At 57.8% G+C, this 230,686-nt stretch carries 197 protein-coding genes and 13 pseudogenes (2 of these 210 only partly in view); 143 read left to right on the forward strand and 67 right to left on the reverse strand.

Translation table 11 applies throughout. From position 1 onward, the window contains the following. The 4 genes and pseudogenes from B3N48_RS16685 to B3N48_RS16700 form a co-directional block, all read left to right on the forward strand. Positions 1–618 carry the final stretch of an efflux RND transporter permease subunit gene (locus B3N48_RS16685; protein WP_296185555.1) on the forward strand. It extends 2,490 nt beyond the left edge of the window, so 618 of the gene's 3,108 nt are visible here — the last part of the coding sequence; its start codon lies off the left edge, out of view; it ends in the stop codon at positions 616–618. Further along, positions 615–2,105, forward strand: coding sequence for an efflux transporter outer membrane subunit (locus B3N48_RS16690; RefSeq protein ID WP_296185557.1), 1,491 nt, complete (start codon positions 615–617; stop codon positions 2,103–2,105). The genes B3N48_RS16685 and B3N48_RS16690 overlap by 4 nt, the downstream gene beginning before the upstream one ends. Positions 2,106–2,231: 126 nt before the next feature. Next, positions 2,232–4,321, forward strand: a pseudogene (locus B3N48_RS16695) (putative bifunctional diguanylate cyclase/phosphodiesterase). Between the two features lie 102 nt (positions 4,322–4,423). Continuing rightward, positions 4,424–5,170, forward strand: coding sequence for an SDR family oxidoreductase (locus B3N48_RS16700; RefSeq protein WP_296185559.1), 747 nt, complete (start codon positions 4,424–4,426; stop codon positions 5,168–5,170). A 145-nt stretch (positions 5,171–5,315) separates the two neighbouring features. Here B3N48_RS16700 and mapR read toward each other — a convergent pair whose 3' ends face one another. Then, entirely contained in the window at positions 5,316–6,761 is a 1,446-nt protein-coding gene (gene mapR / locus B3N48_RS16705; protein WP_296185560.1) for a GntR family transcriptional regulator MpaR, read from the reverse strand. A gap of 652 nt (positions 6,762–7,413) precedes the next feature. Here mapR and B3N48_RS16710 point away from each other — a divergent pair. Further along, the gene (locus tag B3N48_RS16710) at positions 7,414–7,959 is read left to right on the forward strand and encodes an MgtC/SapB family protein (RefSeq protein ID WP_296185561.1); all 546 of its coding nucleotides are present in this window, start codon (positions 7,414–7,416) and stop codon (positions 7,957–7,959) included. A 35-nt stretch (positions 7,960–7,994) separates the two neighbouring features. Here the strand turns inward: B3N48_RS16710 and B3N48_RS16715 are convergent, their stop codons facing one another. Beyond that, the gene (locus B3N48_RS16715) at positions 7,995–8,171 is read right to left on the reverse strand and encodes a hypothetical protein (RefSeq protein ID WP_296185562.1); all 177 of its coding nucleotides are present in this window, start codon (positions 8,169–8,171) and stop codon (positions 7,995–7,997) included. A 329-nt stretch (positions 8,172–8,500) separates the two neighbouring features. Here B3N48_RS16715 and B3N48_RS16720 point away from each other — a divergent pair, with 329 nt between their 5' ends. The 7 genes from B3N48_RS16720 (at position 8,501) to B3N48_RS16750 (ending at position 21,984) form a co-directional block, all read left to right on the forward strand. Beyond that, entirely contained in the window at positions 8,501–10,537 is a 2,037-nt protein-coding gene (locus tag B3N48_RS16720; protein WP_296185564.1) for an alpha-1,4-glucan--maltose-1-phosphate maltosyltransferase, read from the forward strand. Positions 10,538–10,552: 15 nt separating this feature from the next. Continuing rightward, positions 10,553–13,873, forward strand: a complete 3,321-nt coding sequence (treS, locus tag B3N48_RS16725) for a maltose alpha-D-glucosyltransferase (RefSeq protein ID WP_296185565.1) — start codon at positions 10,553–10,555, stop codon at positions 13,871–13,873. Positions 13,874–13,875: 2 nt separating this feature from the next. Beyond that, positions 13,876–16,110: a 1,4-alpha-glucan branching protein GlgB gene (gene glgB / locus B3N48_RS16730; RefSeq protein WP_296185567.1), complete on the forward strand. Its 2,235-nt coding sequence runs from the start codon at positions 13,876–13,878 to the stop codon at positions 16,108–16,110. Positions 16,111–16,896: 786 nt separating this feature from the next. After that, positions 16,897–17,490 carry a TIGR04211 family SH3 domain-containing protein gene (locus B3N48_RS16735; RefSeq protein ID WP_296186172.1) on the forward strand — a complete coding sequence of 198 codons (594 nt, stop codon included), beginning with the start codon at positions 16,897–16,899 and terminating at the stop codon, positions 17,488–17,490. Between the two features lie 397 nt (positions 17,491–17,887). Beyond that, positions 17,888–19,612 carry a gamma-glutamyltransferase gene (gene ggt, locus B3N48_RS16740; protein WP_296185569.1) on the forward strand — a complete coding sequence of 575 codons (1,725 nt, stop codon included), beginning with the start codon at positions 17,888–17,890 and terminating at the stop codon, positions 19,610–19,612. A gap of 249 nt (positions 19,613–19,861) precedes the next feature. After that, positions 19,862–20,788 carry a GTP cyclohydrolase FolE2 gene (folE2, locus tag B3N48_RS16745; protein WP_296185571.1) on the forward strand — a complete coding sequence of 309 codons (927 nt, stop codon included), beginning with the start codon at positions 19,862–19,864 and terminating at the stop codon, positions 20,786–20,788. Beyond that, positions 20,785–21,984: a DUF1624 domain-containing protein gene (locus tag B3N48_RS16750; RefSeq protein ID WP_296185573.1), complete on the forward strand. Its 1,200-nt coding sequence runs from the start codon at positions 20,785–20,787 to the stop codon at positions 21,982–21,984. Before folE2 ends, B3N48_RS16750 begins: the two co-directional genes overlap by 4 nt. 37 nt (positions 21,985–22,021) lie before the next feature. On the opposite strand, the gene B3N48_RS16755 is transcribed toward B3N48_RS16750, so the two are convergent. Continuing rightward, entirely contained in the window at positions 22,022–23,164 is a 1,143-nt protein-coding gene (locus tag B3N48_RS16755; RefSeq protein ID WP_296185575.1) for a MalY/PatB family protein, read from the reverse strand. A 114-nt stretch (positions 23,165–23,278) separates the two neighbouring features. Beyond that, complete coding sequence (locus tag B3N48_RS16760; RefSeq protein ID WP_296185576.1) at positions 23,279–24,436, reverse strand: aminotransferase class V-fold PLP-dependent enzyme; 1,158 nt, start codon at positions 24,434–24,436, stop codon at positions 23,279–23,281. 207 nt (positions 24,437–24,643) lie between these two features. Between B3N48_RS16760 and B3N48_RS16765 the strand changes: the two genes are divergently transcribed. Then, positions 24,644–25,108 (forward strand): Lrp/AsnC family transcriptional regulator, encoded by a 465-nt coding sequence (locus B3N48_RS16765; protein ID WP_296185577.1) that lies wholly within the window; start codon positions 24,644–24,646, stop codon positions 25,106–25,108. A 191-nt stretch (positions 25,109–25,299) separates the two neighbouring features. On the opposite strand, the gene pcsA is transcribed toward B3N48_RS16765, so the two are convergent. Continuing rightward, entirely contained in the window at positions 25,300–26,019 is a 720-nt protein-coding gene (pcsA, locus tag B3N48_RS16770) for a phosphatidylcholine synthase (protein ID WP_296185579.1), read from the reverse strand. 295 nt (positions 26,020–26,314) lie between these two features. On the opposite strand from pcsA, the gene B3N48_RS16775 reads away from it, so the two are divergent. Then, complete coding sequence (locus tag B3N48_RS16775; RefSeq protein ID WP_296185581.1) at positions 26,315–26,644, forward strand: hypothetical protein; 330 nt, start codon at positions 26,315–26,317, stop codon at positions 26,642–26,644. A gap of 66 nt (positions 26,645–26,710) precedes the next feature. Here the strand turns inward: B3N48_RS16775 and B3N48_RS16780 are convergent, their stop codons facing one another. Together B3N48_RS16780 and B3N48_RS16785 are read right to left on the reverse strand one after the other, a co-directional pair. Beyond that, positions 26,711–28,705: a peptidase U32 family protein gene (locus B3N48_RS16780; protein WP_296185583.1), complete on the reverse strand. Its 1,995-nt coding sequence runs from the start codon at positions 28,703–28,705 to the stop codon at positions 26,711–26,713. 218 nt (positions 28,706–28,923) lie between these two features. After that, positions 28,924–29,304, reverse strand: a complete 381-nt coding sequence (locus B3N48_RS16785; RefSeq protein WP_296185585.1) for a RidA family protein — start codon at positions 29,302–29,304, stop codon at positions 28,924–28,926. A 142-nt stretch (positions 29,305–29,446) separates the two neighbouring features. Here B3N48_RS16785 and B3N48_RS16790 point away from each other — a divergent pair, with 142 nt between their 5' ends. After that, positions 29,447–30,217, forward strand: a complete 771-nt coding sequence (locus tag B3N48_RS16790; RefSeq protein ID WP_296185587.1) for an SDR family oxidoreductase — start codon at positions 29,447–29,449, stop codon at positions 30,215–30,217. 255 nt (positions 30,218–30,472) lie between these two features. On the opposite strand, the gene B3N48_RS16795 is transcribed toward B3N48_RS16790, so the two are convergent. After that, positions 30,473–31,342, reverse strand: a complete 870-nt coding sequence (locus tag B3N48_RS16795) for an isocitrate lyase/PEP mutase family protein (RefSeq protein WP_296185589.1) — start codon at positions 31,340–31,342, stop codon at positions 30,473–30,475. 474 nt (positions 31,343–31,816) lie between these two features. Between B3N48_RS16795 and B3N48_RS16800 the strand changes: the two genes are divergently transcribed. Next, complete coding sequence (locus B3N48_RS16800; protein WP_296185591.1) at positions 31,817–32,095, forward strand: DUF2790 domain-containing protein; 279 nt, start codon at positions 31,817–31,819, stop codon at positions 32,093–32,095. Positions 32,096–32,235: 140 nt separating this feature from the next. On the opposite strand, the pseudogene B3N48_RS16805 reads toward B3N48_RS16800, so the two are convergent. Continuing rightward, positions 32,236–32,448 (reverse strand): annotated as a pseudogene (locus B3N48_RS16805) (NAD(P)-dependent alcohol dehydrogenase); the annotation flags it as partial. Between the two features lie 119 nt (positions 32,449–32,567). Here B3N48_RS16805 and B3N48_RS16810 point away from each other — a divergent pair. From B3N48_RS16810 to B3N48_RS16840, 7 genes and pseudogenes are all read left to right on the forward strand, one after another. Further along, positions 32,568–32,783, forward strand: a pseudogene (locus B3N48_RS16810) (helix-turn-helix domain-containing protein); the annotation flags it as partial. Between the two features lie 390 nt (positions 32,784–33,173). Then, a complete protein-coding gene (locus B3N48_RS16815) occupies positions 33,174–33,638 on the forward strand; it encodes a (2Fe-2S)-binding protein (protein ID WP_296185594.1) in 465 nt (154 codons plus the stop codon). Further along, on the forward strand, positions 33,638–35,890 hold the full coding sequence (locus B3N48_RS16820; RefSeq protein WP_296185596.1) for a xanthine dehydrogenase family protein molybdopterin-binding subunit: 2,253 nt from the start codon (positions 33,638–33,640) through the stop codon (positions 35,888–35,890). Before B3N48_RS16815 ends, B3N48_RS16820 begins: the two co-directional genes overlap by 1 nt. Before the next feature lie 17 nt (positions 35,891–35,907). Continuing rightward, a complete protein-coding gene (locus tag B3N48_RS16825) occupies positions 35,908–37,254 on the forward strand; it encodes a c-type cytochrome (protein WP_296185598.1) in 1,347 nt (448 codons plus the stop codon). Between the two features lie 12 nt (positions 37,255–37,266). Continuing rightward, positions 37,267–38,304, forward strand: a complete 1,038-nt coding sequence (locus tag B3N48_RS16830; protein WP_296185600.1) for an XdhC family protein — start codon at positions 37,267–37,269, stop codon at positions 38,302–38,304. Positions 38,305–38,588: 284 nt separating this feature from the next. Further along, a complete protein-coding gene (locus B3N48_RS16835; RefSeq protein ID WP_296185601.1) occupies positions 38,589–39,173 on the forward strand; it encodes a TetR/AcrR family transcriptional regulator in 585 nt (194 codons plus the stop codon). A gap of 51 nt (positions 39,174–39,224) precedes the next feature. Then, positions 39,225–39,848: a DUF6030 family protein gene (locus B3N48_RS16840; RefSeq protein WP_296185602.1), complete on the forward strand. Its 624-nt coding sequence runs from the start codon at positions 39,225–39,227 to the stop codon at positions 39,846–39,848. A 378-nt stretch (positions 39,849–40,226) separates the two neighbouring features. On the opposite strand, the gene B3N48_RS16845 is transcribed toward B3N48_RS16840, so the two are convergent. From B3N48_RS16845 to B3N48_RS16855, 3 genes are all read right to left on the reverse strand, one after another. Beyond that, on the reverse strand, positions 40,227–40,979 hold the full coding sequence (locus tag B3N48_RS16845; protein WP_296185603.1) for a TetR/AcrR family transcriptional regulator: 753 nt from the start codon (positions 40,977–40,979) through the stop codon (positions 40,227–40,229). 142 nt (positions 40,980–41,121) lie between these two features. Continuing rightward, on the reverse strand, positions 41,122–42,033 hold the full coding sequence (locus B3N48_RS16850; protein ID WP_296185605.1) for an SMP-30/gluconolactonase/LRE family protein: 912 nt from the start codon (positions 42,031–42,033) through the stop codon (positions 41,122–41,124). Between the two features lie 142 nt (positions 42,034–42,175). Continuing rightward, on the reverse strand, positions 42,176–42,940 hold the full coding sequence (locus tag B3N48_RS16855) for an enoyl-CoA hydratase/isomerase family protein (protein ID WP_296185607.1): 765 nt from the start codon (positions 42,938–42,940) through the stop codon (positions 42,176–42,178). Positions 42,941–43,339: 399 nt separating this feature from the next. Here B3N48_RS16855 and B3N48_RS16860 point away from each other — a divergent pair, with 399 nt between their 5' ends. The 6 genes and pseudogenes from B3N48_RS16860 (at position 43,340) to nfsA (ending at position 49,611) form a co-directional block, all read left to right on the forward strand. Next, complete coding sequence (locus tag B3N48_RS16860) at positions 43,340–44,725, forward strand: MFS transporter (RefSeq protein ID WP_296185611.1); 1,386 nt, start codon at positions 43,340–43,342, stop codon at positions 44,723–44,725. 17 nt (positions 44,726–44,742) lie between these two features. Next, entirely contained in the window at positions 44,743–47,133 is a 2,391-nt protein-coding gene (locus B3N48_RS16865) for a xanthine dehydrogenase family protein molybdopterin-binding subunit (RefSeq protein WP_296185613.1), read from the forward strand. Continuing rightward, positions 47,130–47,990, forward strand: a complete 861-nt coding sequence (locus B3N48_RS16870; RefSeq protein ID WP_296185616.1) for an FAD binding domain-containing protein — start codon at positions 47,130–47,132, stop codon at positions 47,988–47,990. The genes B3N48_RS16865 and B3N48_RS16870 overlap by 4 nt, the downstream gene beginning before the upstream one ends. Next, positions 47,987–48,466, forward strand: coding sequence for a (2Fe-2S)-binding protein (locus tag B3N48_RS16875; RefSeq protein ID WP_296185618.1), 480 nt, complete (start codon positions 47,987–47,989; stop codon positions 48,464–48,466). Before B3N48_RS16870 ends, B3N48_RS16875 begins: the two co-directional genes overlap by 4 nt. Before the next feature lie 135 nt (positions 48,467–48,601). Further along, a pseudogene (locus B3N48_RS16880) lies at positions 48,602–48,760 on the forward strand (hypothetical protein); the annotation flags it as partial. 29 nt (positions 48,761–48,789) lie between these two features. Next, the gene (gene nfsA / locus B3N48_RS16885) at positions 48,790–49,611 is read left to right on the forward strand and encodes an oxygen-insensitive NADPH nitroreductase (protein WP_296185620.1); all 822 of its coding nucleotides are present in this window, start codon (positions 48,790–48,792) and stop codon (positions 49,609–49,611) included. A 244-nt stretch (positions 49,612–49,855) separates the two neighbouring features. Here the strand turns inward: nfsA and B3N48_RS16890 are convergent, their stop codons facing one another. The 6 genes from B3N48_RS16890 to B3N48_RS16915 all read right to left on the reverse strand — a co-directional run bounded on the left by B3N48_RS16890 (position 49,856) and on the right by B3N48_RS16915 (position 56,518). Further along, a complete protein-coding gene (locus tag B3N48_RS16890; RefSeq protein WP_296185622.1) occupies positions 49,856–50,590 on the reverse strand; it encodes an SDR family NAD(P)-dependent oxidoreductase in 735 nt (244 codons plus the stop codon). 72 nt (positions 50,591–50,662) lie between these two features. Continuing rightward, entirely contained in the window at positions 50,663–51,481 is an 819-nt protein-coding gene (locus tag B3N48_RS16895) for an ABC transporter permease (RefSeq protein ID WP_296185624.1), read from the reverse strand. A 13-nt stretch (positions 51,482–51,494) separates the two neighbouring features. Further along, complete coding sequence (locus B3N48_RS16900) at positions 51,495–52,745, reverse strand: ABC transporter permease (protein WP_296185626.1); 1,251 nt, start codon at positions 52,743–52,745, stop codon at positions 51,495–51,497. 71 nt (positions 52,746–52,816) lie between these two features. Then, complete coding sequence (locus tag B3N48_RS16905; RefSeq protein ID WP_296185629.1) at positions 52,817–53,869, reverse strand: ABC transporter substrate-binding protein; 1,053 nt, start codon at positions 53,867–53,869, stop codon at positions 52,817–52,819. A gap of 151 nt (positions 53,870–54,020) precedes the next feature. Then, complete coding sequence (locus B3N48_RS16910; RefSeq protein ID WP_296185632.1) at positions 54,021–55,127, reverse strand: ABC transporter ATP-binding protein; 1,107 nt, start codon at positions 55,125–55,127, stop codon at positions 54,021–54,023. Next, positions 55,127–56,518, reverse strand: a complete 1,392-nt coding sequence (locus tag B3N48_RS16915; RefSeq protein WP_296185634.1) for an aminotransferase — start codon at positions 56,516–56,518, stop codon at positions 55,127–55,129. Before B3N48_RS16915 ends, B3N48_RS16910 begins: the two co-directional genes overlap by 1 nt. A gap of 187 nt (positions 56,519–56,705) precedes the next feature. Here B3N48_RS16915 and B3N48_RS16920 point away from each other — a divergent pair, with 187 nt between their 5' ends. From B3N48_RS16920 to B3N48_RS16935, 4 genes are all read left to right on the forward strand, one after another. Next, entirely contained in the window at positions 56,706–57,590 is an 885-nt protein-coding gene (locus B3N48_RS16920; protein WP_296185636.1) for a transketolase, read from the forward strand. Then, a complete protein-coding gene (locus B3N48_RS16925; protein ID WP_296185638.1) occupies positions 57,587–58,597 on the forward strand; it encodes a transketolase family protein in 1,011 nt (336 codons plus the stop codon). Before B3N48_RS16920 ends, B3N48_RS16925 begins: the two co-directional genes overlap by 4 nt. After that, positions 58,587–59,870, forward strand: a complete 1,284-nt coding sequence (locus tag B3N48_RS16930) for an aspartate aminotransferase family protein (RefSeq protein WP_296185640.1) — start codon at positions 58,587–58,589, stop codon at positions 59,868–59,870. Before B3N48_RS16925 ends, B3N48_RS16930 begins: the two co-directional genes overlap by 11 nt. A 160-nt stretch (positions 59,871–60,030) precedes the next feature. Next, a complete protein-coding gene (locus B3N48_RS16935; protein WP_296185642.1) occupies positions 60,031–60,705 on the forward strand; it encodes a GntR family transcriptional regulator in 675 nt (224 codons plus the stop codon). Between the two features lie 227 nt (positions 60,706–60,932). Here B3N48_RS16935 and B3N48_RS16940 read toward each other — a convergent pair whose 3' ends face one another. Next, positions 60,933–61,988, reverse strand: a complete 1,056-nt coding sequence (locus B3N48_RS16940) for a LysR substrate-binding domain-containing protein (RefSeq protein ID WP_296185644.1) — start codon at positions 61,986–61,988, stop codon at positions 60,933–60,935. A gap of 221 nt (positions 61,989–62,209) precedes the next feature. Further along, a complete protein-coding gene (locus B3N48_RS16945; protein ID WP_296185646.1) occupies positions 62,210–63,094 on the reverse strand; it encodes an alpha/beta fold hydrolase in 885 nt (294 codons plus the stop codon). 278 nt (positions 63,095–63,372) lie between these two features. On the opposite strand from B3N48_RS16945, the gene B3N48_RS16950 reads away from it, so the two are divergent. The 14 genes from B3N48_RS16950 to B3N48_RS17015 all read left to right on the forward strand — a co-directional run bounded on the left by B3N48_RS16950 (position 63,373) and on the right by B3N48_RS17015 (position 78,761). Further along, entirely contained in the window at positions 63,373–64,362 is a 990-nt protein-coding gene (locus B3N48_RS16950; protein WP_296185647.1) for a TRAP transporter substrate-binding protein, read from the forward strand. Between the two features lie 10 nt (positions 64,363–64,372). Continuing rightward, complete coding sequence (locus B3N48_RS16955; RefSeq protein WP_296185648.1) at positions 64,373–64,996, forward strand: TRAP transporter small permease subunit; 624 nt, start codon at positions 64,373–64,375, stop codon at positions 64,994–64,996. A 30-nt stretch (positions 64,997–65,026) separates the two neighbouring features. Next, positions 65,027–66,331: a TRAP transporter large permease gene (locus B3N48_RS16960; protein ID WP_296185650.1), complete on the forward strand. Its 1,305-nt coding sequence runs from the start codon at positions 65,027–65,029 to the stop codon at positions 66,329–66,331. Between the two features lie 74 nt (positions 66,332–66,405). Beyond that, the gene (locus B3N48_RS16965; RefSeq protein ID WP_296185652.1) at positions 66,406–68,514 is read left to right on the forward strand and encodes a hydantoinase/oxoprolinase family protein; all 2,109 of its coding nucleotides are present in this window, start codon (positions 66,406–66,408) and stop codon (positions 68,512–68,514) included. Continuing rightward, positions 68,511–70,199 (forward strand): hydantoinase B/oxoprolinase family protein, encoded by a 1,689-nt coding sequence (locus tag B3N48_RS16970; protein WP_296185654.1) that lies wholly within the window; start codon positions 68,511–68,513, stop codon positions 70,197–70,199. The genes B3N48_RS16965 and B3N48_RS16970 overlap by 4 nt, the downstream gene beginning before the upstream one ends. A 101-nt stretch (positions 70,200–70,300) precedes the next feature. After that, positions 70,301–70,939, forward strand: coding sequence for an arylsulfatase (locus B3N48_RS16975; protein ID WP_296185657.1), 639 nt, complete (start codon positions 70,301–70,303; stop codon positions 70,937–70,939). Between the two features lie 114 nt (positions 70,940–71,053). Further along, positions 71,054–71,767: a substrate-binding domain-containing protein gene (locus B3N48_RS16980; RefSeq protein WP_296185658.1), complete on the forward strand. Its 714-nt coding sequence runs from the start codon at positions 71,054–71,056 to the stop codon at positions 71,765–71,767. 76 nt (positions 71,768–71,843) lie between these two features. Continuing rightward, complete coding sequence (locus B3N48_RS16985; protein ID WP_296185661.1) at positions 71,844–72,272, forward strand: RidA family protein; 429 nt, start codon at positions 71,844–71,846, stop codon at positions 72,270–72,272. A 49-nt stretch (positions 72,273–72,321) separates the two neighbouring features. Next, complete coding sequence (locus tag B3N48_RS16990; RefSeq protein ID WP_296185664.1) at positions 72,322–73,119, forward strand: hydroxypyruvate isomerase family protein; 798 nt, start codon at positions 72,322–72,324, stop codon at positions 73,117–73,119. Positions 73,120–73,464: 345 nt separating this feature from the next. Continuing rightward, positions 73,465–74,331, forward strand: a complete 867-nt coding sequence (locus B3N48_RS16995; protein ID WP_296185666.1) for an isocitrate lyase/PEP mutase family protein — start codon at positions 73,465–73,467, stop codon at positions 74,329–74,331. Beyond that, positions 74,331–75,743 (forward strand): 3-isopropylmalate dehydratase large subunit, encoded by a 1,413-nt coding sequence (leuC, locus tag B3N48_RS17000; protein WP_296186173.1) that lies wholly within the window; start codon positions 74,331–74,333, stop codon positions 75,741–75,743. The genes B3N48_RS16995 and leuC overlap by 1 nt, the downstream gene beginning before the upstream one ends. Continuing rightward, on the forward strand, positions 75,734–76,351 hold the full coding sequence (gene leuD, locus B3N48_RS17005; protein WP_296185669.1) for a 3-isopropylmalate dehydratase small subunit: 618 nt from the start codon (positions 75,734–75,736) through the stop codon (positions 76,349–76,351). The genes leuC and leuD overlap by 10 nt, the downstream gene beginning before the upstream one ends. A 172-nt stretch (positions 76,352–76,523) precedes the next feature. After that, positions 76,524–77,963 (forward strand): MFS transporter, encoded by a 1,440-nt coding sequence (locus B3N48_RS17010; RefSeq protein WP_296185670.1) that lies wholly within the window; start codon positions 76,524–76,526, stop codon positions 77,961–77,963. A 63-nt stretch (positions 77,964–78,026) separates the two neighbouring features. Beyond that, positions 78,027–78,761 (forward strand): Sua5/YciO/YrdC/YwlC family protein, encoded by a 735-nt coding sequence (locus B3N48_RS17015; RefSeq protein WP_296185673.1) that lies wholly within the window; start codon positions 78,027–78,029, stop codon positions 78,759–78,761. A 24-nt stretch (positions 78,762–78,785) separates the two neighbouring features. Here the strand turns inward: B3N48_RS17015 and B3N48_RS17020 are convergent, their stop codons facing one another. Continuing rightward, on the reverse strand, positions 78,786–79,592 hold the full coding sequence (locus B3N48_RS17020) for a GntR family transcriptional regulator (protein ID WP_296185675.1): 807 nt from the start codon (positions 79,590–79,592) through the stop codon (positions 78,786–78,788). Between the two features lie 199 nt (positions 79,593–79,791). On the opposite strand from B3N48_RS17020, the gene B3N48_RS17025 reads away from it, so the two are divergent. Together B3N48_RS17025 and B3N48_RS17030 are read left to right on the forward strand one after the other, a co-directional pair. Then, positions 79,792–81,057, forward strand: a complete 1,266-nt coding sequence (locus tag B3N48_RS17025; protein WP_296185677.1) for an OprD family porin — start codon at positions 79,792–79,794, stop codon at positions 81,055–81,057. Positions 81,058–81,646: 589 nt separating this feature from the next. Then, the gene (locus B3N48_RS17030) at positions 81,647–82,786 is read left to right on the forward strand and encodes a glutathione-independent formaldehyde dehydrogenase (protein ID WP_296185679.1); all 1,140 of its coding nucleotides are present in this window, start codon (positions 81,647–81,649) and stop codon (positions 82,784–82,786) included. Positions 82,787–83,090: 304 nt separating this feature from the next. On the opposite strand, the gene B3N48_RS17035 is transcribed toward B3N48_RS17030, so the two are convergent. Next, complete coding sequence (locus B3N48_RS17035) at positions 83,091–84,191, reverse strand: low temperature requirement protein A (protein ID WP_296185681.1); 1,101 nt, start codon at positions 84,189–84,191, stop codon at positions 83,091–83,093. A 740-nt stretch (positions 84,192–84,931) separates the two neighbouring features. Here B3N48_RS17035 and B3N48_RS17040 point away from each other — a divergent pair. The 5 genes and pseudogenes from B3N48_RS17040 to B3N48_RS17060 all read left to right on the forward strand — a co-directional run bounded on the left by B3N48_RS17040 (position 84,932) and on the right by B3N48_RS17060 (position 92,212). Beyond that, positions 84,932–87,142, forward strand: a complete 2,211-nt coding sequence (locus B3N48_RS17040; RefSeq protein WP_296185682.1) for a putative bifunctional diguanylate cyclase/phosphodiesterase — start codon at positions 84,932–84,934, stop codon at positions 87,140–87,142. Between the two features lie 263 nt (positions 87,143–87,405). Further along, entirely contained in the window at positions 87,406–87,708 is a 303-nt protein-coding gene (locus tag B3N48_RS17045) for a putative quinol monooxygenase (RefSeq protein WP_296185684.1), read from the forward strand. A gap of 365 nt (positions 87,709–88,073) precedes the next feature. Further along, on the forward strand, positions 88,074–88,619 hold the full coding sequence (locus B3N48_RS17050; RefSeq protein ID WP_296185685.1) for a redoxin domain-containing protein: 546 nt from the start codon (positions 88,074–88,076) through the stop codon (positions 88,617–88,619). A gap of 8 nt (positions 88,620–88,627) precedes the next feature. Then, the gene (locus tag B3N48_RS17055) at positions 88,628–89,167 is read left to right on the forward strand and encodes a DsbA family protein (protein ID WP_296185687.1); all 540 of its coding nucleotides are present in this window, start codon (positions 88,628–88,630) and stop codon (positions 89,165–89,167) included. Positions 89,168–89,444: 277 nt separating this feature from the next. Beyond that, positions 89,445–92,212, forward strand: a pseudogene (locus B3N48_RS17060) (AAA family ATPase). Positions 92,213–92,423: 211 nt separating this feature from the next. Here the strand turns inward: B3N48_RS17060 and B3N48_RS17065 are convergent. From B3N48_RS17065 to B3N48_RS17075, 3 genes are all read right to left on the reverse strand, one after another. Beyond that, entirely contained in the window at positions 92,424–93,407 is a 984-nt protein-coding gene (locus B3N48_RS17065; RefSeq protein WP_296185689.1) for an LLM class oxidoreductase, read from the reverse strand. Positions 93,408–94,202: 795 nt separating this feature from the next. Next, entirely contained in the window at positions 94,203–94,892 is a 690-nt protein-coding gene (locus B3N48_RS17070) for an SDR family NAD(P)-dependent oxidoreductase (RefSeq protein WP_296185690.1), read from the reverse strand. Between the two features lie 115 nt (positions 94,893–95,007). After that, positions 95,008–95,859, reverse strand: coding sequence for an NmrA family NAD(P)-binding protein (locus B3N48_RS17075; RefSeq protein ID WP_296185691.1), 852 nt, complete (start codon positions 95,857–95,859; stop codon positions 95,008–95,010). Between the two features lie 111 nt (positions 95,860–95,970). On the opposite strand from B3N48_RS17075, the gene B3N48_RS17080 reads away from it, so the two are divergent. From B3N48_RS17080 to B3N48_RS17090, 3 genes are all read left to right on the forward strand, one after another. After that, the gene (locus B3N48_RS17080) at positions 95,971–96,876 is read left to right on the forward strand and encodes a LysR family transcriptional regulator (RefSeq protein ID WP_296185694.1); all 906 of its coding nucleotides are present in this window, start codon (positions 95,971–95,973) and stop codon (positions 96,874–96,876) included. 371 nt (positions 96,877–97,247) lie between these two features. Next, positions 97,248–98,702, forward strand: coding sequence for an MBL fold metallo-hydrolase RNA specificity domain-containing protein (locus B3N48_RS17085; protein ID WP_296185696.1), 1,455 nt, complete (start codon positions 97,248–97,250; stop codon positions 98,700–98,702). Positions 98,703–98,799: 97 nt separating this feature from the next. Then, the gene (locus B3N48_RS17090) at positions 98,800–99,804 is read left to right on the forward strand and encodes an alpha/beta hydrolase (protein ID WP_296185697.1); all 1,005 of its coding nucleotides are present in this window, start codon (positions 98,800–98,802) and stop codon (positions 99,802–99,804) included. A gap of 406 nt (positions 99,805–100,210) precedes the next feature. On the opposite strand, the pseudogene B3N48_RS17095 reads toward B3N48_RS17090, so the two are convergent. The 7 genes and pseudogenes from B3N48_RS17095 to B3N48_RS17125 form a co-directional block, all read right to left on the reverse strand. After that, positions 100,211–101,584: pseudogene (locus tag B3N48_RS17095) on the reverse strand (ATP-binding protein). Then, positions 101,581–102,243 carry a response regulator gene (locus tag B3N48_RS17100; protein WP_296185698.1) on the reverse strand — a complete coding sequence of 221 codons (663 nt, stop codon included), beginning with the start codon at positions 102,241–102,243 and terminating at the stop codon, positions 101,581–101,583. The pseudogene B3N48_RS17095 and the gene B3N48_RS17100 overlap by 4 nt, the downstream one beginning before the upstream one ends. 10 nt (positions 102,244–102,253) lie before the next feature. Next, positions 102,254–102,895 carry a tetratricopeptide repeat protein gene (locus B3N48_RS17105; RefSeq protein ID WP_296185700.1) on the reverse strand — a complete coding sequence of 214 codons (642 nt, stop codon included), beginning with the start codon at positions 102,893–102,895 and terminating at the stop codon, positions 102,254–102,256. Further along, entirely contained in the window at positions 102,892–103,701 is an 810-nt protein-coding gene (locus B3N48_RS17110) for an SDR family oxidoreductase (RefSeq protein WP_296185701.1), read from the reverse strand. The genes B3N48_RS17105 and B3N48_RS17110 overlap by 4 nt, the downstream gene beginning before the upstream one ends. Continuing rightward, a complete protein-coding gene (locus tag B3N48_RS17115; protein ID WP_296185702.1) occupies positions 103,688–104,377 on the reverse strand; it encodes a TenA family transcriptional regulator in 690 nt (229 codons plus the stop codon). The genes B3N48_RS17110 and B3N48_RS17115 overlap by 14 nt, the downstream gene beginning before the upstream one ends. Beyond that, positions 104,374–105,855, reverse strand: a complete 1,482-nt coding sequence (locus tag B3N48_RS17120) for an AMP-binding protein (protein ID WP_296185703.1) — start codon at positions 105,853–105,855, stop codon at positions 104,374–104,376. The genes B3N48_RS17115 and B3N48_RS17120 overlap by 4 nt, the downstream gene beginning before the upstream one ends. Continuing rightward, positions 105,845–106,522: a thermostable hemolysin gene (locus tag B3N48_RS17125; RefSeq protein WP_296185705.1), complete on the reverse strand. Its 678-nt coding sequence runs from the start codon at positions 106,520–106,522 to the stop codon at positions 105,845–105,847. The genes B3N48_RS17120 and B3N48_RS17125 overlap by 11 nt, the downstream gene beginning before the upstream one ends. A gap of 177 nt (positions 106,523–106,699) precedes the next feature. On the opposite strand from B3N48_RS17125, the gene B3N48_RS17130 reads away from it, so the two are divergent. Next, positions 106,700–107,236, forward strand: a complete 537-nt coding sequence (locus B3N48_RS17130) for a cytochrome b (protein ID WP_296185706.1) — start codon at positions 106,700–106,702, stop codon at positions 107,234–107,236. A gap of 618 nt (positions 107,237–107,854) precedes the next feature. Here B3N48_RS17130 and B3N48_RS17135 read toward each other — a convergent pair. From B3N48_RS17135 to B3N48_RS17145, 3 genes are all read right to left on the reverse strand, one after another. Next, complete coding sequence (locus B3N48_RS17135; protein ID WP_296185707.1) at positions 107,855–108,787, reverse strand: dihydrodipicolinate synthase family protein; 933 nt, start codon at positions 108,785–108,787, stop codon at positions 107,855–107,857. Positions 108,788–108,924: 137 nt separating this feature from the next. Continuing rightward, positions 108,925–110,064 (reverse strand): LacI family DNA-binding transcriptional regulator, encoded by a 1,140-nt coding sequence (locus B3N48_RS17140; RefSeq protein WP_296185708.1) that lies wholly within the window; start codon positions 110,062–110,064, stop codon positions 108,925–108,927. A 39-nt stretch (positions 110,065–110,103) separates the two neighbouring features. After that, positions 110,104–110,562, reverse strand: a complete 459-nt coding sequence (locus B3N48_RS17145; RefSeq protein WP_296185709.1) for a MaoC family dehydratase — start codon at positions 110,560–110,562, stop codon at positions 110,104–110,106. Between the two features lie 207 nt (positions 110,563–110,769). On the opposite strand from B3N48_RS17145, the gene B3N48_RS17150 reads away from it, so the two are divergent. The 4 genes from B3N48_RS17150 to B3N48_RS17165 all read left to right on the forward strand — a co-directional run bounded on the left by B3N48_RS17150 (position 110,770) and on the right by B3N48_RS17165 (position 115,619). After that, positions 110,770–112,383, forward strand: a complete 1,614-nt coding sequence (locus B3N48_RS17150; protein WP_296185711.1) for an acyl CoA:acetate/3-ketoacid CoA transferase — start codon at positions 110,770–110,772, stop codon at positions 112,381–112,383. Next, entirely contained in the window at positions 112,380–113,186 is an 807-nt protein-coding gene (locus B3N48_RS17155; RefSeq protein ID WP_296185713.1) for a shikimate dehydrogenase family protein, read from the forward strand. Before B3N48_RS17150 ends, B3N48_RS17155 begins: the two co-directional genes overlap by 4 nt. A 28-nt stretch (positions 113,187–113,214) precedes the next feature. Next, complete coding sequence (denD, locus tag B3N48_RS17160; RefSeq protein ID WP_296185715.1) at positions 113,215–114,195, forward strand: D-erythronate dehydrogenase; 981 nt, start codon at positions 113,215–113,217, stop codon at positions 114,193–114,195. Positions 114,196–114,296: 101 nt separating this feature from the next. Continuing rightward, positions 114,297–115,619, forward strand: coding sequence for an MFS transporter (locus tag B3N48_RS17165; RefSeq protein WP_296185716.1), 1,323 nt, complete (start codon positions 114,297–114,299; stop codon positions 115,617–115,619). A gap of 595 nt (positions 115,620–116,214) precedes the next feature. Here the strand turns inward: B3N48_RS17165 and B3N48_RS17170 are convergent. Next, entirely contained in the window at positions 116,215–116,961 is a 747-nt protein-coding gene (locus B3N48_RS17170) for a GntR family transcriptional regulator (RefSeq protein WP_296185717.1), read from the reverse strand. A 425-nt stretch (positions 116,962–117,386) separates the two neighbouring features. Between B3N48_RS17170 and B3N48_RS17175 the strand changes: the two genes are divergently transcribed. The 10 genes from B3N48_RS17175 (at position 117,387) to B3N48_RS17220 (ending at position 128,240) form a co-directional block, all read left to right on the forward strand. Next, positions 117,387–118,997, forward strand: coding sequence for an ABC transporter substrate-binding protein (locus B3N48_RS17175; RefSeq protein WP_296185718.1), 1,611 nt, complete (start codon positions 117,387–117,389; stop codon positions 118,995–118,997). A gap of 63 nt (positions 118,998–119,060) precedes the next feature. Then, positions 119,061–120,101, forward strand: a complete 1,041-nt coding sequence (locus B3N48_RS17180; RefSeq protein WP_296185719.1) for an ABC transporter permease — start codon at positions 119,061–119,063, stop codon at positions 120,099–120,101. Next, positions 120,098–120,943 (forward strand): ABC transporter permease, encoded by an 846-nt coding sequence (locus tag B3N48_RS17185; RefSeq protein ID WP_296185720.1) that lies wholly within the window; start codon positions 120,098–120,100, stop codon positions 120,941–120,943. The genes B3N48_RS17180 and B3N48_RS17185 overlap by 4 nt, the downstream gene beginning before the upstream one ends. Further along, positions 120,940–122,598 carry an ATP-binding cassette domain-containing protein gene (locus B3N48_RS17190; RefSeq protein WP_296185722.1) on the forward strand — a complete coding sequence of 553 codons (1,659 nt, stop codon included), beginning with the start codon at positions 120,940–120,942 and terminating at the stop codon, positions 122,596–122,598. Before B3N48_RS17185 ends, B3N48_RS17190 begins: the two co-directional genes overlap by 4 nt. Then, positions 122,595–123,536, forward strand: coding sequence for an NAD-dependent epimerase/dehydratase family protein (locus B3N48_RS17195; RefSeq protein ID WP_296185724.1), 942 nt, complete (start codon positions 122,595–122,597; stop codon positions 123,534–123,536). The genes B3N48_RS17190 and B3N48_RS17195 overlap by 4 nt, the downstream gene beginning before the upstream one ends. After that, positions 123,533–124,453, forward strand: coding sequence for an allantoinase PuuE (locus tag B3N48_RS17200; RefSeq protein WP_296185725.1), 921 nt, complete (start codon positions 123,533–123,535; stop codon positions 124,451–124,453). Before B3N48_RS17195 ends, B3N48_RS17200 begins: the two co-directional genes overlap by 4 nt. Continuing rightward, the gene (locus B3N48_RS17205) at positions 124,450–125,211 is read left to right on the forward strand and encodes an SDR family NAD(P)-dependent oxidoreductase (protein WP_296185727.1); all 762 of its coding nucleotides are present in this window, start codon (positions 124,450–124,452) and stop codon (positions 125,209–125,211) included. Before B3N48_RS17200 ends, B3N48_RS17205 begins: the two co-directional genes overlap by 4 nt. 158 nt (positions 125,212–125,369) lie before the next feature. Beyond that, complete coding sequence (gene hydA, locus B3N48_RS17210) at positions 125,370–126,806, forward strand: dihydropyrimidinase (RefSeq protein ID WP_349677026.1); 1,437 nt, start codon at positions 125,370–125,372, stop codon at positions 126,804–126,806. After that, complete coding sequence (locus B3N48_RS17215) at positions 126,803–127,543, forward strand: 2-keto-4-pentenoate hydratase (protein WP_296185732.1); 741 nt, start codon at positions 126,803–126,805, stop codon at positions 127,541–127,543. Before hydA ends, B3N48_RS17215 begins: the two co-directional genes overlap by 4 nt. 91 nt (positions 127,544–127,634) lie before the next feature. Further along, positions 127,635–128,240 (forward strand): HD domain-containing protein, encoded by a 606-nt coding sequence (locus B3N48_RS17220; RefSeq protein ID WP_296185735.1) that lies wholly within the window; start codon positions 127,635–127,637, stop codon positions 128,238–128,240. A 179-nt stretch (positions 128,241–128,419) separates the two neighbouring features. Here B3N48_RS17220 and B3N48_RS17225 read toward each other — a convergent pair whose 3' ends face one another. Then, a complete protein-coding gene (locus B3N48_RS17225) occupies positions 128,420–129,058 on the reverse strand; it encodes a TetR/AcrR family transcriptional regulator (protein WP_296185737.1) in 639 nt (212 codons plus the stop codon). Between the two features lie 297 nt (positions 129,059–129,355). Here B3N48_RS17225 and B3N48_RS17230 point away from each other — a divergent pair, with 297 nt between their 5' ends. The 7 genes from B3N48_RS17230 (at position 129,356) to B3N48_RS17260 (ending at position 136,682) form a co-directional block, all read left to right on the forward strand. Further along, positions 129,356–130,114: an enoyl-CoA hydratase/isomerase family protein gene (locus B3N48_RS17230; protein WP_296185739.1), complete on the forward strand. Its 759-nt coding sequence runs from the start codon at positions 129,356–129,358 to the stop codon at positions 130,112–130,114. A 99-nt stretch (positions 130,115–130,213) separates the two neighbouring features. Then, a complete protein-coding gene (locus tag B3N48_RS17235) occupies positions 130,214–131,563 on the forward strand; it encodes an MFS transporter (RefSeq protein ID WP_296185740.1) in 1,350 nt (449 codons plus the stop codon). Between the two features lie 90 nt (positions 131,564–131,653). After that, entirely contained in the window at positions 131,654–133,258 is a 1,605-nt protein-coding gene (locus B3N48_RS17240; RefSeq protein WP_296185744.1) for an acyl CoA:acetate/3-ketoacid CoA transferase, read from the forward strand. 53 nt (positions 133,259–133,311) lie between these two features. Continuing rightward, positions 133,312–134,112: a shikimate dehydrogenase family protein gene (locus B3N48_RS17245; RefSeq protein ID WP_296185747.1), complete on the forward strand. Its 801-nt coding sequence runs from the start codon at positions 133,312–133,314 to the stop codon at positions 134,110–134,112. Between the two features lie 37 nt (positions 134,113–134,149). Next, positions 134,150–135,313: a dihydrodipicolinate synthase family protein gene (locus B3N48_RS17250; protein WP_296185749.1), complete on the forward strand. Its 1,164-nt coding sequence runs from the start codon at positions 134,150–134,152 to the stop codon at positions 135,311–135,313. Between the two features lie 14 nt (positions 135,314–135,327). After that, positions 135,328–136,179, forward strand: a complete 852-nt coding sequence (locus tag B3N48_RS17255; RefSeq protein ID WP_296185751.1) for a sugar phosphate isomerase/epimerase family protein — start codon at positions 135,328–135,330, stop codon at positions 136,177–136,179. Positions 136,180–136,205: 26 nt separating this feature from the next. Beyond that, the gene (locus tag B3N48_RS17260) at positions 136,206–136,682 is read left to right on the forward strand and encodes a MaoC/PaaZ C-terminal domain-containing protein (RefSeq protein WP_296185753.1); all 477 of its coding nucleotides are present in this window, start codon (positions 136,206–136,208) and stop codon (positions 136,680–136,682) included. Between the two features lie 258 nt (positions 136,683–136,940). On the opposite strand, the gene B3N48_RS17265 is transcribed toward B3N48_RS17260, so the two are convergent. Further along, entirely contained in the window at positions 136,941–137,861 is a 921-nt protein-coding gene (locus B3N48_RS17265) for an aromatic alcohol reductase (RefSeq protein WP_296185755.1), read from the reverse strand. 99 nt (positions 137,862–137,960) lie between these two features. Between B3N48_RS17265 and B3N48_RS17270 the strand changes: the two genes are divergently transcribed. Together B3N48_RS17270 and B3N48_RS17275 are read left to right on the forward strand one after the other, a co-directional pair. Continuing rightward, positions 137,961–138,356, forward strand: coding sequence for a winged helix-turn-helix transcriptional regulator (locus tag B3N48_RS17270; protein WP_296186174.1), 396 nt, complete (start codon positions 137,961–137,963; stop codon positions 138,354–138,356). A gap of 695 nt (positions 138,357–139,051) precedes the next feature. After that, positions 139,052–139,444, forward strand: coding sequence for a carboxymuconolactone decarboxylase family protein (locus B3N48_RS17275; RefSeq protein ID WP_296185757.1), 393 nt, complete (start codon positions 139,052–139,054; stop codon positions 139,442–139,444). Positions 139,445–139,516: 72 nt separating this feature from the next. Here B3N48_RS17275 and B3N48_RS17280 read toward each other — a convergent pair whose 3' ends face one another. Then, a complete protein-coding gene (locus tag B3N48_RS17280; RefSeq protein ID WP_296185758.1) occupies positions 139,517–140,428 on the reverse strand; it encodes an AraC family transcriptional regulator in 912 nt (303 codons plus the stop codon). A gap of 136 nt (positions 140,429–140,564) precedes the next feature. Here B3N48_RS17280 and B3N48_RS17285 point away from each other — a divergent pair, with 136 nt between their 5' ends. From B3N48_RS17285 to B3N48_RS17320, 8 genes are all read left to right on the forward strand, one after another. After that, positions 140,565–141,308, forward strand: coding sequence for an SDR family NAD(P)-dependent oxidoreductase (locus B3N48_RS17285; RefSeq protein WP_296185760.1), 744 nt, complete (start codon positions 140,565–140,567; stop codon positions 141,306–141,308). 15 nt (positions 141,309–141,323) lie between these two features. Continuing rightward, the gene (locus B3N48_RS17290) at positions 141,324–141,719 is read left to right on the forward strand and encodes a VOC family protein (protein ID WP_296185762.1); all 396 of its coding nucleotides are present in this window, start codon (positions 141,324–141,326) and stop codon (positions 141,717–141,719) included. A gap of 2 nt (positions 141,720–141,721) precedes the next feature. Beyond that, a complete protein-coding gene (locus B3N48_RS17295; RefSeq protein WP_296185763.1) occupies positions 141,722–142,705 on the forward strand; it encodes a saccharopine dehydrogenase family protein in 984 nt (327 codons plus the stop codon). 302 nt (positions 142,706–143,007) lie between these two features. Further along, positions 143,008–143,595 (forward strand): TetR/AcrR family transcriptional regulator, encoded by a 588-nt coding sequence (locus B3N48_RS17300; protein WP_296185765.1) that lies wholly within the window; start codon positions 143,008–143,010, stop codon positions 143,593–143,595. Between the two features lie 146 nt (positions 143,596–143,741). Next, positions 143,742–144,179 carry a hypothetical protein gene (locus B3N48_RS17305; protein ID WP_296185770.1) on the forward strand — a complete coding sequence of 146 codons (438 nt, stop codon included), beginning with the start codon at positions 143,742–143,744 and terminating at the stop codon, positions 144,177–144,179. A 22-nt stretch (positions 144,180–144,201) separates the two neighbouring features. Continuing rightward, positions 144,202–144,696, forward strand: coding sequence for a nuclear transport factor 2 family protein (locus B3N48_RS17310; RefSeq protein WP_296185771.1), 495 nt, complete (start codon positions 144,202–144,204; stop codon positions 144,694–144,696). 291 nt (positions 144,697–144,987) lie between these two features. Then, a complete protein-coding gene (locus tag B3N48_RS17315) occupies positions 144,988–145,716 on the forward strand; it encodes an SDR family oxidoreductase (protein WP_296185773.1) in 729 nt (242 codons plus the stop codon). Between the two features lie 19 nt (positions 145,717–145,735). Continuing rightward, on the forward strand, positions 145,736–145,879 hold the full coding sequence (locus B3N48_RS17320; protein WP_414704250.1) for a methyl-accepting chemotaxis protein: 144 nt from the start codon (positions 145,736–145,738) through the stop codon (positions 145,877–145,879). Positions 145,880–145,984: 105 nt separating this feature from the next. Here the strand turns inward: B3N48_RS17320 and B3N48_RS17325 are convergent, their stop codons facing one another. Beyond that, on the reverse strand, positions 145,985–146,374 hold the full coding sequence (locus B3N48_RS17325; protein WP_296185774.1) for a VOC family protein: 390 nt from the start codon (positions 146,372–146,374) through the stop codon (positions 145,985–145,987). 386 nt (positions 146,375–146,760) lie between these two features. Between B3N48_RS17325 and B3N48_RS17330 the strand changes: the two genes are divergently transcribed. Further along, positions 146,761–147,507 carry an SDR family NAD(P)-dependent oxidoreductase gene (locus B3N48_RS17330; RefSeq protein WP_296185778.1) on the forward strand — a complete coding sequence of 249 codons (747 nt, stop codon included), beginning with the start codon at positions 146,761–146,763 and terminating at the stop codon, positions 147,505–147,507. 222 nt (positions 147,508–147,729) lie between these two features. On the opposite strand, the gene B3N48_RS17335 is transcribed toward B3N48_RS17330, so the two are convergent. Next, positions 147,730–148,629 (reverse strand): LysR family transcriptional regulator, encoded by a 900-nt coding sequence (locus B3N48_RS17335; protein ID WP_296185780.1) that lies wholly within the window; start codon positions 148,627–148,629, stop codon positions 147,730–147,732. Between the two features lie 98 nt (positions 148,630–148,727). Here B3N48_RS17335 and B3N48_RS17340 point away from each other — a divergent pair, with 98 nt between their 5' ends. From B3N48_RS17340 to B3N48_RS17405, 14 genes are all read left to right on the forward strand, one after another. Continuing rightward, positions 148,728–149,876: an acyl-CoA dehydrogenase family protein gene (locus B3N48_RS17340; RefSeq protein WP_296185781.1), complete on the forward strand. Its 1,149-nt coding sequence runs from the start codon at positions 148,728–148,730 to the stop codon at positions 149,874–149,876. Further along, positions 149,876–151,957: an acetate--CoA ligase family protein gene (locus B3N48_RS17345; protein ID WP_296185782.1), complete on the forward strand. Its 2,082-nt coding sequence runs from the start codon at positions 149,876–149,878 to the stop codon at positions 151,955–151,957. The genes B3N48_RS17340 and B3N48_RS17345 overlap by 1 nt, the downstream gene beginning before the upstream one ends. 65 nt (positions 151,958–152,022) lie before the next feature. Further along, positions 152,023–152,394, forward strand: coding sequence for a hypothetical protein (locus B3N48_RS17350; protein WP_296185784.1), 372 nt, complete (start codon positions 152,023–152,025; stop codon positions 152,392–152,394). Continuing rightward, on the forward strand, positions 152,391–153,269 hold the full coding sequence (locus B3N48_RS17355; RefSeq protein ID WP_296185787.1) for an alpha/beta fold hydrolase: 879 nt from the start codon (positions 152,391–152,393) through the stop codon (positions 153,267–153,269). Before B3N48_RS17350 ends, B3N48_RS17355 begins: the two co-directional genes overlap by 4 nt. Next, positions 153,262–155,298 (forward strand): 3-hydroxyacyl-CoA dehydrogenase NAD-binding domain-containing protein, encoded by a 2,037-nt coding sequence (locus B3N48_RS17360; protein ID WP_296185789.1) that lies wholly within the window; start codon positions 153,262–153,264, stop codon positions 155,296–155,298. The genes B3N48_RS17355 and B3N48_RS17360 overlap by 8 nt, the downstream gene beginning before the upstream one ends. A 3-nt stretch (positions 155,299–155,301) precedes the next feature. Then, entirely contained in the window at positions 155,302–156,756 is a 1,455-nt protein-coding gene (locus B3N48_RS17365) for an NAD-dependent succinate-semialdehyde dehydrogenase (protein ID WP_296185791.1), read from the forward strand. A 75-nt stretch (positions 156,757–156,831) separates the two neighbouring features. Further along, a complete protein-coding gene (locus tag B3N48_RS17370) occupies positions 156,832–157,152 on the forward strand; it encodes a DUF485 domain-containing protein (RefSeq protein WP_296185792.1) in 321 nt (106 codons plus the stop codon). Beyond that, complete coding sequence (locus tag B3N48_RS17375; protein ID WP_414704251.1) at positions 157,149–158,816, forward strand: cation acetate symporter; 1,668 nt, start codon at positions 157,149–157,151, stop codon at positions 158,814–158,816. The genes B3N48_RS17370 and B3N48_RS17375 overlap by 4 nt, the downstream gene beginning before the upstream one ends. Before the next feature lie 53 nt (positions 158,817–158,869). After that, positions 158,870–160,093 (forward strand): 3-oxoadipyl-CoA thiolase, encoded by a 1,224-nt coding sequence (gene pcaF / locus B3N48_RS17380; protein WP_296185794.1) that lies wholly within the window; start codon positions 158,870–158,872, stop codon positions 160,091–160,093. A 131-nt stretch (positions 160,094–160,224) separates the two neighbouring features. Continuing rightward, a complete protein-coding gene (locus tag B3N48_RS17385) occupies positions 160,225–161,559 on the forward strand; it encodes an OprD family porin (protein WP_296185796.1) in 1,335 nt (444 codons plus the stop codon). A 544-nt stretch (positions 161,560–162,103) separates the two neighbouring features. After that, positions 162,104–163,306 (forward strand): MFS transporter, encoded by a 1,203-nt coding sequence (locus B3N48_RS17390; RefSeq protein ID WP_296185798.1) that lies wholly within the window; start codon positions 162,104–162,106, stop codon positions 163,304–163,306. Between the two features lie 304 nt (positions 163,307–163,610). Next, positions 163,611–164,402 carry a hypothetical protein gene (locus tag B3N48_RS17395; protein ID WP_296185799.1) on the forward strand — a complete coding sequence of 264 codons (792 nt, stop codon included), beginning with the start codon at positions 163,611–163,613 and terminating at the stop codon, positions 164,400–164,402. A 248-nt stretch (positions 164,403–164,650) separates the two neighbouring features. Further along, the gene (locus B3N48_RS17400) at positions 164,651–165,115 is read left to right on the forward strand and encodes a nuclear transport factor 2 family protein (RefSeq protein WP_296185801.1); all 465 of its coding nucleotides are present in this window, start codon (positions 164,651–164,653) and stop codon (positions 165,113–165,115) included. A 302-nt stretch (positions 165,116–165,417) separates the two neighbouring features. Then, complete coding sequence (locus B3N48_RS17405; RefSeq protein ID WP_296185803.1) at positions 165,418–166,158, forward strand: SDR family NAD(P)-dependent oxidoreductase; 741 nt, start codon at positions 165,418–165,420, stop codon at positions 166,156–166,158. Between the two features lie 1,513 nt (positions 166,159–167,671). Here the strand turns inward: B3N48_RS17405 and B3N48_RS17410 are convergent. After that, entirely contained in the window at positions 167,672–167,884 is a 213-nt protein-coding gene (locus tag B3N48_RS17410) for a hypothetical protein (protein WP_296185805.1), read from the reverse strand. A gap of 135 nt (positions 167,885–168,019) precedes the next feature. On the opposite strand from B3N48_RS17410, the gene B3N48_RS17415 reads away from it, so the two are divergent. The 6 genes from B3N48_RS17415 to B3N48_RS17440 all read left to right on the forward strand — a co-directional run bounded on the left by B3N48_RS17415 (position 168,020) and on the right by B3N48_RS17440 (position 173,090). Continuing rightward, entirely contained in the window at positions 168,020–169,330 is a 1,311-nt protein-coding gene (locus B3N48_RS17415) for a phage/plasmid replication protein, II/X family (protein ID WP_296185807.1), read from the forward strand. Between the two features lie 65 nt (positions 169,331–169,395). After that, positions 169,396–169,686, forward strand: coding sequence for a propanediol utilization protein (locus tag B3N48_RS17420; RefSeq protein WP_296185808.1), 291 nt, complete (start codon positions 169,396–169,398; stop codon positions 169,684–169,686). Positions 169,687–169,915: 229 nt separating this feature from the next. After that, a complete protein-coding gene (locus tag B3N48_RS17425; protein WP_296185809.1) occupies positions 169,916–170,146 on the forward strand; it encodes a major capsid protein in 231 nt (76 codons plus the stop codon). 126 nt (positions 170,147–170,272) lie between these two features. After that, positions 170,273–171,682, forward strand: a complete 1,410-nt coding sequence (locus B3N48_RS17430) for a virulence factor TspB C-terminal domain-related protein (protein WP_296185811.1) — start codon at positions 170,273–170,275, stop codon at positions 171,680–171,682. A gap of 2 nt (positions 171,683–171,684) precedes the next feature. Next, positions 171,685–171,972, forward strand: coding sequence for a DUF2523 family protein (locus B3N48_RS17435; RefSeq protein WP_296185812.1), 288 nt, complete (start codon positions 171,685–171,687; stop codon positions 171,970–171,972). Beyond that, complete coding sequence (locus B3N48_RS17440; protein ID WP_296185814.1) at positions 171,972–173,090, forward strand: zonular occludens toxin domain-containing protein; 1,119 nt, start codon at positions 171,972–171,974, stop codon at positions 173,088–173,090. Before B3N48_RS17435 ends, B3N48_RS17440 begins: the two co-directional genes overlap by 1 nt. Positions 173,091–173,574: 484 nt before the next feature. Here B3N48_RS17440 and B3N48_RS17445 read toward each other — a convergent pair whose 3' ends face one another. The 3 genes from B3N48_RS17445 to B3N48_RS17455 are packed head-to-tail and all read right to left on the reverse strand — an operon-like array spanning position 173,575 to position 175,831. Continuing rightward, entirely contained in the window at positions 173,575–174,543 is a 969-nt protein-coding gene (locus B3N48_RS17445; protein ID WP_296185815.1) for a phosphoribosyltransferase, read from the reverse strand. A 54-nt stretch (positions 174,544–174,597) separates the two neighbouring features. Further along, positions 174,598–175,248, reverse strand: a complete 651-nt coding sequence (locus B3N48_RS17450; RefSeq protein WP_296185816.1) for a DUF1109 domain-containing protein — start codon at positions 175,246–175,248, stop codon at positions 174,598–174,600. A 31-nt stretch (positions 175,249–175,279) separates the two neighbouring features. Then, positions 175,280–175,831: a sigma-70 family RNA polymerase sigma factor gene (locus B3N48_RS17455; protein WP_296185817.1), complete on the reverse strand. Its 552-nt coding sequence runs from the start codon at positions 175,829–175,831 to the stop codon at positions 175,280–175,282. 708 nt (positions 175,832–176,539) lie between these two features. Between B3N48_RS17455 and B3N48_RS17460 the strand changes: the two genes are divergently transcribed. Both B3N48_RS17460 and B3N48_RS17465 read left to right on the forward strand, forming a co-directional pair. Next, positions 176,540–177,115: a chlorite dismutase gene (locus tag B3N48_RS17460; protein WP_296185819.1), complete on the forward strand. Its 576-nt coding sequence runs from the start codon at positions 176,540–176,542 to the stop codon at positions 177,113–177,115. Between the two features lie 421 nt (positions 177,116–177,536). Continuing rightward, entirely contained in the window at positions 177,537–177,998 is a 462-nt protein-coding gene (locus tag B3N48_RS17465; RefSeq protein ID WP_296185822.1) for a RidA family protein, read from the forward strand. A gap of 70 nt (positions 177,999–178,068) precedes the next feature. Here the strand turns inward: B3N48_RS17465 and B3N48_RS17470 are convergent, their stop codons facing one another. Next, the gene (locus B3N48_RS17470) at positions 178,069–178,986 is read right to left on the reverse strand and encodes a LysR substrate-binding domain-containing protein (protein WP_296185824.1); all 918 of its coding nucleotides are present in this window, start codon (positions 178,984–178,986) and stop codon (positions 178,069–178,071) included. A gap of 189 nt (positions 178,987–179,175) precedes the next feature. Between B3N48_RS17470 and B3N48_RS17475 the strand changes: the two genes are divergently transcribed. The 4 genes from B3N48_RS17475 to B3N48_RS17490 all read left to right on the forward strand — a co-directional run bounded on the left by B3N48_RS17475 (position 179,176) and on the right by B3N48_RS17490 (position 183,197). After that, positions 179,176–179,925, forward strand: a complete 750-nt coding sequence (locus B3N48_RS17475; protein ID WP_296185827.1) for an SDR family NAD(P)-dependent oxidoreductase — start codon at positions 179,176–179,178, stop codon at positions 179,923–179,925. 99 nt (positions 179,926–180,024) lie between these two features. Next, on the forward strand, positions 180,025–181,326 hold the full coding sequence (locus B3N48_RS17480) for an MFS transporter (protein ID WP_296185828.1): 1,302 nt from the start codon (positions 180,025–180,027) through the stop codon (positions 181,324–181,326). 18 nt (positions 181,327–181,344) lie between these two features. Next, a complete protein-coding gene (locus B3N48_RS17485; protein WP_296185829.1) occupies positions 181,345–182,193 on the forward strand; it encodes a transketolase in 849 nt (282 codons plus the stop codon). Further along, positions 182,190–183,197, forward strand: a complete 1,008-nt coding sequence (locus B3N48_RS17490) for a transketolase family protein (protein WP_296185831.1) — start codon at positions 182,190–182,192, stop codon at positions 183,195–183,197. The genes B3N48_RS17485 and B3N48_RS17490 overlap by 4 nt, the downstream gene beginning before the upstream one ends. A 233-nt stretch (positions 183,198–183,430) precedes the next feature. Here the strand turns inward: B3N48_RS17490 and B3N48_RS17495 are convergent, their stop codons facing one another. Next, the gene (locus B3N48_RS17495) at positions 183,431–183,808 is read right to left on the reverse strand and encodes a winged helix-turn-helix transcriptional regulator (protein ID WP_296185832.1); all 378 of its coding nucleotides are present in this window, start codon (positions 183,806–183,808) and stop codon (positions 183,431–183,433) included. A 48-nt stretch (positions 183,809–183,856) separates the two neighbouring features. Between B3N48_RS17495 and B3N48_RS17500 the strand changes: the two genes are divergently transcribed. From B3N48_RS17500 to B3N48_RS17510, 3 genes are all read left to right on the forward strand, one after another. Continuing rightward, positions 183,857–184,672, forward strand: coding sequence for an SDR family NAD(P)-dependent oxidoreductase (locus tag B3N48_RS17500; protein WP_349677028.1), 816 nt, complete (start codon positions 183,857–183,859; stop codon positions 184,670–184,672). A gap of 782 nt (positions 184,673–185,454) precedes the next feature. After that, positions 185,455–186,795 (forward strand): MFS transporter, encoded by a 1,341-nt coding sequence (locus B3N48_RS17505; protein ID WP_296185835.1) that lies wholly within the window; start codon positions 185,455–185,457, stop codon positions 186,793–186,795. Then, a complete protein-coding gene (locus tag B3N48_RS17510; protein ID WP_296185836.1) occupies positions 186,785–187,543 on the forward strand; it encodes an HpcH/HpaI aldolase family protein in 759 nt (252 codons plus the stop codon). Before B3N48_RS17505 ends, B3N48_RS17510 begins: the two co-directional genes overlap by 11 nt. Before the next feature lie 126 nt (positions 187,544–187,669). On the opposite strand, the gene B3N48_RS17515 is transcribed toward B3N48_RS17510, so the two are convergent. Further along, positions 187,670–188,749: a zinc-binding alcohol dehydrogenase family protein gene (locus B3N48_RS17515; RefSeq protein ID WP_296185838.1), complete on the reverse strand. Its 1,080-nt coding sequence runs from the start codon at positions 188,747–188,749 to the stop codon at positions 187,670–187,672. A 102-nt stretch (positions 188,750–188,851) separates the two neighbouring features. Here B3N48_RS17515 and B3N48_RS17520 point away from each other — a divergent pair, with 102 nt between their 5' ends. Next, a complete protein-coding gene (locus tag B3N48_RS17520; RefSeq protein WP_296185840.1) occupies positions 188,852–189,625 on the forward strand; it encodes a helix-turn-helix transcriptional regulator in 774 nt (257 codons plus the stop codon). 85 nt (positions 189,626–189,710) lie between these two features. Here the strand turns inward: B3N48_RS17520 and B3N48_RS17525 are convergent. From B3N48_RS17525 to B3N48_RS17545, 7 genes and pseudogenes are all read right to left on the reverse strand, one after another. Next, a pseudogene (locus tag B3N48_RS17525) lies at positions 189,711–190,176 on the reverse strand (type IV secretion protein Rhs); the annotation flags it as partial. Positions 190,177–190,309: 133 nt separating this feature from the next. Next, positions 190,310–190,996, reverse strand: coding sequence for a hypothetical protein (locus tag B3N48_RS17530; RefSeq protein ID WP_296185842.1), 687 nt, complete (start codon positions 190,994–190,996; stop codon positions 190,310–190,312). A 211-nt stretch (positions 190,997–191,207) separates the two neighbouring features. Next, the gene (locus B3N48_RS17535; RefSeq protein ID WP_296185845.1) at positions 191,208–191,588 is read right to left on the reverse strand and encodes a YrhA family protein; all 381 of its coding nucleotides are present in this window, start codon (positions 191,586–191,588) and stop codon (positions 191,208–191,210) included. Continuing rightward, a complete protein-coding gene (locus B3N48_RS26735) occupies positions 191,578–191,826 on the reverse strand; it encodes an HNH endonuclease signature motif containing protein (protein WP_349677029.1) in 249 nt (82 codons plus the stop codon). The genes B3N48_RS17535 and B3N48_RS26735 overlap by 11 nt, the downstream gene beginning before the upstream one ends. Before the next feature lie 109 nt (positions 191,827–191,935). Then, a complete protein-coding gene (locus tag B3N48_RS17540; RefSeq protein ID WP_296185847.1) occupies positions 191,936–192,406 on the reverse strand; it encodes an SMI1/KNR4 family protein in 471 nt (156 codons plus the stop codon). A 9-nt stretch (positions 192,407–192,415) separates the two neighbouring features. Further along, positions 192,416–192,760 (reverse strand): HNH/ENDO VII family nuclease, encoded by a 345-nt coding sequence (locus tag B3N48_RS26925; protein WP_414704254.1) that lies wholly within the window; start codon positions 192,758–192,760, stop codon positions 192,416–192,418. 30 nt (positions 192,761–192,790) lie between these two features. After that, positions 192,791–193,669: pseudogene (locus B3N48_RS17545) on the reverse strand (RHS repeat domain-containing protein); the annotation flags it as partial. Between B3N48_RS17545 and B3N48_RS17550 the strand changes: the two are divergent. Next, entirely contained in the window at positions 193,586–193,807 is a 222-nt protein-coding gene (locus B3N48_RS17550) for a hypothetical protein (RefSeq protein WP_296185849.1), read from the forward strand. The pseudogene B3N48_RS17545 and the gene B3N48_RS17550 sit on opposite strands and share 84 nt — an antisense overlap. A 93-nt stretch (positions 193,808–193,900) precedes the next feature. On the opposite strand, the gene B3N48_RS17555 is transcribed toward B3N48_RS17550, so the two are convergent. The 10 genes and pseudogenes from B3N48_RS17555 to tssI form a co-directional block, all read right to left on the reverse strand. Beyond that, positions 193,901–194,359, reverse strand: a complete 459-nt coding sequence (locus tag B3N48_RS17555) for a hypothetical protein (protein ID WP_296185850.1) — start codon at positions 194,357–194,359, stop codon at positions 193,901–193,903. Then, positions 194,353–195,680: pseudogene (locus B3N48_RS17560) on the reverse strand (RHS repeat domain-containing protein); the annotation flags it as partial. The pseudogene B3N48_RS17560 and the gene B3N48_RS17555, both read right to left, overlap by 7 nt. 102 nt (positions 195,681–195,782) lie before the next feature. Then, positions 195,783–196,097, reverse strand: coding sequence for a DUF7716 domain-containing protein (locus B3N48_RS17565; protein ID WP_296185852.1), 315 nt, complete (start codon positions 196,095–196,097; stop codon positions 195,783–195,785). Positions 196,098–196,488: 391 nt separating this feature from the next. Next, positions 196,489–196,875 (reverse strand): annotated as a pseudogene (locus B3N48_RS26740) (RHS repeat-associated core domain-containing protein); the annotation flags it as partial. 1,018 nt (positions 196,876–197,893) lie between these two features. After that, positions 197,894–198,048: pseudogene (locus B3N48_RS26930) on the reverse strand (RHS repeat-associated core domain-containing protein); the annotation flags it as partial. Positions 198,049–198,212: 164 nt separating this feature from the next. Continuing rightward, entirely contained in the window at positions 198,213–198,758 is a 546-nt protein-coding gene (locus B3N48_RS17580; RefSeq protein WP_296185853.1) for a DUF4303 domain-containing protein, read from the reverse strand. Between the two features lie 14 nt (positions 198,759–198,772). Further along, positions 198,773–202,966 (reverse strand): RHS repeat-associated core domain-containing protein, encoded by a 4,194-nt coding sequence (locus B3N48_RS17585; protein ID WP_296185855.1) that lies wholly within the window; start codon positions 202,964–202,966, stop codon positions 198,773–198,775. A gap of 5 nt (positions 202,967–202,971) precedes the next feature. Further along, entirely contained in the window at positions 202,972–203,439 is a 468-nt protein-coding gene (locus tag B3N48_RS17590; RefSeq protein ID WP_296185856.1) for a DUF1795 domain-containing protein, read from the reverse strand. A 33-nt stretch (positions 203,440–203,472) separates the two neighbouring features. Beyond that, on the reverse strand, positions 203,473–204,051 hold the full coding sequence (locus tag B3N48_RS17595) for a hypothetical protein (protein ID WP_296185858.1): 579 nt from the start codon (positions 204,049–204,051) through the stop codon (positions 203,473–203,475). Positions 204,052–204,063: 12 nt separating this feature from the next. Then, positions 204,064–205,917 carry a type VI secretion system tip protein TssI/VgrG gene (gene tssI / locus B3N48_RS17600; protein WP_296185859.1) on the reverse strand — a complete coding sequence of 618 codons (1,854 nt, stop codon included), beginning with the start codon at positions 205,915–205,917 and terminating at the stop codon, positions 204,064–204,066. Between the two features lie 750 nt (positions 205,918–206,667). Between tssI and B3N48_RS17605 the strand changes: the two genes are divergently transcribed. The 11 genes and pseudogenes from B3N48_RS17605 to B3N48_RS17655 all read left to right on the forward strand — a co-directional run bounded on the left by B3N48_RS17605 (position 206,668) and on the right by B3N48_RS17655 (position 214,305). Beyond that, positions 206,668–208,134 carry a DUF6861 domain-containing protein gene (locus tag B3N48_RS17605; protein WP_296185861.1) on the forward strand — a complete coding sequence of 489 codons (1,467 nt, stop codon included), beginning with the start codon at positions 206,668–206,670 and terminating at the stop codon, positions 208,132–208,134. A gap of 8 nt (positions 208,135–208,142) precedes the next feature. Then, entirely contained in the window at positions 208,143–208,469 is a 327-nt protein-coding gene (locus B3N48_RS17610) for a hypothetical protein (protein ID WP_296185863.1), read from the forward strand. A 37-nt stretch (positions 208,470–208,506) separates the two neighbouring features. Next, positions 208,507–208,851 carry a hypothetical protein gene (locus B3N48_RS17615; RefSeq protein ID WP_296185865.1) on the forward strand — a complete coding sequence of 115 codons (345 nt, stop codon included), beginning with the start codon at positions 208,507–208,509 and terminating at the stop codon, positions 208,849–208,851. Between the two features lie 69 nt (positions 208,852–208,920). Continuing rightward, the gene (locus B3N48_RS17620) at positions 208,921–209,196 is read left to right on the forward strand and encodes a hypothetical protein (protein WP_296185867.1); all 276 of its coding nucleotides are present in this window, start codon (positions 208,921–208,923) and stop codon (positions 209,194–209,196) included. A 384-nt stretch (positions 209,197–209,580) separates the two neighbouring features. Next, a pseudogene (locus B3N48_RS17630) lies at positions 209,581–210,615 on the forward strand (DUF6861 domain-containing protein); the annotation flags it as partial. Continuing rightward, positions 210,612–211,727 carry an ADP-ribosylarginine hydrolase Tri1 gene (tri1, locus tag B3N48_RS17635; protein ID WP_296185868.1) on the forward strand — a complete coding sequence of 372 codons (1,116 nt, stop codon included), beginning with the start codon at positions 210,612–210,614 and terminating at the stop codon, positions 211,725–211,727. The pseudogene B3N48_RS17630 and the gene tri1, both read left to right, overlap by 4 nt. A 262-nt stretch (positions 211,728–211,989) precedes the next feature. Then, the gene (locus B3N48_RS17640) at positions 211,990–212,253 is read left to right on the forward strand and encodes a hypothetical protein (protein WP_296185870.1); all 264 of its coding nucleotides are present in this window, start codon (positions 211,990–211,992) and stop codon (positions 212,251–212,253) included. Positions 212,254–212,379: 126 nt separating this feature from the next. Next, positions 212,380–212,915, forward strand: a pseudogene (locus B3N48_RS26935) (DUF6861 domain-containing protein); the annotation flags it as partial. Between the two features lie 75 nt (positions 212,916–212,990). Beyond that, entirely contained in the window at positions 212,991–213,494 is a 504-nt protein-coding gene (locus tag B3N48_RS26940; protein WP_414704255.1) for a polymorphic toxin type 46 domain-containing protein, read from the forward strand. Next, entirely contained in the window at positions 213,491–213,787 is a 297-nt protein-coding gene (locus B3N48_RS17650) for an immunity protein Tsi6 family protein (protein WP_296185872.1), read from the forward strand. The genes B3N48_RS26940 and B3N48_RS17650 overlap by 4 nt, the downstream gene beginning before the upstream one ends. Positions 213,788–213,897: 110 nt before the next feature. Continuing rightward, a complete protein-coding gene (locus tag B3N48_RS17655; RefSeq protein WP_296185874.1) occupies positions 213,898–214,305 on the forward strand; it encodes a hypothetical protein in 408 nt (135 codons plus the stop codon). 170 nt (positions 214,306–214,475) lie between these two features. Here B3N48_RS17655 and B3N48_RS17660 read toward each other — a convergent pair whose 3' ends face one another. Both B3N48_RS17660 and B3N48_RS17665 read right to left on the reverse strand, forming a co-directional pair. Then, positions 214,476–214,802 carry a hypothetical protein gene (locus B3N48_RS17660; RefSeq protein WP_296185876.1) on the reverse strand — a complete coding sequence of 109 codons (327 nt, stop codon included), beginning with the start codon at positions 214,800–214,802 and terminating at the stop codon, positions 214,476–214,478. Positions 214,803–215,041: 239 nt separating this feature from the next. Continuing rightward, a complete protein-coding gene (locus tag B3N48_RS17665; RefSeq protein WP_296186180.1) occupies positions 215,042–217,210 on the reverse strand; it encodes a M48 family metallopeptidase in 2,169 nt (722 codons plus the stop codon). Positions 217,211–217,894: 684 nt separating this feature from the next. Here B3N48_RS17665 and B3N48_RS17670 point away from each other — a divergent pair. From B3N48_RS17670 to B3N48_RS17720, 11 genes are all read left to right on the forward strand, one after another. Continuing rightward, on the forward strand, positions 217,895–218,644 hold the full coding sequence (locus tag B3N48_RS17670) for a hypothetical protein (RefSeq protein ID WP_296185877.1): 750 nt from the start codon (positions 217,895–217,897) through the stop codon (positions 218,642–218,644). 69 nt (positions 218,645–218,713) lie between these two features. Beyond that, positions 218,714–219,247, forward strand: coding sequence for a type VI secretion system contractile sheath small subunit (tssB, locus tag B3N48_RS17675; protein WP_093458283.1), 534 nt, complete (start codon positions 218,714–218,716; stop codon positions 219,245–219,247). 14 nt (positions 219,248–219,261) lie between these two features. Further along, positions 219,262–220,764, forward strand: coding sequence for a type VI secretion system contractile sheath large subunit (gene tssC / locus B3N48_RS17680; protein WP_296185883.1), 1,503 nt, complete (start codon positions 219,262–219,264; stop codon positions 220,762–220,764). A gap of 25 nt (positions 220,765–220,789) precedes the next feature. Further along, positions 220,790–221,272: a type VI secretion system baseplate subunit TssE gene (tssE, locus tag B3N48_RS17685; protein WP_296185886.1), complete on the forward strand. Its 483-nt coding sequence runs from the start codon at positions 220,790–220,792 to the stop codon at positions 221,270–221,272. Beyond that, positions 221,272–223,104: a type VI secretion system baseplate subunit TssF gene (gene tssF / locus B3N48_RS17690; RefSeq protein WP_296185888.1), complete on the forward strand. Its 1,833-nt coding sequence runs from the start codon at positions 221,272–221,274 to the stop codon at positions 223,102–223,104. Before tssE ends, tssF begins: the two co-directional genes overlap by 1 nt. Beyond that, positions 223,068–224,138, forward strand: a complete 1,071-nt coding sequence (gene tssG / locus B3N48_RS17695; RefSeq protein ID WP_296185890.1) for a type VI secretion system baseplate subunit TssG — start codon at positions 223,068–223,070, stop codon at positions 224,136–224,138. Before tssF ends, tssG begins: the two co-directional genes overlap by 37 nt. Continuing rightward, positions 224,135–226,732, forward strand: coding sequence for a type VI secretion system ATPase TssH (tssH, locus tag B3N48_RS17700; RefSeq protein ID WP_296185891.1), 2,598 nt, complete (start codon positions 224,135–224,137; stop codon positions 226,730–226,732). The genes tssG and tssH overlap by 4 nt, the downstream gene beginning before the upstream one ends. Positions 226,733–226,756: 24 nt before the next feature. Next, positions 226,757–227,509 carry a type VI secretion system lipoprotein TssJ gene (gene tssJ, locus B3N48_RS17705; protein WP_296185893.1) on the forward strand — a complete coding sequence of 251 codons (753 nt, stop codon included), beginning with the start codon at positions 226,757–226,759 and terminating at the stop codon, positions 227,507–227,509. Further along, entirely contained in the window at positions 227,502–228,845 is a 1,344-nt protein-coding gene (gene tssK, locus B3N48_RS17710) for a type VI secretion system baseplate subunit TssK (RefSeq protein WP_296185896.1), read from the forward strand. Before tssJ ends, tssK begins: the two co-directional genes overlap by 8 nt. Beyond that, positions 228,842–229,555, forward strand: a complete 714-nt coding sequence (gene icmH / locus B3N48_RS17715; RefSeq protein ID WP_296185898.1) for a type IVB secretion system protein IcmH/DotU — start codon at positions 228,842–228,844, stop codon at positions 229,553–229,555. Before tssK ends, icmH begins: the two co-directional genes overlap by 4 nt. Positions 229,556–229,584: 29 nt before the next feature. Next, a protein-coding gene (locus B3N48_RS17720) for a type VI secretion protein IcmF/TssM N-terminal domain-containing protein (RefSeq protein ID WP_296185899.1) crosses the window boundary here: on the forward strand, positions 229,585–230,686 show its beginning. It continues 2,822 nt past the right edge of the window; 1,102 of the gene's 3,924 nt are visible here — the first part of the coding sequence; the start codon lies at positions 229,585–229,587; the stop codon falls past the right edge of the window.

The following is a 230,686-nucleotide window of genomic DNA, read 5'->3' on the forward strand; positions in this document are numbered from 1 at the left end:
GCATTGGGCTTGCCGGAAGACGTGATCGCCAAGATGGCAGGGACGGCGGATGCGTTCGCCGCGACCCAGAAAAGTCAGCCGTGGATGATCCTCGGCGCGCTGGTGGCGGTGTACCTGGTGCTGGGCATTTTGTACGAAAGCTACGTGCACCCGCTGACGATCCTGTCCACGCTGCCGTCGGCGGGGGTAGGGGCGCTGTTGAGCATCTACCTGACCGGCGGGCAGTTCAGCCTGATTTCGCTGCTGGGTCTGTTCCTGTTGATCGGCGTGGTGAAAAAGAACGCCATCCTGATGATCGACCTCGCCCTGCAACTGGAGCGGGGCAGCGGCATGACGCCCATGGAGTCGATCCGTAACGCCTGCCTGCAACGGTTGCGGCCGATTCTGATGACCACGCTGGCCGCCATTCTTGGCGCCGTGCCGTTGCTGCTCAGCAGTGCCGAAGGCGCCGAAATGCGCAGACCGCTGGGTCTGACCATCATTGGCGGCCTGATCCTGAGCCAGATTCTCACGCTGTACACCACGCCTGTGGTTTACCTTTACCTCGACCGTCTGCGTCACCGCGTCAATAAATGGCGCGGCGTGCGGACGGATGCTGCCCTGGATACGCCGCTATGACCCTTCGCCAGACCCTTTCCTTCCAGCAGCGGACGTTGCCCGCGCGGCGCTTGTTCACCGTCAGCCTGTGCGCGCTGCTGCTCAGCGCTTGCGCCGTCGGGCCGGATTACCAGAAACCCGACGTCACCACGCCCGCGCACTTCAAACAGGCCGAAGGCTGGAGCCAGGCCAACCCCAGCGATGCCATCGCGCGCGGCGCCTGGTGGGAAATCTACGGCGACGCTCAACTCAACGGCCTGGTGGAAAGGCTCAACACCTCCAATCAGACCGTCGCCCAATACGAAGCGCAATACCGCCAGGCTGAAGCGCTGGTGCGCAGCGCGCGGGGGGCGTTTTTCCCGACTCTGGACCTGACCACCAGCAAGAACCGTTCGAGCCAGGGCACCGGCAGCAGCAGCTCCAGCCTCAGCAGTTCCAGCAGCGGGATTCGCGACACCTATAACGCGCAACTGGGCGTCAGTTGGGAAGCCGACATCTGGGGCAAACTGCGGCGGGGCTTGGAAGCCGACAAGGCCAGCGCCCAGGCCAGCCTCGCCGACCTGGCGTCGATGCAGCTGAGCCTTCAGTCGCAATTGGTGCAGAACTACCTGCAATTGCGGGTGATCGACGAACAGAAGCGCTTGCTGGAATCAACCGTTGAAACCTACGAGCGCTCGCTCAAACTGACCCAGAACCAATACCGCGCCGGCATTTCCGGACGTGACGCCATCGCTCAGGCGCAGACGCAGCTGAAAGGCACCCAGGCCGACCTCATTGATCTCGCCTGGCAGCGGGCTCAATTCGAGAGCGCGATCGCGGTGTTGATGGGCCAAGCCCCGGCGGATTTCAGCCTGGCACCGACCACGACGATTCCGACGCTGCCGCAGATCCCCGCGCAATTGCCTTCGCAGTTGCTCGAGCGTCGCCCGGACATTGCTGCCGCCGAGCGGTCGGTGATGGCGGCCAACGCCAATATCGGCGTGGCCAAGGCCGCGTACTACCCCGACCTGACCCTGAGCATGAACGGCGGTTACAGCAGCAGCACGTTCAGCAACTGGATCACCTTGCCCAACCGCTTCTGGTCGGTGGGGCCGCAGCTGGCCATGACGCTCTTCGACGGCGGCCAGCGTGGCGCCGAGGTCGACCGCACCGAGGCCGTCTACGATCAGACTGTCGCCCAATACCGCCAGACGGTGCTGGACGGCTTCAAGGAAGTCGAGGACTACATGGCGCAGTTGCGGGTCTACGAACAGGAGGCGCGCGTGCGTGCCGAGGCGCTGCAGGCCGCTCGGGATTCACTGCGCCTGACCAGCAACCAGTACAAGGCCGGACTGATTGGCTACCTCGATGTGGTCAACGTGCAAACCACGGCGCTCAGCAATGAACGCAGCGTGCTCAACGTGTTGCAGAGCCGGTTGATCGCCAGCGTGCAATTGATCGCGGCCCTGGGCGGCGGGTGGAACGCCGAGACCGGCTTGTCGCGGGACTCGGCGATTAGCCGACGCTGAGTCACGCTTTCATGGCTGATTGCCATTATTTCGACCGGCTGTGGGGATTTTTACGCGGATTCCGGTAGAATTGCGCCGAATTCTTGGGGCTGCCTGGCCCTTGCCGTTGAATTTCGAGTCGCGCCCATGTTGATTGGCCATTACACCTTTTCGCTGGTTCTGGTTTCCGTTCTGGTGGCGATCCTGGCGTCCTACACGGCGCTGGATCTCGCCGGTCGCATTGCCACGGCAAAAGGCAGGGCGAAGCTGCTGTGGATTCTCGGTGGCGCGTTGTCCTTGGGCATCGGCATCTGGTCGATGCACTTCATCGGCATGCTGGCATTCAAGCTGCCCATCGAGCTGGGTTTTGACCTGACGCTCACGATGTTGTCCCTGTTGGTGGCGGTGTTGTCTTCTGCCTTCGCGCTGTGGCTGGTCAGTCATGAGCGGGTGCCGCTGCTGCAGGTCCTGTTCGGCGCGCTGGCCATGGGTGTCGGCATCAGCACCATGCATTACACCGGCATGGCTGCTCTGCGCATGCAACCGGGCATCGACTACGACCCGACGCTGTTCGTCGCCTCCTTGCTCATCGCAGGCACTGCGTCCGGTGCAGCGCTATGGATCGCCATCCGCTTGCGTCGGCAAACCCCTTATGTACGTTTGCTACGGGGTGGGGCGGCGGTGGTGATGGGCTTCGCCATTGTCGGCATGCATTACACCGGCATGGCCGCGGCCAATTTCGCTGAAGGCAGCTATTGCGGCGCCGTGACCACAGGCCTGCGCACTGACGGGCTGGACAAACTGGTGCTGATCGTCACCCTTGCGGTACTGGCCATCACCCTGCTGACGTCAGTGCTCGATACGCGGCTCGAAGCGCGCACCGCTCAACTCGCGCACTCTCTGAGCGAAGCCAACCGCGAACTGATCCAACTGGCACTGCACGATACGCTGACCGGCCTGCCGAACCGGATTCTGCTGGCCGATCGTATCGAACAGGCCATGCGTAAAGTGGATTCGCAAGGTGGCCTGTTCGCCCTGATGTTCATGGACCTGGACGGCTTCAAACCGGTGAACGATGCCTATGGGCATCACGTAGGCGACCAATTGTTGCGCGACGTGGCGCTGCGCATGCGTGAGAACTTCCACCGTCACGACACCCTGGCGCGCATCGGCGGCGACGAGTTCGTGCTGCTGGTGGAGCTTGAAGACGTGGACGACGCCACCACGGTGGCGTCGCGGCAGGTGAGTCTGGTGAACAAGCCATTCAGCGTGCAAGACCACGACCTGCAAGTGACGGTGAGCATCGGCATCAGCCTGTACCCCGGCAAGGGTCGCACGCAGCAGGAATTGCTGATGAACGCCGACGCCGCCATGTACCACGCGAAAAGCGCGGGCAAGAACGGCTACAGCTTCTTCGATGCGTCGATGAACACCAATGCGCGCAATCAATTGCAGCTGTTGCAAGACCTGCGCATCGGCTGCGTGAAGGGCAGTTCTGCCTGCATTACCAACCCAAATTCGAAGCCGGATCCTGCGCGCCGGTCGGGGCCGAAGCGCTGGTGCGCTGGAATCACCCCGAGCAGGGTTTGTTGATGCCGGACGCGTTCATCGGGCTGGCAGAACGGACCGGGCTGATCATCAACCTCGGCGAATGGGTGCTGAATGAGGCCTGCCGGCAGATGCGGGTCTGGTATGACGGTGGGTACACTCGCTGGCGCATTGCGGTCAATCTGTCAGCCTTGCAGTTCAGTCACGCCGGGCTGGTGAACAGTGTCGCCCGTTCGCTCGCCGCCCACGGATTGCCTGCCAACTGCCTGACGCTGGAGATCACCGAAACCACGGCCATGAATGACGCCGATGCCAGCCTGTCGGTGCTGCAAAAGTTGGCCGACATGGGGGTCGATATTTCCATCGATGATTTCGGTACGGGTTACTCCAGCCTCATGTACCTCAAGCGACTGCCTGCCAACGAGCTGAAAATAGATCGGGGCTTTGTGCGCGAACTGGAACACGACAGCGACGACGCGGCGATCGTCTCGGCCATCGTGGCACTAGGGCAGGCGTTGAATCTGCGGATCGTCGCCGAAGGGGTGGAAACCCCGAACCAACAGCATTTCCTGACCGAACTGGGGTGCAACGCCTTGCAGGGCTACTTGCTGGGCATTCCGCTGCCCGCAGAGCGTTTCATGGCGGATATTGACGCGGCACAGAAACGCGTCGCCGAGAACACCGTTTGACGTTTCACGCTTGGCATAACACTGGGACGCCATGACCCACGGCATGCGCCGCCGCCACTGGCATACCCGGAATAAGATTGGCGCTTCGATTCGGACACACCCATGGACAAAAACCTCCTCATCACTGGCGGCTCCCGAGGCATCGGCGCCGCCACGGCCGTTCTGGCAGCCTCGCAAGGTTACCGCGTGTGCATCAACTATCTGTCTGATCACGCCGCCGCCGAGCGCGTCTGCCATCAAATCCGTGAGTCCGGAGGGCACGCGATCGCGATTCAGGCGGATGTCAGCAACGAAGATGAAATCATCCGCCTGTTTGCCAAAGTGGACGCCGAGCTGGGGCGCGTCAGTGCCCTGGTGAACAACGCGGGCACCGTGGCCGAACAGTCACGGGTCGAACACATGTCGGAATTTCGCATGCTCAAGATCATGATGAGCAACGTGGTCGGGCCCATGCTGTGCAGTAAACATGCGCTGCTGCGCATGCTGCCGCGTCACGGGGGGCGGGGTGGCAGCATCGTCAACGTGTCGTCCGTGGCGGCACGTCTGGGTTCGCCGGGCGAGTACGTCGATTACGCCGCGTCCAAAGGCGCGCTCGACACCTTCACCCTCGGCCTGGCCAAGGAAGTGGCGGGCGAGGGTGTGCGGGTCAATGCCGTACGGCCGGGGTACATCTTCACTGATTTCCATGCGCTCAGCGGCGACCCGCAACGGGTAAGCAAGCTGGAACCGACCCTTCCCATGGGGCGCGGCGGCCTGGCCGACGAAGTCGCTGAGGCGATCGTCTGGTTGCTGTCGGACAAGGCGTCGTATTCCACCGGCACCTTCATTGATTTGGGTGGAGGGCGCTGAAGTCGACTGAGCCGTCAGGGTATCCGGACTGTGGGAGTGAGCAAGCTGACGGAGGGGGCAGGGCAATCGACGCGATGCTGTCTGCTACAACGTCTTGGTGAGCCAGCTCACTCCCACAGTACGGTTGCGCACCCTGAAAGGTGTCTCACCCTCCCATCATCGACCTGACGATCTTGCCCAATGTCTCCATCGCCCGCTCGGACGCCTCGCTCCAGGGGCTGCCGTAATTCAGCCGGATGCAGTTCTTGAACCGTCGGGTCGGGGAAAAGATCGGGCCGGGGGCGATGCTGATGCCTTGGGCGGAGGCCACCTGAAAGACTTTCAGCGAGTCGATTTGCTCAGGCATTTCCACCCAGAGGAAATACCCGCCCGAGGGCTGACTGACCCGGACCTGTGCCGGAAAATACCGCGCCACGGCGCTGAGCATCGCTCGCAGTTGATCTTCCAGGCTGTTGCGCAATTTGCGCAGATGGCGGTCATAGCCGCCGTGTTGCAGGTAATCGGCAATCGCCGCTTGTGCAGGCATCGACGCGCACAGGGACGTCATGATTTTGAGCCGCTCCACCTTCTGCGCGTAGCGTCCCGCTGCAACCCAGCCCACTCGATACCCGGGCGCCAGGCTTTTCGCGAATGAGCCGCAATGCAACACCAGCCCTTCGGTGTCGAACGCCTTCGCCGGTTTCGGCGCGTGCTGACCGTAATACAACTCGGCATACACATCGTCTTCGATCAGCGGCACGTCATGCTTGCGCAACAGGTCCACCAACTCGCGTTTGCGCGCTTCGGGCACGGTGGCGCCAGTGGGGTTCTGGAAGCTGGTCATGCTCCAGCAGGCTTTGATCGGGTAGCGTTGGAGGGTCTGCTCCAGCACATTCAGGTCGATGCCGGTCTGCGGGTGTACCGGGATTTCTACGGCCTTGAGTTTGAGGCGTTCCAGCACTTGCAGGCAGGCGTAGAACGCGGGGGCTTCGATGGCGACCAGATCACCCGGTTCAGTCACAGCTTGCAGGCACAGGTTCAGGGCCTCCAGCGCGCCGTTGGTGATCAGCAGTTCCTCCATTGGCAGCATCTGCCCGGCCACCGTGTAGCGCAGGGCGATCTGTCGGCGCAGCGTCGGGTTGCCGGGCGACAGGTCGCTGACCACCATGCTCGGGTCCATGTCGCGGGTGGCGCTGGCCAATGAGCGCGCCAGTCGTTGCAGCGGAAACAGGCTTGCGCTGGGAAATGCGGAGCCGAAGGGCACGGTGTTCGGGTCTTTGATCGACTCCAGCACTGAAAACACCAGTTCGCTGACGTCGACTTCCGTGGACTCGCTGACGCGTGACACGGCTGGCAGTTCAGCGGTCGTCGGCGTATCGAAGCGTTGGGCGGCGAAGGGGACAGGGCTGTCATTGACGAAATAGCCGGATCGCGGGCGCGCACGGATCAAACCTCTGCGCTCCAACAGGTAATACGCCTGGAACACCGTGGAAGGGCTCACCCCGTGGGTCTGGCTGGCGTAGCGGACCGAGGGCACACGCTGCCCGGCAACGAGGACGCCCGAGCGGATCAGCTCGGCGATGTCGTCCGCGAATTTCTCGTAGCGCTTCATGGCGGGCTCACTGAGAGGAATGCCAGCACTATGCGCGTCAGACTGTTTTTAGTACAGATCCAGAATTTTCAATAAATAGCGGATCAGATCACGGCCGAGGGCTTACCGCTGGTTACGGCTGCGGGGGGCCTCGTCCGATCAGCGGGCGGGGCGTTGCGTCTTCGGCGATGCCAAGCCAATCACCCATCCCCGACACAACACGTGTAGGAGACGCCGGACGGATGACGGCCGCGAAGCTGGGGTTCAGGTGGCGATGCGTCGTCTGACACACCGCCATCGCGGCCGTCGTGCCTCCGGCTGCTCCTACAGAGGTCGGTGTTGAGCGTGGTTTTCGGGTTGGTCACTCGCTTGTAGGAGCCGCCGGAGGGACGACGGCAGCGACGCGGTGGTTCAAGTGCCGATGCATCGTCTGACACACCGCCATCGCGGCCGTCGTGCCTCCGGCTGCTCCTACAGATTAAGCGTCAAGTCAGGAATTTCGCCGCACCGCCCATCCTGTAGGAGACGCCGGAGGGACGACGGCAGCGAAGCGCAATGTCAGGCCATGCGCTTTCACCAGACTCACTGCCATCGTCCAGTCGCCGCGGGCGGCAGCACTCTCACCCGCCGCCGCGGTCCATTGTTCAGCGCATCCCGTGCAAGGAGGATCTTGATGAATGGCTGGTGGGAGGAAGTTGTCGACACGTTGCGTTCCGAGTTCTCGGACATCACCGATGCATCCCAGCTCACGCGGGTGACCGTCCGTTTGACCATTGCGGCCGTTTTGGGTGGCATTCTGGGCTTTGAACGGGAACACAAGGGCAAAGCCGCCGGGGTCCGCACGCATATGCTGGTGTGCATGGGCGCGGCGTTATTCGTGCTGGTGCCGCGATTGGCCGGCGCGGACGATGCGGCCTTGAGCCGAGTGGTGCAGGGCATTGTCGCGGGGATCGGGTTTCTCGGCGCGGGCACGATCCTCAAGGGAGAGAATCTCAATACCCATCGAGTCAAGGGCCTGACCACCGCTGCGGGCCTGTGGATGACCGCGGCCATTGGTATCGCCGCAGGCATGGGGCGAGAAGCCACGGCGGTGCTGAGTACGGTATTGGCGTTGGGGATTTTGAGTCTGATGCCGATGATCGTCGAGCGGATCGATCCGCCAGAAGAACGGGATAAAAACCCGGCTCGCAAGACCGGCGGGGATTCGCACCAACCCTGAGCACGCAGGTCCGTGCCGAGGGCTGGCGATCGGGGTTATGCAGATGGGTTTGAGGCCAATACTACAGGAGGCTCCTGACTCGGCGGGTCACCTTTGGGTGGTTCGATCACCGGGGGCATGGTGGGTGGCGGCGGTTCCTCGGGCTTGGGCACCGGCAGTTCGGGATCATCAATGTTTGGATCGGGCGTTTCCGCTGGAACGGGAATGGTCATTGCTTCACCTTCCTTTGGCGCAGGTTGCATGAGGCAGTAGTGCCGGATTTCAACGCGCTCGAGGTCTTCGACAGTGAAGCAATTTGAATGATTCAGCGTATTTGACGCGGGCTATCACGGCCCGCAGTGCAGCGGCCTGTGAATCGTTTTCAGGCCTCGCAAAGCTCTTTGAACTTTTCCCCGAGACTGGCGTTCGGAACCTATGCGGCCGGATTCGGGCAAAGCGTGCTCACACGCCGGACGCTGTTGAATCATGGAAGAGACGTCGACGGAATGGACTATACGGACTTGTACACGGAGCGTCCCTGGGGCGTGAGGAGTGATGCTCGATGAATGTGACTGCTGATCAGCCATACGGCCCGGATTCCCTGGCCACCGATGTACCGCACCCAACCCAGCCTTTATCCCTGACCCAGGCCTTGCAACTGCCGCGCATTGTCATCGAAGACACGCAGCCGGTGCTGGAGCATGGGCTGCTGGCCGCCAAAGCCATTGCCGGCCAGCCGGTCACGGTCACCAGCAAGGTGTTCGCAGATGGCCACGACAAAATGGCGGTGCGGATTCTTTACCGCGCAGTCGACGAGCAAGAATGGCTTATCGCCCCGATGCGCGAATTGGGGAACGACAGCTGGATCGGTGGATTTACCCCGACCTCGGTGAGTCGCTATCTGTTTCGTCTTGAAGCCTGGATCGATCAGTTCGCCAGCTACCGCTACGAGCTGGAGAAGAAATACGCGGCCGGCGTTTCCATCGGGCTCGAGCTGGAAGAAGGCCGTCTGCACCTGCAGCATGCCTCCGAGCGCAGCCAGCACGAACTCAAAGGCCAGATCGACAGCCTGTTGCAACGTCTGGGCGAAAACACCGAACACGACGCGCAGGTTGCGTTGCTCCTGCACAGCGAAACGGCGGCCGTGATGGCCAAGGCCGACAATCATGCGTTCTTGAGTCGCAGCGTCGAATTCCCGCTTGACGTGGAGCGTGAGCGCGCGCAATTCGCCAGCTGGTACGAGCTGTTCCCGCGCTCGATTACCGACGATAAGAGCCGCCACGGGACCTTCAACGACGTCCATGGCCGCCTGCCGATGATTCGCGACATGGGCTTCGATGTGCTGTATTTCCCGCCGATTCACCCTATCGGCCGCGCCCATCGTAAAGGCCCGAACAATTCGCTCACGGCAGGACCGGATGATCCGGGCAGCCCTTACGCGATTGGCAGCGCGGACGGTGGCCATGATGCGGTTCACCCGCAGCTGGGCACCCGCGAAGATTTCCGCAATCTGGTGGCGGCTGCCGCCGAGCATGGCCTGGAAATCGCCCTCGATTTCGCGATCCAGTGTTCCCAGGACCACCTGTGGCTCAAAGAGCATCCGGGCTGGTTCTCGTGGCGGCCGGACGGGACCATCCGTTACGCGGAAAACCCGCCGAAGAAATATCAGGACATCGTCAACGTCGATTTCTACGCCCCCGACGCCATTCCCAGTCTCTGGCTGGAACTGCGCGATGTGATTCTGGGTTGGGTCGAGGAGGGCGTGAAGATCTTCCGCGTCGATAACCCGCACACTAAACCGCTGCCGTTTTGGCAATGGATGATTGCCGATGTGCGCGCTCGGCATCCGGACGTGATGTTCCTCGCCGAAGCCTTCACCAAGCCGGCGATGATGGCGCGGCTGGGTAAGGTCGGTTACTCCCAGAGCTACACCTATTTCACCTGGCGCAACACCAAGGCAGAGTTGGCCGAGTACTTCACCCAACTCAATGAGTCGCCGTGGCGTGAGTGCTACCGGCCGAACTTTTTCGTCAATACGCCGGACATCAACCCGCACTTCCTGCACGACTCGGGGCGTCCGGGCTTCCTGATCCGGGCGGCCCTGGCCACCATGGGCTCGGGGCTCTGGGGCATGTATTCCGGCTTTGAGCTCTGCGAATCGGCGCCCGTGCCGGGTAAAGAGGAATACCTCGATTCCGAAAAATACGAGATTCGCCCCCGGGATTACACTGCGCCCGGCAACATCATTGCCGAGATCGCCCAGCTCAACCGCATCCGTCGCCAGAACCCGGCACTGCAGACCCACCTCGGCTTGCGCCTATACAACGCCTGGAACGACAACATTCTTTACTTCGGCAAGCGCAGCGTCGACGGCAGCAACTTCATCCTGGTCGCCGTCAGCCTGGACCCGCGCAATGTGCAGGAAGCCTATTTCGAGCTGCCGCTGTGGGAAATGGGGTTGCCGGACGACGCCGCGACACTGGGCGAAGACCTGATGACAGGCCACAGCTGGACCTGGTACGGCAAGACGCAGTTCATGCGCATCGACCCTTCTTATCAGCCGTTTGGCATCTGGCGCATCAAAGCGCCCACCCAATAATTAAAGGAAGTGGTCATGGCAAAGAAACCTCGGAACGCTGCCTTTATCGACGACCCGCTCTGGTACAAGGATGCGGTGATTTACCAAGTCCACGTGAAATCCTATTTCGACTCAAACGATGACGGGATCGGTGACTTTCCAGGCCTGATCGCCAAGCTCGATTACATCGCCGAGCTGGGCGTCAACACCATTTGGCTACTGCCGTTTTACCCATCGCCGCGGCGCGATGATGGCTATGACATTTCCGACTATCGCGGCATTCACAGCGATTACGGCAACATGTCCGACGCCAAGAAATTCATCGCCGAAGCGCATAATCGCGGATTGCGGGTGATCACCGAACTGGTCATCAACCACACGTCGGACCAGCACCCGTGGTTTCAAAAGGCACGGCATGCCAAAAAGGGTTCGAAGGCCCGGGATTTTTACGTCTGGTCCGATGACGACCAGAAATATGACGGCACCCGCATCATCTTTCTCGACACCGAAAAATCCAACTGGACCTGGGATCCGGTGGCCGGCCAGTACTTCTGGCACCGCTTCTATTCTCACCAGCCGGACCTGAATTTCGACAACCCGCAGGTGATGAAGGCGGTGTTGGAAGTCATGCGTTACTGGCTGGACATGGGTATCGACGGCCTGCGTCTGGATGCGATTCCTTACCTGATCGAACGCGACGGCACCAACAACGAGAACCTGCAGGAGACGCATAACGTCCTCAAGCAGATTCGCGCCGAAATTGACGCTAATTACCCCGACCGCATGCTGTTGGCCGAGGCCAACCAATGGCCGGAAGACACGCAGCTGTATTTCGGCGATCGCAAGGGCAAGGACGGCGACGAATGCCACATGGCGTTCCACTTCCCTCTGATGCCGCGCATGTACATGGCGGTGGCTCAGGAAGACCGCTTCCCGATCACCGACATCCTGCGTCAGACCCCGGAGATCCCCGAGAACTGCCAGTGGGCGATTTTCTTGCGCAACCACGATGAGCTGACCCTGGAGATGGTCACCGATCGTGAACGCGACTACCTGTGGAATTACTACGCCTCGGATCGCCGCGCGCGGATCAACTTGGGGATTCGCCGTCGTCTGGCGCCCCTGCTGGAACGGGATCGCCGCCGCGTAGAACTCCTCAACAGCATGCTGTTGTCCATGCCGGGCACGCCGACCCTGTATTACGGCGACGAAATCGGTATGGGCGACAACATCTATCTCGGCGACCGCGATGGCGTCAGGACGCCGATGCAGTGGTCCATCGACCGCAATGGCGGATTCTCCCGGGCCAACCCGGCGAGTCTGGTGCTGCCGCCGATCATGGACCCGTTGTACGGCTATCAGTCGGTCAACGTCGAAGCCCAGGACCACGACCCGCATTCGCTGCTCAACTGGACCCGGCGCATGCTGGCCGTGCGCAAGCAGCAGAAGGCCTTCGGCCGCGGCACGCTGAACATGCTATCGCCGAGCAATCGCCGAATCCTGGCGTACACCCGTGAATACACCGGGCCGGATGGCAAGACCGAAATCATCCTGTGCGTCGCCAACGTCTCCGCCGCCTCTCAGGCCGCTGAACTGGAATTGTCCCAGTACGCCGGCACGGTGCCGGTCGAGATGCTCGGCGGCAGCGCGTTTCCACCCATTGGCCAGCTCAATTACCTGCTGACGTTGCCGCCGTATGGCTTCTACTGGTTCCTGCTGGCCGCGGAGAATCAAATGCCCAGTTGGCACGTCGAACCGGCTCAGAGCATGCCGGATTTCCCCACCCTCGTACTCAAGCAGCGTCTGGAAGAGCTGCTGGACCAGCCTTTGCGTCGGACGATGGAGCAGACCTCACTGTCGGTTTACCTGCCCAAGCGCCGCTGGTTCGCGGGCAAGGGCAAGGCGCTCGACAAGGTACACATCGCTTACGCAGTGCGCTTTGGCACCACCGTGCGCCCGGTGTTGCTGAGCGAAATCGAAGTAACGTCGGGCGACGAAGTGGTGCGCTATCAATTGCCATTCGGCCTGCTGCCCGAGGACGACATCAGCAGTGCGCTGCCACAGCAACTCGCGTTGGCCCGAGTGCGTCGCGGGCGTCAGGTCGGCCTGATCACCGATGCGTTCACCCTGGAGCCCTTCATTCGTGCGGTGATCAAAGGCATGCACGAAGAACTCGTGCTGCCCACCAACGATGGCGAGTTGCGTTTCCAGCAGACGTCCAAGCTGGCGCCGCTGGGGCTGAACGAAGAATCCGAAGTGCGCTACCTGTCTGCCGAGCAATCCAACAGCTCGGTGGTCGTGGGCAAGGCGCTGGTGCTGAAGATGATTCGCCGCGTCGCCGCCGGGACGCACCCGGAACTGGAAATGGGCGCTTATCTCACTGAAGCCGGCTACGAACACATCTCGCCATTGCTGGGCGCAGTGGTGAGGGTCGACGGCGATGGCGGGAGCAACTTGCTGATGATCGCCCAAGGCTATCTCAGCAATCAGGGCGACGCTTGGGAGTGGACACAGAACAACCTGGAGAGGGCGGTTCGCGATCACATGGCCCATGGCGCCTCCACGGTTGAACAGCATGCCAACGCGCTGCTGGAACTCAAGGATTTCGCCAGTCTGCTCGGTCAGCGACTCGGGGAGATGCACGTCGTGCTGGGCAAACCGACCGACAACCCGGACTTCAAGACCGAGGTCACCAGCGTTGAGGACAGCCAGGCATCCGCAAAAAGCGTCGGCGGGCAGATCGAGCGCGCGCTGGATTTGCTCGAACAACATCGCAATACCTTGGAACCGGGTGATCAACAGTTGGTCAGTGAACTGCTGAGCAAACGTCAGGCGCTGCTGGCGCAAGTGCAAACCCTGGCCAAACAGTCGGTGGGTGGCCTGCGGATGCGTGTGCATGGTGACTTGCACCTTGGGCAGATGCTGGTGGTGAAAGGCGACGCTTACCTGATCGATTTCGAGGGTGAACCGGCGCGTCCGTTGCAGGAACGTCGCGCGAAATACAGCCCGTTCAAGGACGTCAGCGGTGTGTTGCGATCTTTCGACTACGCTGCCGCCATGGCGGTGCGCAATGCCCAAAGCGCCGACACATCGGCCCAGGCCGAGTCGGCGCGTTTGCATGTGGCTGAAACCTATTTGAAACAGGCGCGGGAAGCGTTCCTCGGGGCCTACAAAACGGCTACTGTCGACGTTGGCCACGCCTGGAAAGACACCCAGGGGGAGGCCGCCGCACTGGCGCTTTTCACGCTGGAAAAAGCAGCTTATGAAGTGGCCTACGAGGCCGAGAATCGTCCGACCTGGTTGTCGGTTCCGCTTCAAGGTCTTCGTGGGTTGCTGGACTTGTCTGATGGAGAATGAAAATGAGTGCGTCTGACCAATTCGGCAAAGGCAACGATGAGTTGTTGCCCAGTGCCGGCGACATGGACGCGTTGATCCGCGCCGAACATCGCGACCCGTTCTCCATGCTTGGCCCTCACAGTGATGGTAAGGATGGCCAGGTTATCCGCGCCTATCTGCCAAACGCTCTGGGTGTGCGCGTCTTGTCCCGTGATGGCCAACGCGAACTCGGCGAACTGACCATGAGCGACAAGCCCGGTTTCTTTGCCGGGCATTTCCCCGTCCGCGAGCCGTACCTGTTGAAGATCAACTGGGCGACTGGCGAGCAGGTCACCGAAGACCCTTACAGCTTCGGCCAGTTGCTGGGCGAAATGGACCTTTACCTCTTCGCCGAGGGCAATCATCGCGATCTGAGCAGCGCATTGGGCGCACAGGTCACCACTGTCGAGGGCGTCGACGGCGTGCGGTTCTCAGTGTGGGCGCCGAACGCTCGTCGCGTCTCGGTCGTCGGCGACTTCAACAGCTGGGACGGGCGTCGTCACCCGATGCGTGTGCGCCATCCCTCTGGCGTGTGGGAAATCTTCATCCCGCGCCTTGGCCCTGGCGAGGCCTACAAATACGAAATCCTCGGCCAGCACGGCGTTCTGCCGCTGAAAGCCGACCCGATGGCGCTGGCGACTCAGCTGCCGCCCGCCACTGCCTCGAAGGTCGCTGCACCGCTGAGCCACCAATGGCAGGACAACGACTGGATGCAATCGCGGGGTGATAAGCACGACATTCACCAGCCGTTGTCGATCTATGAACTCCACGCCGGGTCCTGGCAATGGCATCGCGGCGGCGAAGATGAGCCGGACCGCCCCTACAACTGGCACGAGTTGGCTGAGACGCTGATTCCCTACGTCAAAGACCTGGGCTTTACCCACATTGAGCTGATGCCCATCATGGAACACCCGTTCGGGGGGTCGTGGGGCTATCAGTTGCTGTCGCAGTTCGCGCCAAGTGCACGTTACGGCACCCCGGAAGACTTCGCAGCCTTTGTCGACGCCTGCCACCGCGCCGACATCGGGGTGATCCTGGACTGGGTGCCGGCGCACTTTCCAACGGATACCCATGGGTTGGCGGAATTCGACGGCACTGCGCTGTACGAATACGGGAACCCGCAGGAAGGGTTTCACCAGGATTGGAACACGCTGATCTATAACCTCGGACGCACCGAAGTGCACGGCTTCATGATCGCGTCGGGCCTGCACTGGCTGAAGAACTTCCACATCGATGCGCTGCGCGTGGATGCCGTGGCGTCGATGCTGTATCGCGATTATTCGCGCGAAGCGGGCCAGTGGGTGCCGAACCGCTACGGCGGCCGCGAGAACCTCGAAGCGATCGACTTTCTCCGCCATCTGAACGATGTGGTCGCGTTGGAAGCGCCGGGTGCGTTAGTCATCGCCGAGGAATCGACATCCTGGCCAGGTGTGACCCAGCCAACCCAACAGGGCGGCCTGGGGTTTTCGTACAAATGGAACATGGGCTGGATGCACGACACGCTGCATTACATGGAGCAGGACCCGATTCATCGTCAGCATCATCACAATGAGTTGAGCTTCGGGCTGGTTTACGCGTGGTCTGAGCGTTTCATCCTGCCGATTTCCCACGATGAAGTGGTACACGGCAAGCACTCGCTGATCGACAAAATGCCGGGCGACCGTTGGCAGAAGTTCGCCAACCTGCGGGCTTATCTGGCCTTCATGTGGACCCATCCCGGGAAGAAGCTGCTCTTCATGGGTTGCGAATTCGGGCAATGGCGCGAGTGGAACCACGACACGGAACTGGATTGGCACTTCCTCGACTACAAAGACCACAAGGGCGTGCACTCGCTGGTGGGCGACCTCAATCGGCTGTACCGGTCGGAGAAGGCGCTGTACGAGCAGGACTGTCAGCCACAGGGCTTCCAGTGGGTTATTGGTGACGATGCAGGCAACAGCGTGTATGCGTATCTGCGCTGGAGCCGCGACGGTGAACCGCTGCTGGTGGTCGCCAACCTGACCCCCGTGCCGCGTGAGCATTACCGCGTGGGCGTGCCGTTTGGTGGCAAGTGGGCAGAGTTGCTCAACACCGACGCCGATGTGTACGCCGGGTCCAATGTCGGCAACGGGGGAGAGGTGAGGGCAGATGACATCAAAAACCATGGCCAGGCCTATTCTGTGTCACTGAATCTGCCGCCACTGGCGGTGGTGGTGCTAAAGCCGGTGGCTGAGGACTGAAGCCGGTCTGGTCTGATCACTACGTGATTGCTCGCCGCAATACGCAGCGGTTCAGGCCGATAGGCAGGCATTGAGGCGGGAGCGTTAGCGGTGAACAGTTAACTCGTGTGTGACTGACCCACCGCTTCGCGGCCGTCGTTCCTCCGGCGGCTCCTACTGGGACGGCGTCTGATCCAGGGCACTGCAAAACCCGTAGGAGCCGCCGGAGGAACGACGGCCGCGATCGCGGTCTGTCAGCTGGCGCGTTTCTACCTGATCCAACACGGTCGCTGCCGTCGCAGGCTCCGGCGTCCAACTAAGACTGCACCTGATTCGGTGCACTGCAAAACCCGTAGGAGCCGCCGGAGGAACGACGGCCGCGATGGCGGTCTGTCAATTGGCGCATTTTTACCTGATCCACCACGGTCGCTGCCGCCGCAGGCTCCGGCTTCTGCTACGGATTCGGCGGTCGATGGGCCAGGGGGCAAGCATGATTCGGCGTCGAGACGCTGCAAGACTGCACGAACGCTCCGCCGCAACGTGGCCACCTCCGTACGGCCAAATGTCTACCATTTCAACAGCCCATCATCGGCCGCTCCCGGACGAACGTCACCCTCCTGTACTGAACCCCGCACCATTTAAACGGTCTGTTGACCACGTTTCGTCCATCGCATGCGGCCTGTCCACCCGGCCATTCTTTCTATTTGTCGAAGATCGCTCATGTCCCTCACTCCCTCCGTAATCGCCTCCCACGACTCCACCTTCCCGTTGCCGGGCGTTCGACGCCGTTTGCTCAGCGCTGGCTTGATGGGCACCCTGTTGGCCATCGGCTTCATTGGCCAAGCCTACGCGGAAGGCAAAGACCGCTGGGTCAGCGACACCCTCAGCACCTATGTCCGCAGTGGCCCCACAGATGGCTATCGCATTGTTGGCACACTCAAATCCGGCCAGAAGGTCGAACTCCTCAACACCCAGGGCGACTACAGCCAAGTGCGCGGCAACTCTGGGGACACTGTGTGGATTCCGTCCGCTGACTTGCAGGAGGTCCCGGGCCAGACCGAACGCCTGCCGCAATTGACTCAGCAAGTCGCCGATCTCAGCGCGCAACTGAAAACCATCGACGACGACTGGAAAACCAAAGTCCAGGGCATGCAGGAAACCCTGGACTCTCGCAAAAAACTGGTCGACGAACTCGAGGCCCGGACCAAAGACCTCAACGCCCAATTGACCGACGCCCAATCAGAATTGCGCTCGACCCAAGCTAAACTCGGCGACGAGAACAATCAGGTGTTGATGCGCTACATGGTCTACGGGGGCAGTATTGCCGGGGCCGGTTTGTTGTTGGGCTTGATTCTTCCGGCCCTGACCCGTGGCCGCAAACGCAACGATCGCTGGTTTTGAATGCGTGTGTTTTGGCCACCGACCCTGTGATCCTGAGGGTGTCTGTCTGAAGCCTGTGGGAGTGAGCTTGCCCACAAATGGGGTGCTGCGCTTACGCCAATGCGGGCTGAAAAGTCGCCTTCAGGAGCAAGCTCACCCCCGCAGGCTGCTTCCGCAAACGGGGTCCAGTTCAACTGCTGAAATATCGTGTCATTGACCCTAGGTCGATTCTCCTTTGTGCGCTATTTTGGTGCGGTGCTGCGGTCCTCTCGTGGACCACGGCGCAGCCGTTAACAAGCTCCACCCCATATGCGTCTGCAGTCGCAAGGATGCCGGGCGAATGTTGAGAGGGTACGTCCCATCCGCGCTCGCCCCGCCAATGCTGTTCCATCCTCACAAGAATAAAGAGAGTCGACACATGAAGTTTGAACCCTTGGCCAAGTCGCTGATAGCGACGGCGCTCACCTTCGCTTTCTCTACCTCCTACGCTGCCTCCGTCGCACCTGTTGCCGCTGAAAACGGCATGGTCGTCACAGCTCAGCACCTGGCCACACACGTGGGCGTCGATGTACTGAAGTCCGGCGGTAATGCGGTGGATGCCGCCGTTGCCGTGGGGTACGCATTGGCGGTGGTTTACCCGGCTGCGGGCAACCTCGGCGGCGGTGGTTTCATGACCATCCAGTTGGCCGACGGCCGCAAGACGTTCCTGGATTTCCGCGAAAAAGCCCCCTTGGCCGCCACCGCCAACATGTACCTGGACAAGGACGGCAACGTCGTGCCAGACCTCAGCTCCAAAGGCCATTTGGCCGTGGGCGTGCCAGGCACGGTGTCCGGCATGGAACTGGCGCTGAGCAAATACGGCACCAAGAAACGCGCTGAGGTCATCGCGCCGGCGATCAAGCTAGCCGAAAACGGCTTCCCGCTACAGCAGGGCGACATCGACCTGCTGCACACCGCCACCGACGAATTCAAAGCCGACAAGGACCTGACCCCGATCTTTCTGAACAAGGGCCAGCCGATGCAGGTGGGCGACAAGCTCGTGCAGAAAGACCTGGCCAAAACCCTCAAGGAGATTTCCGCCAAGGGCACCGATGGTTTCTACAAGGGCTGGGTAGCCAAGGCCATCGTCGATTCGAGCAAGGCCGGCAAAGGCATCATCGTCCAGGCCGATCTGGATAAGTACAAGACCCGCGAGCTGGCGCCCATCGAGTGCGATTACCGAGGCTACCACGTGGTCTCGGCGCCGCCGCCGAGCTCAGGCGGTGTGGTGATCTGCGAGATCATGAACATCCTCGAAGGCTATCCGATGAAGGAGCTGGGTTATCACTCGGCCCAGGGCATGCACTATCAGATCGAGGCCATGCGGCACGCCTACGTGGACCGCAACAGCTACCTCGGCGACCCGGACTTCGTGAAAAACCCGATTGCGCATCTGTTGGACCGTGACTACGCGGCCAAGCTGCGCGCTGCCATCGAGCCGCAGAAAGCGGGGGATTCCCAGGCGATCAAACCGGGTGTCGCCCCCCACGAAGGCAACAACACCACGCACTATTCCATCGTGGACAAGTGGGGCAATGCGGTGTCGGTCACCTACACCCTCAATGACTGGTTCGGCGCGGGCGTGATGGCGAGCAAGACCGGCGTGATCCTCAACGACGAAATGGACGACTTCACCTCCAAAGTCGGCGTTCCGAACATGTACGGCCTGGTCCAGGGCGAAGCCAACGCCATCGCCCCGGGCAAAACGCCGTTGTCGTCCATGAGTCCGACCATCGTCACCAAGGACGGTAAAGCAGTGATGGTGGTCGGTACGCCGGGGGGCAGTCGCATCATTACCGCCACCTTGCTGACCATGCTCAACGTCATCGACTACGGCATGAATATCCAGGAAGCCGTGGACGCGCCACGTTTCCACCAGCAATGGATGCCGGACACCACGAACCTCGAGCGCTTCGCGGTCAGCCCGGACACCCAGAAGATCCTCGAAAGCTGGGGCCATAAGTTCGCCGAGCCGCAGGACGCCAACCACTTGGCGGCGATTCTGGTCGGTGCGCCTTCGCTGGGTGGCAAGCCGGTGGGCAACAACCGTTTCTACGGCGCCAACGACCCGCGCCGCAACACCGGGCTGTCGCTGGGCTACTGAGTGCTGGACGTCTGAGCACTGACTCGCTGACCGTCACCTGAACGGTGTGTGCTAATTCGTTCGCACAAAGCGGTGGAGCCGACAAAGGTGTGTCGGCTGCACCCACCCTTAGCGAACGAATTCGCTGCCACAGGATCGAGGAGGGCAGGCCGCATAACAGCGTGGACGTTTGAACGGCGATGCATAGGTGTTATGTTATAACACTTTTGGCAGGCGACCTTGCTTGCACGCTTCGAGAACATTCCCACGATGACCATTCCACTTCCCGACGTTGCTTCCTCCGAATCCTCCTTGACGCTGCTTCCCCTCGATGGGGTCGGCATGCAGGGCATCGACATCCCGCTGATCCTTGACGAGCCTGGCATTATCGCGCCGGTGCACGCCCGCGCCGATCTGCAGGTGGACCTCCCTGTGCCGCAGATCAAGGGCATCCACATGTCACGGCTGTACACGCTGCTTGACCGCTTTGCCGAAGATCATGCCGTCGGCCCGGCGAGTGTGGCGGCGTTGCTGCAGTTGATGGTTGCCAGCCATGCCGATTGCCATTCGACTCAGGCCGCTGTGCGCCTGTCATTCGCGCTGCTGTGCAAGCGTCCGGCGTTGGTCACTCAGGGCCTGAGCGGCTGGAAGTCCTACCCGGTGATGATCGACGGCCAATGGCGGCAAGGGCGTCTGGCCCTGACAGTCAGCGTTGACGTGACCTATTCCTCGACATGCCCCTGCTCGGCGGCGTTGTCTCGGCAACTGCTGGAGCAGGCTTTCCGCGGGTATTTCGGTGCTGGCGCAGTGGATGCCAAGGACGTCGCGGCATGGCTGCGTGATCACGGCTCCCACGCGACGCCCCACAGCCAGCGCAGCGTGGCGCGGGTTCAGGTGAGTATCGATCCAGACGCCGAGCGGCTGGGCGTGCTGAGTCTGGTGGATCGGGTCGAGAGCGCGCTGGGCACGCCGGTGCAGACCGCCGTCAAACGCGCCGATGAGCAAGCCTTCGCTCGACTCAACGGGCAGAACCTGATGTACGTCGAAGATGCCGCGCGCAAGATCCAGCAAGCAGTAACGGGCCGTTTTGCCGCCAGCAGTGTCTCGGTCAGGCACCTCGAAAGCCTTCACCCGCACGATGCCGTGGCGTTCACCTCTCGCCAGGGCGCGTCGAAGCCGGAAGAGGGTTTTGTATGAGCCGTGCCGTTTCAGCGTCGGCCGTCGCTCAACCTGCGCATTCGCAGGCTGGGCCTGTGAGCCATAGCCGACTGCAATCCATTGACGCCCTGCGCGGCCTGATCATCGTGTTCATGCTGCTGGACCATGTGCGCGAAACCTTCTTCCTGCACCGTCAGGTGACGGACCCCATGGACGTCGGCAGCACGTCGCTGGATCTGTTCCTGAGTCGCACCCTGGCGCATTTCTGTGCGCCGCTGTTTGTGTTTCTGACAGGCCTGTCGGCATTTTTGTACGGCCAGCGGCATTCCGGTACGGCAGACGTCGCCCGGTTCCTGTTCATCCGTGGACTGGTCCTGATCGCATTGGAGCTGACGCTGGTCAATTTTGCCTGGACGTTCCAGCTTCCACCGTCGGTGATCTACCTTCAGGTGATTTGGGCCATCGGCCTGAGCATGATCGCCTTGGCCGTCTTGGTGACGTTGCCGCGGGGTCTGCTGGCGGTGCTGGGAATGGCGATCATCGGTGGGCATAACCTGTTGGATGGCGTGCATTTCGCCGCCAAATCCTGGATGCATATTCCGTGGGCCATCCTGCACGACAGAGGCTGGATCGAGGTCAGTGAGGGGCTGCGCTTGCGCACCTCTTACCCGGTATTACCCTGGATCGGCGTGATCGCCGTGGGATATGCCGCGGGGCCGTGGTTCGCCAAGGGCGTCAAATCAGACAAACGCGAAATGAACCTGATCGCCTGGGGGTTTGGCTTGCTGGCGCTGTTTCTCGCGTTACGCGGTTTCAACGGTTACGGCGAGAAACCTTGGGTGGCCGGAGCAACCACAACCAACACGCTGATGAGCCTGCTCAACATCACCAAATACCCGCCGTCGTTGCTATTTATCAGCTTCACCCTGGGCCTTGGCCTGCTGATGCTCGCCTGGCTGGAGCGGGGTGCCGACAAGCGCTGGGTGAAACCACTGGTGACATTCGGCGCGGCCCCGATGTTCTTCTACTTGCTGCACTTGTACGTGCTCAAAGTGCTGTACCTGATCGCCGTCGTGCTCTGGGGTCGCAATCAGGGCACTTACTTCGGCTTCGATTCCGTATGGGCGCTGTGGGTCTGCGCGGCGGCGTTGACAGTGGCGTTGTTCCCCGCCGTGCGCGGGTTCGCCAAACTCAAGGCTCGGCGCCGGGACATCACGTGGTTGAAGTATTTCTGAGGGAAGGGGCTGCCGATGATCGAAAGCCAGTGTCCCGTCAGCGATCCAGCAGGGCGCGCTCCATGCGCGCCAGCGCCTCTTCCAGCATTGGCCGTGGGCAGCCGAAGTTCAGGCGCACGAACTGACCGCAATCGTCACCGAACTCCAGGCCGCAGCTCAGGGCGACCTTGGCCTGGGCAAGGAAGAACTGCTGTGGATGCTGAATGTCCAGCGCCGAGCAGTCCAGCCACGCCAGGTAGGTGCTTTGCGGCAGGTGCATGCGGATGCCCGGGAAGCGGGTGTCGATCGCGTGAGCGAGGTGGTCGCGGTTGTTCTGCAAATAGGCGTTCACCTGCCCCAGCCAGCTTTGGCCATGAGTGTAAGCCGCGTGAGTGGCCTCCAGGCCCAACGTGTTGACGCTGTCGACCAAACCCAGACGCCCGGCCGTGAAGTGCTCGCGCAGGGCGGGGTTCTGCACCACGGCGAACGCGGTTTTCAACCCGGCAATGTTCCAGGCTTTGCTCGCCGACATGAGCGTGATCGTACGCTCGGCGATGTCAGCGCTCAGTGATGCAATCGGCGTGTGACGACGGCCGTCGAACAGGATGTCGGCGTGAATTTCGTCGGACACGATCAACACGTCATGCTGAACGCACGCCTCGCCGATGGCGCGCAGCTCATCGCGTTCGAACACCTTACCGATCGGGTTGTGCGGGTTGCTGAGCAGAAAGGTGCGCGCACTCAGCAAGGCGTGCTGCAGAGCCGCGATGTCGGTGAGGTATTGGCCCTTGGCGTCGGCGTGCAGCGGCAGGTCAACCCGCGTCAGCTTCCAGTGGGCCGGGGCACTGAGCAGGGGCGAATAGTTCGGCGTTTGCACCAGGACGCCGCTGCCGACGGGCGCCAGGCTGTTCAGCGCCATGTTCACCCCCGGCTCGACACCGGGCAGAAACACCAGGTCCTGTGGCTGGATATGCCAGTCATACTGCCGCGCCAGATGCGCCACCAGCGTCTCGCGCAAGGTGTCTTGAGCCACCGAATACCCCAACAGCGGGTGCTCCAGCCGGTTTTTCAGCGCCTGCATGATCGGCTCGGCCACCGGAAAATCCATGTCCGCGACCCACATGGGCAAGACGTCTTCCGGGTACTGGCTCCACTTCTTGCTGCCGGTGTTCAAGCGTTGAAAAACGGTGTTCAGGTCCATGCTCGTGACTGTCTCGGAAAAAGCGATGGGCGATTGTGCCAGAGCGCTGAGACCAAGGCATCTGTCACGCGGCTGGAGTTTGCGTCCCTGTCTGGCGGTTGCCCATTCAGCCAATCACCAAAACGTCGTTGCCTGACTGTTTAGCCGCTCAGTCATCACCGCGAGGGCTCTGTCCACATCGGCCGCGTCGGTATAACGGCCAAGGCTCAAGCGCAGGCTGCTGCTGGCGAGCGCGGGGGACAGGCCCATGGCCAGCAAGACGTGGGAAGCGCCGCTGCTGGCTGAGTTACAGGCGGAGGTCGAAGACACGGCCAGGTCGCTCGACAGACTCAGGGCGTTGAAGCCCGCCTTGTCGACGCACACGTTGATGGTATGGGGCACGCGCTGATCGGGGTCGCCGTTGAGGGTGACGCCCGGCAGTTGCAGCAGACCGTCACGCAAACGAGCGGAGAGGGCGCTGATGCGTTGCACTTCTTCCTGCATTTCGGCAGCGGCCAGCGCGTAGGCCGCGCCCATGCCGACGATCTGGTGAGTGGCGAGGGTCCCGGAACGAAAACCCTGCTCGTGACCGCCGCCGTGGATCTGCGCCTCCAGCAACGGTCGTGCACGTTCGCCGACGTACAGCGCGCCGATGCCTTTCGGACCGTAGATTTTGTGAGCGGAGAAGGACATCAGGTCCACCGGCAGAGTGCCGAGATTGATCGCCAACTTGCCCGCCCCTTGAGCCGCGTCGACGTGGAAGAGTGCGCCGTGAGCCCGCAGCATGGCGCCGATGGTGGCAATGTCGGTCAGCGTGCCGAGTTCATTGTTCACCAACATCAGCGAGACCAGCAGCGTGTCGTCCCGCAATGCCTGGCGCACGGCGTCGGGTCGGATAAGTCCCGTGTGGTCAGGTTCGAGCCAGGTTACCGGAAAGCCGGCGTTCTCCAACTGGCGCACGGTGTCGACCACCGCCTTGTGTTCGATGCGGCTGGTAATCAGATGTCGGCGCTGCACGTGAGCGCCCTGCGCGATGCCTTTGATCGCCAGGTTGTTGGATTCTGTCGCGCCAGAGGTCCAAATCAGGGCATCAGCCGAGCAGCCGACCAGTTCGCCCACCTGACGCCGGGCGAGTTCCACCGATTGACGGGCCAGGTTGCCATACGCGTGAGAGTTGGAGGCAGGATTGCCAAAGGTGCCGTCGCGGCCAAGGCAGGTGACCATCGCCTGAATGACCCGGTCATCGACCGGCGTGGTGGCTGCGTAATCGAAGTAACAAGGAAGTGTGCTCATGGGGGAGAAATCCGCGCTGTCCATAATGACGAAAATGGTACGCGCGCCGAACTGAAAAAAAATTGATTACTTAACGTCAATTCTCCACGTACGTAGATTATTTTTCGTATTAATAGGCCATTTTAAGAATATGGCTTCGATGACTGCGGGAATTGGCTTATCTTTATCGCCACCCGACCTAACGACCTCAGTGACAGGCCAGCAGCAATGGATAAATTCGATCAGGCGATATTGGGCATTCTGCAAGCGGACTGCACCCGGCCCATCGCCGAAATCGCCGACGCGATAGGCTTGGGCAGCACAGCCTGCTGGCGTCGGGTTCAGAAACTGGAAGAGCAGGGCATGATTCGCGGCAGGGTGGCGCTGCTCGACCCTGGCCTGTTGAATGTGGCCGTCACTGTCTTCGCCGCGATACGTACCAACCAGCACAACGCCCAATGGCTGGGGCGCTTCCACGACATGATTTCCACCTTGCCCGAAGTGGTGGAATGCTACCGGATGGCAGGCGATACGGATTACATGTTACGTATCGTGGTGCCGGATATTGCAGGGTATGACGCGGTGTACAAACGGCTCATACAACTGGCCGGTATCACCGACATCAGCTCGAGCTTTGCCATGGAGCAGATCAAGTCCACGACACAATTACCGTTGACGTACACCATGGTTTAGCGGCGATCTGTTTCCCGATCCGTGTCAGGGGCTATAAGACAAGGCCCGAGCAATCAGGCGACCCCTCTGGGGCAGCCAGTTCAGTCGTGGCGTGGAGGCAACGTTGCTGAATCTCCGCGGGAGTCGGCAGCATTCATCGCCCATAAAAAAGCAGCCGAGGAAGGCTGCTTTTTTGTCATGACGCCTGTGGGTCAGTATCGCGCTTTGTCGATCCATTCCAACGACGTGCGCCAGATGCAGATCCCCAGAAAATACGCCGACATCACCCACCACACGCTCAGCACCCACGAGCCGTTGTAGGGGTGATTGATCACCATCAGGAAGCTGCACAAAAACCACACGCTGGTCACCGCAATGTTGATCGGCATGAAGCGACGCACACGGAACGGGTGGAGGAACTTCATTCGGGTCACGGTCAGCAGCGCCAGGCAAATCACCGTGATGAAGGTCAGCCAAGGCGCGGGCGAGAGGATGTAAACGCACAGCGCGACCACGTTCCACGCCGCGGGAAAACCGACGAAGTAGTTGTCTTTGCTTTTCATCTCGGTGTTGCAGAAGCAGAACAGCGACGACACCAGGATGATCGAAATCGTCAGCAGCAAGGTGTAATCGGGGAGGGGGATGTAGCGATAGATGAACAGCGCGGGTATGAACACGTAGGTCAGGTAATCGATCACCAGATCCAGCACCGAGCCGTCAAAATGCGGCAGAACCGACTGCACGTTGACCTTTCGCGCCAGCGAGCCGTCCAGACCGTCCACGATCAACGCGATGCCCAGCCACAGCAAGCACGCTTTGGGCTGATTATCGAAAAGCGCGATGGTCGCGAGAAACGCAAGGACAACGCCGGTGGCCGTAAACCCATGGGCACCCCACGCTTTGAGCCAGGCGATACGTTGAATTGGAATCATGGACGGTCCTTCTGAAAATGATGCTGAGCTGGTCGAGTTACCGCGTGGGGTGAACATGGACCGGGACAGAGGTGGAACTATCGACCGGTTGTCGGTCGATAAGGTTCACCAGTCACCTCTAACGGTAGCAGGCAGCGCAGGGTTGGGTAGCGCAATTGTCGGTCATCGCGCGGCGATTTACACCCCTCACAGGTCATTGGTCGGCTATCAGGCAAAAGCGGCATTTTGCTGGCCCCCATTGCATCCTAGTCTCGGCAGAATTCGACGCTGATCAGTGAGTTAGCTAAGGATTTGCATGCAGGTTATCAAGTGTGTCGTGGTCTTTTGTGCCCTTGTCAGCTTTTCCAGCGCCGGCTTTGCGAGGGATCTCAGTAAAAGCGAACGGGATCTCTGCACGTGGGGCGCGGGCATTGCAAGCACCGCGCAGCAATACAAGCTGGCGGGACTGACGCTGTATGGAGCCCGTAAAAAATTTCAGGCCCGGCATTTTCCGCAGCAATGGATGCGCATGAGCGCACTGGGTATCACCGAGCAGACCTACAACAGCGATTCGCGCATGCGCCCGGAAGGCGTGCGGCAGGTCTATTACGACGGCTGTACCCGGCACGAACTGGCGCGCCGGTAAGAGCGCGCGAGCACGTACGGCCGCTGCATCAAACGCGCCTGGCCCCGTGGCGCGCTCGGTGCGGAATCAATGCGGCGCCCGGGGGATGGTTTTCATCAGGTCGGCAGGGCTGATGTGACCCACGACCGGCGCGCTGCCAGGTTGCGGCAGGTTGAGGATGTGGCCTTTCATCTTGCCAATAATGTGCATTTCACAGGGCTTGCAGTCGAACTTCAACGTCAGCACTTCGTCGCCGTGAATCAGTTGCATGGGAGCAACCTTGGTGCGCACGCCGGTGACGCCTTTGGCCTGCTTCGGACACAGGTTGAAGGAAAAACGCAGGCAGTGTTTGGTGATCATCACCGGCACTTCGCCCGCTTCTTCATGGGCTTCGTACGCTGCGTCGATCAGTTTGACGCCATGCCGGTGGTAGAAGTCGCGGGCCTTCTGGTTGTAAACGTTGGCCAGGAATGACAGGTGCGCTTCGGGGTACACCGGCGGCGGGCTGGTTTCCGCCTTGCGGCCACCTCGGGGGTGGGCGGCGACGCGAGCAATGGTCAGCGCGTCGATGACTTCGCGGCGCAAGGCTTTCAATTGCGAGTTCGGAATAAAGAATGCGTCCGGCGCGTCCAGTTTGACATCGACGGCGTGGTACGCGGTGGTCCCGAGCTGACACAGCAGGTCGCGCAGTTGCTCGAGTGCCTGTTCCGGTTTGTTGGCAATTCCGAACGGGCCGTCCAGCGACACGCAGGCGCTGATGCCTTCTTCGCTCGTGGCGGTGACGTCCAAACGTGCCTCACGCAACTGCACCTGCCATGACACACCGATGCGGCGTTCGGCAGACGTCTTATGCAGCGCCTGCTGCCAGTTGTGGTCGAGGTTGCGGTTCAGGGGGTGATTCGGGCGGACCTTGTACAGATCGGCAGGCATTTCGTTGGGCTCGACGCGATAGCGGTAGCGCTTTTCGCCGTCTTCTTCGAACTCGCCTTTCGGCTCGGCGATGTTGGCGCGGAAGCCCACCACATCGCGCTTGATCAGCACATTAAGGCCATCGCCGTTGGTCAACGGGTCATGCGTCACGACGTGCAGATCACGCTTGCCCACCTTTTCAACGACGCCGACAGGCAGGCCGGTGAAGGTCGGGGTGTCAAAGGCGCCGATGTCGATTTTGCGGTCGGTGACGAAATAATCGGTGCTGCCGCGGTGGAAGGTCTTTTCCGGGTCGGGCAGGAAGAAATGCGCGGTGCGGCCGCTGGAGGCACGGGCCAGGTCAGGGCGGTCTTCAAGCACGTCGTCCAGGCGCTGACGGTAATAGGCCGTGATGTTCTTCACGTAGCCCATGTCCTTGTAGCGACCTTCGATCTTGAACGAGCGCACGCCCGCTTCGACCAGGGCGCGAATGTTGGCGCTCTGGTTGTTGTCTTTCATCGACAGCAGGTGTTTTTCGAAGGCGACGACGCGGCCCTGATCGTCTTTCAACGTGTAGGGCAGGCGGCAGGCTTGGGAACAGTCGCCGCGGTTGGCGCTGCGGCCGGTCTGGGCGTGGGAAATGTTGCATTGCCCGGAGAAGGCCACACACAGCGCGCCATGAATGAAGAATTCGATAGCTGCATCGGTTTCGTCGGCAATGGCGCGAATCTCTTGCAGGTTCAATTCGCGGGCCAGCACCAATTGCGAAAACCCGGCCTGATCGAGGAATTTCGCCCGCTCCAGCGTCCGGATGTCGGTCTGGGTGCTGGCGTGCAGCTCAATGGGCGGAATATCCAGCTCCATGACGCCCAGGTCTTGGACGATCAGGGCATCGACGCCGGCGTCGTACAACTGATGGATCAGCGTGCGCGCCGGCTCCAGTTCGTTGTCATGCAGGATGGTGTTGATCGTGGTGAACACCCGGGCGTGATAGCGATGGGCAAATTCGACCAGTTCGGCGATATCGCTCACTTCGTTGGCGGCGTTATGGCGCGCGCCGAAGCTCGGGCCGCCGATATAGATGGCGTCAGCGCCGTGCAGGATCGCCTCGCGGGCAATGGCCACATCGCGGGCCGGGCTGAGCAATTCCAGGTGATGCTTGGGTAGGGACATGTTTTTTTAGTCGGATCGTCACGGTCAAGGCGCGCATTGTAGCGGCGAAACGTCCGACGGGCATCCATAGCCTGCCGGATGGTGGGAACGACCGAATGTATGACTTCGACGTCACTGCGGGGTGAGCTTGCTCACGAATGCGTCGTGTCAGGCGCTGAGGCATAGCCAGGTGTGGCGCCTTCGTGAGCAGCTCATTTCCCACAGGTTATGTTCCGCTGTCAGGCCTTGGCCGCCATTGCGGTCACTTCCACACGCATGCCGTCAACCGCCAATGCCGCGACGCCGACCGCTGCGCGTACCGGCCAGGGTTTGGCGAAGAAGCGTTTGTACACTTCGTTGAATGCCGGGCGGTCGGCCATGTCGGTGAGGTAGATGGTCAAGTGCATCACCCGGTCCAGTGAACTGCCCGCACGTTCCAGCGCGACTTTCAACGCCTGAAGCGTGCATTCGCTCTGCGCGGTGATATCCCCCAGCTCCAGGCTACCGTCGGCACGGGTCGGAACCTGGGTGGAGACCATGATGCCGCCAAAGGTGGCGACGTCAGACGAAATGGAATCGGCGTCAGGGTCGGGCAGAAAGGTGAGGTCGTGGTTGGACATGGGCATGCTCTTGTCGTGACAGTGAAATGCTGCGCCGTGATGCGCAGTCGTCGGGAAGTGGCTGATGATAAAGCAGCTGATAAGTGTAGTAACGTCATGGCTTTCGATCAGCGCTCAGTCGCCCATCCATAAGGAGGCAGTCATGAAAGATTTCGACGGCAAAATTGTTCTCGTCACCGGCGGTTCCAAAGGCATTGGCCTGGCCTGCGCCCGACACTTCGCTGCACAGGGCGCGCGGGTGGTGATCAGTTCGCGCGCTCAGGCGAATATCGACGCCGCCCTCCAAACGCTGCCTGGCGCGATAGGCTTCGCGGCCGATGTGTCAGACGACGCCTTTGCCGCCGCATTGGTCCAGCGGGTGGAGTTGGAGGTCGGCCCTATCGACGTGCTGGTGAACTCGGCAGGTGCAGCGCGGCGTTCTCCGCCGCAAGACCTCACCCCTGCGTTTTGGCGCGAGGCCATGAACGCGAAGTTCTTTTCCACGATCAATGTCGTCGATCCGGTGGTCAAGCTCATGGCGGAGCGGGGGCAGGGCGTGATCATCAACATCATTGGCGTCGGCGGCAAGGTTGCCAAACCGATCCACCTGGCCGGAGGCTCGGCCAATGCAGCCTTGATGCTGGCCACGTCTGGCCTGGGCAATGCCTACGCAGGGACTGGGGTGCGGGTCATCGGTATCAACCCCGGCTTGACCGAGACCGGGCGTGTCGCCGAAGGCATGGCGGCCGATGCGGCCCACGCGGGCATCTCGATGGACGCCGCCATCGCTCGCAGTGTGCAGAAAATTCCAATGGGTCGGATGGCCAAGCCCGAGGAAATCGCCGATCTGGCCTTGTTTCTGGCATCCGACAAGGCGCGGTACATCACCGGCACCGTCATCGCCATGGACGGTGCGGAATACCCGGTCATCTGAACACGCTGCCACGACGACACATGGCGAAAGGCTTACACGCTGTTCAGCAAATGAGCCGTATACGAACAGGCGGGAAAGCTTTAACTTGAATCCATCGACTGAAGCACAGGAAGCGCTTCAGAGGTCAAGGATGATCTGCCATATGCCCGGAACGCTACCGACAGGATGTTGGAATGGTCTTGATAGAAAAGAACCCGCCCAGGCGGGTTTTTTATTGCCTGCGATTTACCGCGCAGCGCGCATCAACAGCCTTGATCACTCCTTGACGTCCATGAACTCTTCGGCCCAGGCCACGTAGCTTTCCGGCAGGGTGTAAGTGTGAGTCAGTTCTGTGGCGCTGAGGTTTTCGGTGCTGTGGGTGACCTTGCGTTGCGCACGGAGGCTGTCGTAGGTCGCCTTGATCGCCGCGAAGTAGGCGGCATGGCCAGCGACCACGATGCGCACACCCAGCTTCGCCAGGCGTGCCGCGTCGTTGAGCTTGGGGTTGCCGTATGTCACCAGCATCAGGGGCACGGTGAGCTTTTCGGAAATCTGCTCAAGGTGCTCGAAGTCCTTGATGCCCACCATGCAAATGCCATCCGCACCGGCTTTTTCATAGGCCTGTGTGCGTTCGATGATGTCTTGCACTGGCAGTACCCCGGCGTTGGTACGGGCGATGATCGACAATTCCGGATCGACTCGCGCTTCCAGCGCCGCTTTGACCTTGCCAATGCCTTCTTCAATGGTGATCAGGTCGGTGGATTTGCGTCCGAATTGCGCTGGCAGCAACGTGTCTTCGATGGTCAGGGCTGCCACGCCAGCCCGTTCCAGCTCTTCGACGGTGCGCATGACATTCAGCGCATTGCCGTAGCCATGATCGGCGTCGGCAATGAAGGGGAGTTGCGCAACGCGGCCGATGCGCGTGGCCTGTTCGACGAACTCGCTCAGGGTGATCAGCGCAAAATCGGGTGCCGCCAGGACCTGCAACGAAGCGACGGAGCCCCCGAGAATCCCCACCTCGAACCCCAGGTCGGCCGCGATACGGGCTGACATGGGGTCGAATACGGAGGCGGTTTCAAAACTGGCATTCGAGGCGAGCAGCTCACGAAAATTACGGCGCAGGGCAGAGTGGGAGATTCTGGACATGAACGTTTCCTGGTGCTGGCCTTCATCGATGAAACGATCTGTGCCAATTGAAAAAGTGCGGCGAGACTAACATGCCGAAAATCCGCCGGTTATGTCGTTTGAGCATAGGCCATGCGTAACGCACATACGTCACCTTAAGCCAAGCACTCGACCGCAGCGCCTTCGCCCGGATAGACACCTGCTCCCGTGGGTCAGTGAGCCGCATCAGCCTGCGAATCGCACAGTCAACCTGCACCGTATGGAGGCGAACTTAAAATAAACGTTAGGAAGTTGATGAACGTTGTTTAATCACTTCTTAATGCGTAAAGGTCTATTGCCGGATTTAAGATAATAACCATCATCGATTTGGGTAATGTCGTCTATCGATGATCACTGTTTATCTTTATATCAATACTCAGTAAGAATGATCGCCAACAGCAAACGACTACAGCGCTTTGCTTACTGACTAAACTTATCCGGTATTTGGAGAATCACATGAAATACTTAGCCTTCGCCGCACTCTCGTTGTTCAGCGTCTTCGCCTCGGCCAATGAGCTGGCCAATGCCCAGGCCACAGGGGGTTCGTTGACTCAGACCGAGCAGTACAACCGCCACAAGGGCCTCGATGTCGCCAAAGTGACCAGTATCAAAACCGGTCAAGACCCAGAGAAAGTCGACGGTTTGGTTAAAACCGACATGACGTACATCGACAGCAAGGGCGTTACCCATAATCTCGAATACACCACCATGGGTTACGGCCGTCAAAACGGCTAATGTCAGCTGGCGGTAGCACGATGTTCAAGTCTCAACATTAAAACGCTGCGTTATTTGCAGCGTTTTTTTTTGGCTTGGGTTTATGCCCTATTTGTTTGGCAGTCGGGCGCTGAACGGATTGCTTCGACCAGCCGCGTTTGTCAGTTGTGCGTCGAAGCCGTCGGCGTCAGCGTTGCCATGTCGATGACGAAACGGTAGCGCACGTCACCTCGTTCCATGCGTTCGAACGCGTGGTTGATGTCCTGGGTTGCAAGGGTCTCGCAGTCCGGAACGATGCCTTGTCGAGCGCAGAAATCGAGCATTTCCTGGGTCTCGGCAATCCCACCGGACGGCGAACCGGTAATCCGCCGACGTTCCCTCGCCCGCGTGGCATTTATCACATTGCGCGCAACGGTCGGCGATGGTGCTCACCGTGAACCGTTGTCCCACGCCGAAGCGCGTGACGCCAGGCCGGACCTTGACCGCCTTGCCAACCGCGATGAGCCCGCTGCAGTACCAGAAGCACCTGCGGCTGCACGAGGCACGGCGCATCCTGCTCACCGAAGCCGTGGACGCGACGACCGCTGCGATACGGGTCGGTTACGAGAGTGCGACTCAGTTCAACCGGGAATACAAACGCAGCTTTGGCGCGCCGCCCATGCGCGACGTCCAGTCCAGTCTGGCGGCCCGCATCAGACCCACGCGCTGATCCGGTGCGCAGGCCAGGATTAGCGCAATCCTCTGGAATATTTGCCTAATCCTCCGGGCTTCCTCTGGCTGAATAGAAAATCCGCCAAACGGCAGCTAGAGTTGGGCCAACAGGAGCCGCATCCATGATTCGCGCCACTCCCTGCCCGGCGGCGTCCCGCGCGTCGCGCATAGACCTACTTTCAATGCAGCAACCTCCCTCGTCCTTGCAAGGGGCGAGCGTTCGTCGTGTCTGCACGACCCTTCCGGCTACGACACGCTGCCAACGCGGGAACGTGAACCTGCGAGGCGGGTAGGGCGAGAACACAGCTTCGTTTCAACTGGCGATGGGCAACGTCGCCGAGCAGAAAATCAAAAAAAATACGATCAACCGATGATGAGCGGATGAGCCATGGAATTACGCATCAATCAGAAGACCTATCAGGTCGACGCTGACGCCGACACGCCCTTGCTGTGGGTGATTCGCGACGACCTGGGCATGACCGGTACCAAATACGGCTGCGGGCTTGCGCAGTGCGGCGCGTGTTCGGTGTTGGTGGACGGCAACGTCGTGCGCTCCTGCGTCACCCCGGTAGCCGGTGTGGTGGGCCGCGAGGTGACGACCATCGAGGCGATCGAGTCCGACGAGGTTGGAAAACGGGTCGTGGCAACCTGGGTCGAACACCAGGTCGCGCAATGCGGCTATTGCCAGTCCGGTCAGGTCATGGCGGCCACGGCGTTGCTCAAGCACACGGCCAAGCCCAGCGACGCACAGATCGAGGCGGCGATGGTCAACCTCTGCCGCTGTGGTACGTACAACGCCATTCATGCCGCTGTGCATGACCTCGCCGGTCAAACCGCAAAAGGGGACGCCTGATGAACGTTCGCCGTGACGCTATCGAACAACTCATCGCCCAGCCCCTGACGGACCCGGTCAATCTGTCACGCCGACGCTTTCTCACCGGCACGGCAGTCGGCGCGCTGGTGTTGGGCTTCGGCCTGCCTATCGGATCGGCCCGGGTGCAGGCAGCCACTGCCAAAACCGCGGTCGAACGCGGTACGCAAGTGCCCGCCTTTCTGGAAATCCGCCCCGACAACACCGTACGCCTGCTGTCGCCGTTCATCGAAGGCGGGCAGGGCACGTTCACGGCCATGGCACAGATTGTCGGTGAAGAGCTGGACGCCGACCCGGCCACCTTCGTCGTCGAATGCGCGCCACCGGGTGACGCCTATTACGTCATGGAAAACGGCATGCGCATCACCGGCGGCAGCATGTCTGTGCGCATGAGCTACCCCACCATGCGTCGCCTTGGCGCGCTGGCACGGGCGATGCTGATTCAGGCGGGGGCCGACACCCTCAAAGTCCCCGCCAGTGAGTTGACCACCGAACCGGGCAAGGTGGTGCACGCCGCGTCGGGGCGGTCCATTCCGTATGGCGAACTGGCGCAGCGTGCGCTGGACCTGCCGGTACCAGACCCGGCCAGCGTCACGCTGCGCGATCCGAACCAGTTCCGCTGGATCGGCAAGCCGGTCAAACGCCTCGACGCCTATGACAAGTCCACTGGCAAGGCGCTCTACACCATCGACTTGAAGGTCGACGGCATGCTGCACGCTGCGGTGCAACACGCGCCACGCCTGGGCATGACCGTGGGCACGCTGCGCAATGAAGAGCAGGTCAAGGCCATGAAGGGCGTGCATTCGGTACATCGTCTGCCCGGCGCCGTGGCGGTGGTCGCGGAACGCTGGTGGCATGCCAAGCGTGCCGTCGAGGCGATTCAGGTGGACTGGCAGGAGGCGCCTGCCGATTCGGGCATGCGTGTGATGCCCGCTGACTTTTCCAGCGAGGCCTGGTTCAAGAAGCTCGCCGCTGAAAAAGGCCCGGCCCGTGATGATGAAAACGAAGGCGACGTGGCCGCTACGCTGGCCAACGCCAAAACCAGAATTGAAGCCACGTACAACAATCAATACCTGCACCACGCCCAACTGGAGCCGCCGTCGGCGCTGGCCCGATTCAATCCGGATGGCTCGCTGGAGCTCTGGCTGCCCAACCAGGCGCCAGAAATGTACCAGGCAGACATCGCCAAGCGCACCGGCCTGGATCCGTCGAAGATCATTCTGCATTCGCCGTTATTGGGCGGCTTCTTTGGGCGGCACTTCTTGTATGACTCTGCCAGCCCGTATCCACAAGCCATTGAACTGGCCAAGGCGGTCGGGCGCCCGGTCAAGCTGATCTGGAGCCGTGAGGAGGAGTTTCTGCGTGACGTGCTTCGACCGGGTGCCGCGGTCAATTTCCGTGGCGCACTGGACAGCGATGGCTGGCCCGTTGCGATTGAAGCGGTCAGCGCCACCGAAGGGCCGACCGAGGGCCTGGCAGGCAAGCAGGGCGACAAGATCGACTCCGCCGCCCTTGAAGGACTGTCCGGCAAATCCTACGCAATCCCTCATAAACGCATCGCCCAGATTTACGTGAAAGGGCCGGTCACGCTGGGGTACTGGCGTTCGGTGGGCAACTCGCTCAACGACTTCTTCTACGAGTCTTTTCTGGATGAACTGGCCGACAAGGGAGGCAAAGACCCGTTTGAACTGCGCCTGCACCTGTTACGCGACAACCAGCGTCTGACGACGTTACTCAATGCCGTCGGCGAGCTGTCAGGGGGCTGGAAGCGCGGCCCGTTCACGGCTGAAGATGGCAGCAAGCGCGCCCGGGGCGTGGCCATGGCATCGCCGTTCGGCACCCAGACGGCGGTCATCGCCGAGGTGTCGATCGAGCAGGGCCAGGTCAAGGTTCACGACATCTGGCAGGCCATCGACCCCGGCAGCATCGTCAACCCGGCGATCGTCGAGGCGCAAGTCAACGGTGCCGTGTCCTTGGGACTGTCCCAGGTGTTGGTGGAGGAGGCGGTGTATGTCAACGGAGCGCCTCGTGCGCGCAACTACGATCTGTACCCGATTTTGCCGCCGTCGCGGATGGCGCGGGTGCATGTGAAGGTGGTCGAGAGCGGCGAAAAAATGGGCGGCATCGGCGAACCGCCATTGCCTGCAGTGGCGCCTGCCGTGGCTAACGCGGTCGCGGCGTTGACCGGGCAGAGGATTCGCAGCATGCCCTTGAGCCGACACACCTTTAGCTGACCCGCACCGGAGCACTCATGAACAACCGCCGATTCGCAAGAACCGCTGGCTGGCTGGCGTTGCCGTGCCTGGTCGCGGCAGGCCTGCTGGCCTGGTATGTCACCCGCGAGCCTGTCTCGCCTCTACAAGCCACTCAAACTGCCGACCTCTCGCCTGAGTGGGTGGCGCGTGGCGAATACGTCGCCCGGCTCAGCGATTGTGTCGCCTGCCACAGCGTGCCAGGCGGCGCGCCATTTGCTGGTGGCCTGGAGATGGCCACGCCGTTGGGGGCGATCCATACCACCAACGTCACCCCTGATCGCGAGACCGGGATTGGCGCCTATAGCCTGGCGGATTTCGACCGCGCCGTGCGCCATGGCGTAGCCCCCGGCGGGCGCCGGTTGTACCCGGCCATGCCGTATCCGTCCTACGCAAAACTCACCGATGACGACGTGCGCGCGCTGTACGCGTTTTTCATGAAAGGCGTTGCGCCGGTCAAGCAGGCCAACGTTGCGAGCGCCATTCCCTGGCCGCTGAATATGCGCTGGCCGATTGCATTGTGGAACGGCGTTTTCACCGAAGCCGGGCCGTATGCGGCCAAGTCGGGCAAAGACGCACTGTGGAATCGCGGCGCTTACATCGTTCAAGGTCCGGGCCATTGCGGCAGCTGTCACACGCCGCGCGGCCTGGCGTTCAACGAGAAAGCACTGGACGAATCCGGTACGCCGTTCCTGGCCGGAGCGCTGCTCGATGGCTGGTACGCACCGAGCCTGCGTGACGATCACAACACCGGGCTTGGGCGCTGGGACGAACCTGAAATCGTGCAGTTCCTGAAGACCGGCCGCAACAAACACGCGGTGGTCTACGGTTCGATGACAGACGCCTTCAACAACTCGACGCAGTTCATGAGCGACCAGGATCTGGCCGCGATTGCGCGCTACCTCAAATCGCTGCCCGGCGACACCCAGCGTGATGGCAGCCCGTGGCGCTATCAAGCGATGTCCGCTGCCGCACGGCTGGACGTACCCGGCGCTCACACCTACGTGACCCGCTGCGCGTCTTGCCACGGGGTGGACGGGCAAGGCCAGTCCGAATGGATGCCTCCGCTGGCAGGGGCGACTTCCGCGCTGGCCAAGGAAAACGCCTCGGCCATCAACATCACCCTCAACGGTTCGCAACGGGTGGTCGCGGCTGGCGTGCCGGATGCCTACCGCATGCCGGCGTTCAGAGAGCAGCTGTCGGATCAGCAAATCGCCGAAGTCCTGACCTTCGTGCGCAGTACTTGGGGCAACCAGAGTGAACCTGTCGACGCGCAGGCAGTCAGCAAGCTACGAGAACACACAGACCCGGCCAGTAGCAGCCCGATCATCCTGCAAATGCGTTAAGGAGACACCCTGATGGAAAGCATCGACCTGTTGGTCTTGCGTACCGCCCGCGACTGGCTCGCTGCCGGCGAACAGGTCTTGCTGGCGACCGTCGCGCGGACCTGGGGTTCTTCGCCGCGCCCGGTGGGTTCGATGATGGCCCTGCGTAATGACGGCCGCGTGGTGGGGAGCGTATCCGGGGGTTGCATCGAAGACGATTTGATCCACCGTTACACCACCGCTCACGGCGGCGAGGGTATGCAGGGAGGGGCTCCAGAGGTGGTGCGCTACGGCGTCACGGCCGATGAAGCCCATCGCTTCGGGTTGCCCTGCGGCGGAACGCTCGAGCTGGTGTTTGAGTTCAACCCGTCCTGGCAGTCGCTCGACGAACTGCTCGGCCATCTTGACAGCGGTAGCCTCGTGCGCCGCCGTCTGACCCTGGCCACCAATCATGTGCATCTGGAGCGGAGCCCGGCACCGGAGCAGTTCAGTTTCGACGGTCTGCAGATGCTCAACACCTTGGGCCCCGGGTTCCGCCTGCTGATGATCGGGGCCGGGGCGCTGGCCGAGTACTTGGCGACGATGGCGCTGTTCAACGGTTTCAAAGTGACGGTCTGCGACCCACGCCCCGAATACATCGACACCTGGTCGGTCAACGGCGTCGAGTGCCTCGTCGGCATGCCGGACGATGTGGTCAGAGACTTCGCGGTCGACCTGAGAACCTGCATCGTCGCCTTGAGCCACGATCCCAAACTTGACGACCTGGCGTTGCTGGAGGCCTTGCAAAGCCCCGCGTTTTACATCGGCGCCATTGGATCGCGGCGCAACAGTCAGCAGCGCCGCGAGCGGCTCATCGAACATTTCGGCGAGACCGAAGCCTCTCTCAAACGCCTGCGCGGCCCCATTGGCATCTACATCGGCAGCAAGACCCCGGCAGAAATCGCCGTCAGCGTCATGGCCGAGATACTCGCGGCGAAAAACGGCGTGGTTTTGCCTCGGACCGTGGACGTCACGCAAGCCAAGACCCTCGAAGATCAGGTCGCGCAAACCGCCGACAGCGAGGCCGTTTGAGCAAAGGCTAAGGCGCTTCGAAAATTGCCAAGGGGCTCGCTTCCCCATCAGCCCAGCACGAAACCGTTCGCGCCCGGGTCCTGCCGGGCTAAACCCGCCCGGACTGATCGCCGATCCCGAAATGATCTAAACCTACTAGAAGGTAGGCTATTTCGCTTGAGCAAGACCGCGTGGAGTGGAGGTGACTTCAGATCTGATCGAATCGGACACGCTTGGCATTTTTGACAGGCAAAGAAATTGTCGGCTGACTTGACTGATAACCTACTGGAAGGTAGGGTTTCGGCATGAATAATCCATCTAATACCTTCTTCGAAATCCTCAGTTGTGCCCGTTCGCTCATCATCTCGGGCGGGTACAGCGGTTTCAGCTATGCGGACATTTCCGAGTTCGTCGGGATTCGCAAAGCCAGTATTCATCATCACTTTCCCACCAAGGTCGATCTGGTCCGGACACTCGTGACTCAGTATCGACAAGAAGCCGAAGCCGGTATCGCGCACATCGAGCGCCAATGCGCCAATCCCGCCGATAAGCTGCAGGCCTACACAGGCTACTGGCTGGGCTGCATCGGCGACGCGACCAAAGGCTATTGCGTCTGCGCACTGCTCGCGACGCAAATGCCAGCGCTGCCCCAAGAGGTCGTGTTGGAGGTGAGGGCTCATTTCCGCGCGTTGTCTGCATGGCTCACCTCGGTCCTCGAACGTGGAGCGACCCAGGGTAGCTTTCAGCTCGCGAGCGATCCCCGCTCCGAGGCGGAGACGTTCATGGCGACTGTCCACGGCGCGATGCTCTCGGCCCGCGCTTACGGAGACCCTGAGATGTTTGGCCTGATCACCCGACCCTTGATCGAAAAGCTTATCGTCCAACCTTGATTGAAACGGCCGCCATGCGGCCGTTTTTTATTGCCGCAGGTGGGTTGCGAATTGGCCGGTTCGTGGACGGGATGGAATGAAAAAAAAAGGCTGAGCATCAGCCAGTGCGCTCAATTTGGCCCGGCGTCACCAACGCCCAACGTGTTTGAACTGACGATAAAAAATAGCCATGACAAGGAGGACGATATGATGCTTCGGGTTGCTGCAGGTGTGGTGGGTGTGTGCTGTTCGCTGAACAGTTTTGCCGATTTGCGGCCGCAATCGATTGAGCAACTGTGCACGGTGCTCAACGACACGCAGTTGAGGGCGGGGGAGTGGACCACGCACAAGGACGGCCAAGAAGGATGCAGCAGCGGCGCGCGGTTGATAAGGCCCGACGCCGTCGACGGCAACAAGATTTCCTTTGCTGCAGAAGGGGCCAGCGGCACTGCCAGTCGCGTGCGGCTGGTGTTGAACGTCATGCTGCCGTCGGACGATGACGCGGCCAAGCGGGAGCTGATCCGGGCCACCAAACGGCTGTCGGTGCGGGCGCTGGGGCTGTCTATTCCGCACAGCTTCGATGAAGCGATCATGAAGGGGGCGCCGATCAATCTGGCGGTCGGCAGCGGCCACGCGACGCTTACGCGAACCGTGGTCAACAAGCAGAACTATGTGCTGTCGGTGGTGATGGAGTAAATCCGCAGCGGGGTGCACACGCGCCCCGCGCAGACCCGGACGCGTCACCGGTATGACGTGCCATTCATGAATCCGGCGTGTCGCCGGCCATGGTCGGTCCCCTGGGCCGATGGAACCGGCGTTTTCTGGTGAGCGCGCCGGGAGGTCAACTTTCCCGAGGGCGGTAGTGGGCTGTTCCTGGCGTCCTCGGAGGCCAAGTAGGTCAAGGCGTGGAATTGACGGTCCACGGTGGCCTATCGCCAATCTGATCAGCGCCTCCGTGCGCAGCAGTCTCCGCGTAAAAACGCAACCGTTGGCGGCCTGACTCGACTATGAGGGCCGATTGCCGCTCCTTCCATTCACCCAATGCAATCGCTCATCGACATTCGACGGCAGGCATCACGCATCGGGTTCGACAGGCTTTCTGGCTTTTCCAATCGACGTCGAACTGGCCGAGTTCTCGACCAGGGCGCGTATGCCAGCGGCGGCGAAACACACCAGTTGAGAGTAATGGCGGGAGGCGCTCGATGCGCGGCTCGGCGCACCCAGTCGCGCCGCACGGCCGTTCATGGCATGGGCCTGTTGGCGAGCGCCAATGGCGAACAGATAGGCCCAAACCGCGTCCTGTCGGCTGATGCCCGGAATGACGATGTGCAACGCATCGATGACGCGTTCGGCAATGGGATCGTAATACGCCTCACGCAGGCGAACCGAGCGCTCATCGGGCCCCAGGCTGATCGACGCCACCATCTGCACGTAGAGCGCCAGGTTTTCGGCGTCCTCGCCGTGGAAAATGTCGGAGAGCGGGGTGAACAGAATCGACAACACATCTTCGATCGTCGCCGTTTCTTCGCGGGCGAACAGCGCATCCAGGCGCGAGCCGCGGTACGTGGTGATGGCCGACGAACGTCGCTCGAACACGGCGGCGTACAGGTTGTCCTTGGTGCTGTAGTGGTAATGAAGCAAGGCCTGGGCGACGCCTGCTTCATCGGCGATGGTGCGCATGCTCGCGCCCGCGTAGCCGTGGGTGCCGAACACGCGTTCAGCGGCGTTGAGAATCGAGGCCGTCCTTGGTTCCAGAGCGGCGCGCGCGGGGGGTGTTTTTTCCCGCGAAGGCGCTTTGGCTTTAGTGATGCGCTCGCTGTGCATCATGGTGGCAATGTCCTATTCGATTGATCAGTCAATGGGCAGCACGATACCGCATCCCTGGGCCGGAATACAGGTAAGGGCGCGCCGGGGCGGCGTTACACGCTGCCCCCTGCAGCAGCGCCCTTCAGGCCTGCACCCGGTGGGCTTAGCCGCGGAACTCAGGTTCGGCCAGTCCTTTGACACCTGGTCTCACCGCCAGCACGTTACCCGCCAGCGGCTGCTGGGCGAGCTCCTTTTCGCTCATCCGGCGGCGCGCAGTGGTGATGAACAGCGTGTCCAGGTCCGGGCCGCCGAAGCACAGGCTGCTGACGCGACGTACCGGCAAGCGGATCACCATGTCGATGCGGCCACGCGGGTCGTAGCGGGTGACGCCCCAGCCATCCATGTTCGCGGCCCAGAAGCAGCCGTCGGCGTCTACGGTCGATCCGTCGCAGATGCCGCTGCCCAAGGGTACGTCTGCAAAACGACGACGGTTGTAGATCGCACCGTCCACGGAGTCGTAGTCGAACACGTCGATTTGGGTGCTGAACGAGTCGGTCATGTACATCAGACGGTTATCGGGGCTGAAGCTGATCCCGTTGATGCAGGTGATCCCTTCCATGATCAGGGTCGGCTTGAGATCAGGGTCGAGTCGGTACAGCCGACCACGCGGGGTGTAGGCGGCCGCCTCGACGGTGCCGGTCCAATAACGGCCATGACGGTCGGTCTTGCCGTCGTTGAAACGATTGCCCGGGCGATCGGCGTCCGGACGGCAGATTTCAGTGAGTTCACCGGTCTGCTCCGAGAAGAAATACAGCCCTGAGCGCATGCCGACGATCAGCCCACCTTTTTGGCGCAGGCCGATGCTGCCGATCTCTTCGTGCATCTTCCAGCTTTTCTTGACGCCGCTGGAAATGTCCAGGCGATGAATAGACTGGCCAATGCCGTCCACCCACCACAGGAGCCGGGTTTTCTCATCCCAGATGATCGACTCGCCCAACACGTCGGGGGTTGAGTCGATCACGTCAATCACCGAGCCCACCATGTCGATAGGTCTGGTCAAGCTGCTTACAGTCATGTGGCGTTCCTTTTGTTGTGCGTTGTTGAACGTTCGATTGCGGGGGGGGGGGGGCCCAGACAGCGTTTTTTTTCATCCGCGCAAGGCCTTCCAGCGCCACCCCATAGCCGAGGACGTCNNTTCGATTGCGGGGGGGGGGGGCTCAGACAGCGTTTTCTTTCATCCGCGCAAGGCCTTCCAGCGCCACGCCATAGCCGAGGACGTCGTGCAGACGGGCCTTGAGTTCGTGGTTGAGGCAGGTGCGCGTATAGCGGCGGACCAGGCGCGGCTGGCGAAGCATCAGTTGCGCCAACTCATGGGCGCGGCCCATCAGGTCGCCAGCGGGCAAGACCTCGTTGACCAGGCCCATGTCCTTCGCCTCATTCGCCGAGACCGATTGGCCGGTGAGCAGAAAGTAATGGCCGCGGGCGCGCCCCATCAGCAGCGGCATCAGCAGGTGCATGCCGTCGCCAGGCACCATGCCGCCCTGGAAGTGCGCAGTGTCCTGGATCAGTGCGGTGTCGGACGCCAGCACGATGTCACCCAGCAGGGGGATCTCGGCGTGACGATACGCAGGGCCGTTGATGAGGGTGATCACCGGCGCTTCGATGTTGAGGAAATTGATCAGCAGGTGCTTGGCCTCCCAGAAGATCGGGTCGTAGATGGTCGGCGTCATCGAATTGCGATTTTCATGCTGGCCCGGCGCGATGGGCGGGCCACTGAAATCATCGCCGGTGCCCGTCATGATCACCACTTCGTTCTCGCGGTCGCGGCTGACATCCAGAAACGCCTGCTCGAACTCGCGGTGAGCCACCAGGTTCCACACCAGTGGGCCGCCGTTGGTGTGGAAATGCATTTCCAGAACGCCGTCAGTGCGGGTCATGCGTATCTTTTCAAACTTGGTCGCGTATTCGTCAAATGTAGTCATTGCACGATGCCTTTTCCGAAGAAGGAGGGGGACCACAACGCGTTCACCGAAGGGGTGATCACGGCATGAGCTCGTCGATCCTATTCCCTGACTGATCGATCAGTCAACAGCAAAAATTAGCCCTACAGGTAAGCGTTTTTGTGTTGACTGACTGGCATTCGAGGGCTAAGTTGCTGACTGTTCGATCGATCAGTAATGCCCAATAACGATTTATAAAAACGCGCATCACTCGACCAGAATCACGGCCTGCAGCCTTCGGCTAGAGGGACGTCGATTCGCTCTGGAGGCACACAATATGAACAGGGTTGCACCCATCGGTCTTTACCGGCAGCCACCGGCTCTGCAAGGGCGTGCCGCTCAGCGGCATCTCCATCGATTTGCGCTGAGAGGGGGTTCGGCATGTCACGAAAGACTGCAATGATCAGCGAGATCCCCCCGTCGGCTTCATCCCCAGAGACCTCGACAGATGCCTTGTACCTGAAGGTCGCCCTGCGGCTGGTCCCGCTTTTGATCGTCTGCTACGTGGTCGCTTATCTGGATCGGATCAATGTCGGCTTCGCCAAGCTGCAAATGCAGGAATCGCTGGGCTTCAGCGATGCCGTCTACGGCCTCGGGGCGGGCATATTCTTCATCGGCTATTTCCTCTTCGAGGTGCCGAGCAACCTGCTGTTGCAGCGCATCGGCGCCCGAAAAACCATCACCCGGATCATGGTCTGCTGGGGCGTGACCGGCATGCTGATGGCGTGCGTGTCCAGCACAACCTGGTTCTACACGCTGCGCTTTCTGCTCGGGGTCTTCGAGGCGGGTTTCTTTCCGGGCGTGGTTTATTACCTCAGCCAATGGTTTCCCACCCATCGGCGCGGGCAGATGCTGGGCCTGTTCATGACCGGTTTTCCCATCGCCGGCCTGCTCGGCAGCCCCGTTTCCGGCTGGGCCATGTCCCACCTGGACGGCCTGATGAGGCTCGCCGGTTGGCAATGGCTGTACATCGTCGAGGCCGCGCCCGCCGTGGTGTTGGGCGCATTCGTGTGGTTCTGGCTCGACGATGACGTTGACGCAGCGAAATGGTTGAACGCGACCGAGCGCACGCTGTTGCGCGGTGCGCTGGCGGTCGATCAGGCACACGCGGCGCCGCATCGCGCAGGCCTACTGAGAAGCGTCATTGGCGATCCCAAGGTCTACCTGATCTCGGCTGCATACTTCACATTTATCTGCGGCACGTATGCCTTGAGTTTCTGGCTGCCCACCGTATTGAAAAGCGCCGGCATCGCCAGCGTCGAACGTCTTGGATGGCTGTCGGCAATCCCTTACGGCGTGGCCGTGGTAGGCATGGTGATCATCTGTCGCAGCTCTGACCGCCACCTTGAACGCCGCTGGCACACCTCCCTGTCGGCGTTGGTGGGCGCGGGTGCGCTGGCGGGCTTGCCGTTCTCGCCGAGTCTGGTCATCACGATCACCCTGCTGTGCGTGGCGTCGACGGCGGTATTCGTGACGTTGCCGCTACTCTGGTCATTGGTTTCCGACTATTTTGCAGGAGCGCCTGCTGCCGCTGCAGGCATCGCGTTCATCAACAGCCTGGGCTTGCTCGGCGGGTTCGCCAGCCCGTTGGCCATGGGCTGGATCAAGACCGTGACCGGGTCGCTCGACAGCGGCTTGTACCTGATGACCGGCTTGCTCGTGGCCGGGGCCGTGGTGCTGCTGGTGGGGATACGCGGTGCGCCGCTGCCGATGCCGGGCGCACAAGCCCAAGTCATTGATGGTGAGAAACCCCTACGCTCTTCCTGACAATAAAAACGGTAGTCATGACAGTGATTGATCAACCTGATTCACAACCTGCCGGGTTGCTAGGCGCGAATGTGTCGCGGATCGATGGCGACAAGTATGTATCGGGACGGATTGCCTACAGCGCGGACGTGATCCCGAAGGGCAGTCTGTACGTAGCGATCTTGCGCAGCCCTCATGCCCATGCGGCGATTCTTTCGATCGACCTAACTCCGGCCTTGGCCATGCCCGACGTGGTGGCTGGCCTGACGGGCGCGCAGGCCCTGGCGTTTGCCGACGCCATGCCGGGTGCCATGGACTTGCCAGCGGCGGGCGCCAAGGGCCCGCTGCAGAGCCGCTGCCTGGCCGTCGATGAAGTGGTGTATTTCGGCCAGCCTGTGGCGGCCCTGGTCGCTGAATCGATCCACGCGGCGCAGGCGGCGCTCGACACGATTGGCGTGGCGTATGAGGTGCGTACGTCCACGGCCTCCGCACGGGCCGCCATCGAGGAGGGGGCGCCGGTGGTCCAGCCGGGTTGGACAACGAATGTGCTGATACGCGACCGGATTCGCGCCGGTGACGCCGACGCCGCCTTCGCCCGCGCGGCGTTCATCGCCGAAGGTGAATTGACCATTGGTTCATCGACCAGCGCGCCCATGGAAACCCTGTGCTATATCGCCGACTGGGACGAACGGGCGCAGCGGCTGACGATGACCGGCACGTTTCAGAATCCTCACACCAGCCGGTGGCTGATTGCGGCCGCGATGCGCTTGCGCGAAAGCGATGTGCGGGTCGTTGCGCCCACGATCGGCGGCACGTTCGGTCTGAAAATGGCCGGGCACCCCGAGGAGGTGCTGGTTGCCGTGCTGAGCCGTATCACCCAGCGCCCCGTGGCGTATGTCGAGGAGCGCCGGGAAACGTTGCTGGCAGGCGCGCGTTCGCAACATCACCGGTTCGAGATTGCCGCAGACGAGCAGGGGCGGCTGATTGGCTGGCGCGACAGCATTCTGGTCGATGTCGGCATCATTGGCGCCGGGCACAGTTGGGCGATGGCACTGGTCACCCCGGCGGTGTTCCCCACCGTTTATGCCCTGGAAAACACCGATGTCGACTGCACCCTCGCCATCACTCACCAGCCACCCTGGCAGGCCATTCGCGGCTATGGCAAGGAAATCGGCAACCTGGTACTGGAACGCGCCATCGATCTGCTCGCGGCCAAAGCCGGGTTCGATCCGGTGGATCTGCGGCGGCGCAATCTGGTGGCGCGGGACGCATTGCCGCGGCTGTTGCCGTCCGGCCTCAACGTCGACAGTGGCGACTATGCCGCCGCACTCGATCAGCTTCTTCCGCTCTTCGGTTATGAGCAGTGGTGCCAGCGCGCCAAGGCGGCGAGGGCGGAGGTGAAACGGCTGGGCATCGGGCTGGCGTTCGAACTGACCCCGGAAGGCGGCGCGCGCCCCGGCAATTTCCCCAACGGCTATGAGACGGCCACAGTGCGGCTCATGCCGTCTGGCGACATTCAGGTGTTGACCGGGGTGACGACGCCAGGAAGCGGCAGCGATACCGGGATCGCGCAAATGGTCGCTGGCGAACTGGGGCTCAACCCGGACCAGGTGCGTGTCATTCAGGGCGACACTGACGCAACCCCGGTCGGAACCGGTAATGCCAGTAGCCGAGCCTTGATGTACGGCGGCACAGCGGCCTATCTGGCGGCGCAGGCATTGCGCGACCGCATCCTTCAGTGCGCAGCCAACATGCTCGGCGGCGGTGCCGACCACATCGTGTTGCGGGACGGCCACGCCTGGCGCACCGACACCGATACCCGCGTGTCCGTGGCGCAGATCGCCATGGGCGTGCATTTGCGTCCTTTCACTGTGGCCGCCGGGACACAGCTGCCACTGGAAATCACCCGCAGCTTCGCGCCGGAGAACGTGCGTGTTGTGCCCGATGCTCAAGGGCGTATCGCGACGTACCCGACCTTCTCATATTCCGTGCACGCCGCCGCGATCGAACTCGACATGGAGACCGGTATCACCCGACTGCTGGATTATGCCGTGGTCCACGATTGCGGGGTCATGATCAATCCGGCGCTGGTCGAAGCGCAGCTCAAAGGAGCGGTGGTCATGGGCATTGGCGCAGCGCTCTGGGAGGAGCTGAAATTCGACAAGGGGCAACGGATGATCAGTGATCGCTTCAAGAGCTATCTCATCCCGCGTTCAGTGGACATTCCGGACATTCGCATCGGCCATGTCGTGACGCCCAATCCCTTCCACCCCCTGGGCATGAAAGGCGCGGGCGAGTCCGGGCTGGGCGGCGCGATGGCAGCACTGGGCAACGCCGTCGCCCATGCATTGGGGGATGCCGCCACGGTCGAACACGTTCCCATGACACCCGCCCGGGTCATCACCGCATTGCAGAAGGGCACACCATGATCGGTCAACCGTTTCACTACCACGCACCCTTGACCCTGACGGCGGCGGCTGACCTGTTGGGCGCCTTGGCCGACGACGCTGTGGTGTTGGGCGGCGGCACCATGCTGGTACCCGCGATGTCCGCCAACCAGGTGCGGCCGGCGAATGTGATCGGACTGTCGGCGTTGAAGCTCGATCACATCACCCGGCGCGCTGGCTACGTGTACATCGGCGCAATGACCACCTACGCGCAACTGCTCGCGTCTGCCGACATTGCACACAGCCTGCCTTTGTTGCGGCTAATGGCTGACGGGATCACTGGCGGGCCGTCGATCTGGAATCAGGGTACGCTCGGCGGCTCGGCGGCCTATGCCAATCCCGCCTCGGACGCCCCCGCGTGTCTGGTCGCGCTGCAGGCGAGCTTCGAGTTGCTGTCGACCGAAGGCGTTCGAACCCTCCCGGCACGGGATTTTTACCTGGGCGCCTTCCGAACGGCACGCCGCAGCACCGAATTGCTGATCGGCATTCGAGTGCCCGTGCAGGACGCTGCCTGCGCGAGCCACTACGATAAGCACAAATCCTGCGCGAGCTCGTGGCCCATCGTCACAGTGGCCAGCTTCATTCATCCGGGGCCTCAGGCTCAGGTGCGCCTTGCCGTCGGCGGCGCCGCGGCCTGCCCGGTCTACCAGGCGCGACAGGTGGACAGGGCCGAACTGCACCCTTCGGCGGCATGGATAGACGACCTGGCTGCCAGTGTCGTCGCTGGGGTGGGCGAGGGCTGGAGCGATGAACTGGCTGACGGCGCATACCGGCGCGCGATCACCGCAGCGGTGGTGAGGCGCAATCTGAAAACCACGATCGAGCGGATACAACGATGACGACCACAATACCTATCAACCTGACGCTCAATGGCAAAGCGCGTGCCCTGAACATTGACTCACGGCTGTTGCTGGTCGAGATGTTGCGTGACAACGCCAACGCTCAAGGCACGCGAATCGGCTGCCTCACCGGGGATTGCGGCGCCTGCACGGTGCTGATCGACGGCCAGGTGAAAAAATCCTGCCTGGTGCTGGCGGCGTCGGTGCAAGGACACCACGTTGAAACCATCGAAGGCCTGGCACAGCTTCAGGCCCTGCAGGCGGCATTCGTCGCACACAACGGCTTTCAGTGCGGTTACTGCACGAGCGGCATGATGGTGGTGGCCGCCGACTTGCTTCGTCATCAGCCATCACCTTCCAGAGAACAGATACGCAAAGCCATCAGTGGCAACCTGTGTCGCTGCACCGGCTACGAGCACATCGTAGATGCCATATACGCGGCGTCCCAGGCTGAGGTTCAAGACGCCACCCGCTGATTCGCTGGTCGATTCAATCAGGCCCGGAGCCGTTATCGGGCGGGACAGCCCAAGGCGGCAAGCGCAGGCGCTCGGCGATCCAATGGGTGAACGCGCGGGTCTTGGAGAGCAGACCCGCCACCCGAACGTCGCAGCGGGCGCATCGTCAACGTCTCATCGGTGGGCGGGCTCGCTGCGTTTGCGGCATTGAACTTTTACAACACGTCGACATTCGCCGCTGAAGCGCTTTCCGAGTCGTTGTCCCTGCCAGATGAAACTTGCTGCCGCAGGCGTGTGAGGCTGAACGCTTTTTGATAGCCTCACAGCCTTTTGGAGCGCTCACCATGACAGACAACGCCCGCTCGAAACTCGCTGCTCGCTACGGGGTGGATGACAGTTCGCCGCTCTCGCAGTGGAACGACACCCTCGATCTGTTGCTCGATCATCGCAGTGTCCGTGCTTTCACTGACCAGGCCTTGCCGGAAGGGACCATCGAGACCCTGATCGCCGCCGCACAATCCGCCTCCACGTCTTCCAATCTTCAGGTCTGGAGCGTGGTGGCGGTGCAGGATCCGGAGCGCAAGAGTCGCCTGTCGACCCTCGCGGGCAATCAAGCCCACATTCGCCAGGCACCGCTGTTTTTTGTCTGGCTGGCTGACTTGTCACGTGTCGCACGAATTGGCGAACAGCACGATGTTGAACTGGCCACGCTGCCCTATCTGGAGAGCCTGCTGCTTGGCACCATCGATGCAGCCCTGGCCGCACAAAACGCGGTGGTCGCACTGGAGTCGCTGGGGCTTGGCAGCGTGTATATCGGTGGCATCCGCAACGACATCGCGGCAGTCGGCCAGGTGCTCGAGTTGCCGCCGCAGGTCTATCCGGTCTTTGGCCTGTGCGTGGGTTACCCGTCCAGTGAGCGCCCGGCCAATGTGAAGCCGAGATTGCCACAGCGTGCCGTCCTTCATCATGAGACCTACTCGACGGCTGAGGAGGAAAGCGTTCTGGCCGCTTATGACGCCCGGCTAGGGGCGTTCTATGAACGCGAAGGCATGAAGGCCGCGGGTTGGTCGGAGCAAGTGGTCAACCGGCTGCGCAGCGTGTCGAATTTGCACGGGCGTGAAGCACTGGTCGCAGAGCTGACCCGGATGGGCTTCGGATTGCGCTGAGCGATCACGAAGCATGCGCTTGTCCCCGGCACTGCCGCGTGAGTCGGGGTGGCGCAGTTGCTGTGTGAGTGCCATCCCCTTCAGTGATTCGCTCTGAAGGTCTTGCATGTCCCAATGCGGCAGCAGAGAAGTGGACATTCATGGTGGCAATGATTTCCTGGACTTAGGCATTAACCGCCTGGCTTGAGCTGATGCGTTTTACGGCCGCTCAAGCACAGGACGCTCATCGGCCCCTCGGCAGCACTCAGGATTTGGGCGAAAGCAACCCGGCTGTCTCCCCCCCATCGACCGTCAGGGTTGTACCGTTCACGTAGCTGGCGCCTGGCGAGAGCAGCCAGCAAATGGCATCTGCCACTTCCGACGCCGATGCCAGGCGACCTTCTGGAATTCGGGCGGTCAACGCCGCAAGGCGGGCTTCGTCGTTGACGATCTTGTCCATCATGCGCGTGGCGATTTGTCCGGGGCAGACGGCGTTGAACCGTACTTGCCCGCCGTACTCCAGGGCCAGCGCCTGAGTCAGACCCAGCAGCGCAGCTTTGGTTGCGCAGTAGGTGGCCAGCCCTTGCTCGCCGGTTTTGCCCGCAATGGAAGAGACGTTCACGACGGCGCCCCGGCCGGCGATCAGACCTGGCAGCGCATGCTTAGTGTAGAAAAACACAGAGCGCGTATTGACGGCGAACAGCGTGTCCCAATCTTCCTGGGAGGTCTCGGTAAAGACTTTGCGACCCGACATGCCTGCGTTGTTCACCAGCCCCGCCAGCTTGCCGTCGCCCAATCGCAGCGCGGTTGCGACGACGTTGCGGCAGTCCTCCTCATTCAATACGTCGCCTGCGACGAACGTGCAGTCGGGCAGGCGCGCGGCCAGTTGGGTGCCCGCTGTTTCATCGCGTCCGGTGAACACCACCGGGTGGCCGAGGCTGACCAGTTTTTCCACGGTTGCGGCGCCGATGCCTTGGGTGCCGCCTGTGACGATGTACATGAATACTGCTCCTGAAAGTGTCGCCAGCGTTTGTCAGGCCGGCGGCTGCGAATGAGGGTGTGGCGCTGAATATCAGGCGGCCGGTTGTTTCAGGTTTCTGCTTGAGCGCAACGAGAGCCATGTCGTGGTCAGCAAACCCGCCAACCCGACGACCAACAGAAACGACGACATGGCGACAATAGACGGGTCGATGGTGTCACGGATGCCGTCGAACATCTGCCGTGGCAGCGTGCGCTGACCGGGCCCACCGATGAACAGCACGACGACAATTTCATCGAACGATGTCATGAAGGCAAACAGTGCCCCCGAGATCACCCCGGGCGCGATGATCGGCAGGGCGACGTTGATGAACGCCCGCAGCGGCGACGCTCCCGACATCGCAGCGGCCTTCAGCAGGCTCATGTCCAGACCTTGCAGGCTGGCGGCGACGTTGATGAGGACAAACGGCGTCGCCAGCACGGTGTGGGCCAGGATCATCCCGGTCAGGGTGCCTGTCAGGCCCAATTGGCCAAACAGAAAATACATGCCCAGCCCGGAAATCACCGGGGGGATGATCATCGGCGAGATCAACAGCGCCAACAGGCTGGTCGCGCCGGGCAGGTTGCGCCTTGCGAATGCCATCGCCGCCAGGGTCCCCAACAGCGTCGCCAGCAGCGTCGAGGCGCAACCCACAAGCAAACTGTTGCGCAAGGCCTGAAGCCAGGGGCCGGCGCTGAAGACTTTTTCATACCAGCGCAAGGACAGCCCCGGCAGCGGATAGGACAGGAACGTGCCGCTGCTGAACGAGATCGGTACCACGGCCAGCAAGGGCATGATCATGAAGACGATCATGACGAGCCCGAACAGGCGCAGCAGGTTGCGACTGATGAAACACAGGGTGAAATGGTTCATGGCAGTTTCCCGATTACTTGAGGCCGGCGATCTGGCGGATGCCGACCAGCCGCGCGGCGACCAGATAGATCGCCATGACGCAGAGGATCAGCACCAGACCCAGCGCCGAGGCCATCCCCCAGTTGACAGTGGTGTTGGTGTAGAAGGCGATGAAATAGCCGAGCATCTGCTCCCGCGCGCTGCCCACCAGCGTAGGCGTGACGTAGTAGCCAGCGGCGACGATGAAGGTCAACAACGTACCGGACCCGATGCCGGTGAGGGTCATCGGTAAATAGACATGCAGGTACCCGCGCACCGGGTGCGCCCCCAGCGACCCCGATGCGCGCATGTAATGCGCCGGAATGCCTTTCATCACGCTGTACAGCGGCAGTACGGTGAAGGGCAGCAGGATGTGCACCATCACGATATACACCCCCAGTGCATCGAAGATCAGGGGCAATGGATGCTCAATCAGCCCCAGCTTGAGCAGCAGGGTGTTGACGATGCCTTTCTCTTGCAGCACCACGATCCAGGCGGTGGTTCGCGCCAGCAGCGACGTCCAGAAGGGCAGCATGACGGCCAGGATCAACAGCATCTGAAACGGTCGTGACGCCTTGACCAACAGGACCGCGAAGGGAAAGCCAAGCAGCAAGCACAGAACAGACACGATAAAGGCGATTTTCAACGTCTTGAACGTGAGGTCGAGATACACCCGTTTGTCCGGCTCCACACGTTGAATGCCATGGGCCGTGCGTTCAAGGTCGAGGGCGCTGAGCAGGTAATACGAGGTGTAGGCCGGTGATGCGCGTTCGAATGCTTCCCACAATTCAGGCGTTGACCAGCGTGGGTCGATGGCGGTCAGACGTGCGCGAGGGGATTCGCCGCTGACGGGTTGCTGATTGGCGGGCCATTGGTAGCGTCGAGCGGTGGCGGTGATCAGAAAGCGATAACCGCTGTTTTCGTAATTCATACGCCGCGCGGCTTCACCCATGACGCCCATGTTTTTCACATGGATGAAATCTTGTTCAATCGCTTCGAACACCCCATCGTCCGGCACTCCCAGGGTATCGTCACTGCGCTGTTCCAAGGCTTGGACCGTACGGGGGAAGGCTTGTACCAGCTCCGGATTGCTGACGGCGCGATACAGCATCATGCCGATGGGCAGAACGAAAAAGACAGCGGTGTAGATCAACAGCGGCAACAGCAGCAAGATCGAGACGAAGCGTTTCTCTCGACTCGACTTCTGGTGGGCGCTTGCAAGTGATTCCAGCGCAGGGGCGGACATATCGACTGACCTCGGAATTCGAAGGCAGCGGCTTCGGATGAGCGAAGCCGCCATTCAAGCAAAGGACAGGCTTACTTCGCCGCCCAATTGGTGAAGCGCGCCATCAAGTCTTCCTCGTAGTTGACCCAGAACGGCGTGTCGAGCAACAGCGCATTTTCCAGATTCGCGGGAGCAGTGGGCAGATTGCTCAAGGTCTGCTTGTCCAGTGCGGCCTGGGCCTTGGCGTTGACGATGCCGTAGGGGATCGCTTGGGCGAAGGCGGTCTGGGCTTTGGGGCTGACCATGTAGTCGAGCAGGGCGTAGCTGTCCGCAAGGTTGGGTGTGCCTTTGATGATGGTCCAGTAATCCATGCTGTAGAGCTGCTGGTTCCAGATCAGGGGGAAATGCCCGCCTTGCTGGTTGGCGATGGCGATGCGGCCGTTATAGGCAGCCGTGACCGCAACACTGCCGGACGACAGCCATTCAAGGGGTTGAGCGCCGGTTTCCCACCATTGGATGTAGGGCTTGATCTCGTCCAGCTTGGCGAAGGCGCGATCCTGACCGGCCTTGGTCGCCAGCACCGTATAGACGTCGGCAGGCTTGACGCCGTCGGCCATGAGGGCAATTTCCAGGGTCATGCGCGCTTGTTTGCGCAGGCCACGCTTGCCAGGCCATTTCTTGACGTTCCAGAAATCGGACCAGGTTTTGGGGCCGTCGCTGGCGAATTTCTTGTTGTCGTAGGTCATGACTTCCGACCAGACGATCGCGCCGACGCCACACGGCGCGAACTTGTCCGCTGGGATATCGGCGGCGTTGCTCAACTTACTGTGGTCCAAGGGTTCCAACAGCCCTTGCTCGCAGGCCAGGGCCATTTCGTTTTCGTCCATCTGCACTACGTCCCACGTGGGGTTGCCGGCCTGGACCATGGCTTTCTGTTTGGCGATGCCGCCACCGTAGGTGTCTTGCACCACGGGTTTGCCGCTCTGTGCTGCATAAGGTTTGAAGTAGGCCTTATCGAACGCTTCCTGAGTGGCGCCGCCGAAGCCGACGGCGGTCAGGTCTCGGGCCTGTACGGCGTGGCTGGCAAGCAATGTAGCGGCGCAAATCGAACAAATCAGTGCGGTGCGATGGAATATCGAGGACATGTTTGTCACTCCTGCTGTTTGGGGATGTAAAAAGAAAAACCAGGTTCACAAACGGGCAGTGACGAGCTAAACGGTGTCAGGGAGGGTGTGCATGGTTGCCTCTCGGATCATTATTGTTATCGAGACTCAGGGTTAGGGGTGCAGCGGTGGATCAGCTCAATTCGAATAGATGGGCGTCGTCGGTACTCCAGTCAAAGCCGGTCATCTGGCCGGGTCGCAGTTGTTTGAAGAGGGCGTTGTTGGGCACTTTCACAATCAGCGGCTGCTGATTGCTCAAACTCAGATGCACCCGCAGGTGGTCGCCGAGGTAAACGCTGTCGGTCACCGTGGCCTGCCAGGGCATGCTTGCCACCGGACCCAAGCGAATGTTCTCCGGACGGATCACCAGTTCGACCCGTTCAGGTCGCAGGCCCTTGAGCGCTTTGGCGGATCCGGCGACCTGCAGGCCGTTCTCCAGAATCACGTCACAGGTCTGCTCATCACGATGCCGGGCGGTGCCGATCAGCACGTTGTTCTCGCCGATGAAGTTGGCGACGTAGGCGTTCTCGGGGTGCTCGTACAGCGCCATCGGCGAGCCGATTTGTGCGATGTCGCCCTGATGAAAGACGGCGACCCGATCGGACATCGTCAGTGCTTCGCTTTGGTCATGGGTCACGTAGACGATGGTCACGCCCAGGGATTTGTGCAGTTGCTTGATCTCGTACTGCATGTGTTCGCGCAGGTTCTTGTCCAGCGCGCCCAGCGGCTCGTCCATCAGAATGATTTCCGGCTCGAAGACCATCGCCCTTGCCAGAGCGACGCGCTGTTGCTGCCCACCGGAAAGCTCGGTGATACGGCGTTGCTGCATGCCGTGTAGCTGTACCATGTCGATGGCGCGCTTGACCTTGGCCTGCAAGTCCGTGCGATTGAGGCCGCGCATTTTCAGCGGGTATGCCAGGTTCTCTTCGACACTCATGTGCGGAAACAGCGCGTAGTTCTGGAACACCATGCCCATGCCCCGTTGATGGGCCGGTTTTTTCTGAATCGGCGTGCCACCCATGAGAATCTCGCCCCGGGTCGGGGTCTCGAAACCGGCGAGCATCATCAGCGTCGTGGTTTTGCCGGAGCCTGAGGCGCCGAGCAGGGTCAGGAATTCGCCCCGGCTGATGCCGAGATTCAGGTCCTTGATCACCAGCGTCTTGCCGTCATAGCTTTTTTGAACGCCGTTGAACTCGATCAACGGCAGGGTGGTGTGAAGGACCGCGGCCTTGGCGTTCATCACAGCAACCATCCGTTGGCCAGAGCGACGACATTCAACGCGCGGGTCAGGCGGGCGACCAGTTCGCTGATCTCGTCGGCGGTGATGATGAACGGCGGCGCCAAGGCGATGGAGTCGCCCATATTGCGCACAATCAGGCCTTGCTCCCGGGCAGCCCGCTCGACTTGCGCGCCGATGCCGAGGTGCGCCGGGAAGGATGCACGAGTGGTTTTGTCCGCCACCAGTTCCAGCCCGGCGACCAAACCGACGCCGCGCAGCTCGCCGATCAGCGGGTGCGCCAGCAACGGTTCCAGTTGCTGGTGCAGCAAACGGCCCAGCTCTTCGGTGCGTTGCGGCAGGTGCATTTCCTGGTAGATGGTCAGGGTTTCCAGCGCCACTGCGGCCGCAACCGGATGGCCCGAGTAGGTGAAGCCGTGGCCGAAGCCGCCCAGTTGTTGGCTCTGCTCTTCGATGGCCTGATACACATTGCCGGCGACCACCACGCAGGAGATGGGTTGGTAACCCGAAGACAGGCTCTTGGCGCAGGCCATCATGTCCGGGGCAAAGCCCAATGTTTGATGACCGAACCACTGACCCGTACGGCCAAACCCGCAGATGATTTCGTCGGCCAGAAACAGAATGTCGTGCTTCTTCAGCAGCGCTTGCACGCCCGAGAAGTAACCCGAAGGTGGGACGATCACGCCACCGGCGCCCATCACCGGCTCCGAGATGAACGCGGCGATGGTGTCGGCGCCTTCCATTTCGATGCGTTGCTCCAGCTCCCGCAGCAGCCGCTCGGTGAACTGCGCCTCGCTTTCGCCCTCAGCGCCGTAGCGATAGAAGTGCGGGCACTGCACGTGCAGGACGCTATTTTCCAGCGGTAAACCGAAGGCCGCGTGCATGTTCGGCAACCCCGACAGGCTGGCGCCCATCACCGTCGAACCATGGAAGCCTTTCTGATGGGCCATGATCTTGCGCTTGCTGCCATTGCCGCGAGCGCGATGGTATGCCCAGGCGAGCTTGATCATCGAATCGTTGGCTTCGGAGCCTGAGCAGGCAAAGAAAATCTTCGGCTGTTCCAACGGCACCAGGCTGGCAATGCGTTCGGCCAGCTGTGCGACCACGTTCGGCACCCGATGGTTGAACGTGTGGTAATAGGGCAGGACGGCCATCTGGCGCTGCGCCGCATCCACCAGCCGAGGGTTGGAAAACCCCAGCCCCGCGCACCACAAGCCCGACATCCCTTCGATGTACTCGCGGCCGTGTTCATCCGTTACGTAGATCCCTGACCCTCGCTCGATGACCAGCGGACCCTGCTGCTGATGCGCCCGCAGATTGGTCTGCGAATGCAGGTGAAAGCGCACGTCCGTGCGGGCCAATTCGGTGAGGTGAGGGGTAGTTTCCTGCATCATCAAAAGCCTCGTTGAGCGTTACTGATCACTTATAACTTATATGATTGACACCGAATTCAACGTCACGCAAGCCCTCGGCAAGAAAAAATAAAAACATCGATCGGTGGTTGATTCTACAAAATATAAATTATAAGTTGTAAGAAGAAGGCCGCATCAGGCTTCGATCAACCCACTCAGGAGTGCCCTCATGCCCGCTGAAAATATTGCGGTTCGTGATCCCGTAACGCCGTTGACGCCCGAGCAGATCGCTCGTCTGAAAGAGCGCGCACTGTTCGTGCGCCTTGAGACGGTGCGGCTGATTTCCATCGCCAAGGTCGGCCACTACACCTCGGTGTTCTCCTGTGCGGAGATTTTTTCCGCGCTGTACTACGACGCCATGCGCCTCAAGCGCGGTGAGCCCAAGTGGCCTGACCGCGACCGGTTTCTGATGGGCAAGGGCCACGCGGCTGTCGGCCTGTACCCGCTGTTGGCCGACTGGGATTTCTTCGACAAGGCCTGGCTGGATGACTACACACGCCTGGGCAGTCCGCTGGGGGATCACCCGGACATGCGCAAGGTGCCGGGGGTGGATTTCAGCTCGGGGTCCATTGGTCACGCCTTGTCGGGCGGCCTGGGCATGGCGCTGGGCGGGCGTTTGCGGGGCAATGCTTTTGACGTCTACGTGCTGCTGGGCGATGGCGAGATGCAAGAAGGGCAGGTCTGGGAAGCGGCATTGGCGGCAGCGCATCACAAGACCGGCAATCTGATCGCCATCGTCGATCGCAACGGCTACCAGCTCGACGGCAAGGTCGATGATGTAGTGGGCATCGAACCGCTGGCCGACAAGTGGCGGTCCTTCGGCTGGGACGTCCGGGAAGTGGACGGCCATGACGTGGCCGCCATGGCGACGTTGTTCCGCGAACTGAAAGCCGAGCCTGCGCGGGAACGGCCGGTTTGCGTGATCGCCCTGACCGCCAAGGGCAAGGGTGTGGAGTACATGGAAACCGAACCTGGCTGGCACCTGGGCTGGCTTGCGCCGGAAGACGAAGTGCGGGCCATCGAAGAAATCAAAGCCAATGGAGGTGTTCAATGAGTGCGCCAGTCAACCCGAAAAGCTGGCAGTACCGCCAACTGAACGCGATCAATCCGGGCCTCGACTATTTATCGGAAGGGCTGCTCGATCTGGTCGCCGACGGCCATCCCATCGCTGTCGGAACCGCCGATTTGCAGTACTCCAACGGCCTGAACCGCTTCGCCGAGAAACACCCTGAGCTGTTCATCCAGTTTGGTATCGCCGAGCAGAACATGGTCAGCGCCGCAGCCGGCATTGCCACCACCGGGACCATGCCGTTCGTGGCCACCTTCGCATCATTCCTGGCGTTGTTGTGCTGTGAGCAGATCCGCATGGACGTGGCGTATTCGGCCTTGCCGGTGCGTCTGATCGGACATCACACCGGCATCAGCCTCGGCTTCTATGGCACCTCGCACCACGCCACTGAAGACATCGCGATCATGCGCAGCATCGCCGATCTCACGGTGGTCGCCCCGGCGGATGGTCCACAGCTGGCAGCCGCCATTCGTGCGTCGATTCACCATCCGCAGCCGATTTATTTCCGCATCGGACGCGGTCAGGAACCGTCTGTTTATCCGGCGGACGTCACCTTTGAGTTCGGCAAAGCCATCGTGCATTCCGTGGGCCGCGACGTGACGCTGATTGCCACGGGCAGCATGTTGCACCCGACGCTGGAAGCCGCCAAAGCACTGACTGAAAGCGGTGTTGCGGTCGGCGTGATCGACATGCACACCCTCAAGCCCATCGATCGCGAGGCGATCCTGAACGCTGCCGCTGGAACGAACCTGCTGATCACCGTCGAAGAACACAACGTGCTCGGCGGCCTGGGCGGCGCTGTGGCCGAAGTGCTGGCCGATGAGGGCGCCGGTGTGCGTCTGCTTCGCCATGGCATTCATGATGAGTACAGCCTCATCGCGCCGCCGACCCATCTTTATCGGCATTACCGGCTGGATGCGGCAGGCATCGAGGCGGTCGTCCGCGAAGCGTTGGCCAACCATTCAGGCAAGGAGCAGCGCCATGTCGGCTAACCAAGCGTGGTATGCCCGGGCAGAGAAGGTTTTGCCAGGCGGTCATCTCAGTCCCAGCCGCAAACTCGGCCAACCCTATGCATTCGTGCGCGCGGAAGGGGCGTATCTGTTCGACGCCGACGGTCATCGCCATACGGATTTTCACTGTGGATTCGGCGCCCATGTCCTGGGACACGGCCATCCGGCCATTCGCGATCGCGTCTTCGAAGTGGCGCAGCGCATGGACTTGATGGGGGCGGGCATCACTGATCTGGAAGTCGAAGTGGCCGAGACGCTTGTCAGTTACATCCCGTGTGCGGAGCAGATTGCGTTTTGCAACAGCGGCTCGGAGGCGACCTATCACGCGCTGCGCCTGGCGCGGGCAGCCACGGGGCGTAAACGGATCATCAAATTTCAAGGCGGCTACCACGGTTGGCACGATTACGTCGCCATGAACGGCCAGACCGCCAGAGACCGGATCGGTCAATTCGATCCGATGTCCGACGGCATTCTCCACGCCGCCGCCGACTACACGGCCGTTCTTCCTTATAACGATGCCGAGGCGGTCGAGCAGTACCTCAAGGCTCATCCGGGGGAGGTCGCCGCCATCATCGTCGAGCCCATCGCTCACAACATGGGGGCGGTGGCGGCGACGGACGCTTTCCTCAAAGACCTGCGCAGCCTGACACGCGACCATGGCGTCGTGCTGATCTTCGATGAGGTGATCACCGGTTTCAGGCACGCCCTGGGCGGCTATCAATCGATCGTTGGCGTGACACCGGATCTGGCCACGTTCGGCAAGGCGGCCTCGTCGGGCTATCCCGTGGGGTTCATAGCCGGGAAACGTGAGTTGATGCACTTGATCGGTCTGACCGGTCCCAAGGGCGTCTTCATGGGCGGGACCTGCAATGGCACGCCTTCGACCCTGGCGGCGGTGCAGGCCACCCTCGAAGAACTGGCGCGCCCCGGGACATACGAGAAGCTGTTCGAGTCGGGCGACTACCTGCGCGCGCAACTGGACGCCATCGTGCAGCGCTTGGGCATTCCGGCCCAAAGCGCCGGTTATGGGTCGGCCTGGCTGCTGTATTTCTTCGAAGGGCCGTACCGCCAATACACCGATCTGTTGCGCAATGATGATGCGCGCGACCTGGCGTTTCGTCGGGGCTTGATCGAACAGCGTCATATCTTCCAGCCGATGCAACTCAAACGCTTGTACCTGTCGACGGCCCATACCCGGGAGATACTCGATGAGTCCCTCGGGGTGATCGAGGACGTCTTGAAAACCCTGGTCTAGCCGTTCATGTCGCGATGCGCCGAAGACAGCGTGGCAGCCGCCTTCGGCGCTGGCGATCATCGGCACCCCAGCGCCTATATGTTATAAGAGGCGCCTCATCGCTTATGGGTGTGCAAGCCGCCGTGCCGCCATCCGGGACCGAAACCATCAGGAGCTAACTGTGCAGATTCAACCCTTGGAGCAAGGCAACCTTTCGGCTCGGGCGTATTTTTCGATTCGTGAAGGGCTGATCGCCGGGAACTTCAAGCCGGGTGAACGCTTGGTCATGCAGGACCTTGCAGAGCGACTGGGCACCAGCGTCACACCGGTGCGTGAAGCGTGTTTGAGGCTGGTGAGCGAGCGTGGTCTGGAACTCCGCTCCGGCCGGTTTGCCACGGTGCCCGCATTGACCCGGGCGCGCTATCTGGAGGTCCGTACCATCCGCATTGCGCTGGAAGGGTTGGCCGCCGAAATGGCCACCCATCATGTGACCGACGCCGACCTGGCCAGGCTTCTGGAGCTGCACAATCTGTTCGAAGAAGCCGATCGAAAGAACGACGGGCTGGCCGCCATGCATCACAACCGAGAGTTTCACTTCACGCTGTACAGGCTCTCGGGCATGGACATGCTTACCGCTCAAATCGAGGGGTTGTGGGTCTCCATGGGGCCGATCCTCAATCTGTTCTACACCTTTGGCCACAACTCCTACATCGGGGCCGACGAGCATTTGGTGCTGATGGATGCGCTGCGAGATAAAAAACCCGCGAAGGCGCGCAAGGCCATCGCCGACGACATCCTGCGCGGCGGCGTCAGCATCCTGAAGTTCATCGATGAAACCGAGGACAAACCGGTTTGACCTCGACGAACCCCAGACCGTAATCGATCTTGCGCAGGGTTCAGTCAGGCACTGACCGTGTCCTGTCGGCAGCCATCAGGCGAACGCTTGCGTGTCTGACCTGACGCTTGCGCGCCTGCGAAGGGTGTCGCCATGTGCCTTGGCAAGCCTGCCAGACCGCTCAAGGAACGCTGCACAGTCAAGGTCTGCGAAAGCGTTCAGCGCCGCCGCGTCGCGCGGCGGCGTCATCAGCAGACGGTCTTCAGATTCGCCGCCTTGATCTCGCTCAGAAGCCACTTGCGGAATACGTCCGCTTCCATGGCATTGCGCATGCTCGACGAGCGGATCAAGTAATAGGAAATGTTTTCAACCGTGAACGCCTGGTCGTTGAAGGGCGCGACCAGTCGTCCGTCCCGCAGTTCGTTTTCAGCAAGAATGTCACTTTCCAACACAACCCCTAAACCGTTGACGGCCGCTTCGATTGCCATTGCCGACCTGTCCAGCCACAAGTCGTGGGCGGGCTTGATGGCGAGATTGCCCAGACGACGAAAGTAGTCGATCCAGTTGAGCGGGTTGTTGGAGTGGATGAGCGTCACCTTTGCCAGATCCTGCGGCGCGCGCAGGCCGAGTTGTTCAACCAGTTGCGGGCTGCACAACGGCCTGAGACGTTCGACGAGCAGCGGTTCGACAAACTTCACACCGGTTGGTTGAGGGCCATGGGCGATCGCGATGTCGTAGCGATTGGTATCGAGTTCGTGGGTGTGCAGCGTGGCGAGGCGTACCTGGAAGTGAGGATTGGCTTTCAAGAAACGCTCAAGACGAGGCTGTAACCATTTCACGGAAAAACTGTTCGGCACAGCGATGTTGAGAAAGCTGTTCGACGATTGCGGGGCGATCACACTCGTCGCATTGGCCAGCATGCCAAAAGCTTGCTCCACTTCCCGGGCATAGGTATGACCGGCCACCGTGAGCACGGCATGCCCTGCGTGGCGGTTGAACAGCGGCACGCCAAGAAAATCCTCGAGCTGGCGAATGTGGTGGCTGACCGCTGACGTCGTGATGCCAATTTCCAGCGCGCCCTGAGTGAAGCTGCCATGCCGTGCGGCCGCTTCAAAAGCGATCAGCGATTTCATTGGCGGCAAGCGAGCGCGACGCGTGCTGTCCACAAGATCAGCTTCATCGACCGCTGCTTTTTTCGGAATGGCACCCATGTTTCCCCCTACGCCCAATCGCACTGTGAACAGGGAGAAAGCAAGTTCTACGCCACAGGTCATCACGGATTGATGAAGGTCCAGGCCGGACACGCTTCAAGTCACTGCGAAAGCGGGTGGTGTTCGCAGGCGTTGTTCGCAGGCGTCGTTCGCAATCCTGGGCGTATGAGGCTCAGGTTGGTCGCCCCATGCAGAAACCGCAAAGGGCGTGCACCGGGCTGGTGCGACGGGTCTGGAGTCAACGGCAAAGGGTAGGAAAGGATCAAGCGGTACGCCGCCTCCCTCATGGCGCAAGGGGGGCGGCCGAAGGGCAGTCACTGACACGACGTGAAAAATTTGATCAATTCGGCAGCCAGCAATTCAGGATGCTCTTCCGGGATGTAATGCCCACATTCCTCGAACACGCTCCCTGACAGTTGCTCACACAGGGGCTTCATCAATTCAAAAATATCCGGTGCGCTGCCGACATCGCCACCGATGGCCAGGGCAGGGGTCTTTATCTTGTTGGCGAACAGCGCCTTGTTCTGGCGAATGTCCTCTTCCACCGCCCGGTAGTAGCCGAGCATGCCACGCAGTCCGCCAAGCGACGCATACGCCTTGACGTATTCATCGACGTCCGCAGGCTCGAACGCGGTCATTGCGTTGGCTGTTTTCTTGTTGAAGAACCACTCGATCATGACCCGTTCCTTGCCAGACAGCAGGGCTTCCGGAAGGTCGGCCACCGAATTGAAAAGGAAATGCCAGCTTTTCCAATTCGACGGCGAGGTGACCGACACTTCTGACTTGAGCGTGATGCCGGGAATATTGCCGTCGATAAACACGATACCGTCCAACTGATCGGCGTAATCGTGGGCGTAGGGATAGGCGATCCAGGAGCCTATGTCGTGACCCACGTAAAAGTGACGGCCAACGCCGATGGTTTTCAGCACATCATTGATCCGCCGCGCTGCGGTTTGCGTGTCGTAGCCGCTCATAGGCTTGTCTGAATATCCCTGGCCTGGCAGGTCGATGGCGATGGTCCGGTAATTGTCCGCCAGTAAGGGTTGGATGCGCCGCCATGCATAAGCGGTCTGCGGAAACCCGGCAATAAGGACCACTGTCGGCCCGACGCCACCCTCTACCATGTGAAAACGAATATCGCCGCTTTTAACAAAGCGCCGTGTAAATGTTTTCCCGCCCAGCTGTATCTCACCTGCCATTGCTCATGCCCTCTTATTTCTAAAGTGAAATAGCGTTCGTGTACTTACACACCTTGGAAACCAACAAAGATGTGTTCAGGTCCGGCACTTTCGCGATCAAGAATTTCAGACATTTTGATCATTGTAAATATAGTAATTCCTCACTTTTAGGCTGATGAATTTTACTCAACAGGTGTGTTTTTTTTCAACTGGCACATGTACGGGCGACTCTCTAGACTCGGGCTGGAACACCTCAGCAGTGCCTCATCATCAACACGAATGTAAAGAGGGATTGAACAATGAAAGTGATCAAGCGGTTGAGCATCGCGCTGGCGATGGCCACTGTATCCGTTGCGCAGACACAAGCATTCGCTGTTGATTGGGACTTCGCCACCGCGAATTCGCCGGGAAATTACCAGACTAAAATCGACGAACAATTCGCTGCAGAGGTTGCCGCAGCCACCCATGACGCCGTGAAAATAGCGGTACACCCCGGTGGTCAACTGGGGTTCAAGGGGCCTGAGATGCTTGCCGCCGTGCGAGACGGACTGGTGCCGATCGGTTCCTTCCAAATGACTCAGCAATCCGGCCTGGTGCCTGTCATGGGCGCATCATCACTGCCTTATGTGGTGTCCGGGTTCGACGAAATGAAAGTCTTTAGAACCGTCAGCAAAGGGTTTTATGACGACGTGTTCAAACACTACAACCAGAAGTTGTTGTTTGTCGTACCGTGGCCGAGTCAGAACGTATTTTCAAAAGTCGAACTGTCGAGCGCGGATATTTTCAGAACCATGAAAATTCGGACCACCGACCGAGCAGGCAGCGACTTTTTCCGAAGTTTGGGCGCTTCTCCCGCACAAATACCCTGGGGCGAAGTGGTACCCGCCCTGGCAACCGGTGTGATTGACAGTGTATCGACGTCGACCTCTTCAGCAGTGGATGGTCAGTTCTGGGAATTCCTGAATTATTGCAATGTGGTCAATTGGCAGACCAACTTTGAAGTGGTCACCGTCAATCTGGATGTGTGGAATGATTTAAGTACGGAAGATCAGAAGCGTATTGAAGACATTGCCACGCGCTTGGAACCGGTGTTTTGGGACATGGCGAAAGCCGAAGACAGCAAGAATATTGAAACGTTGAAATCCCATGGCATGCACGTTATGGCTCCGCCGTCCACGGTGCTTGATTTCATGGCGGCAAAAGGCAAACCGACGTGGTCGGCCTTTCAACAGTCTGTGCCCGCCTCACAACCGCTGCTCAAACAATACTTGACCGATGTCGGCAAGTAAGGAGGTGCGTGTGCCTATCAAGGAGAAAAGTCTTTCCCCTGACGAAGGCTGCGACGTCAGGCTCTCAGCGAACGACAAATCGAGTGCGCGGTCATCGAGGATGATCGCTGTAAAAGCAGCTCTCAATGTCGTCGATAAGTTGGCCCGGCTCGACGGTTGGCTCGGCGCACTCTGCCTGTTTTTGCTGTGCGCCATGATGATTATGGGCATCGTGGTCAGGACTTTGTCCGCTTGGGTGCCCTGGTTACCGCGGGATATTCCCGTTGCCTGGGAGTACAGCTCGTACCTGATGGCCGTCACCTTCACGTTTGGCGCAGCGCTGACCCTGAGAGCAGGGGGCCATATCCGGGTCAGGGTGCTATTGGCGAACCTTTCTCCATCGAAGGCCAAGATCGTTGAAATGATCGCCGCATTGGCAGGGCTCGCGTTTGCAGTGTTTTTCACGTGGGCAATGGCACACTTTTCGTTCAAAGCCTTTATAGCGGATGAACGCTCATTGGCCAGTAACACGCCACTATGGATTCCACAGGCCTTTATTGCCCTGGGTGCGTTGTTATTGGCGCTGCAATTACTTGCTCGGCTGGGGCAGTTGTACTTGGGCGAGCCTCTCGAGGACAAAAATATCATCCGCTAGTTATCCGACCTGACAGCAGGGGTTACGTAAATGGGCACAATACTCGCAACGATCGGCGCCATTTTATTTGGCGGCCTGTCCATCGGAATATGGGTGGGATTGACACTGGCGATAACAGGGTCCTTGGCACTGTTCATTTTCAAGTCCGTCCCGGTGGATCGGCTGGTTTCGCAATACGCCTGGAACGTGATGACCAACCAAGAGTTGCTAGCACTTCCGTTGTTCATCGTGATGGGCGAAATTCTTTTTCGCACGCGTATTTCATCGGCGCTGTTCAAAGGGCTGGCGCCCTGGGCCAGTTTGTTACCGGGTAAGTTGCTGCATTCCAATGTGATTGGCTGTTCGATATTCGCGGCGATTTCCGGCTCATCGGCGGCCACCACACAAATTGTCGGCCGTGTGACGTTGTCGGAGCTCGAGAGTCGCGGATACAACAAGGGCATCTCGATGGGCAGCCTGGCGGGCGCGGGTACGCTGGGTTTTCTGGTGCCCCCGTCCAATATCATGATCGTCTATGGCGTATTGGCTCAGGTGTCGGTTCTCAAGTTATTCGCCGCGGGCCTGGTCCCCGCGATCATTCTGGCGCTTTGCTTCATGGCCTGGATCGTGATTCATACGACATGGAACAAGACGCTGGTGCCTGCTGAAGATCATCTGCAAGCCATGACCTGGGCAGAACGTTGCGCAATGCTCAAGTACCTGGCACCCGTGACTTTTTTGATCTTCACGGTGCTGGGCAGCATGTACGGCGGGCTCGTAACCCCTTCCGAAGCAGCGGCCATGGGCGTTGTTGGGGCACTGATCATTGCCGCGTGGCAACGTGATCTGACCTGGAGCAAGCTCAAGGAAGTCGGTTTCGGCGCAGTCACCACCTGTTCGATGATTGCATTGATCATCTTCGGCGCATCGATTCTGGGCAGCGCCTCGGCATTTCTGGGGATAGGTCATGCCGCCTCATCGTTTGTCGGGCAGTTCAATTTATCGCCCTTCATGTTGTTGCTCGTGCTGTTTCTCGGTTACATCCTGCTGGGGTCTTTTCTCGAAGGCTTTTCCATCATTGTGATTACGCTGCCGATTGTATTGCCCATGGTGACAGCGGCCGGCTTCAACGCGATATGGTTCGGTATTTTTCTGGTGATTGTCGTGGAGATTGTTCAAGTGCATCCACCCATCGGCTTCAACTTGTTCGTTATTCAGGGCATTACCGGCGAAAAACTGTCAGCGGTGACACGCGCCACATTACCTTATTTGGCCATTCTGATTCTTTTCGGTGTTGCGCTCATCGCGTTTCCGCAAATAGTGCTCTGGCTTCCGGAGCAACTCGGCTTCAAATAGGCGTGGGCCTGCTCGTGCCATAAACGAGCACTTTGCTCCATTCGATAATTACACTTGATCAATGGGATTTAACGATGTCCAGGTTCGCTATTTCAATTGATATTGGTGGCACCTTTACTGACTTCGTACTGCTGGACAGTGCACGAAATAAAGTAAAGACGGCCAAAGTACTGAGTACCCCCGGGCGTTCTGACGATGCCATTTTTGCGGGACTTTCGATGTTGCAGGACACGGCACAACTGGAATTATCCGATTGCGACATTTTTCTGCACGCCACGACGGTCATCACCAATGCCGTCATCGAGCGGCGTGGCCAGGACTTCATACTGCTGCACACCGAAGGCTTCGGGACAACGCTGGAAACCGGTCGCGAGCATCGGTACAACGTTTCCAACCTACGCCTGGCGTTCCCCAAACCACTGGCACGCCATGGGCTGAAGATTCCAGTCCAGGAACGTATCTCCTACACGGGCGAAGTTGTGCAGGCGCCCGACAAGGCGTTAGTGCTCAAGCACGTGCGGCGCATGGTGGAAGAGACCGGCGTCAAGAACTTCGCGATCTGTTTCTTGCACTCGTTCCAGAATCAGGCCCACGAGTCGGTCGTGGCACAGTGGATCATCGAAGCGTTTCCCGACGCGTTCGTCTCGACCTCCAGCGCGGTAGCACCCCGCTCGGGTGAGTACGAGCGCTGGATCACCTGCGCGGTCAACGCGTACACCAAGCCATTACTGGGCGAGTACGCCAAGCGTCTGGTCGACAAAACGCAGAAGGCGGGCTTCGAGGGTCGGCTGCTGATGATGACGTCGTCGGGGTTGCCGTTGCCCATCGCGCATTGCGTGAGCACGCCGGCGCGGCTGATTGAATCCGGCCCGGCGGCCGGGGTGCTGGCTGCTCGCGAAATTGCCGCACGCAACCGTGACGCTGCCAGTGAAAGCCCGGTGCCATTGGTGTTGGCGTATGACATGGGAGGCACCACCGCCAAGGGCGCGTTCCTGATCGCAGGTCGCGTCGACGTTGAGGCGGGGCTTGAGGTGGCGCGCGAAGGGGCGTTCGAGGCCGGTAGCGGTTTCCCGTTGATGATCCCGGCGCTGGACCTCATCGAGATCGGCGCTGGCGGTGGCAGCATTGCCGAAGTCGACGAGCGTGGTGCTATCGCGGTGGGCCCTCGCAGCGCAGGTGCCGTGCCTGGCCCGGCGTGCTATGCACGGGGTGGCGAGAGCGCGACGGTCACCGACGCCAACCTCTTTCTGGGTTTCCTGGGCGAGGAAAACTTCCGCAACAGTGGCATCGATGCCACCCGCGCGCTGGCCGAACAGGCGATCCAGAACACCATTGCTCGCCCGCTGGATATTTCCGTGGAGCGCGCGGCGATTGGCATCCATCGCACCATCAACGAGAACGTCGCCCGGGCGTTTCGCGTGCATGCCGCGGAATTGGGTATCGACTACCGTCAGGCCACCCTGGTGACTACCGGGGGATCGTCGCCGGTTCATGCCTTGCCCATCGCGCAGTTGTTGTCCATCCGCCGGGTCATTTTTCCATTTGCCGCAGGTGTGGCATCGGCCATGGGTCAGTTCTCCAGCAGCGAAGGGATTGTTCTGCAGCAAACACATGAAGTCGACCTCGCGGAACTCAGCGGCGCCGTGCTCGCCCGTGAAGTCAACCGTCTGGTCGAGGCTGAGCCTTACGCTCACCAACTGGTGCGAACCGGTGCGCAGACCGTCGTCAAGCTGGGGATGCGCTATGAGGGACAGGATTCGGAAGTCACCGTCGAGGTGGGCACTGACGGGGCGTTCCTGGATTACGTCGCCATCAAGGACAGATTCCTGGCGGCCTACAAAGAAGTGTTCGGGCTGAATTTCCCCGACTACGGGATTGAGGTCAGCACATGGGTGGTGGAAGTGTCGCGTCCTGAAACGCTCAAGGCGGTACGCGACTTCACGTACGACGCGCTGACCCCGGACGCCACCCTGGAGAAAGCTCCACGACACTGTTTTATCAAAGTCGCCGAGACCGAGGCCTGGACGCAAGTGCCGGTTTTCAACCGATACGCGCTGCCCATCGGCTGGCGTACCTCGGGGCCTGCGCTGGTGGAGGAGGCTGACACCACTATCTACATCCCTGCTTCGGTTGACGCTTATATCGCGCCGACGCTCGACCTTATTGCGGAGTTGAAATCGTGATTGAACAGGCAACGATTGATCCGGTAGATGCCGGAATTATTTGGTCTCGTTTCGTATCGGTCACTGATGAAATGGTGTCCGCGATGGAACGCACGGCGTTTTCGACCATGGTTCGGGCCAGTGGCGATTTTTCCTGCATGATGTTCGACGCCCGAGGCAAGCTGATCGCGCAGGGCGCTACCAGTGTGCCGTCGTTCACCGGCACCGGGCCCAGCACGCTGGGACACATTCTGGGTATCTTCGATCCTGCGCAGATGCACGACGGCGACATCATCGTGACCAATGATCCCTGGATCGGTACCGGTCACACGTTTGACATTAACGTGGTCAAGCCAATCTTTCTGAACGATGTCATCGTGGGGTACTGCCTGACGGTTTCTCACCTGGCCGATGTGGGCGGGGTCGGAATGGGGTCTGTGGCCAAAGACGTGTTCGAAGAAGGCTTTTCGCTGCCGCCGGTGAAGTTGTTCGATGCGGGCCAGGAAAACCAGTTCGTCTTTGATTTCATTCGCAGCAACGTCAGGACCGTCGACTACGTACTGGGTGATATCTACGCCAACGTCGCCGCTTGTAACGTCGGGGCGCACGGTCTGGTGAAGATTCTGCTGGAGCACAATCTTTCGACCACCGTCGACGCTGCCGATGCCATCTTCGCCCTCACGCGCAAGTCGATCCAGGCCAAGGTGGACGCGATGCCAAGAGGGCAGTTCTCAGCGGCCATCCCGGTGGAGGGCGGCACGGGCTTTCCCGATATCACCCTGGCTGTAAAGGTGACGCTCAGCGACAGCGGATTTCTCTACGACTTCGACGGAACAGACCCTGTCGTCGCCCGTGGCGTCAACGTGCCGATGTGCTACACCCGAGCGTTCTGCTACTTCTGCACTAAGGTGCTGGTGGCGCCGAACATTCCCAACAACCAGGCGATTCTGGATTTCGTGTCGATCCAGGCGCCCGACAATTGCATCCTCAACGCGCTCCGGCCTCACCCGACCGGTGCTCGTCATGTGTTCGGTCATTTCGTCGGCCCGCTCATTTTCAACGCGCTGGCGGACGCATTCCCGGACGATGTTCAGGCCGACTCCGGGATGGTCTTCCAAATGAACCTGCGCGGACAGACACGTGCGGGCAAGCGCTACTCCTCGATCTATTTTTCGGCCGGTGGTTACGGCGCGCTCGCCGGGTATGACGGTCGTGCCGCGCTGCCTGCGCCGGCCAACATCATCGGCGGCTCGGTAGAGTTTTGGGAGAAGCAGCTCAGCTGCACATTCCTCAGAAAGGAGGTGCTGAAGGACACCGGCGGGGCAGGTGAATTCCAGGGGGGGAACGGGCAGGTGTTTGCCATCCGAAATGACACAGGGCAGACACTGGAGGCGTCCTTCATGGCGTCGCGCACCAAGATCGCGGCAAAAGGCTTCGCCGGAGGGGCCAGCGGCGCTCACCGTTTCGTTCTGGTCGATGGCGTCGAGACCGATCCGAAGGCGCGGGTGGTTGTGCCACAAGGCGGCATCGTCGAAATTCACGATGCCGGGGGAGGGGGTTACGGTGATCCGGCCTTGCGCCCGATCCAGGATATCGAGCACGACCTGGAAGCAGGTCTGATCAGTGTCGGGTTCGTGGAACAGCATTACCCGAAACAGGCGCGGCAGCTTGGCTCGAGCGACCGCACGGCCGTGAAAACCCGCTGATCAGACAGACGAACTGACGCCGCGCGCTTCGTCATCATGTGCCGATGGGCGCGGCGCCTCGACCGAGGTACAAAAACTTGAACATGTCACCCTCGATTGTTTTGCTGCACGCCACGCCCGTCGCGATGGCCCCGATCATGCGGGCGTTCGCCTCGCAGTGGCCAGAGGCTCAAGTCAGTCATCTGCTGGACGAAGGCTTGACCCACGACCGGGCCAGATCCACGGAACTGACCGAGGATGTGATCCGCCGTTTCGTTCGGCTGGCCGAATACGCCTATGACCGGAAACCGGACGCGATCCTGGCCACCTGTTCTGCGTTCGGGCCAGCCATCGAACGGGTTGCCGACACGCTGCCAATTCCCGTCTGCAAACCCAACGAGCCGATGTTCGACGCGGCCCTCGGCTGCGGAAACCGGATTGCGATGATCGCAACGTTCGCCCCGTCGGTGGTCACGATGGAGGCGGAGTTTCATGACGCGGCCAGACGCTCGAATCCGCTGGCAACGCTGACCAGCGTCGTCGTACCCGATGCGATGAAGGCTTTGCGCGCGGGCGATGAGCAGACGCACCACCGGCTGATTGCCGAGCGCGCTGCGATGCTCGAAGGGTATGACGCAATCATGCTTGCGCATTTTTCCACGTCGAGTGCGGTGGCCGCTGTGCAAGCGAACGTCGCGTGCCCTGTGTTCACCGCACCCGAGAGTGCGGTGTTGCAACTGCGCAGACGCCTCGGCACGTAACGACACGCGGTTCCTCATGACTGTTTAACACGCGTCGCAAAAGGCGGTGCGGGCACGCGCTCGCCTGCGTCGACTGTTTGTGCGCGCAAAACGACCAATGTCGGAGTGGGTTATATGAACGAAATGGACACCTCAAGACCGTCAATCACATTGATGAGCACGCTGGCCATACAAGGGGCATTGGTCGACGTCATCATTCCAAAGTTTGAGCTATTGACCGGTATCAAAGTTAATTTGCAGCTCGACCCCACCAACGTGCTCATCCAGCGGATCCACGGGGGCGAGCGGGCCGACATGATCGTCGCGGTGTCAGCCGACATTACGTCGTTGGAAGCCCTCGGCGTATTGACGGAGAAGGGCACCCACGCCTTGGTCACAACCTGCGTGGGCCTGGGAATTCAAGAGGATTCCAGGCTATTTCCCCTTGCTTCGGTCGATGACCTGAAGACCGCCCTGATCGAGGCCAGATCGGTGGTGTATTCACGGACCGGGGCCAGCGGTGTTTATTTCGCCAGCCTGCTCGAACGGCTGGGGATCGCTGCACAGGTCAATGCCCGGGCCACGATTGTCGAGAAAGGCTTGACGGGCGAATCCGTGGTGTCGGGTGTCGGCGACATTGCCGTTCAGCAACTCAGTGAACTGGCCATCGTCCGCGGTCTGAAAACCGTGGGTCCTCTGCCCGAAGGAGTGGGCCACGTGACCCAATTTTCGGTCGGTCGATTCGCGGCCGACCAGCACAACCTCGACGTTCAGCTATTGAGTGACTGGCTGGTTTCTCCCACTGCCCAGGCTGCCTACGAACAGTACGGTCTGAGTTTCCAGGGCTGAGTCGATCTGATCCTGCGAGCCTGATCGGCCCCAGGAATGGAGCCCCGCTGTCTTACTACCCAACAGGAGTAATGTCATGACATCAGAAACACCGGCAAACGCAGCCAGCACCTATGTCACAAAAGTGCTCGTCTTCGGCGGCATGGCCTACGTCAGCGGACAGTTGCCGCGAGAGAAAGGCGCGATCAAATATTTCGGCAAGGTCGGCGAGCAGGTCGCGCTGACTGCGGCGCAGGACGCTGCGGCGTTGTGCGCCCACGGGTGTCTCGACGCGCTGGATCAGGCGCTGGGAGGGCGCGAGCGAATCGCGCAGATCGTCAAACTGACCGGATTCGTCGCCTGTGCTCCGGATTTCACTGCGCTGGGTCAAGTCGTCGACGGGGCATCGAAGGTGCTCGTCGATGTCCTCGGTGCCGCCGGCCAGCATGCGCGCAGCGCCATAGGCGTGCAACAACTGCCCCATGGGGCAACCGTTGAGGTGGAGCTGGTGGTCGGTCTCAAATGACCATTATCGAGGTGTCGTTCACCTCATTCATCAATGGATGATCCGTATCATGGAAACCCCTGAATCACCACCGCTTCGATATGCCGCCAACCTGAAATGGCTGTTCACCGAATTGCCGTTCCTGGACCGCTTTGCTGCGGCGGCAGAGCAAGGGTTCGATGCCGTGGAGTTCGCATCGCCCTATGAATTCGCAACTGGAACGCTGCGCCAGGCGCTGCAACGCGAAGGCTTGGTGCAGATTCTTATCAACACGCCTGCCGCCCCACCGGGGCAGCAGGGGGAGAATGGTTTTGCCTGTATACCCGGTCAACGGGTGGCATTTCGTGAAGGTGTACGCAGGGCCTTGCATTACGCAACCGAACTGGATTGCGGGCTCGTTCATTTGATGGCGGGGCGAGTAGACCCGCAAGACAGCCCGGAGGCCGCGCAGCATGTGTTTCGGGAGAATCTTGCCTGGGCAGTTGACGCGGCAAAGGGCTCGGGCGTGCGTTATGTGCTCGAGTGCCTGAACCAGACCGATGCACCGGGTTATTTTTTCAAGGGGCTGGACGAGACCGTCCGGGTCATCTCGGGTTTCACCCCCGAGCAGGTGGGGCTGTTATTCGATGCGTATCACTGCCAGATGAGTGGCGAGAACGTCGTCGAGGCGTATCGACAGCACGCGGCCATCGTCCAGCATGTTCAGTTTGCCGATGCGCCTGGTCGTCATGAACCCGGTACGGGAGAGGTGCCATGGTCCGCATTGGGTCAGTGTCTGCGGCGTCATGGCTACGCCGGATGGGTCGGGTGCGAATATCGCCCCCTGACGTCCACCGTTGACGGACTCGGTTGGCGCTCGTCGGTTTAACCGCGTGTGCCGACTGGGCATCGATTCAGCAGTCAAAACGCACCAAGGGGCCGTCGCGCGGACTCAAGCCAGCAAACTTAGAGGGGTGATCTAACACGCCTGGGTGATCCGCCCCAGGCATTTCATTACCTTATGTACGCGTAGCGATCTGCGTCCCGCCAATACAATCGGTAGCCCTTACCCATCCCCACCTTCCGTTTCTGACAGTGCTGCACAGGCGCGGAGCTCGCCGCTGCCTGCCAAAAAAACACAGGACACTCCCGCCAACAGACTTGTGCTTTGGTTGTAATATGTTTATAACAACATGACGTTGGCGTTGCGAAGTCACAATAATAAGGAGACAACATGACCGCATCCATTCTCAGGCAGCAGCTTGCCGAGCCCGGCATGATCATCGCGCCGGGGGCTTATGACGGCATCGGTGCACGGCTGATCGAACAGGCAGGCTTCGGTGCGGTGTACATGACCGGTGCCGGTACCTCGGCCGCGTTGGGCTATCCGGATTTCGGTTTGCTGACCATGAGCGAAATGGTGGCGAACGCGGCGGCCATGGCTAACGCGATCTCGGTGCCGCTTATCGCCGATGCTGATACAGGCTATGGAAACGAGCTCAATGTCACGCGTACGGTTCGCGAGTACGAGGCACGGGGGGTGGCCGCCATCCATATCGAGGACCAGGTCTCGCCCAAGCGGTGTGGTCATCTCGACGGCAAGCAGGTGATTTCGCGCGAGGAATTCGTCTCGAAAATCACCGCTGCCGTGGAAGCCCGGCGGGGCACTGACTTCGTGATCATCGCCCGAACGGACGCACGTGCCATGCACAATCTGGACGAAGCGATCTGGCGCGCCAATGCCGCGCTGGACGCTGGCGCGGACGTGGCGTTCGTCGAGGCGCTGCAGTCGTTGGAAGAAGTGGTCGTTGTGCCCTTGCGCGTACGAGGCCCTTGCTTGCTGAACATCGTGCCGGGTGGTCGGACCCCTGTGTACGACCTGCGGCAGGTCGAGGACATGGGCTACAAGATGGTGCTGTTGCCCGGCCTGATGTTGAAAGCCGCGATCGAAGCGGGCGACGCCGCGCTCGCCGCGCTCAAGGCCAGCCACATGGCCCCTAGCGCCACCGAGTCCGTCGCTGAAGTGTTTCGTCGCTTCGGTGCCGATGAATGGGATGCGCTGCGCACGCGTTTCAACGCTGGCGCGGCGATGGGGCGCTGATCATGGCTCGAACACTATTCGACAAATTGTGGGACGCGCACGTCGTACGTGAGCTGGGTGATGGCTGGGCGTTACTGCACATCGATCGTCATCTGCTGCACGACCTTTCCGGTCCGCCTGCGCTGGCAGCGGTCGCCGCACGTGGCCTGCCGCTGCACAACCCGGAGCTGGTTTTCTCGACGCCTGACCACGCCGTTTCCAGCCAGCCGGGGCGAATTGCCACGACGTATCCGATTGGCGGCAGGTTGCACGCCGAGCTTAAACGCAGCAGCGACGAGATGGGTGTGCGCCTGTTTGATTTGGGGCAGCCGGGGCAGGGCATCGTGCACGTCATGGGGCCGGAGTTGGGTATCGTATTGCCCGGCTTGACGGTGATTTGTGGCGACAGTCACACCTGCACCAATGGTGGCCTCGGCGCCATGGCGTTTGGCGTGGGCTCGTCGGAAAGCACCCATGCGCTGGCCACCCAGACGCTGCGTCAGCAGAAACCGAAACAGTTGCGCATTCGCTGCGAGGGCGAGCTGCGTGCCGGTGTCACGGCAAAAGACCTGGCGCTGCATATCATCGGCAAGTTGGGGGCCGCAGCCGGTGTCGCATCGGCCATCGAGTTCGCCGGTCCGGCCATCGAAGCGATGGAGGTGGAAGGGCGCCTGACGCTGTGCAACCTTTCGGTTGAATTGGGTGCACGCTTCGGGATGGTGGCGCCGGACGAGCGCACGTTCGCGTTTTTGCGTGGCAAACCGTTCGCGCCGACGGGCGAGGCATTCGATGCCGCCGTTGAGGATTGGCGTCAGCTGTACAGCGACGAGGATGCTTACTTCGATCGCGAAGAGGTGATCGATGCGTCTTCGGTGCCTCCGACCATCACTTGGGGCACCAGTCCGGAGCATGCGATCCCGGTCGATGGGCATGTGCCCGATCCGAATGATGCGGCCAATGCGGCCCAGCGCGACACGCTGCTGGCGGCGCTGGACTACATGGGCCTGACAGCAGGGCAGGCTATCGCAGGCACGCCCATCGACTGGGTGTTTATCGGTTCCTGTGCCAACTCTCGATTGTCCGACCTGCGTGCCGCTGCCGACGTGGTGCGAGGCAAGCGTGTGGCAGAGCGCGTTACCGCCTGGGTCGTACCGGGATCGGAAATCGTCAAGCGCGCCGCCGAAGCCGAAGGCTTGCACGACGTGTTCATCGATGCCGGTTTCGCCTGGCGCGAGCCCGGTTGCAGCATGTGTGTGGCCGCGAACGGTGAGCAGGTGCCACCGCAACAACGCTCGGTATCGACGTCGAACCGCAACTTCGTCGGACGCCAGGGGCCTGGGGCCAGGACGCATCTGGCCAGCCCGGCAATGGCCGCTGCTGCGGCTATCGCCGGGGCGATCACCGATGTCAAGGAGGTAGACCCATGCGCCTGAAACCCTTCACGGTCGTCAGCGGACCCGCTGCACACGTGCCGCGCGCCAATATCGACACTGACGTCATCATCCGTATCGAACGTCTGACCACCTTGACCAAAGACGACCTCGGTCCTTACGCATTCGAAGCGTTGCGCTATCGCGAAGACGGCAGCGAGGACCCGGCGTGCGTGTTCAATCAACCGGCGTTTCGCAATGCACCCTTTCTGCTGGCGGGCGATAACTTTGGTTGCGGTTCTTCACGTGAGCCTGCTGTGACGGCCCTTCAGGCCATCGGCATCCGTTGCGTCATCGCACCGAGTTTCGGCGATATTTTTTTCAGCAATTGCTTCCTGAACGGCGTGTTGCCCATTCGGCTGCCCAAAGCTCAGATCGATGCGTTGGCCAGTGCCTGCGCCAATGGCGAACCGCTGACAGTCGACCTGAACGCGCTCAGCATTCAGGCCCGTGGGGGCCTCACGTTCACCTTCACGGTCGATGCGCTACGCCGAGAGGCTTTGCTTCAAGGGCTGGACGATATCGGCTTGACGTTCCGGGACGCGGCTCTGATTGCCGAGTGGCAGAACAGTGACCGTTTACGCAGGCCGTGGGCCTGGCCCGTGGCATGAGTCGCCCCTCGGACGCGATGCGCGGGAGGAGGGAGGCTGGCGAGGACGCCGCCGTGAGCCCGGAGCTGAGTGAGGTCTCGATCAGTTCCGGGTACGCCGCCAGGACGCGCTTTGCTTCAATGAGGGCGACGGCCAACCGAAACAACGACAATAATAAGCGGGAGTCATTTGTATGCGTGAACACATCCTGGATGCACCGGCCATGACGACCGAGACGTCCGCGTCTCATGCGGTGTCGGCCGCTGAAATCGCTGCACGGCTCGATCGGCTTCCTGCGACGCGGTCGATCTGGTTGATGGTGCTGCTGCTATCGCTAGGTTCTTTTTTCGAATTCTACGAGCTGATATCCACGGCTTATGTGATGCCGGGGTTGATCAAGAGTGGCATCTTCAGCACCACGACCCAGAGCATGTTCGGCATGACAGGAGCGGCCAGTTACATCGCGGCCACGCTGGTCGGGATCTTCCTCGGCGTATTGCTCCTCGGGCCGGTCACCGACCGCATGGGGCGCCGAGCGGTTTTCACCTATGCGTTGCTGGGTTACTCCCTCGCGACGGCCATTTTGGCGTTTCAGACGGATGCGTACACCCTCAGTTTCTGGCGTCTGATCGTGGGCGTGTTCTTGGGAGTGGAGCTCATCACCATCGACACCTACTTGAGCGAGATTGTGCCGCCCCAGATCCGCGGACGTGCCTTCGCGATCCTCAGGACATGCAGTTGGATCGCGGCACCGGTTGTGGCGCTGATCGCTTACCTGTTGGTGCCCATTCAAGTATTCAGCATCGATGGCTGGCGCTGGGTGTTCTGGATCGGCGCAAGCGGGGCGTTTTTCGTCTGGTTCCTGCGTCGAAATCTACCCGAAAGCCCTCGCTGGTTGGCCACTCGCGGTCGCTTCGATGAAGCACACGCGGTCTTGAGCGAGATCGAAAACAAGGTACGGCGGGATTACGGCGCAGCGCTTCCCCAGCCCGTGCCTGCGGCGGTAATCGATACCGGTGAAGCAATCAAGTTTTCCGGCCTCTGGAGCAAGCCTTATCGCACTCGTACGCTGATGTTGCTGGTGTGTCAGGTGGGGATGGGAATCGCGTTGTATGGCTTTACCTACTGGATGCCGACGTTTCTGGTGGAACATGGCATCGGCATCACCAAAAGTCTGGAGTACAGCCTGATCATTTCCTGCATGTACCCGCTTGGCCCATGCATTGCGGTGTTCTTCGCCGATCGCTTCGAACGTAAATGGCAGCTGCTGTTCGTGGGCAGTCTGTTGATCGCAGGCGGGGTGTACTTCGTTGATTTGCGCAGCGCGGCCTCGCTGATTGCAGCCGGTTCAGTCGTCACGTTGGCGATTGCTGTGGTGCCTATGGTGGTGCACACCTATCAAAACGAATTGTATCCAACGCGTCACCGCGCGTTAGCGACCAGTATCGTGGTTGCAGTCGGGCGCCTCGGCGGGGCCGTCAGCGGGTTCTTGATCGCCGCTGCGCTCAGATACGCCGGTGTGACAGGCGCGCTCACGGTGATTTGCGGCGCAATGGCGGTCTCGATGCTGGCGGTTGTGATGTTTGGGCCGAGAACCCGGGGCCGCTCGCTGGAAGAGCTGAATAAAGAGTGACCGATCGTTTATTTGCTGCTGAACGTAAACCATGCCACTGCGACTTGAAGGAGTCATACAACAATGAAAACCAATGACATCAAAGCCGATGCCCGACGCGTCATCGATATCGTCAAAGACGGCGGTATCGGGCTGGTGCCCAACGACACCGGATATGCCTTCGTCGGATCTTCGCTGGAACCGCTGCGCAAAATTTTCGAGACCAAGCAGCGCGGCAGCCACAAGCGCAACGCAATGGCCGGGAACCTTGATTTGCAGCGTGAAGTGCATGTGCTGGACAAGCGTGCTCAGCAAATGGTTGACGCGCTTGTACTCGACCACAACCTGCCGATCGCTGTCGTCGCGCCGTTTCGTCACGATCACCCGATGATTCAAAAGCTCGGTCCGGAGCTGCTCAAGGCCAGCTCAGCCGCCGGAATGATCGGGATGCTGTTGAACGGCGGAACGTTTCACGCTGAGCTTTGCAAAATCAGCCACGAAGAAACGGTGCCGTTGCTGGGTTCTTCGGCGAACTACACCGGTGCGGGCTCGCCCTTTCGTATCGAAGACATGCCCGATGAGCTGCGTAAGCTGGCCGACATCGAGATCAACCATGGCCTGCGTCGGGGCCATGTCTACAAGCGTGCCGGCACTGTGATCAATTTCAGCACCATGGAGGTCATCCGCATCGGCGGCTGCTATGAACTGATCTCGGATGTGCTGAAGCGCTATTTCGATGTGGATCTTCCCGCCGACCCAGGCGTGAATGCTTTGCCTTCCGGCCATTTGAACGAGTTCGGGCTGAGGGGCGTGGAGTAAAAACGATCGTTTATGGCCGCGCTGTCACGGCGCGGTCATGGGCGCATCGAGGACCACCTGACCCGCTGCCAGCGTGTTTACGTCGGCACCGGCGATTTCCATCAGGATGCTGGCCCGATCGGCCGCCATGTGGATGGTGAGATGCAGCACCGGGCGTTCGTCCAGATCGTGCATCAAGCGCACCATTCTCAGTAACGGCGCGCCCACCTCCGTATTCAACAAACGCGCGCGATGCGGATCGCCCACCGTCGCGCTGATTTCCTGTACGACGCGCCCGAACGCGATGCCCTGGTCCATCAGGATCTCGTAGAGCGGTTTTTGCATGAGTTCAGATTGCGTGACCTTCTCGCCAACCGACGCCAGCACCCATGCGTCCGTGACCATCGCCGGTTCGCCCTTGTGGTTACTGCGCAGGCGTAACGCATGCACCGCTTGTGTCCCGGGAGCCAGCTGCAGCAAGCGGGCAACATCGGGCGGCGGCACCGTTTGCTCAACATCAAGCACCTGAACGACGGTTTCGAACGCCGCTTTGCGCAGGCTATCGATGAGGTTGAGGTTCGGCGGCAGGCGTGTATTAAAGGGACCGTCGAGGACAAAGGTGCCGCGTCCATGGCGTCGCTCGACCACGCCCAAGGCGGCGAGGTCGGCCAGCGCACGGCGTACGGTGATCCGCGAAACACCAAAGCGCTCGCAAAGCGCCTCTTCGTTCGGCAACGCGCCGGACGTGTACACATCGCGTGCAATTTCTTCGCGCAGCACCAGAAAAATCTGGCGATGAAGGGCGGTGCCCCTGGTTCCGGAGAGCGGGGAGGAATCGGTGGTTTTGTTCATCGGCGCAGCATAGCAGGTTGTCCTCGCAGCAATAAATAACCTACGCGCACGGCTCTGGACGGGTGGGCTTGTGCTTCGATTGTAATATGTTTATAACAACAGTACGTCACGAGTTGTGCCGACCGTTGCGTTTTTCGCAGCGGCTCCAAGCCGGTGGCGCATTGACAAAAATAAGATCGAAAATAAAAAGGTTATTCCAATGATAAAAAAGCCTTGTCTTCCTATCCGCACGTCCGTGCTGCTGACAGCTGTGGCGTTCACGCCGGTGGCTTTCGCTGATTTCCTCAGCGACTCTAAAGCTCAGCTGCAATTGAAAAATTTTTATTTCAGTCGGGATTTCCGCGACGGCTTCCCGTCGCAGTCCAGACGCGCCGAGTGGGCACAAGGCTTTCAGCTCAATCTCAAATCAGGCTTTACCGACGGCCCCGTGGGCTTCGGCCTGGATGCCGTGGGTATGCTCGGGGTCAAGCTCGACTCAAGTCCGGCGCGCGCAGGCACCGGCATCTTGCCCCGCGGCGAGCATGGCGCCAGCGATGACTACGCCAAGCTGCTGGTGACCGGCAAAGCCAAATTTCATGAGACCGAAGTGCGAGTAGGGGGCTTGAGCCCGGCCTTGCCGTTGCTGCTCTCCAACAACACGCGCCTGTTTGACCAATATTTCAACGGCGCGCAGATCACGTCCAAAGACTTCAAAAACGCGACCGTGCACTTTGGCCGAGTGGATCGGACCAAGCTGCGGGATTCGTCCAGTTTCGATGGGCTGACCACCACAGAGCACGCTGAAACCAGCGACGGATACACCTATGGCGGCATTGACTACAAGGTAACGCCCACGCTGCAACTGAGTGCCCATGCCAGTGAACTCGAAGATTTTTACACGCGTCAGTTTCTCGGCCTAACTTACAGTCTGCCCGCCGGGCCAGGTCGGGCCTTCACCGATCTGCGTTATTTCCGGGCCAGGCCGGTTGGGCAGGAGAAGGTCGGCAATATCGACAACGACGTGGTCAGTACCAACTTCGGCTACCAGCTGGGGGCTCATACGTTGAGTGGCGGCTATCAGAAGGTGTCTGGCGCGGCAGCGTACGCCTATGTCGGCGGGACCGGCACGTACCTGTTCAGCGAACAAACCACCAGCACGTTCTCCGCGAAAAACGAGCGTGTGTGGCACGCCCGCTATGACTATGACTTTGCCGCATTGGGCATTCCCGGCTTGAAAATGAACATCCGCTACGTGAAAGGCGATCAGGTGGATCCGCAGGATCTGACCAGCCGCAAGGGACGATTATTGCGGGCAGAAGGCAGGGAAGGGAGTGAGTGGGAGCGCACCACGGACATTACCTACGTCATCCAGAGCGGCCCGTTGAAGAATTTCGGCATGCGCTGGCGTAACGGTACCAACCGCTCCAACTATGCCGACAGCGCCGATGAAAATCGGGTAATCCTGACGTACGGGATCGACTTCTGATGCCCTGCACGGCCTGTAGCGTCTGTGCGCAGGTGATAACCGCTCCGTGTCCTGTCACTCGACGATTCAGGTGAGGCTATCAGCGAGCTCTTGAGCAACCTTCACCTCTACCGGTCCCGGTCGTAGGCATGCGGCACATCGATTTGCTTCGCCAGTCGTAGATGGCTGAGTGAGCGAGGGGCCAAATAAGCCGCACATTCTATCCTCCTTGAAAAAGCGCAGCGTGCCGAAACTACGCAGCGAGCGCAGGCTGAGGCTGATGCCTTGGAGCAGGTGATTACCCAGTCGCGCTCAAAGGCGCAGCCGACCCGCAGGAAATGTATCGCTAGCACGGGTAATCGGCGGCTTACGTGGTGTAGGTGCGGCTGTCGGAAAACGTCTCGCGGGGTGGGGCGATTGCACATTTTATACATCGTATAAACGGGAGGCTCTGACTTGGCGTGGGGCTGTATATTCAGTCCTTATGATCGCCACTGATCCGGATCACCGCCGGTCCGTTAGTCACCGGAATCTTTGATCAAAGGGAACTACCGACCAGCCAGATCTCTTGTAGCAGACGAATCCAATTCAGTTTGAACGGGAGAATGCAATGAAAGCCATCGTGTACAACGGGCCGCGCGACGTCAGCGTACAAAACGTCCCCGACGCCAAGATCGAAAAGCCTACCGACGCAGTAGTGCGCATTACCACCACCAACATCTGCGGCTCCGACCTGCATATGTATGAGGGTCGAACCTCCATGGAGACCGGTCGAGTCTTCGGTCACGAGAATCTCGGAGAAGTCATTGAGGTCGGTGTCGGCGTAGATCGCGTCAAGGTGGGTGATCGCGTTTGCCTGCCTTTTAACATCGGCTGCGGATTCTGCGAGAACTGCGAAAAGGGATTGACCGGTTTTTGCCTCACGGCCAATCCCGGCACTGCCGGTGCTGCTTATGGTTTTGCCGAGATGGGCGATTATCAGGGCGGCCAGGCTGAGCTGCTACGGGTGCCCTATGCCGACTTCAACTGTCTGGTCCTGCCAGAAGATGCGCAGGAGAAAGAAAACGACTACGTGATGCTGTCAGACATCTTTCCTACCGGTTGGCATGCAACGGAGCTGGCTGGGCTGATGCCGGGCGAAAGCATTGCCATTTACGGTGCGGGGCCCGTGGGACTCATGGCTGCACATGCCGCGATGATCAAAGGCGCTTCGCAAGTGTTCGTGGTCGACAACCATCCGGATCGATTGAAGCTGGCGGCGCAAATGGGTGCCACGCCGATCAACTCGCTGGAAAAGGAAGCGGTCGACCACATTCTCAACCTGACTCACGGCAAAGGTACTGATCGGGGCTGTGAATGCGTTGGGTATCAATGCTGTGACAAACACGGTCATGAAGCCAATCATCTGACCATGAACAACTTGGTGGCTTCGACCAAGGCCACGGGTGGTATTGGCGTCGTCGGGGTGTTCGTGCCTCAGGATCCAGGTGCGCAGAATGAACTTGCCAAAGAAGGGAAGATGGCGTTCGACTTCGGTGCGTTCTGGTTCAAGGGTCAGCAGATTCGCACCGGGCAAGCGAATGTGAAGGCCTATAATCGTCGGCTCGCCGAGCTGATTCACCATGACCGTGCCAAACCTTCGCAGATCATTTCCCACAGTCTGAAACTGGCTGAAGGGCCTGATGCGTACAAGCATTTTGATGCGCGGGATGAGGGGTGGACGAAGGTCATTCTGAAGCCGGCAGCGTGATGGCCATCATCACGGCTTGAGCCAGCGATTAAGCGGCATTGTGGAGGTGTCAGATGATGCGCACCGCATTGCCGCCCATTGCTTCCAGGTGCAGAAATCCACACAGCTGCCATTCACGATCCTTTGAGGGATACCGCTCGTTGGTTGGATGTTTTCGATGAGCCGGTGCAGATCGTATTCATGGCGCATTTCGGTGGTACAGCGATGGGGTTTATCGCCGCTAGCTTATCGGCAGGCAGTGGTCTCCTGATGCAACCGTTCAGATTAGAAATTCCCCCCAAATTTCTGGCTTAACAAGAATGACTCAACGATACCTGAAATTCAGCAAAACATAACTGATCATGGTTAATGTTAGACCGATCAATATGTATTCGACACGTGGCAGCCATATAACTGAGCCACCTAAAGACAATACGATCAACGTGTTTTGAAGGATGTATTTCCTTATCTTGGGTACGGCTACGAAGTAGCCATATTGCTTGCCTACGAAAAATAAGAACATGCCGATGACTGACATGATTTGGAAGTCGTGTATCGCAATGTCGTTCAAGATCGCGTGCCTGATCAAGTTGGCGAGTAGCGCCAGCCCCAAAAACAGGAAAAGGTGCGAGTAGATCAGGGAATGCCCAGTCATGCTGCTTTCATTTCTGCTCAGGAAGTAAAAGCTATCAAAATAGATCCACCATATACTGCAGGTCATGACAAATCCGGTAATGGCAGCCATTACATTAAAAGGATTCCATTGAATGTCAGATAACCCTCCAGCAAGGCTGATCACTGACTCGCCCAATAAGATAAGGGTGAGTAAGCCTAGTCGTTCAACCAGGTGGTCTGTATGCGCTGGCAGGGGTTTGAGTTTGCTCCAGGGAAAAACAGGAAGCAGAATATCAAGAATGATTCCAATGTAAGCGACAATGTAACGCATCGGGGGGTCAAAGATAACCGATGAAAGACTGATCGCTGAGCTTACTAAAAGGGCGAAGCCAAGCCTGGAGGCGTATTCGCTACGGCCGTCGACCGTATTGATGGTCGAGATGTACAGGATGCTGATGATGGCACGTATACCAACATAGCAGGCTATAACTAGCAGGTAGTAGACTTCCAGTTCTTCCCCAATCCGTGCGGACAGCACAATGAGCAACAGCATTATCAATAATGTTGACAGGCGGTGAAGATTGCCGTCTGTGTCAAATCGGTTGGCGTAAATAGTGTGGCTTGACCAGATCCACCACAATGGAACAAAAAGCAGTAAAAAACTCCATATCTGCTTAGGTTCAAAATGGCCTTGATGAAGATGTCCGAGAATATGCGTCACCTTGCCGATGGCAACAACAAATATCAGGTCAAAAAACAACTCTAACCATGTGGCGCGTCTATTTTTTTCATAATACTTCAGAGATTTCATTCGCTGCTGGCTCCGCGTGCATCTAAAAGCGTCCATTGCCTGAACCTTGATAGATGGGTGGTGAGGGCGTGCTTAGCGGGATACCACGTGCCCGGCGGGATAGCTCAATCCCCGATCAGCGGATTCACAAAAGAAACGAGGCCTTAATCTCAGCCTGAACCTGAGTGTTTTGGCAGCCGGACGTTCAAATTCCGCCTGAAGAAGCACGAGGTCATCCTCCGTGTTTCCGCGGTATTGAATTGAGGGCCAAGCGTGCAGCAGAACGATTGGATGCTCTCTGCCTCACCGGTGACTATAGTCGCGTTTGGCGCTGACCGTAGTCGCCAAACGAATTTTCGGCATACTCCAAGGCCAGCAGCACCTCGCGCATTTACCTTGCTGTTATTTCAGGCGGCTTTATTGATTCGATGTTTTTTGCGGGTGTTGCGCTACGAAAGTCGAGGATACTTCTGCTTTCTGGGGTATGGTCGCTGCCGTTACAACACCCAGAAGCTGACCAGAGCCACGTCTCGAACATGTGACGATCAGGCAGAGGCGATCACAACGGCGGAATGGTCTTGGTTCGTTCACTGCCGAACGGCGTCAATCTGACACTGTTTTTTATGTCGCCTCTGAGCCTTTCTTCAGCGGGCGCCGCTGCCTACAGTGCGCGACTCGACGCACGAGTGGACAGTGATCGCCCGCCCACCAATTCAGGCTCTCTGTAGACCGGACGACCTCGAGAGTCTTCAGGAATCACCATGATTACTCGTCCCGATTTTCACGGCAATACGCTCCCCGAGTCGCAACGTGACATTCTTGGCATGATCGCAAGCGACCATCGTCTGGACGACATACTCTGCGCCATCTGCCAGATGCAAAATGCCCAAAGCCCCGATACGTTCTGCTCCATTCTCCTCACTGACGCCGAGGGCAAGCACTTGCTGAGCGGTGCATCGCCCGGTCTGCCGGCCAAGTACAGTGAGGCGATCCATGGGATGGCAATCGGTCCACGGGAAGGCACCTGTGGTACGGCAGCGTTCCGGCGCGAGATGGTGGTCACCGAAAACATTGCTACAGATCCGAACTGGGAGCGTTTCCGCAGCCTGGCGCTTGGGCATAACTTGCATTCATGCTGGTCGGTTCCCTTGCTCTCCCATGAAGGCAGCGTGTTGGGCACATTTGCCCTGTATCAGAATCGCACCCATACGCCAGACGAAGTACAGATTCGACAACTTGCTTGCGCCGCCCAGCTGGCAGTCATCGCAATCCGTCATGAGCGTGACGGTCAGCGCCTGGAGGAAAGTGAGCAACGCTTTCGTTCACTGTTCACCTATAACCCCAACCCGGTGTTCGCGCTCGATCTTGTCGGCAACATCCAGAGTGTGAATCCCGCAGGCCTGAAGCTTAAGCCGCAGACTGCAACCCAGTTCATAGGCCATCACTTTTCCCGTCTGGTGCCTGAGGAGGACCTGAGCCGGGTCAGTCAGCATTTTTCCGCAGCGCGCGCCGGATCCCCTCAACGCTTCGAGGCACGGCTTCGAGACGAAAATGAAAAACTGTTGACCATGGACATTTCGAACCTGCCCATCATAGTCAACGGCGAGATCGTTGGCGTGTTTGGCATTGCCCGTGACATCAGCGATCAGAAGCATTTCGAGCACCAGTTGAGTTTCAATGCCAGCCATGACCAGCTCACCGGCTTGCTTAACCGTGTTTCCCTCGAAGACCAGCTTATTCTGGATTGTCACCTCAGTCGTCGGCGTAAGCGGCTGTTGGCGGTGATGTGCATAGATCTGGATGGTTTCAAATCCATCAATGATTCGATCGGCCACTACTTTGGCGATCAGGTGCTGATCGAGGTAGCGCGACGCATGGCCGAGCAGGTTAGGCCCGGGGACACAATCGTGCGCATGGGCGGTGACGAATTCATCGTTCTGTTGCCGGACCTGCTGCGTGATGAGGACGTCGTGCCGGTGGCCGAGCGATTGATGGCCAGCATTGCCAGACCCTACTGCATCCAGGGCATCGACCTGCACGTGAGCGCAAGTATCGGCATCACGCTGAGCGATGGTCACCTTGAGCAGCCGATGCAGTTGATCCAGCAGGCTGACATGGCCATGTACAAAGCCAAACAACAAGGGCGTAACAACTTTCAGTGGTACACCAGCGACCTGAATCAGCGCGTTTGCGAGCACGCCAGGCTACGCAATGACCTGCAGAAGGCTATCGAGACTCACTCGTTGCAGCTGCATTATCAACCGCAGATCGACGCACACACCGGGCGTGTCGTCGGGATCGAAGCGCTGCTGCGCTGGGAGCATCCGCAAAAGGGATTCATCCCCCCGACGGTGTTCGTTCCGGTGGCCGAGGACAGTGGTCAGATCATCGCGCTGAGTCTTTGGGTGCTCGATACGGCCTGCGCTCAGTTGCGCCAGCTGGACGAGCAGGGCAACACGGGCATCTCGATGGCCGTCAATATCTCACCGATGCATTTTCAGCGTGGCCATTTCGTCCAGTATGTCCAGGCCACGCTGGAGAAACACGGCCTGCGGGGTGAACAACTGGAGCTGGAGATCACCGAGTCGCTGCTGTTGCATAACGCTGAACAGGCGATCGAGACGTTGCACCGGCTCAAGGCATTGGGGGTGCGCATTGCACTCGATGACTTCGGAACCGGCTTTTCCAGCCTCAGCTACCTTAAGCGTTTGCCGATCGACAAGATCAAGATCGACCGTTCGTTCATCCGGGAAATCGCTACCGATCCTCACGATGCAGCGATCACCCAGGGCATTATTTCCATGGCCCACCACCTCAGCCTCATCGTGGTCGCCGAGGGCGTGGAAACGGCGTCCCAAATGGAATTCCTGAAAGGCAGTCGCTGCGATATTTTTCAGGGTTATCACTTCGCCAGACCGATGCCGTTTGCCGCCCTCGAAGCGTTCCTGAGCCATCCAGAGCTTCATCCCTGACCGGCTGTTCGGTGGGTCTGCGTCTTGAACATCGGATGCTGAGGGAAAGGGGGCAGCTTGCGAGGAGATGGGCTGGGTGCAGCTAATGACGGGTGACGACGCGGTCCGGCGTCTGCTTATGGCCGTTTGCTCTGCCGGCGGAATGACCCGACGCTCTCTCATTCCCACGACGCTGGAGCTTACTGGCAAGTCGGCAAATATCCCGTTGGGCTTATTGCAAAGCATGGCGCATGATGACCTGGTCGTAACAGAGGAGACACGTCATGGTCAACGTAGCGTTGTTCGTTCGTCTCGAAGCAAAACCCGGGAAAGAGAAAGAGGTTGAGCGCTTTTTAGTGAGTGGTCTTGCAATCGTGGCGGAGGAGCCAGCCACCACGGCCTGGTTTGCCATCCGCCTGGGGCCTTCCACCTTTGGCATCTTTGACGCCTTCCCGAATGAAGCCGGCCGAGAGGCTCATCTCTCGGGCAAAGTCGCCGCCGCGCTTATGGCAAAGGCTACCGAGCTGTTTGCCGAACCTCCGTCAATCGAGAAGGTTGATGTCCTTGCGGCAAAGCTGCCTGGCTAAGCAACCCCGACGAGGTTTTCAACCCGTCCCTGCCGCCGTTTTGCCGCGTCAGGGACGCGGCTGAGTCTGGACGCTACCGCAGGTCTCTTTTCGCGGGGCAGGTGCCAACAGCGACTATAGTCATTGGTGCGTCAGATCAAATCAGCCGTTGCGCTGCCAACCTGGCCTCAACCCCCGTTCCGCAAGCGCACGGCGGACCTCCTTCTGCTCGTTGATGCGCACCGTAATCCTCGCAGCCGAAGACACTCAAGCTTGTATCGAGGCATCTTCGCCATTCTGAATCCCTTGACGGTGGATGCCGTTATCCCGCCGGGCGAGTCGTATCCGGCTGAGCAGTATCCACCCCACCTATCAGGGCTCAAGCAATGAACACTTCAGCATTGGATGATGCAAAAGAAACAACCAACAGCCCGGTTCAAGGGCCACTTCCAGCCGGCACTGTCGCCCCCGATATCTCCCTGTACGCGACCCCCGATCAGCGGCTGTCGTTGCACGAGCTAAAGGGAAGTCCCGTGATACTGGCGTTCTACCCCGCTGACTGGAGCTCGGTGTGTGGCGACCAACTGACCTTGTACAACCAGGTGCTCCCTACATTCAGAGAGTACGGCGCGACGCTGCTGGGTATTTCTGTCGACAGCGCCTGGTGTCACCAGGCCTTCGTCAAAGATCGTGGTTTTCACTTCAGCCTGCTTGCCGATTTCGAGCCCAAAGGGGCGGTGGCGCGGCAGTATGGTGTGTACGATTCCCACCTTGGAGTTTGTAAGCGGGCGTTGTTCGTGATTGACAAGGAGGGGCTGATCGCCTGGAGCTACGTTTCACCAATGGCAATTAATCCTGGGGCGGACGGCATTCTGGATGCATTGGATGCTCTAGCGGATTCCTCACACAGCATGCCCACCACAAACCAGTAGGTGATCACATGGCCACTCTTAAAGTCCCGGTAACTGCAAACGACCATCGCCAGGGAAGGGCGCATGCCAAGGTCACACTGGTGGAATATGGCGACTACGAATGCCCCTATTGCGGTTTGGCGTATTGGGTCGTCAAACAGCTGCAGCAGCAGTTCGGTGACGATCTTTTGCTTGTGTTCCGTAACTTCCCACTGACCACCGCTCACCCGCATGCGATGGGTGCAGCTGTCACCGCTGAATACGCCGGGAGTCGAGGATTCTTCTGGGAAGCCCACGACGAGTTGTATGAACATCAGGATCGATTGGGCGTGCCTCTGTATGGCGCCATCGCCCTGAGACACGGCCTTTCCAGCGATGAACTCGTGGTTGCCATGCAAACCGATATCTATCTGCCCAAAATACAATCCGATTTCAATGGCGGCGTACGTAGCGGGGTAAACGGCACGCCCGCGTTCTACATGAACGGGCTTCGCTATGACGGACCTCCCGAGGTCACCGAGATGAGTCAGGCGATTGAGCTCTCCTCAGCGCGTGGACTCAATCGCTAGCGAGCGCCTGGGTAGATAGCTAACGACAGGCTTTTTTCACACGAACTGTCTGGACGTCGTTCGTCGGTAATCAGGTAGCCGTGGCGCGCGTTCATGAGATCGCGACTATGTTGATCGAGTGGCGTCGTTTGCCAAGGCCGCCATCCCCTCCCACGTCATCGTCTTGCCGACCAAGCTCAGCGTATTGCTGGTCTCATGCCCCTGTTTCCTGAGTATCGTTTAGGGCACGTAGATCCATCTGTATGAGTCCGTGTTATCCATTGTTTGGAGACAACTCATCATGGCTACTCTCTGTGAAATATGTAACGCCAGACCTGCTGTCGCGCGAGTGACCGTCTCGCAAAATGGCAAGGCCAGAACAATGTCCATTTGCGACCACGATTACCGTCAGCTTTTACGCCATCAACGCATGTTGAACCCCTTCGACTCTTTGCTGGGCGCAGGTGTGTCCCGCTTTTTCGACAGCATGGGCGGAGCAGCGGAGCAGCGGAGCAGGGGGGTGATGACTTCAAGCTCTCTGCGCATGTGCCTCGCGAGTCTGTCGATGCGACCGATGCATTCAGCTCTCAGACGCTGGAAATCCTGCAACGCGCTGGAGAGAAAGCCCATGAGTTCAACCGCAGCGAGCTCGACACCGAGCATCTGTTGTATGTGCTTGCCGATACCGACGTAGGCACAGCGTTGCTCAAGGAATTGAAGCTTTCTGCGGACGACATCAAAGGCTACATCGATCAACACGCTCAAAGGGGCGCAACGGAAGTGCAGGCGCCGGTGGATCAGATGAGCATCTCGCCTCGCCTGAAAAAAGTGTTCAATTCTGCGTTCCAGGCATCTCGTGATTTAGGGCATTCATATGTCGGCCCCGAGCACCTGTTGATCGGGCTTTCCTCGGTGCCCGAGAGCATCGCCGGAACGCTGCTCAAAAAATACGGTGTGACCCCTGAAGCCTTGCGGCAGAAGGTCGTCAAGGTGGTGGGCAAGGGAGCTGAGGACGGGAGAGTCGATACCCCCACGGGAACACCGACACTCGACAAATTCGGTCGCGACCTGACGTCATTGGCTCGTGAGGGCAAGCTGGATCCTGTATTGGGCCGCGCGCAGGAAATCGAAAACACGATCGAGGTGCTGGCCCGCCGCAGGAAGAACAATCCGGTCCTGATTGGCGAACCCGGCGTTGGCAAGACAGCCATCGTCGAAGGGCTTGCTCAGCGCATAGTAAAGGGCGATGTCCCGGAAATTCTGCGTGGCAGACGGCTGGTTGAAGTCAATCTGAACTCAATGGTCGCGGGCTCCAAATACCGTGGCGAATTTGAGGAGCGCGCCAAGCAACTGCTCGATGAGGTGGCTGCAAAGAGTTCGGAGCTGATTTTGTTCATCGACGAGCTGCATACGATCGTCGGCGCGGGGCAGGGAGGTGAAGAGGGCGGCTTGGACATTGCCAACGTATTGAAACCCGCACTGGCACGCGGGGAGCTCAGTCTGATCGGTGCGACGACGCTCAATGAGTACCAAAAGCACATCGAAAAAGACGCGGCACTCGAAAGACGTTTTCAGCCTGTCCTGATATCCGAGCCCACCGTTGAACAGACCATCATCATTTTGCGTGGGCTGCGCGATAAGCTTGAAGCGCACCATCAGGTGACGTTCGCCGACGAAGCATTCGTGGCAGCAGCGGAGCTGTCGGATCGTTATATCACCTCGCGCTTTCTGCCGGACAAGGCCATTGACCTGATCGACCAGGCAGCGGCCCGCGTGCGCATCAGCGCCTCGTCACGGCCTGCTGGCATTCAGGAGCTGGAAGCGGAAATCACCCAGCTCAAACGCGAACAGGACTATTCATCCTCGCGTAAACGCTTTGATGAATCCAAAGGCTTCGAAGAGCGCATCGGGCAAAAACAAGCCCGGTTGGGAGAGGAGACAGAAGCCTGGGAGCGCAAGACGGGATCCGAAACCCTCGAGGTCACACTGGAGTCGATTGCCGAAGTACTGTCCCGTTTGACTGGTATTCCGGTAACTGAACTCACCCAGGAAGAGCGTCAGAAGCTGCTGAATATGGAAGACACGCTGCGTGATCGGCTGGTCGGGCAGGAAGATGCTGTGCTTGCGGTCAGCGATGCGGTTCGTTTGTCTCGCGCCGGCCTTGGACAAGCCAACAGACCGATTGCCACCTTTCTCTTTCTTGGTCCAACCGGCGTAGGCAAGACCGAGTTGGCCAAAGCGCTGGCAGAGACGGTGTTTGGTGACGAGCAATCGATCATTCGCATCGATATGTCGGAGTACATGGAGCGTCATGCGGTTGCCCGGTTGATCGGTGCGCCACCCGGTTATGTCGGATACGACGAAGGCGGTCAGTTGACAGAGCGCGTCCGCCGCAGGCCCTACAGCGTGATTTTGCTCGACGAGATTGAGAAGGCGCATCCCGATGTGAGCAACGTATTGCTGCAGGTGTTCGATGATGGTCGTCTCACCGACGGCAAGGGACGCGTTGTGGACTTCAGCAATACGATCATCATCGCCACCAGCAACCTGGGCTCTCCCGTCATCATGCAGAATCTTGAGCGGCCAGAAGATGAACGCCTTACGGACAAAGCGCTACGTGATGAATTGATGGGCGTCTTGAAAGGGCATTTTCGTCCAGAATTCCTGAATCGCATCGACGACATCATCGTGTTCCACGCCCTTACCCGGGACAACATCCGATCGATTGTGGGCATCCAGCTTGATCGGGTCATTCGAACCGCGGCTGCCCAGAACATCACGGTGAAAGTGGCAGACACCCTCGTTGATCATCTGGCGGATGTTGGTTATCAGCCCGAATTTGGGGCGCGAGAGTTGAAGCGTCAGATTCGCCAGACCCTCGAAACGCGTCTCGCGAAGGAAATGCTCGCGGGCAAGCTCCAGGCCGGCGACAGCGTTGAACTGGGTTACGACAAAGCGCGTGGTGTATTGCTTTTCAATAAGCTGGATGCGCTAAACGGCTCAGCAAACATGAGTCCGCCCGACCCGCCTGATGATCGCGTATCGATCGCGGGGACAGGGACTTAGGCCAACCCGCTCCCGTCATTGGGTAGCAGGCTGTTGATGAAGTCGTGCAATCAAGCACGGGATCTTCGGATGCCTGGACGAACCCGGCAGACGATGATGCGTGCTTGATGCACGTTCAGGAGGTGCGTGGCCGTTTTTCCGGGGCTGACCACTTATGTCCTCGCTGTTCAGCATGCCTGGCCGCGGGCCGGGCCTGGCGCTGGTGTGTGAATCAGTCCACTTCAGGACGCGGCTGTACTGGGAATTCCGGAACAATGTGAGTACCCAGCTCCTCAATGACGTCCTCGGCAGGGCGCTTGCCGTATTTGAGATTCAGGATAACGTGGTCCACCCCGATCTCCTCAAGCGACTCCAGCAAGAACCGCAGATGGTAGCGTCCCAGTTTGAACCCTAAATGAATGCGCGTTGGCGGCGTGGATGGCGTCTCGTCAAGGTCGATATAAAGCGACTGAGCGAAGGGCTTATAGACGGCGCCACATTGCTGCATGACTTCACGTCGCCAGTCTTCAACGATCAGCCGCTGCATGTTGGGTATGCGTGGATAGTTGATCCATCCGACGCTTTCACGCGCGATCCAATCCAGCGACTGGCGACTGTTTCCCGTCACAAGCATTGGAATGGATTGGGATGTCGGTTTGGGAATCAAGTCAGCGCCCTGCATCTCACCACCGCCCCAGCGGATGGGTTCGAAGCTCGTACTATGGGCGCGGCGAATCACCTCATAGTGCTCTCGAAAGATCTCTCCGCGCCTTTCGGGATCGACGCCGAAAGCTGAAAACTCCACCGGACGATCGCCGGAAGCCACCCCCAGCACCAAGCGACCTGCGCTCAGTTGATCGACGCTGGCAGAGGCCTTGGCGGTGTGCAGCGGATGGCGCAACGGTATGGCAATGGACGCAGTGCCAAGCGCAATCTCAGACGTATGCGCGGCCATGTAGCCCAGATAAACCCAAGGGTCGAACAGTTGGCCAACATCGCCAAAACCGGGATCCCGAAGAGGCACATCACGAAACCAGAGCGCGCAAAAACCCAACGCCTCCGCTCGTTTGGCCAAAGCGACCTGGTTGAGCATGCTGGGCATGTCGCCATCGAAGGCCTCCAAAGGGAAAAACAATCCAAGGCTTAAATGGCCCTGAGTGAAGGTCCGGCTGAACCCTCGGTGCTGCTGATAGGGAATCGTGCTCGGCCGATACATATTGATTTTCCTCAATGGTAAAACGTGAACAGCGGCCTCATTTCCAGAGGTGCTGCGGCATCGGTCGCTTGAGAACGACAGGTGGGAGAGTGCGTAAAACGTTTACCCGTTGTGCCGTAAATGTTGGTCGGACGGGGCGTATTAAGGGGCCAGTGGCTGGCGATACACGCGGGCAGATCCAGATCGCGGCGATCGGACGGTCAGAAGGAAATCTGATTGCCCCCGCCTTTGCCTCAAATGAGTACAGGCGTAGGGTCATCCAACAAGCGTAGGCGGGTTTGCGCTGAATCGCCATGCGGGTTGTGACGATGATTGATACGCGTCCACGGTCCAGCCGCGCTAAAAACTGTGCTTGCTGTTCGCTGCGGCAGCAATTGCGTTGCGATCGCGGGACGACGCTGACGCGCAAGCTCCATTTCGTTGGAGATCGCCACCACGACCGACAAAAAAAGCCGTGGGGGTTTGACGAATTGGAATCGTTTAGACGTGGTTGCAATCAATCACTGACTGTCTGCTATCAACCCAAAACGGACACTGCATCTGCACTCGCCCCATGAGCAGGCCATGACCGCCAAGGCTCGATTTGGATAAGGTCGAGGATGTGTTCGACGGTGTTGTCTGGCCCACTTCAAACACCGTCACGTTGTTGGATTGATGACGTGACGGCCGGGGGCCATGGACCCCGCTATCGCGCCTGCGTCGCTCAGATATCAGATTTCGATCTGCAATGTCATGGCTCACCGGCCAGATCCCGGAGTTGCCCCTAAGGGCTATCTACCGGAAGAGTCGAGCTTATCACCAGGGCAGTTCGTCACCGTGGCGGTTGATGAAGCGCAGGCCAGGTACGCCGGCGTTGCGATTGACCACGTCAACGACCAACGGAATGCTTTCGGACACATCTAGCAGCGCGTCCTGCGAACCCATGTCGGTGCGAACCCAACCTGGAGCGACGAGCAGTAACGCGCGAGTGTCTTCCACATGGCGGGCGTGAAAGCTTTTCATCAGCATATTCAGTGCGGCTTTGCTGGAGCTGTAGAGCTCCCAGAAACCGGTGCTGTCAGCGATGCTGCCCAGCTCCGACGACATGGTTGCAACGACCCCGTCAACTTTGACACGGTCATGAAAAAGCTCGATGACGCGCATTGGGCTGAGGGCGTTGGTGAGCAACATATCCAGGTAGTCTTTCTCGGCAACCTGGAGAGGCGTAAGTTCGTTGGCTTTGCAGATGCCAGCATTCACGAAAAGTGTGTCCAGTTCACGCGCATCCAAGCGTCCGCGCAGTGCCCTTACTGAACTCAAGTCAATTATGTCGACTTGCTCGATCTCCAAAGAAACGCCAAAGCGCTGCCGCAGTTTGTCCAGGCCTTCAGAATGGCCACGAGTGGTTGCGATGACTTGCCAGCCACGGGTCAGATATTCCTCGGCGAGCGCTAAACCAAGTCCGCGAGAAGCACCGATCACCAACGCAGTAGATTTGTTACTCATAGGCTTTCTCCTGTACCAAGCCGTCATCCGGCTTGGGGGGTGGTTATGAGGGTTGCAAATTATTGATCAAAGCGTAAGTACACGTTTGGGCAGCGCGGCCGTAGAACAAAGGGCATCAGCGTGAAAGCATCTCTGCCAACACTTCTTTCAACCCCAGGCGCCCCTTGCGGGGAACACCCTCGAACCGTATCCAGCCTTCGTTGAATCCATGAAGCATTTGGATGCGCGGGTGAGGATTCTTCATACCCTGAGAGCGGAACAGCGCTTCCCAAGCGTTGCTGGGTACGGCTTCCATTCTTACGTCTTTCCTCAGCAATTCCGAAAACGCAGTAGCGATGTCATTGGGTGTGACGTGGTGTTCAGATTCCAGCTCAACGATTTGCTTGCCCAATGACCCTTCCAGCAGCAATTCAGCACTTACCCTGCCTACGTCCGCCGTAGCGACCATTGGAATTGGCTTGTCCAGCGGCTGGAGGAAGCTGGGTATCACGCCTCGGCCCTTGGCGGGCTCGATGTCCCAAAGGCAGTTTTCCATGAACCAGGCAGGGCGCAGGAATGTGACAGACGTGTTAAGTGATCCCAAGCCCTCTTCGAGGATTTGAAGCTGAGTGAGCAGGTTGGATTGATGCGCTTGCGCACCAATAGTTGAAATGCACACCACCTTCTTGGGGTTAGCGTGCTGTAGGGCAGTGCGCAAGTTTTCAACGATGATGCGAGTCTCCGGAAAACCTTCGGAGGGGTCAAAGTTGGGTGGCAGCAGAATGAACGCACCCGTGCTGGCATTAAACGCCCTCGTTAATGCGTTGACGTCGTTGGCATCAGCGACCGCAACTTCACACCCTTGAGTCGCCCATACGTGGCCTTTCTCGGCATCACGAACCACTACTCTGACCCGTTGATTACCGTCGAGAAGAGCGCGAGCAACGTGTGCTCCGACCTGGCCAGACACGCCCATCACCGTATACATATTCGTTCCTCCGTCAAAGCGACCCGTTACCGCCGTGAGGGGAATATTGCCTTGAGCTCATAAGTTCGGCTATATCATGGATAGCATTACATACATGACAGGTAATCATTAATGAGCTTCGATGGGCGACTGGCCAGTGGAATGGGAGTGCTGTCTGCAGTGGTCGACAGCGGAAGTTTCGTCAATGCGGCGCGTGCGCTGGACATGACCCAGTCAGGCGTCAGCAGAGCAGTCGCCCGGCTTGAGGCAAGGCTCGGAATCCGTCTGTTCGACAGAACGACCCGGTCAGTCACGCTCACGGCTGAAGGACGCCGACTCTACGAAGAGATAGCGCCATTGCTTGCCGGACTTGAAGAGGCGGCGACGGTGGCATCGGGCAGTGCTACTGCAGTGCGGGGGCGACTCAGGGTGAATGTTGATCCGTATTTCTCCAGAGTGATCCTGGCACCGGCTCTTGGAAACTTCATGGAAACCTACCCTGACATTGAGCTGGATCTTGTCACTCGGGAGCAATTGGGCGATCTGGTGGCAGAGGGTGTCGATCTGGCTGTGCGGTTCGGCGAGCAACCTGACTCTTCACTGATCAGCAGGCTTTTGCTGAAAACGCGCGTCCTCACAGTCGCGTCCCCTGCTTATCTGCAAAAGCACGGTCATCCGCAACACCCGACCGAGCTCGAGCACTCGGCTCATGCCTGCGTGGAGTTTAGAAATCCCCAAACCGGCAAGCCGTTCACCTGGGAGTTTCATAGAGGCGCCGAGCGCTTGAGTGTCAAAACGCACGGGAGGTTGATGGTCAACGATGTCGGCACTATGCACCGAATCTGTGAGGAGGGGCAGGGCATCGCTCAGGTGTTGCAGCTGGGCATAGAGGCTGCGCTTCGAGAGGGACGCCTCATAGAACTTTTTACCGACTGGCCAGATGAATATTTCCCGCTGTACGCGCTCTATCCTTCGCGCCACCTGCCCCCGGCAAAGGTACGGGCATTTCTGGAGTTCGTTGTCGGCATCAGCCAATGATGAAAGTTTCGAACACACTCGTATATGGCTTCGGCCTGCCATGTCGGGAGGAATGACTGCTACCGGTCGATCTCTGCGCTCGGAGAACGGCTGTTCACAGCCTATAGCGGACGCTCGGTGCAACGCGCTTGAGCGTCTGTAATACGTGGTGACGTCCTCGCCAAAGCGGCCTCAGATTGAGCGCTGATTCCTCTGTGCTGACAGGGCTTGACGCCATGTTCAAAGCGAAGGGTGAATCGTCAGCCCATAACCACGTCACGGAGGCGGCTATTTGTGTAACAGGGAATAGAAACTATCCATCGGTCCACGATGCCCAATCGGCTACGAGGGTAAATTCGAGTTCACCGCTGATGCTTGGACCAGGAGCGACTATGAGCAATCTTAAGATCACCCATCACGGCGCAGGTGAAGGGGTTACCGGATCATGCCATCAGTTCTGGATAGACGATGAGACGAGTGTGCTGATCGATTGCGGGCAGTTCCAGGGACAGGAAGCTGAGAATATTGAGGACAAGCTTGGGTTGGATTTCCCAATAACCGGTATCAAAGCGCTAATCATCACACATGTGCACATCGATCATGTCGGCCGAATCCCGAATCTGCTAGCGGCAGGATTCGACGGACCAATCCTCTGCAGCGAGCCGTCTGCAAGATTGCTACCTATCGTGCTGGAAGACGCATTTCATCTCGCTATTGGCCACGACCCTCGTGAGCTGGAACGCTACCTTTCTATCGTAGAGCAACGTCTCATTGCCCTACCTTACGGGGGGTGGTTCACCTTGCATGAGCAGGGAGAGGCTTCTTGCCAACTGCGCCTGCAACCCGCAGGGCATGTGCTGGGTTCTGCTTATGTTGAGTTAGAACTCGTAACTGAGGGTCAAGAGAGTGAGCGCGTGGTGTTTAGCGGTGATCTGGGGTCAGCGCACTCGCCAATTCTCCCTGACCTTGTGCCCCCGGAGCGGGCCGATCTGCTGGTCTTAGAGAGTACTTACGGTGACCGGCTGCACGAGGATCGCGAGCATCGCAAAGATCGCCTGCGGGCAGCCATCGAACGTGCATTGGCGGATGAAGGTGCTGTGCTCATACCCTCGTTCAGCATAGGGCGCACTCAAGATCTGCTCTACGAACTAGAAGAAATCATCCATGAGCATACACAGCAGGGAAAGATGCCTGGTACCCACGATACGAAAGGACGTGCTCCTGACTCGCCTGACGTGGACTGGCCGCAGATACCCATCATCCTGGATTCTCCACTCGCTGGCCGTTTTACTCGAACTTACAAGGAGCTGCACAGCTACTGGGACGAGGATGCCGCACACCGATTGGAAGAAGGGCGCAAACCCCTCTCATTCAAGCAGTTGATCACAGTTGATAGCCATGCCGAACACACACGCATTGTCGAGCACTTGAGAGACACCGCGAGGTCTGCGGTGGTGATTGCCGGCAACGGAATGTGCTCGGGCGGGCGAATCGTCAATTACCTCAAGGCACTATTAGGAGACGCGCGGCACAATGTTGTATTTGTGGGTTACCAGAGCAAAGGCACACCCGGAAAAGACATCCAGACCTATGGTCCCGATGGAGGGTTTGTAATGCTCGACGGCAAACGTGTCGACATCAAGGCGGGTGTCGAAAGCGTTGGTGGTTATTCGGCGCATGCTGATCAGGCTGATCTTCTGGACTTCGTTTCGCGGATGAAGGAATGGCCCTCGGAGATCCGTCTGGTACACGGTGAGGATCAAGCCAAGCGCAGCCTGGCCCAAGCATTGGTCGCGCAGTACGAGCACGCTGACCGGACAGTGTTCATCTCGGGCCTACCCGATTGAGTTTTGCTAGCTTTCGTCACACGCGATATTCACCGATTACGAAATTAAGTCGGTAACGACGTTTAAATGATGTTTTTCCTCAAGCAGCACGTGACCCATGACAGACACTAAGATCACTGATTTCCAACAGGGAATATGGTTGCAGGACCGTATTGTGCCTTTTCCTGATTCGATCAGCTCAGAGGCGAAGGCTGCCCTACAGCGCTTGGTGTCTGCACAGGGCACGCCGGTGAATTCGCTTGTTCACCTGCCTGCGGCTGAGGACATCGCCGCGTGGCAAGCGCTTCAAGAGCATGTGAATAGCCAGTACGCAGTGGCACTAAAAGGTGCAACAGAGCAATTTGGCCCTGATGTCGAGACATTGATAATCGGGCAAACACAGATTCACGTCGCCACTCCTGACTCACCGATGCGTTCTAACTGCGCCTGTATCGATCTGCACGGCGGAGCACTTCTGTTCGGCGGTGGCGAAGCCTGCCGTATAGGCGCTCAGCAGCAGGCGGCTCGGCACGGGGTATCCTGCTATAGCGTGGATTATAGGTTGCCGCCTGTGCATCCCTATCCTGCCGCGCTGGACGATTGCCTTGAGGCATATCGATACGTGCTAGGTAAGCATTCGCCCTCCGATATCGTCTTGGTCGGGCGTTCGGCGGGCGGCAATCTGGCGTTGGCGATGCTTTTGCGTGGACGCGATGAAGGGCTGCCGATGCCCGCCGGGCTCGTATTGTTGTCGCCTGAAGTCGATCTGACCGAATCCGGGGACAGCTTTCATACCAATCGCTATCTGGATGTAATGCTTCCCTTACCCCTGATGACGATTAATCGCCTCTACGCCGGGGGAGCAGATCTTGCACACCCCTATCTATCACCGCTATTCGGCAAGTTTGAAGGGCTACCTCGGACCTTTCTGCAAACAGGAACTCGCGATCTCTTCCTTTCTAACGCCGCACGCTTACACCGGGGGTTGCGCCGAGCTGGAGTGCCGGTTGAGCTATTTCTCGGGGAAGGCATGCCGCATGGCGGATTCATGGGTGGAACGGTAGAGGACGAAGAGTTGCTGGAGGAGATCCGGGCATTCGTCGCCGCGTGTTGGTCTAACTAGATGTCGCCGGTCTGAATGACATCAGGGCTTCGACATCAGTAAAAAGACGTCAATGAAAAACCATGGAAGAACCTGGGCTGAAGAAGAGATGTGGTGTCGCGTCCTATCGATGAATGTAGGTCGGCATGTCGAAACGGTGTTGGCTTTGCAGGGAGGCCATCGCCGGCAGATCTCCTGGTTGCAACGATTGAAATCCCCATGCATCAGTGACGGTCGGGCGACCGACTTCACGTCTCTTTCACCTCGGTGGTCACTGGCTCGACCTTCTCCTTGGCATCGGCCACGTACTTGGCGGTGTCGCGAGGCTTATCGCCAGTGATGTTTTCGTAGATATGCTTTCCGGCCGCTATCGACCCTTAGCGGACACTCGACTTTTGCAAACTTCGTGGATATCTGTCTCACCAAACTATTTCGACGCAAAAGAAATCACGAGGGTGGACATCAAGCCTGTAGGTAGTCTGTTTTCCAGCTTTACCTCACCACCAAGGCGCATTGCTACAGTTTGCACGATCGCCAGTCCAAGCCCGACACCTTGGTCATTTCCTTTGCTGTAGAAACGCTCGAAGAGACGTTCACGATCGGACTCACTGATACCCGGCCCCTGATCGGCAACTCATAACTCATAGCCGTCATGTTTAAAGACTAAGGTGACGTTGATTTGCCCATTTGCTGGCGAGAAATTCACCGCATTCGTGATCAGGTTCTGGAGAGCGATGTCGATGGCCGCGAAGTCAGTGCTCAGCGGGCGGGCCGGTTCGTTGCATTCAAAAGACAGTTCCAGACCTCGGCTCAAAACCCAGGGTGTCATCTGCGCCAGGCTTTCGCGTACGGCGGCGACGAGGTCTCCCTGCTGGGTTTTGACCGGGCCAGTGCCCGGTTCCAGCCGGGCGATCGTCAGCAGCTGATTCACCAACCGTGTTGTACGGTCGACTCCAACGACAAGGTAGTCCAGCGACTCCCGCCGTTGCTCGTCGTTTTGTGCCTCCAGCACGTTTTGGGCGTGTACTCGGAGCACCGCAAGCGGCGTGCGCATCTCATGGGCTGCATCGGCGATAAAGCGCCGCTCGCGACTCAGCACTTCCTGAATCTGTCCCAGCAGCCGATTCAGGGCTGTCTGCATCGGTTCGAGTTCGCTGGGCAATGGGGCCAGTTGCAAGGGCTCAAGTGAGCCTGGATGGCGTCCCCGCAACGTGGCGGCTAGATTCGCCAAGGGCTTTAACCCCCAACCGATGGCCAGCCAGATGGCGCCCATCAACAACAGGCTGCCAATGAGGTTAGGCAGTACGGTATGGCGCACGATGCGATTGACCAGATCAGAACGCACGTCATCGCGCTCGCCCACCCAGATCAGCAGGTTATGCGCCTCGTCCTTGAGCACAAAGGTACGCCACTGATGTTTTCCCAGATCGTTGATGTCGCTGAATCCGGTATAGGTCGGCGCACGCGTCAGGCTTGGCGCGCTTCGGGTATGCACCAGCTGGTTGCCTTGGAGATCCCACACCTGAAAGGCAATCTTGCTCTCATAAGGGTGGCCATCGACCTTGGGCTCTGCCTGCCCCAGCGCCTGATTAAACGCCTGATACAGCTGGGCGTGCTCCTGACCCGCCAGCGGCATGCGCATCACGCCTTGCAGTAGCCGGGCATTGGTGGCGAGTTGCGCGTCGTAGACCTCGGCGATCTCATGATTGCTGTCATGGATATTGGCCAGCGTCAGGATCGTCAGACCAATGAGAACAAGGCCAATGATGAGCGTCAGAGTACGACGGCGTATCGATGTCAAAGACGATCCTCCACCAGATAGCCCACCCCTCTGACCGTGCGAATCAGCTCACTGGAAAACTTCTTGCGTAAGTGGTGAATGTGCACCTCCAGGGTGTTGCTGTCGGCTTCTTCGTTCCAGCCATAGAGCAACTGAGTCAGGCGTTCGCGAGTCATTACCCGGCCTGGAGGGGACAGCAGCTCATGCAGCAGCTGGTACTCTTTAGGGGTCAGGGAAACGGGCGTCGCGTGATAGCTGACCTGCTGCGTGGCAGGGTCGAGGCGGATACCGGCATGTTCGATCGCCACCTGTGCGCGCCCTGCGCTGCGCCTCAATAAGGCGCGCAGCCGCGCCTTGAGTTCGTTGAGGTCGAAGGGCTTGATCAGATAGTCGTCAGCGCCGGCGTCCAGGCCGGCAATACGATCCTCGGTGGCATCGCGCGCGGTGAGAATCAGAACCGGCAGGGCAGAACCGGTCTCGCGCACACGCCGTAGCACTGAAAGTCCGTCAAGCCTGGGCAGCCCCAGGTCGAGTATGGCCAGATCGAACCCTTCGCTGAGCAGCGCATGCAGTGCGCTGCTGCCATCTTTCACCCAATCGACGGTGTAACCCTCTCGACTGAGCGCCTGGTGAATCCCTTCGCCCAGCGCGACATCATCTTCGATCAACAGCAAGCGCATGCAGGCTCCGTCATTTCAATTTCTTGTTTACGTCGACCAGCAGTAACTGGATATCTTTGCGTCGACCGCTATCGGCCAACTCCCGACCGGGGCGTGGTGCGGCTTGCAGGGCTTTCTCCAGTGCCGCTTTGGCTTGAGCATAGTGCCCCTGGCGGAAAAAATGATCGCCCCAGAAGTACAGCGGGTCGATGCCGTCGGGGTTGATTTTCAACGCCTGCTCCAACAGACCTTGAGCCTTGTCTGCGTCGCCAAAGCCGATGGGCCAGCCGGGCACTCGATCATACAGCGCAGCCAGACTCGCATAGGCGGAGCCTTGCAGGGCCGAAGGATCCAGGGATAGCGCCTTTTCCAGATCAGCCTTGGCCTGTTTGACCTTGCTCAGTGCGCCGAGCCCGCCTTGCGCACCGGCCCAACTGCTGGTGACGATGCCTGACCAGATCCAGGCTTCGGCAGCATTGGGCCGATCCTGCTTGAACTGTGTTGACTGGGACGCCAGCTTCTCGAATGCGACGACACGCTGGTCTTCAGGCAGTTGATACTGAATGCGTGCCCAGTCTTGTTGAATGGCCGACAGACGTTGCTGGTCAGGTGCATCCAGCGCCCAGGCAGGTCCAATGCACAACGAGAGCAGGGTGATTAGCAGGGCTTTCATGGTTTGGGTTTCTCCTCAAAATGCGTGTTGCTCAATCGACGAATCAGCGGCAGGTGCTTGCGCAGAGAGCGATCAACGACGGCGGGAAGCAGACCGTTGAGGCGCACGAAAAATCGCTCTGGCCAACCGAGGTAGAGTTCGCGCTGATTGCCAACGATGGCGCTGATGACCGCAGCAGCAACGGTCTGAGGGTCGTCTTCGTTACTCTTGAGGGCCGTATTCAAGGCACGTGCTGCAGGGCCGTTCATCGAAGTGCGGGTCGCCCGTGGAGCCACGTACAGCACGCCGACCTGCGTATCAGCCAACTCCCGGCGCAAGGCTTCGGAGAACCCGCGCAGGGCAAACTTACTGGCGCAGTAAGTGGCATACCCGGCGTAACCGATCGACCCGAAGGTTGAGCCGACGTTGACGATCATCGCGCGTTTAACGCTGCGTAGCATTGGCAGCATCAGCCCTGTAAGCAGGATCGGCGCATGCAGATTGATGTTGAGCATCGCGTCGATCTCACGGCCTGGTAGTTGCTCCAGCATCGCGAAGTGATTGACCCCCGCAGCATTGATCAGCAGGTTGACGCCGTCCATAGCCTGAGCAGTCATCAGCACATGCTGACGACCTTCGTGCGTGGTCAGGTCGGCGTTGACCCAGTGCAACAGGTGCGGGTACTGCTTCTGCAACCCGATCAGGGGTTCCTGATGCCTGGATACCGCCAGCACCTCTGCACCGTGGCTGCACAAGGCTTCAGCAATGGCCAGGCCGATTCCGCCGCTGGCTCCGGTCAAGATGACACGGGCTTCAGACAGTCGCATGAGTGGATTCCATCTCAGGTTCGGCGAGCGCGGCAGGCAATTGCCGGAACATGTCGGTGTACAGCGCATACACCATCTTCGAGGCCCGAATCACCGCTGCCTGATCCTGCGGGTCATCGATACGATCCATCAGTTTTCGGTAGGTTTCCATGTGCCCGACGTCAAGGCTGCCGTGGGAACTGAGGTAACTGAATGCAGTGGCAGGCAACCCAAGGCGTTGTTGAATTCTACCTGCCGCATGAGTCGCCAGGGCGATGCTGGTGCCTTCCAGGACATTCACCATGCCGAACAGACCCACGGGGTTGCCCCTGGCGATCAGATCATAGAGGTAGGCGACCATCAGCTCAATGGGCTGGCCTGGCGTGCCGTCACGTACGGCGTCAGCGTCAGCACCGCAGGCCCGCAGGTCGTTAAGGATCCACTGCTCGTGACCGTATTCGTCCTCGATGTACTCGCACACGGCACTCCGCAGCCACTCCAGCCGCGAGGGCAGGCGCGCGCCACAAGCCATCATCAATGGCACGGTATGGCGTACGTGGTAATAGGCCTGGGTCAGGAAGGCTGTATAGCTCTCCAGCGTCACCTGACCAAACAGCGCCTGATGGATGATCGGCAAATTGAACAGCGTTTCGCGCTCCGTGCGCGTGGCGTCTTGCAACTTCTCGAAAAAACTCATGATGGATGATCCTCGGCTCGTGTGGGCTCGATAAAAAGATGTCGGTAGTGCGCCAGAATGGATTCGCGTTTGGGGCGACCATTGGCGGTTGCCATGCCGTTACTCGGGCTGAATGGCTGTTCCAGCCGTGTCCAGCCATGTACTCGGGCGTAGTCGGGCAGCGCCTGATTTGCCTGAGCGACGGCATCGGCGATTTGCAGATCGGTGGTTTCCGGGCGCAGCGGCCAAATCAGCGCATGGTTGTGCGCCATCGCTTCCCCGTAGACGAATGCCTGGCCGATGTGACCGCGTTGAGTCAGTTCAGCTTCCACCCACTCGGGGTTGACGTTGCGTCCATAACTGGTGACGAACTGATGCTTCTTGCGCCCACGCAGATAGAGATAACCGTTGGCATCAAACTCACCCAAGTCTCCGCTTGGCCACCATTCAGGCACGGGGCGGGTGTCGCCGAGATAGCCCAGCATTCCGGATCCAGCGATCAAGACTTCACCGTCGTCAGCCAGACGTATCTGTACGTGCGGCAACGATTGGCCGACGCTGCCGGGGTGATGTGCACCGGGACGATTAAGTGCGACTACCGAGGCGCATTCGGACAGTCCATAGCCCTCATAAACGGGTATGCCGGCCAGCTCGGCGCGCAGTAGTAACTCATGGCTGACCTTGGCGCCTCCTACGGCAACGAAGCGCAATTCACCACTGTCGAATGCGCCGAATTCACAGGCAGTGACCAGCAGCAACAACAGTTGCGGCACCAGAATCATGCTGTGCGGATGGCGAAGCTTGAGCGTAGAAAGAAGCTTCGGCAGATCTACGCCGCTGGCACCCCGCATGCCCAAGGTGCGTTGGCTGGGCAGACTGATCATGGCGCCGGCGTACAGCGCCGCATAGCAACCGATGTTCTCGAGCAAAATGGCCAATGGCAATAATGAGAGATGGTGACGAGGGTGTTGCGACTCGCTGGCCTGATGCAGCTCGCGGGCAACGGATAGCACGCTTTCGGCGCTCAAGTAGACGCCTTTTGGCGCGCCGGTGGTGCCTGAGGTGAAGGTCAGCTTCGCGGTGCCCGCTGGAAGCGGCGAGGGTTCAACCGCAGGCCTGATCCAAAAACCATCGCGGGGCTGAAAACCCGCTTGATCCATTTCATCTTCATGGTCGATGCCGCCAATGATCAGATCGGCCTGACTGTGTGCAAGGCAGTGAAGGCGCTGAGCGGCGGTGAAAAAAGGCGGCAGCGCCAGGCAGGCAAGTTCCTCGAACAGAATCGCCAGATCCCAGATCATCAGGTCAGGCCCATTCTCCAGCGAGACAGCGACCACCTTGGCATTCATGTCGCGCAGTATCTGCTGGCGCAGCCGAATCTCGGCGTCCAGCTCGGCGTAGTCGAGCTTGAGGTCGTCGCCCCACAGGGCACAGGCGTGTGGCTGACGGGTCGCCAGCTCGGCGATCCGCTGACGAAAAGCGTTCAGTTCAGGCGACATGGCAACTGCGCTCCAAGGTCAGTGGCAGGCCAAACCGTTCGAACACGCCGCTGCGACTCAAATGTAAAAAGCCGGAACGTATGTCCCCGACATGCACACTGGGCTGGGTGTCGTAATAATTCCCCCATGCATGCCGATCGTCGCCCAGCCGCATAGGGTCGGCAGCGCACAACGTGACAGGACGCAGACCCAATCGGTTGAAACTGTTGACCAGTCCGGCATTGCCTGTGAACGCCACCCACTCCAGACCGCCCATCGCGAGTAACCAGGTGATGGTGATGATGCTCAGGCGAGCGCTACCCAGATTGCTCGCTGCCAAGTTGCCGACCTCGACAACACCCTGACGATCGACCGGCCGTGCCGCGTGGGCCTCGATTGCACGCTCGACTGGCTCATCCAGATAGTGTTCCAGAAACAAAGCGCCTGAGGTCGCGGTGCGTACCCCCGCGACGGCACACAGGCTACCCGCGCCATCGTTCAGGCCAAACAGCTCAGGCATGAACTGATGGATCTCTGCGTTGTGGGCTTTGCGAAAACGCTGTTGGATAAAGGCTTCGAAACCCTCGCGCAGCGGCTGCTGAGCCAAGGCGCGATGGAGTGAGAGAGCGGGTGCTTCAGAGGTTCCGAAGCTCAGCGGTAGACAAACATTCCAGTCCAGACCCTGCATGGGTGAGGCTCCTTCCCAATGGTGAATGGTGGGGAGTATCAGCGCCGATTCTTAACGAAGTCTGAAGGTAAGAAAAAGGGGAGCAGGTTATCTTCTTCAGATTTCCTTAAGCCAGCTGCAGCACAGTCTGATCGCCTCCAACGCCTGTTCATCCACTTCTTGAAAGCGAGCACCGACATGACGTCACCTTTACCTCGTTACGCAAAACTCTCCATGTATCTGCATTGGCTGATGCTTGCGCTGTTTGTCGGCGTCTATGCCTGCATCGAACTCAAAGGCCTGGCCGCACGCGGCAGCACGCTGCGCTCTGCACTCCTGGGCTTGCACGGGCTGTTTGGTCTTTCGATCTTTGCGTTGGTTTGGATTCGCTTGCTAGGCCGCTTGATATGGAAGGCGCCAGCGATAAGCCCGACGCCGCCCATTTGGCAGATCGGTCTCTCTCATGTGATGCACGGGTTGTTGTATGTCCTGATGATCGTCACACCCATACTGGCATGGCTGATGCTGGCTGCTGGAGGAAAACCTGTGCCGTACTTCGAGTTTTTCATGCCTGCGCCTGTTGCCCTGGACCCCGCGCTGGCCAAGCAGATCAAAGGCTGGCATGAATGGTTGGGAAGTCTGGGCTACTGGCTGATCGGACTGCACGCGGCGGCGGGTTTGTTCCATCATTACTATGTGCGGGATAACACGCTTAGACGGATGTTGCCTCGATAGGCGACAACGTCGGCACGCCCGATCGCTTCACAGCGCTCGGCGGGCGAAGCGGTAAACGGTCGGTTTACCGATGCGACCGATGCTCAGGCCGACAATGTAGGGCCGATGGCTTCGAAACCGATTTCGGTTTGAACACTGTACCCAAGCCCGATTTTGACCAGGTCGCCATCGGCTACCAAGCGTTCAATGTCTGGATGAGACGATGTCTTGGCAGTCCCGACTTCTGTGGGGTGTCTAGATCTTTGGGCAACTGCCATACAGGGCATTCTTACTGGGGCTATGTGGTTTGATGACGGCGTGATTAACTGCCTCAGTTTAAACGCCAAGGCCGAGTGATTCGATATGCCTCGTACACTCGATGTCTGGGTCAAACCACTTCGTGAATTCGGCTCCTCGATTTTCCATATCTGTCCTCTACGTAATCAACAGCGGCGTAAGGTTTTTCCAATTAGCCAATGAGCAGCCGTTTAGGCATTGCTTCCAAGGTGGAGGGGGGACGATTAGGGTGCATCAAATGCTGTTTCGGCCAGTTGATGTCGTATTGGTGTAATGACCGCTTTTGGCCGATAGCTGCCGCCTGGTAAGCAGCTATCAGACCTAAACAGAGCTATCTGAGAGTCAACTCAGTGGCTTGAGTTTCGCCCTGGCCAGCGCCTCTGCAAGACGCGCCTGCTCTTTCTCAGTGACGCGCACCTGAGGGCCGCGCACGTAAGGCGTCGGAATCGCTCCGGCCAGATACGCCACCTCCTTGTAGCGGTTGTGCAGGTCTACGTAAGGGTGGCCATAGATCATGTGGTTCAACTCGGCCAGTTGGAGGTGGATCTCTCTGGCACGAGCAAAATCGCCCCGTGCGGTGCTCTGCCACAGTTCCGTGATTTCATACGGTGCAAAGGTTGCCAAGCCTGTCAGGATGCCTTCGGCACCGGTATTGAGCCCATGGAACATGCTGCTTCCCACGGATGGCAGGGCGAAGAGGGGGCGCCCGATCTGTTGCAGGGCCAAATAGTCCTGATCGTAGCGTACGGCATCGTTCGCCTGGGCCATTTTCACGCCAATCACACTGTCGATCTCGCGAGCCAGTTGAATCAAGAGTTCGTGGGAGTAAGCCACAGGGTCGCCAATGCTCAATTGGAACAAAATGATTGGTAAGTCCACAGCCGCAGCGATAGCGCGGTGATACTCCAAGGCGATGTGTGGACTGGCTGCTGCGTTCCAGCCGGATACGATCGGTGGGCACACCAAAAGGGCGCTGGCGCCATTGGCGCGAGCCGCTCTGGCCTGTTCGATGGCGCCCGCTGTGGAGGTCGACAGGATGCACGCGACGATTGGTTGATCTGGGTTGGCAATATCGCGATGCAGGGCAATCGCGCGGTCACGTTCGGCTTGGGTCAGAGTCGGTCCTTCGCCTGCGTAGGCATTGACTACGAAACCCCGGACGCCGGGAATATCCTTCAACTGGCGTGTGTGCCGACTGAGTGAGTCCCAGTTCACTGACAGGTCTGCGTCGAAAGCCAGCAGGTTCGCGACGAGTACTCCATTGTCAAATTTCATCGGTCTATCTCCACAGTTGTCGTTGGTTGGGTGGATCGTGTGTTGATTCGTCAAAATCAGGTCGAGCGGTTCTATTCGAGGCGCACTTGGCGCCCCGGAGAATGTGTTAAGAGCAGAGGTGTTGGCGTGTTGGTAGATCAGCCGCTCGGCGGCGCTCCAGAGGAGTCGCGTAGTATGATTTCGGCCTCACATTCGGCCTTGTCATGCCATTCAATGGTTTTGAGATTGGGGTTCAATTGCTTGACCAAATAGTGTGCGGCCTTGCGGCCAATTTCTTGGCTTGGCACACGAATAGTGCTGATAGCTACCGGCAACTCCTTCATCAGCTCGAAGTCGTCGAAGCCGAAAATCGTCATCTGAGACGGCACGCAAATGCCCATGGCTTGAGCTTCCAGTACTGCGCCCATGGCAAATGAGCCATTTCCACAGATGACAGCTGTTGGACGTGGGTTGCTTTCAGCGACTTGCCGGAACAGCTCACGACCCTGGTGCACTCCAGAGAACCCTTCGGCGAGGTGTGAAGGTCGGATCGTCAGGCCTTCTTCCGCCAGCGCTGCGAACACCCCCTCTCGACGCGCGGCTGCCCGATCATTCATCACAGTGCTCTGTGCCAGCATCGCAAAGCTGCGATGGCCCAGCGAAAGCAGGTATTGAGTTGCCCTATAGAACATGCCGAAATTGTCCGAGCCGATGCAGATCGGGTCGTCTCCGCTACGGTAAGTAAATGTGCTTACAAACGGTATCCCGCGAGTGCGCAGCAGTGGGTACAACTCGGGGTGATGAGCGTCGCCTACTAGCACCATTGCATCAACTCCGCGCTCGATCATCTTGCGCGCTTGACGGAACTCTCGCTCCGCGTCGTATTCCGAGCAGGCCAACAGCAGGGTGTAATCGAGCTTTTCCAGCTCCTGCTGAATCACCTGAGTCGCGGTGGAAAAGTGTTCGTTAGCCAGTGTGGGAAATACTGCACCAATAGTGCGAGTGCTCTGGGTCGCCAAAGCACGGGCCGCTGCATGGGGCACCCAGCCAAGTTCATTGATTGACGCCTCAATGCGAGCGCGCAGTTTCGCTGATACCGAAGATGGATCCTTGACCATGCGCGAAACGCTGGCAGTCGATACACCGGCATGGTTGGCCACATCTTCAAGCGTTGCTTGAGACGATTTGGCGCGCTGGCGCGGCGTAGGGGACGAGGGCGGTACGCCGCTCTGGTCGGAAGGCATGAGTGTGCTTGCTCCTGTGGGCTCTAAGCCGTGGAAATCAGCCGCACTATGCACAATAGCTCTCCTCGCTGTCATCTACGTCGCGCATCACGCTCAGGCTGCCCGGTTCGACAGGCGTGTCGACCATTTCATGATGTGCTCGGCCACTGCCACCAACTCATTATGCTGATTGAACACCTTCACCTCAGCGGTGCTTCGGCGCTTTTCTTCGTCGATACGCACCACGGTGTACGTCAGATTGACGGTGTCGCCCAGCAGTACCGGCTGCAAGAAGCGAATCTTGTCGTACCCCAACGTGACTGGAAACTCGGTGATATCAGGGCGATGAATGATGTGCGCGATGCTGATGGTCGAGACCGTGGACATGTAGCCAATGATCAGAGCGCCGTGGGCGATGCGCGTCCCGACACTGCTTGTCTCCTGCATGTACTGCTCGTTGATGTGCGTGTCGCTGAAATCACCCGTCAGCCCGGCAAAAAGGGTGACGTCCACTTCTCCCACCGTTTTCGCAAATTTGAAGGTCTGGCCGATCTCTACACCTGTGATACCCATGACTGCATCCTCTCTTTTTTGTTTTGATAACCGCTTACATTTAAGTTGAATCTAGATTCGATGCTTGTCAATCCGATTCTTTTCAAAGGCTGATTTTCCCGAATGAGACATTGAAAAATACGCTTGCGGAAAATTTGATAAGCGCTTACATTTTTTCGCAATGGCTGATCGCACCCATAACAATCATCGATCAACAGGAGACTCCATATGCGGATCATCGACGCAGACGAGGCGGCAGCGCTCGTTCAGGACCAAGACGCTGTACTGGTCAGTGGCTCGGGTGGCGGGCACGCGGTGCCCGAAGCTCTGCTGGCGGCGCTTGGGCGTCGCTTCGAGCGCGAGGGGCTTCCCCGCAACCTGACAGCAATCAGTGTTGTCGGAGTGGGCGACCGAAAATCGCTAGGCGCAGACCATTTTGCCAAGCCCGGTCTGGTCGCACGATCAATCAGCAGCGCCCTTATCGACTCCCCGGCGCTGATGCGCATGGCGGTGGCTGATCAAATCCAGGCCTATACCATCCCACAGGGCGTGCTGTCGCAGCTGATGCGGGAAATGGCTGGAGGCCGTCCTGGCCTGCTGAGCAAGACCGGACTCTATACATTTATAGATCCACGTCAGTTAGGCGGTCGCCAAACGCCAAGCACGCCCGAGGGTTTCGTTGAACTCAAGGAGATCGATGGCGAAGAGTGGCTGTTCTACCGACCCCTTCCCCTAAACGTGGTTTTTCTGCGCGGAACGACCGTGGACGAAGATGGCAACGTCACCATGGAAGAGGAAGCCGTTCTCGGTGAAATGCTGGCCATGGCACAGGCGGCTCGCCGCGTCGGCGGCACGATCATCGTTCAGGCCAAGCGCCTGGCCAAGCGAGGCACACTGCCACCCAAGCAGGTGAAGATTCCTGGCATCCTGGTGGACTTCGTGGTCATCGAGCCCGAACAGCGACAGACCTATGCCACTGCCTACGACCCCAGCTACTCAGGTCAGCTGCGCATTCCGCTCGATGGCATACGTGCGCTGCCGTTCTCTCCACGCAAAGTGGTGGTACGACGTGCCGCAATGGAGCTGTACGCGGGAGCGGTGTGCAATCTCGGTGCCGGGATTTCGACCGGGCTTGCAGCAGTCGCTGCCGAGGAGGCATTACTGGATTCGGTGGTGCTCACCAATGAGCAGGGTGTAATCGGTGGCGCCCCCATCACCGGACCGGACTCCGGCGGAGGGCAGAATTATCAGGCCATGGTAGAGCAGCCTAGCCAGTTCGACTTCTACGACGGCGGTGGTCTGGACCTGGCATTTCTCTCGTTCGCAGAAGTCGATGCCGAAGGCAATGTGAACATCAGCCGCTTTGGAGACGTGATTGTCGGTGTGGGCGGCTTTATCAACATCAGTCAAAACGCACGCACCGTAGTGTTCAGCGGCACGCTGACCGCTGGTGGTCTGGATGTGCAGTGGAAAAACGGTCGCACCGAAATTCGCCAGGAAGGCCGTCATTGCAAATTCGTCAGCCAGCTTGAGCAGGTGTGCTTCAGTGCGCGACTGTCTCGCGAGCGTGGGCAAAAAGTGCTGTTTGTTACTGAGCGAGCGGTATTCCGTGTAGGTAAAACAGGCCTTGAGCTGATCGAGATCGCGCCAGGGGTTGATGTCGAGCGGGACATTTTCGCGAACATGGACTTCCGCGTGCCGGTCGCTGCTGATTTGCGTGAAATGGACCCGCGAATTTTCAGCGAAGCGAAAATGGGGATTCGTGAAGACGTGGATGCTCGTCCTCGCGTCTATCGCTCGCCGCGCCTTCAAGCTTGGATCGAAACGCGGGAGGCACAATGAACGCATCGATTGCACTCCCGATCACCGGCAAGACTCGACTGTACGCAATGCTGGGTAATCCGGTCGCACAGGTGCGCTCGCCTGAGGTGTTCAACCCGCTGTTCGCGAGTTCGAACAAAGACGCGTTGTTATTCGCGGCTCAGTCCGAGCCCGCACATTTGACGACCGTTGTCGCCGGGCTAAAGGCAATGGCGAACCTGGATGGGTTGTTCGTGACCATCCCGCACAAGGTGGCGATGCTGCAGCACGCTGATCGCGTGCTTCCAAACGGTCTGCGGGTGGGCGCGGTTAATGCCCTGCGCCGTGAACCAGATGGTAGCTGGACCGCCGACATGTTCGATGGTCAGGGTTTTGTCGCAGCGCTTCTTGGCAAGGGGCTCAGTGCCGAGGGCAAGCGGGCGCAGATTTACGGTGCTGGAGGTGCAGGCATGGCAATCGCGGTGGCTCTGGCAGACGCAGGCGCTAACGCGATCAACCTGTGCGATACCGATGCCGTCAAAGCGCAGTCGGTTGCAAGCCATCTACAGGCGCATTGCCCAGATTGTCAGATGACCGCCAATGCCCCCGCCGGTGAGCTGCTCGACGTACTGATCAACGCTTCACCCGTCGGTATGCGGCCCGAAGATGGCCTGCCTGGCAGTCTGCAAGGGCTGCATGCGCACAGCATCATCGGGGATGTGATCATCAGCCACGTGCCGACCGCCTTGATACGCCATGCACGTAGTTCCGGTTACGCCAACGTCGACGGCGCTGACATGCACGCGGGTCAGGTTCAGGCGTTGGCGCGGTTTTTCGGCTTCTGATCGCCTGTTCGAATAGGAGGAAAACAAGATGAAAATAGTCGTGACAGGCGCAGCAGGATTTCTAGGGCGTCGTGTGATCGATGCCTTGCTGGCTCAACCTGGTCCCATAGTGATCGATGGCAAACCTCGTCAATTGGAAAAGCTAGTTGCGTTTGACGTGATACGTGCTGAAGGTTTTGATGATGCCAGGGTCGAAGTACGTGCGGGAAATCTTAGCGACGCCAAACAGCTCGCCGACCTAATTGATACGCAAACTGATGCAGTGCTGCATTTTGCGGCGGTGGTGTCAGGGCAGGCAGAAGCCGAGTTCGAATTGGGGATGGCAGTTAATCTTGATGCGCCGCGCGCATTGCTGGAGCGCGTGCGGATTCTTGCTCATAACCCGGTGCTACTCACCACCAGTTCAGTCGCAGTATTTGGTGGTGAGCTTCCTCTCTCGGTAGCGGATGACCATGTCTGGCGTCCGCAAAGCTCATACGGCACGCAAAAGGCGGTTGTGGACTTGCTCATGGCTGACTACACCCGCCGCGCCTTTGTGCGTGGACGCAGCCTTCGCATGCCCACGGTCTCGGTCAGGCCAGGTAAACCAAACCAAGCGGCATCCAGCTTCGCCAGCGGCATCATTCGCGAACCAATGGCTGGGCAGCCTGCGGTCTGTCCCGTCGATCCCGAAACCCGGCTGTGGCTGATGTCGCCAGACACCGCGGTGCGCAACATCCTCCATGGGCTGGCGCTGGAGCAACAAGCATTCGGGGGGCAGCCGGTGGTTAACCTGCCTGGCCTGAGCGTCAGCGTCGCAGCCATGCTCGATGCACTCATCAATGAAGGCGGACCATCTGCGCGTGCACTGGTCACCCTCAAACCAGATCCGCGCATCCAGGCAATCGTTAATTCATGGCCAGGGCATTTCACAGCCCAAAAGGCCTTGGCCCTGGGCTTCAGCGCCGACGCTGACTTCACCAGCATCGTGCGTGCACACCGCACGACCCTTGCCGCACACGCGGCGTGAGCGCTACACCATGGCCGGCATATGCGTATACCGGCCATGAGTCGAACAACAACAATAATCGCCCCTTTTCCAACGGAACTGCGGGTGCCGGGAGACTCGTCATGCAAGCTGCTCAACCCAAACATCGCTGGTACAGGGACATCAATCGCACGCAGTGGAAGGTATTGATCGCCGCGTGGGGCACCTGGATGCTCGACGCACTGGATTTTCTCGCTATCACCTTCGTACTTCCCGACATAGCAAAGGCGTTCGACGTCAGCCTGGGCACAACATCACTGTTGCTGTTGGCCACCTATGGCGTGCGCTGGTTCGGCGGCCTGGTTTTCGGCAGTTGGAGCGACCGCATCGGCCGCAAGTTGCCACTTATTGTCACTCTGATCTGGTTCACCGTCGGCGCTGTTGCCACGGGGCTGTCCGTCAGCTTCACAATGCTCCTTGTCTGCCGCCTTATTCTGGGGATCGGCATGGCGCCGGGCTTCTCTCTGGGTACGACCATGGTTGCGGAATCGTGGCCAGAGAAATACCGGGCAATTGGCATCGGTATTCTAGATACAGGCTGGGGCATTGGCGCTTTGGGCGCTGCGTTAGCCTATCAATGGGTGTACCCGGAATTCGGTTGGCGCGGCATGTTCTTTGTCGGTCTGATTCCCGGCGCGCTGCTGGTGTTGTTCATTGCGCTGATGGTCCCTGAATCCGAAGTGTGGCTGCGTAACCGTGAGGCACTGCGAGCCAAGAGCCGGCAGCATGTGGCGATCGGTGATCGTCCGGCGATTCAATTGTTCCGCCGTTATCCACGTCGTGTGGCATATCTGGCGCTAATGATGCTAGTGCTGTGCTTTGGCTCTTGGCCATTTCAAGGGCTGTTCCCTACATACCTGAAGTCCATCAACACGGCGACCAGCACTATCACCGTCTTGACCATGACCTCTGCCGTAGGCCAAGTACTGGGCTTCTTTGCCTCAGGGTTCATTGCCGAGAAGTTCGGACGGCGTATTGCTCTGGCTAGCATGGTCGGCTTGGGCGCTATTTTCGTTGCGCTGCTGGTCTATCAAGTTCATAACTTGCCGGTGGCACTGATTTGCGCGTTTGCAAGTGGCTTCTTCCTCGTCGGATCCTCGGGTATTTGGGGCACCATTCTCACGGAAAATCTCCCCACCGAGCTGCGCGCCACTGGCGTTGGCTTTCTGTACAACGTGGGCGTGGTTGGTGGCGGCGTTGCGCCTTTCATTGTGTTGGCAACGATAGACCGGCTGCAATTCAGCATGTCGGAAGGCATTGCTGGTTTTACCATTCTCGCCGCCATTGCCGCGTTCGTGATCCTCAAGTTTGTGCGCGAAACTCGGGGCGTCTCGCTTCATGCGGTCGAGGAGGAGGCCTCTAAGCCTCAGCCGGTGGTCGCATCGGTCAAAAGCATACAGAGCTGATATCACTGCGCTTCATGGGGAAACAGACGTGGTGGCTCTCGCCTTGACAGTCGTCTTTCCCCAGCGCACCCAGTAGAAATATCACACAACGTCTGGAGGGTGATCTCCCGACCGTGGAGATCGCCGTGAATCATGCCGTGGAAAAAACAATGATGAACTTCACGAGAATCTACACAGCATTCGCTGCGTTGACGGCCGCCATCGGTAGTACCTTGCCCGTAACCTGCGTAGCAGCAGAGGGCTTCTATGAAGACGCAAGGCCGATTTGAAGCTCCGCGATTTCCATATGAACCGCAATTCTGTCGATAACGGTTCGGCTAAGGCGGATGCTGGAACGACAAAACGAGGTGCGGCGGTGGAGTGGACCCAGAGTTTCATGCTGGACTTCAAGTGAGGTTTTACAACCGGCCCAGTCGGTTTTGGCGTCGACGCTCTTGGCAGGGGATTTTTGCGCGGTGCGAGGGCGATGCGGATAAGCGCCTGGGCGTATTGCCAGCGGCGGCGTCCTTGAGGTGGCTACCGCTGGCACGTCGGGTTGCTGCAGGGGGAGTAGGGCAAGACCGCCGGGTTCTGAAGTGGCCAGCGATCAGTCAGGTCAGCCAAATATCTCGTGCAGGTCCACTTCCTGTTCTTCACCGACCGACAGGTCCAGTGTCGCTTCGATGTGATCCAGATGAGTAATCAGTAGATCGACCGCCTGATCAGCATCGCGTTTTTCGATGGCCTCGATGATGAGTGAGTGCTCGTGGTTAGGGCAGGCCGGGACGTTAGGCGAGTCATACAGCAGAATGATCAGACAGGTGAGGGAAGACAGTTCGCGCATGAGCTTCAGCAGCGGCGGGCTGCCCACCATCTCTGCAATCAGCAGGTGAAATTCACCGGAGAGTCTGATGACGGCTCGTTTGTCGCCTTGCTCGCGGGCCGAGCGCTCTTGGGCGACATGATCGTAGAGCTGACTCAGCAGATCTTCATTTATTTGCGCCACCAGGGACCGGATCAACGCCGGCTCCAGGATCCTGCGCGCGTGGAAGATATGACGCGCTTCTTCGACGGACGGGCTTGCCACGAACGCGCCGCGATTGGGAATGGTCGTAACCACGCCTTCATGGGCCAGCCTCGCGAGCACCTCACGAATACGGGTCCGATTGACTTCGAAAACGGCCGCGAGCTTTTCCTCGACCAGCCGCGTGCCTGGAATCAAGCGGTGCTCCATGACGGCACTGAGAATACGGTCATAGATGGTGTCTCGTTTAACGGCCGTACCGAGGATCTGGCCAGCAGTACGGGCTTTGCGTGAAGCAACGGATGTTGGGTTGTCGGTAAGCATGATGGCCGTCTTCAAGGTTTGTTACGAAATATTATCAGATTGTCACAAATTCACCCAAGATTGTTTGAGAGTGCACTTTCGGTGACCACTTTGCCAAGGCGTGCACTAAGCGTGAGCAAAAATAACGTACGTTCATCGAGACCACCTCCAACGGTGGATTCATCGAAAACCCTTGCGACAGCGCTCTCATCGTGCAATTTGGGCGCTCACGGAGGTCCATTGACGTAAAACTGGAACATTGTCACAGCTGTGGCACAGGCATTGCACCGTTATTGTCACAATCCTAAATCACTTAGCGACAATTCGGAGGCGCCATGCTTGCCACTCTTACCCAGGATGCCCTTGCGTTGGAACGCCACCGTGAAAGCTCAGGCATTGCCGGTAACACGCTCCCCTTCACTCGGCCTTTTTCAATCACCCCTCATAAAAGTGCCCCCACGATGAAAACGACGATAACCAAGTTCTTTCTGAAACCCACTGTACAGGCGCTGACAGTCCTTTCATTGTTGGGGGCCGCAACGGCGCCAGGGGCCTATGCCAAAGACGCCAGCGCGATCCTGGTGGTAGCAGGCCCGCGCACCCCTGAATCCCTTGACCAGGAATACCCCCCGACCGAAGCGACGCATGAGGCCAAGCGCAATATCTACGAGCGTTTGCTTGCGTATGACAGCAAGGTCGCCGACGGTGTGAAAGTCGAGAATTTCGACAAGTTGGTCGGCGCTCTCGCTGAAAGCTGGACGGTCGCGGATGACAAGACGTCGATCACCTTTCATCTGCGCAACGGGGTTAAAAGCGCGGCAGGCAACACTCTGTCCGCGGATGATGTCATGTGGTCGTTCGAGCGCGGCTGGAACAAAAACGCCAACTTTCGCTGGTACATGAATCAGATCCTAGGGATCAAGAGCTTCGATGAGGCGTTCAAGAAGCTCGACGTCATGACGGTCAAGGTCACGCTGCCGAAGACATCACCGCTGATCGAGCGCATCTGGGTGAATAACGACCTCGGGATCCTCGATTCGACCGCCGCACGGAAGAACGTCACCGCCGACGATCCCTACGCCTCCAGCTGGCTTGCGACCCATTCGGCGTCCTTCGCGCCTTACCAGGTGACCAAATTCCAGTCCGGTCAAGAAGTCGTTTACGAAGCTAACCCGGACTACTATCGGGGCGCGCCTCGCCTGTCGAAAATCATCTTTCGGGAAATGCCAACCTCCGCCAATCGGCTGGCTGCGCTTCAAGCCGGAGCGGTGGATGTCGCCGAATGGCTGTCGCCGCGAGAGTTGAACCTGCTGGAGAAGAACCCTCAATTGAAGGTCTGGCAGGTATACGGCAACTATATTCACCGTGTGGAAATGAACAACGTCATGCCGCCATTCGATAACCCGAAGGTGCGGCAGGCGCTCAACTACCTTGTTCCTCGAGACGACATTCTCAAAGCCGTCTACTACGGCAAGGCACGTGCGACCAAAAGCCCGATTTCAGAGATCTATCCGTCTTACACGGATGAATATTTCACCTACACCCAGGACGTCGACAAAGCCAAGGCGTTGTTGAAAGAGGCCGGGCAGGGCGCAGGCTTCAAGACCCAGCTTGGCTATCGCACGGGTGACCAGATCGAAGAAGAGATCGCTGTGATCCTCAAGACGGCGTTCGCGAGGGCTAACGTGGATGTCGAGCTGGTGAAGTTGCCCGCCTCGACGCTGGTCGAGAAATATTCCAAAGGCACCATCCCCATGTATTTCTTCCGCGACATGGCGATCGTTCCTGACGCGGCTTACGTGGCGAACCTCTGGCTGAACAGTGCCTCGCTGATCAATTACCCGAAGTTCAAGAATGCCGAAGTGGACAAGCTGATCAATGAAGCCTTGTCCAGCACGGATGAAGCGGCGCGTGATACGGGCATGAAGCGGGTCCAGCAAATCGTCATGGAGCAGGCCCCCTGGGTATTCCTGATGAACCCCGGCTACCAACTGGCAACGCGGGCCAACGTCGCGGGTTTCAGCTGGTACACCCCGAACAGCAACAGCTGGTACGACTTCTACAAGAAATAAGCAGTCCTTACCGGGAGGGGTGCAGCGTTCGCTCCTCCTGTCACTGCACATAAGGAGAACGGTATGAGACCGAGTACCACGTTACGGTCGTTGCCACGCCCACTGCGCATCGTTCTGGGCAGGCTGACCATTCTTGTCCCGCAGATGTTTGGCGTGCTGCTGGCCACGTTCCTGCTCATTCGCCTGCTGCCCGGCGACCCTGCGTTGCTGATGCTCGGTAACATGGCGACGCCCGAACAGATCCTCAATCTACGCGAACGACTGGGCTTGAACGCCAGCCTCTGGTCGCAGTTCACCAGTTATCTGTCGACCGTCGTTCATGGGGACCTGGGGACCTCGATGTTCACGTCCAACCCGGTTGCGGTCGATTTGCTCGACCGTGTCCCGGCGACGCTGGAGCTGATCACTTACACGATGATACTGACGATCATGTTAAGCCTGTCGCTTGCGGTCATCGCTGTGACCCGGCCCAAGGGCATGATCAATCGCTTCAGCAAGGTCTATGGCCTGGCGGCCGGGGCTGTACCGGATTTCTGGGTTGGTCTGCTGCTGATCTACTTCCTCTTCAACGTCGCGGGTATCGCACCGGCGCCGTTCGGCAGGCTCGACCCGATCCTGTCGGCGCCTCCTGCCGTGACCGGATTCCTGACCATTGACACGCTGCTGGCTGGCGACACCGCCGCGTTCGCCTCGGCGGTCGGGCGTCTGTGGCTACCCGTGCTCACGCTGACCATCGTCAACGCCGGTGCCTTGATGAAGATGACGCAGATCGTCTTCGCCGATAACTACCGCAGCGAGTTCATTCGCCACGCGCGCGCCAGCGGCCTGAGCGAATGGAAATTGGTGCGCATAGCGTTGCGTAACAGCTTGCCGCCGATCATCACCATGGTGGGCTTCCTGTTCGGTTTCCTGCTGGGGGCGGCGGTATTGGTGGAAACGATTTTCGCCTGGGGAGGCCTTGGGCAGTACGCGGTCTCTGCCGTGATGAATAGCGATTACCCGGCTTTGCAGGGGTTCGTGCTGGTCGCTGCCGCCTTCATTCTCATCGTTTATACCGTCGTGGATGTGCTCTACGGCATCGCCGACCCGAGGATCGAAGTATGAAAACGTCAGCAGTGACACGCAGATTCTCCGGCAAGACCACGTTGATCATCGGGCTGACGCTTCTGGCGCTGCAGTTTGTCGCCATCGTGTTCGCCCCCTGGATTGCCCCTTACTCGCCTGAAAACGCCGATCCGCTTAACGCCTTGCAAGAACCGTCGGTGGTGCACCTGTTCGGCACCGATGTGTCCGGAATGGATATTTTCTCCCGGGTCATTTTTGCAACCCGCATCAACTTGTTGATCAGTGTGACGGCGGTCGCCATCGCCTTTGTGATCGGGGTGCCGATCGGCCTCGCCATCGGTTACTACAAGGGCTGGATCAGCTCCTTGGCCATGCGCGTTTTTGACTTCATTCAGTCGTTCCCGGTGTTCGTGCTGGGCATGGTGCTGGTGTCGGTCATGGGCCAGGAAATCTGGAACGTAGCCATCGTGCTTGCCGTCTTGTTCACCCCTGTGTTCGCCCGCCTGATCAGGGCCGAAGTGTTGTCGCTGCGTGAGCGTCCGTTTATCGCGGCGGCCCGATGCAGCGGCGCCACGGACAGTACGATCATGTTCCAGCACATCCTTCCGAACGCGCTCACGCCGGCCATCGTGCAGATTTCCATCAGCATCGGCATGGCGATTCTGCTGACAGCGGGCCTGTCATTCGTCGGCGCTGGCGTGCGGATGCCCACGCCTGAGTGGGGGCTGATGGTAAGCAACGGCGCCCAGCAAATGATCCTCGGTATCTGGTGGGTCGCGTTGTTCCCGGGGCTCGCCATTGTCTTTTCGGTGCTGACGTTCGCGCTGCTTGGAGACGCGGCGAAGCAGATGTTCGATCCGCACAGCAGGAGCGCGTCATGACAACCTCTCACTTACCGCTGTTGGAAGTCCGCGACCTCTGCGTCGGGTTTGCCGACGAAACGCAGGCACCGGCTTTGCAAGACGTCAGCTTCTCGCTCAAGAAAGGTGAAATCCTCGGCATCGTCGGCGAGACCGGCGCGGGAAAATCCCTGCTCGCCCGCGCCATCATCGACATGCTGCCCGGTGAAGGGCGTGTCATTTCCGGTGACGTGCTGGTCAATGGGCAGTCGACTTCGAGCATGACCGCAGAGCAGCGGCGCGGTTTTCGAGGGGGGGAGGTTGCGCTCATCGGCACCAATGCAAAAGCGCTGCTCGACCCTGTGGTGAAGGTCGGTGAACAAATCGCTCGGGTGCTTCGGGCACACCGGGGCATCGGTAAAAAAGAGGCCTGGCTGGAGTCTCTACGCCTTTTCGAGCAGGTCGGGATCGTCGACGCGCATCGACGGGCCCACGCCTACCCCCACGAATTGTCCGGCGGCATGGCCCAGCGTGTCGTGATCGCGATGGCTTTGATCGCGCAGCCCAAGATCCTGCTGGCGGACGATGCAACCCTGGGGCTGGACGCGACCATTCAGCTGCAGGTGCTCGATCTGCTGGTGGCCAAGGGCCGCGAGTTGGGGCTTGCGGTGGTGCTGATCACCCACGACCTGGGCATGGTGGCCAATTACTGCGATCGCATCGGGATCATGAAATCCGGGCGGTTGCTGGAACTTGAAACCTTGCGCACCTTCCTCACCGATGGGCCAAAGCATCCCTACAGTCAGGAATTGCTGGACGCTGCGCGGGTGCGGCCGCTGCCCATGGACCGTGAGCCGTCGCAGGGTCGGGAACAGGCTCAGCCACTGCTGGAGGTCACGGATCTGGTCAAGACATTCCATGTCGAGGGTTCCTCCGAGCCGGTGCGTGCGGTCGATCATGTGTCACTGACCATTCGCAAGGGCGAGACCCTGGCACTTGTGGGGGAAAGCGGGTCTGGAAAGACCACCACTGGCCAGTGCCTGGTTCGTTTGCTGCAGTCCAATTCGGGGTCGATTCGCTTTGACGGAACAGAAACCCAAGACCTCACCGACAAGCAGTTCAGGGCCGTGCGCCGCCGCATGCAGATGGTGTTTCAGGAACCCTACGTGGCCTTGAACCCACGCTGGCGTGTGCGTGACCTGATCGCCGAGCCTCTCAAGCTGGGCGACCCGCTGACCCGGTCCGAGAAAGATGCGCGGGTATTGGAACTGCTGGACCTGGTCGGCATCGCCCGCGCCAAGGCCGACGTCTACCCCCATGAATTGACCGCCGGAGAGCAGAAACGTGTAGGGATGGCCAGGGCCTTGGCGGTCCGTCCTGATTTTGTGATTTTCGATGAGCCGACCACCGCGCTAGACATCCGGGTACGCGCACAGATCATCGACCTCGTTCGCGATCTGCAAAAGCGCATGGGGCTCTCGGCGCTGTTCATCACTCATGACCTGAACTCGGTCCGGTCCCTTGCTCACTACGTGGCGGTCATGCGTCACGGCAAGATCATCGAGCAAGGTCCGACAGAAGCCATTTTCGCCAATCCCAAGGACGCCTATACCCGCAAGCTCCTTGAGGCCGAGCTTCCCATCGAAGTGCGAGCAGAGGCGCAGACCGGCGATTTAGAGACGGAACGACAACTATGAGTAGCGCATTTTCATCCGACAAACCGGTGCTGGTGACCGGTGCCGCGGGGCTGGTCGGGCGCCAATTGGTGCATCGTCTCAAGGCACTGGGGCGCCCCGTTCTTGCGGTGGACCGCCTGGCTTGCGTCACCCAGCAAGGCGTGCAGATTCAGGCATGCGATCTGGGCGACATCCACGGCCTGCACGCCATTGCCCGGGACGGAATCGATTCGATCGTGCACTGCGGCGCATTTTCGGGGCCGATGGTGGCACGCGATACGCCTTATTCGATGGTGCAGGTCAACGTCGTCGGCACGGCCAACGTGCTCGAGCTGGCGCGTGTCCATGCTGCACGCCGGTTCGTGTATTGCTCCTCGACGAGCGCCTATGGGGTGGTCGATTCCGGGCCCGTTCCAGAAGACGTGCCGCTGAAGCCGGCCAGTCTCTACGGCGCGAGCAAGGTGGCGTCCGAATACATCACCACCGCCTACGCGCAGCAGTATGGCGTGTCTGCGACGAGCATCCGTTTGTCATGGGTCTACGGCCCGGGTCGCACGACCGATTGCGTGATCCGCACCCTGATTGAAGACGCCCTGGCCGGACGTGCGACCCGCATGGCATTCGGTGCTGATTTTCCCCGGCAGTTCATTCATGTCGAGGATGCGGCAGACGGGCTGATCAAGGCGCTGGACGCCCCTGTGTTGCCCCGCACCACCTACAACGTCACCGGCGACAGTCGGGTCACTCTCGAAGACGTCGCCCACGTGGTGCGGGGGTTGTTCGCAAATGCGGATATCGAACTTCAGCCAGGCCCGGACCCGGTGGATGAGCACCAGGCGAAATTCAGCATCGAGGCTGCCCGTCGCGACCTGAACTACGCCCCCTGCATCTCGCTTGAAGAGGGCATCGGCGCGTACGCGGCATGGATCATGGCAAACCGGCAGGAGCAGCGGATATGAGCGACCTTCAAAGAGACTTCGTGGGCTACGGCCGTAACTTGCCCGATCCGAAATGGCCCGGAGGGGCGCGGCTCGCGTTGAACTTCGTGATGAACTATGAGGAAGGGTCGGAGCCTTCCATTCAGGACGGCGAACCCGCGAGCGAAACCTGGTTCACGGAAAGCAGTGGGCTCAACACCGGCGTACAGGGTCGGGACCTGGCGGCCGAGGGGTTGTTCGAGTACGGCAGTCGCGTCGGGTTCTGGCGCGTCATGCGCCTGTTTCAAGAGCGCTCGATGCCTGCGACGATATTCGGTTGCGCACTGGCACTGGAGCGCAACCCCGATGCCTGTCAGGCCATCAAGGAGTCAGGCTTCGACGTGTGTTCCCACGGCTGGCGGTGGATCAAGCATTACGGGCTCAGTGAAGAACAGGAGCGGGAGCACATCCGTCGGGCGATCGAGTCCCTGGAACGTACGACGGGCTCCCGTCCCCAAGGCTGGTACTGCCGTTATGCGCCGAGCGTCAACACCCGACGTTTGTTGGTGGAGGAGGGAGGCTTCATCTACGACTCCGATTATTACGGCGATGAACTGCCGTTCTGGACCTCTGTCGGTGGCAAACCGCATCTGGTCGTCCCTTATTCGCTGACCAACAACGATGGCCAGTTCGCCGCTGGCGTAAGCACGGGCGAGCAATGGTTCAGCTTTCTCAAGGACGCCTTCGACATGTTGTACGAGGAGGGCGCAACCCAACCGAAGATGATGTCGGTCGGTCTTCATCTGCGTCTGGTCGGGCACCCGGCACGTGCGGCGTCGCTTGCGCGGTTCCTGGATTATGTCTCGACATTCCCGGACGTCTGGGTCACCCGTCGTATTGACATTGCCCGTCACTGGCACCGCGTTCATCCCGCACCAAAAAGTCAGGAGGCGTCATGACTCAGGTATTCGATCTCACCGGGCGCAAGGCCGTCGTCACCGGCGGCAGCCGAGGCATCGGCGCAGCGATCGCCGAGCTGTTTATGGCCCATGGGGCGCAGGTCGCGATTTGTCATGTTGCCGACCACGAAAACGCCCGCGCCCTTCAAGCTCGTCTTGCTGACGAGGGCCTGACGCTGCACGCCACCGAATGCGATGTCGCCAGCCCCTCGTCAGTCAACGGGTTTGCAGACTGGGCGCTGGAACGCTTGGGCCAGGTCGATATCGTCGTTAACTCAGCGGGCGTCGGAGGGGGTGATCGTCCGTTTTCGACGACGGGCGATGACGATTGGGACCACATCGTCGGGGTGAATCTGCGCGGGACGATTCTGGTGACCCGAGCCTTTTTCGGCGCGATGCTCGCCCGTAAACACGGTCGGGTCATCAACATCGCTTCGCAGCTCGCTTACAAGGGGGCTCCGGGGCTTGCGCATTACTGCGCTGCCAAGGCCGGGGTGGTGGGATTTACCAGAGCTCTGGCCTATGAAGGCGCGCCGCACAACGTGATGGTGAACGCCATCGCACCCGGTCCGGTGGACACCGAATTGTTGCGCAATCACAGCCAGGCATGGCTGGACGCCAAGCAAGCACAGCTGCCGGTCGGGCGTTTTGGACAGGTGTCCGAAATCGCGCCCACGGCCTTGCTGCTGGCGTCCGACGCAGGCGCTTTCTACGCCGGCCAGACGTTATCGCCCAACGGCGGTGACGTCATGCTCTAGCGCCAAAAAACTCGAGCTGTTGCGGTATGTCGGGGCGTCTTCGATCCCGCACGGCACAACTGTTTAGAGACCGTCATCTGTTGAACAGCCACGTCGAGTGTTCAGGCGCGATCACACCCGCCTTTCAAACAGATGCCGACTCATCAAAGAGGTCTGATATGCAATCGTTTGACACCGTTATTCGCAACGCCCGTGTCGTCACCGCCGCCGATACCTTCACCTGTGACATCGGCATCCGTGATGGTCGAATTGCCGCCCTGGCCATCGACCTGCCTGCTGGCTTGAAGGAAATCGATGCCGCTGGCCGCCACGTGACCCCGGGCGGTATCGACAGCCACGTGCATTTCGACCAGCCGACCGGCGACGGCTCCGTCATGGCCGACGACTTTTACAGCGGCACGGTGTCCGCAGCCTGCGGCGGGACCACGACGGTGATTCCGTTTGCGTGCCAGCAAAAAGGCCAGACCCTGCGGGCGGCGGTCGATGACTACCACCGACGCGCGGGCAGCAAGCCGGTCATCGATTACGCCTTTCACCTGATCGTCACCGATCCAACGCCCGATGTGCTGCACAGAGAGCTGCCGGCGCTGATCGACGAGGGGTATACGTCCTTCAAAATCTACATGACCTACGACGCCCTGAAACTGGGGGACCGGGAGATTCTCGAAACCCTTTCCGTGGCGCGGCGGGAAGGGGCCATGGTGATGCTGCATGCAGAGAACAGCGACTGCATTGCCTGGCTCACCGAACGCCTGCTCGCTGCCGGTCTTGGTGCTCCGCGCTACCACGCGAGTTCTCGGCCGATGCTGATCGAGCGTGAAGCCACGCACCGCGCCATTGCCTTGGCGGAACTGGTGGACGTGCCCATTCTGATCGTCCATGTGTCGGGCCGTGAAGCGGTCGACCAGATTCGCTGGGCGCAAAGCAAGGGGCTTAAAGTCTTCGCCGAAACCTGTCCGCAATACCTGTTTCTCACGGCGGACTCCCTGGGATGCGACGACAGTTTCGAGGGCGCAAAATGCATTTGCAGCCCACCGCCCCGTGACCCCGCCAACCAACAGGTGATCTGGGACGGGCTGGAGAACGGTTCGTTCGAATTGTTTTCCTCGGATCACGCACCGTTTCGCTACGAAGGGCGCGACGGCAAGAAGGCTCATGGGGACAGTCCGACCTTCGACAAAGTCGCCAATGGCATTCCGGGTGTCGAGACGAGAATGGCGCTGCTGTGGTCAGAGGGGGTTCGTACCGGCAGGATCACGCCGCAAAGCTTCGTCGCGCTGACCTCGACCAACGCCGCCAAGATGTATGGCCTGTACCCTCGCAAGGGCAGCATCGCCATCGGGTCCGACGCCGACCTTGTCATCTGGAACGAAGGTCAACGGGTTGAACTGACCAATCAAATGCTTCATCACAACGTTGACTACACACCGTATGAAGGGATGCAGTTGACGGCCTGGCCAGCTATGACGTTGTCTCGTGGTGACGTGGTCTGGGACGGTGAGCCAAGAGGCGTTGCCGGGCGTGGAAACTTCCTGCCTTGCGCTCGTCCGGTGCCAGCACAAACCCGCCGCCGCCAGAACGAGCTGCCGCTGTGAGCCTGCCTGCGGACGTTGCCCGCGTGCTGATCGACGCGTGGCGCGAGGGCGTCTGCCAGCCGTTCGATGCGCTGGAGGTGTTGAGCGAGGCCGATGCTTATCACGTTCAGGACCTCGTCGCTGCCGCGCTTGGATGGTTTCCCGATGACGGCGCAAACGTCTGGAAGCTGGGCGGCAGTCCGGGCCATTTGATCAGCGCGGCGCGTGTCCCCCGGCAGGCCATCCATACCACTGGCTGGACGGCGCCTGTCGGGTACTGCCATCGATTCGGCATCGAGAGCGAACTGGTGGTGCGTCTCGGCTGCGACCTCGATGAGCACGCCGACCTGAGCGCCGCCCGTGACGCCATTGCCGCGTGGATCCCTGCCATCGAGTTATGTGATACGCGGTTTGACAGTGGCGAGCACGCCCACCCGTTACTTCGGCTGGCTGACCAACAGCTCAATCGGGCGTTGATTCTCGGAGAACCCGTCGATTCAATGGGCGACTGGCTTCTCCAACGGGTAGAACTCAGGGTCAATGGCCAGCACCAGACAGGCGCCCGGGGTAGTCATCCCTTTTCCGATCCCTTGAACTCGCTGCCTTGGCTGGCGCGACACGCTGCAGCCCGTGGCACACCTTTGAAAGCCGGTGATTTGATTGCAACAGGGAGCTGGACCGGTCTTTACTGGGCGCCGCCGGATACGCTCATCGAGGTGATTTTCGATGGTCTGGGCTCGGTATCCATGACGAGTTGATCTGTCGTAATTCTTCGTGTCGCGTCTGAAAAAAAGGTTGATCCTTAGCCACGCTCTTCATTTCACAAGCAACAATGGACCGGGAGATCACATGCTGACCGCATTGGAAAAACAGCTGAGTTTTCTCAGGGAGATCGACCGCCTGAAGCGTGTCGTACGACAATCCCCGCTGTTGGACAAGAGCCGCAAGGAAAACTCCGCCGAGCACTCCTGGCATCTGGCGATGTACGCCCTGATCTTGAGTGAATATGCCATTGGGCAGATAGATCCCCATCGGGTGATCCGGATGCTGTTGTTGCACGACATCGTCGAGATCGATGTCGGCGACTTTCCCATTCATGGGGGATCGTCCAGCGAAGAACAGTCCCGATTGGAAGTTGAAGCGGCGCACCGTTTGTTCGGCCAGCTGCCCGCGCCCCAGGGGGATGAATACCGTGACCTCTGGCTGGAATTCGAGGACGCCCAGACCGACGATGCGAAGTTTGCCAAGGCCCTCGACCGTTTTCAGCCGCTGCTGATTAACGTGTTTACCGAGGGCGGGACTTGGTCGGAGAGCGAGGTGACCCGTGAGCAGGTCATTTCGCGATACGGCCCTGTCATCCGGGCTGGCGCCCCTCAGTTATGGGAGGTCTGCGAGCAATGGATCGCCGCCCATTTTCGCGCCCCCCACACTCAGAACCCTGCGGACGTCGGTTAAGTGATACGCGTACAAGCGGCCCACTAGGTTGTATTCGATTTCGCCCACGAACGTCCTCTGTCCCGTCGACCATCTGACGCTCTCTTGAATCATCGCATCCCGATAGTTAACTGCATCGGCATCCGTCGCAGCGCAGTGCTTGCCCGTTCTGCTTGCTCTTGCTCTTGCTCATGACAATGTCAGTGGGTGTATTTGGCCAGGACGATGCGCGAGAAGGCATTCAAGAACAGTTCCACGCGTTCGTAGCCGCCCGCATCTTGCGCGAACACCGACAAGCTATCTACCAAATGCGTGAGAAGCAGAACCAGGTCCTCTCTAGGGGCATCCGCTTCCAGCTCGCCAACGTCGAGTGCATGGTCGACCGCACATTCAACAGCTGCTCTGACGTCAGTCGTGAACCGGGATAACGCCGCGCGGGTCGGTTCAGTCAAGACATCACTTTCCAGCCGCAGTCGGCTGATCAAGCTCCAAGGCTTGCGAGTCTTGCCGTTCGGATTGAATTTTCTGAAAAGACTGCGATTGAACGCGAGTTCAGCCTGGACCTTTTCCTCGAGCGACTTGCTCTGGTCGAGCCAGATAGCTTGTTGCTTGGCAGTGGCCAGTTGCACGTAATCCGTGACGACTTCCTCCACCAAGCTGTTCTTGTTGCCGAAGTGGTAGTGAATGTTGGTAGTGGTGATGTCCAGTTCCTTCGCGATCACTCCGAAGGTGGTCTTGTGATAGCCATGCGCTATTAACAGATTTTTTGCCAGCTCCTTGATGTTGTCGCGCATCGACATCTCTTTTGGGGTGGCGTTGCCTTTGTCGTTCTGGCTCAAAGTCATGTCTCAGTAAGGCGTGCGGGGGAGGCGTGGCGCCGCAGGCAACTTGCCGGCGATGTTCGTTCATCGGCGGCCAGCCTATGCCAGTGACTCATCTGCGTTCGATGTTACACGACATTTTCCCTGATCAGACTCCGTCGGCTATGGCTCGCTCCCTGTCGCCGCGAATCGCCAGTACCCGAAAAACGGTTGCGTAACTGCGGAGGCGGTGGTATCAATTGCCCCGAAACATACTTACTAGTAAGTAAGTTTCGTGCGAGCTGTCTCAAAGCCAAGCGGTGCTCAGGAGGATGTATGCAAGATACCGTGGTCGTCCGATTGGTAGGGGCAGTTGCCGAAGTCGTGATCAATCGCCCAGAGAAACTGAATGCGATGACGCCGGAAATGACCACCGCGCTGGAGGAAGTCAGGTGCGAGCTTGACCGCGATAACAACGTGCGTGTGATCTTGTTGCGAGGTGAGGGGCCGCGCGCGTTTTGCGCTGGAAGCGATCTCGATTCGCTCAACACGTACCGCAGTGCCTGGGAGTTTCGCGGTCGCACGGACTACGCCGCGGTCATTCGTGATTTCAAGAAGCCAGTTGTCGCCGCGCTTCAAGGATGGGTGTTGGGTGGCGGTCTCGAAATGATGCTAGCCGCAGACATTCGCGTGGCGGGGCACGGGGCCAAATTCGGCGCCCCGGAAGTAGTGCGTGGCTGGGTCGGCGGCGGCGGTGCGTCTCAGATGCTTCCCCGGCTGGTGGGGTATGGGCAGGCCATGAATCTGCTTTTGACCGGTGACGCCATCGACGCCGCCGAGGCGCATCGCATCGGGCTGATAGACGTGCTGGTCGAGGATGAAAGGATTATCGAAACCGCCATGCGCGTGTGCACGAACATAGCCAGGCACAGCCCGATCGCAACGCAGTCCGTCAAGGCCGCCGTTCGCGCAGCGTTGTCGACGTCGGTCGAGCAGGGCATTCGTTATGAGAATGAATTGACGGCGCTGTGTTTTGCCTCGGGAAACTATGAAGAGGGCGTCACCGCGTTCGGCAAACGGGCAAAGCGTGAATGATGGCAGGTGGACGCTGCCAGATGCATGGGTGAGGCCGACAGGGAAGCGCCGATAGAAAGTAGTGCCACAAATCAACAACAATAATTAGGAGACAGCGCTATGCACACGGCACACGCGCAACAGACCAAACGCAAAAACATCCGGCGAGCCGTTTTCGCCTCGACCCTCGGCACCATCATTGAATGGTACGACTACGGGTTATATGCGGCTGCATCCGGGCTGATCATCAACAAGCTCTTTTTTCCGCAGCTGTCTGTACTTGCCGGTACATTGGCGGCGTTTGCGACCTTCGCGGTCGGCTTCATCGTGCGCCCGATTGGCGGTGTAGTCATCTCGCATATCGGGGATAAATATGGCCGCAAACCGGCGCTGATCTTTTGCATCACGATCATGGGCATCGCTACGGTCGGGCTTGGGTTATTACCCACTTACGAACAGGTCGGCATCCTGGCACCGATCCTCCTGATCCTGATGCGGATGATGCAAGGCTTCGGCGCGGGTGCCGAGCTGGCAGGGGCCATCACGCTGGTTGCCGAGTATGCGCCACCACACCGCCGCGCGTTCTTTACTTCCATTCCGAACGCGGCGACCAACTTTGGGGTCATGCTCGCTATTACCACCTTTCTGATGATTTCCTGGGTGCCGGAAGACATCCTGTTCAGCTGGGTGTGGCGGGTGCCGTTCATCCTTTCGCTGGCCTTGTTTGGTGTGGCGCTGTACATCCGGGCCAAGCTCGACGAAACGCCCGAGTATGTCGCGGCCATGGAGAGCGCCGCTAAAGCGAAGGAGACGAAGGTACCGTTAGCCGAGCTTTTCAAAAACAGTCGACGGGAAGTGTTGTGCGGATTCTTGGCGATGGGCGGGCACCAGGCGCTGAGTTATGTCCTCAATACGTTCGCCATCAGCTACATGACTTCTACGCTTGGAATGGCCAGATCGGACAGTCTGATTGTGCTGATTGTGGCACTTGGATTCTCCTTGATTTGCGCGCCCATTGGCGGGCTGTTGTCGGATAAATACGGCAGCGGCAACGTGTTTGCAGCGGGCGCGATAATCGCCTTGATTCTGGTCTGGCCGCTGTTCCTCGCAATCGACACCAAGAGTGTCGTAATCGCCGCGCTGGCGATGAGCGCTGTCTATGGGATCAGTTGGGGCTGTACTTGCGGTGCGCAGGGAGCCTTTCTGTCGAACCTGTTCCCAACCCGATACCGCTTTTCCGGCATCGCTATGTGTCGGGAGCTGTCCGGCGCTCTTATCGGCGGGCCTACGCCTTTCATTGCCACGATGTTGGTGGCTTACGCCGGCGGCAAACCCACCTACCTGATGCTGTTCCTGGGTTTGTTCTCGTTCCTCACGTTGATTGCCGTGCTCATGGGTAAACACCTCTCGCGCCATAACGACGGCGAAGCACAGCCGCATCCGACGCCGATAGCCTCAGCCCGGCCTTGATCAAACCTTCCTGTCCCGGGCCGATGCCTGCGCGCAAAGCGCCCGGTACAGGTTTCTCCTTTACAGTTTTGCGGAGCTATCGCAGCAGCCATGAAAATATTGAACGCCGATCAGGCTATAGCGCTGATTAACGACAACGACACGCTGATCATCGGAGGTTCGGGAAGCGGGCACGCGGTTCCGGAGACCTTGATCGAAGCACTGGAACGCCGCTTCCTGGCAGAGGGCAGTCCACGTCAATTAACCTCAATCCACCCGGTCGGGCTGGGTGATCGCGGTGAGCGCGGCGCCTCCAGAATGGCGCATCGGGGCCTGCTCAAGCGCGTTATTTGCGGCACCTTGGTAGATTCACCGCCGCTGGCTCAACTGGCGCTAAACAAACACATCGAAGCCTGGACATTGCCGCAAGGCGTGCTTTCCCAGCTTACGCGAGAGATGGCGGCAGGCCGCCCCGGCTTGCTCAGTCATGTCGGGTTGCACACCTTTGTCGACCCGCGCCAGGACGGTGGCAGTCAGGGTGCGCCCAGTGATGAGCAGTTGGTCAGCCTGATGGAGATTGACGGGCGTGAGTGGCTTTTCTACAAGCCGTTCAAGCTTGATGTCGCCTTCCTGCGCGGGACGACTGCTGATGAGGATGGCAACATTTCGATGGAGCACGAGGCCATCTTTGGCGACATGTTGTCGATGGCACAGGCTGCCAAACGCAATGGCGGGCTGGTCATCGTGCAGGTCAAGCGCATCGCCAAGCGCGGCACCTTGCCACCCAAAACTATCAAAATTCCCGGCATGCTGGTGGATGTGGTGGTCGTGAACGCGGATCAGCCGGTGACGTACCAGACTCCCTACGATCCAGCCTTTACCGGGGAACTGCGCATTCCGCTCGACAGCTTTCCCAAGTTACCGCTGGATGAGCGCAAGATCATCGCTCGCCGGTTGGCGATGGAGTTGCAGGTGGGTGCCGTATGCAACGTCGGCTCGGGCGTGTGTACTGGCATCGGTCTGGTCGCGGCAGAAGAAGACGTGCTTCACCACATCGTGCTGACAAATGAGCAGGGACTGATTGGTGGCGCGCCAGCAGCGGGACTGGACGCCGGTGCTGCGCGCAACTACAGCGCGATCATCGACATGCCTTATCAATTCGACTTCTACGATGGGGGTGGTATCGATATTGCCTTTTTGTCAGCGGTTGAAATCGATGCCAGCGCCAGCGTCAACATCAGCCGCTTCGCCGACAAATTGATCGGTGTCGGTGGCTTCATCAACATCAGCCAAAACGCGAAAAAGATGGTCTTCGGCGGCACATTCACCGCTGGCGGCCTGGCGGTGGCGTGCGAGGGCGGGCGACTTCACATCCTTAAAGAGGGGGCTCATCGCAAGTTCGTTTCGCAGTTGCAGCAGGTGTCGTACAGCGGCCCTTATGCTCAGAAGCGCGGGCAATCCACGCTCTTCGTCACCGAACGAGCAGTGTTCCGGGCCATCGAGGGTGCACTGGAGTTGTTCGAAATTGCGCCGGGCATCGACCTTGAGCGCGATGTGCTTGCCCACATGGCGTTCCGTCCCGTCATTTCACCGGATTTGCGGCTCATGGACGAACGCTTGTTTCGCCCCGAGCCCATGAGGCTGGATGCCACCATGAGCGAACAAGCCTGGCCGGAACACCCGCGCCTGCGCGCACAGTCGGAGCAACGGCCGTGAACACGAATACATACAGCCCACAGGTGAATGGCTCCACGCGCCTGTTCGGTATCGTGGGTCACCCGGTCGTCCAGGTGAAGACGCCACAGTTAATGAATCCGTTATTCAATGCCGCGCAGATGAACGCCATCTGCGTTGCATTCGACGCGCCCGTCGAGCATTTCGAAACGATCATCGACGGGCTCAAAGACATTGCCAACCTCGATGGATTGGTGATCACCGTGCCGCATAAAGTCAGCGCGACTGCGCTGGTGGATAAGTTGTCGCCGGTTGCGCAGCGAGTCGGCGCCATCAATGCGATGCGGCGCGAGCCCGACGGCACTTGGTTGGGTGACATGTTCGATGGCACAGGACTGATCCAGGGGCTGGCACCGTTGGGTTTTCAGCTGCACGGCATGAGGGTCAAGCAGATCGGCGCCGGCGGGGCGGGTGCCGCAGTAGCCCATGCGCTGGCGCAGGCGGGTGCGGCGGCCATTGCGGTGAGCGATCCAAGGCCGGAGGTTTTACGAGAGCTGGTCACGCGCCTGCGTCACTTCTCTCCCGCCTGCCGCGTGGAGATCGATCACAACCCCGCCGATGTTGCCGCCACTGATGTGCTGATCAATTGCTCACCCGTTGGGATGGGCGAGCATGACGGTATGCCGGTTTCCTTCGGCGACTTTCCCCAGACCTTGCAGGTCATCGACATCATCATGACGCCGGCCCAAACCCCCTTGCTGAAGCATGCACGTCGGTACGGCTGCAATGCCACCAATGGCTTGCCGATGATTCATGGGCAGCTCAAGGAATTCGCGCAGTTCTTCGGCGTCGACCTGGCCGACATCACATTACCGTCTCCGAGCCACCTGACATAAATCGCAGCCCGGTTTTTACATCTTGCGAGCATCCATCATGAACATTTCTCTTCCGACCGCTTCTGGTCAGCTTGAAATCTATACGCTCAAGGGCGAGCCCTTGAGTGCAGCCCCGGCGGGAAGCCGCTTCAATCGCATCGCTTATTCCGCTGCCCACGTCGTCGCCGATCCGCGCTCTGCCGGAGAGCTGAATCAGTCGCCAGCCATCGACTGGGAGCGCACCATCGAATACCGGCGTTATCTGATCAATCAGGGTTTAGGAATCGCCGAGGCCATGGACACCGCCCAGCGTGGCATGGGGCTGTCCTGGGATACCGCGCGCGAACTGGTCGAAAGAACCATGCTCGAAACGAGCGATCTACCTGGCGCGTTGATCGCCTCCGGTTGCGGCACCGACCATCTTGAGCTGCATTCGGCGTTGTCCTGCGACGACGTCATCCGCGCCTACGCCACTCAACTGGAAGCCATTCAGCGCACCGGCAGCCGCGTCATCCTCATGGCCAGCCGAGCATTGGTGCGAGCCGCCCGCAGCCGCGAGGACTATGTGCGTGTGTACCGTGAAGTGTTGGGCATGTGTAACCAACCGGTGATTCTGCATTGGCTTGGCCAAATGTTCGATCCCGAGTTGAAGGGCTACTGGGGAACGGAGAATCTGGATGACGCCGCAGACGCCTGCCTGGAGGTGATCGGGGAGAGTGCCTCGAAGGTCGAAGGCATCAAGATATCGCTGCTAGACGATGCCAGGGAAATCGCTTTTCGCCGCCGCTTGCCCGACGGGGTGAGAATGTACACCGGCGACGATTTCAATTATCCGTCGCTGATCAAGGGCGATGAAGCCGGCTATTCCCATGCGCTGCTGGGTATTTTTGACGCGATCGCACCTGCGGCTTCACGCGCATTAGCTGCACTGGCTGAAGGCGACGTGAAAACTTATGACCGCCTCCTTGAACCTACGGTTGCATTGTCGCGCCACATGTTCCGCGCACCCACCCAGTACTACAAAACGGGCGTTGTCTTTCTTGCTTATTTAAACGGTTTTCAGCCGCATTTCTTCATGTTGGGCGGCCATCATGGCGCGCGTCCGCCTCTGTATCTGGCAGACGTATTCCGCCTCGCCGATTCGGCCAACCTGTTGCGCGATCCGGACGGCGCGATCCAGCGCATGCGCCTGGTGATGCAAACCCTGGGTTGCCAGCCCTGAATGAAGGAGGGGACATGAGATCTCTAGAAGGTCAGTTGCACCGGTGCGCGATCAACACCGCCACCCTCGGCCATCGCGAGCCGCTTGCGAAGACACTGGACAGGATTGCGCGTGCCGGGTTCGGCGGCGTTGCGCCTTGGCGGCGTGAGGTCGAAGCCATCGGCGCCGCGGCCGCAGCCCGGCACTTGCGGGCGCTCGGACTGACAGTGACCGGATACTGTCGGTCAGCCTATCTGGCAACCTGCGATGAAGCTGAGCGCCGAGCGAATATGAGCGCCAACATCAAGGCTCTGGACGATGCTGCTGAACTTGGCGCCCAGTGTTTCGTGCTCGTGGTCGGTGGTGCCCACGGAGTGAAAGGAGGACTGGTCGGCGCTCGCTCGCAGGTTCATGACGGTGTCGCCGAGTTGTATCTGGAAGCCCGTAAACGAGGGGTCCCGTTGGCCATTGAGCCTTTGCATCCGACCTACGCATCAGACCGCTCGGTGGTCAATACAATCAGGCAAGCTCTGGCTCTGTGCGAGTCGGTCGCGCCAGGCGACAACGCCATGCTGGGTCTGGCAATCGATGTCTATCACTGCTGGTGGGATCCTGACCTGGCCTCTTCGATAGCCTTGGCAGGCCAGGCCGGAAGAATCCTCGGTTACCACGTCTGCGATTGGCTCGCGGACACACAGGACAGGCTGATGGATCGCGGCATGATGGGTGACGGTGTCGTTGATCTGCCAGGCTTTCGCCATTTGATTGAACTCGCGGGCTACAGAGGGATGGTGGAGGTGGAGATATTTTCCGAGCAGCGTTGGTGGAAGGTGGCGCCCGATGAGGTGCTTTCGGTCTGCGCCGATCGTTTGCAGTCGGCGTGCTGACGCCCAAAATGAGGAGGGAAACAAGAATGAATGCTTCTGAAAACGAAGGCCGAGTGTTGGTGCCCGGGATGTATCATTTTGACGATATCAAGGTGGGCGACAGCTTCAACACCTCCGGCGTCACCGTTACCGAAACGCACGTGGTCAATTTCGCAGGCGTATCCGGCGACCTGTATGACATTCATCTGGATGACATCGCGGCGCAGGAAGCAGGCTTTCCTGGTCGCATCGCACACGGTCTGTTGGGCTTATCGTTGGCTGACGGTTTGAAGACTCGCTGCCCGGTTCGGCTGCAGGGGCTTGCAACGTTGGGCTGGAATTGGTCATTTCGTGCGCCAATCCTCATCGGAGATCGTATCCACGTGCAGATCAGCGTTGTCGGGATGAGGACGACGAAGCGCGCGGACAGAGGGATAGCCACCTTGGCGCTCAGCGTTCTGAATCAAACCGGAACAACCGTACAGGAGGGAGAAACGCAGCTGTTGATGGGCATGCGCAGCTAAGTTCGATGGTCAGAATTGAGGGGCAAGACTTGTGGTGACTTCCTGGCAGCCAGTTGGCCGTGCTTCCTCTGGACATACCAAGCATCCCACGCGAATGTTTTCGGATCACCGGGAGTGTGCTGGTCCAGCCTCATCACCCGATGTGTACTGCCTCCTGACAGCCAAGGCTTCAATGAACGAGCACTATCGTGCGTTTTGTCACAGAGCCGGGGCTGTGTCCGCTTCTGGCTGGAAGCGGACTGATCCCCCCGCGCCAAATCAGCGCAAATGTCGTTTAATCCACTCAGCAACGGTAACAGTTGTGATTTGCCGGTTGGCGTTGTAGCTCTCGGTCTTGGGCCAGGCAACGCCTTTGCCTTCAGCGAACACCGTTCGATACTTTTGCATCTGGTCGTCGGGCGCGGCTGCCAGGTCGGCCTTGAGTGCCGGCACCGTCAACTCCACCCGCTCTACCTTGCGATGCAGCAAATCATCGACAGCGTCAGCCAGTTGTCGATAGGTGATGGTGTCGCCTGCGGTGAAGACCACCTGATTGACCAGCTCCGGTTCGAGCAGGATGCACGCAACCAGATGGCCGATGTCCTCGGGGGTGGTGACGGTGACCGCGGTGTCCCAGCTGCCGAGCGCGCGCACGATATTCTGGCCAAGGTCGACGACGCCGAACGCTGGCTCGAACAGGAAGCTGGTGAACATGCCTGTGGAAATGATCAGCCACTGCACCCGTGTCTGTGCGCGCAGTAAGTCGCGCACATCCAGCTGCTCGTCAAACAGATTTTGCGGACTGCCCCGGCCAATCACGTCGTAATCCACTCCGAATTGCCATGGCAAATATCGCTTCAGATCGGATTGCAATGCTGCACGGGTGAGCTTGAGTTGGATACCTGCACCAGCCGCGAAGCCCAGACAACTGACCACCGTATGGAAGCCGCTGAATAGCGCGGCGAGGTCTTCCTCAGAGTCGTTTGTGACATCGGCAGACACCACGTGGATGCCCAGCGCGTCTAGTTCTTCGAGCAGTTGGCGTTTCGAGTCGGACTTGGCGTCGATCGCCGACGGTCGCAGCATGACGCTGACGCGAAGCATCGGCCGAGCTGCCAACTCACGGAGCACGGCCATACCGAGTTCCCCCGCGCCGAGGACGAGAATAGAGTCGGGTATTGCAGAAATCTGAGGCTGCATCTGTGGCTCCAGGTGAACTATAAGCGATGGATTTTTCTTATCCTGTCACCCTTGACGAATCTTCATAAGAAGGCACACGAGTGATACCGCATGAATGCAATGACTGAAGAAGAGGTGATCAGCCTGTCACAAGCGACTTGCGATGCGCTGAGTGATGAGGACGACGGACTCAAGCGCGAGGTGCTGACTCACGCGGGCAATCGCTGGTCGCTGGGGATCGCCCATACATTGGGAGTGGCGGGAAAACTGCGCCATGCCGAAATCGGCCGTCGTCTACCGGGCGTCACGCAACGCATGCTGACGCGCAGCTTGCGACAACTTGAAAGGGATGGATTGATCGCGCGTTTTGATTACGGTGAGGTTCCACCGCGTGTTGATTACGAGCTAACCGTACTGGGTCGAAGTTTTCTTGTACGCATGGTGCCGTTATGGACCTGGCTACTGGAAAACGCAGACAGTTTTCGGGCCGCCCGCGCTCGATTTGACGAAATATGAACCGGTGGCACGCTATGCCGACGTAATTGTCGTGAGTGTGGAAAGCGACGGTTGGATGACTCTTGTCCACGGCTGCATACCGGAGAACCCATCGCGCAATGTTTCAACCTATTGCATCAACCGCCGGATGTGCCTTGAGTTACTCATTGTCCGTATCTCTTGGCGCAGAAGGTCGTGCTTGGTTCCTTGAGGGTGGTTTTTTCTCTGGATGGCAACCTGTTGACGACCTGATCGCCAGGGAAAGCGTAACGTTCAGAATTTTTATTTCCCAGCGAAAGACATGCCCCCGAGACGCCGGACTTTGCTGCCAAGTGGTTAGAGTGGGAGTGTGTGTCCCACTTGCTCGGCGTTTTGACGGATATATCATGCCGATGCCCTTTTAAATTGTCCGTATGAGAACCGCCAAATCATGCTCTCGCCTCTGATGCGTCGGGCGGCATTCAACTGATGGCGGGCATGAGCAACTGCTGGCACTGCACTCGATAGGCCCGGTCTCTAGCGGCCGTTGCTACCACTATCTGGTCAACTGCCATGCAGCCCAAGGCCTTGACAAGCTCTATATATCAACCACTATATTTATCGTGATTCAGCTCTGCAAGCTGCATTTCGCCATCTCAGTGGCGGTCACCAGAGTCGATACAGGACGGTTAACGGGTAGCGGACGAGCTCCGGGGGAGCGCAGGAGGATAACCACGATGTCCAAGCATTTGATCGAATACGCTGACGCTTCGGCGAGAGTACGGGTGGTTTACGATGACATCATGCGTACCCGTCAGGTGGATCAAGTCAACAACTTTTGGAAATGCCTGGCCGCACACCCCGATACCCTGGAGCGAACGTGGTTCAGCCTCAAGCAGATTATGGCGCCGGGCTCTTTGGACCCGCTGACGAAAGAGCTGATTTACGTGGCAGTGAGCGTGACCAACAATTGCTCATACTGCATCGGCTCCCATATTGCGGCTGCTCGCAAGGCTGGGATGACTGACGACATGTTCGGGGAGTTGCAAGCGGTGATTGGCATGGCGAATGAGACCAATCGGCTGGCTGTTGGCTATCGCGTGCCGTTGGACGACGCCTTCAAAGAGTAGCGTCCATCCAATGGATGCGAGCTGCGATGGTCGCCACGGCGATGAAGGTTTTGGAAGATCCCGAATGCATGTCTAATTCGAGGCTGTTCTCGTTCGGCCGTGATCGAGGCGCACCCGCGGAACGATCCGATCTATGTCCTTGGTGGGCGGCAGACCGAACGCCCGGGCATATTCCCTGCTGAACTGTGTGGGACTTTCGTACCCCACATCCATCGCTGCCGCAGTGACGGAACGTCCCGCCGAGACGAGGAGGGCGCGTGCGTGAAGCAGGCGGACCTGTTTCTGGAACTGCAATGGACTCAACGCCGTCACCGCCTTGAAATGCCGGTGGAAAGCAGAGACGCTCATCGTCGCCTTTTCAGCCAGAAACTCGGTACGCAACGGTTCGGCAAAGTGCCGTCTGATCCACTGGATAGCCAGATTCACACGCGCGAGTGCGGTATCAGGTGACGCAATGTCCCGAAGCATCCAACCATGCGGGCCCTGCAACACTCTGTAAAGGATTTCACGTTCGTACGCAGGGGCCAGCGCGGCGATATCGTTAGGCCGATCAATAAGCCGAAGCATTCGTAGCCAGGCATCCAGCAATTCCGGGGTCACCGCTGCCACGGAAAAGCCAGCATCTTTATGTTCCCCGGCAACAGGGGGCAGGTCTGCCAGTAGAGATCCCAGCAATGTCAGGTCAAGCGTCAGGCTGACCGCGAGATAAGGAGCGCCATAGGGGTCTGGCCGTACTTTGCCAACTGCTGGCAAGTCGATAGACATCACGAAGTAGGTCGCTGGGTCGTAGTGAAGCGTTTGAGTGCCGACCGTCAGCGATTTGCTGCCCTGCAGGATCAGGTTGATCATCGGATCGTACACCGCCGCAAGCCTATGTTGAGGTATCTCCCCTTGCACCATGGCCACGCGCGGGATGCCTGTCTCAGTCCGCTCGTTCCTGGCAGATGCGGTTAACGCTCTCATTTCATCGAGTTGTGTATGCATGGTTCAAGCATCGCCGTCCCAGATGCTCAGCGCAATAGCCAAAGTAGGAATAGGCAGGATCTAGGCAGGATCTGATAAGGCTTTCGTTCATGTGATCGTTATGGTGCTCACATCTAGATCCAGCGGAGAAACGGTTATGAGCATTGTCATGATCACAGGTGGAAGTCGGGGCATTGGTGCGAGCGCTGCCCTGCAATGTGCCGATCGCGGTATGGGGGTAGTGCTGACGTATCAAACCAACGCTGATGCCGCAGGTGCGGTTGTCGATCGGATTCAGCAAAAAGGCGGCGCAGCGGTTGCCCTCCAGCTTGACGTTGGCGATACCGGCAGCTTTGCAGGCTTCAAATCGCGTCTGGAAGAGGCGCTTGCTTCCGTATGGCACGCGAATCAACTCCAGGGCCTGGTAAACAATGCCGGACACGGCTTGTACAACCTGATTGAGACCGTCACGGAGGTGCAGTTCGATGCGCTGATGAACGTGCATCTTAAAGGCCCTTTCTTTCTCACCCAGATGCTGCTTCCTCTCCTCGCCAAGGGGAGCGGCATCGTGAACGTGACCAGTGCAACCACGCGCGTAGCCACCTCCGGTGTTGCCCCCTATGCCGCATTCAAAGGAGGGCTTGAAGTTCTATCCCGGTACATGGCCAAGGAATTCGGTGAGCGACAGATACGGGTCAATGCGGTCTCGCCTGGCGCAATTCGTACCGAGCTGGGTGGCGGGCTGAATGAAGAGTTTGAAGCGCTTTTAGCGTCTCAGACGTCGCTCGGACGTGTCGGAGAACCAGACGATGTGGGACGCGTGATCGCCTCATTGTTGTCGCCCGAGAGTGCGTGGATCAATGCCCAATCCATCGAGGTATCCGGCGGATACATCATCTAGAACCGAGGCGCTACCATGCTTGATCACGTATTTATCTCAGTCGCAGACCTGGGGCGTTCAATCGCTTTTTACTCGGCGGCACTGGCGCCCTTGGGCATCGTCAATCGCCATGACTATGACGGTAAAGATGGACCGCCAGGACATCCTGATTTGAAGGGCTTCGGCGCAAACGGGCGCATGTTCTTCTGGCTCAAGATGGGCGTTGTCGATGGACGCTCGGCGCACATCGGCTTTGTGGCCACGAGCAAGAAGGCGGTAGAGGATGCTTACGCCGCCGCTATTGCCAATGGCGCGAAAGACAATGGCGCTCCTGGTGCCCGGCTTCATTACGATCCGCGGTACTACGCAGCCAATGTGCTTGACCCAGACGGCTACAGCCTCGAATTCGTTTATAAAAGTTGGCAGAACTGAGCATGAAGACGCTTTTGATTTACGGTGCCACAGGTTACACCGGTCGTATGGTTGCTCAGCACGCCAAGGATGCTGGCGTAAACATTGTTCTGGCAGGGCGCAATGCTGACCCGCTTGCCAAACTGGCAGCGTCTTTGGGGGTACAGTTTCGAGTTTTCTCGCTGGACTCTCCTTCACAGACTGATACAGGGCTAGAAGGCGTGGCCGTACTGCTGAACTGCGCAGGGCCATTCAAGCGCACGGCTCCCGCCCTGATCGATGCATGCATTCGGACCAAGACCCATTACCTTGATGTGGCGGCCGAACTGGACAGTTATCAGCTTGCCGAAAAACTTGATTCCGCAGCCATTGCTGCGAAGGTGATGCTGCTTCCGGGAAGCGGCGGGAGCGTGGCGATGCTGGGTTGCCTGGCCAGCAAAGCGCTGAGACATGTCGCCAACCCGGCAAGTGTTCGTATTGCGCTACAGGTGGCGGGACCCATGTCCCGGGGATCCGCCATCAGTGCCGGCGAGAGCCTTGCTCACGGCCATCTGGAGCGAGTAGCAGGGGCTCTGGTGAACGGATCGACACAGGACTTGCGACCATTTGATTTCGGTCATGGCCCGGCTGAGTGCTTTCCCGTGACTTTGCCAGATCTGATCACTATTTGGAGAACGCAGCCAGTGCCCGACATTGCGACCTTTGTTCGCGTAGCAGGTGACGGTTTCGGGCAGATGGATCCTGCATCTATGCCAGACGGGCCGTCCTTGGAGGAGCGTGTAGTAAACCGCTATCAGGCAGTCGTCGAAGTCAGCGATGCAGCCGGTAACGTGCGCGTGGCGTCGCTGGACACTGTTAATGGTTACACCTTCACCGCCATGGCCGCCGCTGAGGCAGGCCGCCGAGTTTTAAGCGGTGAGGTCATTGCGGGTTTTCAAACTCCAGCGGGCCTGTTTGGCGATTCATTTGCTGAGTCGATTGCCGATACAACGATTAAGGTGGCGTAACGTGCCGGATGAGTTTTTGGAGGATCTGCACCGGTGTAGCTGGGTGAGTTGGGTACGTTAACGGCGCATACCATGACGCGGGGTGGGTATCCCTGGATACAACGTTCGTAAGCCTTGAGAGATTGACCGATCGGCAGCCAGTCAGGGGAGGGGGCAGGCGACTGGGAGCGCTGTCGCTCTATAGCGTTCGATTTATAGCGGGTTGCGTGGGTCAGCTGCAGGAGTGTAGTGGCCGCTATAGCTAGACTCGCGTTGCGGTGCAGCAGGGTTTACAATGCGGGACCACCAGGGAATCCTCGGAAATGAATACAACGATACGCCGTCGTCGTCCTGCCTTTGACCGCGAAGAGGGTGTGCGAATCGCCCAAGAGCTCTTTCACGCTCATGGTTACGATGCAGTCAGCATCGCCGATTTGACCAAGGCGATGAGCATCGTGCCACCGAGTCTGTATGCCGCTTACGGAAGCAAGCTCGAATTGTTTGAACGCGCGTTGAACAGGTATGTGTCCATCAGTGCGCTTCCTATTGATAAGTTATTGGCACTGGAGGGTGAGCCGACTGAAGTACTGACAAATCTTTTTGTCACGGTGGCCAAGCACTATACACAGCATCCTTCCCTTCGCGGTTGCATGGTGACAGAGGCCATGCGTGCGGATGATCCGGAAGCAGCCGCAATGGCTGTGGAAATTGCCAGCCCTGCCATCTCTCAGATTCGTTCCTACGTTGCCAAGCACGCTCCACCCGAAAAAGTCGACGGCATCACGGACTACGTGGTTATGACGCTGCGCGGGTTGTCTTCCTATGCCTGCTTGGGCTATGCCCAAGAGAAGCTGGTCGAGTGTTCGAAGGTAGCGGGCCGAGTTTTCGAGGCGGAATTTGCGCCAGGCTAGGCGCCCACGCTACCGCTGTGCACCCCCTATATATCGCCATGAACGGTAGCCTTGCTTAAAGGCATCCTGTCTAGGCCGCTCTGGCCGTGTAATGCCACGCCCCCCGTTTGATGATCCCCCTGCATTTATACGGAAGCAGTCGCGCTGTGAGCTCTCTGCAGCACAGCGCAGAGCAAGCTAACCAAACGTTGGGCGTTGCTCTTGCCGCCGGTGATGCGCTGGAAAAGGTCTCTCAGGCGGTGTTTTTGATCAATAGCCAAAGCCAGATGATTGTAAATGCTACTGCGGAGCAGTCCTTGGTTGCGCAGCAGGTTAGCGAGTCACCGCTCTTAGTCGCGTTTCGCAGTGTCAAGCACCGGTGGCCGAGCAGCGAAAAAGCTTGCTCCGACGATGACGCAGGTATTACTCGTCAGATGAGTAGACGCATACAGCTTTTGAACATGCTTGCCTTCGCACTGCCGTCAGAGTCACCCGATCCACTCGCCTCGTTTACACATATAGCGATAGCTATAAATCGCTTGCCTCGTCACTTATGGCTGTGTGAAGATGGTTATGTATCGATCACTATATCGATCGTATTTTAGCGAGTTTCTTGGAGTAATTGTGATGACTGGCATCAATAACGGCTTGGATATTCTGGCCCGCCTGGACGCGGAGAGTGCAATCCATCGCCTTCATGCAACCTACACCCATCGCTTGGACAGCGGTGATTTCGAAGGCGTAGCCGATGTTCTTCAGCATGCCGTCTTACATGTGATGGGCAATGAAGCTTCGACCGTTGAAGGCCTGCTGGCATTTTTCAACGCGGGCTTGCAGGTTCATACAGACGGTACGCCTCGCACTTGGCACACGGTTGCTAATGTCCTCATTGAGGTCGACGCATCGGGCGACAAGGCGAGTTCGGCAAGTTACTACACCGTGCATCAACAACTCGATGGATTTCCTCTGCAGCCCATCTGCACCGGCAAGTACCTTGACCAGTTTGAACGGCATGACGGCGAATGGCGGTTCAGCCGTCGTGAGGTGACGCTGCGGCTGCCTGGTGATCTTCAGCACCATGTGCAAGGCGCGCAAACTGAAGCTGTGGCGCAACACGCTTAATCTCCTGAAGCTCGCACTCGTTTGCCGCTGGATGCACCAGCCAGCGGCGAATGGGGTGTTCGACTCGTCTTCCTTAGTTCATTCCAGAGCGGGGAAGAGCAAGTACTCGATTGTGCCCACTGCGTTCAAGCCGTGTGCCCGTGGGATAAAGCGTTAGTCCCTCTTTCATCACCAGATCTATCCATCAAGCCCTCCTGTCAAGCAACCGGAGCGGCTTGGGTACTGACCCCGACTCATCAAGCCAAATGACCCTCGCGGCCATGGGGCTCTTACACGTGAGGAATATGCATCATGACTAATAAACGACAAGCACTGGTTACCGGGGCTAACAAGGGAATTGGCTTGGCAATCGCTCGCGGCCTGGCCAAAGCGGGTATGACTGTCTGGGTCGGCGCTCGCGATCAGGTGCGTGGTGAATTGGCAGTAGCACAGCTGCGCGAGGAAGGGCACGACGTTCATTTTCTAGCGCTGGACGTTGCAGATGAAGCGAGCGTGCGCAATGCCGCGCAAGCGTTGGGCTCGAAGACCAAGGCTCTGGATGTATTGGTGAACAACGCCGGAATTGTAGTAGACATGACTGTTCCTCCAAGCCAGATCCGGATGGAGGATATGAAAGCCGTTTTCGAGGTCAACCTTTTTGGCCCGGTGCGTGTCACTCAAGCCTTCCTGCCGCTACTCAAGGCTGCCAACCAAGCGAGAATCGTCATGATGGGCAGTGGAGTGGGTTCGCTTACGCTCATCACCGATCCGACTTCAATTTACTCGACAGTCAATCTCTTGGACTACACGTCTTCAAAAGTTGCCCTGAGTGCAGTCACAGTCTCGTTCGCCAAGGAGTTGGAACCCTTCGGCATTAAGGTCAACGTTGTTGAGCCAGGACACGTGCGCACGGATCTTAATGGAAATTCTGGCTTCCTCACGCCCGATGAAGGTGCCGTAACGGCTATCAACGCTGCACTGCTCGACGCGGACGGCCCTACCGGCGGTTTCTTTGGCAGCCATGGTCGGCAGCCCTGGTAATCGGATCTGATCCGAGCGGGTGGATTTTGCCTCTTCCCGCTCGAGCAGCGATATTCGTTCAATTACGGAGCAGACACACTTGTTGGCGCTGAATACCGCTATTGAAGCTGCCCGTGCTGGCGAGGCGGGCAGGGGATTTGTGCTTGTGGCCGACGAGGGTTAGCGAGCCGAACATAGTACAGATAGACGAGCACTTACCATCGCTGCAGACGCGTTAACTGGATGTGCGGTCGTCCATCCCAGTTAGCTCGTCATGGGTTTGCCTGGTTTATTGCTGGCAAACGACCTCGACGTTGATTCCGTCCGGGTCGATCACATAGGCAGCATAGTAGCTGTCGTGATAGCGGGAGCGCACACCCGGTTTGCCGTTGTCGACGCCGCCCGCTGCTATTGCGGCGCTGTAAAAGCTGTCTACGGCAGCTCGATCAGACGCTGCAAAAGCAATATGGAAATCTACCTCTTGAGTCTTCCCGCTATGCACCCACAGCCGCGGGTAGCCTTCTTTACCAAACCCATGGCGTGTTCCCCCGTGACGTGTTTGATCGGCTGGAATCGTGATAACGCGTACGATGCCCAAAGGAGCGAGTGCCTGCTCATAGAATTCGCGGGAAAGCTCCGCATCTCGGACTGCAATTTCTACGTGGTCAATGATGGTCATTTCCGTCATCCAGTGATTCGACTGTTGTTAAAGATTGAAATGCGCCTATATCTGCACGCCAGCGCCTTTGCCTTTAGATCCGCGGCTCTCATCGTTGCCGCGACCAAGCAGCCGCTCTGGGTTGCTGACCTCCCATACGAGATAGCGCTTCCGCCTTGACGATGCCTAGCTCCCTGTCAAATGAGCGTCTGATACCGTCGGCGTTCCGGCCGCTGCTGCGATAGCTTTGGGAAGCACCGACGCCCGCCTGCCTGTTCAAGCGCCCTCGACACGCAAAAATGATGAGCAATATGCCACGCTTTAGTGATCACTACAAAGCACTTGTAGCGATCACTAATCATGGCTATTGTAGCGGTCACTACAACACGAGGGGATTGAGGTCAGACATGAAAGAGCAGCTCGAAAAACGCATAGCCTTGGTGACGGGCGGTAGCAGTGGCATTGGATTTGCCATTGCTCGTCGACTCATTGAAGACGGTTTTTTTGTAGTGATCACAGGTAGACGACAGCAGGCTTTGGATGAGGCCGTGGCGTCACTGGGTGGCAACGCACTGGGACTTTCTGCGGACGTGAGCAGCGCTGAGAGTCTCAAGCAACCCTATTCAGAAATAGAACAGAGATTTGGTCGAATCGATGTGCTGGTGGCCAACGCAGGTGGCGGGGTGCATGCGCCCCTCGGTCAAATCACTGAGACGCAGATTGACCAGATGTTTTCCACGAACGTCAAGGGCGTAGTGCTGACCATTCAGGGGGCGCTGCCGCTGCTGAAACGCGGGTCGAGCGTAGTGATCATAGGTTCCTCAGCTTCTATAGATCCAGGGGCGACGATGAGCATCTATGGCGCAACAAAAGCGGCTGTTCGAAACATGGTTCGAAGCTGGATAGTCGAACTAAAAGGGTCGGGCATCCGTATGAATATACTGAGCCCTGGCCCGACCAATACTTCTTCACTTCGCGCAGCGTTTGGTGACCATGCGGAAGACGGACTTGCCTTTCTGCAAGCAAAAAGTCCACTCAATCGTATCGGTGAGGCTTCGGAAATTGCATCAGCGGTGGCGTTTCTGGCAGGGGATCAGGCTAGCTACATCAACGGCGTGGAGCTCTTTGCCGATGGCGGCGCATCTCAGATGTAGACGTGTCCATCTTAGAGAGAGGGCAACGGTTAGCATTTCCCTGACTCAGTGATCCTGTCACTGATGAATGAATCGCTCACCGCTGCGCAGTTGCACATTCGCCGAGGTGAAAGAATCAGGCCAGCCGATAGGCAGATGACTTCCCGTTGGGTCAGAGCAAATCGCTACTAAAGGCGCTGTCGCGCGGTGCCTCATCTGGGCTGCTGTATCAAGCCATTGAAGTCAGGCGATCGCGTCGCGTACCTGCCGCTGAATCCACTCACAAAATATGGTCACCCCATAGCTGTGTTCTTGGGTGGTGGAGGTAAGCAGATAGTAGCCCGCGGCGCGCTCCATAGGCTTGTTGAAGGGCGTGATCAACCGACCTGATTCCAGCTCTTGTTTCAAAAGGCGTGTTTGTCCCATCGCTATCCCTAGCCCCTCCGCCGCCGCCTGGTAAGCCAGCAGGGAACTGGGCAGAGAGGCTCGACTGTCCTTGTTGTTCAGGTGCATACCGTCGACAAAGGCGAGCCACTCTGGCCAGTCAGCGGTGCGGTAATGGGAGTCGAGTAGCTTGAAGTGACGCAGGTCTTCCGGAACGTTCAACGGGGCCTTTCCTTGAAGCAAGGCGGTACTGCACACGGGCTCGATGATGTCAGAAAACAATTTGAGTGCTGAGGGGCCGGCTTGATCATCCCTGACAAATTCAATCGATATGTCCTGTTCATCCCGATCAAAGTTCGCAGGCTTTACGCCAGTGCTTAGCTGTACCTTGATAGTGGGATAGGCCGTTTCGAAGCCTGGCAAGTACCGCAGTAGCCATTTCGCGGCGAACGTGGTGTAGGCGCGGATTCGCAGCGTCTTGTCCTGCCGGTGTATTCGCTCCGTCGCTCGCACGATACCGGCAAAAGCCGGACCGATTTCCTGCTGATATTCCATGCCTAACTTGGTCAGGGAGACGCCTCTGGCCTCGCGCTGAAACAGGCGGACGCCCAGGTAATCTTCAATCAACAAAATCTGCCGGCTAACGGCCGATTGTGACACGTTCAGTTCCTCCGCGGCTTTGGTCAGGTTGCCCAAACGTGCAGCAGCTTCAAATACCTTGAGAGCGTTCAGAGGAGGAATGCGACGCATAGAAGCCATACCAAAAACTCATGGATCTTCACGGTATCGGAATTTGTTCTCTCGAGCCAGCGGCCAGATGATGGTGGTCAGTTGAACCCATAAGAGCATTAATAAAAATGAATTTTGAGCTGACAGACGATCAACGTGCCTTTCAGGATGCTATCCGCCGTTTTGCCACAGATAAATTGGCAGGCGGAGCGCTTGAACGTGCCCATTCCACTGATTACCCGGCTGACATCGTGCAGCTGCTCGTAGATCAAGGCCTTTTCGGCATTACGATCCCCGAGGCGGATGGAGGGATTGGTGGCCAGCTCATGGATGCGGTCATCGCGATTCAGGAGTTGGCGATGGTATGTCCAAAGTCAGCGGACTTGGTTCAAGCGGGCAACTTCGGCGCTATTCGCACCTTTGCAGAATACGCCAGCGACGATCTGAAGCAGCGTTATCTCCCTGACCTGCTTGCAGGTAAACGCTTGATGGCGCTGGGCATGAGCGAGCCTGAGGCCGGTTCTGCGGTGACAGAACTGAAGACCAGTGCGCGCGAAGACGGTGACCATTACGTCATCAAAGGCACGAAGGTGTTTTCGACTCACAGTCCTCATGCCGATCTGTTCCTTATCTACGTACGTTTCGGTCCAGGCCTGGACGGCATTGGCTCGGTCATTATCGAGCGCGGTACTCCGGGTTTTGACGTCGGCCAACCTTCTCCCTTCATGAGCGGGGAGGAATGGTCCCAGCTGTACTTCGAAGACTGCCGCATTCCAAAAGAGAACGTGTTACTGGGTCCAGGTGGGTTCAAGAAGCAGATTTCCGGTTTCAACGTGGAGCGCATTGGCAACGCCTCTCGTGCAGTTGCGCTGGGGCGTCACGCATTCAATATCGCCCGCGAGCACTGCTTGAATCGCTCGCAGTTTGGACGGCTGTTGTGCGAGTTCCAAGGGTTGCAATGGAAGTTCGCTGAAATGGCCCTCAAGCTCGACAGTGCCCAGCTGTTGCTATATCGGGCGGCCGTGAACGCCGACAACGGGCTACCCACTGCCTACGAAACTTCAATCGCCAAATTGAGCTGTAATCTCGCCGGTTTTGAAGTGGCGAACGAAGCCTTACAGGTCATGGGTGGATACGGCTACTCCAGCGAGTCGCTAGTGGAGTACTGCGTCAAGCGCACGCGCGGCTGGATGATTGCCGGTGGCTCCATCGAAATCCTCAAAAATCGTATCGCTGAAGATATCTTCGAGCGCCGCTTTGATCAGAGGGCCAAGTAATGACATTGACAGGGCGAGCACTGGCGGATGCGTTGATCCGGCCACGCGTGGTGGCGTTGGTCGGGGTATCGGACGACCTGTCAAAAACGGCTGCAAGGCCATTGGCATTTCTGCGCCGTTCGGGGTACGAAGGTACGATTTACTGTGTCAATCCGAGCCGCGAAACAATTCAAGGTGAAATCGCTTACAAATCTTTGAGCGACCTACCCGAGAAACCTGAGCACGTATTCATTCTTACCAATAGCGACCTGGCGGTTAACGCTGTGGAGGAGTGCGGCTTTCTGGGTATAAAACTGGTGACTATTCTGGCCGGCGGTTTCTCTGAATCAGGGGAGGCTGGGGTTGAGCGCGAAGAGCAACTCAAGGCGCTTGGGGTCCTCCATGGCGTGCGTATCCTGGGCCCCTCGAGCATCGGCGTAGTGAACGTCAAATCCCACCTCACGCTGACTGCAAATGCTGCTTTCGCAGAACCGGGTCTCAAAGCGGGTGGCATTTTCTGCGCGTCGCACAGCGGCAGCTTGATTGGGGCAATGATTTCCAGGGGGGCCACGCGTTCTTTGGACTTCCATAGCCTGGTGTCTGTGGGTGGTGAGGCCGACCTCTCAATTGGGGAAATCTGCTCTTCAACCCTGGACGATCCGACCATCACGGGTTATCTGCTGTTTCTGGAGTCGATGCGCCATGCCGACCGACTTCGTGAATTTGCAATCGCCGCTGCTGCCCGTGGCAAGCCTGTCGCCGCTTATAAACTTGGACGCTCTGAAGTAGCTGCTGAGCTGGCGGTATCCCACACCGGTGCGCTGGCGGGTGAAGACGTGATTGCCGATACCTTTCTGCGTGATTGCGGAATTGCACGCGTAGAGACGTTTGAAGGTCTTTTGGAAATTGCGCCGCTCTTGACGCGCATGCCGAGCGTAGAACGCACCCGTCCTCTAGCCGTGGGTGTCATCACCACTACGGGTGGTGGGGCCGCGATGGCAGTCGATCAGCTCGGTATACGAGACATCAATGCCATTTCACCGAGTGCTGAGACGTTACGTCGATTACGAGAGCGCAACATCGCGGTCAGTGCTGGATCAATCATCGATCTGACCCTTGCCGGCACTCGTTACTCGGTGATGAGGGACGCGCTCGATGTCCTGATGGATGCCCCCGAGTTTGACCTGATCCTCGCTGTGGTGGGTTCTTCTGCTCGGACGCAGCCTGAGCTGGCCGTGAAGCCAATCATCGATGCCCGCCATGGCAATAAGCCTCTGGCTTGCTTTGTCGTTCCAGAGGCCCCCGAGGCCATCATGCTGCTCGGTGAAGCAGGGGTCCCTTCCTTCCGTACTCCCGAGAGCTGTGCAGATGCGATCGCCGCCCTGGGCAGGCGCCGTACTCCATCTTCCCTGGGAGCAGCGCTGCGCAATCCAGTTGGAAAAGCGCGAACGCTCAACGAGCTAGAAGCGTATGGGCTGCTCTCCAAACTCGGTATCGACAGCGCACCCTCAATTGCGCTCGATATCGATGCGCCGATACCAGAACTGCCTTTCGAGTTTCCCGTTGTCGTGAAGGTTCTGCATGACCAGATTGCCCACAAAACCGAAGTAGGTGGTGTGGTGTTGAACGTGCGCAATGAAGCCGAGCTGCACCGGGCAATCAACACGATCGGTAAATCGGTTACGGAGTGTCTGCCCGACATCGAACTGAGCAAAGTTCTGGTGCAGGCTCAGACCCGTGGGGTGGGTGAAGTCCTCATCGGACTGCGCCGGGATCCGGAAGTGGGCTATCTGGTCATGCTCGCTGCTGGTGGAGTGATGACGGAGATCTACCGGGATCGTTCGATGAGGCTCGCGCCCGTAACGATTGAGTCTGCCCGCGAGATGATCGCCGAGGTCAAAGGGCTCAAAGCCCTGGCGGGCTTCCGAGGCAAACCCAAGGGGGATCTTGAGGCTGTGGCCCAAGCGCTGGTGAGCCTTTCAAGACTGGCTTCGCTAAGCAATGCCGTCGTTGATGAGGCCGAGGTCAACCCCTTGATCGTGATGCCCGAAGGTGAAGGCGTCCTCGCCGTTGACGGGCTCATCACAGTATTCACGCAGTGATCGTTGGCGAGGTCACTGAGACCTCGCCTGTCAGTTCTAAATGCTCAATAACAAGAGAGACAGGCATGGACATCCAACAGCTTGTAGAGCGCGTCAACAGTGACGCATGGCTCGTCCACCGTGGCCGCTATCTAAGCACACGGTTTCTTGTCGCGTCCGGTACCGACCAGTACGTGATTGAAATCCATAAAGGTCGTATCGACTCGATCGAGCAGGGCCCATTCGTTATGGCGCGCTGGACCTTTGCGATGAAGGCTGAACCGCAGGTTTGGGAGAAGTTTTGCGTCTCCCACCCAGCTCCGCGTTTTCATGACCTCATGGCATTGATCCGTTTCAAGACACTTATCCTGGAAGGTGATCAACACCCCTTCATGGCCAATCTTTTGTATTTCAAAGATGTGTTTGCCTGTCTGCGGCCGTTGGAGACTTCGCTATGAATTCTAGTAACCAAGCCTATTTCGAACCGGTCACTGGCCGCTATCTGCACCTCGAGTTCAAAGGTCTGTCACACCGGATCTATGTTGAAGAAGCTGGCGAGGGTATCCCACTTCTGTGTCTTCACACCGCCGGTGCGGACAGTCGCCAATACCGTGCGTTGCTCAATGATCCAGAGTTGCTTGCGAAGTACCGCGTTATCGCGTTCGACCTGCCTCGCCATGGCAAAAGCTCCCCAGCGGCGGGCTGGCACAAGTCTGAGTACAAGCTGACGTCACGAGATTACGTGGACATCGTGTGCGCGGTCACTGACGGCTTGGCACTTGAGAAGCCCATCGTCATGGGATGCTCGATTGGTGGTCGCATTGTTCTGAATCTGGCGCTCGAATGCCCCGAGCGTTTCAGCGCGTTGATCGGTCTGCAGTCCGGCGCGCACGTACATCCGTATTACGACCTGCAATGGCTGCATCGTCCTGACGTTCAGGGCGGTGAAACGTGTGCGGGAATCGTGTCGGGGCTGATCGGGCCGGGCGCTCCGGAAGCCGATCGCTGGGAAACATTGTGGCATTACATGCAAGGGGGGCCGGGCGTATTCAAAGGAGACCTGCACTTCTACAAAATCGATGGGGATCTGCGCGACAAAGTCAGTCAAATCGATACGCGCCGTTGCCCGCTGTATCTCCTCACTGGGGAGTACGACTATTCCTGCACACCAGAGGACAGCATCGAGCTCGAACGCTTGATCCCCGGTTCAAAGTTGACATTGATGGAAGGTATCGGCCACTTCCCGATGAGCGAAGATCCCGAGCGTTTCCTTGGCTACCTGCGGCCGGTACTTGAGCAGATACAAGCCTCTCAGGTGGCCCGCAATGGCTGATCGTCGAGTTCAAATCAGCGTATTCGATGACGTGGCGGTCTTGACGATTTTCAATCCTCCAGTCAACGCTGGCTCCGTTGCCGTTCGGCGTCAACTGCTTGAAGCAGTCCAGACGTACTCGAACCGTCCGGACATTATCGCGCTGGTGTTGATCGGGGCAGGGAACACATTCATCGCAGGCTCGGATCTGAAGGAGTTTGGACAGCCGCTTGAAGATCCCCAGTTACCCGAACTGATAGCAGCCATTGAACAGTCCAGCAAACCGGTCATCGCGGCACTCCATGGCGCTGCGTTGGGAGGTGGGTTTGAGCTGGCGCTGGGATGTGATGCACGCATTGCCGCACCAGAGTGCATGGTGGGTTTACCGGAAGTGACCCTCGGGATGATTCCAGGCGCTGGTGGGACACAGCGTTTGCCTCGCCTGATCGGAATCCCTAAAGCCATCGAACTCATCTGCGCGGGCACCCGTGTGCCCGCGGCTCAAGCGTTTGTTCTTGGCGCAATTGATGCGCTTACTTCCGACGATCTGTTGATGGATGCGATAGCGTACGCGCGGCATGCTCGTAAGCGCCGTGTCGCGGAGATGAAGGTTGCAGATTCAGATCCCGATTCCGTAGATGCTGCAAAACGTGTTGCCCTTTCTAAAGGTCGAAACAGGCCAGCGGTCGCAGACGCTATTGAAGCCGTTTTGAACGCTCAACGTTTGCCTTTTGCTGAAGCGCTGCATCTTGAGCGTGCGGTATTTCAGCGGTTGCGTGAAAGCCGCGAAGCGGCAGCCCTTCGGTATCAGTTTTTTGCCGAACGGTCCGCAGGTAAGTTGCAGGCCTTGGAGGGCGTTGAAGCACGAACGGTTGAGACCGTTGGCGTGATCGGTGCCGGCACCATGGGGAGCGCTATCGCTGCCGCGTTTCTTGATGCAGGTATGCGTGTAACCCTCGTAGAGCAGACCGCTGCCAAGCTATCGGCGGGCTATGCGCTGCTTTCTGATCTGTACGAGCGCCAAGTCAAGAGTGGACGTCTCGATCCGGCTGCGCGCGATGCGCGTCTGGCGAGCGTCAAAGCGACTCTGCATTACGAAGATCTCGCCTCCTGTCAATTGATCGTCGAGGCTGTGTTCGAGGAGCTTCAGGTCAAGCTCGACATTCTGCACAAGCTGGCGTCCGTCGCGGGGCCTCAGACGATCATCGCCACTAACACCTCGTATCTGGACGTTGATGTCATCGCGGCAGCTCACACTTATCCGGAAAACGTGTGCGGTTTGCATTTTTTCAGTCCAGCCAACGTGATGAAGCTGCTGGAAATCGTCGACGCTGAACGTACTTCGCCGACCACACTCGCCACGGCTTTGGCGGTCGCCAAGCGCTTGAAGAAAGTGCCGATTGTCGCGAGAAATGCCTTTGGCTTTATAGGCAACCGCATCTATTCGGCTTACCGACGCCAGGCTGAATTTTTGATGGAGGAGGGCGCGTCGCCGTACGACATTGATTCGGCGATGGAAGCGTTTGGATTTGCCATGGGGCCTTTTGCCGTGGCAGATCTTTCGGGGCTTGATATCGCGTGGCGGATGCGTAAAGCGCAAGCGGCACAGCGTAACCCTGAAGCGCGATATGTCGCGATTCCTGATGTGCTGTGCGAGCGAGGCCACCTGGGTCGTAAGACAGGCGCAGGATACTACCGGTACGCCGAAGGCAAGCGCGAGCCCGATCCTCTTGTCCTCGATCTGATTACTGAGTACCGAGCGGATAACCGAGTCGTCCCTAAACAATTTACGACGGAACACATCCAACGGCGGCTTCTGTTAGCGATCGTCAATGAAGCTGCATTGGTGATGGCTGAGGGGGTAGCCACCAGTGAAGTCGATATCGATCTTGCCTTCGTCAATGGTTACGGCTTTGCGCGCTGGCAAGGCGGCCCAGTGTTCTGGGCCAAGGGGCAGGATCCTGCTCAGTTGCGTGAAGAGTGGGCCGCACTCGGCGTTGTGAGTGGCCCTGGTGTCCCCTTGGGCGACCTTTCAGTATTGGGAATCTGACGTATGGATGCTTACTCGATGCAAAGTCAGTCATACCCACGCCTTGGTAGCCGCATCGGCGGCAAGCGGATCGAAACCGGCGACGTGCTCATCGCTGTAGAAAATCCGGCGACCGGTGAAATCCTCGGCCAGTTACCTTATTTAGATAGGCCGAGTGTAGAGGCTGCAGCTGTATCCTCAGCCCAGGCATTCAAGGTATGGCGCAACTATTCCCCCGTGGACCGCGCCCAAGTCCTGCATCGCACTGCACGGCTATTGCTAGCCCGTAAGGATGAGCTGGCCAGGCTCATTACGGTTGAGCTGGGTAAGCCCTACGAAGAGTCACTGCGCGAAGCCCAAACCGCGGCTGAATTGTTTGAGTGGGCAGCCGAGGAAGCTCGTCGCGCTTATGGACGGACGATCCCTGGTCGGTCATCGGACGTCAGCCAGTACACGGTCTATGAGCCCATCGGTCCGGTTGCCGGGTTTTCAGGGTGGAATGCTCCAGCCATCACGCCTGCGCGCAAGATCTCCGGTGCATTGGCCGCAGGTTGTTCGATCGTCATGAAACCTTCCGAGGCCACTCCAGGGTGCGCCTTGCTGATTGCGGATGCTCTCGAGGAAGCAGGGCTTCCTCCGGGAACCTGCAACATCGTGTTTGGTGATGCCGCAATGGTCTCGGAATGTTTACTGGACGATCCCGTGATCAAGATGCTGACCTTCACCGGGTCTACGCCGATCGGTAAGCAGTTGGCTGAGCGAGCGGCCAGAACGCTCAAGCGCATGACGCTGGAACTGGGCGGTTACGCCTGCGCGATGATCTTTCCTGACGTCGACGTCGATGCGGTCGCCGACAGTGCAGTGACCGCGGCATATCGCAACTCTGGACAGGTATGCACATCGCCCACTCGGTTTCTGGTGCATGAGTCTATCTACCCGCGTTTCGTCGAGCGGTTCAGTCGTGGCGTTGCGGCGCTAAGGGTGGGAAATGGCCTGGCCCGCGAAACGCAAATGGGGCCATTGGCCAATGCTAGGGCGGTGGCTTCGATGCAGCGGTTGGTCGACGATGCGCGCATGCGAGGCGTGCATGTTGCCGTCGGCGGAGAGCGTATCGACGCTCCCGGACACTTCTACCAGCCCACGGTGTTGGTCGGACTGACCGACGATTGCCTGGCAGCCCAGCATGAGCCGTTTGGACCGGTAAAAGGCATCACGCCGTTCAGAGAACTCGATGAAGCGCTCGCCATCGCTAACCGCCTGCCGTTTGGACTGGCGTCCTATTTGTGGACTCACGACACGCGAGTGGTGGGGGCTGTAGCGAACCAGATCGAAGCCGGCTCGCTGGCTGTAAATCAGTGGAGTGTCTCTTCACCAGAGACTCCGTTCGGCGGTGTGAAGGACAGTGGGCAGGGGCATGAAGGGGGAATTGAGGGCGCGCAGTCTTTTATGCAGATGAGGTTCGTCTCGCAGAAGTATTGAGGAAGTTTTATCGCGGCGTGCTGCAACTGGCATGTCCGCCACTACAACAATAATTTCAAGAACTGGCGGTATCCCATGAACACGAATCGACACGAGACGATCGCCAAGATTGTCGGCAATGAAAAATATCAGGCATTAGTACGGACGCGCTCACGCTTTGCGCTGAAGCTTTCGGTATTTGTCCTGGTTATCTATTACGCCTTCATGATGATCGTGGCGTTCAAACCCGCGTTGTTGAAGACACCGGTGAGCGACACCTCGGTGATCTCCATCGGCTTTCCGATTGCAGTGCTGATGTTTGTGCTGTTTTGGCTGCTCACCGGCTGGTACGTGCATCGGTCCAATACAAGGTACGACCCAATGAGCCGGGATGTGATTCAGGAGGTGCTCAAGTGAACGGGCTATTTTCCAAACTCTCTCTATTGGTTCTCTTGTCTGTTGCGACCTCATCCTTCGCCGCTGATATCGGAGCCACAGCCAAGCAACCGTTGAACATCGAAGCCATAGGCATGTTCTGCGTGTTTGTCCTGGTCACGCTGAGCATCACGTATTGGGCGTCCCGCAAAACACATACGGCTTCAGACTTTTACACCGCAGGGGGCGGCATCACGGGCTTCCAGAATGGCCTTGCGATTGCGGGTGATTACATGTCTGCAGCGACTCTGCTAGGTCTGTCCAGTCTGATCTTCGCCCGAGGTTTTGACGGCATCATCTATTCGATCGGCTTCTTCGTGGGATGGCCATTGATCCTGTTTCTCATGGCCGAACGGCTACGTAATCTCGGGCGGTATACCTTCGCGGACATCGTGACGTATCGGCTTGATGAGATGCGTACACGGTCGCTTTCCGCATTTGGATCGCTGTCAGTCGTGTGCTTCTACCTGATCGTGCAGATGGTCGGTGCGGGTCAGCTCATCAAGCTGCTGTTCGGGCTCGATTACAAAGTGGCCGTCATCATGGTGGGGGTCTTGATGATGCTCTACGTGACGTTCGGCGGCATGCTGGCGACCACCTGGGTGCAGATCATTAAAGCTGTCCTCCTGCTCCTCGCTGGCACCTTCTTGACTGTTCTGGTGTTCGCGCACTTTGGTTTCAGCCTTGATGTGCTCATGAACAAAGCCGTGGAAAACCACAAAAGCGGCATCAACATCATGAGCCCGGGTAACCTGCTATCGGACCCAGTGTCCGCCGTCTCCCTATCCTTGGGTTTGATGTTTGGCACTGCGGGATTGCCCCACATCCTCATGCGCTTCTTCACCGTTTCCAATGCGGTGGAAGCACGTAAATCAGTGTTCTACGCCACCGGCTTTATCGGTTACTTCTTCGTTCTGGTTGCTGTGCTGGGAATGGCTGCGATCTCGATCGTTGGTACAGATCCGCAGTACTACGAAGGTGGGATCCTCGGCGGCAAGATGCTGGGCGGTAACAACATGGTCGCGATGCATTTGTCGCAAGCGTTGGGCGGGAGCTTGTTCCTCGGATTTTTCTCGGCCGTCGCGTTCTCGACGATTCTTGCTGTGGTTTCAGGTTTGGCGCTGGCGGGCGCATCTTCAATTTCCCATGACCTGTACGCAACACTCTTTCGCAAGGGTAAAGCGAGCGAGCGTTCAGAGCTGAAGGTCACCAAGATCTCGACTGTCTGCATAGGGATCGTTGCAATCTTCTTGGGCGTTGCTTTCGAAAACCAGAACCTGACATTCCTGACCGGTTTGGCGTTCGGCATCGCGGCATCTTCCAATTTTCCGGTCCTGATCCTCTCCATGTACTGGAAAGGTCTGACCTCGCTGGGTGCCGTGATCGGTGGCCTTGCTGGTCTCGTCAGCGCGCTTGTGCTGGTGCTGCTTTCACCTAGCGTCTGGGTTCAGGTACTGGGCAATCCGCAAGCAATCTTTCCGTATGACCAACCGGCACTGTTCTCGATGCCATTGGCTTTCGTTGTGATCTACGTGGTTTCGAAACTGGATAGCAGTGCGAAGGGCAGGGCTGAACAGGATGCATTCGAGGACCTGTCCGTGCACGCAGAGTTGGGCTTAAACGTCGCGGCTCCTAGCGCTCATTGAGCTGGGCGCATTCAGCAGCCGTTCCAGGTTTGGGTAATTAATAAGGTGTTTCCATGAGTCGTGACGTTTATATCTGCGACGCCGTTCGCACGCCAGTCGGTCGGTTCGGTGGGGGGCTTTCGAGTGTTCGTGCAGATGACCTTGCAGCTGTTCCACTTAAAGCACTGATCGAACGTAATCCTTCGGTGGACTGGTCTCTGCTGGATGAAGTATTTCTCGGCTGTGCTAACCAGGCGGGGGAAGATAACCGCAACGTGGCTCGCATGGCGTTACTGCTCGCAGGCTTCGACGAATCTATTCCCGGCGTGACTCTCAACCGGCTGTGTGCTTCTGGCTTGGACGCCGTCGGAGCTGCGTTTCGCGCGATCGCTTCAGGCGAGATGGCGCTGGCGATTGCTGGCGGAGTCGAGTCCATGACACGTGCTCCGTATGTGATGGGCAAAGCCGATAGCGCGTTCGGCCGAACACAAAAAATTGAAGACACGACCATAGGCTGGCGGTTCGTAAACCCGGCGATGCAGAGTGTTCACGGCGTCGATTCGATGCCGCAAACCGCGGACAACGTTGCATCTGCCTACAACGTTTCTCGCGAGGACCAGGATGCGTTTGCCTTGCGCAGTCAGCAGCGTGCAGCTCGCGCGCAAGAGACGAACTTCTTCGCCGAAGAAATAGTGCCGGTGCTGATCAAAGGCCGAAAGGGCGACACGATCATTGATCGCGATGAGCATCTGCGTCCTGAGACAACGTTGGAGGCGCTCGCGAAACTCAAGCCTGTCAATGGCTCGGGTAACACCGTCACGGCCGGCAACGCTTCGGGAGTAAACGACGGCGCCGTGGCGATGATCCTGGCCTCGGCAGACGCAGTCCGTGCTCATGGCTTGAAGCCACGGGCCCGCATTCTAGGGGCTGCGAGTGCCGGCGTCGCACCACGCCTGATGGGCATTGGGCCGGTGCCAGCCGTTCGTAAGCTGCTCGCGAGATTGGGTCTCAACATGCATGACTTTGACGCCGTCGAACTCAACGAGGCATTCGCAAGCCAAGCCCTTGCCGTGCTTCGCGAATTGGGGCTTGAAGATGACAGCGTGGTTGTGAACCCCAACGGCGGGGCTATCGCTTTGGGGCATCCGTTAGGGGCAAGTGGTGCACGATTAGTACTGACACTCCTTCATCAATTGGAAAGCACAGCAGGCCGTAAAGGGCTGGCGACGATGTGCGTCGGTGTCGGCCAGGGGGTAGCGCTAGCGTTGGAGCGAATCGATTCCCCACAGGTGGGATGAGGTCAAAGCAGGCCTTCTTAGTCGCCTGATTCGAAGTTGATCAAGCAGTAAAACCCGCAACGGATTTTATCCGTTGCGCGGGTTCGTTTTGCCCAAAAAAAAGTCAACACACGACAGTGAGTACAATAAAAATGAAAATAACACCTTCGCCCACCTCACGATTCATCGGCACGTTGTGCATAGGCACTGCGGTTAGTTCAAGTGCGATAGCGGATTTCTTATCCGATAGCCATGCAACCTTGGGATTGCGGAATTACTACATCAATAGCGATTTTCGAGATGGCAGCGCTGCCCCATCAAAAAGCGAAGAATGGGCGCAGGGTTTCATGTTGAGGTTCGAGTCTGGGTACACCAGCGGGCCGGTCGGGTTTGGCGTCGACGCGTTAGGTCTTGCGGCAGTCAAGCTGGATGGCGGCAAGGGGCATCATCCTGGCGGTTCCATGATCCCTGACGCCTCTGATGGCTCTGGAGTGGACGAGTGGAGCCGACTGGGCGTTACAGGCAAAGCCCGCTTTTCCAAAACTGAGCTGCGCTACGGAACGCTAATGCCGAAGTTGCCAATTTTGGTCTCTAGCGATGCGCGTTTGCTTCCGCAGACGTTTGAAGGTTTGTTGGTGACTTCCAAAGAGATCGATGATTTGACGCTGACTGGCGGCTGGATCGATAAGGCAACGGGCCGCGCTTCCACCAACCGGACAGGCCTCGCGGTGCTGGGTCCGGCTACCGGAAATCAGGAGAGCGACGGTTTGTTTCTGGCAGGGGCGGACTACAAGATAACCAAGCAGCTCACAGGGCAGTACTACTACTCGAATCTCAAGGACTACTACACGCAGAACTTTCTGGGTTTGGTTCATCTGTTCCCGATTGGCGAAAATCAATCGTTGAAGACCGATCTTCGGTATTTTCGCACCCGCTCGGACGGTGCGAATAGCTCTGCTTCCGGCCGGGCTGACGGCTATCGGGTAGGGGGGTACACCAAGGACGCTACCGGTGAAATCGATAACGATACCTGGTCCGCCTATATGACCTATTCCCACGGGTCCCACACGTTTACTGCTGGCTATCAGCGGGTGTCCGATGACAGTAATTTCGTCCAGCCAAATCAGAACGGCTTGGGTGAGGGTGCTGTAGGTGCCGCCATTTACTTGTACACAGACCGACTCGTTGGGCAGTTCAACCGAGCCGGTGAAAACACCAAGTACGGCGCCTATGGGTACGATTTCACCGCGCTCGGTGTACCTGGACTGACCACCTCGATTTCCTACTACGGCGGGGAGGGGATCAGGACGACATCGGGGCGGGATGCCAATGAGTGGGAGCGCGACCTGTTTGTCGACTACGTCATACAAAGTGGTCCCCTCAAGGGCGTTGGGCTTGGCTGGCGCAATATTATGTACAGAGGTGATATTCAGCGTGACCAAGACGAGAACCGCCTGATCATCAGTTACGCGTTCTCTCTGCTTTAGCAAAAGGGCTTGATGCGACGCTCGTGCGCCTGGACGCCGAGCGTTTGTTTCTGAACATTCCGCTGCTCTGATGTTCAGCCGGGTAAACCGCTCGCAGCCCATTCCAGACTATCGTATTCGCAATCGTTGAAGGCTCCCAGGTCGAAATTCGTCTTTGTTATACGAGTGGCCTTGATTGATGGTCAAAATTGATATAGCGTTCACTATATAGGTGTTGCCCAGATCATTGTTATTTCATATGGGCTCGCGTCGCGGTGCTTTGGGATCGTTTAGGTGTGATCTACAGATTTCAGGGGCAGTGACTCCTTAATATCCTTTGAGGAGGTCTTGCCTGAACCGCGGTACGCGAACTTTTCATCAGGCAGTGCTTTGCGAATGCCCAACGCGGGACAGCCGGCGCCGGGCGCGCTGACCGCATCTTCGATTGAAAGTATTCCGCTCGGCTAATTCAAAGATATGGGTCGATGCTTGTAGCAATCACGTTCTAAGCGTCCATGAACAGGCCAATTCACGGTCCTTCAGGACGGTAGTCAGGGAGTGTTTAATGTCGTACGTTGCGCAGACAGAACAGAATAACTTCCATCGTTCGGGGCATTTGAAGTATTTGACGTTCGTCATGCTGTCGTTGTTCGCCGCCTCGAGCGCGCCTACGCCGCTTTATCATGTTTATCAGCAGGTTTGGGGTTTCTCGTCAGCAATAATGACGCTCATTTTCGCCGTCTATGCACTGAGTCTTCTGATCGCTGTGCTGGTGTTTGGGTCGCTATCTGATTACATGGGTCGCCGACCTATCATATTCCTTGCGCTGGCACTTGAGATCTTATCGCTGCTTTTGTTCATTTACGCGACAGACGTGAGATGGCTAATCGCAGCTCGTGCCCTTCAAGGTTTGGCAACGGGTATTGCCTCCAGTGCTTTAGGCGCAGCGATGTTGGACGCTGACATAGTAAAGGGTCCGTTGGTCAACAGTATCGCTCCCTTCTTCGGGCTTGCCTTGGGTGCGCTCGGCACAAGTTTGTTGGTGGAGTACGCGCCGCTACCGCTGTCACTGTGCTACATCCTTATGTTGGCGATGTTTGCCGGGCAGATGCTTTATCTGTTGTGGCTTCCAGAGACAGTTACCCCCCAGCCAGGTGTTCTAAGCACGCTCAAGCCTAAACTGTTTGTTCCAACACGCGCTCGAGGTACCTTTTTATTGGTGATGCCAGCGGACATCGCCTTCTGGGCATTGGGAGGGTTCTTTCTTTCTCTAGCACCCTCATTGTTGGAGTTGGCAACGGGCTCGAAATCGATACTCAGCGGGGGCCTTGCCGTTGCAGCGTTTACTGTAAGCGGCGCTGTGTCAATTTCGACTGTCCGAATGAGGCCTCCTCAATCTGCCCTTTTGATAGGTTGCAGCTTTTTAGGGCTTGGGATGCCGGTACTGCTGTTAGCGGTCAATATTGGCTCATTGTGGATTTTCTTCCTCGGGGCAGTTGTGGCGGGCATCGGCTCAGGTGCTAGCTTTCTCGGTGCCTTAAGTCTGCTAATGCCTCTGGCTCGCCCTCATGAGCGCGCTGGACTGATGTCGACGTTTCTTGCGCTGAGTTACTTATCGTTTAGCGCTCCAGCGCTCGCGGCTGGTTTCGCGATTAAGACGCAGGGACTTATTTTGACCACGAATGTGTATGGAGGTGTAGTGCTGATCCTGGCCTTGCTGGCCCTAGGCAGACTGCTGGTCACGCGCACGGCTTCTGCACGCTCTTAGGAAGTGCTACTGAGTTCCAGAGAACGCGCGGTGGCCTGTCGCAGCTTGCGATAGTGGAGTATTGAAACAAGACGTTCTGTTGTTTCAGGCGCTGTTAAATGCATTCGCCATTTTTGGCTTATGCTAAAAAATTGTTTTTCAACGCTGCGACGAAAATTCAAGGGTTGGCATGCCTCACTTTTTAACTTCATTGATCTGTGTGATTTTGTCCGTGGGCACGGGCTATGCCGCGGACGCGCCCATAAAATATGACGATAAGACAGAGGTACTTCTGGGACGCCTCGGGCCTCCATCGAAGGATGTAATGCGCCTGTTTCAAGGCGTGGGCATGAAAAACGTGCGATACCATCCAGTCACCGAGGAGGAGCGCGAGAAAATAGGGGCCGCTCTCGCTTCGCTGCCTGATATACATCGAAAGGTCTTAGTCGATCATCTGGACCGGCTTAGCTTTGTAGACGGTATCCTTGGGGCGGGCACAGGGTTGACCAGCGCCTCCAACACTAAAGGCTCCTATTCAGTTACATTTCGGGCGAGCCTCATTAATGAGTCGCTGACAGAGTTTCTAACGACCAAAGAACGCACATTGTTTAACAACGTAAAGGATGGTCCTATTATAACGGTGACCGCGAAAGGACTGGATGCTCTTCCGTTTGGGTTGCTTCACGAATCAACGCATATGGTCGATTCTACTTTCGGAATATGGCGCGATCTGAACCAACCCTTGATCCATGACATATGGAAGGACGCCAGCGATTTGAAGGTGCCCTACGCGAATTCTGCAGTCACCGGTACTGATTTCAGAGGGAAAGGCAGGGTATCGGTCCGCAAGGCCCAGTCTATATATGATGCAATGCAGGACTCTCCTTTTGTGAGCCTTTATTCCACAGCATCCGCAGGTGAAGACATAGCCGAGCTGGTCGCTTGGTATATCGAGTTGAAGCGTTTCAATGCGGATCTGGTAATAGAGCTTTCATCTGCATCCGGCGAGACGATAAAGCGTTATAGGCCACTTGAGTTTCGACGGGTAAAAGACCGATTCGAGGCCGTTCAAAAGTTAATGTCCATGCTGGAAGAAAGTGCTGCCGTATCTAGGTGAGTAATCTTCCTGATCTATTCAGTCTATGGTGGCATATGCGAAGTTTAGGGGGAGGGGAGTCCGGCATGATCTTTAAGTTGAGGTAATCACCCTTGCCATCCAATAGACTGCGGAGTTTATCAAAGCCGTGCTGCTCGACATGATTTACTTCAGCAGCGGTTGGACGTATACGGGGCCGACAGGCGCTTCCTTTGATATCCACTGATGACCGGAATGGATCATGGTCGTCTGACGCTGGGACAAGACAAATGACCGAAAAAAAGTATTCATTAGTGACTGCAAACGAAACACTCCTGATCGAGCGCGAAGTCCAGCGCCTTCTCACAGCCTTTGTGCATAAGATCGATGACGGCAAGTTCGGCGAGGCTGCCGAGCTGTTCTTGCATGGTGAGTACGAGGTCGAAGGCTCTAAGTTCGTGGGGCGTGACGCCGTAGAGAGCTTCCTCAACGGGTTGGTGCAGCCTCATCACGACGGTGTGCGTCGTACCTGGCATTCGATCACTAACATAGCGGTTGAGATTGACCCATTAGGCGATAGCGCCTCGAGTGTCAGCTATTACACCGTTCATCAGCAGCTTGAAGGTCATCCCTTTGAGCTGGTACGAGCCGGGCGATGGCACGATACCTTCGAGCTCTTTAGCGGGGATTGGAGATTCAAATCTCGTGTGAGCGAACTCCGCATGTCGGGGCTGGCCGGTCTACCATCAGTTTAGAGGATTGCACCCAACGCTAGCGGTGTCAGAGGCATGAGTCGAACCCGGCAAGCGTTCAATCGAGTGACCCAAACGATGCTGTCTGTGGCAGACATAGCTGCCCGTCTTGGCGTGTCCATCGCAATCTAGAGTCTCCCTCATCGCCGCTCAGCACCGGGATCAGCGCGGCGGATCGCAATCGTGAGAACAGTAGTTATGAATATTCCTTATAGCGATCGCTAAATAAGAGCTTGCGTGTTCGGCCTTATATAGTGTTTGCTATAAGCAGATTCATCACTAACCCACTCCAAAAAGGCGTTCCCATGAGTTTTGATAACAAGGTTGTGCTGGTAACAGGTGGTTCATCAGGTATCGGGCTGGCAATCGCCAAGATTTTCTCGGATCAAGGCGCTCATCTGGTCATCACCGGTCGCAAACAGGACCGTCTGGACGAAGCCAAGGCGGTCCTCGGTACGAACGTCGTCGCCATCAAGGCCGATGTCGCCGACTTGAACGAGCTCGCCGGCCTCTTTGATCAGATCAAGGCGTTGCATGGCCGCATCGACGTTTTGGTAGCGAATGCAGGCATTGGTCAGATATCACCTTTAGGCTCGATCACCGAGGCAGGTTTCGATCTGGCGTTCAACACCAATGTGAAGGGGGTGACGTTCACTGTCCAAGGAGCTTTGCCACTGATGGGGCAAGGCGGCAGCGTTGTCATCATCGGTTCTACTGCATCGATGAACCCGGGTGGCGGATTGAGCGTTTATGGAGCAACCAAAGCGGCACTCCGCAGCCTTGTAAGAAGCTGGATTTTGGATATCAAGGGCTCTGGCGTGCGCATCAACCTGCTGAGTCCTGGTCCTGTCGATACTGATTCATTACGCAATATGCTGGGATCAGACGCAGACTCGATCCTCGAATTTCTGAACGACAAAAGCACATTGGGTCGAATTGGTCAGGCAGATGAGATTGGTAAAGCGGTCGCTTTCCTAGCCAGCAATGACTCGAGCTACATCAATGGGGTTGAGCTGTTTGCAGATGGCGGTGCTTCTCAGGTGTAAACCCCCGTATGCGTGTTGCATATCCACGAATGCAGCACGCATACGTTTACATTTGTTGTGGTCGTGAGCGCCGTCTTCGCGAGCGGTGTGTCGTTGCCGATTGACGAAGAAAAAGGTCGTTGCTCGGACAGTATTCCGGGTGAAGGGACTGGGATCACAGCGCTTGTGGAGTAGGGCGGTCACTACTCCATCACCTTGTGCGAGCATCAGCCCAACGACCCCGAGCTCCAATCCGTTGCCAGTCGCCCTGTTATGCCAGTGCCTGCGGCCATGTCATACGCTGACAAATACATGCTCCGCATTCCAGATCTAGCATCCAGGGCTCCGCGTTACGACGACCTCACAAAACCTCGTGATTTCACCAGGCCCACTTGCCTGGCAACTACCAATATCCGTCTCGTTAGCGCAGCCAAGGCGCGTGGTCTTGACGTTGGCAACTACCACGGTGAGCAGGTCCGCTGCCAGTGCTACACGCAGCAGATATCTCGAATGAGTACTTCGCATGTGTTCTGCATGGATGTCGTTCAAAACGGCTATTTTGATGACAGTAGGCTCCAGCGCACGTTAGCAATACCGAACGGCATAGCTTCCGACGTATCATCAGTAGCGCCGTCCGAAGGTCCGCGGCGAATGCCCGCGGCCGCGGACCGCAGGACACAAGTAGCGCCGTCGTCTATTCGGATACTGATCCGTAGGTTGGGCTGATGGATCGCTCAGTCTGCCGGGATGAGATTTAGCGACAGATTGAGGGAATGGATTCTGATGACGCTGCTGCGCATCTATCTCTAGGCGGGTTCGTATAATGGCCCGGCTTATGTTGAGCGGCCTGTGGAAAATGCCCTCGGCACCACGGGGCGCGTAACATAGGCCGCATTATGCGAACGCCACTTCTCATCCCCGATCACCTGGTGCGCGATGCCCGGCTCTATGCCCCGTCGCGTGACCCTCTCGATGCTGTCTGCCATTGCCTTGCTGATTACCCTCGGCTCGTCGCAGAAGCTCGCCAAATGCGTTCTAGGCTTCACCAGCTCGACATGGAGGCCGCTGACCTCGATGCTCGCGTTCAGGCTCTCCAGAGCGCCTGCAGGGCAATCCTCGACCTCTAGCCGTACCTCGACTGCCCGAAGGGCATTAGGCGCCACTCGTTCTTCTGCCGGCCGTTGAAACATCCGCGCCGACACCCGGCAACGCCGGCCGGTCTTCCGCCCAACAAAAAACCCCCAGCGATCGCCGGATCACTGAGGGTTCTTTTGCGTGCCAGACGCTCGTAGCGCCTTCGTCATTCGTCCGCGTGCCGGTCCAACCGCTTTTCCCCTTGCACGTTTCCTGCGCGAAGCCAGCGCGGTCCCGTGACGTGAATCACCATCGCCGGACAGGTCCCGGTAGGTCCCATCTCAATGCTGTGCTTTTCCGCTTTTCGATCTGGAGCTGGGGAGGGTGCTGGAGTCATCCCGGCGCAGCCGGGTCCACCATCTCTAATGGTGGACTCTTGTCTCATGGTGAGACTTTTCGACTACTCAGCCTCGATCTTCAGTTCTCCGTCCGAGCTGACCTGCACAAGCTTCGTTGCATTGTCAAGTATGTAATGTGCCAACTCGCTGTCGCGTAGCGGCTGCCTGCCTTTTTTGACAAGTAACTTATTGATTTCTACGCACTTATGTCTGAGCGCTTCTTGTTCGGCGTTTGAAAGCCGCAGCGTTGCTGGCATGTCGCTATTACCTGTCATCTGAAAATCCCTCCGAGTGTACGTGCATGCATGTGATTTGTGTTGACGTATGCAAGTTCCCACGTATACATTCCGCGCAAATGTGATTTGCATGCATGCACGCATGCAGTCGTTTTCACTTCTGGACGGACCCTGATGCTCGACCGCATACACCTCTTCATCCCGTTCCTGTCAGATTTCGTTGATCTGCTCAACGTCGAGGGCAGAGAAGAGCCGGTTCATATTGTTCGTGGTGGCCTGGAAGGTTTGGGCGCTGCCGGTGTTCGTTTGGCTTCTTCCTCTGTGGTCGTTGACCCTGTCACCGGTGAAAAACGCTGCGAAGACTTACGTCATCCGTGGGAATCTCTCTCGACCGGCTTTACCCCCATGGCCGTCAAGGTCTTCCATGAGTCTATGGGCAAACGTGCAATGCCCGGTGTTGAGTTAAAAGCCAGTCCCGCAAAGCTTCTTCAGGGACATAACGTCTTTGGTCCCACTGATATTGCGCTTGGCGCCGCTGAAATGTGGCAGTGGTTAGCGATTGCATATCCCGGCCTTACAAAGATGCTCGACTTAGAGAAAGCAGAGGTTTACGACATTGACTGTACTTACAGCGCACGCCTTCCTGATGAGCGCACAGCGCTTCAAGCCATCGAGGCTATCCGTGGTGTTAGCAACGGCCAAACTAAGGGCAGGGGGGATGACTATCAAACCACCGCATATTTTGGGGCTAAAGATAGTCGTCTCCGTAAGCTGAAACTTTACCTCAAACATCCCGAGTTCCTGCAGCAACTCGAAGAAGCTAAGAATGCTCGCGCTGGTGATCTTTCAGCTGCACGGACAGCTAGGGTTTTATCCGACCCAAGGCTCGACCAGTGGGCTAGGTGCCTTCTTCGCATTGAAGCAACTGTTGCTAAGCGTTGGCTGAATCGCCGAGGAATACCCAACACACTCATTGGGCTATGCAAGTTTCAGGAAGACTTTCAGGCCAAGGGTATCTGCTTTATTCAGTGGTGTTGGAAAGAAGTGACGAAAGAATTGTTTGCAGCCTTTGAGGGCATGACCATGAGAGTCATTAACGATGAAACAGTGCTTACTGCACTGATAGACAAGCATACAAAACGTACTAAAGATCGCATGACTAAAGAGAGGGTTGTTGATGGCGTTGTCGTCCCCTCAATCGTCATTCCCGGTAAGCTAAGTGATTCTCACGCACGTAGCCTTTTTCGTACTTATCGAAGCATTAAAGAGTACGGCTGGCAGGAAACCATGGATTCAATGAGTCGTGCCAGTTTCTACCGCCACGTTTCTGATATTTGTGAGTGTGGAATTTCAAAGGCCGCACTCCAAAAACTCAAAGATTCTGATCGGAAGAACAATGTTGTTCCTCTGTTGCGTTTCCTTGATGTTGATTTCAGCGCTCAACTGCCTCATTGGTACGAAGAGCCTCGCTTTAAAGCTGCATAAACGCCCGTTGGGCATAAACGTCGCTGGCATTGATCTGGCGTCCAACTTAGTAAGAGGGCTTCAAAATGAGTTTGACAGTTTTGGTAGAGGTTAACGGTATTTCTCGCTCTGGTACCTCCGGCAAGGGTAACCCTTATTGCATGTATGAGGGTTATGTTCATCTTCCTAACGTGCCTTACCCGCAAAAGGCAAGTTTCTACGCACAGAGTTCGGCTGAGGCACCACAGCCTGGAACTTACGAAGTTGATGTTATCCTCGACGTTCGTGACGGTCGTATCACCCTGGAAGTTGATCCCCGTCAGGGCCGCCGTAAAAACCTCCCACCTCTCTCAGCAGCAATGACCAAGACCGCGTAAATGTCTTCATATTTCTACTGTCCGGGTGTGGCAAGCGTCTCTGCGACGACAGTCGAGTGTTCCGTTGCAATCCAGACTTACACGCCGCCTGAGTCTGGAAGCTTCACGATAGACGATTTCAATCAGTTGTTTGTCATCCTTCTGATGTACTGGGCGATGCATTTCGTCTTTCTTCAGATAAAAAAAGCAATCGAGCAATAACGCTCACTCAACTAAAAGGTGTTCCGAAATGACTCTTTCCAATAAACCCGTTCGTGTTGGTTTTGTTTCCAAGGTAGTAACGCTCGGCTCGTTGATGGCAGGCGCTGGTATGGCTTCTGCAGCCGGTACTGATATTGACGTCAGCGCTGTTGTTTCTTCGCTCACCTCTGGTATTGGCACCGTGACTTCCATCGGCATTGCTGCGCTCAGTCTGGTGGTAGTGATTAAGCTCTTCAAGTATGTGAAGAGCGCGCTGTAAGGTTAAACCCCGGCGCTTGTTGCCCACGTGCAATACGGGGGCATTTCTTAAAAGTTGGGTGAGCGAGTCGCGAAGTATGAGCGACCGCTAACCCAACTTACTCCCCTCGTAATTTCTGGTACACATATGAGCCGCTTCGTACTTACGCTCGCGAGCGTCATTATTCTATTTTTTAACACTGCCCAAGCTGCTGACTACAGCTGGTCAAATAGCACTGGCGATTATTCTAACCCGCGTGACGCATGCGACGGCGCTGCATCCATTTCATACCCTGGCTGGGGCCGCACGCTGCAGTCCCTTGTTGTCAACGATGATACTGCTTCTTGTCGTTATATCGTTTTTAGTCCCTCCGATGGCTCAGGTTATTATTTTGACACGTCTGCGCATCGCAATGGTTCCTCTTGCCCCGCTGGCAGCACGTATAACGATAAGACTGGAGCATGTGATCCGGCTCCTGGTGGAAAATGTTCTCCAAAGAAAGGTCAGTCTTCTCAAAAGATGCACTGGCTTTCTACTACTGACGAGCCTTCCGGGGAGATTTCTGTCGATGGCTGTGCGGCTTCTGTAAAGAGTTTTCTCTGTTTGACAGCTGCTCCGTCTACGTACTCTTGCACTGGTAACGCGGAGTTTACGGGCGAGGAGCTGCAACCTATGCCAACGGGAGCGGCTAGCGACTGTGCTGGTAAGGACTGTTCGAAAGATGATCCACAGGACGGAACTACAAACGACCCTTGTATCAAGCAGGATACCGGCGCTGGTTATACTTGCACTTCTAAAGTTGAGGATTCCAAAGTAGGCGAAACAAGCTGCGGTACTGCCAACGGTGTTTATGTTTGCACGCCCGTAACTAAGCCCGTTAAGACCACAATTTCACAGAGTACCGCTCAGCAGCAGACTGCTAATTCAGACGGTTCCCTCACTACGAAGAATGTGACAACAACTACTAAGACAACTTGCGTCGCTGATAAGTGTAGTTCTACCTCTTACACGACAACGACAAAGGGCGGCACAACTTCAACCGGTCAATCTGTCCCTGAGTCTTCAACCTGTACGGGTAAAGGTTGCCCCTCTCAAACAGGGTCTGGTGGCGGTGGGGGAGGTGGTAATTCTAAAGACGGGGAGCAGGGCAGTGCTGATTCGTCCTCTGATTGTTCCAAGCCACCTAGCTGTGATGGTGACGAATTTCTGTGCGCGATACTTGACCAGAATTTTAAAGACTCATGCGCATTGAGAGCGGAACCTACTGCCAAAGAGAAGGCGGCTAGTGATCAGGCTATTCAAAAGGAAGTTGCAGAAGTTGAGGCTAATCAGCAACAGATGGATAGCGATGTTTCTGGTTTGTTGTCTGGATTTAAAGCCGCAGCGCAGCCCGGTAGCGCTGGTGGCAAGTGCTATCCAGATAAGGAGTTTGAAATTAGCGGTCGAACTGTCGCTATGCCATTTAGCAAGATATGCGACCCTCTTATTCTTCTTCGCTATGCAATCATTGCTGGAGCATATCTTCTTGCTGCACGTATTTTAACCAGGGAGGCGTGATTATGTTTCAAGTGCTTTTCATTGCTGGTCAGGCTATCTTGATGTGGGTTCTTCCTCGGCTGCTCGCTGCCATTGGTGCAACCGCAGTATCAACTGCTGTCATTCTTCCGATTTACGAGTGGCTTAAGTTTCAGGTTTTGCAGCAGCTTGGTTCCATAGGTGGCGATGCTGCGAACTTTATCGATTTTCTTGGTATTCCCACTGCTATTTCAATTGTCTTCGCTGCCTATGCACTCAAGGTTTCTATTGCCGGTGCTAAGTCGGCGTTCTCCAAAAAGGCGGCTTCATAATGTTTAAGCTTGCTACCGGTTTGCCCGGTGAAGGTAAAACATCCAATGAATTATGGGATTTTCTTAACGCTCCCGAGTATCAGGGACGCCCTAAATATTGCACCCCTATTAATGGTTTTGAACCTGAAAAACATGGCGTAAAACCAATTGAGCATATAAAGGTTTGGCAGGATTTGCCTGATGGTTCCGTTATATTCTGCGATGAGGTGCAGGACTTTTGCGGCAGTGACCAATTCAAAGAACCACCTGAGTGGGTTAAACAGATTGCGCGTCATCGTCACCGAGGCTTTGATTTCATTGTCACAACCCAAAGCCCGATGTTTATACATCCGTTCGTTCGAAAGCTTAGCAAGCCTCACGTCCATTACCATCGCCCTTGGAATATGAAGGGTGTCCGTTATACGTTCGAGGCGGCTCAAAATGACCCATTGGCTAAGAGTTCCAAGGCTCTCGCCCAAAAGAAGTTTGTTACTCCCAACCCCGAGGTCTTTAAGCTTTATACTTCAACTGTCTTAGACACTCATAAATCAAAGCCACCTAAGAAACTGATCGTTTCTGCGATTTTAGCCATGCTTTTCCTCGTACTGGGTGGCGGTTACGCTGCTTACAAAGTCATGCACTTTGGCAAGGATGCTCAGAAACAAATAAACCCCGCTGCAGTTCAGGATATTGCTGCAACGAAATCTGTCCCTACTACAAAGTCTGATCTGATTACGCCGCCAACTTTGCCAGATCGTCCAGTGTGGACCGAAGACAGCGTTAAGCCTCGTATTAAGGGTCAGGCATTCACCGCGCCCATCTACGATAACCTCACTGCACCCACAGACTTTCCCAGGGTGGCTGCGTGCATGAGTTCCAAGAGCAAGGGCTGCCATTGCTATACACAGCAGGCGACACCGTTGGACATTCCTGAGGGCGCTTGCGAGGTCTTTGTTCGTGTCGGAAATTTCGATCCATGGCTTAGCAGTCGTCGCCAGCAGCAGCAGGTAGCTGCCAAGCAGAGTCCTGCATCTGAGCAGCAGCAAGTTGCTTCGGCAGATCCGTTAAGTCGCGGCCAGAAGTACACCGTAGTTGGCGACACTGAGACCCCAGCACGACCATGGAGAGCCCATCAATGAACGACATGAATCGTTACAATCCAACCTTTGAGCGCCTTGATCTACAAAATGCTCACGTAATCGAGTGGAAGTGGTTCTTGCAGGAGACCCGTGGTTTTCACTGGTACCGTAATCGATGCTGGGCGCACACTGAATTGAGCAACAGAACGTAACCCATTGATTTATAAAGAGCTTCGTATAATGTATATTATGTTAAATCACGTGTCGCATTCCGTCGATGAGTTGTGACGTCTGTTTCCTCCATCCTCGAAATCAGTGCCTGACGACAATGCTTCCCCTCCGCACTTGAGAGGTTTTTTCGAAACGGTTGCAAGACCGATATCTCGCTCTCGCGTCGAAAGACTTTTGGCTCCCAGACTGCAACAGCGATCAGAGACGGAGCTGCAACTCGGTAAGCATGTCGCTTTGGATTAAAGCCTCGCCAAACCTGCGGTGTCTTTGGGCTAACCATGCTCCCTGCTCGGAGGCGCGACGACTGGTGTGGCTACCCCGACCATGACTGAGCGCTGACCCAGTGCCCTTCTTTCGTTTCGGCATTCCACCAGATGGTATGCAGCAATGGGAATGTCCGGGCGATATGCAGCGCCTGGACTGGATCACTTTCAACGTAGTGGGTACACCCCAGTTGACGCGCATGGGTCGCCTTGAAACGGGCGACATCTGCAGGGGCATCGCTAAAGATGGACGGGTCTCTCATCACAAGCTTCAATCCCGCAAACCCATGACTGTTCAACCAGCGCTGAGTACGCTGTCGATCCATTTCAGGCCTGCCGGTAATAATCGCAACTATGTTGTTCAGCGCCGGGGTGACATCGTACGGCAGCAACCCATCTCTCTCGGCAAGCGCGGACTCCAGGCATTCCTCATAGACATGCAACGGCACGTCTGGAACTAGAACACCATCCAGATCAATACCGTAATAAGCGAAGGTATGGTCAGGGTCAACGTTCACTCTGGATCCGACTAAAGCCTCTTGCCACTGCGTTCGATACGCATCGGTAAACGCTTGGCGCTCCCAAGGGAAGATCGAGTAGTAACCCCGACTGTCCAGGGCATAGTGAGGTCTGATTCGGCTGAGGTCATCGTATGCGCCGGTCAGGGTCTGCACGACTATGCCTTGTCGCTCCAAGAACCGAACACAGTCGATCAGCGTAAATCCTGCGCCTGCAATGTCCTCGCACAACAAAACTTTTGAGCCTGCGTCTGGCATGGGAAGTGACGAGTCCCATGCCACGGTGCGCGTGGATCGCTCGTATCGCAGAAACCCGACCTCCACCCCTGTGACATGGGAAACCATTAAAGCCAAAGGCCCTCCCCCGCGCAGTACTCCCACAATGCGCTGAAAACATTCGGCTCGGAGGTGCACCTGCAGAGAGGAAATCCACTGATCCAGTTTTTGATATGAGACCTCAATCAGAGGTCTGCCCAAACGCTCGGCGCTGTCGTCAATCACAGAAGAACTCTTTGGTAACGAATGTCGATCGGGTGCCAAGGCCTTTTCCAAACCTCACCATTTGAGCAGCATCGGGCCGAGTAAACCGCCAACGGTCGCAGAGATAGTCATGCCCAGGACATAGCGAGCCGCCCAAAAAGACATTTCGATTTCTGGGCAATGCAGGCAGTAAATAAACGCTGCCGTGGCCCCGGCAATGAGGCCAGCAACGGCACCGGCCAAAGTCAGATGCGTAGGCGCAAGCCGCTTCATTGCGTGCAACAGGGCCCCCAACCCTGGAAGGGACAGCGCTGCGATATCGAGAGGGCAGCTGCGCCAAAGCCGATCCGACACCAAACTCCATGCGGTGCCACTCGGTGAATGATAAAGCGAAATTATTGAGGCTGATGCGATACAAACCAACGGCACAACAATGCCGAACCATGCCCCTCTTACTGCCTGTCCCGGCTGAGACAAACGACTGGCGACGATCAACCCACCCATCATCATCGAGAAGCTGAACCCGAGTTTTGCCCAGAAGACATCCGTCAAAATTGCAGCATGAATATCTGGACGGATACCTAGTATCGCGATGAGCAAAACTGTGCAACCAAGCAAACCACACGACATTGCATAGACCAGTCGGTTACGCACTTCATGTGGATCGACGGCAGAGGATGAGTCTGCAAGAAATTCTATGAGCCGCTTTGTATTCATTTTCTGCATGCCCAAGGCTTTGGGGTCACGGGGCAAAGGTTCATTTCGAACCGTTGCGATAGAAGGTAGCCAACACCTTGATTGCTCGATGCAACGCCACACGGACTGCGCCTTCGGACATTCCGAGTTGCCGGGCTGTATCCCGTACACTGCTTCCTTCAAGCGATATCAGTTCGACGATGTCACGTTGAGGGGATGAAAGCTGGCGCAAAAGCACCTCCAGCGAGGGACTCAGTGTGGGGTCAAAGCCCTCCTCTGCTGGGAGGCTTTCGATCACGTCATCCAAGGGCACCTCGACACGTCGACCACGACGGCGCATTGAATCGATGAACTTGTTCCGTGCGATCACCGAAATCCAAGGGCTAACTGGGTATCTCGCATCCCATGTGCCTCGCTTCAAATGGATCGCCAGTAAAACTTCTTGAACAACATCCTCTGCGTCAGCTTGGGCTCCGAATTGACTGCAACGGAACTTCACCAATCCCCGGAGATAGGGGGTTACTGATTCGAGAAACTGCCTATATGCATCTGTGTCCCCGGCGTTTCCCCGAGCGAGCAGGAGGCTCCATTTGACTTCAAGGCTTTCGGTCATGCTCCGCCTATGGCTTTCAAAACAGGCTGTTGAATGTTTGGGGTGCGACTTGGGATGCAGCATCGGAGATCGCCAATTGCTCGCCTCACAAGCCCCCCCGCAAGACGGGTTCGGGGACAGGTAGTCCGTTTCAGCTAATTCGTCTCCATCCCTGAATTTGTTACAGGCTTTTCATTTTTAATTTTCGCCATGGCCATGGGCTGATCAGTTATTCAGGGAGGATGCAGCATCCCCCGATCCATAAGGCCTGATAAAAATTTTGTTGCTGCTGTAACAAATAGGCAGTCACAAACGAAATCAGTAGCGTGAGTGGTGTACACCGAGCCGTTCCTAATCCCTCTTGAATGCAGAGGCCCCAATGACGCTGATGCAAAGGTTGAATGACTGGTCGAGCATGTCTCCACCCTCCTCTCCATTACCACCGTCGATCAATATTGATCCGCCGCTACTAGCCAGCCTGCTATCCATGACCTCGCTTGTTGAAGCGCGTGATCCCTATACCGGTGGGCATCTCTGGCGGGTTTCCAATATTGCTCACTGCTGGCACCAGAGGCGGGGCTTACCCATGCGGAAGTCCAATTGATCGCGCTGGGAGGCTCCGTTCATGACTTAGGGAAGATGATGAAGTGTCTGGCGATGCCAGGCGTCGTTTACAACGTTCATCCACTCGGTGCATGGAAACCCGTGCAGTATTTATGAGCATTTCTGATGACCGCAACGTCGCAACGGTTGTTTAATTTCATCGCTGGGGAACAGGGGCCCTGGCAGATACGAAGCAACACCAACCTGGTTGGTGCGCCATTGCCAACCGCGTCAAGGCTCGAGGTTGTAGGCAGCTGTACAGCGCCCCTCCAATACGTTTCTGCCTGGCAGCTACAAGGGATCACCAGCAACGATCGTTACGTAACCCGCGATGAGAAAACAGCCTTGACGGCTCGCCAGCCTGACCTCGGTCGCTCATCAGCGACCTGTGCAGCGCTGATCGCGCTCCGTAAGCATTCAGGTTGGTGGGGACTGACTCAGGATGAACGCAGAACCATCGTCGAAGAACAATCGAACCACATCGCCATCGGCATGAAGTACCTGCCGGCAATTGCGCGACGCTTGTACCATTGTCGAGATCTTGCACACTCACAACCGTTTGACTTCATTACCTGGTTTGAATTTGCCCCGCAAGACACTCCTGCATTTGACGAACTGTTGAAATCGCTACGTCGCTCAGTGGAATGGCAGTTCGTTGAGCGTGAGGTCGACATCCGAATGGTGCAGGCTGACGCATCATGAACACATCCGTGAGAGGTAAATTGGTAGCGGGTTTTGGAGCCGTGCTGCTACTGACCGCACTGCTGACGTGGAGCGCCTCTATAACGCCAACCAGTTGGCCTCACGAAGCCAGTCACTGGTGGATAGCATTTCCTTGGACAGTCAGATAGCCAAGATACGGTTTCAAGAAAACGAGTTTGATCGTTCGGCCCAAGACACAGCAGTCGAAGCTTTTCACTGAGAGATTAAACGGCTCGACGAAATCGTCGACGAAGTCCACAGCGGATCAGGCACTGACGCAAGTGCAGAACTCTCGCGCCTTAGCGTTGAACTCACAACCTGGGTGCGATGCTCCAAGGTCGCTTGAGTCATTGGGCGGGCATGCATGATCGTGTTCGCTTCCTGCAATCTTCACCCACCTCATGAGAGAAGAGCCAAGTCAATGGACAAACACATTCTTGAGCGATTGGAAAAGGCAGGATTGGTATTGCCACCGGCACTCCCAGCCAAAGGGCTTTACCACTCCGTTGTTGAAACGAATGGGGAACTTTACGTCTCTGGCCTCGGGCCGATCGTGGATGGAAAACCTTTGACCGGAGTCGTGGGGCAAGACATCGACTTGCCGAACGCGAAGCACGCCGCGCGAATCACCGCGCTACTGATCCTTGCAGCTGTCGAACAATACTGTGGCCTGCAGAACATCCTGCGCTGTACCCGCATGACGGTATATGTGAAAGCTGATGAGCGCTTCGTTCGTCATCCCGAGGTTGCGGACGGTGCGAGTGAAGTCCTAAGAGATGTTTTCGGTGAAAACCTGCTACCTGCGCGAAGTGCGATTGGTGTTTACACATTACCTTTCGCGATCCCTGTGGAAATCGACAGCGTCTTCCAACTCAAATGCTGAGCGACTCAGGCCATTGCAAGTGGGCCACGCATTGATCTCACGTTCGACGCCCTACACTGCCTTCGCCGCATCAAAAGACGAAATCATGCCCCAACTCCCCTTCCATCCACTCGAGGAACCTCCTGACCCTTGGGAACGTCGAGTGAGCCTTGGGAAATACCAAGTGATGAGCTGCCACCGGCGCAGTCAGGCTTTCGGGTGCCACCTCCACAAGCGATCCCGAGGCCAGGTATTTCTGGGCCAGCAACGTGCTTTCCAGAGCAAATCCCAGCCCATGACTCGCGGCTTCTAGAGTCATGTATGAGCGGTCAAAACTCAGGGCATACGGGTGCTCCGGGCGGGCCAACCCGTGCTGAGCGAACCACTCTGGCCACTTCAACAGCGTGGCCTCAGAGAGAATCAAATCCCTTTCAAGCATATCCGTCGCACTGATGACCGGATGCCGCGCAAGCAATTTGGGAGATGCCAGAACAGCAAAGGTTTCATTGCGTACCGTTCGTACTTCATAGCTCGGCCAGTTGGGTTGGCCATGGCGGATATCTACGTCGATTTTGTCACGGCTGAAATGCAACGATTCGTACGAGCATGACAGGTTGATCTGAATATCCGGGTGGCTGATGCGGAACGCCTCCAGCCGGGGCATCAACCAGAGCAGTCCAAAGCTCGGCGATGAATGAAGGCGCAAGCAGTCCAGGCTCACGTCACTGGTAGCACGCTCTGTCGCCATTTCCAGGCTATGCAACAGGCCAGAAATGTCTTTCAAATATTGCTGGCCAACCGGGGTAAGCGTCACGCCACGGGCCGCTCGAACGAATAGCTGACGACCAATCATCGCTTCCAGTTTTGCCAACTGATGACTCACTGCTGATGGCGTCAGATCCAAGACTTCTGCAGCACGCGCGAGGTTTCCGAAACGGGCCGTTTGTTCGAAGGCTTGAATAGCTCTCAGCGGTGGCAGGTTTGACGGCGGGTATTGATCATGGGGCATGGACGCTCCCGTACGGTTTTTACAGTGTTTTGGGGATAACCCATTCAATCATCTGGACTGCGGCTTGACGAGAGGTGAATTTTTTTCAGCTACGAGTGACGTTTGCATCATTGCTCAGCAAACCGACTCGTAACACTCTGAATCATCGATTACTGAAATCGAACATAAAAACAATCAGAGGTAACTCTCATGCTTCTTCAAGGCAAAGTCGCAATCATTACGGGTGCGGCATCCGAACGTGGAATCGGTCGCGCCACTGCCGTCACCTTCGCCCAACACGGCGCCCATGTCGTCATTCTGGATCTTGATGAGTCTGCAGCACGTGATGCTGCTGCCACGCTGGGCGAAGGCCATCTGGGCTTAGCCGCTAACGTCGCGGATGAAACTCAAGTCAAACATGCCGTCGCCAAGGTGCTGGAACGCTTTGGTCGCATCGACGTGCTGGTCAACAACGCCGGTATCACTCAACCCATCAAGACCCTGGACATTCGCCCTTCCGATTACGACAAAGTGTTGGACGTCAGTCTGCGCGGCACTCTGTTGATGTCACAGGCAGTTATCCCGACGATGCGCGCCCAGTCGTCCGGCAGCATCGTGTGCCTGTCGTCGGTCTCCGCTCAGCGCGGCGGCGGCATCTTCGGTGGCCCGCATTACAGCGCCGCCAAAGCGGGTGTACTCGGTCTGGGCAAAGCCATGGCCCGAGAGTTCGGCCCCGACCAGATCCGGGTCAACTCCATCACGCCTGGCCTTATTCACACTGACATCACCGGTGGCCTGATGCAAGATGAGCGCCGTCACGCCATCATCGACGGCATTCCCTTAGGGCGTCTGGGTGCGGCTCAGGACGTGGCCAATGCCGCGTTGTTTCTGGCAAGCGACCTCTCCTCCTACCTCACCGGTATCACTCTGGACGTGAACGGCGGCATGCTGATTCACTGACGCTGAGTGGGCGGGCTACCCACGGCTCGCATTGTTCTGGATCGATGATTCACCGGGCTGACCGCCTGGTGGTCTATAAAAACAAGAGATCAGACCATCATGATAACCACCATGACCCTCGATGCGGTCTCGACCGTACGCTCAAATGCTTATCGCAAAACAGCTTGGCGGCTCATGCCGTTCCTGATGTTGTGCTACTTGTGCGCCTATCTGGATCGCGTCAACGTCGGCTTCGCCAAGCTGCAAATGATGAACGACCTGTCCCTGAGCGAGACCGTATACGGCCTTGGGGCGGGCATGTTCTTTATTGGTTATTTCCTCTGCGAGGTGCCCAGCAACCTGATCCTGCACAAGGTCGGCGCACGTCGCTGGATCGCCCGGATCATGATTTCCTGGGGCATCATTTCCGCCCTCTTCGCCTTCGTCGAAACCGCCTGGCAGTTCTACGCCCTGCGCTTTCTGCTGGGGATCGCTGAAGCAGGTCTGGCCCCGGGTCTGCTGCTGTATCTGACTTACTGGTTCCCATCCTATCGCCGCGCCAAGATGACTGTTCTGTGGTTCGTCGCCATCCCGCTGTCGGGGATGATCGGCGGCCCGCTGTCGGGCTGGATCATGAACAGCTTCGCAGGCTTCCATGGCTGGGCGGGCTGGCAGTGGATGTTCGTCATCGAGGCAGTGCCCACCGTTATCGTCGGACTGCTGGTACTCACGTATCTGAAGGACGGCGTGCATCAAGCGACCTGGCTCAGCGACGATGAAAAAGAGCTGGTCAACAAGGAACTGGCTGAGGACAACAGCCGCAAAGTCACCCACGCTTCGCCTCGCGAATTCATCCGTGATCGTCGCCTGTGGTTGCTGGCGTGCATTTACTTCTGTGTGGTGATGGGCCAATACGCCATTACCTTCTGGCTGCCGACGCTGATCCGCAACGCAGGTGTCTCCGATCCTCTGCACATCGGACTGCTGACCAGCCTGCCGTACATGTGTGCCATCGTCGCCATGCTGTTGATGGGCCGCAGCGGTGACAAGCACCGCGAACGTCGCTGGCACCTGGTCGCGCCGATGATCGCAGGCGCCATCGGCCTCACCCTCGCGGCCATTCTCGGCGGCAACCTGGTGATGTCAGTGCTCAGCCTGTGCCTGGCGGCCGCCGGGGTACTCTCGGCGTCGTCCCTGTTCTGGATGCTGCCCACTACTTTGCTCGGCGGAGTCTCCGCGGCGGCAGGTATCGCCGGGATCAACAGCTTCGCCAACCTTGCGGGCTTCTGCTCGCCCTACCTGATCGGCTGGATCACCACCACGACCGGTTCTAGCGCCATCGGCATGTACCTGATCACCGGCGTGCTGTTTATCGGGGCCTCGCTGGTTCTGCGCATCCCCGCCGCTTCGGTCAATCGTTGAGTTCTCGGAGTTATCACCATGACTGCTAATACACCCGATACCGCGCTTTCGGTACTGGCAGAGCGCGCCTATAACATTCGCCGCCATGCCCTGCGCATGGGCCAGGTGCAGGGCCAGGGCTATGTCGGCCAGGCCTTGGGCGCGGCCGACCTGCTGGCGGTGTCGTACTTTCACGCGTTGCGCTATCAGCCGCAGAGCCCTGAGTGGGAAGAACGCGACCGCTTTTACCTGTCGATTGGTCACTACGCCATCGCCCTGTACGCCGCGCTAATCGAAGCCGGAGTGATTCCGCTCGACGAACTGGAAACCTACGGCTCGGACGACAGCCGCCTGCCGATGTCGGGTATGGCGGCCTACACGCCGGGCATGGAAATCACCGGTGGCTCCCTTGGCCATGGCTTGGGCATCGCCGTCGGTGCGTGCTTGGGGCTCAAGCGCAAAAATTCGGATTCATTCGTATACAACCTGCTCTCCGATGGCGAGCTGAATGAGGGCTCGACCTGGGAAGCAGCGATGTCGGCCTCGCACTGGAAGCTCGACAAGCTGATCGCGATCATCGACGTCAACAACCAGCAGGCTGACGGTCACTCCAGCGAGGTACTGGCGTTCGAACCGATCGTTGACCGCTGGCAGGCTTTTGGCTGGTTCACCCAACGGGTGGACGGCAATGACATCGGCGCGCTGGTCTCCGCCTTTGACGCCGCGCGCAATCATCAAGGCGCCCAGCCTCGGGTAATCATCTGCGACACCAAGATGGGCAAGGGCGTGGACTTCCTCGAAACCCGTGAAAAGACGCACTTCATCCGCGTCGATGAAAACGAATGGGATCTGGCATTGGAAAACCTGAAGGTCGGGAGAACCGTATGAGCAGCGTGAACAATACCGAGAGTGGCAAAAAACGCCTGACCACTTCCGCGATGATTGCCTCCATCGCGTCCGAAGGCCAGGCCACCCGCTCCGCACCCTTTGGCCATGCGTTGGCTGCGCTTGCTGACCAGCGTTCGGACATCGTCGGGTTGTCGGCAGACTTGTCGAAATACACCGATATGCACATCTTCGCTAAAGCTCACCCTGAACGTTTCTATCAGATGGGCATGGCCGAGCAACTGCTGATGAGCGCCGCCGCTGGTATGGCCCGTGAAGGCTGCGTGCCGTTCGCCACCACTTACGCGGTGTTCGCCTCACGCCGTGCCTACGACTTCATCTGCATGGCCATTGCCGAAGAGAACCTCAACGTCAAAATCGTCTGCGGTCTGCCGGGACTGACCACAGGTTACGGCCCGAGCCACCAGGCCACGGATGATCTGGCGATTTTCCGCGCCATGCCCAACCTGATGATCGTTGATCCTTGCGACGCCCTGGAAATCGAACAGGCCGTGCCCGCCATCGCCGCCCACCCCGGGCCGGTGTACATGCGCCTGCTGCGTGGCAACGTGCCGCTGGTGCTGGATGAGTACGGTTACACGTTCGAGATCGGCAAGGCCAAAACCCTGCGCACCGGCAAGGACGTGTTGATCATCTCCACGGGCCTCATGACCATGCGTTCGCTGGAGGCCGCGGCCCAGCTGCAAAAGGATGGCGTCGACGTGGCGGTGCTGCACGTGCCGACCATCAAACCTCTGGACGCGCAGACGATTCTGGCCGAAGCACGCAAGTCAGGGCGGCTGGTGGTGACGGCTGAAAACCATTCGATCATCGGCGGGCTGGGCGAAGCCGTGGCAGGCCTGCTGCTGCGCAATGGCGTAACCCCGACCTTCCGCCAGATCGCCCTGCCCGACGCCTTCCTCGATGCCGGCGCCTTACCAACGTTGCATGATCGCTATGGCATTTCCACCGACGCGGTGTGTGCGCAAATCAAAGGCTGGTTGTAAACAGCTGCCGGACATCATTGAGCCCCACGCTGAGAGAATAAGAATGATCGTAGGCTGTCACTTTGGCCTACGATCCTTTGGGTCACCCTCTCGTTAGCGCTGGTGCTGTCTCGATGTGGAATGGCCCCGTTGACAACGCAAACAAGGGAGCCGTGGCCAAGGGTGAAATCTTGCAGTAACTGGCGACACGTCTTAAGCGTGTGCGGATCACACCCTGGTTTTTTTATTGCAGTTTAGACCGGGTGGCTTACCGAAAACTTACGTGTGGCTATGAGCACGGGTAGAAGCTGCCTACCCATTTCCGAGAGCTGATATTCGACCCTGCGAGGCAGCTCGCCAAAATCAATCCGCTCAATCAGACCATCATTGGCCAACTGCCGCAGTTGCTCCGTGAGTACTTTTTGCGTGACGCCTGGTAAATCCCGCTTCAGCTGCAATGTGCGTATTGAGGGATCGGCGTAGAGCCTGAAAAGAATGGGCAACTTCCAGCGCCCCTGGATCATGCGGATCACGCGCGTCACGTGCGCGACTGAACCATTGGCCCCAAGGCAGATTTCGCGCTCCTCCTGAGGGATAGGCACAAAAAGGTGCGTACTGGTTTTGTCCATCATCTCGCCCTACCTTGGGAAATTAACGGCATTGTAAAAGAGGAACGGCACGTGGACTTGAGTTTGAGCGGTAAGAATGCACTGGTAACCGGCAGCAGCAAAGGGATTGGCGAAGCAATTGCCAAGAAACTGGCCTTTGAAAAAGCCACTGTCGTTATCCATGGTCGCGACGCAGCTCAAGTGGAAAGAGTGGCCAATGAGATCATTGCCTCAGGCGGATGTGCCCATGCCGTGGTGGGCGATCTTACGCACGATGACCAAGTGCAGCAGTTGATCGAGTCCGCCCAAAAGCTCGTTGGATCGATAGATATATTGATAAATAACGCTGGCGGCTCAGGTGGCGCTAAAGAGAGCTGGTTGGATACGCAGCCTGCCTCATGGGCATCTGCTTATGACCGAAATGTTCTTGCGGCCCTCAGGGTCACCAGTCGGCTATTACCCCGAATGCAGGAAGCGAAATGGGGCCGGGTGATCAGTATCTCCAGCCTTGCCGCAACGATGCCGCCGCCCACTGCGCCAGATTATTCAGCCTGTAAAGCGGCGATCAACGCAATGACTGCATCCATGGCCAAAGCAGTCGCAGCTGACGGGGTGACGGTCAATGCCATCTCGCCTGGCACCATCCACAGCTCGACTCTTGATGCGCGTTTTCGCGAGGTGGCCGAGGAGCGAGGCTTGTGCAGCAAAGATGCGCCATGGGAAGACATCGAACGTCATGTCCTGCCACTGTTTGCTCAGGTTCCTGTAGGTCGGGTCGGTCGGTTGGAGGAAATCGCAGCAGCCGTTGCATTCCTTGCGAGCCCGGTTGCGGGGTACATCACGGGCACCAATCTGAGGATCGATGGCGGCCTTTCTCCAGTTCTCTGATATTGCTGCTTGACGACGTGTAAGCGTCTGCTGAACACACCTCGTAGCTAGCATCCGGGGATGCCTCATCGCGTATCGTCCAAAACCGCGCGGTTCGGATAGGATTGCGAGGCATGGCAGCACACCATTCTGCATCTGCATCTGCATCTGCATCCGCATAAGCTCTGTCGCTTGGGACGGTCAACAAGGAGGTTGCATGCTTCAGGTTTGGGGACGACGCAACAGCGCTGCCGTGCGCGATCTGCCTCAGGTACTCGCTTGCAATATGACTAATGCTTATATAAAGCTTATCGAGAATTGAGCCGGATTAAATCCTGATTGGAATCAATGAGGATTACCTTGCTGACTGTCTGTTCAATCACATCAGCAAGCCAGGAACGTCTACTCACACAGCGATCGGAACGGACGTGTCCTCTCCTGATTTTTGCTAAGCCGCCTCCACGCTTTCAACAGCGTAGCGACTTCGCCGGCACCCACGGGCGGGCTGAGCAGATATCCGGCCTGGATCGCACTGGGGGGGGGGTATGGCGGATATCCGGCCCTCTATCTTAGCGGGCACCCAAACTTTCCGTCTCAGCCGATTCACTCGATCGGCATTCGTCAACGCAGCGCAAGCAAGCTCGCGCACTTCGGACCAGGCCTCAGAATGCTTGACAGATCCAGGCCATCCGCCTAATTTTTGCGACGTTGCATACGTATGCGATGCTCACTCTCCAAGGGTGGCCCGCCCCCTCACTGTGCCTCACCCACCTATCCAATAACTATAAAAGCCGCGAGGACATATGGAAGCTCCATCACTCACAGCGAATCTGGCAACGCCTGTTGCCGAAGAGGAACAACGCCTGTTACGCAAGGTTGCGTGGCGCATCGTGCCGCTGATCATGACCTGCTTCATCGTTGCTTATTTCGACCGCGTGAACATCAGCTTCGCCAAACTGCAAATGCAGTCCGAACTCGGACTCAGTGATGCAGCGTATGGCTTGGGCGCGAGCATGTTTTTCGTGGGCTATCTGCTGTTCGAGATACCCAGCAATCTCATTTTGGTGCGTGTCGGCGCACGGCGATGGATAGCCCGGATCATGATCACCTGGGGCATGGCCTCGTCGGGGATGATGTTCGTGCAGACTGAGACGGTGTTCTACATATTGAGATTTTTACTGGGCGTCCTTGAGGCCGGATTCGTGCCGGGCGTTATTTACTTCTTCATGCAATGGTTTCCGGCCAAGCAACGCGGGCGGATCAATTCGTTCTTCTTCGGTGCCAGCGCGCTGTCCGGAATTCTCGGCGGTCCGCTTGCCGGCGGCATCATGAAGTACCTGGCCGGCGTTCAGGGTTTATCGGGCTGGCAGTGGTTGTTTCTGCTCGAGGGGCTGCCATCGATCATCCTCGGATTTGTCGTGCTGTTCATGCTCGACGATCGGATAGAAGACGCAAAATGGCTAAGTGTTCACGAAAAAACCATGCTCTCCAACGCCCTGAATCGCGAGCATAAAGTCCACACCTCGCACTCCTTCGGCGCTGCCCTCCGTCAGCCCGTCACCTACATGCTGTCACTGATCTATCTGGGGCTGTGCGCGGGTATCTACGGGATTTTCTTCTGGATGCCGCAACTGGTGAGGACCGCCGGCAGTGCCGATCCATTTGAGATCGGCCTGATCACCATGCTGCCCTACTGCGCTGCCATCATAGGCATTGTGCTGATCGGCAGGCATTCGGATCGCACAGGCGAACGGCGCTGGCATCTGGTCGGATGCGTGGTGGCAGGGTTGGTGGGCTATGTCGTGTGCGCGACGTTTGGCGACAGCACGCTGCTCCTGCTGATCGGTCTGAGCATCGCGACAACAGGTCTGATCTCGTCATTCGCTCTTTTCTGGGTTTACCCGCCCCGCGTGCTTACGGGTGTTGCCGCTGCTGGCGGCATTGCGCTCATCAATTCCATCGGGCAGCTCGGCGGTGTGTTTGCGCCCTATATGGTCGGCCGGGTCAAAGACCTCACCGGAAGCGCATCCATGGGACTGTATGCAATCGCAGCGGTGTGTGGCGTAGCTGCCTTGCTCATTGCGTGGGGCTTGCCACGCGCTGTTCACTTCATCGAATCCAGGGAGACACCCGATGCGTCCTAACAATGTACTTGAGTGCTGGGCACAGGGCCGAGCCGCCGTATCAGGCTGGCTGGCGATCGGCAACACCTACAGCGCGGAAATCGTGGGGTGCAGTGGCGTGGACTGCGTGACCGTCGACCTGCAACATGGCATGACCGACGTCCAACAGATGATCGGCATGTTGCAAGCCATCTCTGCCACCCCGGCCACACCCTTCGTAAGGGTGCCGTCTTGCGATCCGGCAATCATGATGAAGGCACTCGACGCCGGTGCCTATGGGCTGATTTGCCCGATGGTCGACAATGTCCAGCAGGCGCAGGCGTTTGTCGACGCGACGCACTACCCGCCCACGGGTACTCGAAGCTTTGGCCCCACCCGTGGCCTGCTCTACGGCGGTGCGGATTATTTCAAGCACGCCGATCAGACGATCGTGCGCCTGGCCATGATCGAGACCCTGCCCGGACTTGAGGCGGTTGAGGACATTCTCGCCGTCGAGGGCATTCAGGGCATTTTCATCGGTCCGGCAGATCTTGGATTAGCGCTGGGCAAGGGGCCGGTGGGCGACCCCGTCGACCCTGATGTGCTTGCAGCCATCGAGCGATGCCGACAGGCGGCGGCCAAGGCTGGAAAGCACATCGGCATTTTCTGCACATCGGGTGCGGTCGCTGCACGTTATGCGGCGCAGGGCTTCGACTTTGTTGTGCCGAACCACGACGCCAATCTGCTCAAGGCCGTGTTGGCGTCCGAGGTGCAGTCAGCCAGGGGCTGACCTTACAAATAATCGTTCGACTCTGACCCGTCGACGCCGCACTGCTCATCGTACCGGGGCTGGGCTCACGCCGTGCGCTGGCGCGTAGCATGAGCAGCCACCGAGCGGTGTGTCATTTCAGACGCCTCAGGGTTGAAGCACGGTCATGCGAAAAGCACCAGCATTGCTCGCCGCATGCCCGACCGCTTCATTGACTGATGCAAGCGCAAAGGTGCTGACCGCGTAGTGACTCAGCGGTAGCAAGTGTGCGCGGATCAGCCCCACGAGGGTCGCCACGGCACTGCGCGGGTACATCCATTGGCCCATCAGGGTAATGTTATTGCGCATGAGCCAGGGATAGGGAAGCGGCAGGTCATCGCCGCCCAGCATGCCCACACCGCCCATCAAGACCACCCGGCCATAGGGCCGCACCGTCATGACCGCCGCACGCACCGTGGACGTTGTGACTGAGGGCGGGAGTATGTCCATAACGCAATCGATTGGCCCCTGCGCAGCAGCCTGCATCGCATTTCGATCACGCGCTTCGTCGCCGCTGAGCATCACCGGCACTACCCGGTCGCCGAAGCGCCGAACCAGGTCGGCCAGGGTATCGGCATTACGCCCAGGCGTCATAACGCGTGCAGCACCCATCGCAAGCGCCACCAGCGTAGCAGCACTGCCGAAGTGCCCAGTCGCGCCGCTGACCAGCGCGGTTTCGCCCGGCTTCAGACCCGCCGCCAGCCAACCCCCATAAGGGATGAGCAAGGTATTGAGCGCACACCACGCAGGCGCGTCTTCTGCCGGGATATCGCCTATGGGTACGGCGTTTTCAGTGGGCACCCGCATGACTTCCGCAAACGGCCCATCATGGTAGTAACGATGCAGATGCAGGCCGCCGTCGCCTCGAGCGCTCCAGCCTTGCAGCACGATGTCCGGCATGAGCGCATCATCCCGGGAACGCACGGTGGGGTCGCAGAACACCCAGTCTCCGCGACGCAGCCGTGTCGCGTCCGGCCCCGTTTCCAACACCTGACCGACCGCGCCGCAGCCCGGTATGAGCGGCAGCTCGATGTTGTAACGGCGAGTACCGTCAAACACTTCATTGGCGTAGGCCAATACCGGAGCGGCCACGACCTTTACCAGTACTTCTCCGCTCCCATGACGGGGTGCAGGCACGGACTCAACGACCAGGGGCTGATCCAACGATTTCAAAATGGCGGCGCGCATAGTTGTCTCCTTTGAGTAAAGGGCCAGTGTGCGCGAGGCGGCGCTTGTAACAAGGGCGGCGCTTAACCTAGGATTGCCCACTCCCCCCTTCGATACTCCGCCATGAGCCGACGCCGAGAACTGGGCCTGTTTCTTCGCTCCCGCCGTGAGGGCTTGACACCTGACGTCGTCGGTCTGTCCAGTGGCATGCGCCGCCGCGCGCCCGGACTGCGTCGTGAAGAGGTGGCCGAGCTTGCAGGTATCAGCGTCGATTGGTACACCCGTCTGGAACAGGGCCGGGTTGGGTCGCCGTCGATCCAGACCCTCAATGCCCTCGCCCACGCGCTGCGGCTCGCCCCGGCTGAGTACGCGCATCTGCAATTGCTCATCCAGCCCCACCCCGCCCCCGCTTTACCGGCAGCACAGGTGCCTGCCGCGCTGACACGCATGGTCGAACATTGGCAATACCCGGCTTACGTGGTCAACGAGCGTTGGGACCTGCTGACCTGGAACGACGCGGCGGCAGCGGTGTTTGGTGATTTCGGCGGTCAGCCGGGCGAAAGTGTCAACCTGCTGCGCTATATGCTGCTGGATGACATGGCCCAGCAGGTGTTCGGTGATACCTGGACCGACGAGGCGCAGCGAATGGTTGGCAAATTCCGCAGACTGTACGACCAGCATGCCGGCTCGCAGGCATTCGATGCCCTCATCAGCGACCTCAACAATGCCTCTGCGTGCTTCGCCAGTTGGTGGCAGCGGCACGACATCATCACCCAGGGCACCGGGCGCAAACACCTGCGCGATCAGTCTGGCAACCTTCACATATTCGAATACCTCAGCATGCACCCGGCGGACGCACCTCAGCTGCGAGTGGCGTTATACATGCCGGTGGCCTGAGTCAGAGACGGAGCAGCGTTGCATGAGCGCTAGTCCAGTCGCCTGTGCTGCTCCTCCCCTTCGTGTTGGTCGACACGGGTCAATGGGCTTGATTGCCGTAGCCGATTTCATCGACGCGCGTCAGATGCCCGCCGAGGTTGTAGCTGAAACGGCGCGACAGGTTGTCGATGCGCTTAAGTGTGCGAAAGGACCTAGCCGAGTGCGTTGTAGGTAAAGGATTCGGCAGTACCGTCCGGATGATCGATGCGCATCACTTCGCCGTCGGGTTTGCGTTCGAGGCGGGTCGTTTGATTAAACGCATCAGTGACAGCAACCAGATGAGCGCGGTCGTCGTAGGTGTAGAAGGTGCTTTTGCCCGAACAGTCCTGAAAGCGCTCGACCTGCGCCAAGCCGTTCCACCACAGGTATTTGGATTTATGTGTCGCGTCGATGATGGTGTGTGGCAGGCCGTCGTCGCCGTTGAGGTACTCGGTTTTGTGGCCGAGTGCATCGATTTCGGCGATGAGGTTGCCCTTGTCGTCGTGGCGCGCCTTCCAGACGCTGCCGTCCGGCTAAGCCGGCCTACACTCCCTGCGGGCAGTCATCGTACTTGATCTGTGCGATTTTCCAGGCTGAGTTTCCGGGTTAGCCAAGATTCATTGAAGATAACGTTCTCGCTTAGCACTGCTTGCTTAAGAAGCCAACTTAAGAGCCGATGATACTTTCGTTAGAGTCAGAATTTTCCAAGAAAATCCCCATCCATGCATCAATCACCGCCCAAGCATCAACGTTCGGCTCCGGTGATTCCTGTTGTTCGTGCCACCAAATATAGAACTCGGCATCTGAAAGATGGCTAGTTACAGCTATATAGTCGCCAGCGCCATTGGAAAAGAAACTGACCAAACCAGTAACTACCGCAACTTCATCATCAGCAAAGTCATCTATATTCACAAAATCCTGAAGACGAGAAGGCCCCATAGACAAATCAACATAAAAATAAAAACCATTGTGAAGTCTTGTATAGAAATTTCTAACTGAAAACGGAAGCATGGACAGATTAGGCGTCATCTCTCCATGAGCAACGGGTTCTCCACCCAAGTAAAGACCCAGTTGATTATCCTCGCGATAGATGTAAACCAAATAGTTTTCATCAGCTGAAGCGAGCGCAGTGCCAATGACACATCTATTAAGCCATTTATAAACGGTGGGTAGTACAGATGAGAATTTTTTCCACTCGCTAGGGAACCAGACAGAAGACGCGGGTTGCAAGCCAAATCCGAACCAACTTTCTGGTATTTTTATATTGGAAGGCAGCTCATCTAGAGAGAAGTAAACATCATAGCCCGAGAGCTCAGCCCTCACAGATTGCTTTATACTCTCTATATTTTTCATTTCAGCTCCTACATCTTATATCTATCAAACGGGCTTTATATAGGATATTGAATCTCAAGCCTGGTCCTATTGCCTTCCGCAATGTAAAAAAGTCTAAGATATATCTACACAGGCTAAAATCTAACCAATCCTCCTCAAAGCTATATCAAGCATGAATAGCAATAAATCGTCGAAACGCTCAAACTCTTCGTAGACATTATCAAACGCCTGCTTATCGCGAACTTGATACATACCGTTGGAAAAAATCCAAAACATACTCATCTTGATCACTATCGCCGAAGACGAAAAATCCTTTCAACTCTTCTACGTCACGAGAAATAACATTCATTTCAACGAATGCTAAAGTTTTGGCTGTGCTCCCCACTATCGGGAGGCGTTTGGTAGAGTAAAAAAATACGCCTTCCACAGTCAGCCCATTGTGGAGTTTCAGGAACTCAAGGTAATCCCGAGGCGGCTCGCGCCCCAACTCTGTCTTACACGAATCTAAAAATACAGATAGCTCACCCTCATCTATTCCGTCTGGTAAAAAACGACCTTCTTCAGATTTTTTTTTCGCTATTAACGTTAACTTATCTTTGACATTAGAGTTCATAATCAGACCTCAAAGTAGTGGCGGAGGATATATCACCGTCAATCATAGGCCACTCAACAACCTTACTTTCGCCAAGAGTCGTTTTCCCTGTAAGAGTTCGTTGAGCGTTAGTCAAAACCTTATGGTAGGGCTCGTTTTTTATAAGCACTAAGTTATCGTATGAATTGGTACCTCCATCATCTAATGGTTTAACATGATGTACTTGCCAGTCCTCGTTAGGCAGCTTTCCTGCTTGCATCCTAGCCACTTCTGCATTAGTAAACCCTGAGTTTTTCAGCGTTGTTATATTCTCTGGGTCTTCGGAAAGATTTTTCAAATAATGCTGGCGGTAAGCGTGTCCAGAGATATCAAAGTTCCGCTATTGCAGTGCGAACAGTATCGCAAAAAAATGCTTCAAAACTGTCATACAAAACTGTCTTGACGCCATCTCGTTTAAAGGAAAGTTCCGTCTGCACTATAGGCGACTCGCCTGACGGACTTAATTGAGATGTGTCGATTGAAAATATAGGGCCGTAGCCCGACGCCTTGACTACGATCATCGTTGAATCCGCATCTCCCACGGCTCGAGCATCCCGTGTCGCAAACAATACGCTGGGAACGGCCTTGGCTGTGAGCCCGCTTTTAGTAATACCATAATATGTGTCACCACCAAAAGATAACGCACCGATTTTTTTGAGAAACAATTTATAGGAGGGAGGAAATTTGACCCCTAATACCCCTTCAAAATCGGCAATCATCTGATCACTGGCACCTCCAGCAAATGCAGGCTCGTCACCGCTCAGCTTCATTTCATTCTCAATAACATCAACGTAAGTCATCTTCACCTCTCAAAAATCTAAAGATCGCTCTTTCCAATATGTCTTTTTCCAAATATTGAAAGGACCACGGTTCATACTTTGCGGCGCGCTGCTATAAACTCGCCGCAGACCGTCGGACCCTACCCAACTTTTGTCCCATTGATTGGAGTAAATCTGTAGCACTCGATCGTTCTTAGAATGGAAACTGCTCAAGACCTCGGCCATGGAACCAGGCTCATCTTGAGTTAAATGGTGAAGATTTACTTCTTTCCCATCGGTTCCGATCGGTGCATCTCCTTTTCGCATCCTTTGAAGGTTCGTCCTCCCTAAATCGTCAGCGTAATGAGGATCGAAGATATCGCTCCTCTGATACACCTTCCTGCCTGCGACATTTTTCGGGCTCCAGCACGCCCGGCCCAACAGATCTACCCAACCATTCGCATTTGGAGCATAACCGTATAAATTTTTTCCGCCAGACAACCCAATCGGATCCTGCGTTATAAACCGCCCTACCTGCGGGTCGTAATACCGAAACGTGTTGTAGTGCAGCCCCGTCTCATCGTCGAAGTACTGACCCTGAAAACGCAGATTCTGCTCGACGTCACTCACGGTCAGCGCTTCAACCTCGCCCCACGCCTTGTACGTCGCCTGCCAGACAATGCTTCCATCAACATCGGTCATTTCCAGCGGCGTGCCGATCTGGTCGGTGTGGAAGTAGTAAAGCTTTTTCTCCTCTTCGCCTTCGTTTTGGTCCACTCGCGCCAGAGGCGCATAGCTGCCAGGCTCGTAGACATAAAGACTGCTCTGCCACGGCGTTTCTTCGCGCAGCATCCGCAGACCCTGCCAGAGGAAATGCTTGTGTTCGGTCTGGCCGTTTATCTCGGAAGTCTTGCCGATGCGCCGTCCAAGGCTGTCGTAGCGGTAGATGCCGACGCTCTTAAGCTTGCCGTTAACAAGCGTTTCAGCTTTGACCAAACGGTTTTCGCAGTCGTAGCTGAATGTCTGCAGCTTGCCCAGCCCTACCCGCTTTTCAATCAGATTGCCCCACGCATCGTAGGCATATTCCTGATCGCGCCAGCGCTTGATGCGGTTGTCTTTGACCTAGTCGAACTGGCTGGTATTGAAGTTCAGCCTGTTCGCGGCAGCGTCGTACCTGAATTCTTCGCTATCGACGAGCTTGTCGGTGTCGCGGCTGTGTAGTTGGCCGTTGGCTTCGTATTCGTACTTGACCTCGCCGCGCAGCTTGTCGAGGGTGCGGGTAAGTTCGCCCGCGTGGTCGTATTCGCTGAAGTCGGTTTCATCGGGAATAACCTTGTGTCCGATGATCGGCTCGACGGGTTTACCGGTCAGCCCGCCGGTCGCACCCTCGATGGCCGGACCGACGACGTAGCGACTGGCGACCTCGCCCGCAACGGAGCCTAGGGGTGAACTTCATGACGCACGACATGACGACTTTCATGCGCGCCTGACTGCCGGCCTTGATGAGCCGGGGGATTACTCTTCTTGCAGTGACAACTACAGGAAAGTGGAGCCGACCTCATCTGCATCTTGTTGAATCATCTTTACGACAAGTTCCCAATCCTCCCCCCCGATAAAATTCCTTCCAAAAAAAACATACGTCATGACCCCACCATAATAGTCATCCCCTCCAGCCTCGACGGAGAACTGATGTACAAATGACATTGGCTCACCATTTAAATATCGCCAGCTTGGTTCGTGGAGCCAACGAGGGCGGGGGCCGTAACTAGTGAACTTACCCTCTAGCTCATCTGCAACCCAAGCCTTTACCGACTTTGGCGTTGCCGAAATCCACGTCAAATCCGGCTGAGGCAAGTCTAAGCCAATATATTTTTCATGCAACGCTTTTACAAACGGCTCAGCTTCCTCATGACTGACGCCGGCATTAAATTTTTTGGATGCAACTTCAACAACTACTGAACTAAATAAAATATAGCTCTTATCCACATCTACCATGAGTTCACTCCTTTAATTACTTCCAACAATTCGGAACCAGCGTGCCTAAATTTGTCCACATCGGCATGCTGCCAGCGATCAACCTCAGTTAGGTTGGAACTACTATGAACACCTTCGCCGCCAACACGTTGTGGAACGTCTGTGTGATGCAGTTCATAGGGTAGGTCTTTAACACTTACCTTCCCTGTCTTCAGGTTTCTAATTTTTGCAGTTATGTTTGGCGGCTGTCCTCCGGACATTCTTGCTAGATTTCGCGGCGAATAGATAGAAACAGGTTTGCTCATTTCTTCAGTTGCCGTATTTTTCCAGTGATTTTTCCGTGCAGTTGACCAGCACTCCCACCCCCAAGGGTCGATCCAACCTGTCGGGCTCGGAACATATCTATATAGATTCATCCCCCCATCCAGGCCTATCGGATCCTGCGTTAAAAACCGCCCCACCTGCGGGTCGTAGTACCGAAACGTGTTGTAGTGCAGCCCCGTCTCGTCGTCGAAGTACTGCCCCTGAAAACGCAGATTCTGCTCGACGTCGCTCACGGTCAGCGCTTCAACCTCGCCCCAAGCCTTGTACGTCGCCTGCCAGACAATGCTGCCATCAACGTCCGTCATCTCCAGCGGCGTGCCGATCTGGTCGGTGTGGAAGTAGTAAAGCGTTTTCTCCTCTTCGCCTTCGTTTTGGTCCACTCGCGCCAGAGGTGCATAACTGCCCGGCTCGTAGACATAAAGACTGCTCTGCCACGGCGTCTCTTCGCGTAGCATCCGCAGGCCCTGCCAGAGGAAATGCTTGTGTTCGGTCTGGCCGTTTATTTCAGAGGTTTTGCCAATGCGCCGTCCAAGGCTGTCGTAGCGGTAGGTGCCGATGCTCTGCAGCTTGCCGTTAGCCAGCGTTTCAGCTTTGACGAGGCGGTTTTCGCAGTCGTATTGGAAGGTCTGAAGTTTATTCAGCCCGACTCGCTTCTCAATGAGATTGCCCCACGCATCGTAGGCATATTCGTGATCACGCCATTGCTTGATCCGGTTGTCTTTGATCTGGTCGAACTGGCTGGTATTGAAGTTCAAACGGTTCGCCGCAGCGTCGTATCGAAACTCTTCGCTGTCGATAAGTCGGCCTGTGTCGCGGCTGTGCAGTTGGCCATTGGCTTCGTATGCGTACTTGATCTCGCCGCGCAGCTTGTCGAGGGTGCGGGTAAGTTCGCCCGGGAGTCGGATTCGAAACGGTATCGACAAGCAACGAGGCGCTGATGTCTGTACTGTGAACTTCGAGAGTATTCAACTGGCAGCGGTGATCCGAACTGCCAGCTCTTGCGGCCCGTGGCTTCGTATCAAAGTGACTGATAAATTTGCTATATCAATTTTTGAAGAATCATGTAAAACCAAGGAAACAATCACCTAGCAACCATCTATGGTGGCCGCTTACTCCTTATCTAGAAAACTTTAAATGCATCATTTTCGTAATAGAACTTAAATGCTTCAAAATAATCGTCAACGGTTGCCGCGGACAGCTGTTGGTCAGTATTAGCAATAACATCTTCTATCATCGGCGTGTCCAATGTTTCTTTCCACCCATGGCTCGCGACCTGTGGAGGTAGATAATCCGTCGAGCTAGGGGGGAAATCTCTGCTATCTAAGGAAAATGATCCTCTGGTTTCCAAATCCCATTCCGAATCTGGCATGTAAAACCAGGAATCCGGCATCTTATCAATATTTTCCAACACTTCTCTGATGCTATACGTTTTCATACTCACCTCAACATGCGGTACTTTGCAGTTTTTTGAAGCCACCCTGCTGATTTGGGTGGAGACTATTTTGCACTGGCCCCGGCGCTCGGTGCTGAGCCCTAGGTATCAACTCAATATCCTTAGGTGTTTGAGCATTATGGTGCCAAGAATGGTTCGGCGGGCTTCTATCGCTAAACCCTCCTCGCGGTCCTGGTTGAATATGCTCTACAACCTCTGGGGGAAGAGCCGAATTGAGCTCAGGGTACTTCAAGGTGCGATTGTATAGCTCTTCGTTCGCGTAACGGAAGTGAGTAGGTCGGCCTGATGCATGAATTTCTTGAGGCATTTCTACGCTGGTCCACACACTGTACTGACTACTTGATAACGGCCGTCCGCTCGCGTCAAATCCTGTCCATCCAAGAGGGTCTATCCAGCCTGTGGGATTCCTCACGTAGTGGTAAAGATTCGGTCCACCATCCAACCCAATCGGATCCTGCGTTATAAACCGCCCCACCTCCGGATCGTAATACCGAAACGTGTTGTAGTGCAGCCCCGTCTCTTCGTCGAAATACTGACCCTGAAACCGCAGGTTCTGCTCGACGTCGCTTACAGTCAGCGCATCAACCTCGCCCCAAGCCTTGTACGTCGCCTGCCAGACAATGCTGCCATCAACGGCAGTCATTTCCAGCGGCGTGCCGATTTGGTCGGTGTGGAAGTAGTAGAGCTTTTGTTCGGCCTCACCCTCTTGCTGATCTACTCGCGCTAGCGGTGCGTAGCTCCCCGGCTCATAGACACAGAGGCTGATTGTTATCGCCGCATTCATGGGCCTCCACAGGAGTGAAGTGGGTAATTGGAACTGCTGGCCGTGAATGTTTGACCCGCGGCTGTAGCAGCTCGTCCCCCACGCACTTTTTTCGACGAGCCGGCTGTTGCAGCTTCCCCAACGACTCAAACAAGAAAATGAAACAACTAATCAGGCCGGGCGCACTCCGTACTTTTGCCGCCTTGACATCATTGTTCGCTTCAAAGCCCGGCTAGGATCACGAGTAAACAAACGACGATGAGCATTACCTTTTTTTAAATATAAGCTTATCAAAAATCTAGTAAACATTATCATTTTGCGTTTTTTCTATAAAAATATCTTGCAAGTCACCTTGAATCTCATACCCTTTATACATCAATAAAAATTCGCCATCTATGCCGTCTGGAAAATGGACACCATCCAGCGTCCCAAGTATTACGGATGCGCTGTCAGCAATTGCAATTTTGAAGAAATTTATCACATCAGCTCGATCGTTCCCTCCGAGCTTAGCTAACGCATTTCTCGCCCTGGCGTAGGAGTCCGTATCAGCGTTCACTGGCTTATTAAGCGAAGTCTTGTACTGTGTGAAATTCTTACTAAAAAGCTCATTAAATATTGCTTGAACAAATTTTTCCTCAGAAGTCATAATCTCTCCACTATCGCAACTCAGGGTACATTTATTTAAACTAATTAGCTCTTGTAGCTTAGCATTAGGCACATCGGGATATACACGCCGCAGCTCTTTGATGTCTCGAGCTATTACATCCCGAGCATTGGCAAACGGCCAACCTGTTTTGGCATTTATACCACTTCTGGAGACCATACCCACGCCTTCTCTAGAAACGGTGTGGCCCACTCGAAGAACCAACATCGCTGGGGCCGTCGCGGGATAACAACCCTCGACTAAGTCTTTCATTAGTTTTCTCTGGCCAACATGATGAGAATCCAGCCCTAGTTTCTTACCTTTTACAGCATTTTTATTCGCTTGATGTGAGTTCACATCCCATTTTGCACGAGCAAGCCCTAGTGAATCGATCCAAGCCGTAGGGCTAGGAACATAGCGATAGAGATTATCGCCCCCCATAACCCAATCGGATCCTGGGTTAAAAACCGCCCCACCTGCGGGTCGTAATACCAAAACGTGTTGTGGTGCAGCCCCGTCGTCAAATCTGGATCCTGCGGAGCGGCCGCGGATACCGAACTGCGCACCACGGCCCCAGCAGGAAGTTCGAACGTAGAGAGCTCCGTGTGCAAACAAGGCTTTCTCGAAATCTCACCGTACTGATACCGAAAGCCTTTCAACATTGATCCTGTGCACACTGGCGAACACTCAGTCAGCCGACGTCATATCGAACGACAAACCTTTCATATACTGACTTAGAATTTATCGCTTCTGCAGATTCATTTTCAATGGTTTCGGCCTCATCATCATCTGACATAGAGACGTATATAACTGGATCACCAGCAGCCTTGCTGAGGCCATCAAAAAAGCGCTCGTTAGTCAGAGATCTCAATGAGTCGATCATCGTTACTAAAACTTTCTTTTTGAATACCTCAAAATCTAGGCGCTCGCTGCTCTTTCTTAAATCCTTATTAATCTCTTTAAAAAATTCACCACCTATCGTATCATAAGCCCATTCAGAAAAAGCCCACTTAAAATAAGCCTCGTTCTCAGGAGTTCTATCTTCATCATCGATTTCTTGCTCAACTTTTTCATTTAAACTTTCAATTGAATTGGCAGATGAGCCAATACTCATCACGCTGCTATCCGTGTATAGCACGAACGCGTATATCTCAGCATCAGGATGTTTTCTGTGCAATTCTAAAAAAGCCCTTTTAGCCGCGTCACTGACGCGTTCCTGCAACTCTGACCAATTCATATTAACCTTCCAATTTAATAGCCAAAAACTTCGGCACCTATTTTCTGCAATTCTGTTTTCATTGCGGCTACTGATTTATCAAATGACAGATCCCCCGCCATAATTGATTTATCCGCTGCTTCAAGCTTTGAAGCAACGAGCTTAGCATTAGCGATGGTATGACCTTGGTTCTCCGCCCACATCATCGCAGCAGGATCGTGCACTGGGTCTATCTTGTAACGCTCCAAAACCGCCCGGCTTCTTTCTAGAGCTTTTTGCATCATGGGTGATTTTGCAAACTCCCCTTTGAAAACGATGTGGTGAGCGTGAGGCCTGACCATTGAGCTGGGAGGAACGGTTCCAGTTTTTCTTGAGTAATAAGCGCCCCAATCCTTATCGGCACATAAGCCCCACGGGTCTGACCATAGGATCGGATTAGCAACGTACTGATAAAGATTTACGCCCCCCGACAGCCCAATCGGATCCTGCGTTATAAACCGCCCTACCTCCGGATCGTAATACCGAAACGTGTTGTAGTGCAGCCCCGTCTCGTCATCGAAATACTGACCCTGAAACCGCAGGTTCTGCTCGACGTCGCTTACAGTCAGCGCTTCAACCTCGCCCCAAGCCTTGTACGTCGCCTGCCAGACAATGCTGCCATCAACGGCAGTCATTTCCAGCGGCGTGCCGATTTGGTCGGTGTGGAAGTAGTAGAGCTTTTGTTCGGCCTCACCCTCTTGCTGATCCACTCGCGCCAACGGTGCGTAGCTCCCCGGCTCGTAGACGTAGAGGCTGCTCTGCCACGGCGTTTCTTCGCGCAGCATCCGCAGACCCTGCCAGAGGAAATGCTTGTGTTCGGTCTGGCCGTTTATTTCAGAGGTTTTGCCAATGCGTCGTCCAAGGCTGTCGTAGCGGTAGGTGCCGATGCTCTGCAGCTTGCCGTTAGCCAGCGTTTCAGCTTTGACGAGGCGGTTTTCGCAGTCGTAGCTGAACGTCTGCAGTTTATTAAGTCCTGCGCGCTTCTCAATCAGGTTGCCCCACGCATCGTAGGCATATTCGTGATCACGCCATTGTTTGATGCGGTTGTCTTTGACCTGGTCGAACTGGCTGGTATTGAAGTTCAGCCTGTTCGCGGCAGCGTCGTACCTGAATTCTTCGCTATCGACGAGCTTGCCGGTGTCGCGGCTGTGCAGTTGGCCGTTGGCTTCGTATTCGTACTTGATCTCGCCGCGCAGCTTGTCGAGGGTGCGGGTAAGTTCGCCTGCCGGGTCGTATTCGTAGCGGCGATGAATCGGGTTGTAGGCGTGATCGACCAACAGGCTGTTATCGCCGGGATTATGGATCTGCGAGAGTTTTTCGCCGGGCATCGTCGATGCGAACTGCCAGGCTTTGCGGCCCATGGCGTCGTAGCCGAAGCAACTGGTGAGTTTGCCTTGAGTGCGTAGCACTTCGCGATGCAGGTCATCGCGTTCGATGTCGCTGATGAGCAGGCCATCGAGGTTCAGTTGGTGCAGGTGGCCGCTGCCGTAGTACAGGTGATTAAGGTGTTGGCCTGTCGGCAAGGTCAGCGTGGTCAGGTTGCTCAGTGGATCGTATTCGTAGTCCAGGGCGCCTTGGGGTGTGGTCTCTTTGATCAAACGACCCAGCAGGTCGTAGGCAAATTCCAACTTCTCTTCGCCAATGCCGATTTTCTTACCTGCTGCAGTTGGTAGTCGTGCAATGGACAGTAAGCGGTCGGCCTCGTCGTAGGTGTAATCCTGACGCGCATCAGTGTTGAGTTTGGCCAGCAACCGGCCAATCGAGTCGCGCTCAAACTCAGTGCTGCGTTGTGGGCGTTCGGCCCGCTCGCCGTAGCCGATTTCATCGACACGCGTCAGATACCCGCCAATGTTGTAGCTGAAACGGCGCGTCAGGTTGTCGATGCGTTTTTCTTCGATCAGTCGATCCGAGGCGTCGTAGGCAAACTGATAGGCAGCATTGTTCTCGTTGACCAAGGCCTTCAGGCGAATCGCTTTGTCGTACTCGTAGCGAATGCGTTGGCCGTTGGCGTCCTGTCGGCTGGACGGCAATCCCCTCGCTGTTCGTAAAAGCCGCGTGGTCTGGCCTTTGCCGTCGGTGTGCGTCAGGACCTGGCCGAGTGCGTTGTAGGTAAACGACTCGGCAGTGCCGTCCGGATGATCGATACGCAGCACTTCGCCGTCGGGTTTGCGTTCGAGCTTTGTCGTTTGATTCAAGGCATCGGTGACGGCGATGAGGTGAGCGCGGTCGTCGTAGGTATAGAAGGTGCTTTTGCCCGAACAGTCCTGAAAGCGTTCGACCTGCGCCAGGCCGTTCCACCACAGGTATTTGGATTTATGTGTCGCGTCGATGATGGTGTGTGGCAGGCCGTCGTCGCTGTTGAGGTACTCGGTTTTGTAGCCGAGGGCGTCGATTTCGGCGATGAGGTTGCCTTTGTCGTCGTAGCGAGCTTGCCAGACGCTGCCGTCCGGGTACGACACCGACGACACCAGCGTAGTCAGGTGGTGATAGGTGTACTGGATGCTGCGCCCCAGCGGGTCGGTTTCTTCAACAAGGCGTGAATAATCGTCGAACTTGAGCTGTAGGTGGTTACCGTCTGGCAGCGTCAGGCCGGTCATGTTGCCGCTGTCGTCTATGTCGATTTTGTAGCGTTCGCCGCCGTAATCACGACTGGCGATGACCCGATGATCTGCGTTGTAGTGGACTTCCAGCTCGCGCCCCAAGACGTCGGTTGCCCAGGACGTGCGGTTCTCGAAGTCGTAGCGGAAGTGAAAGTGTTCGCCGTCACTGGTCCAGTGTTCGGCGACGCGGGGCTGACCGTCGAGGGTTTCCCAGCGATAGCTGCAGGTTAGCCCCAGCGCGTTGCTGTGGCTGGCCATGACGCCTTCGGCGTAGCTGAAGCGGCGGATCGAATCACCGTTGCGGTTGATCACCTCAATGAGCTGACCGTTGTCGTCGTAGCGGTACTGGACGAGGGTTTCGACTGCTTCGTTGTCGACGACGCGTCTCACATCGGTCAAACGGCCCAGCGGGTTGTCGTAATGAAGGTGCACACGAGTGCCGCCCGTAGCAGTGATGTCGGTGAGCACCCCATCGACAGTACGGGTGAAATGCAGGAAATGGCCGAGTGCGTTTTCGATGCGCTGTAACGGTACGGCGGTGTTGTCGTCCGGGACCTCACCGAAATAGAAAAAGATATTGTCGAGGGTTTGCAGCAGGTAGTGACCGCCCTCGCTGCAGACGAGATAGACCTGCTCGTGAGGGTTGTACACCCGCTCACCTGGTTGCACATTAACGAAAGGGACGCTGCGGCCTTGATTGTCGGTGAGGTAGATAAAGCTACCGCTACGACGCAGGCTTTGCTCCCACGGAAGGACCCAGCCGCGACCCAGGACGCTGTCGACGGTCAGGTCGCTGGCGTAGAAACGCGACCACTCAATGGGCATCAGGCCCGGCAGGTTGAAGTCGGTTTCATCTGGAATAACCTTGCGCCCGGTGGTCAGGTCAACCGGATTACCCGTCAGCCCGCCGATAGCGCCTTCGATGGCCGGACCGACTACATAGCGGCTGGCAACTTCGCCTGCAACGAAGCCTGCGGTGAACTTCATGACGCACGGCATGATAGCTTTCATGCCCGCTTGGCTGCCGGCTTTGATCAACTGGGCAATACCGCCCGCTGCGCCCGCGATGGCCATGAGCACATCGACCGTGGTACGCAGCCAGCCAGGAATTTCGTCATCGACAGGCAAGTAACGCTGGGTACCGCCGCCAATGAAGACGTTTTCCGACCCACCGGAAATGGTCGCACCGCAGGTAATTTTGTCGCCTTTACGCGCCGCCGCCGTGCCGTTAATGAATACGTTTGTCGAACCTTCGGCAACCTGAACCGGACCCGGGTGTTTGCTGCATGCTCCCAGACTCAGCGCAACATGTGCTGCCTTACGGCTGTTAACGAACACATTGGATGAGGCGGTCACAATCGTGCCAGAGGGGGAGGAAAACATCTTCCCTATTGCCTCCCCTGCTGCGGTGAGCAGGCTACCTCCGATGCCTGCTGCAAGACCTGCCAAAAGGGCGACCCCAAAGCCACAGGTGAATGTGGCAATAGCGACCGTGGCAACCAGCGCGATGCCCAATGCGGCGCCGATGAGGAATCCGCCAAGGGCGCTGGTGTGTGAGATTTCATCACCGAAACGCGCAGCTTCGAACATGAGCGTTACTCCTGTTCGTTGGAGTCGGTCGTGGTCGTACTGGTAAGGCGAGGCTGAAAGCTGGACAACAGATTGTCCCAGTCCTGGCTCTGCTGAACGCTGAAGTCAGCCTGCGCGGTGGTGGAGAAAATCAGCGCGCGCCCTGGCTCGATCAGGAATGCCGCCTGACGTTGGTAAAAGGGTCGCCCTTCGTTCATGTAATAAGCGTCTATCTGTACGCCATCAATGGGCGCAACCGTCGACAGCGATACTGCTTTTTTGCCCAGCAGTGTGTAACCACGCAGCTTGGAGGCCAGCATTTTTACCTGCCGGTCGACATAGGCCTTGAGAATCTCAGAGGGGAGCAGATTGTCCCGTGAGATGGTGATGCTTAACGGCGCCGGGATGCTTGCCCCCAGCACAAACATGTTGACCGTGCGGTCTTGAAATCCCTGCGGCAGCGCGATGCTGCCTTCCTGCAACTCATAATCCATGTGAAATACATTCCTGAAAACAATCAATCGGGTTCAACGGGTCGCCATGCCTGAAAGCATGTTGTCGAAGTCAACGAGCCAGAGACTCAGGCTGGGTTTGACCGGGTCAATTACGCACGAGAGGCTAAGCCACTGAGAGGCTTGTCGTTCAGCCACCGGAACAATGCTGCCGACAAGCCTGCCATGCCGCTCCGCGTGCCCCATCGCGAAGTAAAAATCCACGGCTTTCGCAGGACTTCCGGCAAGGGTGCAGTCACGTTCGCGGATGATTCGTAACTGAGGATAAAGTTTGCGGAAGGTCTGCATCGCTTCGTCCATCAGGCCGCTTAGGGTCGCGCCTTCACGGACGTCTCGACGTTTGATCGTCAGCACTACGGGTTCGCCTTCGTGCTCGATGGTGGTCTGGATATCTCGAAAGTTGAAGCCATCAGGCAACGACAAATCAAAGCCGCCAAAACTGAACCGACTTGGCGTATCGCGCAAAGGTACGACAGGTTCTGGCTCAGGTTCAGGTTCTATGGTCGGCACAGACAGTTGCTGCTCAGCACGTGCCGCCTCCTCAAGCGCCAGGCGTCGCTCGGAGATGCGATCGTAAATACTGGTTCTCTTCATACGCTGGCCACCTTAATCATTCACGCGCACTTGAGCGCCAGTGATCTGAGTGGTACCGGTGCTGACCGTAGAGATCGAGTTGCCTTTAATCTCAATCCCATCCGGCGTCAGCGTAATGCTGCTGTCCCCGACTTGCAGAATGATGTGCTGCTTGGCGTTGACCTGAATGAACTGGTTGTCGACCTGAATCGTCAACGAACCTTCCTGCACGTTCATCACCGTGTCTTTCTTGATGGTTTCAGTGTGCGTGCCACCGACGGTGATGGTTCGATTGGCGCCGACGTGGTGGCTTTCGTCGACCTCAATTTCGGTATCCATGTTGCGTTCGGCGTGCATGATGATCTGCTCGGCGCCGGACTTGTCCTCGAAGCGGAAGAAGTTCGCAGTGCCGCCATTCCCCTTCGTCGACCGCGTCAAAAAACCACTCTGCGTTTTGTTCGCAGGTAGCGACCACGGCGGGGTGTTCTGACTGTTGTAGAGGCTGCCCATGACCAGTGGGCGGTCGGGGTTGCCGTCGAGGAAAACGACGACGACTTCATCACCCACGCGCGGAATCTGGATGCTGCCGAAACCGCCGCTGGCACCGGATTGGGCGACGCGGACCCAGCAGGAACTGTGGTCGTTGTGCTGGCCTTTGCGGTCCCAGTGGAACTGGATTTTTACGCGGCCCAGCTCGTCAGTGAAGATTTCCTCGCCCGGTGGGCCGACGATGATGGCGGTCTGCGGGCCGTGAATGGTCGGACGCGGCGTGGACAGTTGCGGGCGGAAGGCGATCTTTTTGCGCACGCAGGTGAAGGTGTTGTAGTAGCTCGCGGGGTAGCCGTTGAGGTAGTTGTTGTGGCCTTCGCTTTCAACGCTCATGAGGAGGAACTGACGATCATCGGCTGAGCCTTGATCGTGGTCGTAGTGTTGCAGCAGCTCGAAGGTGTAGCCGGGTTTCATCGCACGGCAGTTGCTCGCGCCGCTGAAACTTTTGCCCTTGAGCTCCAGCGCTTCGACACGCAACCGCACCAGCGCCTCACCCTCGTCGTAGGTGCCGTGGGTGTACTGGCCGGGGAAGTCATAGATTTCGAAATTCTCGACATCGCCTTGTTTGTTCAGGCTGTTCATCGTCACTGGCAAACGGTTGTTGGGCTGGCGATAGTCGAAGGTCTGCACGGCGATCTTGCCGGACTGCAACTGGCGGTTGCCGCTCCACTGGGTGATGGAGTCGGCGGTCTCGGTGACGGATGCGGTGTGAAAGCGGATCTGCGGCTGCTCGGGCAAGGCCAGCAGGGTGCTGGAGTCATCGCAGATGATCATGGTGTGGCCTTCGGCAGTGTGCTCGAAGTAGTAGAACATGCCCTCTTCTTCCAGCAGACGCTGGACGAAGTTGAAGTCGGTTTCACGGTATTGAGTGATGTAGGTATAACGCTTTTGCGGTTTGGTGAGGCGGAACTCATGGCGGGAAAACGAGGGACACAACGCGAATACCTGGGTGACCACTTCCTCGACTGTGTTGCCTTGGAAAATGCGCGTGTCGAAGCGATTTTTCAGCATCGAGAACCAAGGGTTCAGTGTCGCGGTATAGCGGGCCATACCGCCGTCGCTGCCAATGCTGGCGAAGCGAGTCAGGTAACCGGCCAGATAGCGCGGCGACCCTGTCGCGAGTTCGATTTCGATGGTGACCAACTGGCCCATCATGGACTTGAGCTCAACTCCGGAATCTTCGCAGACCAGCAGGAGTTCAAAGCTGTACGCCTGCGACAGCGCCTCGCGCCCCTTGAAGGATTCGATCAGCAGTTGCTGCTGAGGGTTGGCGAGGTTGTTGAACTTGAACAGACGCCGGTTCTGAGGCGAAAGCATCGCGGCAAGGTCCATCGACATGTGTATCTCCTTGAGGCATGGGGGACAACGCTACCGCCATGCTCAGCAACTGCAGGTTACGAACAATGACGGGGCCGAAACCCGTGTGCATCATCGCCGATTGATTGAGTGCTGGCACCGCATGGAATTACCGGCCCCGGCACGAACGTTCTGCTAGTTCCGTGAGACTTTAACTACGCAAACGATTAAAAAATATGGCTTGGCACCGGACGTTAACCATCCGACCGTTCACCTTCGAACCTACAGCAGACCTTGCACTTGTTTGCAGGCAATAAATGCGGCCACTGAGCACGCAGGACAGTGAGATCCTGCTGCGATTCGAAAGTGCCAGCAGATAACTCAAAACGCGAACGAGGTCACAGTCTCAAATTCGTTACAGGCCGTTCAAAGCGGGGAAGGAAACACCTCCGAGCGGTCTTGTGTCAACCCGGATCCAAGATTTTGCGGGACAGTGCGCAGTGCGCTGATTCACTGTTTAGGAAATATCCTAGATTAAATCTTCTGTGCGATAGAAGGAAAATTGCTTGCTGAACAGTTAGTTATAGAAAGCATGCTGATAAACGATATCTAACTGCCATCATTGCTGAACGTAACGCAGATGAGAAAAATGCAGGGCACGTTGAAATTAAGTCAGAAGACGAAGGTCTGAATCGCCGATAATAGCCACATGCCACCAACCCAATACATGCGTCCCGGTAGGCCATTCGGAGCTTTCAAACGCGGGGCGCAATCAAGGACAGTGATGTTTAAATGGATCTTTTAGCCCACGTCCCAAGCTGGGACGACATCGAACGAAACCTCGATGACAAATTCAGCGTACTGAACCAGAGCGTCAGCAATGGCATGCAGAGCGCTTATGACAGTTGGGACGGGTTTACACGTCGGGTGAGCAATGGCGCCAGCCAAGCCTACGGCGCCATGGGCGGAAACCGGATCGATAATGTCCGGCAGGCGATGGCCCTCTCCTACCCGATCATGCAGTCTGACCTTACCCGCAAGTGGGCGTCGATCAACATCAAGGAAATCCTGCCGGTATTGCTCAAGCTGGTGCAGGAAGTGGTGATGATTCTGGGGGGGAGCGTTGCGGTGGGTGGTGCCATCGGGGGCGCTGTGGGCTCACTCGCTTTCGGTGTCGGCGCTGGCCCCGGCGTGATTGTCGGCGGCGGAATCGGTTTGCAAGTCGGCAACCTGATCCTCATGGGCTTGGGACTGGCCGCCATCGCCGAATATTTCTACGAAGGCCTCCCCGCCTGCCTGACCACCGTGCAGGAAGGTCTGGCCACAGCGTGGACTGCCGAGGATGGCGTCAAGTCCCCAGGGCTCGATCCTTCGGGCGGGTCGGCTGCCATCATTCAGGAACGCACCGAACGCGCAGCGAGACAATTGGCACGTGGCCAAGAGCAATTGGTGTTGTTGTTGCTGACGGCCATCGTGACGTACCTGACGCGCGGCCAGATGAAGGCTGGCGTGATGAACAGCATGGAGAGCGTTGCGAGGCGCAGTGCCAGACTCCGATCAGGCATGTCCAACCAGCCATTCGTAGTATGGCTGACAAAAAATGAAAAATTGCTGCTGGCGCATCCAGAGTTACAGATAAAAGGCGTCACTTCAATTGAGAAGCTAGCGCGTGAATCCGAGATGCGCGAGTTTTACGGTAAGCAGGATCCTGGATTCGCCTCAGTTGAAAATAAGCGACAAAAAGCCAAAACATTTGAACCGAAGGGTTTAAGCAACGAAAAAGTGAGTGAATATCTTCAGAGCACGGACGGCCAAAAATATATCACTAAGCTAGTTGCTGCAGACCCGGAAGCATTAGCCGCGGACATCTACGAGAGAGCTTTTAGCCAAGTATCATCAGGTAGTACTGTTCCAACAACCACACAGATATCAAGTCCGCTTGTAAAAATCGTACCTGCAGGCGACAAAGGCATTTCTGAGTTCTCACCTTTTTTTACCACTATGGAAGAATTGAAAGCAGTGGCCAAATCCGGTAAGACTTTAGCAGATTCACTTGGCTTGCCGGTTGTTAGCGAAAACGCGCGGTATTCCATATTTGAGATTACTCCCCTTAAGCCAACAGAAGTTTTTTCTAGCAAAGTTGCGCCAACTATGGAATTTGGGGGTAGTATAACGAGAACCGGAGGTGCGACCCAATATCTGGTACCTAATCGGAAAGAGTGGTCTGCAGCACGCTTTATTGGCGAAATCGACAACTAGGAATCACCATGAACATTTTGAAATTAAAAGCAACGGCAATCGAACTCCGAAAACAACTTGAAGTTTACAAGGAAAAAGAGCCGGCAGCATTGGATTTGTATGAAGCGATGAAAAACATAATATTCGCGGCTGAGCGTGGCGAGATTGCCACTCAGGTTGAGGCTAGAGATATTCCAGGCCACCGTATAATGGATGAGTCAAATCTTCGTAAATACCGCGACCTTTCGCACGCTTACAGTAACTTTTACGTTGAGCTTGTAGAGGGTCGTGAATCGGATACATTTAAACTCATTGAAGAAATTATAAAGAAGGTTAAAGATCAGAAATCTAAATAGGCTGTGCCTAACACGCCGGCCGGTAAAGGCTGGCGTAATGAATAGCATGGAAAGCGTTGCGACGCACGGTGCGAGGCTTCAGGCGCAGATATCGAACAGGGAATTTGCGGCGTGGTTGGCGCGCAATGAGCAGAAGATTCTGGCGCAGCCGGAACTCCACGTGAAAGATCCAACTCCGTTAAACAAACCGGAACCCGAGCCGCTCCTGAAGCAACGCGGTTTGCGGCGTGTTGCTCAAAAAATAGAGATGTTTAAACCGGGATGGACGGCAGAGGATATTCTGGCAATACCGAAGGGTCGAGTCCTGATCCTTCAGTTTATCTTATACCCGAGTATATGGAGCATCACCTTGCAGAGTTTAAGAACGGCGCTTCGCGTGTGATGCCGTTGCGCAATTTTGAGAAATACGGAATAGCTCAAACACATGGTACTTCATTCATCATGGCCAACCATGAAGTGGACGAAATCTTTGCGAAGGCTGCGGGTGACAAAAGAGTTTTGGAACAAAAAACTCGGTCTTCCCGAAGGTTTTCTGGAGAGCGATAAGCTAGTCCGTATTGATATCGCGACCCCTGGCGAGCTAGGCTTGCGTATTCCATCTGGCAATGAAGCGGGGGCTAGCGAATTCTGGCTTCCGGGAGGAAAATTACCCGAGGGTAATTTTGAAGCGATTATTGATGCTGGTGAGATATCCGCAGATCGAATTATAACTAATCTAATACCGTGAGGTTCATGATGAAATTTACAGATATGTACTTTAACCGCGAAGAGCGCTTTTCATTGGGTATAGAAGAAACGTCCGGTAAATTCTATGTTTCATTTCCTGTTAGGAATGACATGATTGAGTATGAGGAATTTTACGAAATCGACCGCGCGCAGTTTGAGCTGTTTAAAAAGGATCTCAGTGCTGCACTAGCATTCGTCACTAGATGCCGCTACAGAGAGTTAGACGAGTTGTTAATCCAGAAGCCCGGTAGTAGGAGAGGGACAGCTATTTAAGTCACAGAATCTATATCGCTAATGTGACAACCTTTGCTAGGACTGAAACATCCAGTAGCGCGGCTAATCTGCCGCGATTTTTTGCGGGACTTACGACAATAGGTAATGAGCGGGATTGGGCCTGGTAGCCATCGCCGAATATTTCTATGAAGGCCTCCCCGCGTGCCTAACCACCCTGCAGCGAGATCTGGCCACAGCGTGGACTGCCGAGGATGGCGTCAAGTCCCCAAGGCTCGATCCTTCGGGCGGGTCGGCTGCCATCATTCAGGAACGCAACGAACGCGCGGCCAGACAATTGGCACGTGGCCAGGAGCAATTGGTGGTGTTGTTGCTGACGGCCATCGTGACGTACTTGACGCGCGGCCAGATGAAGGCTGGAGTGATGAACAGCATGGAGAGCATTGCGACGCGCAGTGCGAGGCTTCGGGCGGAGATGTCGAACAAGGAGTTTGCGAACTGGCTGGCGAAGAATGAGCAGAAGATTCTGGCGGAGCCGGAGTTGCAGGTTAAGGATGTGGCGCCGCTGAAGAAGGTTGAACCTGAGCAGGCTATTCCACCTGAACTCGCTCAGCCGCGAGTAAAGTCAATGGCTCCTCCCCTCATGTCATTGAAAGATGCCGTCGGTTCTCACACAGCAGAACAGTGGATCAGAAATGAAAGGCGGATTGCCAACGAAGCTGACCCACTTAAATCAAGATTGCTAACTGACGATCAAATTGGGGCTCTGCATGGCTATACTTTGGACGAGGGATACCAATGGATAAATCCCGCGCTACGAGGTTTTACACCGATGACTGAGCAAATGACCGCGTTTGTTGAGCATGCTACTCAAGGGCTTTCCAGACTGCCCCCTTATTTGGAAGCTGATACTTACCGAGGTACCACTCTGCCCCAACATATTCTTGACAATATTCAAATGGGGCATCCTACGAGCGATGGTGCGTTCTTCAGCACGTCTGCGCAATCTGCAAAAGCATTTAGGGGCAATGTCAAATTTCGGGTCAGTGGTTCCTCCGGCCGCGACATCAGTTTTTTGTCCGGACACCCAGAGGCCGAGGTATTGTATCCGCCGGGAACTGTGTTCGACGTTTTGAACAAAATCGAGTCTGGACCCACTACCCTTCTTCGCTATAAAGAGATCCCATGATCGACTTACGAAGCTCCAAAGAAGCCATCACCCAGTATGTCGAACGATACGACTACTTGCTTCCTCCGCCGTCACCGCAATTACGTCAACGCATGGACTACATGTTGCAGCCTGGTGCACCAAGGTTAAGCAGACAGAAACCCGACTGGCTGGCATCTAGGACTTGCACGCTAAGTCATGATGACGCGTTAGACCGAGCACAAGGTTGCTTGCTCGGGTTGGCGATTGGTGATGCAGTAGGTACCACCATTGAGTTCCTGCCCCGAGATCATGGCCATGTTGAAGACATGGTGGGAGGAGGACCCTTCAAGCTGAATGCAGGTGAATGGACTGACGACACCAGCATGGCTCTGTGTCTGGCAGACACCTATGCCGCCAACAACAAATTCGATTATGCCGACTATGCACAGCGACTCGCCCGTTGGTACAAGACAGGGCTGAACAGCCACAATGGCAAGTGCTTCGATATCGGCAACGCAACTCGTATTGCGCTTGAAGGATGGTTGAGCCAAGGGTTGGATTGGTACGGCAATGACGATCCATCGACCGCAGGGAATGGCTCGATAATCAGGCTCGCCCCTACTGCTATTTTTCGACGCCACTCACTGTCCGCGACTTGGCGCGAGAGCGCCGCTCAAAGCCGATGCACTCATCGGGCAGCGGAGGCGGTTAACAGTTGCGAACTCTTCGGAGCGATCCTGCATCTGGCCCTCAACGGTGCGGACAAAGCGGAGACGCTGGCGCATAAAGTACGGGCGCTTTACCCCCGTCCATTGATTATCAACGCTGGTGAATACAAACAAAAAATGCGTCAGCAGATTCGCTCCTCTGGTTACGTCATCGACACCCTTGAAGCCGCACTTTGGGCAGTGTGGAATACCGACAACTTTAAAGACGCCGTTCTGCTGGCTGCTAATTTGGGTGATGATTCCGATAGCGTAGCAGCAGTCACCGGCCAGTTAGCCGGAGCGTTATATGGCGTATCAGGAATGCCCGCCGACTGGGTCAAAAAAGTTGCATGGTCCAAGCACATCCAAGACCTCGGACACACGCTCTTTGAGCGAGCACCTCCTCAGGATGAGATGGACGAAGTTATCTATGGCGCCAAGTGAAGAATGAGCGTCTCAATCCTCAAAATAGGAGTAGGTCTGGAGTCGTAGCTAGGTTTGTACACCCCTCTCCTACTCGATCATGCAATTGGACCTCTCCCGCAAATGGGCCTCGATCAATATTGCGGACATAATGAAGCCGGTGCAAATGCGCTCTGGATTCCAGAAGGAAAGTTGCCAAACGGTAACTTGGAGGGTGTGATTGACGCGGGCAATATTTCAATAGACAGTTTCAAAACCACACCTTTGTTTTAGGAGGATTTAGATGAACTTTAAAAGACTCTTTGTCAACCGCGAAGAAATGTTCTCATTAGGCATTGAGGAAACATCAGGGAAATATTACGCCTCGTTCCCTGTCAGCAATGGGCTGGCTGATTACGAAGAGTATTACGAAATAGACAAAGTCAAATTTGAATTATTTCAGAAAGATGTTGACGCAGCCGTCACCTTTGTCAACAAGTGCCGGCGACAAGAGATGGATGAGCTACTTATACAGAAGCCAGGGACCAATAGGGGCACCGCTATATAAACCGCTTTGCCCTGGAAGCAATAAGCCCAAGCACACCACTAGGCTATGTAGTAGACCCAAGTGTGGTAGCTATTGCTTACTGGAGAAGACCGACGCAGCCATCTTGCGACGGTGGGAGCATTGCACATGGGTGGTGCGATCAGGGGTGCTGTGGGCTCACTCGCTTTTGATGCGAGCGCGCTACCGGGTCCCATGATCGGCAGCGGTATTGGCTTGCAGGTCGGCAATCTGATCCTGATGGGATTGGGTCTGGCGGCCATCGCCGAATATTTCTATCAAGGCCCCCCGCCTGCCTAACCACCCTGCAGGAAGGACTGGCCACAGCGTGGACTGCGGAGGATGGCGTCAAGCCTCCGGGGCTTGATCCTTCGGGCGGGTCGGCAGCCATCATTCAGGAACGCACCGAACGCGCAGCGAGACAATTCGCACGTGGCCAAGAGCAATTGGTGTTGTTGTTGCTGACGGCCATCGTGACGTACCTGACGCGCGGCCAGATGAAGGCTGGCGTGATGAACAGCATGGAGAGCATTGCGACGCGCAGTGCGAGGCTTCGGGCGCAGATATCGAACAAGGAATTTGCGAACTGGCTGGCGAAGAATCAAAGCAAGATTCTGGCGGAGCCTGAGTTGCAGGTGAAAGATGTCGCACCGCTGAAGAAGGTTGAGCGTGAGCTCGTGCATGATCTCCTGCCAAGCAAGCCGGCAGTCAATCCCATTGAGGAAGTCGTTGAGCCCGGTGTGTCACGTCGCGATTATCTGAACGAGAAGTTTGGACGGACAGGCGATCTGATACAGGACATAAACATCCGCGGAAATAAAGAAACCGCGGTGAATTTCTTCGAGTCACAAGGCTACGCGGCCAAAGACTACGAGGGTTACATGAACGGATTGGACTTCACCAAACCCGTTAGCGTCGAGACCATCAATCGTGGCAAAACGCTCTGGCAGTATCAGGTGCCCGGAGGCCGTCAGGGCATGAGGTATTCTCCGACTCCGGATATCATTCCTTCGCAACTGGGTATCAACCCTCTCGGGCAGATTTACAAAACTGACATCGTTGTACCCGAAATCGTGAATGTTTATCAGAGCACAGAGAAAGTTACGCTGCTGCGAAGTACATTAGCGCCAGTGGTTGATACCTGGTCCGTTCCGTCGCAGCCGTTTGATGCGATAGAGGGCGCTCGGCAGGTAACGACCGGACAGAAAGAACTCTTCAAATTGATCAGCCCAGGGACACCATGAATCCAACCACACCACTCGGCTATGTCGAAAAAGCGATTGCCATAACCATTGACCGTCGCAACGGGTGCCCGCAGTTTCCTGTCTATGACATGCTCCTGCGACAGCTGGAGTACGTGAAGGCAGTATTCGAAGGCGTTGAGAAAGATAAATCCAAACTCCACCAACTCAGCATCGGAGCCATTGCATCCAAGGAGTTTGAAGAGGAAGACCCCGATCTCGCACGGGCGCTCAAGGATGCTTACTACGTCGCAATACAGTCTGGTCGTGGGCTGAAGATCAAATTGCCGGACTGAGCCTTTGGCAATGCGAAAGCATGAGTCGTGAGCGCACTCGTTTGCGCCACAGAGCCTTAGAACGCACGCGTGGATCGACGCGTGTGCAACTGACGACAAGGAGCGTTGATATGAGCCTGCTCCGACCGGGCCTTTGGGCGCTTGCCCTTGCCGCAGCCATTTTCTGCACCACACCCCTGTACGCTCAAGACAGTGAGCAAGTGCTGAAGAGCGTGATCGCCGAGCAACAGAAACAACTCCCCATCCTGCTCGACCCGATAACCCGGATCGACAACATCAGCTACGTCAATCACAACGTGGTCTATAACATCACGCTTTATGGCTTTGAGAATCGACCAGGCGAGCGGGTGTACTACGAGAGCTACCTGACTCAGCAGATCAAGGAAGCGCTGTGCAGCCAGACGGCCTATCTACTCTTGCTTGAGCTTGGGAATACGATCACCTACAGCTACTCCAGCACCCAAGCCGAGCCGATTACCGAAATAACCTTCGGGCCGGAGACTTGCCCAAAAATGTAGTCGGTGATTCCCCTTCAGGGATTGTGTAGGTGTTGATGGCAATACCATCGGGATAGAGCCTGGGCAAACATCAAAGCAATTCGTCCATATCTGCAGGCTGTGGAAGAGATTCACTGGGCAACCGGATGTACTGCGGACCGCGCATTAACAAGATATCGCTGGATTGCAACTCAGGGGGTGAAGACGCGAACGTAGAAGTCAAAAGACTCAACTTGGCTACTGGTCAATGTGTTGTGTTTGTAGGCATGAACATCCCTGCTGTAACGGATGAACGCTTCGGACCCGGCGCCATCAGCAAAAAGCGAAACCAATGCCGCACACTGCATGAGCCAGTAGATGTCCAGAGAACCGTCGGTCCCTTTGGCATAGCTCAGGTCAAGTGCTTTTGAATGTAAGGCCCGCGCCAGTTCCCGCCCCTGCGCAGAGTAAGACTTACTCAGCGATTGAGGATGCTGTGCCTGGGCGTGGTCGATGAACGCTAGGTAGCGGCTGCGCAACGCCTCGTTGTCCCGCCCAAGCGGAGGACATCCGGGCGGAGGTACGTACAGAGGCTGCGGCGCCGGATGGACCGGTAGCCCGCTCTGATTCTCTTCGATTCTCGAGAGCGTTTGCGGCGCCGGTTCCTGCGCTGAGATTGCCGCTGATCGCACTATCGATGTATCCGGTCGGCCATGGCGGCCCAGGTACGTTTTCAATCGGCGCAGGCATTGCGCCAGCAAACCTTGAGGATGGGCACTCAATTGACAGAAGCCTCCTCTAGACGCTGCGCAAGCAGACGCCGGGGAGTAGCGGCGCTCAAGTAAGTGCCTATCAGTTCTGCCAGTTCTTCGATTTTGAGCGTTTTGTTGTCTCGGCAAAACTGCACGAGTTGCAACTGGACCCAGCGGCTTTTCTTGTTCAGCCTGGCGTCAGGCGCGAAGAATGAACGAGAGGTCAATTCAGGCAGGGGTGCGTCGTCTTCGAGCAACAGATTCAGCAGGATGCCTTTGCCGATCTGCAGGCCGAAATCGTTGATATGCGCGATTGGCAACGGCGCTTTGAGGTTAGCGAACACGAAATGGTCGGGCGTTAATAGCAAGGCAGTGGTATCCGCCCGCAGTAGCAGACGCAGCGTATGAGGCAAACCGAAGACCGCCAGCGACATCAGTACCCCGCCGAGGATGTAGGCCATGGCTGTCTGGACTTTGAACACGTCCGGATACAGCCACGTAAACAGCAGCAAAGCCGCCCCCGCCAAGAAGACCAGGCTTACGATGATCAGTGTAGTGACCCCTCGCAGGCGACCACCTTCGTGTAATCGCACCTCCCCGGTGACGTGACTGGCGTAGGTACGCAGTTGCTCGACTGCCTCTGCATCAAGCGACACGTAATGAGCAAGAAAGCTTTCGGTGATCCGGCCGTGGAGCTGTTCTGGAGCGGCGAAATAACGGTCCATCGCGGCACAGGCCTGAACCGCGTCGACCGGATGCGTACCGCAGCGAAACGCCTCGTCGACCGTGACCTGCAATGTGGCGATTCGCTCCCCATTGGAAGGATGAGTGTCGGACGGGTGAGGTAATTGAGTGGCCAGTTCTTCTTCGGGCAAGGTCAATACCTGATCGCCAAGCGCGTGCAGCAAAAGGCTCGGCAGGTGGGTTGGCATTACATAGTCAGGCTTGGGGTTGGTGGCCTCGCCGACGTGCTTGCTCAAAAGCCCCTGCACGATGGGCTCAAGGGCAGAGATGCGCAACAGGGCTGAAGCGATCGCAACATTGCTGGCCACCTGTGCTCCCGCCGCATCAGCCGCCAGTTCCCGCACACGGCTCCAGTGGTTCACGGCGTGGTCGAAGCTTTCCATGAAATGCACGCCCAACATGAACGCCGGACGCAGCATCGTGCGTTGGAGCAGATCGCTGCTGAGCATGGTCTGGTAGACGGCCTGAAGACTGCGGCTGATGCCGTCGTAGATCGGCACGAACCGTTGGCTGTATTCGGTATCGGCGCCGGCGAAGTGGGCCAGTTCGTGGCCGATCACTGCGCGCGTCTGCGCTTGATCAAGCAGGCCCAGGTACACGATTGGTACATGCAGGGTTCGCCCTGTGAGGTGCGCATCGCCGGGCAGCAGATTGACGTCGCTGGAGGTGACGTAAAAGCCTTCGGTCATGCCCAGCACGATGTGGTCGGGCTGCAAGGCCTCGAGTTGCCGGGCCAGATCGCGCACCAAGTCCCATAGCAAGGGCGCCTGCTCCGGGGTCACGGACTGACCAAGAACGACCATGGGGGTGGGCTCGAACATGTGCAGCATGACCTTCAACTGCTTGCCCATGGTCCAGATCGAATAAAGGCACACGAGACCGATCAGGAAGGCTGCCACCATCAGCTTGATCTCGCCGGTGGACATGCGCCCGGCGTGCCACAGTCCCAACCCTTCGAACGTCAGGATGGCAGCGACGGCTGCCGCCATCGCGACGATGTGCCCGACCAGAACGAACGGCAGGATGCGACTGACCCGGGTGAAGGTGTGAAGCAATCGCTCACGGGATTGAAGTGCACGAGAACCGGCCCAGCCCAAGGCCAGCAGACCGAGCAGGCCGACCAGCGCGGCCATGCACCCCAGCATGACGACACCCCACGCGAGGCCGGTCATCACCCGCGTCATACCAAGCAGTTGGCGGTTGTCGTCTTCTGTCTCGGCGATCTGGATCAGTGCCCGTTGCACGTCAACACGGCGGTGGTCGATTTCGATCCACGCACGCTTGTCTTTGCTCGCCAACTCCTGAAGGCGCGGACGAATATTGGCGAGTTCTGCCTGGTATTGACCCAGTTGGCGGTAACTCTCGGTACTGCGTTGCAACTCCCACGTGCCAAACAATCCGAGCAACACAGGCAACAGAATCAATACAGCGACAAGCTTCAGCGTTTGCATCATGCGGCACTCAACGATCGGTGCATCGCCGTTGATCAGACACGGCGAGCAAACATCCCTTTAACAAAAGCCCGTGGCTTCTGCGCTCCTGGAAACAGACGGCAGATGCACTGACCTGTCGCCCTATTTCAGACGGCGTTATACCTCGAATACAGGGTTTTCTGAAACTCGGAAGGGCTCGAATGTGGGGCGTTTCACAAGACAGAATCCGGGCGGTTGCCATCATTGTGTTGGGCATTCGCAGTCAAGTTTCCCGTTTGATTCGCGCCGCGTCGTAAGACTTGGAGTGAACAGGTTCACCTTTTTCAGCTTTAATTCGAAGCCCAATCGGGATCCAAAAAAATCGCTGGAAGCCCCACAGATCAAGGCGTGAGAGGGAGTTCGTCTCATGGAAATCCCCTCATTAGTGGCAGTCGGACATCATTGCGATGTGTATCAAAAACGATAAAAACTCGCCGTCTGTAGGAACTTTCCTGCGCCAAATGGTGCCTGAGCTGACGCTGCTGGCTAGACAATATTGATCTGCTAGCACCCCATTTTCACTATTGTGCGGACCGGTTTCGTGATGCTGTCTGTCACGGACCGAACGTCTCGAACAGGTGTGCCGGTCGAGAGAACATAGCCCTTCCGTAACCTCGCCACAGCGCGGGCTGTTGGAGAGAAGGGTTCAAGGACGATGTATCGATGACTCAGACGTTTGATGTAGAAGCATTGATCAAGCTGCGAAGCCAGACGCGGGCCATTTCCGATGTGCTCAAGGCGCAAGCTTCGGACTATCTCGCGACGCTGTCCTTGCTGATCCGTCCGCAAAACCTGTTTGGCGAATACTTGCAGGGCGCACAACGAAGCAGTGGCCGCGAAACTCAGCATCATTTCAAAGAACTCAAAGAGCTATACGACAGAATTGGTTCGGCCTCTCCGTTCCAATTGGTCAATGAGATGGAAGTGCCGCTGAATCTGATCAGCACCACGCCTGAACTATTTCCTCTTGAATACGACAAGGTGCTGGAACAGAGCGGCCAGACCATCCGCATCACCAGCCCGACACGCTGGGTGGTAGGTTTCAACTCCTTCGATCTGGCGCAGTTTCGCAAAGTGATCAAGGACCCGAATCGCAGCAGTGCCGAGCTTTATCGGTTCGTGGTGCATTACCTGGTCCTGTTTTACTGCGTCAGTAAATCTCCAGGCCTCGGTCGTCTGTTCGAAGGGCTGCGCTTCCCGGTCAGTTTCGAGCGGTTGAAAGATTTCGGCGACCTGCCCTTCTGCGTGATCAGCTCGCCGGTGCGTTCGACGCTGCCGGACGACTCGGTCATTCGCAGCAGCACCCAGATTGCCGGCAATGCCACCTTCGAGGAGTTGGTGGGCCAAGACAGCATCATGGACATGAAAGATGAGATTCGTCAGCGACTGCTGATGACGATCGAAGGACTGTAACGCGCCCGGCTCAACGTTGGGCCGAACACGCAAATGACTTGCAGCGACTTGCTCGCACAGGAGAACACGATGGCGAAGAAGGAAAGTACCCAGCACAAACTCGATCGCGTCCGCGCGCCTCGGGTTCATATCACTTACGACGTGGACATTGGCGACGCTCAGGAAAAGAAAGAGCTGCCCTTTGTCGTCGGCGTGCTGGGCGATTTCTCCGGCAATCCGCTGGAGCCTTTGCCAAAGCTCAAGGATCGCAAGTTCATCTTCATCGACCGTGACAACTTCAACGGCGTGCTCAAGGGCATCAAGCCGCGTCTGGCGTATCGGGTCGACAACACGCTGGCCAAGAACGGCACGCAGCTGGGCGTGGAGCTCAACTTCAATACCCTCGAAGACTTCGAACCGCAAAACGTCGTCAAGCAAGTCGAGCCGCTGCGCAAGCTGCTGGAAGTCCGCAACAAACTGGCTGACCTGCGCAACAAGATGGGCGGCAACGACAAGCTTGAAGAGCTGCTGATGGACGTGTTGCAGAACACCGAGAAGTTGAAAACGCTGGGCAAGGAATTCGGCCGTGAAGCCGCCGTTCCAGCCACCGATGCCAAAGAGTAAGCAGGAGCACGACGATGAACGATAAACACAGCGTAGCTCAGCAGGATGCCGATCTGGTTGAAGTGGAAAACTTCGCGCCCCAGTCCTCGCTGCTCGACAGCATCATTTCCGAAAGCCGCGTCGCCCGTTCCGAGACCGAGCGCACCCGCACCCGCGACCTGATCGGTGAGCTGGTAGGTCAGGTGCTCGAAGGCGAAATGACGCCGAGCAAAGACCTGATCGCCGTACTGGATGCGCGGATCGCCGAGATCGACTCGATGCTCTCCGAGCAGATGAACGAGATCATGCACGCTCGCGAATTCCAACAGCTGGAAGCCTCCTGGCGCGGCCTGAAGTATCAGGTCGATCAGACCGAGACCAGCACCACGCTGAAGATTCATCTGCTCAATGCTTCGAAAAAAGATCTGGTTCGCGATCTGAAGGCCTCTTCCGAGTTTGACCAGAGCGCGCTGTTCAAAAAGATCTACGAGGAAGAGTACGGCACCTTCGGTGGCGCACCTTTCGGCATGCTGCTGGGCGATTACGAGTTCAATCGCAACCCGGAAGACATGTACCTGCTCGAAGAAATTTCCCATGTCGCCGCAGCGGCCCATGCGCCGTTCATTTCTGCGGCATCGCCCGAGCTGTTCGGCTGGGACTCGTTCACCGACATGTCCGGCCCGCGTGACCTGGCGAAGATTTTCGACACCGTTGAATACGCCAAGTGGAAATCCTTCCGTAACTCCGAGGACTCGCGTTACGTCGGCCTGACGCTGCCCCACGTGCTGGGTCGCCTGCCTTATGGTCCGGATACCACGCCCGTCGAAGAATTCAACTTCGTCGAAAGCGTCGACGGTCGCGACCACAACAAGTACCTGTGGATGAACGCCGCCTATGCACTGGGCACCCGGGTCACCGATGCCTTCTCCCGTTATGGCTGGTGCGTGGCGATTCGCGGTGTCGAAGGCGGCGGCCTGGTGGAAGGTCTGCCGACTCATACCTTCAAGACCGATGACGGCGAAATTGCCCTCAAGTGTCCGACGGAAATCGCGATTACCGACCGCCGTGAAAAAGAGCTGTCCGATCTTGGGTTCATCCCCCTGGTTCACTGCAAAGGCACCGACTACGCCGCGTTCTTCGGCACACAGTCGACACAGAAGCAGAAGCAATACAACACCGACATCGCCAACGCCAACGCGCGCCTGTCGGCGCAGTTGCAGTACATCTTCGCGACGTCACGCATCGCCCACTACATGAAGGCGATCATGCGCGACAAAGTGGGCAGCTTCGCTTCTCGCAAAGACGTCGAGCTGTTTCTGAACAAATGGCTGTCGAGCTATGTGTTGCTGGACGACACCGCCAGCCAGGAAGCCAAGGCCAAATTCCCGCTGCGCGAAGCCCGCGCCGAAGTGTTCGAAGTGCCTGGCAAGCCTGGGGTCTACAAGGCCGTGACCTACTTGCGTCCGCACTATCAACTGGATGAACTGACCGCGTCCCTGCGACTGGTTGCCGAGTTGCCGCAGTCCACACGCGGCTGATCGATGTCGTTGCCAGGGAGGCAATATGAGTAGCCAACACAAGTTGTTGCCGTCACTGCTGGACCGGTTGCTGGACGACCGTCCGCATCAGTCCATCGAAGCGTCGTCGCAACGCTTGTGTTCGCTGGCCGATTACAAGGCCAGCATCGTCCGTGACCTGGAGATTCTGGTGAACACACGCCAGTCTCTGGTCGCCGAAGAACTCGGCGGCTTCGCCCAGTTGAGCGGCACGATCCTCGATTACGGCATGCCGGATTTCACCAGTAAAAGCGTGCTCGATCCGCAGGATCGCTTGCTGATTCAGCGCCAGCTGGAAAAAGCGATCTCAGTGGGCGACCGGCGCTTTCGCAGCGTCAAGGTACAACTACTGGCACAACAAACCGGCCAACGCATGCTCACCTTTCGCGTGGACGCGGTACTGCGCCTGCAGGATGTCTCGCGCCAGGTTTCGTTTGACGCGGTGCTGCAGGTCAACACCCAGGAATACACAGTACAGAACCTCAACTGATGCTCGACGACCTGCTCCCCTATTACGAAAAGGAACTGTCGCACCTGCGCTTTTTGGGCCAGGAGTTCGCGAGTCAGTATCCAAAAATCGCTTCACGGTTGCTCATTGAGGGCGATAACTGTGAGGACCCGCACACCGAGCGTTTGATCGAGGCGTTTTCGTTTCTGGCCGCCCGCGTCCACAAGAAACTGGACGACGAGTTTCCGGAGATCGTCGAATCATTCCTTGAAGTGCTGTACCCGCATTACCTGCGCCCTACCCCGTCGATGTCCATCGTCGAATTCAGCATGGGCAGCAACGGAAAGGTCACGGAAGCCTATCGCGTGGCGCGCCACACGGAGCTGCATGCCAACCCGGTGGATGGCGTGGTGTGCAAGTTTCGTACGTGCTACCCGGTGGAACTCTGGCCGATCGCGGTGCAGCAGGCCTCCTTCGTCGAGATGGAGCGCTCGGCCTTCAACGGCCACAGCGCCGATCTGGTCGCTCGTCTGCGGATCGGTCTGGTCACGACCGCTGATGCGCTGTTTGGACAGATGGAACTGGACAGCCTGCGGTTTTTCCTCGATGGCGAAAGCACCCTGATGCTGCAACTGTACGAGTTGCTGTTCAACAACTTGGCCAAAGCGACAATCACCTTTCAGGATGAAGGCCGCAGCCGTGAAGTGGCGCTGCCCGCCGGCGCGTTGAAAGCGGTAGGTTACGGGCTGGACGAAGGCCTGGTGGATTACTCGGAACGGTCATTTCTGGGGTATCGCCTCCTGCATGAGTACTTCACGTTCCCGGACAAATTCATGTTCTTCGACCTGTCGGGGTTCGGCCGTATCCTGGCAGGCAAGGCGCTGGAAAAGGTCGAGATCAACTTCTACTTTTCCGACTACGACCTCAACGACCGCCTCGCGCGTCTGACGCAGAACATCGGACGGAGCAACTTCAAGCTCAATTGCACGCCGATCATCAATCTGTTTCGGCAACACGCCGAGCCGATCAAGTTGACTCACGCACAGCACGAATACGCGGTGATTCCGGACGTCCGCCTGCAAAGTACGGCCGAGGTGGTGTCCATTGATCGCGTGCGCCGGATCAAAAAGCTCGACGGCATCGATCAGGTCGCCACTTGTCACCCGTTTTTCGAACCCCGGACCGATCAGGGTTTGGGCAACAGTTTCTGGATCGCTCGACGGCGCCCGGTACAAACCCAGCAAAGCGACGGCACGAACGTGTTCATCCGCGTGGTCGACCGTGATCTGGAACTGATCGACTCCAACAATGACACGCTGAGTATTCGCCTGACCTGCAGCAACCGTGATGTGCCTTCGATGCTGCCGTTTGGCGGCGAGCGTGGCGACTTCAACATCCCGGCCAGCTCGGTGATCAAGGACATCCGTTGCCTGCGCAAGCCCACCGCCTCGGTGCGCGTGCCGCTGGGCAATGGCGTGATCTGGCGGCTGATCTCGCACCTGTCGCTCAATCACATGTCGCTGGTATCCCGAGGCCGTGAAGTGCTGTTGGAACTGCTGTCGCTGTACAACTACCGCAGCACCTCAGCGATCCGCAAGCAGATCAACGGCATCGTATCGGTCGCCAGCGAGCCGGTGGTCGCCCGCATCGGCCACCCACGGCCCAATTTCGTTCGCGGCGTCGGCATCACGCTGACCTTCGACGAAAGCCAGTACACCGGCAGCGGCGTGTTCCTCTTCGGCATGGTGCTGGACCATTTCTTCGGCCAGTACTGCTCGATCAACAGCTTTACTCAATTAACCCTTCGTACCTTGCAGCGTGAAAAGAGAGTGGTCCAATGGCCCCCGCGAACCGGCGATCAACCCCTGGTCTGATTGACCAGGCACGGGCTGAGCCGCACCGATTCGAGTTCTTTCAATTGGTGCGTTTGCTTCGCCTGCATTACAGCAGAAACGGGCGCATGGACCTGCAGACGCGGCCGCACGAAGATCCGCTGCGCTTTCGTTCGCAACTCTCGCTCAACTTTCCGGCGAGCGAAGTCAGCGATCTGAAGTTCGAGCGCGAAGGCAACGTCTCGGCCGCCGGTCTGGCGCTGTCGGAGGTGCAGGTCACGTTCATGGGGCTGGTCGGGCCTTCCGGGGTCTTGCCGCGCCCGTACACCGAACTGCTGATGGACCGACACATCCAGTACCGCGACGACGCCGCGCACGCCTTTCTCGATCTGTTTTCCCATCGCATGACCACGCTGTTTTACGAGGCTTGGCAGAAGTACAAGTTCTACATCGAGTACGAGCGCACTGGCACGTCGAACTTTGACCGGTACCTGCTCAATCTGGTGGGGTTCGGGCCTCAGGCGCAGAAACAGAAATTCGGCCCGAACGGCTCGCCGTTGCGTCGGGAACTGTTCAGCTACTTCTCCGGAACGTTCGCGCAGAAGCCCCGCAACGCGCTGAACCTGCAAGTCATGCTGGGCTTTTATTTCTCGCTGCCGTTCAAGGTGAGCCAGTTTGCCGGGCGCTGGCTCAAACTTGATGCCAGTCAGTGGACGCAACTGGGCCGCAAGAATGCCGTCCTTGGACAAAGTGCCGTGGCCGGCAATCGCGTCTGGGATTACCAATCCTGCGTGCGCATCGACATCGGCCCGCTGCAACTGGCCGATTACCAGCGCTTTCTGCCAGGCACGCAGGATTATCAGAAGCTGGTGGAGCTGGTGCGTTTCTACGTCGGCGCCCAGCTGGACTTCCAGATTGCGCCCACCCTGGCACGACAGGCGGTGCCCGTCGCCCGATTAGGTCGTCAGGGCAATGTTGCCTTGGGCTGGCTGGGTTGGCTCAAGCGCCCCGGCGTCGAGGTCGAGCCTTCCCGCTGTGCCGTTTTCCATATTCCTTTTGATGGGGTCTCTCTGTGAACCTGAAGTCGCTGTTCGCCAAGCTCAACGAAACCAGTCGTACAGCCACAGAAGCCGCCGCTGCGCTGTGCCTTTCCGAGCGTCATTACGACGTTGAGGTCGAGCATCTGCTGTTGCAACTGCTCGAAGGCAACGACAACGACCTGCCGGCCATTCTGCGTCATTACGACGTTGTGCCAGAGCGTCTGCAGGCGCAGTTGGTCACGGCGCTGGGGACCTTCAAAAAGGGCAATACCCGTACGCCCGCGCTGTCGCCACACATCACCCGCATGATCGAGCAGGCGTGGCTGCTGGCCTCGGTCGAGTTTGGTCAGCAGCAGATTCGCACCGGCTACCTGATTCAGGCGCTGCTGGACGACGACGAGCTGCGTCGCGTCGTGGTGGGCTCGGCAGCGGAGCTCGAGAAAATCAACGCCGACGACTTGCGGGTCAATCTCGCAGCCCTGGTCGAATCCAGCCCGGAATCGCAACTGGCCAAGCCGCTGGGCACACCCGAGGCAGGCGCCGGTCGCCCTCTCGCCAGCAACGGCAAGACACCTGCGCTCGATCAGTACACCGTCAACCTGACACAGAGCGCCCGCGAAGGTCGCATCGATCCGGTGCTCGGTCGCGAGTTTGAAGTGCGGCAAATGGTCGACATCCTCACCCGTCGTCGGCAGAACAACCCGATCCTTACCGGCGAGGCAGGCGTCGGCAAAACCGCGGTGGTCGAAGGTCTGGCATTGCGCATCGTGCACGGTGACGTGCCTTCGGTGCTCAAGGATGTGGCGATCCACACCCTGGACCTCGGCCTGTTGCAGGCCGGCGCCGGCGTCAAAGGCGAATTCGAGAACCGCCTGAAATCGGTCATCGAAGAAACCAAGCGCAGCCTGCACCCGATCATCCTGTTCATCGACGAAGCCCACACCCTGATCGGGTCGGGCGGTCAGGCCGGACAGAACGACGCCGCCAACCTGCTCAAACCCGCGCTGGCCCGTGGCGAATTGCGCACCATCGCGGCCACGACCTGGGCCGAGTACAAGAAGTATTTCGAGAAAGACGCCGCCCTCGCCCGCCGCTTCCAGGTGGTGAAGGTCGAAGAGCCGGACGAGGACAAAGCCATCCACATGCTGCGTGGCCTGCTCGGCAAAATGCAGGCGCATCACAAGGTGACGGTGATGGACGAGGCGCTGGTGCAGGCCGTTCGCCTGTCCAATCGCTACATCACCGGCCGTCAGTTGCCGGACAAAGCGGTCAGCGTGCTGGACACCGCCTGTGCGCGGGTGGCGCTGGCGCAGTCGGCCCAGCCCGGCGCGCTGGAGGACTGCAAATGCCTCATTGAACACGTGCAGTCGGAAATCACCGTGTTGCAGCAAGAAGCCTCCAAGGGCAGCGACCACGCACGGCGCCTTGCAGCGCTCAACGATGAGCTGCAGGCGGCGCAGCAGCAACGGGAAAAACTTGAACAACAGTGGGAACGTGAACGTGAACTGGTCGAGAAACTCGCCCATGCGAGCGCGAATGAGCCTCTCGACGCCGACGAGATTTCCGCGCTGCGCGCCGAGCTGACGAGCGTTCAAGGTGAGCAGCCGCTGGTCCATGCGCGGGTCGATGGCGGCACCATCGGCGAGGTGATTTCCGGCTGGACCGGCATCCCCCTCGGCAAAATGCTGCGCGACGAAATCGACACTGTGCAGCGACTGCCTGAGCTGCTTGGCGAACGCGTTCTCGGTCAGGATCACGCGCTGCTGGAGATCGGCAAGCGCATCAAGATTTCTCGGGCGCGCATGGAAGATCCGAACAAGCCCATCGGCGTATTCCTGCTCTTGGGGCCGAGCGGCGTCGGCAAGACCGAAACCGCACTGGCGCTGGCCGACACGCTGTACGGCGGCGAACGCAATGTCATCACCATCAACATGTCCGAGTACCAGGAAGCGCACACCGTTTCCAGCCTCAAGGGCTCGCCGCCGGGTTACGTCGGCTACGGCGAAGGTGGCGTGCTGACCGAGGCGGTGCGGCGCAAACCCTACAGCGTCGTACTGCTCGATGAAGTCGAAAAGGCCCACCCTGATGTGCTGGAGCTGTTTTTCCAGGTCTTCGACAAGGGCGTGCTGGACGATGGTGAAGGCCGCGAGATCAATTTCCGCAACACGGTGATCATCCTCACCTCCAATACCGGCACGGACCGCATCATGCAGGGGTGTCTGGATGCATCGGCGCCACCAAGCCCTGAAGAGATCGTCGAAGGGCTGCGCGACGAACTGAACCAGGTGTTCAAGCCCGCGTTCCTGGGCCGCCTTTCCATCGTCCCGTATTACCCGGTGAAGGACGCGATTCTGCAACGCATCGTCGCCCTGAAACTGGAGCGCATCCGCAAGCGTTTCGAGCGCAATCATCAGGCCGTGCTCGGTTTCGACGAGTCCCTGGTCGAGGCCATTGCAGCGCGTTGCACCGAGGTCGACAGCGGCGCGCGGAACATCGACAACATCCTGTCCAAAACCCTCATGCCGGAACTGGCCCAGCACGTGCTGGAGCGCATGGCGCAGGACAAACCGATCCAACGTCTGGACATCGAACTGGGCAGCGACGGCGACTTCGCCTACCAAATGACCTGATTCGAGCATTCATAGGTAGTAGTCATGAAGATGCACAACATGGAACGTGCCAGCGCTGGCTGGACCAAGGGGTTCACCGTCCTGGCGATGGTGGTGGCGCTGACCGCCTGCGGCATTACCGACCGGGCCAGCAAGCGCGTCGATGACACGTGGGCGGGCGACATGCTGTTCGGTGATAAAGAAAAGGTCATTCTGACGTCCGACGGCGGTAATCAGCTGAACCCCGATGACTCGGGCAAACCGCTGTCCGTGGTGCTGAGGGTCTATCAGCTCACGGCACTCGAGCGCTTTGCTTCCACTGATGCTGACTCGCTGTGGGATGACCCGCAACGAGCGCTGGGTAACACGCTGATCGACAGCCAGGAGATCACCTTGCTGCCTGGCATGGGTCAAAACAACCAATGGCCCCTGAACAAAGCCACGGGCTATGTCGGCGTCGCGGCTTTCTTTCGCTCGGAAGAAAAGAGCCGGTGGAAAGTCGCCTTCGACGCCAACTCGCTGCGCAAGGATGGCATCTGGTTTTCCTCCGATGGTCTGCGCGTGCTGGTCGACAACAATCAGGTAGTGGCCGTGCGCGGCATGGATGTGCTGCGCCAGACGCCTACCGAAGCCCAGCTCGCCAGAAACAACACCCTGCCGCAGGACCCGGCCAATCCGACGCTTGCGCAGAAAATGCAGGACGCGGTGGTCCAGAAAGCCGAAGACGGCGCCGTCGACTCGGCGCAGAAAGGCATGCAGTCAACAGTCGATTCACTCCTGGAAGGCGTTCATGAGTAAGCAGAGCCGTGTGATGTGGTCTGAAGGGATGTTTTTGCTGCCCCAGCATTTTCAATATCAGGACGAGTTTCATCAGCACCAGCTCGCCGAATCGACCTTGCGCAGCACGCCGTTTCATTGGGGCGTCCAGACGCTGCAGATCGATGAAGAAGCGTTGGCCAATGGCTCGTTGCAACTGAAACGGCTGAAGCTGGTGTTCCCGGACGGCAGCCTGTTCGATGCGCCTCAGCACGACCCGTTGCCAGCCGCTCGAGACCTCAGGGAATTGCTCAAGGGCAGTGATTTCAAGGTCTACGCCGCGCTGAAGCTGCCCGAGCCTTTCGGGCTGAATTACGTCGAGGACGGTCAGGAGCAGAAAAGTGCGCGGCGGTTCCGCAAGCAGTTCGACACCCTGCCCGATCTGAATGAAGGGGATCTGGAAAACGAGATCACCAGCCTGCGGCTGAACGTGGTGATGCTGGTCGATGGCGACACGTTGGACGGCTACAGCTATTGCCCGGTGGCGCGGCTGACACGCAACAACATCGGCGGCTTCAATCTGGATACGCACTTCGTGCACCCCACCTTGCACCTGGGCAATCACGAGACGCTGACCGGTCTGGGCAGACGCCTGCTGGGCGCTCTGCAATCCAAAAGCAAGGCGCTCTCGGGCCGGCGTCGCGAGCGTGCCGACCAGATCGCCGAATTCGGCTCCAGCGATGTCACGCTGTTCTGGCTGCTCAATACGGTGAACCGCGCTTACCCGACGCTGGCACACCTGCTCGCGCACCCGCGCCTGCACCCGGAACGGCTTTATCTGTTCCTGGCGGAACTGGCGAGCGGTCTGTTGACGTTCTCCCTGGACACCGAGCTCAACGATATCCCCGAGTACGATCACCACGACCCAGCGGCTTCGCTGGTCAAGCTCGACGAGATGATCCGAGTGCTGCTGGATAACGTCATTCCGAACCAGTGCATCGTGATTAATTTGACCCAGACCAAACCGTCGTACTGGCAGGGACAGCTGCACGATCCGCGTCTTGCCGAAGCGGATTTCTACATTTCCGTGCACGCCGACATGCCCGGTTCCAGCTTGCTGGAGCTCGTACCTCGGGCCTTTAAGGTCGGTTCGCCGGAAGACATCGAAGTGGTCGTCAACAGCGCGATGCCGGGCGTCACGCTCAACCACTCCACGCGCTTGCCCAACGCGATTCCCGTGCGACTGGACAACCACTATTTCTCTATCGAGCCGCACGGTCGGGTCTACGAACGGATGATGAGTGCCCAGGCCATTTCTTTCTACGCACCCAGTGCTTTCACCAATCTCAAGCTTGAACTGATGGCGGTCCTCAAATGAACGAAGCCGTAATGCAAGGCGCAACGACCGCCACTGTCACCCAACCCACGTTGAAAGATCTGGTACAGGACTTCATCAGCATGGCGCTGATTGTGCGTCGTGGTCGCCAGGTGACCTCGATCAACGCCTTCGAAGCCAGCATCGATGAGTTCTTCACGCAACTGGAGCGAGAGGCCCGAAACGCCAACTACAGCGTCGATCAGGTCAAGGACACGCAGTACGCGCTCTGTGCGTTTCTGGATGAAAGCGTGCTGGGCTCGGGTGACAACGAGCTGCGTCGCCACTTCGAGCTATCGCCGTTGCAGTTTCGCTATTTCGGCGTGCACCTGGCCGGTCAAGGCTTCTTCGAGAAGATCGACTCGCTGCGCGCCGACGTGAAGAACAACCTCGATGTGCTGGAGGTTTATCACCTGTGTCTGGCGCTGGGTTTTCAGGGCAAATTCGGTGTGGGCGAGAAAGATCAGCTGCGCTATCTGGCCAATACCCTGGGGCAGGACATCGCGCGGTATCGCAAGACGCCCAAAGCGCTGTCGCCCGATTGGGCGCTGCCTGATCAGGTCTCGCAGATGCTGCGGCACGAGGTCCCGGTCTGGCTCTATCTGGCGCTCATCGCGCTGGTCTGCGTAGGGGTTTACCTGACGCTGGATTGGCTGCTGGGCAAGGATGTTGCCGTGCTGTCAGAACACATCAGCCAGCTGTTCAGTGCCTGAGCAATGGTCAGGTAACGAGTCAGGAAGACATGAAAACACTACTTCGTGCGTTAAAAAGCTTTTGGTTCCTTGTCGTCACGCTGTGGCTGGCAAGCCTTGTCGTGTGCTGGTTTGTCGCCCCGCGGGTGCAGTGGTCACGTGATCACGTGCTTGAAACCATGGCGATCATCAGCGCCTTCTACCTGCTGATCATCGTGCTGCGCCAGTACAAGCGTATCCGTACCGAACACAACCTCGAAAATCTGGTGCAGATCGAAGTCGATCGCTCGCTGAACGCCAACGGTGAATTCCGCGACCAACAGGTGCTCAGAGACAGGCTCAAACATGCCATCGCCATGTTGCGCGCCGACCGTTCCGCTGGCGGCGGCGGTTCTTCGGCGCTCTACGACCTGCCGTGGTACCTGGTCATTGGCATGTCGGCGGCGGGCAAGACCTCCCTGCTCACCCGTTCAGGCCTGTCTGCCAGCATTGCCAACAGCCAGAGCGACAATGACAGCGGTACCCAGCACTGCGATTGGTACTTCAGCCCCGATGCGGTGCTGATCGACACAGCCGGGCGTTACCTGCGCGACGACCAATCGGCCAGTGAATTCACCGCGTTCCTTCAGTTGCTGAAAAAGCAGCGCAAGAAAGCAGCAGTCAACGGCCTGGTGCTGGTCGTGAGCCTGCCGGAGCTGTTGGCGGCGACCGCCGACGAGCGCGCGCAAATGGCCACGCAACTGGTGTCGCGGATCGAAGACTACGCCCGCTGCCTGGATGCCAATCCACCGATCTACCTGATGTTGAGCAAGACTGACCAACTGCCCGGCTTCAATCAGGCGTTCGAGGGACTGGACCTCGCCGAACGTCAGCAGCCGCTGGGCATGACGTTTGGTCTGTCGGAGATCCGCAGCCTCGGTCTGCGCGCCGTGCTCGACAGCAAACTGGCGAATCTGCACAACGGCATTCAGCGTCACGTCGACGCGCAGATGATCCATCTGGGCGCAGACGCCAACAGCACGTTGCTCAACTTCCCGAACTATTTCGCCGAGCTGTCTGGCGTGCTCGAGCGGTTTCTCGAGCATTTCATTCGACCGGCCAGCCATGGCGCTCCGCTGTTGCTGCGTGGCCTGTATTTCACCAGCGCGTTGC

Source organism: Pseudomonas sp. UBA1879 (assembly GCF_002338065.1).
Lineage (GTDB): Bacteria > Pseudomonadota > Gammaproteobacteria > Pseudomonadales > Pseudomonadaceae > Aquipseudomonas.

What these genes read in the sequence shown, in the direction of transcription:
- B3N48_RS17195 (WP_296185724.1), top strand. Translation starts at nt 122,595, where the DNA reads ATGAGTAGCGCATTTTCATCCGACAAACCGGTGCTGGTGACCGGTGCC.
- B3N48_RS17340 (WP_296185781.1), top strand. Translation starts at nt 148,728, where the DNA reads ATGAATTTTGAGCTGACAGACGATCAACGTGCCTTTCAGGATGCTATC.
- B3N48_RS17595 (WP_296185858.1), bottom strand. Translation starts at nt 204,051, where the DNA reads ATGAAGAGAACCAGTATTTACGATCGCATCTCCGAGCGACGCCTGGCG.
- mapR (WP_296185560.1), bottom strand. Translation starts at nt 6,761, where the DNA reads ATGAAGCGCTACGAGAAATTCGCGGACGACATCGCCGAGCTGATCCGC.
- B3N48_RS17485 (WP_296185829.1), top strand. Translation starts at nt 181,345, where the DNA reads ATGACTGCTAATACACCCGATACCGCGCTTTCGGTACTGGCAGAGCGC.
- B3N48_RS16765 (WP_296185577.1), top strand. Translation starts at nt 24,644, where the DNA reads ATGGATAAATTCGATCAGGCGATATTGGGCATTCTGCAAGCGGACTGC.
- B3N48_RS16985 (WP_296185661.1), top strand. Translation starts at nt 71,844, where the DNA reads ATGACATCAGAAACACCGGCAAACGCAGCCAGCACCTATGTCACAAAA.
- B3N48_RS17105 (WP_296185700.1), bottom strand. Translation starts at nt 102,895, where the DNA reads ATGAAAGCCCTGCTAATCACCCTGCTCTCGTTGTGCATTGGACCTGCC.
- B3N48_RS17330 (WP_296185778.1), top strand. Translation starts at nt 146,761, where the DNA reads ATGAAAGAGCAGCTCGAAAAACGCATAGCCTTGGTGACGGGCGGTAGC.
- B3N48_RS17155 (WP_296185713.1), top strand. Translation starts at nt 112,380, where the DNA reads ATGAACGCATCGATTGCACTCCCGATCACCGGCAAGACTCGACTGTAC.
- tssC (WP_296185883.1), top strand. Translation starts at nt 219,262, where the DNA reads ATGAACGATAAACACAGCGTAGCTCAGCAGGATGCCGATCTGGTTGAA.
- B3N48_RS17130 (WP_296185706.1), top strand. Translation starts at nt 106,700, where the DNA reads ATGACGTCACCTTTACCTCGTTACGCAAAACTCTCCATGTATCTGCAT.
- B3N48_RS16895 (WP_296185624.1), bottom strand. Translation starts at nt 51,481, where the DNA reads ATGAACCATTTCACCCTGTGTTTCATCAGTCGCAACCTGCTGCGCCTG.
- B3N48_RS16860 (WP_296185611.1), top strand. Translation starts at nt 43,340, where the DNA reads ATGTCACGAAAGACTGCAATGATCAGCGAGATCCCCCCGTCGGCTTCA.
- B3N48_RS16870 (WP_296185616.1), top strand. Translation starts at nt 47,130, where the DNA reads ATGATCGGTCAACCGTTTCACTACCACGCACCCTTGACCCTGACGGCG.
- B3N48_RS17050 (WP_296185685.1), top strand. Translation starts at nt 88,074, where the DNA reads ATGAACACTTCAGCATTGGATGATGCAAAAGAAACAACCAACAGCCCG.
- B3N48_RS17345 (WP_296185782.1), top strand. Translation starts at nt 149,876, where the DNA reads ATGACATTGACAGGGCGAGCACTGGCGGATGCGTTGATCCGGCCACGC.
- B3N48_RS17290 (WP_296185762.1), top strand. Translation starts at nt 141,324, where the DNA reads ATGCTTGATCACGTATTTATCTCAGTCGCAGACCTGGGGCGTTCAATC.
- B3N48_RS17110 (WP_296185701.1), bottom strand. Translation starts at nt 103,701, where the DNA reads ATGCGACTGTCTGAAGCCCGTGTCATCTTGACCGGAGCCAGCGGCGGA.
- glgB (WP_296185567.1), top strand. Translation starts at nt 13,876, where the DNA reads ATGAGTGCGTCTGACCAATTCGGCAAAGGCAACGATGAGTTGTTGCCC.
- B3N48_RS17540 (WP_296185847.1), bottom strand. Translation starts at nt 192,406, where the DNA reads ATGACTTACGTTGATGTTATTGAGAATGAAATGAAGCTGAGCGGTGAC.
- leuD (WP_296185669.1), top strand. Translation starts at nt 75,734, where the DNA reads ATGCGCCTGAAACCCTTCACGGTCGTCAGCGGACCCGCTGCACACGTG.
- B3N48_RS17295 (WP_296185763.1), top strand. Translation starts at nt 141,722, where the DNA reads ATGAAGACGCTTTTGATTTACGGTGCCACAGGTTACACCGGTCGTATG.
- B3N48_RS17440 (WP_296185814.1), top strand. Translation starts at nt 171,972, where the DNA reads ATGTTTAAGCTTGCTACCGGTTTGCCCGGTGAAGGTAAAACATCCAAT.
- icmH (WP_296185898.1), top strand. Translation starts at nt 228,842, where the DNA reads ATGAACGAAGCCGTAATGCAAGGCGCAACGACCGCCACTGTCACCCAA.
- B3N48_RS16965 (WP_296185652.1), top strand. Translation starts at nt 66,406, where the DNA reads ATGTCCAGGTTCGCTATTTCAATTGATATTGGTGGCACCTTTACTGAC.
- B3N48_RS17565 (WP_296185852.1), bottom strand. Translation starts at nt 196,097, where the DNA reads ATGAAAACGTATAGCATCAGAGAAGTGTTGGAAAATATTGATAAGATG.
- B3N48_RS17480 (WP_296185828.1), top strand. Translation starts at nt 180,025, where the DNA reads ATGATAACCACCATGACCCTCGATGCGGTCTCGACCGTACGCTCAAAT.
- B3N48_RS16900 (WP_296185626.1), bottom strand. Translation starts at nt 52,745, where the DNA reads ATGTCCGCCCCTGCGCTGGAATCACTTGCAAGCGCCCACCAGAAGTCG.
- B3N48_RS17205 (WP_296185727.1), top strand. Translation starts at nt 124,450, where the DNA reads ATGACTCAGGTATTCGATCTCACCGGGCGCAAGGCCGTCGTCACCGGC.
- B3N48_RS16950 (WP_296185647.1), top strand. Translation starts at nt 63,373, where the DNA reads ATGAAAGTGATCAAGCGGTTGAGCATCGCGCTGGCGATGGCCACTGTA.
- B3N48_RS17410 (WP_296185805.1), bottom strand. Translation starts at nt 167,884, where the DNA reads ATGACAGGTAATAGCGACATGCCAGCAACGCTGCGGCTTTCAAACGCC.
- B3N48_RS16990 (WP_296185664.1), top strand. Translation starts at nt 72,322, where the DNA reads ATGGAAACCCCTGAATCACCACCGCTTCGATATGCCGCCAACCTGAAA.
- B3N48_RS16920 (WP_296185636.1), top strand. Translation starts at nt 56,706, where the DNA reads ATGCCCGCTGAAAATATTGCGGTTCGTGATCCCGTAACGCCGTTGACG.
- B3N48_RS17465 (WP_296185822.1), top strand. Translation starts at nt 177,537, where the DNA reads ATGGACAAACACATTCTTGAGCGATTGGAAAAGGCAGGATTGGTATTG.
- tssI (WP_296185859.1), bottom strand. Translation starts at nt 205,917, where the DNA reads ATGTCGATGGACCTTGCCGCGATGCTTTCGCCTCAGAACCGGCGTCTG.
- pcsA (WP_296185579.1), bottom strand. Translation starts at nt 26,019, where the DNA reads ATGATTCCAATTCAACGTATCGCCTGGCTCAAAGCGTGGGGTGCCCAT.
- B3N48_RS17285 (WP_296185760.1), top strand. Translation starts at nt 140,565, where the DNA reads ATGAGCATTGTCATGATCACAGGTGGAAGTCGGGGCATTGGTGCGAGC.
- B3N48_RS17510 (WP_296185836.1), top strand. Translation starts at nt 186,785, where the DNA reads ATGCGTCCTAACAATGTACTTGAGTGCTGGGCACAGGGCCGAGCCGCC.
- B3N48_RS17080 (WP_296185694.1), top strand. Translation starts at nt 95,971, where the DNA reads ATGAGCTTCGATGGGCGACTGGCCAGTGGAATGGGAGTGCTGTCTGCA.
- B3N48_RS17025 (WP_296185677.1), top strand. Translation starts at nt 79,792, where the DNA reads ATGATAAAAAAGCCTTGTCTTCCTATCCGCACGTCCGTGCTGCTGACA.
- B3N48_RS16905 (WP_296185629.1), bottom strand. Translation starts at nt 53,869, where the DNA reads ATGTCCTCGATATTCCATCGCACCGCACTGATTTGTTCGATTTGCGCC.
- B3N48_RS17350 (WP_296185784.1), top strand. Translation starts at nt 152,023, where the DNA reads ATGGACATCCAACAGCTTGTAGAGCGCGTCAACAGTGACGCATGGCTC.
- B3N48_RS17640 (WP_296185870.1), top strand. Translation starts at nt 211,990, where the DNA reads ATGAACTTTAAAAGACTCTTTGTCAACCGCGAAGAAATGTTCTCATTA.
- B3N48_RS17270 (WP_296186174.1), top strand. Translation starts at nt 137,961, where the DNA reads ATGACTGAAGAAGAGGTGATCAGCCTGTCACAAGCGACTTGCGATGCG.
- B3N48_RS17220 (WP_296185735.1), top strand. Translation starts at nt 127,635, where the DNA reads ATGCTGACCGCATTGGAAAAACAGCTGAGTTTTCTCAGGGAGATCGAC.
- B3N48_RS17490 (WP_296185831.1), top strand. Translation starts at nt 182,190, where the DNA reads ATGAGCAGCGTGAACAATACCGAGAGTGGCAAAAAACGCCTGACCACT.
- B3N48_RS17015 (WP_296185673.1), top strand. Translation starts at nt 78,027, where the DNA reads ATGAAAACCAATGACATCAAAGCCGATGCCCGACGCGTCATCGATATC.
- B3N48_RS17520 (WP_296185840.1), top strand. Translation starts at nt 188,852, where the DNA reads ATGAGCCGACGCCGAGAACTGGGCCTGTTTCTTCGCTCCCGCCGTGAG.
- B3N48_RS16865 (WP_296185613.1), top strand. Translation starts at nt 44,743, where the DNA reads ATGACAGTGATTGATCAACCTGATTCACAACCTGCCGGGTTGCTAGGC.
- B3N48_RS17335 (WP_296185780.1), bottom strand. Translation starts at nt 148,629, where the DNA reads ATGGCTTCTATGCGTCGCATTCCTCCTCTGAACGCTCTCAAGGTATTT.
- denD (WP_296185715.1), top strand. Translation starts at nt 113,215, where the DNA reads ATGAAAATAGTCGTGACAGGCGCAGCAGGATTTCTAGGGCGTCGTGTG.
- B3N48_RS17090 (WP_296185697.1), top strand. Translation starts at nt 98,800, where the DNA reads ATGACAGACACTAAGATCACTGATTTCCAACAGGGAATATGGTTGCAG.
- B3N48_RS17135 (WP_296185707.1), bottom strand. Translation starts at nt 108,787, where the DNA reads ATGAAATTTGACAATGGAGTACTCGTCGCGAACCTGCTGGCTTTCGAC.
- B3N48_RS17275 (WP_296185757.1), top strand. Translation starts at nt 139,052, where the DNA reads ATGTCCAAGCATTTGATCGAATACGCTGACGCTTCGGCGAGAGTACGG.
- B3N48_RS16800 (WP_296185591.1), top strand. Translation starts at nt 31,817, where the DNA reads ATGAAATACTTAGCCTTCGCCGCACTCTCGTTGTTCAGCGTCTTCGCC.
- B3N48_RS17360 (WP_296185789.1), top strand. Translation starts at nt 153,262, where the DNA reads ATGGCTGATCGTCGAGTTCAAATCAGCGTATTCGATGACGTGGCGGTC.
- B3N48_RS17235 (WP_296185740.1), top strand. Translation starts at nt 130,214, where the DNA reads ATGCACACGGCACACGCGCAACAGACCAAACGCAAAAACATCCGGCGA.
- B3N48_RS17240 (WP_296185744.1), top strand. Translation starts at nt 131,654, where the DNA reads ATGAAAATATTGAACGCCGATCAGGCTATAGCGCTGATTAACGACAAC.
- B3N48_RS17425 (WP_296185809.1), top strand. Translation starts at nt 169,916, where the DNA reads ATGACTCTTTCCAATAAACCCGTTCGTGTTGGTTTTGTTTCCAAGGTA.
- tri1 (WP_296185868.1), top strand. Translation starts at nt 210,612, where the DNA reads ATGATCGACTTACGAAGCTCCAAAGAAGCCATCACCCAGTATGTCGAA.
- B3N48_RS17355 (WP_296185787.1), top strand. Translation starts at nt 152,391, where the DNA reads ATGAATTCTAGTAACCAAGCCTATTTCGAACCGGTCACTGGCCGCTAT.
- B3N48_RS17610 (WP_296185863.1), top strand. Translation starts at nt 208,143, where the DNA reads ATGAACATTTTGAAATTAAAAGCAACGGCAATCGAACTCCGAAAACAA.
- B3N48_RS17530 (WP_296185842.1), bottom strand. Translation starts at nt 190,996, where the DNA reads ATGAAAAATATAGAGAGTATAAAGCAATCTGTGAGGGCTGAGCTCTCG.
- B3N48_RS16855 (WP_296185607.1), bottom strand. Translation starts at nt 42,940, where the DNA reads ATGACTACATTTGACGAATACGCGACCAAGTTTGAAAAGATACGCATG.
- B3N48_RS17620 (WP_296185867.1), top strand. Translation starts at nt 208,921, where the DNA reads ATGAAGTGGACGAAATCTTTGCGAAGGCTGCGGGTGACAAAAGAGTTT.
- B3N48_RS16890 (WP_296185622.1), bottom strand. Translation starts at nt 50,590, where the DNA reads ATGTACATCGTCACAGGCGGCACCCAAGGCATCGGCGCCGCAACCGTG.
- B3N48_RS17390 (WP_296185798.1), top strand. Translation starts at nt 162,104, where the DNA reads ATGTCGTACGTTGCGCAGACAGAACAGAATAACTTCCATCGTTCGGGG.
- B3N48_RS17065 (WP_296185689.1), bottom strand. Translation starts at nt 93,407, where the DNA reads ATGTATCGGCCGAGCACGATTCCCTATCAGCAGCACCGAGGGTTCAGC.
- B3N48_RS16815 (WP_296185594.1), top strand. Translation starts at nt 33,174, where the DNA reads ATGGAATTACGCATCAATCAGAAGACCTATCAGGTCGACGCTGACGCC.
- B3N48_RS17280 (WP_296185758.1), bottom strand. Translation starts at nt 140,428, where the DNA reads ATGCATACACAACTCGATGAAATGAGAGCGTTAACCGCATCTGCCAGG.
- B3N48_RS17250 (WP_296185749.1), top strand. Translation starts at nt 134,150, where the DNA reads ATGAACATTTCTCTTCCGACCGCTTCTGGTCAGCTTGAAATCTATACG.
- B3N48_RS17175 (WP_296185718.1), top strand. Translation starts at nt 117,387, where the DNA reads ATGAAAACGACGATAACCAAGTTCTTTCTGAAACCCACTGTACAGGCG.
- B3N48_RS17230 (WP_296185739.1), top strand. Translation starts at nt 129,356, where the DNA reads ATGCAAGATACCGTGGTCGTCCGATTGGTAGGGGCAGTTGCCGAAGTC.
- B3N48_RS16915 (WP_296185634.1), bottom strand. Translation starts at nt 56,518, where the DNA reads ATGATGCAGGAAACTACCCCTCACCTCACCGAATTGGCCCGCACGGAC.
- B3N48_RS17150 (WP_296185711.1), top strand. Translation starts at nt 110,770, where the DNA reads ATGCGGATCATCGACGCAGACGAGGCGGCAGCGCTCGTTCAGGACCAA.
- B3N48_RS16995 (WP_296185666.1), top strand. Translation starts at nt 73,465, where the DNA reads ATGACCGCATCCATTCTCAGGCAGCAGCTTGCCGAGCCCGGCATGATC.
- B3N48_RS16825 (WP_296185598.1), top strand. Translation starts at nt 35,908, where the DNA reads ATGAACAACCGCCGATTCGCAAGAACCGCTGGCTGGCTGGCGTTGCCG.
- B3N48_RS17460 (WP_296185819.1), top strand. Translation starts at nt 176,540, where the DNA reads ATGACCGCAACGTCGCAACGGTTGTTTAATTTCATCGCTGGGGAACAG.
- B3N48_RS17030 (WP_296185679.1), top strand. Translation starts at nt 81,647, where the DNA reads ATGAAAGCCATCGTGTACAACGGGCCGCGCGACGTCAGCGTACAAAAC.
- B3N48_RS17020 (WP_296185675.1), bottom strand. Translation starts at nt 79,592, where the DNA reads ATGAACAAAACCACCGATTCCTCCCCGCTCTCCGGAACCAGGGGCACC.
- B3N48_RS17190 (WP_296185722.1), top strand. Translation starts at nt 120,940, where the DNA reads ATGACAACCTCTCACTTACCGCTGTTGGAAGTCCGCGACCTCTGCGTC.
- B3N48_RS17585 (WP_296185855.1), bottom strand. Translation starts at nt 202,966, where the DNA reads ATGTTCGAAGCTGCGCGTTTCGGTGATGAAATCTCACACACCAGCGCC.
- B3N48_RS17515 (WP_296185838.1), bottom strand. Translation starts at nt 188,749, where the DNA reads ATGCGCGCCGCCATTTTGAAATCGTTGGATCAGCCCCTGGTCGTTGAG.
- B3N48_RS17615 (WP_296185865.1), top strand. Translation starts at nt 208,507, where the DNA reads ATGAATAGCATGGAAAGCGTTGCGACGCACGGTGCGAGGCTTCAGGCG.
- B3N48_RS17670 (WP_296185877.1), top strand. Translation starts at nt 217,895, where the DNA reads ATGACTCAGACGTTTGATGTAGAAGCATTGATCAAGCTGCGAAGCCAG.
- hydA (WP_349677026.1), top strand. Translation starts at nt 125,370, where the DNA reads ATGCAATCGTTTGACACCGTTATTCGCAACGCCCGTGTCGTCACCGCC.
- B3N48_RS16820 (WP_296185596.1), top strand. Translation starts at nt 33,638, where the DNA reads ATGAACGTTCGCCGTGACGCTATCGAACAACTCATCGCCCAGCCCCTG.
- tssF (WP_296185888.1), top strand. Translation starts at nt 221,272, where the DNA reads ATGCTCGACGACCTGCTCCCCTATTACGAAAAGGAACTGTCGCACCTG.
- ggt (WP_296185569.1), top strand. Translation starts at nt 17,888, where the DNA reads ATGAAGTTTGAACCCTTGGCCAAGTCGCTGATAGCGACGGCGCTCACC.
- B3N48_RS16690 (WP_296185557.1), top strand. Translation starts at nt 615, where the DNA reads ATGACCCTTCGCCAGACCCTTTCCTTCCAGCAGCGGACGTTGCCCGCG.
- B3N48_RS16830 (WP_296185600.1), top strand. Translation starts at nt 37,267, where the DNA reads ATGGAAAGCATCGACCTGTTGGTCTTGCGTACCGCCCGCGACTGGCTC.
- B3N48_RS16755 (WP_296185575.1), bottom strand. Translation starts at nt 23,164, where the DNA reads ATGGACCTGAACACCGTTTTTCAACGCTTGAACACCGGCAGCAAGAAG.
- B3N48_RS17325 (WP_296185774.1), bottom strand. Translation starts at nt 146,374, where the DNA reads ATGACCATCATTGACCACGTAGAAATTGCAGTCCGAGATGCGGAGCTT.
- B3N48_RS16750 (WP_296185573.1), top strand. Translation starts at nt 20,785, where the DNA reads ATGAGCCGTGCCGTTTCAGCGTCGGCCGTCGCTCAACCTGCGCATTCG.
- B3N48_RS17265 (WP_296185755.1), bottom strand. Translation starts at nt 137,861, where the DNA reads ATGCAGCCTCAGATTTCTGCAATACCCGACTCTATTCTCGTCCTCGGC.
- B3N48_RS16700 (WP_296185559.1), top strand. Translation starts at nt 4,424, where the DNA reads ATGGACAAAAACCTCCTCATCACTGGCGGCTCCCGAGGCATCGGCGCC.
- B3N48_RS17200 (WP_296185725.1), top strand. Translation starts at nt 123,533, where the DNA reads ATGAGCGACCTTCAAAGAGACTTCGTGGGCTACGGCCGTAACTTGCCC.
- B3N48_RS17430 (WP_296185811.1), top strand. Translation starts at nt 170,273, where the DNA reads ATGAGCCGCTTCGTACTTACGCTCGCGAGCGTCATTATTCTATTTTTT.
- B3N48_RS17085 (WP_296185696.1), top strand. Translation starts at nt 97,248, where the DNA reads ATGAGCAATCTTAAGATCACCCATCACGGCGCAGGTGAAGGGGTTACC.
- B3N48_RS17395 (WP_296185799.1), top strand. Translation starts at nt 163,611, where the DNA reads ATGCGCCTGTTTCAAGGCGTGGGCATGAAAAACGTGCGATACCATCCA.
- B3N48_RS16775 (WP_296185581.1), top strand. Translation starts at nt 26,315, where the DNA reads ATGCAGGTTATCAAGTGTGTCGTGGTCTTTTGTGCCCTTGTCAGCTTT.
- B3N48_RS16720 (WP_296185564.1), top strand. Translation starts at nt 8,501, where the DNA reads ATGAATGTGACTGCTGATCAGCCATACGGCCCGGATTCCCTGGCCACC.
- nfsA (WP_296185620.1), top strand. Translation starts at nt 48,790, where the DNA reads ATGACAGACAACGCCCGCTCGAAACTCGCTGCTCGCTACGGGGTGGAT.
- B3N48_RS17310 (WP_296185771.1), top strand. Translation starts at nt 144,202, where the DNA reads ATGACTGGCATCAATAACGGCTTGGATATTCTGGCCCGCCTGGACGCG.
- B3N48_RS16980 (WP_296185658.1), top strand. Translation starts at nt 71,054, where the DNA reads ATGAACGAAATGGACACCTCAAGACCGTCAATCACATTGATGAGCACG.
- B3N48_RS17125 (WP_296185705.1), bottom strand. Translation starts at nt 106,522, where the DNA reads ATGCAGGGTCTGGACTGGAATGTTTGTCTACCGCTGAGCTTCGGAACC.
- B3N48_RS17405 (WP_296185803.1), top strand. Translation starts at nt 165,418, where the DNA reads ATGAGTTTTGATAACAAGGTTGTGCTGGTAACAGGTGGTTCATCAGGT.
- B3N48_RS16845 (WP_296185603.1), bottom strand. Translation starts at nt 40,979, where the DNA reads ATGATGCACAGCGAGCGCATCACTAAAGCCAAAGCGCCTTCGCGGGAA.
- B3N48_RS16930 (WP_296185640.1), top strand. Translation starts at nt 58,587, where the DNA reads ATGTCGGCTAACCAAGCGTGGTATGCCCGGGCAGAGAAGGTTTTGCCA.
- B3N48_RS17120 (WP_296185703.1), bottom strand. Translation starts at nt 105,855, where the DNA reads ATGTCGCCTGAACTGAACGCTTTTCGTCAGCGGATCGCCGAGCTGGCG.
- B3N48_RS17665 (WP_296186180.1), bottom strand. Translation starts at nt 217,210, where the DNA reads ATGCAAACGCTGAAGCTTGTCGCTGTATTGATTCTGTTGCCTGTGTTG.
- B3N48_RS17590 (WP_296185856.1), bottom strand. Translation starts at nt 203,439, where the DNA reads ATGGATTATGAGTTGCAGGAAGGCAGCATCGCGCTGCCGCAGGGATTT.
- B3N48_RS17185 (WP_296185720.1), top strand. Translation starts at nt 120,098, where the DNA reads ATGAAAACGTCAGCAGTGACACGCAGATTCTCCGGCAAGACCACGTTG.
- B3N48_RS16945 (WP_296185646.1), bottom strand. Translation starts at nt 63,094, where the DNA reads ATGGCAGGTGAGATACAGCTGGGCGGGAAAACATTTACACGGCGCTTT.
- pcaF (WP_296185794.1), top strand. Translation starts at nt 158,870, where the DNA reads ATGAGTCGTGACGTTTATATCTGCGACGCCGTTCGCACGCCAGTCGGT.
- B3N48_RS16735 (WP_296186172.1), top strand. Translation starts at nt 16,897, where the DNA reads ATGGGCACCCTGTTGGCCATCGGCTTCATTGGCCAAGCCTACGCGGAA.
- tssJ (WP_296185893.1), top strand. Translation starts at nt 226,757, where the DNA reads ATGAAGATGCACAACATGGAACGTGCCAGCGCTGGCTGGACCAAGGGG.
- B3N48_RS17040 (WP_296185682.1), top strand. Translation starts at nt 84,932, where the DNA reads ATGATTACTCGTCCCGATTTTCACGGCAATACGCTCCCCGAGTCGCAA.
- B3N48_RS17420 (WP_296185808.1), top strand. Translation starts at nt 169,396, where the DNA reads ATGAGTTTGACAGTTTTGGTAGAGGTTAACGGTATTTCTCGCTCTGGT.
- treS (WP_296185565.1), top strand. Translation starts at nt 10,553, where the DNA reads ATGGCAAAGAAACCTCGGAACGCTGCCTTTATCGACGACCCGCTCTGG.
- B3N48_RS16835 (WP_296185601.1), top strand. Translation starts at nt 38,589, where the DNA reads ATGAATAATCCATCTAATACCTTCTTCGAAATCCTCAGTTGTGCCCGT.
- B3N48_RS17035 (WP_296185681.1), bottom strand. Translation starts at nt 84,191, where the DNA reads ATGAAATCTCTGAAGTATTATGAAAAAAATAGACGCGCCACATGGTTA.
- B3N48_RS17165 (WP_296185716.1), top strand. Translation starts at nt 114,297, where the DNA reads ATGCAAGCTGCTCAACCCAAACATCGCTGGTACAGGGACATCAATCGC.
- tssK (WP_296185896.1), top strand. Translation starts at nt 227,502, where the DNA reads ATGAGTAAGCAGAGCCGTGTGATGTGGTCTGAAGGGATGTTTTTGCTG.
- B3N48_RS17075 (WP_296185691.1), bottom strand. Translation starts at nt 95,859, where the DNA reads ATGTATACGGTGATGGGCGTGTCTGGCCAGGTCGGAGCACACGTTGCT.
- B3N48_RS17115 (WP_296185702.1), bottom strand. Translation starts at nt 104,377, where the DNA reads ATGAGTTTTTTCGAGAAGTTGCAAGACGCCACGCGCACGGAGCGCGAA.
- B3N48_RS16785 (WP_296185585.1), bottom strand. Translation starts at nt 29,304, where the DNA reads ATGTCCAACCACGACCTCACCTTTCTGCCCGACCCTGACGCCGATTCC.
- B3N48_RS16790 (WP_296185587.1), top strand. Translation starts at nt 29,447, where the DNA reads ATGAAAGATTTCGACGGCAAAATTGTTCTCGTCACCGGCGGTTCCAAA.
- B3N48_RS17315 (WP_296185773.1), top strand. Translation starts at nt 144,988, where the DNA reads ATGACTAATAAACGACAAGCACTGGTTACCGGGGCTAACAAGGGAATT.
- B3N48_RS16925 (WP_296185638.1), top strand. Translation starts at nt 57,587, where the DNA reads ATGAGTGCGCCAGTCAACCCGAAAAGCTGGCAGTACCGCCAACTGAAC.
- B3N48_RS17655 (WP_296185874.1), top strand. Translation starts at nt 213,898, where the DNA reads ATGAGCCTGCTCCGACCGGGCCTTTGGGCGCTTGCCCTTGCCGCAGCC.
- B3N48_RS17180 (WP_296185719.1), top strand. Translation starts at nt 119,061, where the DNA reads ATGAGACCGAGTACCACGTTACGGTCGTTGCCACGCCCACTGCGCATC.
- B3N48_RS16760 (WP_296185576.1), bottom strand. Translation starts at nt 24,436, where the DNA reads ATGAGCACACTTCCTTGTTACTTCGATTACGCAGCCACCACGCCGGTC.
- B3N48_RS17415 (WP_296185807.1), top strand. Translation starts at nt 168,020, where the DNA reads ATGCTCGACCGCATACACCTCTTCATCCCGTTCCTGTCAGATTTCGTT.
- B3N48_RS17045 (WP_296185684.1), top strand. Translation starts at nt 87,406, where the DNA reads ATGGTCAACGTAGCGTTGTTCGTTCGTCTCGAAGCAAAACCCGGGAAA.
- B3N48_RS16780 (WP_296185583.1), bottom strand. Translation starts at nt 28,705, where the DNA reads ATGTCCCTACCCAAGCATCACCTGGAATTGCTCAGCCCGGCCCGCGAT.
- B3N48_RS17260 (WP_296185753.1), top strand. Translation starts at nt 136,206, where the DNA reads ATGAATGCTTCTGAAAACGAAGGCCGAGTGTTGGTGCCCGGGATGTAT.
- B3N48_RS17455 (WP_296185817.1), bottom strand. Translation starts at nt 175,831, where the DNA reads ATGACCGAAAGCCTTGAAGTCAAATGGAGCCTCCTGCTCGCTCGGGGA.
- B3N48_RS17145 (WP_296185709.1), bottom strand. Translation starts at nt 110,562, where the DNA reads ATGGGTATCACAGGTGTAGAGATCGGCCAGACCTTCAAATTTGCGAAA.
- B3N48_RS17475 (WP_296185827.1), top strand. Translation starts at nt 179,176, where the DNA reads ATGCTTCTTCAAGGCAAAGTCGCAATCATTACGGGTGCGGCATCCGAA.
- B3N48_RS17010 (WP_296185670.1), top strand. Translation starts at nt 76,524, where the DNA reads ATGCGTGAACACATCCTGGATGCACCGGCCATGACGACCGAGACGTCC.
- B3N48_RS17385 (WP_296185796.1), top strand. Translation starts at nt 160,225, where the DNA reads ATGAAAATAACACCTTCGCCCACCTCACGATTCATCGGCACGTTGTGC.
- B3N48_RS16795 (WP_296185589.1), bottom strand. Translation starts at nt 31,342, where the DNA reads ATGTCCAGAATCTCCCACTCTGCCCTGCGCCGTAATTTTCGTGAGCTG.
- B3N48_RS17070 (WP_296185690.1), bottom strand. Translation starts at nt 94,892, where the DNA reads ATGAGTAACAAATCTACTGCGTTGGTGATCGGTGCTTCTCGCGGACTT.
- B3N48_RS16850 (WP_296185605.1), bottom strand. Translation starts at nt 42,033, where the DNA reads ATGACTGTAAGCAGCTTGACCAGACCTATCGACATGGTGGGCTCGGTG.
- B3N48_RS17650 (WP_296185872.1), top strand. Translation starts at nt 213,491, where the DNA reads ATGAATCCAACCACACCACTCGGCTATGTCGAAAAAGCGATTGCCATA.
- B3N48_RS17535 (WP_296185845.1), bottom strand. Translation starts at nt 191,588, where the DNA reads ATGAACTCTAATGTCAAAGATAAGTTAACGTTAATAGCGAAAAAAAAA.
- B3N48_RS26735 (WP_349677029.1), bottom strand. Translation starts at nt 191,826, where the DNA reads ATGCAAGCAGGAAAGCTGCCTAACGAGGACTGGCAAGTACATCATGTT.
- B3N48_RS17505 (WP_296185835.1), top strand. Translation starts at nt 185,455, where the DNA reads ATGGAAGCTCCATCACTCACAGCGAATCTGGCAACGCCTGTTGCCGAA.
- B3N48_RS17055 (WP_296185687.1), top strand. Translation starts at nt 88,628, where the DNA reads ATGGCCACTCTTAAAGTCCCGGTAACTGCAAACGACCATCGCCAGGGA.
- B3N48_RS17370 (WP_296185792.1), top strand. Translation starts at nt 156,832, where the DNA reads ATGAACACGAATCGACACGAGACGATCGCCAAGATTGTCGGCAATGAA.
- B3N48_RS17605 (WP_296185861.1), top strand. Translation starts at nt 206,668, where the DNA reads ATGGATCTTTTAGCCCACGTCCCAAGCTGGGACGACATCGAACGAAAC.
- B3N48_RS17300 (WP_296185765.1), top strand. Translation starts at nt 143,008, where the DNA reads ATGAATACAACGATACGCCGTCGTCGTCCTGCCTTTGACCGCGAAGAG.
- B3N48_RS16710 (WP_296185561.1), top strand. Translation starts at nt 7,414, where the DNA reads ATGAATGGCTGGTGGGAGGAAGTTGTCGACACGTTGCGTTCCGAGTTC.
- B3N48_RS17450 (WP_296185816.1), bottom strand. Translation starts at nt 175,248, where the DNA reads ATGCAGAAAATGAATACAAAGCGGCTCATAGAATTTCTTGCAGACTCA.
- tssG (WP_296185890.1), top strand. Translation starts at nt 223,068, where the DNA reads ATGGCCCCCGCGAACCGGCGATCAACCCCTGGTCTGATTGACCAGGCA.
- B3N48_RS17100 (WP_296185698.1), bottom strand. Translation starts at nt 102,243, where the DNA reads ATGCGCTTGCTGTTGATCGAAGATGATGTCGCGCTGGGCGAAGGGATT.
- B3N48_RS16910 (WP_296185632.1), bottom strand. Translation starts at nt 55,127, where the DNA reads ATGAACGCCAAGGCCGCGGTCCTTCACACCACCCTGCCGTTGATCGAG.
- folE2 (WP_296185571.1), top strand. Translation starts at nt 19,862, where the DNA reads ATGACCATTCCACTTCCCGACGTTGCTTCCTCCGAATCCTCCTTGACG.
- B3N48_RS17470 (WP_296185824.1), bottom strand. Translation starts at nt 178,986, where the DNA reads ATGCCCCATGATCAATACCCGCCGTCAAACCTGCCACCGCTGAGAGCT.
- B3N48_RS16875 (WP_296185618.1), top strand. Translation starts at nt 47,987, where the DNA reads ATGACGACCACAATACCTATCAACCTGACGCTCAATGGCAAAGCGCGT.
- B3N48_RS17435 (WP_296185812.1), top strand. Translation starts at nt 171,685, where the DNA reads ATGTTTCAAGTGCTTTTCATTGCTGGTCAGGCTATCTTGATGTGGGTT.
- B3N48_RS16960 (WP_296185650.1), top strand. Translation starts at nt 65,027, where the DNA reads ATGGGCACAATACTCGCAACGATCGGCGCCATTTTATTTGGCGGCCTG.
- tssB (WP_093458283.1), top strand. Translation starts at nt 218,714, where the DNA reads ATGGCGAAGAAGGAAAGTACCCAGCACAAACTCGATCGCGTCCGCGCG.
- B3N48_RS17555 (WP_296185850.1), bottom strand. Translation starts at nt 194,359, where the DNA reads ATGGTAGATGTGGATAAGAGCTATATTTTATTTAGTTCAGTAGTTGTT.
- B3N48_RS17365 (WP_296185791.1), top strand. Translation starts at nt 155,302, where the DNA reads ATGGATGCTTACTCGATGCAAAGTCAGTCATACCCACGCCTTGGTAGC.
- B3N48_RS17400 (WP_296185801.1), top strand. Translation starts at nt 164,651, where the DNA reads ATGACCGAAAAAAAGTATTCATTAGTGACTGCAAACGAAACACTCCTG.
- tssE (WP_296185886.1), top strand. Translation starts at nt 220,790, where the DNA reads ATGAGTAGCCAACACAAGTTGTTGCCGTCACTGCTGGACCGGTTGCTG.
- B3N48_RS17255 (WP_296185751.1), top strand. Translation starts at nt 135,328, where the DNA reads ATGAGATCTCTAGAAGGTCAGTTGCACCGGTGCGCGATCAACACCGCC.
- B3N48_RS17495 (WP_296185832.1), bottom strand. Translation starts at nt 183,808, where the DNA reads ATGATGGACAAAACCAGTACGCACCTTTTTGTGCCTATCCCTCAGGAG.
- B3N48_RS16715 (WP_296185562.1), bottom strand. Translation starts at nt 8,171, where the DNA reads ATGACCATTCCCGTTCCAGCGGAAACGCCCGATCCAAACATTGATGAT.
- B3N48_RS17580 (WP_296185853.1), bottom strand. Translation starts at nt 198,758, where the DNA reads ATGAATTGGTCAGAGTTGCAGGAACGCGTCAGTGACGCGGCTAAAAGG.